The sequence below is a fragment of the Pseudomonas sp. RV120224-01b genome, assembly GCF_003208145.1.
GTDB classification, from domain to species: domain Bacteria; phylum Pseudomonadota; class Gammaproteobacteria; order Pseudomonadales; family Pseudomonadaceae; genus Aquipseudomonas; species Aquipseudomonas monteilii.
Window position 1 is genome coordinate 453,450 of the sequence record NZ_QKMQ01000002.1, and the last position, 182,388, is coordinate 635,837.

Annotated in this window: 169 protein-coding genes, 5 tRNA genes, 1 rRNA gene and 1 riboswitch (1 of these 176 cut by a window edge); of the genes, 71 read left to right on the forward strand and 104 right to left on the reverse strand. The window is 62.1% G+C overall.

Annotated features, from left to right (window positions below):
- From N436_RS05295 to N436_RS05325, 5 genes are all read right to left on the reverse strand, one after another.
- On the reverse strand, nt 1-1,257 hold the 5' portion of the coding sequence (locus N436_RS05295; protein WP_060500151.1) for a tetratricopeptide repeat-containing response regulator. It extends 351 nt beyond the left edge of the window; the window shows 1,257 of its 1,608 coding nt (coding positions 1-1,257); its start codon is at nt 1,255-1,257; the stop codon falls past the left edge of the window.
- A gap of 159 nt (nt 1,258-1,416) precedes the next feature.
- Nucleotides 1,417-4,134 (reverse strand): LuxR C-terminal-related transcriptional regulator, encoded by a 2,718-nt coding sequence (locus tag N436_RS05300; protein WP_110740551.1) that lies wholly within the window; start codon nt 4,132-4,134, stop codon nt 1,417-1,419.
- 260 nt (nt 4,135-4,394) lie between these two features.
- Nucleotides 4,395-5,759 (reverse strand): DUF1329 domain-containing protein, encoded by a 1,365-nt coding sequence (locus N436_RS05310; protein ID WP_105945650.1) that lies wholly within the window; start codon nt 5,757-5,759, stop codon nt 4,395-4,397.
- A gap of 25 nt (nt 5,760-5,784) precedes the next feature.
- Entirely contained in the window at nt 5,785-7,656 is a 1,872-nt protein-coding gene (locus N436_RS05315) for a DUF1302 domain-containing protein (RefSeq protein WP_110740552.1), read from the reverse strand.
- Nucleotides 7,657-7,988: 332 nt separating this feature from the next.
- Entirely contained in the window at nt 7,989-9,671 is a 1,683-nt protein-coding gene (locus tag N436_RS05325; protein ID WP_060500147.1) for a fatty acid--CoA ligase, read from the reverse strand.
- Between the two features lie 219 nt (nt 9,672-9,890).
- Between N436_RS05325 and N436_RS05335 the strand changes: the two genes are divergently transcribed.
- From N436_RS05335 to N436_RS05345, 3 genes are all read left to right on the forward strand, one after another.
- Complete coding sequence (locus N436_RS05335; RefSeq protein WP_110740553.1) at nt 9,891-10,856, forward strand: 2-hydroxyacid dehydrogenase; 966 nt, start codon at nt 9,891-9,893, stop codon at nt 10,854-10,856.
- Nucleotides 10,857-10,910: 54 nt separating this feature from the next.
- Nucleotides 10,911-11,909, forward strand: a complete 999-nt coding sequence (locus N436_RS05340) for a class I SAM-dependent methyltransferase (RefSeq protein ID WP_110740554.1) — start codon at nt 10,911-10,913, stop codon at nt 11,907-11,909.
- Between the two features lie 40 nt (nt 11,910-11,949).
- Nucleotides 11,950-12,089, forward strand: a riboswitch (yybP-ykoY riboswitch).
- An 88-nt stretch (nt 12,090-12,177) separates the two neighbouring features.
- The gene (locus N436_RS05345; RefSeq protein ID WP_110740555.1) at nt 12,178-12,762 is read left to right on the forward strand and encodes a TMEM165/GDT1 family protein; all 585 of its coding nucleotides are present in this window, start codon (nt 12,178-12,180) and stop codon (nt 12,760-12,762) included.
- Nucleotides 12,763-12,898: 136 nt separating this feature from the next.
- Here the strand turns inward: N436_RS05345 and N436_RS05350 are convergent, their stop codons facing one another.
- The 4 genes from N436_RS05350 to N436_RS05365 all read right to left on the reverse strand — a co-directional run bounded on the left by N436_RS05350 (nt 12,899) and on the right by N436_RS05365 (nt 14,976).
- Nucleotides 12,899-13,717, reverse strand: coding sequence for a M48 family metallopeptidase (locus N436_RS05350; protein ID WP_110740556.1), 819 nt, complete (start codon nt 13,715-13,717; stop codon nt 12,899-12,901).
- 180 nt (nt 13,718-13,897) lie between these two features.
- On the reverse strand, nt 13,898-14,518 hold the full coding sequence (locus tag N436_RS05355) for an SOS response-associated peptidase (RefSeq protein WP_105945643.1): 621 nt from the start codon (nt 14,516-14,518) through the stop codon (nt 13,898-13,900).
- A 15-nt stretch (nt 14,519-14,533) separates the two neighbouring features.
- A complete protein-coding gene (locus N436_RS05360) occupies nt 14,534-14,794 on the reverse strand; it encodes a putative signal transducing protein (protein WP_110740557.1) in 261 nt (86 codons plus the stop codon).
- Nucleotides 14,794-14,976: a CPXCG motif-containing cysteine-rich protein gene (locus N436_RS05365; protein ID WP_012270508.1), complete on the reverse strand. Its 183-nt coding sequence runs from the start codon at nt 14,974-14,976 to the stop codon at nt 14,794-14,796. The genes N436_RS05360 and N436_RS05365 overlap by 1 nt, the downstream gene beginning before the upstream one ends.
- 125 nt (nt 14,977-15,101) lie before the next feature.
- Here N436_RS05365 and N436_RS05370 point away from each other — a divergent pair, with 125 nt between their 5' ends.
- Nucleotides 15,102-16,268: a 1-acyl-sn-glycerol-3-phosphate acyltransferase gene (locus N436_RS05370; RefSeq protein WP_060500140.1), complete on the forward strand. Its 1,167-nt coding sequence runs from the start codon at nt 15,102-15,104 to the stop codon at nt 16,266-16,268.
- A gap of 133 nt (nt 16,269-16,401) precedes the next feature.
- Here the strand turns inward: N436_RS05370 and N436_RS05375 are convergent, their stop codons facing one another.
- Nucleotides 16,402-16,662 carry a hypothetical protein gene (locus tag N436_RS05375; RefSeq protein ID WP_110740558.1) on the reverse strand — a complete coding sequence of 87 codons (261 nt, stop codon included), beginning with the start codon at nt 16,660-16,662 and terminating at the stop codon, nt 16,402-16,404.
- A gap of 159 nt (nt 16,663-16,821) precedes the next feature.
- On the opposite strand from N436_RS05375, the gene N436_RS05380 reads away from it, so the two are divergent.
- Nucleotides 16,822-17,028 (forward strand): hypothetical protein, encoded by a 207-nt coding sequence (locus tag N436_RS05380; RefSeq protein WP_003247353.1) that lies wholly within the window; start codon nt 16,822-16,824, stop codon nt 17,026-17,028.
- A gap of 68 nt (nt 17,029-17,096) precedes the next feature.
- Here N436_RS05380 and N436_RS05385 read toward each other — a convergent pair whose 3' ends face one another.
- On the reverse strand, nt 17,097-17,681 hold the full coding sequence (locus N436_RS05385) for a YajG family lipoprotein (RefSeq protein WP_016713289.1): 585 nt from the start codon (nt 17,679-17,681) through the stop codon (nt 17,097-17,099).
- A gap of 145 nt (nt 17,682-17,826) precedes the next feature.
- On the opposite strand from N436_RS05385, the gene N436_RS05390 reads away from it, so the two are divergent.
- The gene (locus N436_RS05390) at nt 17,827-18,060 is read left to right on the forward strand and encodes a hypothetical protein (protein ID WP_110740559.1); all 234 of its coding nucleotides are present in this window, start codon (nt 17,827-17,829) and stop codon (nt 18,058-18,060) included.
- 600 nt (nt 18,061-18,660) lie between these two features.
- Complete coding sequence (mqo, locus tag N436_RS05395) at nt 18,661-20,169, forward strand: malate dehydrogenase (quinone) (RefSeq protein ID WP_105945639.1); 1,509 nt, start codon at nt 18,661-18,663, stop codon at nt 20,167-20,169.
- Between the two features lie 56 nt (nt 20,170-20,225).
- On the opposite strand, the gene N436_RS05400 is transcribed toward mqo, so the two are convergent.
- The 4 genes from N436_RS05400 to N436_RS05415 all read right to left on the reverse strand — a co-directional run bounded on the left by N436_RS05400 (nt 20,226) and on the right by N436_RS05415 (nt 22,140).
- Entirely contained in the window at nt 20,226-20,516 is a 291-nt protein-coding gene (locus N436_RS05400; RefSeq protein WP_051095858.1) for a PA4642 family protein, read from the reverse strand.
- A 68-nt stretch (nt 20,517-20,584) separates the two neighbouring features.
- Entirely contained in the window at nt 20,585-21,055 is a 471-nt protein-coding gene (locus N436_RS05405) for a hypothetical protein (RefSeq protein WP_060500137.1), read from the reverse strand.
- Nucleotides 21,056-21,106: 51 nt separating this feature from the next.
- A complete protein-coding gene (locus N436_RS05410) occupies nt 21,107-21,580 on the reverse strand; it encodes a WbuC family cupin fold metalloprotein (protein ID WP_110740560.1) in 474 nt (157 codons plus the stop codon).
- A 2-nt stretch (nt 21,581-21,582) separates the two neighbouring features.
- Entirely contained in the window at nt 21,583-22,140 is a 558-nt protein-coding gene (locus tag N436_RS05415; protein WP_019099801.1) for a hypoxanthine-guanine phosphoribosyltransferase, read from the reverse strand.
- A gap of 162 nt (nt 22,141-22,302) precedes the next feature.
- On the opposite strand from N436_RS05415, the gene upp reads away from it, so the two are divergent.
- The gene (gene upp, locus N436_RS05420; RefSeq protein WP_011532223.1) at nt 22,303-22,941 is read left to right on the forward strand and encodes a uracil phosphoribosyltransferase; all 639 of its coding nucleotides are present in this window, start codon (nt 22,303-22,305) and stop codon (nt 22,939-22,941) included.
- A gap of 2 nt (nt 22,942-22,943) precedes the next feature.
- Nucleotides 22,944-24,218 carry a uracil-xanthine permease family protein gene (locus N436_RS05425; protein WP_016713295.1) on the forward strand — a complete coding sequence of 425 codons (1,275 nt, stop codon included), beginning with the start codon at nt 22,944-22,946 and terminating at the stop codon, nt 24,216-24,218.
- A 70-nt stretch (nt 24,219-24,288) separates the two neighbouring features.
- Here N436_RS05425 and hemH read toward each other — a convergent pair whose 3' ends face one another.
- On the reverse strand, nt 24,289-25,302 hold the full coding sequence (gene hemH / locus N436_RS05430) for a ferrochelatase (protein ID WP_110740561.1): 1,014 nt from the start codon (nt 25,300-25,302) through the stop codon (nt 24,289-24,291).
- Nucleotides 25,303-25,315: 13 nt separating this feature from the next.
- Nucleotides 25,316-26,221, reverse strand: a complete 906-nt coding sequence (locus N436_RS05435; RefSeq protein WP_105945630.1) for a TIGR01777 family oxidoreductase — start codon at nt 26,219-26,221, stop codon at nt 25,316-25,318.
- A 187-nt stretch (nt 26,222-26,408) separates the two neighbouring features.
- On the opposite strand from N436_RS05435, the gene N436_RS05440 reads away from it, so the two are divergent.
- The 5 genes from N436_RS05440 (at nt 26,409) to N436_RS05460 (ending at nt 31,486) form a co-directional block, all read left to right on the forward strand.
- Nucleotides 26,409-27,395: an NAD(P)/FAD-dependent oxidoreductase gene (locus N436_RS05440; RefSeq protein ID WP_060500133.1), complete on the forward strand. Its 987-nt coding sequence runs from the start codon at nt 26,409-26,411 to the stop codon at nt 27,393-27,395.
- Between the two features lie 100 nt (nt 27,396-27,495).
- Nucleotides 27,496-28,464: a DUF523 and DUF1722 domain-containing protein gene (locus tag N436_RS05445; RefSeq protein ID WP_110740562.1), complete on the forward strand. Its 969-nt coding sequence runs from the start codon at nt 27,496-27,498 to the stop codon at nt 28,462-28,464.
- The gene (locus tag N436_RS05450; protein ID WP_110740563.1) at nt 28,454-29,353 is read left to right on the forward strand and encodes a MerR family transcriptional regulator; all 900 of its coding nucleotides are present in this window, start codon (nt 28,454-28,456) and stop codon (nt 29,351-29,353) included. Before N436_RS05445 ends, N436_RS05450 begins: the two co-directional genes overlap by 11 nt.
- On the forward strand, nt 29,344-30,771 hold the full coding sequence (gene phrB, locus N436_RS05455; protein ID WP_105945627.1) for a deoxyribodipyrimidine photo-lyase: 1,428 nt from the start codon (nt 29,344-29,346) through the stop codon (nt 30,769-30,771). The genes N436_RS05450 and phrB overlap by 10 nt, the downstream gene beginning before the upstream one ends.
- A 13-nt stretch (nt 30,772-30,784) precedes the next feature.
- Nucleotides 30,785-31,486, forward strand: a complete 702-nt coding sequence (locus tag N436_RS05460; RefSeq protein WP_110740564.1) for an SDR family oxidoreductase — start codon at nt 30,785-30,787, stop codon at nt 31,484-31,486.
- A gap of 16 nt (nt 31,487-31,502) precedes the next feature.
- Here N436_RS05460 and N436_RS05465 read toward each other — a convergent pair whose 3' ends face one another.
- From N436_RS05465 to hemA, 6 genes are all read right to left on the reverse strand, one after another.
- Nucleotides 31,503-32,021, reverse strand: a complete 519-nt coding sequence (locus N436_RS05465; protein WP_110740565.1) for an acyloxyacyl hydrolase — start codon at nt 32,019-32,021, stop codon at nt 31,503-31,505.
- Nucleotides 32,022-32,122: 101 nt separating this feature from the next.
- A complete protein-coding gene (murI, locus tag N436_RS05470; protein WP_110740566.1) occupies nt 32,123-32,920 on the reverse strand; it encodes a glutamate racemase in 798 nt (265 codons plus the stop codon).
- Nucleotides 32,913-33,668, reverse strand: coding sequence for a molybdopterin-synthase adenylyltransferase MoeB (locus N436_RS05475; RefSeq protein ID WP_016713305.1), 756 nt, complete (start codon nt 33,666-33,668; stop codon nt 32,913-32,915). Before N436_RS05475 ends, murI begins: the two co-directional genes overlap by 8 nt.
- Nucleotides 33,662-34,492 (reverse strand): peptide chain release factor N(5)-glutamine methyltransferase, encoded by an 831-nt coding sequence (gene prmC, locus N436_RS05480; protein WP_110740567.1) that lies wholly within the window; start codon nt 34,490-34,492, stop codon nt 33,662-33,664. Before prmC ends, N436_RS05475 begins: the two co-directional genes overlap by 7 nt.
- Nucleotides 34,492-35,574, reverse strand: a complete 1,083-nt coding sequence (gene prfA / locus N436_RS05485; protein WP_016713307.1) for a peptide chain release factor 1 — start codon at nt 35,572-35,574, stop codon at nt 34,492-34,494. The genes prmC and prfA overlap by 1 nt, the downstream gene beginning before the upstream one ends.
- Nucleotides 35,571-36,848, reverse strand: a complete 1,278-nt coding sequence (gene hemA / locus N436_RS05490; RefSeq protein ID WP_105945622.1) for a glutamyl-tRNA reductase — start codon at nt 36,846-36,848, stop codon at nt 35,571-35,573. Before hemA ends, prfA begins: the two co-directional genes overlap by 4 nt.
- A gap of 212 nt (nt 36,849-37,060) precedes the next feature.
- On the opposite strand from hemA, the gene N436_RS05495 reads away from it, so the two are divergent.
- From N436_RS05495 to ychF, 8 genes are all read left to right on the forward strand, one after another.
- Nucleotides 37,061-38,782, forward strand: a complete 1,722-nt coding sequence (locus N436_RS05495; protein ID WP_105945621.1) for a tetratricopeptide repeat protein — start codon at nt 37,061-37,063, stop codon at nt 38,780-38,782.
- A 4-nt stretch (nt 38,783-38,786) separates the two neighbouring features.
- Nucleotides 38,787-39,404 (forward strand): lipoprotein insertase outer membrane protein LolB, encoded by a 618-nt coding sequence (gene lolB, locus N436_RS05500; RefSeq protein ID WP_016713311.1) that lies wholly within the window; start codon nt 38,787-38,789, stop codon nt 39,402-39,404.
- A gap of 4 nt (nt 39,405-39,408) precedes the next feature.
- Nucleotides 39,409-40,269: a 4-(cytidine 5'-diphospho)-2-C-methyl-D-erythritol kinase gene (ispE, locus tag N436_RS05505; protein ID WP_105945620.1), complete on the forward strand. Its 861-nt coding sequence runs from the start codon at nt 39,409-39,411 to the stop codon at nt 40,267-40,269.
- Nucleotides 40,270-40,289: 20 nt separating this feature from the next.
- Nucleotides 40,290-40,364 (forward strand) — tRNA-Gln (locus N436_RS05510).
- Between the two features lie 48 nt (nt 40,365-40,412).
- Entirely contained in the window at nt 40,413-41,354 is a 942-nt protein-coding gene (locus N436_RS05515) for a ribose-phosphate pyrophosphokinase (RefSeq protein ID WP_003247410.1), read from the forward strand.
- Nucleotides 41,355-41,472: 118 nt separating this feature from the next.
- Nucleotides 41,473-42,066: a 50S ribosomal protein L25/general stress protein Ctc gene (locus tag N436_RS05520; RefSeq protein ID WP_016713313.1), complete on the forward strand. Its 594-nt coding sequence runs from the start codon at nt 41,473-41,475 to the stop codon at nt 42,064-42,066.
- Nucleotides 42,067-42,145: 79 nt separating this feature from the next.
- Nucleotides 42,146-42,730 carry an aminoacyl-tRNA hydrolase gene (gene pth, locus N436_RS05525; protein ID WP_012270476.1) on the forward strand — a complete coding sequence of 195 codons (585 nt, stop codon included), beginning with the start codon at nt 42,146-42,148 and terminating at the stop codon, nt 42,728-42,730.
- A gap of 24 nt (nt 42,731-42,754) precedes the next feature.
- Nucleotides 42,755-43,855: a redox-regulated ATPase YchF gene (gene ychF, locus N436_RS05530; protein WP_028691150.1), complete on the forward strand. Its 1,101-nt coding sequence runs from the start codon at nt 42,755-42,757 to the stop codon at nt 43,853-43,855.
- 78 nt (nt 43,856-43,933) lie between these two features.
- Here the strand turns inward: ychF and N436_RS05535 are convergent, their stop codons facing one another.
- From N436_RS05535 to N436_RS05545, 3 genes are all read right to left on the reverse strand, one after another.
- A complete protein-coding gene (locus tag N436_RS05535) occupies nt 43,934-44,533 on the reverse strand; it encodes a hypothetical protein (protein WP_110740568.1) in 600 nt (199 codons plus the stop codon).
- Complete coding sequence (locus tag N436_RS05540) at nt 44,530-45,813, reverse strand: AAA family ATPase (RefSeq protein ID WP_110740569.1); 1,284 nt, start codon at nt 45,811-45,813, stop codon at nt 44,530-44,532. Before N436_RS05540 ends, N436_RS05535 begins: the two co-directional genes overlap by 4 nt.
- 195 nt (nt 45,814-46,008) lie before the next feature.
- On the reverse strand, nt 46,009-46,191 hold the full coding sequence (locus N436_RS05545) for a hypothetical protein (protein WP_256589883.1): 183 nt from the start codon (nt 46,189-46,191) through the stop codon (nt 46,009-46,011).
- 622 nt (nt 46,192-46,813) lie between these two features.
- Here N436_RS05545 and N436_RS05550 point away from each other — a divergent pair.
- Both N436_RS05550 and N436_RS05555 read left to right on the forward strand, forming a co-directional pair.
- Nucleotides 46,814-47,920 (forward strand): saccharopine dehydrogenase family protein, encoded by a 1,107-nt coding sequence (locus N436_RS05550; protein ID WP_110740570.1) that lies wholly within the window; start codon nt 46,814-46,816, stop codon nt 47,918-47,920.
- Nucleotides 47,917-48,387 (forward strand): DUF2269 domain-containing protein, encoded by a 471-nt coding sequence (locus N436_RS05555; RefSeq protein ID WP_110740571.1) that lies wholly within the window; start codon nt 47,917-47,919, stop codon nt 48,385-48,387. Before N436_RS05550 ends, N436_RS05555 begins: the two co-directional genes overlap by 4 nt.
- Before the next feature lie 70 nt (nt 48,388-48,457).
- Here the strand turns inward: N436_RS05555 and N436_RS05560 are convergent, their stop codons facing one another.
- The 3 genes from N436_RS05560 to N436_RS05570 all read right to left on the reverse strand — a co-directional run bounded on the left by N436_RS05560 (nt 48,458) and on the right by N436_RS05570 (nt 52,440).
- A complete protein-coding gene (locus N436_RS05560; RefSeq protein ID WP_110740572.1) occupies nt 48,458-50,860 on the reverse strand; it encodes a TonB-dependent siderophore receptor in 2,403 nt (800 codons plus the stop codon).
- 129 nt (nt 50,861-50,989) lie between these two features.
- The gene (locus tag N436_RS05565; protein WP_110740573.1) at nt 50,990-51,937 is read right to left on the reverse strand and encodes a FecR domain-containing protein; all 948 of its coding nucleotides are present in this window, start codon (nt 51,935-51,937) and stop codon (nt 50,990-50,992) included.
- Nucleotides 51,934-52,440 (reverse strand): sigma-70 family RNA polymerase sigma factor, encoded by a 507-nt coding sequence (locus N436_RS05570; protein WP_110740574.1) that lies wholly within the window; start codon nt 52,438-52,440, stop codon nt 51,934-51,936. Before N436_RS05570 ends, N436_RS05565 begins: the two co-directional genes overlap by 4 nt.
- A 118-nt stretch (nt 52,441-52,558) precedes the next feature.
- On the opposite strand from N436_RS05570, the gene N436_RS05575 reads away from it, so the two are divergent.
- Complete coding sequence (locus N436_RS05575) at nt 52,559-54,271, forward strand: SulP family inorganic anion transporter (protein WP_110740575.1); 1,713 nt, start codon at nt 52,559-52,561, stop codon at nt 54,269-54,271.
- On the opposite strand, the gene N436_RS05580 is transcribed toward N436_RS05575, so the two are convergent.
- The 11 genes from N436_RS05580 to N436_RS05630 all read right to left on the reverse strand — a co-directional run bounded on the left by N436_RS05580 (nt 54,268) and on the right by N436_RS05630 (nt 67,016).
- A complete protein-coding gene (locus N436_RS05580) occupies nt 54,268-55,278 on the reverse strand; it encodes a DUF2955 domain-containing protein (RefSeq protein ID WP_105945613.1) in 1,011 nt (336 codons plus the stop codon). The genes N436_RS05575 and N436_RS05580 overlap by 4 nt on opposite strands.
- Nucleotides 55,268-56,365, reverse strand: coding sequence for an HlyD family secretion protein (locus N436_RS05585; protein ID WP_110740576.1), 1,098 nt, complete (start codon nt 56,363-56,365; stop codon nt 55,268-55,270). The genes N436_RS05580 and N436_RS05585 overlap by 11 nt, the downstream gene beginning before the upstream one ends.
- Nucleotides 56,362-57,876, reverse strand: a complete 1,515-nt coding sequence (locus tag N436_RS05590) for an efflux transporter outer membrane subunit (RefSeq protein WP_110740577.1) — start codon at nt 57,874-57,876, stop codon at nt 56,362-56,364. The genes N436_RS05585 and N436_RS05590 overlap by 4 nt, the downstream gene beginning before the upstream one ends.
- Before the next feature lie 13 nt (nt 57,877-57,889).
- Nucleotides 57,890-58,987, reverse strand: coding sequence for an AI-2E family transporter (locus tag N436_RS05595; RefSeq protein ID WP_110740578.1), 1,098 nt, complete (start codon nt 58,985-58,987; stop codon nt 57,890-57,892).
- A 39-nt stretch (nt 58,988-59,026) separates the two neighbouring features.
- Nucleotides 59,027-60,223 (reverse strand): monovalent cation:proton antiporter-2 (CPA2) family protein, encoded by a 1,197-nt coding sequence (locus N436_RS05600; protein ID WP_110740579.1) that lies wholly within the window; start codon nt 60,221-60,223, stop codon nt 59,027-59,029.
- A gap of 36 nt (nt 60,224-60,259) precedes the next feature.
- Nucleotides 60,260-61,078, reverse strand: a complete 819-nt coding sequence (ppk2, locus tag N436_RS05605; protein WP_110740580.1) for a polyphosphate kinase 2 — start codon at nt 61,076-61,078, stop codon at nt 60,260-60,262.
- A gap of 103 nt (nt 61,079-61,181) precedes the next feature.
- Nucleotides 61,182-61,802 (reverse strand): isochorismate family cysteine hydrolase YcaC, encoded by a 621-nt coding sequence (ycaC, locus tag N436_RS05610; RefSeq protein ID WP_010951959.1) that lies wholly within the window; start codon nt 61,800-61,802, stop codon nt 61,182-61,184.
- 87 nt (nt 61,803-61,889) lie between these two features.
- Nucleotides 61,890-62,909 (reverse strand): transporter, encoded by a 1,020-nt coding sequence (locus N436_RS05615; protein WP_110740581.1) that lies wholly within the window; start codon nt 62,907-62,909, stop codon nt 61,890-61,892.
- Between the two features lie 138 nt (nt 62,910-63,047).
- Nucleotides 63,048-65,468, reverse strand: coding sequence for a TonB-dependent siderophore receptor (locus N436_RS05620; protein WP_110740582.1), 2,421 nt, complete (start codon nt 65,466-65,468; stop codon nt 63,048-63,050).
- 103 nt (nt 65,469-65,571) lie between these two features.
- Nucleotides 65,572-66,516: a FecR domain-containing protein gene (locus tag N436_RS05625; RefSeq protein WP_105945605.1), complete on the reverse strand. Its 945-nt coding sequence runs from the start codon at nt 66,514-66,516 to the stop codon at nt 65,572-65,574.
- The gene (locus tag N436_RS05630) at nt 66,513-67,016 is read right to left on the reverse strand and encodes a sigma-70 family RNA polymerase sigma factor (RefSeq protein ID WP_105945604.1); all 504 of its coding nucleotides are present in this window, start codon (nt 67,014-67,016) and stop codon (nt 66,513-66,515) included. Before N436_RS05630 ends, N436_RS05625 begins: the two co-directional genes overlap by 4 nt.
- Before the next feature lie 270 nt (nt 67,017-67,286).
- Between N436_RS05630 and N436_RS05635 the strand changes: the two genes are divergently transcribed.
- The 4 genes from N436_RS05635 (at nt 67,287) to N436_RS05650 (ending at nt 72,054) form a co-directional block, all read left to right on the forward strand.
- Nucleotides 67,287-67,676 (forward strand): nuclear transport factor 2 family protein, encoded by a 390-nt coding sequence (locus tag N436_RS05635; RefSeq protein ID WP_105945603.1) that lies wholly within the window; start codon nt 67,287-67,289, stop codon nt 67,674-67,676.
- 93 nt (nt 67,677-67,769) lie between these two features.
- On the forward strand, nt 67,770-69,269 hold the full coding sequence (locus tag N436_RS05640; protein ID WP_105945602.1) for a cytosine permease: 1,500 nt from the start codon (nt 67,770-67,772) through the stop codon (nt 69,267-69,269).
- A 13-nt stretch (nt 69,270-69,282) separates the two neighbouring features.
- Nucleotides 69,283-70,713 (forward strand): aldehyde dehydrogenase family protein, encoded by a 1,431-nt coding sequence (locus N436_RS05645; protein ID WP_110740583.1) that lies wholly within the window; start codon nt 69,283-69,285, stop codon nt 70,711-70,713.
- A gap of 123 nt (nt 70,714-70,836) precedes the next feature.
- A complete protein-coding gene (locus N436_RS05650; RefSeq protein WP_110740584.1) occupies nt 70,837-72,054 on the forward strand; it encodes a DUF3422 domain-containing protein in 1,218 nt (405 codons plus the stop codon).
- Nucleotides 72,055-72,082: 28 nt separating this feature from the next.
- Here N436_RS05650 and N436_RS05655 read toward each other — a convergent pair whose 3' ends face one another.
- The 3 genes from N436_RS05655 to N436_RS05665 form a co-directional block, all read right to left on the reverse strand.
- Complete coding sequence (locus N436_RS05655; protein ID WP_105945599.1) at nt 72,083-74,485, reverse strand: DUF3772 domain-containing protein; 2,403 nt, start codon at nt 74,483-74,485, stop codon at nt 72,083-72,085.
- Between the two features lie 56 nt (nt 74,486-74,541).
- Complete coding sequence (gene ada, locus N436_RS05660) at nt 74,542-75,594, reverse strand: bifunctional DNA-binding transcriptional regulator/O6-methylguanine-DNA methyltransferase Ada (protein WP_110740585.1); 1,053 nt, start codon at nt 75,592-75,594, stop codon at nt 74,542-74,544.
- 65 nt (nt 75,595-75,659) lie between these two features.
- A complete protein-coding gene (locus N436_RS05665) occupies nt 75,660-76,286 on the reverse strand; it encodes a DNA-3-methyladenine glycosylase (RefSeq protein ID WP_110740586.1) in 627 nt (208 codons plus the stop codon).
- Between the two features lie 171 nt (nt 76,287-76,457).
- On the opposite strand from N436_RS05665, the gene N436_RS05670 reads away from it, so the two are divergent.
- Together N436_RS05670 and N436_RS05675 are read left to right on the forward strand one after the other, a co-directional pair.
- Nucleotides 76,458-76,973, forward strand: a complete 516-nt coding sequence (locus N436_RS05670) for a sigma-70 family RNA polymerase sigma factor (protein WP_060709595.1) — start codon at nt 76,458-76,460, stop codon at nt 76,971-76,973.
- Nucleotides 76,960-77,916, forward strand: a complete 957-nt coding sequence (locus N436_RS05675) for a FecR domain-containing protein (RefSeq protein ID WP_110740587.1) — start codon at nt 76,960-76,962, stop codon at nt 77,914-77,916. Before N436_RS05670 ends, N436_RS05675 begins: the two co-directional genes overlap by 14 nt.
- 7 nt (nt 77,917-77,923) lie before the next feature.
- Here the strand turns inward: N436_RS05675 and N436_RS05680 are convergent, their stop codons facing one another.
- The 3 genes from N436_RS05680 to N436_RS05685 form a co-directional block, all read right to left on the reverse strand.
- A complete protein-coding gene (locus N436_RS05680; RefSeq protein ID WP_060500224.1) occupies nt 77,924-79,081 on the reverse strand; it encodes an MFS transporter in 1,158 nt (385 codons plus the stop codon).
- An 83-nt stretch (nt 79,082-79,164) separates the two neighbouring features.
- Entirely contained in the window at nt 79,165-79,302 is a 138-nt protein-coding gene (locus tag N436_RS28530) for a hypothetical protein (protein WP_003247435.1), read from the reverse strand.
- Nucleotides 79,303-79,501: 199 nt separating this feature from the next.
- A complete protein-coding gene (locus tag N436_RS05685) occupies nt 79,502-80,716 on the reverse strand; it encodes an MFS transporter (RefSeq protein WP_105945595.1) in 1,215 nt (404 codons plus the stop codon).
- Nucleotides 80,717-80,907: 191 nt separating this feature from the next.
- On the opposite strand from N436_RS05685, the gene N436_RS05690 reads away from it, so the two are divergent.
- Nucleotides 80,908-81,831, forward strand: coding sequence for a FecR domain-containing protein (locus N436_RS05690; protein ID WP_110740588.1), 924 nt, complete (start codon nt 80,908-80,910; stop codon nt 81,829-81,831).
- Nucleotides 81,832-81,926: 95 nt separating this feature from the next.
- Nucleotides 81,927-82,003: transfer RNA gene (locus tag N436_RS05695), tRNA-Met, on the forward strand.
- A 218-nt stretch (nt 82,004-82,221) separates the two neighbouring features.
- Here the strand turns inward: N436_RS05695 and N436_RS05705 are convergent.
- The 4 genes from N436_RS05705 to N436_RS05720 form a co-directional block, all read right to left on the reverse strand.
- A complete protein-coding gene (locus N436_RS05705; protein WP_110740590.1) occupies nt 82,222-84,729 on the reverse strand; it encodes a TonB-dependent receptor in 2,508 nt (835 codons plus the stop codon).
- Nucleotides 84,730-84,806: 77 nt separating this feature from the next.
- The gene (locus N436_RS05710) at nt 84,807-85,757 is read right to left on the reverse strand and encodes a FecR domain-containing protein (protein WP_256589884.1); all 951 of its coding nucleotides are present in this window, start codon (nt 85,755-85,757) and stop codon (nt 84,807-84,809) included.
- Nucleotides 85,754-86,275, reverse strand: a complete 522-nt coding sequence (locus N436_RS05715) for a sigma-70 family RNA polymerase sigma factor (protein WP_105945592.1) — start codon at nt 86,273-86,275, stop codon at nt 85,754-85,756. The genes N436_RS05710 and N436_RS05715 overlap by 4 nt, the downstream gene beginning before the upstream one ends.
- A gap of 67 nt (nt 86,276-86,342) precedes the next feature.
- Nucleotides 86,343-86,957 (reverse strand): LysE family translocator, encoded by a 615-nt coding sequence (locus tag N436_RS05720; RefSeq protein ID WP_110740591.1) that lies wholly within the window; start codon nt 86,955-86,957, stop codon nt 86,343-86,345.
- A 246-nt stretch (nt 86,958-87,203) separates the two neighbouring features.
- On the opposite strand from N436_RS05720, the gene N436_RS05725 reads away from it, so the two are divergent.
- Nucleotides 87,204-88,121, forward strand: coding sequence for a LysR substrate-binding domain-containing protein (locus N436_RS05725; RefSeq protein WP_105945590.1), 918 nt, complete (start codon nt 87,204-87,206; stop codon nt 88,119-88,121).
- On the opposite strand, the gene N436_RS05730 is transcribed toward N436_RS05725, so the two are convergent.
- Nucleotides 88,061-88,645 carry a D-Ala-D-Ala carboxypeptidase family metallohydrolase gene (locus N436_RS05730; protein ID WP_177410247.1) on the reverse strand — a complete coding sequence of 195 codons (585 nt, stop codon included), beginning with the start codon at nt 88,643-88,645 and terminating at the stop codon, nt 88,061-88,063. The genes N436_RS05725 and N436_RS05730 overlap by 61 nt on opposite strands.
- 272 nt (nt 88,646-88,917) lie before the next feature.
- Here N436_RS05730 and N436_RS05735 point away from each other — a divergent pair, with 272 nt between their 5' ends.
- Nucleotides 88,918-89,607 (forward strand): NYN domain-containing protein, encoded by a 690-nt coding sequence (locus N436_RS05735; RefSeq protein ID WP_110740592.1) that lies wholly within the window; start codon nt 88,918-88,920, stop codon nt 89,605-89,607.
- Nucleotides 89,608-89,643: 36 nt separating this feature from the next.
- Here the strand turns inward: N436_RS05735 and rimI are convergent, their stop codons facing one another.
- Nucleotides 89,644-90,099, reverse strand: coding sequence for a ribosomal protein S18-alanine N-acetyltransferase (gene rimI, locus N436_RS05740; RefSeq protein WP_060500236.1), 456 nt, complete (start codon nt 90,097-90,099; stop codon nt 89,644-89,646).
- The gene (locus tag N436_RS05745) at nt 90,096-90,881 is read right to left on the reverse strand and encodes an energy transducer TonB (protein ID WP_110740593.1); all 786 of its coding nucleotides are present in this window, start codon (nt 90,879-90,881) and stop codon (nt 90,096-90,098) included. The genes rimI and N436_RS05745 overlap by 4 nt, the downstream gene beginning before the upstream one ends.
- A 219-nt stretch (nt 90,882-91,100) precedes the next feature.
- Between N436_RS05745 and mksB the strand changes: the two genes are divergently transcribed.
- The 3 genes from mksB to mksF are packed head-to-tail and all read left to right on the forward strand — an operon-like array spanning nt 91,101 to nt 95,918.
- Nucleotides 91,101-92,390, forward strand: coding sequence for an Mks condensin complex protein MksB (gene mksB, locus N436_RS05750; RefSeq protein WP_016713342.1), 1,290 nt, complete (start codon nt 91,101-91,103; stop codon nt 92,388-92,390).
- Nucleotides 92,380-93,087 (forward strand): Mks condensin complex protein MksE, encoded by a 708-nt coding sequence (gene mksE, locus N436_RS05755; protein ID WP_104833488.1) that lies wholly within the window; start codon nt 92,380-92,382, stop codon nt 93,085-93,087. Before mksB ends, mksE begins: the two co-directional genes overlap by 11 nt.
- Nucleotides 93,084-95,918 carry an Mks condensin complex protein MksF gene (mksF, locus tag N436_RS05760; RefSeq protein WP_105945586.1) on the forward strand — a complete coding sequence of 945 codons (2,835 nt, stop codon included), beginning with the start codon at nt 93,084-93,086 and terminating at the stop codon, nt 95,916-95,918. Before mksE ends, mksF begins: the two co-directional genes overlap by 4 nt.
- A 138-nt stretch (nt 95,919-96,056) precedes the next feature.
- On the opposite strand, the gene N436_RS05765 is transcribed toward mksF, so the two are convergent.
- The 5 genes from N436_RS05765 to rplU form a co-directional block, all read right to left on the reverse strand.
- Nucleotides 96,057-96,518, reverse strand: a complete 462-nt coding sequence (locus N436_RS05765; RefSeq protein WP_105945585.1) for a CreA family protein — start codon at nt 96,516-96,518, stop codon at nt 96,057-96,059.
- Complete coding sequence (gene proB, locus N436_RS05770) at nt 96,515-97,633, reverse strand: glutamate 5-kinase (RefSeq protein WP_025754691.1); 1,119 nt, start codon at nt 97,631-97,633, stop codon at nt 96,515-96,517. Before proB ends, N436_RS05765 begins: the two co-directional genes overlap by 4 nt.
- Nucleotides 97,634-97,718: 85 nt before the next feature.
- Nucleotides 97,719-98,945, reverse strand: a complete 1,227-nt coding sequence (gene cgtA / locus N436_RS05775) for an Obg family GTPase CgtA (RefSeq protein WP_060500244.1) — start codon at nt 98,943-98,945, stop codon at nt 97,719-97,721.
- A 188-nt stretch (nt 98,946-99,133) separates the two neighbouring features.
- A complete protein-coding gene (gene rpmA / locus N436_RS05780) occupies nt 99,134-99,391 on the reverse strand; it encodes a 50S ribosomal protein L27 (RefSeq protein ID WP_003247464.1) in 258 nt (85 codons plus the stop codon).
- Nucleotides 99,392-99,429: 38 nt separating this feature from the next.
- Nucleotides 99,430-99,744 (reverse strand): 50S ribosomal protein L21, encoded by a 315-nt coding sequence (gene rplU / locus N436_RS05785; protein ID WP_003247466.1) that lies wholly within the window; start codon nt 99,742-99,744, stop codon nt 99,430-99,432.
- A 244-nt stretch (nt 99,745-99,988) separates the two neighbouring features.
- Between rplU and N436_RS05790 the strand changes: the two genes are divergently transcribed.
- The 3 genes from N436_RS05790 to N436_RS05805 all read left to right on the forward strand — a co-directional run bounded on the left by N436_RS05790 (nt 99,989) and on the right by N436_RS05805 (nt 101,815).
- Nucleotides 99,989-100,957 (forward strand): polyprenyl synthetase family protein, encoded by a 969-nt coding sequence (locus N436_RS05790; RefSeq protein ID WP_016713348.1) that lies wholly within the window; start codon nt 99,989-99,991, stop codon nt 100,955-100,957.
- Nucleotides 100,958-101,143: 186 nt separating this feature from the next.
- Nucleotides 101,144-101,485, forward strand: coding sequence for a zinc ribbon domain-containing protein YjdM (locus tag N436_RS05800; RefSeq protein ID WP_009686103.1), 342 nt, complete (start codon nt 101,144-101,146; stop codon nt 101,483-101,485).
- A gap of 84 nt (nt 101,486-101,569) precedes the next feature.
- The gene (locus N436_RS05805) at nt 101,570-101,815 is read left to right on the forward strand and encodes a hypothetical protein (protein WP_016713350.1); all 246 of its coding nucleotides are present in this window, start codon (nt 101,570-101,572) and stop codon (nt 101,813-101,815) included.
- 135 nt (nt 101,816-101,950) lie between these two features.
- On the opposite strand, the gene N436_RS05810 is transcribed toward N436_RS05805, so the two are convergent.
- From N436_RS05810 to N436_RS05830, 5 genes are all read right to left on the reverse strand, one after another.
- Nucleotides 101,951-102,568, reverse strand: a complete 618-nt coding sequence (locus N436_RS05810; protein ID WP_016713351.1) for an FKBP-type peptidyl-prolyl cis-trans isomerase — start codon at nt 102,566-102,568, stop codon at nt 101,951-101,953.
- Between the two features lie 85 nt (nt 102,569-102,653).
- Nucleotides 102,654-102,959: a DUF6482 family protein gene (locus N436_RS05815; protein WP_105945583.1), complete on the reverse strand. Its 306-nt coding sequence runs from the start codon at nt 102,957-102,959 to the stop codon at nt 102,654-102,656.
- A 128-nt stretch (nt 102,960-103,087) separates the two neighbouring features.
- Nucleotides 103,088-103,576 (reverse strand): TIGR00645 family protein, encoded by a 489-nt coding sequence (locus tag N436_RS05820; RefSeq protein ID WP_003247486.1) that lies wholly within the window; start codon nt 103,574-103,576, stop codon nt 103,088-103,090.
- An 86-nt stretch (nt 103,577-103,662) separates the two neighbouring features.
- Complete coding sequence (locus N436_RS05825) at nt 103,663-104,001, reverse strand: hypothetical protein (protein ID WP_084297418.1); 339 nt, start codon at nt 103,999-104,001, stop codon at nt 103,663-103,665.
- Between the two features lie 160 nt (nt 104,002-104,161).
- A complete protein-coding gene (locus tag N436_RS05830; RefSeq protein WP_019099374.1) occupies nt 104,162-106,600 on the reverse strand; it encodes a Lon protease family protein in 2,439 nt (812 codons plus the stop codon).
- A gap of 251 nt (nt 106,601-106,851) precedes the next feature.
- Here N436_RS05830 and N436_RS05835 point away from each other — a divergent pair, with 251 nt between their 5' ends.
- The 4 genes from N436_RS05835 to N436_RS05850 all read left to right on the forward strand — a co-directional run bounded on the left by N436_RS05835 (nt 106,852) and on the right by N436_RS05850 (nt 110,281).
- Entirely contained in the window at nt 106,852-107,340 is a 489-nt protein-coding gene (locus tag N436_RS05835; protein ID WP_016713355.1) for a DUF3015 domain-containing protein, read from the forward strand.
- A gap of 71 nt (nt 107,341-107,411) precedes the next feature.
- Nucleotides 107,412-109,265 (forward strand): DUF4105 domain-containing protein, encoded by a 1,854-nt coding sequence (locus tag N436_RS05840; protein WP_105945582.1) that lies wholly within the window; start codon nt 107,412-107,414, stop codon nt 109,263-109,265.
- A 90-nt stretch (nt 109,266-109,355) separates the two neighbouring features.
- On the forward strand, nt 109,356-109,712 hold the full coding sequence (locus N436_RS05845; protein ID WP_105945581.1) for a hypothetical protein: 357 nt from the start codon (nt 109,356-109,358) through the stop codon (nt 109,710-109,712).
- Between the two features lie 71 nt (nt 109,713-109,783).
- A complete protein-coding gene (locus N436_RS05850; protein ID WP_105945580.1) occupies nt 109,784-110,281 on the forward strand; it encodes a GreA/GreB family elongation factor in 498 nt (165 codons plus the stop codon).
- Nucleotides 110,282-110,411: 130 nt separating this feature from the next.
- Here N436_RS05850 and gdhA read toward each other — a convergent pair whose 3' ends face one another.
- The 3 genes from gdhA to N436_RS05865 all read right to left on the reverse strand — a co-directional run bounded on the left by gdhA (nt 110,412) and on the right by N436_RS05865 (nt 114,350).
- On the reverse strand, nt 110,412-111,752 hold the full coding sequence (gene gdhA, locus N436_RS05855; protein WP_027609768.1) for an NADP-specific glutamate dehydrogenase: 1,341 nt from the start codon (nt 111,750-111,752) through the stop codon (nt 110,412-110,414).
- A gap of 220 nt (nt 111,753-111,972) precedes the next feature.
- A complete protein-coding gene (gene ettA, locus N436_RS05860) occupies nt 111,973-113,640 on the reverse strand; it encodes an energy-dependent translational throttle protein EttA (protein ID WP_105945579.1) in 1,668 nt (555 codons plus the stop codon).
- Between the two features lie 302 nt (nt 113,641-113,942).
- A complete protein-coding gene (locus N436_RS05865; protein ID WP_110740594.1) occupies nt 113,943-114,350 on the reverse strand; it encodes a hypothetical protein in 408 nt (135 codons plus the stop codon).
- Nucleotides 114,351-114,598: 248 nt separating this feature from the next.
- On the opposite strand from N436_RS05865, the gene N436_RS05870 reads away from it, so the two are divergent.
- From N436_RS05870 to N436_RS05880, 3 genes are all read left to right on the forward strand, one after another.
- Nucleotides 114,599-118,429, forward strand: coding sequence for a bifunctional diguanylate cyclase/phosphodiesterase (locus tag N436_RS05870; RefSeq protein ID WP_110740595.1), 3,831 nt, complete (start codon nt 114,599-114,601; stop codon nt 118,427-118,429).
- A 181-nt stretch (nt 118,430-118,610) separates the two neighbouring features.
- On the forward strand, nt 118,611-119,864 hold the full coding sequence (gene glyA, locus N436_RS05875) for a serine hydroxymethyltransferase (protein WP_016713363.1): 1,254 nt from the start codon (nt 118,611-118,613) through the stop codon (nt 119,862-119,864).
- 114 nt (nt 119,865-119,978) lie between these two features.
- Nucleotides 119,979-120,932, forward strand: a complete 954-nt coding sequence (locus tag N436_RS05880) for an arsenic resistance protein (RefSeq protein WP_105945576.1) — start codon at nt 119,979-119,981, stop codon at nt 120,930-120,932.
- Nucleotides 120,933-121,145: 213 nt separating this feature from the next.
- Here the strand turns inward: N436_RS05880 and N436_RS05885 are convergent, their stop codons facing one another.
- From N436_RS05885 to N436_RS05925, 9 genes are all read right to left on the reverse strand, one after another.
- Nucleotides 121,146-123,500, reverse strand: a complete 2,355-nt coding sequence (locus tag N436_RS05885; RefSeq protein ID WP_256589593.1) for a TonB-dependent siderophore receptor — start codon at nt 123,498-123,500, stop codon at nt 121,146-121,148.
- Nucleotides 123,501-123,633: 133 nt separating this feature from the next.
- The gene (locus N436_RS05890) at nt 123,634-124,563 is read right to left on the reverse strand and encodes a FecR family protein (protein ID WP_105945575.1); all 930 of its coding nucleotides are present in this window, start codon (nt 124,561-124,563) and stop codon (nt 123,634-123,636) included.
- A gap of 5 nt (nt 124,564-124,568) precedes the next feature.
- Nucleotides 124,569-125,066: an RNA polymerase sigma factor gene (locus N436_RS05895; RefSeq protein ID WP_105945574.1), complete on the reverse strand. Its 498-nt coding sequence runs from the start codon at nt 125,064-125,066 to the stop codon at nt 124,569-124,571.
- A 109-nt stretch (nt 125,067-125,175) separates the two neighbouring features.
- Entirely contained in the window at nt 125,176-127,599 is a 2,424-nt protein-coding gene (locus N436_RS05900) for a TonB-dependent receptor (protein ID WP_105945573.1), read from the reverse strand.
- A 91-nt stretch (nt 127,600-127,690) separates the two neighbouring features.
- Nucleotides 127,691-128,614 carry a FecR domain-containing protein gene (locus tag N436_RS05905; protein WP_110740596.1) on the reverse strand — a complete coding sequence of 308 codons (924 nt, stop codon included), beginning with the start codon at nt 128,612-128,614 and terminating at the stop codon, nt 127,691-127,693.
- The gene (locus N436_RS05910; protein ID WP_110740597.1) at nt 128,611-129,132 is read right to left on the reverse strand and encodes an RNA polymerase sigma factor; all 522 of its coding nucleotides are present in this window, start codon (nt 129,130-129,132) and stop codon (nt 128,611-128,613) included. Before N436_RS05910 ends, N436_RS05905 begins: the two co-directional genes overlap by 4 nt.
- A gap of 111 nt (nt 129,133-129,243) precedes the next feature.
- Nucleotides 129,244-131,679: a TonB-dependent receptor gene (locus N436_RS05915; RefSeq protein ID WP_110740598.1), complete on the reverse strand. Its 2,436-nt coding sequence runs from the start codon at nt 131,677-131,679 to the stop codon at nt 129,244-129,246.
- Nucleotides 131,680-131,770: 91 nt separating this feature from the next.
- The gene (locus tag N436_RS05920) at nt 131,771-132,736 is read right to left on the reverse strand and encodes a FecR domain-containing protein (protein WP_110740599.1); all 966 of its coding nucleotides are present in this window, start codon (nt 132,734-132,736) and stop codon (nt 131,771-131,773) included.
- Nucleotides 132,733-133,269 carry a sigma-70 family RNA polymerase sigma factor gene (locus N436_RS05925; RefSeq protein WP_110740600.1) on the reverse strand — a complete coding sequence of 179 codons (537 nt, stop codon included), beginning with the start codon at nt 133,267-133,269 and terminating at the stop codon, nt 132,733-132,735. Before N436_RS05925 ends, N436_RS05920 begins: the two co-directional genes overlap by 4 nt.
- A 325-nt stretch (nt 133,270-133,594) precedes the next feature.
- On the opposite strand from N436_RS05925, the gene N436_RS05930 reads away from it, so the two are divergent.
- Entirely contained in the window at nt 133,595-133,780 is a 186-nt protein-coding gene (locus N436_RS05930; protein WP_177410869.1) for a hypothetical protein, read from the forward strand.
- 88 nt (nt 133,781-133,868) lie between these two features.
- Here the strand turns inward: N436_RS05930 and N436_RS05935 are convergent, their stop codons facing one another.
- Nucleotides 133,869-134,798, reverse strand: coding sequence for a malate dehydrogenase (locus N436_RS05935; RefSeq protein WP_110740601.1), 930 nt, complete (start codon nt 134,796-134,798; stop codon nt 133,869-133,871).
- A 456-nt stretch (nt 134,799-135,254) separates the two neighbouring features.
- Here N436_RS05935 and N436_RS05940 point away from each other — a divergent pair, with 456 nt between their 5' ends.
- The gene (locus tag N436_RS05940) at nt 135,255-136,640 is read left to right on the forward strand and encodes a GntP family permease (protein WP_110740602.1); all 1,386 of its coding nucleotides are present in this window, start codon (nt 135,255-135,257) and stop codon (nt 136,638-136,640) included.
- A gap of 28 nt (nt 136,641-136,668) precedes the next feature.
- On the opposite strand, the gene N436_RS05945 is transcribed toward N436_RS05940, so the two are convergent.
- From N436_RS05945 to N436_RS05965, 4 genes are all read right to left on the reverse strand, one after another.
- Nucleotides 136,669-137,166: a hypothetical protein gene (locus N436_RS05945; protein WP_110740603.1), complete on the reverse strand. Its 498-nt coding sequence runs from the start codon at nt 137,164-137,166 to the stop codon at nt 136,669-136,671.
- A 104-nt stretch (nt 137,167-137,270) separates the two neighbouring features.
- Complete coding sequence (locus tag N436_RS05950) at nt 137,271-137,762, reverse strand: helix-turn-helix domain-containing protein (protein WP_105945565.1); 492 nt, start codon at nt 137,760-137,762, stop codon at nt 137,271-137,273.
- A gap of 539 nt (nt 137,763-138,301) precedes the next feature.
- Nucleotides 138,302-138,679: a hypothetical protein gene (locus N436_RS05960; protein WP_110740604.1), complete on the reverse strand. Its 378-nt coding sequence runs from the start codon at nt 138,677-138,679 to the stop codon at nt 138,302-138,304.
- A gap of 197 nt (nt 138,680-138,876) precedes the next feature.
- A complete protein-coding gene (locus tag N436_RS05965) occupies nt 138,877-139,104 on the reverse strand; it encodes a hypothetical protein (protein ID WP_105945563.1) in 228 nt (75 codons plus the stop codon).
- A gap of 836 nt (nt 139,105-139,940) precedes the next feature.
- On the opposite strand from N436_RS05965, the gene N436_RS05970 reads away from it, so the two are divergent.
- Nucleotides 139,941-141,188, forward strand: coding sequence for a hypothetical protein (locus N436_RS05970; protein ID WP_110740605.1), 1,248 nt, complete (start codon nt 139,941-139,943; stop codon nt 141,186-141,188).
- 384 nt (nt 141,189-141,572) lie between these two features.
- On the opposite strand, the gene N436_RS05975 is transcribed toward N436_RS05970, so the two are convergent.
- From N436_RS05975 to N436_RS05985, 3 genes are all read right to left on the reverse strand, one after another.
- Nucleotides 141,573-143,936 (reverse strand): GGDEF domain-containing protein, encoded by a 2,364-nt coding sequence (locus N436_RS05975; protein ID WP_110740606.1) that lies wholly within the window; start codon nt 143,934-143,936, stop codon nt 141,573-141,575.
- Nucleotides 143,937-144,093: 157 nt separating this feature from the next.
- A tRNA-Thr gene (locus N436_RS05980) sits at nt 144,094-144,169 on the reverse strand.
- Nucleotides 144,170-144,240: 71 nt separating this feature from the next.
- On the reverse strand, nt 144,241-144,651 hold the full coding sequence (locus N436_RS05985; RefSeq protein WP_105945556.1) for a pilin: 411 nt from the start codon (nt 144,649-144,651) through the stop codon (nt 144,241-144,243).
- Nucleotides 144,652-144,867: 216 nt separating this feature from the next.
- Here N436_RS05985 and N436_RS05990 point away from each other — a divergent pair, with 216 nt between their 5' ends.
- The 4 genes from N436_RS05990 to yacG are packed head-to-tail and all read left to right on the forward strand — an operon-like array spanning nt 144,868 to nt 147,765.
- Nucleotides 144,868-146,076 (forward strand): type II secretion system F family protein, encoded by a 1,209-nt coding sequence (locus N436_RS05990; protein ID WP_110740607.1) that lies wholly within the window; start codon nt 144,868-144,870, stop codon nt 146,074-146,076.
- Between the two features lie 2 nt (nt 146,077-146,078).
- Nucleotides 146,079-146,945, forward strand: a complete 867-nt coding sequence (locus tag N436_RS05995) for an A24 family peptidase (RefSeq protein WP_110740608.1) — start codon at nt 146,079-146,081, stop codon at nt 146,943-146,945.
- Complete coding sequence (gene coaE / locus N436_RS06000) at nt 146,945-147,568, forward strand: dephospho-CoA kinase (RefSeq protein ID WP_110740609.1); 624 nt, start codon at nt 146,945-146,947, stop codon at nt 147,566-147,568. The genes N436_RS05995 and coaE overlap by 1 nt, the downstream gene beginning before the upstream one ends.
- Complete coding sequence (gene yacG / locus N436_RS06005; protein WP_016484797.1) at nt 147,565-147,765, forward strand: DNA gyrase inhibitor YacG; 201 nt, start codon at nt 147,565-147,567, stop codon at nt 147,763-147,765. The genes coaE and yacG overlap by 4 nt, the downstream gene beginning before the upstream one ends.
- A gap of 53 nt (nt 147,766-147,818) precedes the next feature.
- Here the strand turns inward: yacG and N436_RS06010 are convergent, their stop codons facing one another.
- Nucleotides 147,819-148,526 (reverse strand): energy-coupling factor ABC transporter permease, encoded by a 708-nt coding sequence (locus N436_RS06010; RefSeq protein ID WP_110740610.1) that lies wholly within the window; start codon nt 148,524-148,526, stop codon nt 147,819-147,821.
- 86 nt (nt 148,527-148,612) lie between these two features.
- Here N436_RS06010 and N436_RS06015 point away from each other — a divergent pair, with 86 nt between their 5' ends.
- The 4 genes from N436_RS06015 (at nt 148,613) to N436_RS06030 (ending at nt 151,415) form a co-directional block, all read left to right on the forward strand.
- Entirely contained in the window at nt 148,613-149,044 is a 432-nt protein-coding gene (locus N436_RS06015; protein ID WP_110740611.1) for a hypothetical protein, read from the forward strand.
- Nucleotides 149,045-149,099: 55 nt separating this feature from the next.
- Nucleotides 149,100-149,729, forward strand: a complete 630-nt coding sequence (locus N436_RS06020; RefSeq protein WP_013970766.1) for a DUF1780 domain-containing protein — start codon at nt 149,100-149,102, stop codon at nt 149,727-149,729.
- Between the two features lie 132 nt (nt 149,730-149,861).
- Nucleotides 149,862-150,035 carry a DUF3094 family protein gene (locus tag N436_RS06025; RefSeq protein WP_013970765.1) on the forward strand — a complete coding sequence of 58 codons (174 nt, stop codon included), beginning with the start codon at nt 149,862-149,864 and terminating at the stop codon, nt 150,033-150,035.
- 84 nt (nt 150,036-150,119) lie between these two features.
- The gene (locus tag N436_RS06030) at nt 150,120-151,415 is read left to right on the forward strand and encodes an NAD(P)/FAD-dependent oxidoreductase (RefSeq protein ID WP_105945551.1); all 1,296 of its coding nucleotides are present in this window, start codon (nt 150,120-150,122) and stop codon (nt 151,413-151,415) included.
- A gap of 202 nt (nt 151,416-151,617) precedes the next feature.
- Here N436_RS06030 and N436_RS06035 read toward each other — a convergent pair.
- The 5 genes from N436_RS06035 to rluD all read right to left on the reverse strand — a co-directional run bounded on the left by N436_RS06035 (nt 151,618) and on the right by rluD (nt 156,845).
- A tRNA-Lys gene (locus N436_RS06035) sits at nt 151,618-151,693 on the reverse strand.
- Between the two features lie 6 nt (nt 151,694-151,699).
- Nucleotides 151,700-151,776, reverse strand: a tRNA-Pro gene (locus N436_RS06040).
- Between the two features lie 554 nt (nt 151,777-152,330).
- On the reverse strand, nt 152,331-154,895 hold the full coding sequence (clpB, locus tag N436_RS06050) for an ATP-dependent chaperone ClpB (RefSeq protein ID WP_105945549.1): 2,565 nt from the start codon (nt 154,893-154,895) through the stop codon (nt 152,331-152,333).
- A 250-nt stretch (nt 154,896-155,145) separates the two neighbouring features.
- Nucleotides 155,146-155,886: a peptidoglycan editing factor PgeF gene (gene pgeF / locus N436_RS06055; RefSeq protein ID WP_110740612.1), complete on the reverse strand. Its 741-nt coding sequence runs from the start codon at nt 155,884-155,886 to the stop codon at nt 155,146-155,148.
- A complete protein-coding gene (gene rluD, locus N436_RS06060) occupies nt 155,883-156,845 on the reverse strand; it encodes a 23S rRNA pseudouridine(1911/1915/1917) synthase RluD (RefSeq protein ID WP_026020366.1) in 963 nt (320 codons plus the stop codon). The genes pgeF and rluD overlap by 4 nt, the downstream gene beginning before the upstream one ends.
- 147 nt (nt 156,846-156,992) lie before the next feature.
- Between rluD and N436_RS06065 the strand changes: the two genes are divergently transcribed.
- From N436_RS06065 to N436_RS06110, 10 genes are all read left to right on the forward strand, one after another.
- On the forward strand, nt 156,993-158,012 hold the full coding sequence (locus N436_RS06065) for an outer membrane protein assembly factor BamD (protein ID WP_016713393.1): 1,020 nt from the start codon (nt 156,993-156,995) through the stop codon (nt 158,010-158,012).
- Between the two features lie 94 nt (nt 158,013-158,106).
- Nucleotides 158,107-158,337: a PP0621 family protein gene (locus tag N436_RS06070; RefSeq protein WP_016713394.1), complete on the forward strand. Its 231-nt coding sequence runs from the start codon at nt 158,107-158,109 to the stop codon at nt 158,335-158,337.
- A gap of 180 nt (nt 158,338-158,517) precedes the next feature.
- Nucleotides 158,518-159,282: a FadR/GntR family transcriptional regulator gene (locus tag N436_RS06075; RefSeq protein WP_003247561.1), complete on the forward strand. Its 765-nt coding sequence runs from the start codon at nt 158,518-158,520 to the stop codon at nt 159,280-159,282.
- Between the two features lie 90 nt (nt 159,283-159,372).
- On the forward strand, nt 159,373-160,575 hold the full coding sequence (locus N436_RS06080; protein ID WP_105945547.1) for an ABC transporter substrate-binding protein: 1,203 nt from the start codon (nt 159,373-159,375) through the stop codon (nt 160,573-160,575).
- A 65-nt stretch (nt 160,576-160,640) separates the two neighbouring features.
- Nucleotides 160,641-161,501: a branched-chain amino acid ABC transporter permease gene (locus N436_RS06085; RefSeq protein WP_110740613.1), complete on the forward strand. Its 861-nt coding sequence runs from the start codon at nt 160,641-160,643 to the stop codon at nt 161,499-161,501.
- Between the two features lies 1 nt (nt 161,502).
- Complete coding sequence (locus tag N436_RS06090; protein ID WP_025754951.1) at nt 161,503-162,522, forward strand: branched-chain amino acid ABC transporter permease; 1,020 nt, start codon at nt 161,503-161,505, stop codon at nt 162,520-162,522.
- On the forward strand, nt 162,522-163,274 hold the full coding sequence (locus tag N436_RS06095) for an ABC transporter ATP-binding protein (protein WP_060501394.1): 753 nt from the start codon (nt 162,522-162,524) through the stop codon (nt 163,272-163,274). The genes N436_RS06090 and N436_RS06095 overlap by 1 nt, the downstream gene beginning before the upstream one ends.
- Complete coding sequence (locus N436_RS06100) at nt 163,274-163,969, forward strand: ABC transporter ATP-binding protein (RefSeq protein ID WP_016713401.1); 696 nt, start codon at nt 163,274-163,276, stop codon at nt 163,967-163,969. The genes N436_RS06095 and N436_RS06100 overlap by 1 nt, the downstream gene beginning before the upstream one ends.
- 13 nt (nt 163,970-163,982) lie before the next feature.
- The gene (locus N436_RS06105; protein ID WP_110740614.1) at nt 163,983-165,260 is read left to right on the forward strand and encodes a Zn-dependent hydrolase; all 1,278 of its coding nucleotides are present in this window, start codon (nt 163,983-163,985) and stop codon (nt 165,258-165,260) included.
- Between the two features lies 1 nt (nt 165,261).
- Complete coding sequence (locus tag N436_RS06110; RefSeq protein ID WP_110740615.1) at nt 165,262-166,671, forward strand: amidase; 1,410 nt, start codon at nt 165,262-165,264, stop codon at nt 166,669-166,671.
- A 154-nt stretch (nt 166,672-166,825) separates the two neighbouring features.
- On the opposite strand, the gene N436_RS06115 is transcribed toward N436_RS06110, so the two are convergent.
- From N436_RS06115 to N436_RS06135, 5 genes are read right to left on the reverse strand one after another with little or no spacing between them, the layout of a single operon-like run.
- Nucleotides 166,826-167,923, reverse strand: coding sequence for an FAD-binding oxidoreductase (locus N436_RS06115; RefSeq protein WP_110740616.1), 1,098 nt, complete (start codon nt 167,921-167,923; stop codon nt 166,826-166,828).
- Between the two features lie 54 nt (nt 167,924-167,977).
- The gene (locus N436_RS06120; RefSeq protein WP_019099324.1) at nt 167,978-168,367 is read right to left on the reverse strand and encodes a type IV pilin protein; all 390 of its coding nucleotides are present in this window, start codon (nt 168,365-168,367) and stop codon (nt 167,978-167,980) included.
- A gap of 1 nt (nt 168,368) precedes the next feature.
- Nucleotides 168,369-168,833, reverse strand: coding sequence for a hypothetical protein (locus N436_RS06125; RefSeq protein WP_110740617.1), 465 nt, complete (start codon nt 168,831-168,833; stop codon nt 168,369-168,371).
- A complete protein-coding gene (locus N436_RS06130) occupies nt 168,830-169,471 on the reverse strand; it encodes a PilW family protein (protein WP_110740618.1) in 642 nt (213 codons plus the stop codon). The genes N436_RS06125 and N436_RS06130 overlap by 4 nt, the downstream gene beginning before the upstream one ends.
- Nucleotides 169,468-169,650, reverse strand: coding sequence for a prepilin-type N-terminal cleavage/methylation domain-containing protein (locus tag N436_RS06135; RefSeq protein WP_110740619.1), 183 nt, complete (start codon nt 169,648-169,650; stop codon nt 169,468-169,470). The genes N436_RS06130 and N436_RS06135 overlap by 4 nt, the downstream gene beginning before the upstream one ends.
- 109 nt (nt 169,651-169,759) lie before the next feature.
- On the opposite strand from N436_RS06135, the gene N436_RS06140 reads away from it, so the two are divergent.
- On the forward strand, nt 169,760-170,245 hold the full coding sequence (locus N436_RS06140; RefSeq protein WP_105945540.1) for a GspH/FimT family pseudopilin: 486 nt from the start codon (nt 169,760-169,762) through the stop codon (nt 170,243-170,245).
- Here the strand turns inward: N436_RS06140 and ispH are convergent, their stop codons facing one another.
- From ispH to murJ, 6 genes are all read right to left on the reverse strand, one after another.
- The gene (ispH, locus tag N436_RS06145; protein ID WP_016713410.1) at nt 170,246-171,193 is read right to left on the reverse strand and encodes a 4-hydroxy-3-methylbut-2-enyl diphosphate reductase; all 948 of its coding nucleotides are present in this window, start codon (nt 171,191-171,193) and stop codon (nt 170,246-170,248) included.
- Nucleotides 171,194-171,207: 14 nt separating this feature from the next.
- Nucleotides 171,208-171,645 carry an FKBP-type peptidyl-prolyl cis-trans isomerase gene (gene fkpB, locus N436_RS06150; RefSeq protein WP_003247607.1) on the reverse strand — a complete coding sequence of 146 codons (438 nt, stop codon included), beginning with the start codon at nt 171,643-171,645 and terminating at the stop codon, nt 171,208-171,210.
- The gene (gene lspA / locus N436_RS06155; RefSeq protein ID WP_105945539.1) at nt 171,638-172,153 is read right to left on the reverse strand and encodes a signal peptidase II; all 516 of its coding nucleotides are present in this window, start codon (nt 172,151-172,153) and stop codon (nt 171,638-171,640) included. Before lspA ends, fkpB begins: the two co-directional genes overlap by 8 nt.
- Nucleotides 172,146-174,977 carry an isoleucine--tRNA ligase gene (ileS, locus tag N436_RS06160; RefSeq protein ID WP_110740620.1) on the reverse strand — a complete coding sequence of 944 codons (2,832 nt, stop codon included), beginning with the start codon at nt 174,975-174,977 and terminating at the stop codon, nt 172,146-172,148. The genes lspA and ileS overlap by 8 nt, the downstream gene beginning before the upstream one ends.
- The gene (ribF, locus tag N436_RS06165; RefSeq protein WP_110740621.1) at nt 174,974-175,924 is read right to left on the reverse strand and encodes a bifunctional riboflavin kinase/FAD synthetase; all 951 of its coding nucleotides are present in this window, start codon (nt 175,922-175,924) and stop codon (nt 174,974-174,976) included. Before ribF ends, ileS begins: the two co-directional genes overlap by 4 nt.
- 118 nt (nt 175,925-176,042) lie before the next feature.
- Nucleotides 176,043-177,581, reverse strand: a complete 1,539-nt coding sequence (gene murJ / locus N436_RS06170; RefSeq protein ID WP_016713415.1) for a murein biosynthesis integral membrane protein MurJ — start codon at nt 177,579-177,581, stop codon at nt 176,043-176,045.
- 250 nt (nt 177,582-177,831) lie between these two features.
- Here murJ and rpsT point away from each other — a divergent pair, with 250 nt between their 5' ends.
- Entirely contained in the window at nt 177,832-178,110 is a 279-nt protein-coding gene (gene rpsT / locus N436_RS06175) for a 30S ribosomal protein S20 (RefSeq protein ID WP_003247625.1), read from the forward strand.
- 198 nt (nt 178,111-178,308) lie between these two features.
- Here the strand turns inward: rpsT and N436_RS06180 are convergent, their stop codons facing one another.
- From N436_RS06180 to rrf, 4 genes are all read right to left on the reverse strand, one after another.
- The gene (locus N436_RS06180; RefSeq protein WP_110740622.1) at nt 178,309-180,609 is read right to left on the reverse strand and encodes a PqiB family protein; all 2,301 of its coding nucleotides are present in this window, start codon (nt 180,607-180,609) and stop codon (nt 178,309-178,311) included.
- Nucleotides 180,602-181,225, reverse strand: coding sequence for a paraquat-inducible protein A (locus N436_RS06185; protein WP_060501363.1), 624 nt, complete (start codon nt 181,223-181,225; stop codon nt 180,602-180,604). Before N436_RS06185 ends, N436_RS06180 begins: the two co-directional genes overlap by 8 nt.
- A complete protein-coding gene (locus N436_RS06190; protein ID WP_110740623.1) occupies nt 181,212-181,871 on the reverse strand; it encodes a paraquat-inducible protein A in 660 nt (219 codons plus the stop codon). The genes N436_RS06185 and N436_RS06190 overlap by 14 nt, the downstream gene beginning before the upstream one ends.
- Before the next feature lie 251 nt (nt 181,872-182,122).
- Nucleotides 182,123-182,238: ribosomal RNA gene (rrf, locus tag N436_RS06195) — 5S ribosomal RNA — on the reverse strand.
- Nucleotides 182,239-182,388: the final 150 nt, after the last annotated feature.

The following is a 182,388-nucleotide window of genomic DNA, read 5'->3' on the forward strand; positions in this document are numbered from 1 at the left end:
ATAACTTTCCACACAGCTTTTCAGCACGCCGATGGCGGCGGCTTCCTGGCCCATTGCCTGCAACTGCGCGGCAACGGTCAGGGCCGAATCGACCGAGAAAAACTGGTTCATCTTGTCCAGGCGCTGGATCGCCTGCTCGGTCAGCTTGGCCGCCGTTTCCGGGTCGCCCGCCTGCTGCAGGCTGGCGGCTTTCATCATCCGCGCGCGAACCTGCAAACCCTGGTCTTCGGGGTTTTCCTTGGCCACTTCGCTGAGCGTGGTGTTGATCTCGACCCGGGTACGGGCGTCCAGGCCGAAGCCTGCATTCTTGCTCATCAGGGCCTGCACCAGGCCCAGGTTGTTTTCGGCGTCCTTGTAGCGCGAGCTCTGCCCTTGGTTCACCGCATGGCGGAACGCCTTCGACGCGCTCTCGAAGTCTTCGTTTTCCAGCGCCAGCTTGCCCAGTGTCGACTGCCGACGCACCGACAGTGGCGACAGGCGTACCGCCTCTTCCAGCAGGTTTTGCGCACGTCGGGTATCGCCCTGCGCCACCAGCACTTCGGCCATGCCGTCGTAAAGCCCTGGCATGATCGGGAACGCCTTGAGTGCCTGCTCGTAAACGCCCTGGGCCTGGGCATTCTGGCCACGCTTGTGCATCAGGGCGCCCAATGCGGCGTACACCCACGGCTGCGGGCGACTGGCCAGGATGGCCTTGAGGAACTTTTCCAGCTCCTCGAAGCGGTTGAGGTTGCGCAAGGCATCGGCCCGGTAGCGCAGGCACAGTGGTGCCAGGCGCGGGTCCTTCTTGCACAGTTCGGCACAAGCCGCCAGCACTTCGGCCGGGCGACTGCGGTCCAGGGCCTGCAGAATCGGCTTGAGCAAGGTTTTGCGCTGATACAGCTTCTCGACGCGCTGAGCCAGGCCAACCCGGTTGAACGGTTTGGTCAGGTAGGCATCGGGCTCGTGCTCGATGGCACTGAGGACAATGGCCTGGCTGCTCTCGGCCGTGACCATGATGAACACGCACTCATGGCTGATGTGCTTGTCGATGATCAGGTCTTCGAGCACCTGTTGGCCGTTCTTCTTGCCATCACCCAGGTGAAAATCCTGCAGGATGAAGTCATAGCGTTTCTGCGCGCACATGCGCAGCGCCTGCTCGCCGCTGTCAGCGGTGTCCACGTCGCGCACGCCCAACTCGCGCAGCATTGAACGGGTCGACGTGCGAAAGTCGGTAAAGTCGTCGACGATCAGAAAGCTTTTTTGCCCGTACTGCAGCATCAACACGACCTGCCTTGGAATGATTGAAAAATCGCGCGAGGCGATGCCACCGATCGCTGTATCGGCAGCAGGTCGGGAAAGATGAGGGTAGAGCATTGCCTGCCACAAACCATGGCCTCAGGCCATCACTTTAGCGGGCAATGACCTGCAGAGCCAGCATCACGCCAGCAACCCCAGGGATTTGGCCTTGGCCACCGCCTGCGTACGCCGCTCGACACCCAGCTTGCTGTTGATGTGGCTGGCGTGGGTCTTGACCGTGTGCAGAGAAATGAACAGCCGCTCGCTGATCTGCTGATTGGAGCAACCCTGAGCGATCAGTTCGAGCACAGCCAGCTCACGGCCACTCAACGCCTCGCCGCTGCCCGTGCTGGCGCTTGGCAGCGGTGGCAGGCGCTTGAGCAGTTCGGCCTGAACCGGGCACGCGGCACCTGCCTGCAGTTGCTCGTGAAGCCATTGCGGGTGTTTTTCCAGCAGCGGCTGGAACGGTTGCAGCACGCCGCCACGGGCGGCCTCAAGCAAGCCTGGCAGCAACTGCGCGGCCTGCCCTTCGCGGCCTTCGTCCAGCAGCAGGGAGAGCCATTGGCACAGGGCGCTGACGGCGAGCATCATGCCGCCACTGGCCTGCCCGCGCTCGACCAGGCTGGCCAGGCGTTGCACGGCGTCGTCGCCACGTAACTGGATACGCTCGAGCAGCGCCTGCTGCAGCGCAATGTGCAACGGCAGCAGTGGGTGGAACTCCGGTGCTGCCGCTGGCTGCTCACCGCCGTAGGTCTGGCCCAGGCGCAGCAGCCAGGACTCGGCCAGGTCGGTGCGCCCCTGGGCCAGCCAGAGTTCGCATTTGACCAGGGTAATCATGGCCAGGTAGTAGACCGGGGGCACGTCCCAGATATGCATCAGGCGCTCAGCCTCGGCCAGTTCGGCAAAGGCCTCGGCAAAGTGCCCTTCCCGCCCATCGAGCGTGGCGATCACGCAATGGCCGATGAGCACACTGATGTCCCGGCAGGCCCGCGCCTCGCCCAGCCCCGCGCGCAACCGCGCACGGCCCTGGGCAGGCTGCAGGCGCGAAACCAACAGATAGCCTTCGTAAAGCGTCAGACGAGCGCGCACGGCATACAGCCGCTGTGCCGAAAGCCCTTGCAGGCGTTGCAGCCCTTGGCGCACTTCGTCCAGCGCCCGCAATACTTCGCCACGGGCGTGCAGTACACGCGCCCGGTCGTAATGGGCCAAGGCCTCGAACAACGGGTTGCCGACTCGCTGGGCCAGCTCCAGGGCTTCTCGGTTCCAGCCGCGGGCCCGCCAGAAATCACCATCGGCGATGGCCAGGTTGGACAGCGTCGACAGGCACACCAGGCGCTGGCCATAGCGCTTGCTTGGCAGGCTCTGCAGCGCTTCGCTGCAATAGGCCAACGTGCGCTCGCGGTCACCACGGCCTCGGGCAATCACCCCACTCAGCGCCAGCCACTGGGCCAGCATCGACTTTTGCGCGGTCGCCGAAGGTGCGGGCAGGAAGCGGCTGAGGTAGCCGGCAAGCTCCTCGGCCGCGTCCAGTTGGCAAGCCAGGCCCAACGCCCAGCTGTACAGCACGATCAGCCTTGGCGTGCTGATCAGCAGGCTGTCGGGCAAGTCCATCTTCCAGCGCAGCAACATGCCGACGTTCTGTTCGGCCAGCAGTTGCTCCTCGGACAGGCTCTGCACCAGGTCGGCGGCCACATCAAGGTGGCCGGCACGCAAGGCCTGCTCCACCGCCTCGTCCAGCAGGCCCTGGGCTTCGAACCAACGGCTCGCCCGCAAGTGCAAGCCGGCCAGCGGTTCGTTGGCCTGGCGACTGCGCAGCAAGTCGGAGAACAAGTGGTGATAACGGAACCAGTGGCCGTGCTCGTCCAGCGGCACCAGAAACACCTGGTGCGCCTGCAGGAAACGCAGGATCTCGGCGCTGTCGTGGCGGCCCCGCACGGCATCGCAAAGTTGGGCGCAGAAGCGCTCCTGGCACGCGGTTTCGTACAGGAAGGCCTGCACATCGGCGGGCAGCATGTCGATGACTTCTTCGAGCAGGTAGTCGCGAATCAGCCCTTCGCCACCATGCAGCGCCTGGGGCAAGGCCTGCTCGTCGGCACTGTCGCTGGCCGCCAGTTGCCAGAAACGCAACCCGGCCACCCAGCCATCACTGCGCTGGATAAGGTTGTCCAGGGCCTGGCCACGCAGGCCCGTGGGCTGGCGACCGATCACTGCCAGCGACTCTTCGGCAGTAAGGCGCAAATCCTGTTCGTTCAGCTCGACAAGCTGACGCGACAGCCGCAGGCGCGCCAGGTGCCAGTCCGGGCGCTGGCGACTGGTAACCAGCAGCACCAGGCCGGCCGGCAGGTGGTTGAGGAAGAACTGCAGGCAACGGTCAAGTACAGGCCCTTGGGCCAGGTGATAATCATCCAGTACAAGCAGCAAAGGTGTATCCGCTTGCAGGTACAACGCCAGCTCGTCGAGCAGGCCGTCAAGCCACTCTTCGAAGGCGAACGGCTGATGGCGCTGGCGCATTTTCAGCAAGCCCATGGCCTGGCCACCCAAGGCCGGGCAGTATTGCTGCAGCCCTTCGAGCAGGCGCTCAAGGAAGCGGCCTGGGTCTGCATCTCGCTGGCTCAGGCCAAGCCACAGGCTGCGCCAGTGTTCGGGCAGTGCCTCGCAAAACTCGATGGCCAGGGAGCTTTTGCCGAAACCCGCCGGGGCGTTGACCAGCAGCAGGCGACCGCCGAGGCCGGTGTACAGACGCTGGCACAGGCGCGGACGCGGCACATGCCCCTCCGGCAGGGGGGGCCGAAAGAAACGCCCGTCCAGCAGGCCCAGGGCCTGACTGGCGAATCCATGCGTACGGGACAGGTCTGTCATGGCCGGCTCGTTCTGGTTGGAAGACTACGGCGATATGGATGCTTGCGAGACTAGCCGGTAACGCAGCGCATTTGAAGATGATGGGCGCATTTGCCCCGGGAAAGACTGCGACAAAAAGCGACAAGGCTGATGGACAAGGGCTGGGGCGGGGGTTTGGGTGGGTATTCAGCAGGTTTATGGCCCGCAAGGAGGACGGGGCAGGAAAATGGAAACGCCCCGGCAAGCCGGGGCGTTCTGGGGATCACACGGAGTCTTTCAGGTTACCGAATACCCGACTGACGCAGCGCTGCTGGCTGGAAGTCAGCCTTGCTGGCACTGAAGCCAAAGTCGTAGGCACGTTTCTCTTCGTTCTTCATGCCCAAGGCCAGGTAACGACCAGACTGCAGGTCGTAAATGGTCTCCAGGGTGTACCAAGGCACCTCATTGTTGTAATACGGCTGGGAATGGGCTTCGGAAACGCGCCACAGCTGGTTGCGACCGTCGTACTGGTCGATCACCGCAGCCTGCCAGGTGTCTTCGTCGATGTAGAAGTCACGCTTGGCATAGATGTGGCGCTGGCCTGGCTTCAGGGTCGCGACCACATGCCACACGCGGCGCAGCTCGTAGCGGGCCAGGTCCTGGTTGATGTGCCCGGCCTTGATGATGTCGGTGTACTTCAGCTTGGGGTCGTCCAGCTTGAAGGCGTTGGAGGCGATGTACAGCTCTTTCTTGCCTTCCAGCTTCCAGTCGTAGCGGTCTGGCGCACCGTTGAACATGTCCAGGTTGTCGGAGGTACGCAAGCCATCGGCAGCGGTACCCGGGCCGTCATACGACACCTGCGGCGCCTGGCGCACACGGCGCTGGCCGGCGTTGTAGATCCACGCCTTGCGCGGTTCCTTCACCTGATCGAGGGTTTCGTGCACCAGCAGCACGGTACCGGCCAGGCGCGCAGGTGCGGTCACTTCCTGCTTGAAGTAGAACAGGATGTTGCCTGGGTTGTTCGGGTCGTAATCCTTCATCTTGTCGCGGAAGACGAACTGGTCGGAGAAGTACACCGGGTTGAACGAGCCGTTCTGCTGTGGCGTGGCCTGGGTTACCAGGCGGCTGACACTGCCCCCGCGGTAGCGGGTGATGTGGTTCCAGATCACCTCCAGGCCGCTTTTGGGGATCGGGAACGGCACAGCCGTGCGGAAGTTGTTCAGACCGTTGCCGCCTTCCACCAGGGTGGTCTTGGTGGCGTTTTCCTTGATGGCCGCGAACACATCGGCCGGGACGGTTGAACCGCGATGGGTTTTGAACACCGGGATCTTGAAGGTGTCCGGGTAGCGCTTGAGCATGGCCAACTGGCCCGGCGAAAGCTTGTCCTTGTACTGGTCGGCGTTCTGCGCGGTGATGGTGAACAGCGGCTTGTCACTGCCGTACGGGTCGGACAGGAAACCCTTGGCATCAGCGCTGCCTGCGCTCTTCGACAACGGCTCCCACGGGCCGATCGAACCATCGGCGTTGCCGGCTTTTTCGGCGCCCATCGGGGTCAGGGTACTGCCCAGCTTGGCCGCCTCGTCGGCGGATACCGCAGCCATCACGCTGGTCGCCAGCAGGGACAGGCCCAGTACACCGGCTTGCAGCAGACTTCTGGTCTTGTTCATGTCGTGTCGTCCTGGATCTGTGTGCTTAGAAGTTCACGCCGAAGCTGAGCGCGACGAAGTCACGGTCATCCACAGTGGTGTACTTGCCATCGAAGAAGTTGGTGTACGACAGGCTCGCCGTGTAGGTGTTCTGGTACTCGGCGTCCAGGCCCAGGCTGACTGCCTTGCGGCCTTCCTCGAAGTTGCCGCCAGGGCCGGGCGAGTAGCCGGAGACGTCATGGGACCAGGCCACGCTCGGCTTGAGGTTGACCCCGGCGAACACGTCGTTGTAGTCCCAGATGGCGCGGGCGCGGTAGCCCCAGGAGGTGCTGGTGGTGAAGCCGTCACTGTTGCAGTTGCGCGACAGGTTGGCGGTGGAGCTACCCAGGCCTGAACCGCCGATGGTGGTGCGGTTGAGCGCAGTACACATGTCGCCGGGCAGCTCGCCAGGGCCATACACCGGGTCACGGCCATAGCGTGCCTTGCTGGTGCTTTCCAGGCCACCAACGTGGGTGACGCCGACTTCGCCCACCACCGTAAGGCGGCTGGCGCCCATCACTTGGTCGAAGAAGTGGGTGAAAGTTGTCTGGAACTGAGTGATCTCCTTGCGACGGTAGCCGTGCAGGTCTTGCCCAGCAGTACCCTGGAGCACCGAGGCATTGCTGTACTCCTCCAGCGGCGTGACGCCAGCAAACAGAATGTCGGTTGAGTTCAGTTGAACTGGCGCATTCGGGCGATAACTGAGCTCACCGCTCCAGGCGGTACCAGTAGGCAGCGTGGTAGAGAAGCTCAAGCCATAGAGGCGAATGTCTTCCGGATATTCGACGAAGTACTGCGAGTTACCCGCAACGATAAGTGGGCGCAATGCAGGCGGCAACGCAGCGACCCGATCGAACACAGCCTGCGAAGCACCGGTGGCACTGAAGATCGGTGCACGGCTGTGATAGTTCATGAAGTACGCACCGAACTCAGTGTCCAGCGGCTCGAACATATAGCGGAACGCAACGCCAAACTGGCCGCTGTCCCGCGCATCGCGATCTGCGCTACGGCGCACCAGCACGCCTTCTTCGTTGTAGTTTACGCCGGTAGCAGCGAGCAGTCCCTGGACTGCGGGCGGCTGGAGGCCCAGAACCCGGCTGCTGGCCAACACCCGCAGGTTGTCACTGCAACCATCGGCAATGATGTCCGGTTGCGAGAAGAAGGTGCCGCAGTTGTCGACGACCGTCTGGTCCCATTCAATCTGGTAGAAGGCCTCGGCCGAGAGGTTGTCGGTCAGGCTTTGCGACACATAGAACATGTTGACCGGAATCAGGCCTTCCTTGATTTCGGCCCCAGGACGGCGAAATGCCGATACGTCGATGGGGTTGATCGAGTTGATACCGCCGCCGATGAAGGTACTTTCACCCCAGCTCACCACCTGCTTGCCCAGGCGCACCGAGCCGGGCTGATCGCCAATGGAGTAGTTGTGGTAGACGAAGGCGTCGAGCAACTCGGCGCCAGACGACTTGGCGCCCTCCTTGCGGTTGGAGTCGCTGATGTCCTTGAACTCACGGCTTTCGTCCTTCAGTTCGAAGTCGTACCAGTACTTGCCGCGCACGAACACACCGGTATCGCCGTACTTGAGCTCCAGGTCATGGATGCCCTTGAAGATCTTGGAGAAGGTTTCGCCCTTCTTGAAGTTCAGGTGGCCATCGTCGGAGGTCTGCGACAGGCCCTTGCCGCCGTTGTTGACACCGATCAGGTTCTTGTTGGGGTTGGCCGTCGACCAGCTGGCGCCGATGGAGAGCGAGGAGTCGAACTGGCCTTCGATTTCACCAATGTTGAAGCTGACAGCGAAAGCAGGACTTGCGAGCGTGGAAGCAAGGCTGACGGCCAAGGGCAACTTGGCCCGGCGCCAGAACAGGTTTGCAGATTTCATCGACGCTACTCCATGTACTTTTTTGTTATGGCAGTGAGTCCTTTCAAGAACGGCCCGAGCGACCGGTTTGCAGGTTTGCACCTGCGACGACACGGCTTGCGCGTGTCGCCCTCCCCCATTCCTGAAAATCCCCTGGCCCCGACTATAGCCAGCAAGGCACAGGCGCTTGATCCCTCTAAAGTGTGATTTGCGCTCCATGCCGCCAACTCGCTGCATTGTTGTCCCGGTTGCGGGCTGGCAGTGCTAAAGGATGGCGCATTTCAGCCGTTTGGCAAGGCGTGAAGGCCTCTAGCGTGCGGGTCGCGTTCTGGCGTTCGCGACCCGCACGGCGGTTACAGCGTGGAAAGGAAAGCGCTGTTGCTGGCTTGCCACTGGACGATGTCCTGGCGGATGCGTTTCTTGTCGAGCTTGCCGACACTGGTCTTGGGAACTTCAGTAACAACGGCGATCTGGCTGGGAATCGCCCACTTGTTGATGTGCCCTTGCTCGACGAACGGTTTGAGGTGTTCCTTGAGCGCCTTGGCATCGATGGCCTGGCCGTCGCGCACCACCAGCAGGGCAAACGGGCGCTCGCCCCACTGCGGGTCGGCCACCCCGACCACCGCCACTTCGCGTACGGCCGGGTGGCGGCTGATCAGGTCTTCCAGGTCGAGTGAGGAAATCCACTCGCCACCGGTCTTGATCACATCCTTGATGCGATCACGAATGTCGATGTAGCCCATGCCGTCGAGGGTGGCGACGTCACCGGTGTGGAGCCAGCCGCCCTGCCACAGCTCCTCGCTCTTTTCCGGCTCCTTGAAATAACCCATGGTCAGCCACGGCGCACGCAGCACCAACTCGCCCTGGGTCTCGCCATCGGAAGGAAGGAAGTTGCCGTCGCCATCGACAATCGCCGCTTCGACCAGTGGCACCGGCACGCCGGCCTTGATGCGGTAGGTGATGCGCTCGTCTTCGCTACCGGCCTGCAACTCGTCGTTAAGGTGCGCGGCGGAAATCAGCGGGCAAGTCTCGGACATGCCGTACGCTGCGGTTAGCTGGATACCCCGGGCCAGGGCAGCCTGGTAGAGCGAACGGTTGAGCGCGCTGCCGCCGATGATGATCTTCCAGCCGCCGAAGTCCTGGCCTTGCGAGGTCGGGCAGTTGAGCAGCATCTGCAGGATGGTCGGTACGCAATGGGAGAAGGTGACCTTTTCCTCGCGCCACAGCTTGACCAGCATGTCTGGTTCGTAGCGCCCGGGGTACACCTGCTTCATACCGAGCATGGTGGCGGCGTAGGGGATGCCCCAGGCATGCACATGGAACATCGGGGTAATGGGCATGTACACGTCGTTGCTGCCCAGCAGGCGCACGCTGTCGATACTGCCGGTGACCGAAGCTTCGGCCAGCGTGTGCAGCACCAGTTGCCGGTGGGTGAAATACACGCCCTTGGGGTTGCCGGTGGTGCCGGTGGTGTAGAAGGTGGTGGCCACCGAATTTTCGTCGAAGTCGGGGAAATCGTAATGCGGACTGGCAGCGGCCAGCAATTGCTCGTATTCGCCCACCAGATTGGGCAACTCGGCGGTCTTGTCCGGGCCATCGGTCAGCAGCAGGGTCTTGTCGACGGTGGTCAGCTGCCCGGCAATACCCTGGTAGAGGCCGACGAAATCGCTGTTGACCAGCACCACGCGGTCTTCGGCGTGGTTCATGGTGTAGAGGATCTGCTCGGGCGACAGGCGCACGTTGATGGTGTGCACCACGGCGCCGATCATCGGGATGGCGAACATGCATTCCAGGTAGCGGTGGCTGTCCCAATCCATCACCGCCACGGTGTCACCGGCCTTTACTCCGGCCTCGGTCAGCACATTGGCCAGGCGTGCGATACGTTCGTTGAGCTGTGGATACGTCAGCCGCAACTGGTCGCGATAGACGATTTCACGGGTCTTTTCATAGCGGCTACCGGACATCAGCAGGCGCTTGATCAGCAGTGGGTAGGCGTAGGCGCCCTCGGCGGGCTTGATGATGCGGGTCTGCAACATGGGTATCCCTTTTCTGAAAAGCGAGCCGGACAAGTCTGACAACTACTGTAGTGCGGCAATGTGACGGCTAAATCAGCCGAAGGAATGATTTGCGAGCCAAAGGTATGAGTGGCAGGCGTTGACGGGCGGTAACCCCGGGCTAGACACTGCGCCTGTAGACGCGGGCCTGCCCGCGAATGGCCATAACACCAATACCCCGCCCTGCCACCGGAGCCCCCCATGCCCAGCCCGCGTCGCGCCGTGTTTCTCGATCACCAGTCCCTGGACCTTGGCGACCTCGACCTCTCGCCCCTGAAGCAGCAGTTCGATGAATTCGAGCTGTTCGCCGCCACCCAGCCCGACCAGGTGGCAGAGCGCCTGCAAGGCGCGGTCGCAGTGGTCAGCAACAAGGTCATGCTCGACGCCTCTACCCTGGCCGCCAACCCGCAGCTCAAGCTGATCCTGGTGGCCGCCACCGGCACCAACAATGTCGACCTGGCAGCGGCGCGCGCCCAAGGCATCACCGTCTGCAACTGCCAGGGTTACGGCACACCGTCCGTCGCACAGCACACCCTCGCCCTGCTGCTGGCCCTGGCCACCCGCCTGTGCGACTACAACCAGGCAGTAGCCGACGGCCAATGGGCCAAGGCCAGCCAGTTCTGCCTGCTGGACTTCCCCATCGTCGAGCTGGAGGGCAAAACCCTCGGCCTGCTCGGTCACGGCGAGCTCGGCGGCGCGGTGGCGCGGCTGGCCGAAGCCTTCGGCATGCGTGTGCTGAGCGGGCAGATTCCTGGCCGCCCGGAACGCGACGACCGGCTGCCGCTGGACGAACTACTGCCGCAAGTAGACGCCTTGACGCTGCATTGCCCGCTGAACGAGCACACCCGGCATATGCTCGGTGCCCGTGAACTGGCCCTGCTCAAGCCCAATGCGCTGGTGGTCAACACAGCCCGTGGCGGCCTGATCGACGAACAGGCGTTGGCCGACGCCCTGCGCCAAGGCCACTTGGGCGGTGCGGCCACCGATGTGTTGAGTGTGGAGCCGCCGGTCAACGGCAACCCGCTGCTCGAACCGGGCATCCCGCGCCTGATCATCACCCCGCACAGCGCCTGGGGTGCAGTAGAGTCGCGCCAGCGTATCGTCGGCCAGCTCAGCGAGAACGCCCAGGCCTTCTTCGCCGGGCAGCCACGCCGCGTGGTCAGCTGAGCCCGGCGCCCGCCTCTGCTACACTGCGCCACTTTTTTCCAGGAGGCGTCGTCCATGGACCCGCGCAGTGAAGTGTTGCTCCGCCAGGCAGAGCTGTTCCAGGGGCCGCTGCTGATCGCTGGCGCCCCCGCCGACGGCCTGCTCGCCCAATTGCCACAGGCCAAGGCCTGGACTTGGCACGCCGGCGATCAGGCCATGCTCGACAGCCGCTTCGCCGGCCGCAGCCATTACGGGGTCGAGCCGCCTGAAATGGCATTCGACAGCGCCGTGCTGTTCCTGCCCAAGTCCCGTGAGCTGGCAGCCTACCTGCTGAATGCCCTGGCATCGCGCCTGGCCGGTCGTGAGCTGTACCTGGTCGGCGAAAAACGCGGTGGCATCGAAGGTGCGGCCAAGCAGCTACAGGCCTTTGGCAAACCGCGCAAGCTGGACAGCGCCCGCCACTGCCAGCTGTGGCAAGTGACCATCGAGCAGGCACCCGAGGCCAAGCCACTGGCAAGCCTGGCCGAGCACTTCGAGCTGGCGCTGGAAGACGGCCCTTTGCAGGTGGTCAGCCTGCCGGGCGTATTCAGCCACGGCCGCCTCGACCGCGGTACTGCCCTGCTGCTCAAGCACCTCGACGGCCTGCCAGGCGGCCATGTGCTGGACTTCGGCTGCGGCGCAGGGATATTGGGCGCCACGGTCAAGCGCCGTTATCCACAAAGCCGGGTAACGCTGCTGGATGTGGACGCCTTCGCGGTAGAAGCCAGTCGTCTGACGCTGGCTGCCAACGGCCTGGAGGGTGAGGTGATCAGCGGTGATGGCATTGATGCGGCACCTGCCGAACTGAGCCTGATTCTGAGCAACCCGCCGTTCCATACCGGGGTGCACACCAATTACCAGGCCTCGGAGAACTTGCTGAAAAAATCTGCCGTTCATCTGCGAAAAGGTGGCGAAATGCGCTTGGTCGCCAACAGTTTCCTGCGCTACCAACCGCTGATCGAAGGGGCACTGGGCAACTGCCAGGTACGCGATGAGGCCGACGGCTTCCGTATCTACCGCGCAACCCACGGATAAAAAACAGCACTTGCCGAAAGCGTTTTGCCTAGGCAGAATCCGCACCGTCCTAGGGGAGTAGTCTCCCGCGAGCGCACTGCTCGCCCGGTACGCGTCAACATACTTGGTCCACAGACCATGGCGCGTGCGACCCACCATGCCAGCCTGCATGGAGAGATCCGCGTAGACGGATCCAGGGTTTGACAAGACCTATGACACGCACACCTTACCCGGGGCGGGGAGGCTGTACGTGTCATAGCCGTGTCGACCCGCCCCCGTAGGAATCCTGATGCTGGAATCTCTGTTGGTCCCCACCGCTATCGTTGCCTTGGCCGAAATCGGCGACAAGACGCAACTGCTCGCTCTCATTCTTGCTGCCCGCTTCCGCAAGCCTTGGCCGATCATCGCCGGCATCATCGCCGCCACCCTGGCCAACCATGCGGCGGCCGGTGCCGTGGGCGCCTGGTTTGGCAGCTTCTTCAGCGACTCGGCCCTGCACTGGATCCTGGCCGCGAGCTTTACCGCCACCGCGCTGTGGACACTGGTACCGGACAAGATGGATGACGACGAAAACCCGGCACGTCGCTTCGGGCCGTTCCTGACCACGCTGATCGCGTTCTTCCTGGCCGAAATCGGGGACAAGACCCAAGTCGCAACCGTGATGTTGGCTGCGCAGTATCCGCACCTGATCATGGTCATTATCGGTACCACGCTAGGCATGCTGATTGCCAACGTGCCGGTGGTTCTGGCGGGTAACTTCGCGGCAGACAAGCTGCCACTGACGCTGATTCGTCGCCTGGCGGCCACAGCGTTCTTCGTGCTGGCGATCGTGGCCGTGTACTCGGCGATGAAGGCCAGTGGCTGGATCGGCTAAATGCTGAAGGGGCCGCTCTGCGGCCCAATCGCCGGCAAGCCGGCTCCCACCTAGACCGCATCGGTTTCAAGTCATATGCAATACTTGTGGGAGCTGGCTTGCCGGCGATTGGGCTGCAAAGCAGCCCCTTGCAGCCTTACTGCTTGGCCGCTGCCTGATACAACGGCATCACCTTCGGAATCGCTGCCTGCAACGAAGCGATACGGCTTTCAGAAGCCGGGTGAGTGCTCATGAACTCTGGCGGCGCGCCTTCGGAAGCCTTGCTCATCTTGTTCCACAAGGTGATCGCGGCATTCGGGTCATAACCCGCACGGGCCGACAGTTCCAGGCCGATCAGATCGGCTTCGTTCTCGTTGGCACGGCTGTTGGGCAGGGTCATGGAGTAGTTCACCACGGCATCGGCCATGGCCATGCTGCCCTCGCCCAGGCCCAGGAGGGCACCGGCACCCTGGCGGGCCATTTGCACGCCATAGGCCTTGGACATCGCCTCACGGCTGTGCTCACGCAGGGCGTGGGCAATTTCATGCCCTACCACGGCGGCAATTTCCGCATCGGTGAGCTTGAGCTGATCGATCAACCCGGTGTAGACGATGATCTTGCCGCCCGGGCCGCAGTTGGCGTTCAGTTCGTCGCTTTTGATCACGTTGACTTCCCAGTTCCACTGCGCAGCATCCGGGCGGAACTTGGGCGCCTGGGCGATCAGGCGGTTGGCGATGACCTGCACGCGTTTGGCATCGGCGCTGGACTTGTCGAGCACCCCCTTGCTCGACGCTTCGCCCAAGGTCTGCTGGTACGACTGGGCGTACATCTGGTTGACCTCATCGGTCGAAAGCATGCTGAACATGTACTGCTGGCGCTGTACGCCGACAGCACCGCCGCTGGTGGTGTTCACCGCCTGGCAGCCGGTCAGCAGGATGCCAGCACTCAACAGGCTGACAACAAAAGACTTACGCATGAAAACACTCCCTTTTTTACATGCGCCGTATCCTAGGCCGTGTCGCCAGTGCCTGCTATAGCCGTAGGGAAGATTTTCGTCGCCTGCACTGGCCTCTTCGCGGGCACGCCCGCTCCCACAGGTACAACTTAAACCTGTGGGAGCGGGCGTGCCCGCGAAGAGGCCGGTACAGGCGGCACATCAAGCCGGGGTAAGACACTCCGGCGCATCCAGCTTCGGATCATTGACGAAATTGGCCAGGGCCCGCTCGCGCAGCTGTGCCGCAGGGCTGGCCAGCAACTCGTGCAAGCGGGTAACCGGCGTATCCGGGTCGAGCCAGGCCGCCTGCCCCGCCTCATCCAGTATCAGCGGTCGACGCTGGTTCATGGCCGCCTGGGTCACCACCGCACAGCTAAGCCACACCTGATCCTGCACGGGATAGGCCTCCCACACCGCCGCAAAGTAAAGCGACGAACCCTCCCCCGGGGTCAACCAGTACGGGCGTTTACGCACGCTGCCACGCCACTCGTAAAAGCCGTTGGCCGGCATCAGGCAGCGGCGCTGGCGAAACGCCTCGCGAAACATGGGTTGCTCGGCCAGCGTTTCGGCGCGGGCATGGGCGGGGGTGCGGGACAGGTCGGTAAGCCAGGCCGGGGTCAGCCCCCAGCGCGCCTTGGCCAGTTGCTGCTGGCCGTCGAGCTGGCGCTGGATCAGCACCGAGGCACCGGGAGCAATGTTCCATTGGGCCGGCTGGCCTTCGGGAAAACCAGGCAGGCTGGCCAGCGCCTGGGGCCAGCGAAACAGGGCGTAACGTCCACACATGGGCGAATTCAGAACCTAGCAGATCAAGGTACCGGGGAAACTCTCCGGTTCGTCGCCAACCAGTGGCTGGGCATCATTGTACGCATCGATCAGCCGCCGTGCGTACTCGGCCTGCTCATCCGCTACCGCAAGCCCCAGCAAGCCTTGCATCGGCAACTCGCCCACACCGCCCATCAGGTCACGGCCCACCAGTTGCACGTCGACACCCTCACTGGCCAGCATCCCGATCAGCATTTCGGCTTCGAGCAGGTTTTCCGGTTCATAGATCCGCCGCATCAGTCGTTCTCACCGAAGACATCCAGCATCCACTCCTCGCCATGAACCTGCAGCACGAAGCGGATAGGCTTGCAGCATACCTGGCAGTCCTCGATGTACTCCTGATCGCCGCCGGACAGGTCCACCGTGGTTTCGACTTCTTCGCCACAATAAGGGCAATCGTAGATCGCAGTTTCCAGCATCGCGGCCTCCGGGGTGACTTATGCGTATAATTGCCGGTCTGTTTACAGGGCCAGTGTGTGTCCGAGCCGTTTTTCGGAGCCCGCCCCTACCTTATTACCCTAGCCGTTTCCAACAAGAGAGCATGATGGGCGAATTCGATGCCATCCGACCGTACGACGACGCTGAGGTCCCTGCCGTTCTGGCACGCCTGCTCAGCGACCCGGCATTCCTCGATATCCTCACCCACTTCCGCTTCCCGCGTGCGGCCGGTGCTCTCGGCTGGTTGCTCAAACCGCTGATTGCCCGCCGCCTGCGCAAGGAATTCGCCGGCGTTACCTGCGTTTCCACCTTGCAGGACAAAGTCGAGTACTACGTCGACCAGACTATCGACCGTGCCACCGACGGCGTCACCTATTCGGGCGTGGAGCAGCTCAAGGCCGGCACTGCCTACCTGTTCCTGGCCAACCACCGTGACATCGTCATGGACCCCGCCTTCGTCAACTATGCGGTGTACCACGCCGGCCTGCCCACGCCGCGCATCGCCATCGGTGACAACCTGCTGCAAAAGCCCTTTGTCAGCGACATGATGCGCCTGAACAAAAGCTTCATCGTGCACCGTTCGATCAGCGGCCGCCGCGAGAAGCTGGCGGCTTATCAGTTACTCTCGGCCTACATCAACCACTCGATCCGCAACGATGCCACCTCAATCTGGATCGCCCAGGCCGAAGGCCGCGCCAAAGACGGTGACGACCGCACCGACTCGGCGATCCTCAAGATGTTCCACATGAGCCGCAAGGACGAGCCGTTCGGCGCGGTGATCCAGAGCCTTAACCTGACGCCCGTGTCGATCAGCTACGAATACGACCCGTGCGACCAGGCCAAGGCCCGCGAGCTTTACATCCGCGCCACCACCGGCACCTACAAGAAGGCGCCGGGCGAGGATGACAACAGCATCGCCAAGGGCATTACCGGCTACAAGGGCCGGGTGCACATCAACTTCGCCCCACCGGTGACCGAATACCACGAGGACACCAAGCAGCTGGCGGCGGAAATCGACCGGCAGATCCTGGGTGGCTACCGGCTATTCCCGGTGCATTACCTGGCGTATGCGATGTGGGACGCCAAAGATGAGGCGCTGCAGGTACCAAGCGCCGAAAAAGTGTTCCCGGCTGATGAGCTGGCCAAGGCCAAGGAAGAATGGCAGCGCCGGCTGGATGCCTGCCCTGAAGAGCAGCGGCCGTACCTGGTGGTGCAGTATGCGACACCGGTGCGTAACCAGTACCAGGTCAGGCAACAAGCGCCGGTCGCCTAATAGATTGCTGGGGGCTGCTTTGGCAGCCCATCGCCGGCAAGCCAGCTCCCACAGGGACCGCATGCCCCTCAGGCTTGTGCAGTCCTGTGGGAGCTGGCTTGCCGGCGATGGGCCGCAAAGCGGCCCCAGATTCTCAGACCCAGGTGCTGAACCAGGACAGCAACAGCGCCATCGCCAGGCACGAGAAACCGAGGATATAGAAGTACTTCGGCACTCGAAGGTCGAATGCATCCACCACGCCCTCATCCACCGCCATGTATTCGCGGGTCTCGGCATCACGCCGCCGTGCGCTGTGCAGCAGCAACCCGCCCGGGCAGGTCAGCAGCAGCGCCAGCAGGTTGATCCACTTGGCGGGGTGGGCGGACAGAAACCCCCAGAGCACTTGCAAGGACATCAGGCGACCTCGGTGTGAGCAGCAACAAAGGCCCGCATTTTACCCAAGTCGCACCCCGGCACCCTGCCTGGGCGACAAAGTGTCATTAAATTTCATCTGTCATTAGCTCGTCATCAGAACAGGCCACCCTATCGGCCTTTCATGACCCGGAGCTTGTTCATGTTGCACGCCGAAAACCAGGACCGCCTTTACCTCGTCGCCCAGAGCGATGAACAACAGGCGCTGATCGATGGTTTTGCCATCAACGTGCAGGACCGCCAATGGCTCGTCTACTGTGCGCTAGGTGGGCATGTGCATGAAGACTTGCCCGAAGTGGATGCCGGAACCGGCTTCAGCCTGCTGGATTTCCACATAGAAGCGGCTTGAACCTGCACAGACAAAAAAAGCCCGCTGCCTGGCACCCAGGCAGCGGGTTTTCTTTTATTGCCGAAGGCTTACTGCCCCAGCACCTGCCCGATGGTCGGGTCTTTGAACATACGGGTCAACGCATCGCTCAGCACATCACCCACCAGCTGGGTGTTGGTGTCCTGGTTCGGCGCCATGCCGAAACGCTGGTCCAGCGAAGCACCGTAACGGCCGCTGTAGCTGCGGCCGCCGTTGCGCACATCGGCACGGAAGGTGGCGCCGATGGTGGCTTCGGTCACGTACAGGTTGTCTTTGGGCGACTGGTATTTCAACTCGGCCAGGGTCACGGTCAGCTGCGGTGCGTTATAGGCATTTGGCGTCGGGGTGAAACCGAGCAGGCGCACGGCCGCTTCGGCCTGGGCTTGCAGCTTGGGCACCACGTCGTTACCGCTGACGCTGATGGTGCTGGTTTCGGGGTACATGCCACCACGGGTACCCAGGGACTGCGAAGCCCGGCCGTCAACCACCCGGACCACCACCGGCTGGCCATGGCCGACCGGCGTGAGCTGGGCCTTGAGCGTGGGTTGCGGGTTGAGTTGTTGCGGGCTGTGGGCACAACCGACCAGGCTGAGGCTGGCCACGGCGATCAAACCGAACAACAGACGTTGCAACATGCGCGTTTCTCCAGAAAATGCGGCTAAGGCGCACAGTATACCTAGGCACGCATCGACCAGTCATCGGTCCGGCCCGCTTGTCACAATCGTTTCATGGCCTCGCCCTTATCCTTGCGCCAAGCCCTCACGCAAAGGACTCCCCGTCATGGCCTCGCTCTGGACGCTGCTCTTCCAACGCCCGCGCCACAATGCCTATGCCCGCCTCGATGCCCACGGCAAATGCGTGGCCTTCAAGCAATGCAGCCAGCCACCCAGCGGCAGCGACTGGGTCCGGATTGGTGAAATCCGGTTGGCCTGGCTGGGCCACGAACTGCCTGCCGACGCCCGGGTTTGCGACCGCGCAAGCCGCCGCTGGCACCAGCGCATCCTCGCGGCCTGACAAACGCTGCAATAAAAACCACGAATGGCGACATTTCTGCCCGCGACATCGCTATAATCTCCCCCCGATTATAAGGACGTCTCCTGATCGGGCCCCGCACTCGCCGATTGACCCCGGCAACTTCACCGCTTCGCCCACAGAGAGCCTTCCACTCAGGTCTTGCATCGGCTGTCGTGCCTGCTTTTCCGGCCCTTCACACTGCATGAACCTGCGGGTTGCCATCGCGCAGTCCCCCTTTGAGGTTCACGTCTCCAAAAGAGCGTGAAAAAACGGTTTTCACAACTTCACAAGAGTGTGGCGAGCAAATGAACAGTCTGGCATGTGCAAAAGCGGCAGATGTGTCCCGAACAGCCCTGAACAGGCGGCAAATGCGCTCATCCCGTATGAGTGTCTGAACCGTTCCATAACGCACGCACGACACCTTGACCATAAGTCGAATTGCCGCACCTGTGGCAAACGGCGTTCAATACCCGAACCCGAAGACTGATTGGCGGTGTCCGCGGAAGTTGCAAGAACTGCGAAAAGTCGGACATGGCGACCCTGGCGAACCCAGGTCCTATGCTGTCAATTAGGTAGCTGTAGATTGTGGAGACGCGTTAAATGGCGCAGAACGAATCGGTTGATGTGGTACTGGTAGGCGCGGGCATCATGAGTGCCACCCTGGCCGTACTGCTCAAGGAGCTCGACCCGACCCTGAAGCTTGAGGTCGTCGAGGCGATGGACTCCGGAGCCGCGGAAAGCTCCAACCCCTGGAACAACGCAGGCACCGGCCACGCCGGTCTGTGCGAGCTTAACTACACGCCCCAGGCCGCCGATGGCAGCATCGACATCAAGAAGGCCGTGCACATCAACACTCAGTTCGAGGTTTCGCGCCAGTTCTGGGCTTACCTGAGCAAGAAGGGCAACTTCGGCTCGGCACGTGCGTTCATCAACCCTGTCCCGCACCTGAGCTACGTCGAAGGTGACAAGGGTGTTTCCTTCCTCAAGAAGCGCTTCGAGCTGCTCAAGCAGCACCATGCCTTCGCCGACATGGAATACACCGAAGACAAGGCCGTGATGAACGACTGGATGCCGCTGATGATGCCTGGCCGCCCGGCCGACCAGCACATCGCCGCTACCCGCGTGGCCAAAGGCACCGACGTCAACTTCGGCGCCCTGACCAACAAGCTGCTCAAGCTGCTGGGCGACTCGCAGGACGCACAGGTCAAGTACAGCAAGAAGGTTGTCGGCCTGCGCCGTAACGGCAGCGGCTGGACCGTGAGCATCAAGGACGTCAACAGCGGCGGCAGCCGTGAAGTCGACGCCCGCTTCGTCTTCCTGGGCGCCGGTGGCGCGGCCCTGCCGCTGCTCCAGTTGTCGGGCATCCCGGAAAGCAAAGGCTTCGGCGGTTTCCCGGTCAGCGGCCAGTGGCTGCGTTGCGACAACCCGGAAATCGTCAAACAACACCAGGCCAAGGTCTACAGCCAGGCCGCTGTGGGCGCCCCGCCGATGTCGGTACCGCACCTGGACACCCGCGTTGTGGACGGCAAGACTTCGCTGCTGTTCGGCCCGTACGCTGGCTTCACCACCAAGTTCCTCAAGCACGGTTCACTGATGGACCTGCCGCTGTCGGTACGCATGGGCAACATCGGCCCGATGCTGGCCGTGGCCCGCGACAACATGGACCTGACCAAGTACCTGGTCAGCGAAGTGATGCAGTCGATGGAGCAGCGCCTGGAAGCCCTGCGTCGCTTCTACCCGCAGGCCAAGGCCGAAGACTGGCGCCTGGAAGTGGCCGGTCAGCGCGTGCAGATCATCAAGAAAGACCCGAAAAAAGGCGGCGTGCTGCAGTTTGGTACCGAGCTGGTCTCGGCCCAGGACGGCAGCCTGGCCGCACTGCTCGGCGCATCGCCAGGTGCTTCGGTTACCGTGTCGATCATGCTGGAACTGATCGAGCGCTGCTTCCCCGAGCAGGCCAAAGGTGCCTGGGCTGCCAAGCTCAAGGAAATCTTCCCGGCGCGCGAGAAGACGCTGGCGACCGATGCCGCTCTGTACCACAAGATCAGTGCCGACAACGACGTGGCGCTGGACCTGGTGGAAAGCAGCCCGGCAGCCAAGCATTACGCTTAAGCCGGCCTGAAACGAAAAAACGCCCCTCGGGGCGTTTTTTTGTGCCTGGGCCGTTATCAGCCGCGGGCGTTATCGATGATCTCGATGTACTCCGGCGCATTGCGCTGGTCGGCAATCTGCTCGACGAAGGTCTTGCCGTGCTCGTCCTTGCCATCCAGGTCCAGGCCCGCTTCGACGAAGAAGCCGACAAAGCGCTCGAAGTCATCGACGCGCAGGCCACGGTAGGCCTTGACCAGCTTGTGCAGCGACGGCGAGGTCACGCCATCGGCCGGCTCGAACTGAAGGAACGACTTGATGTAGTCGTCGCTGATTTCGTCACCGATTACCTGTTTCTTGTCTTTACGCATTGCCGACTCCAACTGGACCATCACGGAATTTCGAAGGCCGGCAGTGTACCCCCCGCAGGCCGCGTGCCTCAACGCGTACGTACGGTACCGGTGTGCAGGTCGGCCCAGATATGGCCGTTGCCATAGGTCAGAAACTGCACGTAGAGCGTTTCGTTGCGCAGCAGGTCCATGATCACCCGATAGTCGCTGACCGGGTAATTCAGGCTCAGGGTGCGGTTTTTTTCGTCATACACGGGCTTTTTCAGGCTCTTGGCTGCCTCACCGTCGAACGTCAGCAGCACCTGGGCAATGGTCGCGCCCTTGCTCAGCGGCTTGCCTTTCAGGCGCACCTGCAACGACGACGTGATCGGGATCGGCTGCTGATCGGACTGGCGCTGGGCACCCACCACCACGGAGTAGTCGGTCACTTGCAGCAATTGCTGGCCGGTCGGCGCCTCCTGGCGTAAAGACAGGTCGTCAGGTGGCAGGAACTGGCTGTGCAGCGGTGCGGCGGCGAGTGGCAGGCTGACTGCCAGCAGGAGGGGAAGAATCGCACGCATGTGAGGCTCCTTGTATGAAGGAGCACTCTAGCATGCCGTGTGCAGGCACTATCAATCGAACTGCGCGCGCATCCAGGCCTGGTACTCGGCGACACCCTCTTCGCCTTCACGCGGCGCCCAGTGCGCATGCTCGCCCTCGCCCACTGGCCGATAAGGCCCGGCCTTGCATTCGAACAGCATGCTGTCTGGCTCCAGCACCACCAACCCATGGTAGGTGCCCGGTGGCAGGTCCACGCCCAGGCAGTCGCCGCCCGCCTGCAGCACCCGCCTGGTGGTTACCACACCTTGCTCATCGAAGATCAGCAGGCCCAGGCGGCCCTTGAGCACGATCAGGGCTTCAGCCTTGTCGTCGCTCAGGTGGCGGTGCGGCGGAATATAGGTATTTGGCTGCAGCCCCACCGCCATGCGGTGGCAAGGCTCTTCCATCTCATGGAAGGTGTGATGCTGCCGCCCGCGCGGGTTGGCGGCAGCCTTTTCGGCCAGCCTGGCGAACAGCGATTGGTCGATGAACGCAGGCTGGCGCACGGTCACAGCCCCTTGACGGCGAAGATGCCGTTGGCGTTGCGCCAGTAGCCTTTGTAGTCCATGCCGTAGCCGAAGATGTAGCGGTCGACGCACGGCAGGCCCACGTAGTTGGCCTTGAGGTCCGGGCTGGCCTTGCGGTCGTGGTCCTTGTCGATCAGTACCGCAGTGTGCACCGAGCGCGCGCCGGCATGCTTGCAGAACTCGATGATGGCGCTGAGGGTGTGGCCTTCGTCGAGGATGTCATCGACGATCAGCACGTCACGGTCGATGAACGACACTTCCGGTTTGGCCTTCCAGAACAGCTCACCGCCGCTGGTCTGGTTGCGGTAGCGGGTGGCGTGCAGGTACGAAGCTTCCAGCGGGAACTGCAGGTGGGTGAGCAGTTTGCCGGCGAAGATCAGGCCGCCGTTCATCACGCAGAACACCACCGGGTTCTTGTCGTGCAGGTCTTTGCAGATCTGCTCGCCGACGTTGGCGATGGCCGCTTCGACTTCGGCTTCGTTGTACAGGCAGTCAGCTTCACGCATGACTTGACGGATATGCTCGAGATCGGCGGACATGGCGCTCTCCGGGGGGTGCATTTTGGAAAAGCGGGCAAAGGTACGCATCCGCTCGTCACAGATCAAGCATTTATGGACTAACGTCCAGAATGACCAGACGACAGCACAGGCTGAATAGATTAATCTAGCGCGGTTTTTTTGCCCGCCTTTCGGAGCCCCCCTATGCCCACTCGTGAGATCCGCCATCCGCTGATCCGCCACAAGCTCGGCCTGATGCGCCGTGCCGATATCAGCACCAAGAATTTTCGCGAACTCGCCCAGGAAGTCGGCGCGCTCCTGACCTACGAAGCCACCCAGGACCTGCCACTCGAAACCTACGAGATCGACGGCTGGTGTGGCAAGGTTCAAGTTGAAAAAATCGCCGGCAAGAAAATCACCGTGGTGCCTATCCTGCGCGCCGGCATCGGCATGCTCGACGGCGTGCTCAGCCTGATTCCGGGCGCCAAGGTGAGCGCCGTCGGCGTTGCCCGCAACGAAGAAACCCTGGAAGCCCACACCTACCTGGAAAAACTCGCGCCAGATATCAACCAGCGCCTGGCCCTGATCATCGACCCGATGCTGGCCACCGGCGGCTCGATGGTCGCCACCATCGACCTGCTGAAAAAGGCCGGCTGCAAAGAGATCCGCGCCATGGTGCTGGTTGCCGCGCCAGAAGGCATCGAAGTGGTGGAAAAAGCCCACCCGGATGTGCAGATCTACACCGCCTCGATCGACCAGCGTCTGAACGAACACGGCTACATCGTGCCGGGCCTGGGCGATGCCGGTGACAAGATCTTCGGCACCAAGCAAAAGGACGCCTGACCATGCAGGACGGCTTCAACGACCCGCTCTGGCGCCAGGTCGTTTCGGGCGCGCAGATGCTCTTCGTGGCATTCGGCGCGCTGGTGCTGATGCCATTGATCACCGGCCTCGACCCGAACGTCGCGCTGTTCACCGCCGGCATCGGCACCCTGCTGTTCCAGCTGGTCACCGGCCGCCAGGTACCGGTGTTCCTGGCCTCCAGCTTTGCCTTCATCACCCCGATCATCCTCGCCAAGGGCCAGTTCGGCCTGGCCGAGACCATGGGCGGCGTGATGGCCGCAGGCTTCGTGTACACCTTCATGGGCCTGATGGTAAAAATCAAAGGCACCGGGTTCATCGACCGCATGCTGCCGCCGGTGGTGATCGGCCCGGTGATCATCTCCATTGGCTTGGCCATGGCACCGATTGCTGCCAACATGGCAATGGGCAAGGCCGGTGATGGCAGCGTGCTGCTGCCGTACAAGACCGCCATGATGATCTCGATGCCGGCGCTGCTCACTACGCTGATCGTCGCCGTGTTCGGTAAAGGCATCTTCCGCCTGGTGCCGATCATTGCAGGCGTGCTGGTAGGCTTTGCCCTGTCGTTCGCCTTTGGCGTGGTCGATACTGCCAAGATCGCTGCTGCGCCGTGGCTGGAGATTCCCAACTTCACCGCACCGGCGTTCAACTGGCAGGCCATCCTGTTCATCGTTCCGGTAGCCCTGGCTCCGGCGATCGAGCACATTGGCGGGGTGATCGCGGTGGGCAGCGTGACAGGCCGCGACTACCTGAAAAAGCCTGGCCTGCACCGCACCCTGCTGGGTGACGGCCTGGCCACTACCGCAGCCGGCCTGTTCGGTGGCCCGCCCAACACCACCTACGCCGAAGTGACCGGTGCGGTGATGCTGACCAAGAACTACAACCCGAAGATCATGACCTGGGCGGCGGTCTTCGCCATCACCCTGGCATTTATCGGCAAGTTCGGCGCGCTGCTGCAGAGCATCCCGGTGCCGGTGATGGGCGGCATTCTGTGCCTGCTGTTCGGCTCGATCGCGGCAGTGGGCATGAACACCATGATCCGCCACAAGATCGACCTGGCCGAAGCGCGCAACCTGGTGATCGTGTCGGTCACCTTGGTGTTCGGTATCGGCGGCGTGCTGATCGGCAGCGGTGACGGCCCGGATGACTGGGGCCTGAAAGGCATCGCCCTGTGCGCCATCGTGGCGATTGCCCTGAACCTGATCTTGCCGGGCAATGATGGCTGGAAGCACAAGAAGCTGGATGATCAGTTGCCTTGATCCAGCTTTAACCTGAACCGGCCTCTTCGCGGGCAAACCCGCGAAGAGGCCGGTTCAGGCAACCATCAAATCAGGCCTTTTCGCACATCTGCGCCAACACCCTCACCCACTCGGGGTGATCATTCAGGCACGGCACCAGCACCAGCTCCCGCCCGCCGGCCTCGACAAACTGTTCGCTGCCACGCATGCCGATCTCTTCCAGCGTCTCGATGCAATCGGCCACGAATGCCGGGCACATCACCAACAACTTCTTCACCCCTGCCTTGCCCAGCTCATCCAGCCGCGCTTCGGTATAGGGCTCGATCCACTTGGCCCGCCCCAGCCGCGACTGGAACGACACCGACCACTTGCCATCCGGTATGCCCATCTTCTGCGCAAAGGCCTTGGCCGTGGCCAGGCACTGCCCGCGGTAGCACACCGCACGCATCTCGGCGCTGGCATCCTTGCAGCAGTCGGCTGCCTGGAAATCGTGTTTGCCGGTCGGGTCCAGCTTCTTCAGGTGCCGCTCCGGCAAGCCGTGGAAGCTCAGCAACAGGTGGTCGTAATCCTGCTCCAGGTACGGCCGCGCGCTGGCGACCAGCGCCTCGATGTAGTCCGGATGCTCGTAGAACGGTTGCAGCACACGCATCTGCAACGGCAACTGACGCTCGTTGACCGTCTGCCTGGCCAGCTCGACCACAGTGGTCACCGTGCTGTCGGCGAACTGTGGATAAAGCGGTGCCAAGGTCACCTTGCGTACACCCTGGGCCGCCAGGCGCTCCAGCACGTCAGGCAGGGCCGGCTGGCCATAGCGCATGGCAATTTCCACCGGGCCGTGGGGCCAGTGTTCGACCATGGCGGCCTGCAGACGACGGGTCAGCACCACCAGCGGCGAACCCTCCTCCCACCAGATCGAGCCATAGGCATGTGCCGACTGCTCCGGGCGCTTGACCAGGATCAGCGACACCAGCAGCCGCCGCACCGGCCAGGGCAGGTCGATCACGTACGGGTCCATGAGGAACTGGTTGAGGTATCGGCGTACATCGGCCACCGATGTGGAGGCCGGGGAACCCAAGTTGACCAGCAGCAGGGCGTGATCGGTCATGCAGCGTCCTATGTCAGAGGCGGCTGGACAAGTTGTCCAGGGCCGATTGCAGATCGTTGAAGCGGAAGGTGAAGCCAGCCGCCAACAAGCGTACCGGGCGTGCCCGCTGGCCACCCAGCAGCAAGGTCGACAGCTCGCCCAGTCCAGCCTTGAGCAGCAGTGCCGGCACCGGCAGCAACGCCGGCCGATGCAGGGTGCGCCCCAGACGCCTGGCGAACTCGCGGTTGCGCACCGGCTCCGGGGCGCAGGCATTATAAGGACCGCTGGCATCCTTGTGCTGCAAGAGAAAATCAATCAGGGCGACCTGGTCGTCTATATGGACCCACGGCATCCACTGCCGACCATCGCCCAAAGGCCCGCCCAGCCCTAGCTTGAAGGGCACGCGCAGACGCGACAAAAAGCCGCCATCGCTGGCCAGCACCAGCCCGGTTCGCACCAGCACCACGCGGATGCCCTGTGCCTGGGAACGCAGGGCCGTTTCCTCCCAGGCAATACACAACTGGCTGGCAAAATCTTCGCGCACCGGCGGTGATGCCTCGGTCAGCTCGCGCTCACCACCATCACCGTACCAACCGACCGCAGAGCCGGAGATCAGCACGTCTGGTCGCTGCTCGCGGGTACCCAGCCAGCTCAGCAACTGCTCGGTCAGGGTAACGCGGCTGGCCCACAGCAGGTTACGCCGGGCTGCCGTCCAAGGCCGGTCGGCAATCGGCGCGCCGGCCAGGTTGACCACCGCATCCAGGTGATCGTCCGCTTCCAGTTGCTCCAGGCGGGCAATGCCACGCACACCACTGCCACACATTTTCGGCACTTGCTCAGGTCGCCGGCTCCACACCGTCAGGCGATGGCCTTGGCCAAGCCAGTGCTGGCAGAGGTGCCTGCCTATCAACCCGGTGCCGCCTGTCAGCAATATATGCATGGCTGTGTCCTCGCAGAATGCGGCGGTGGTCTATTTTTAACATCAAGGCACTTTTTTGACCCGACGCTCTCGGATAAACATAGGCCAACCTGCCCGCCAAAGCGGAATAACCTTATACAGAAATTCTGGATTGTACAGGTTTGCCTGACAGCGTAGTCTGCTTACAGCAAGGTTTGAAGAGGCCATCATGACAGTACCTATCGCCATCATCGGGGCCGGTATCGCCGGCTTGTCAGCTGCCCAGGCCTTGCAGAAGGCGGGGCAATCCGTGCATTTGTTCGACAAAGGCCACGGCAGTGGCGGTCGCATGGCCAGCAAGCGCAGCGAAGCCGGCGCGCTCGACCTCGGCGCGCAGTACTTCACTGCCCGTGACCGGCGTTTCGTCGAGCAGGTACAACAGTGGGTTGCCGCTGGCTGGGCCGAGCAGTGGAAGCCGCAGCTGTACAACTACCGTGACGGCGAACTCACCCCCTCCCCCGACGAGCAGACGCGCTGGGTGGGCGTGCCCCGCATGAGCGCCATCACCCGTGGCCTGCTCAAGGATGTGACGGTGAACTTCGGCTGCCGCATCGCCGAGGTGTTCCGCGGCAAACAGTACTGGCACCTGCAGGACACCGAAGGCTGCAGCCATGGCCCCTACAGCCGCGTGGTGATCGCGGTACCGGCACCGCAGGCTACGCCGCTGCTGGCTGCCACACCAAAACTGGCTGCCGTGGCCGCTGGCGTGCAGATGGAGCCCACCTGGGCCGTCGCCCTCGCCTTCCAGGCGCCGCTGGATACGCCGATGCAAGGCTGTTTCGTGCAAGACAACCCGCTCGACTGGCTGGCCCGCAACCGCAGCAAACCCGGCCGTGACGAGCAACTCGACACCTGGGTGCTGCACGCCACGTCTGACTGGAGCCGGCAACACATCGACCTGCCCAAGGAAGAAGTGATCGAACAGCTGTGGGGCGAGTTCGCCGAGCTGGTCGGCTGCGTGGTGCCCGCACCTACCTTCGCCCTGGCCCACCGCTGGCTCTATGCACGCCCCAGCAGCAACCACGAATGGGGCGCACTGGCCGATGCCGACCAGGGCTTGTACGCATGCGGCGACTGGTGCCTTTCCGGCCGCGTCGAGGGCGCCTGGCTCAGCGGCCAGGAAGCGGCACGGCGACTGCTCGAACACCTGGAATGATGTAGCGCTATACAAAAATAATGGTTTGCATAACTTCAGTGCTGTGCTGGAATAAACCTGTACAAATTTTTTGTCATGTACAGGTTTACCGGAGGCAGCCATGCACGACCCTTCCACCCACAGCAAGCCGCGTATCGCCATCAGCGCCTGCCTGACGGGTCAAAGCGTGCGCTATAACGGCGGCCACAAGGCCTCCGACCTGTGCCTTACTCAGCTGGAACAACATTTCGACTGGCAGCCGGTGTGCCCGGAAGTGGCAATCGGCCTTGGCGTTCCGCGTGACCCTATCCGCCTGGTAGGCAACCCCGAACATCCTGAAGTGGTCGGCACCCGTAACCCCGGCATGGACCTGACCGGCCCGCTGCGCACGTATGGCGAACAAATGGCCGACGAGCTCGACGACATCTGCGGCTACATCTTCATGCAGAAATCACCGTCTTGCGGGCTGGAACGGGTCAAGGTCTATCAGGACAACGGCCACCCGGCCTTCCAGGGAGGACGCGGCGTCTATGCGCAGGCGTTCTGTATGAAACGCCCGGACCTACCCGTGGAAGAAGAAGGCCGCCTGCACGACGCCGTGCTGCGAGAGAACTTCATCAGCCGCGTGTATGCCTACGCCGACTGGCAGCGCCTGCTGGCCGAGGGCCTTAGCCGTGGCGCGCTGGTGCGCTTCCATTCGCGTTACAAATACCTGGTGATGGCCAACAACCCCCAGGCCTACCGCACCCTCGGGCGCCTGCTCGGTAGCATGAGCCGCGATGACGACCCGCAAAGCATCGGCCCGCGCTACTTCAGCCAACTGATGCAGGCCCTGCGCCGCTGCGCCAGCCGCGGAACCCACAGCAATGTGCTGCAGCATCTCTGCGGCTATTTCAAGGACAGCCTGACGCAACAGGACAAAGCCGAACTGCAGACGGTCATCGGCCAGTATCAAAAAGGCGTGGTACCGCTGGTGGTGCCACTGACCCTGCTCAAGCACCATTTACGCAACCACCCTGACCCCTACCTGCAGCAGCAAGCGTACCTGCAGCCGCACCCCGAAAACCTGGGCCTGCGCAATGCCGTCTGAAACCTTGTTGCCCATCGGTGAGCTGGCCCGCCGCACCGGCGTCAACCCGGTCACCCTGCGCGCCTGGGAGCGCCGATATGGCCTGCTCAAGCCACAGCGCACCGCAAAAGGGCACCGCCTGTACCCGCTGGAACAGGTCGAACGGGTCGAGGCCATCCTTGCCTGGCTGCAGCGGGGGGCCTCGGTCGGGCAGGTGCGCGAGCTGCTCGACAAACCCTCCAGCACTGCGCCCAAAGGCGACTGGCAGGCCCGGCAGCTCCAGCTGATCGAGGCTATCGCCAACCTGTCACAGCGCGCCCTTGACCACCAGCTCAACCAGGCAATGGCGCTGTACCCTGCCGTTACCCTGTGCGAACAATTGCTACTGCCACTGCTCGACCTGCTCGACCTGCGCTGGCGCAATTACTTCAACGCGCAACTGGAGCAGGTGTTTTTTCACAGCTGGTTACGCAGCAAGCTCGGCGCCCGCGTGTACCACGACAACCAGTTGCTGCAGGGCCCGGCCGTATTGCTGGTGGAAGACGGTGAACGTGCTTTCAGCCCCGGTTTATGGCTATGCGCCTGGTTGCTCACCAGCAACGGTTTCCCGGTAGAGGTGCTGGAGCACCCGGTCACCGGCCCACACCTGCAACGTGCCGTAAGCACGCTTGCCCCGCGTGCCGTGCTTCTGCACCTGGGGCCACGCTTTGATGGCAAGGCACTGCAACGCGCCCTGCACAACCTGCCCGTGAAAACCTTGGCCGGTGGTGCGACGGTGGTACTGCATGAAGCGCAGCTGCGTGCCCTCGAGCTGCCAGACCTCGCCCTGTTCGACACCCCTCAGGCGGCATTGCGCTTGCTTCAAGCCCATGACCGCCAGCCTGAAGAGACGCCTGCCCCATGCATTTGACCTGGCTGCGCAGTGACCTGCGCATCGATGACAACACTGCGCTCAGCGCCGCCAGTGAACGCGGCCCGACCATCGCCCTGTGGCTGGTCAGCCCCGGTCAGTGGCTGGCCCACGACGACGCCGCCTGCAAAGTCGACTTCTGGCTGCGCAACCTGCGCGACGTGCGCCAGTCGCTGGAAGGCCTGAATATTCCCCTGCTGATCCGTAGCATCGACACCTGGGACCAGGCACCACAGGCCGTGCTTGAGGTATGCCGCCAGCACCAGGTGGCAAGCGTTCACTGGAATGAAGAGTACGGCATCAACGAACAGCGCCGTGACGATGCCACCCGAGCCCTGCTGGAGAAGTCGGGCATTCAGGCACACAGCCACCTCGACCAGCTGTTCTTCCGCCCGGGCACAGTCCTCACTCGCAGCGGTGATTACTTCCAGGTTTTCAGCCAGTTCAAAAAAACCTGTCTGGAGCACCTGCACCGCAGCCTGCCAGCCATGGCTCACCGGGTTAAACAGCAAGCGCCCCTGCAGATCCAGAGCGACCCGATTCCGCAGCATGTGGAGGGTTTTGAAAAGCCCGAGCGCGCCCTGCAAGCACATTGGCCGGCAGGTGAAGCCGAAGCGCAGGGGCGGTTGTCTCGCTTTCTCGATGAAACCATTGATGACTACCAGCAGCTGCGTGACCTGCCAGCCAAACCCGGCACCAGCCAGCTTTCGGCCTACCTGGCCGCAGGGGTGATCTCGCCGCGCCAGTGCCTGCACGGTGCCCTGGCCAGCAACCGGGGCGAGTTCGACAGCGGCAGCACCGGCGTGCAAACCTGGATCAACGAGCTGCTGTGGCGCGAGTTCTACAAGCATATCCTGACCGGTTACCCACAGGTCTCGCGCCACCGCGCCTTCCGCGCGCAAACCGAAGCGCTGCCTTGGCGCGATGCACCGGCAGATCTGGAAGCCTGGGAACAGGGCCGCACCGGTTTCCCGATCATCGACGCCGCCATGCGCCAGTTGTTGCACACCGGGTGGATGCATAACCGCCTGCGCATGGTGGTGGCCATGTTCCTCAGCAAGAACCTGCTGATCGACTGGCGCAAGGGCGAGCGCCACTTCATGCGCCACCTGATAGACGGTGACCTGGCCGCGAACAACGGCGGCTGGCAGTGGAGCGCGTCTACCGGCACCGATGCAGTGCCCTACTTCCGTATCTTCAACCCGATTTCGCAGTCGCAGCGTTTCGACCCGCAGGGGCGGTTCATTCGGCACTGGCTGCCGGAATTACGTGACCTCGACGATAAAACCATCCATGAACCCGTGAAATTCAGGGATCTTTTTGATAATAATTTGTATCACTGTCCAATGGTGAATCTCAGTAGCAGTCGCCAGCGTGCACTGGAAGCCTTCAAGGGGCTACCACGTCGGCAGAATTAGAGGGCACAACGTCTTGATTAACTCACGCAGTTTTTGGGTTACAGGCGCCAGCAACGGATTAGGTCTGGCTTTGGTGGAACGCTTGCTCGAACAGGGCCATCGCGTTGCCGCCAGTGCTAAGGAAAGCGATGAATTGAACGCCTTGGCGGCACAGCATGGGCGGCGCTTCTTGCGCCTGCCCTGGCAGTTGCATGCCGATGGGCAAGCGGCGGATGCGTGCCGGCAGATATGCCATGCCTGGTGCACGTTGGATGGCCTGATCCTCAACGCCGCTACCAGCGACTACCTGGATGCCCCTCTGGCGGGCAGCGATGTGTTCGAGGCGATTGTCACCAGCAACCAGGTGGCGGGTGAACATAGCCTTGCCAATGCGCTGCCTTTGCTGTTGAAAGGTGAATCACCGCAGGTGATGGCCGTTTTCAACCGCTATTCGGCGCTGCAGCTGTACGCACCAACCCAGGTGAGCGCCGGCTGGAACAACATGCCGCAATGGATACGTGAACAGCGCAAGACGCTGAAAGGCCAAGGGGTAGACGTTACGGTGGTCAGCCCCCAATCGCTAAAGACACCCGTGACACCGGCGCAAGCGATACCGGAGGAATGGACGCCGCAGCGTGCGGCTGAAGAACTGCTGCGGCGGTGGCCACAGAGAGAGCCAGAGTTGGTGCTGGAAACACTTGATCTGAGCAGTCTATGGCCGCTGCCACGCAGCTAGTCGGCTAACGTGCGGCCTACAGCGCCATACGGTAATGCAGGCTATAACTCTCTACTCCATCGTTGGGCTCTTTGATGCCCGCGTTGGAGTAGTGAATGGCCCGTACGCCGATCTCATGCCCGCCGGCAAAGCGCAAGCCAAAGCCGATGCGGTCTTCGAACTGGAATGCCGAGCCCAGCTCGTTGCTTTCCAGCTCGGTGCTGGAGAACGCTGCAACACCGATTCCCGCCTCGATGTAAGGCTTCACCGACTCCCCGGCAAACTCATAGACGAACACTGGCGCAAACGACAGGCTATGGTTGCTTGCCGTCTTGTCGCCATCCCAGTAGGTGTATGCCCCATCCCAATAGCCGGTCAGGCGACCCACACTGGTCTGCCACCAGCTCGCGTCCCAGTTCGATTGCAGCCCCAGCCGGTAGACCATGGTCGAATCGCCGGTCTGCCCCACCGAAAAAGAAACGTCCGCAGCTTGCGCCGCCAGTACTTGCCCCAGGGTAAAGGCAGCAGTCGCCACCAAGCCGAGCAGCTTTTTCATGAGCAACATCCTTCTTTGCTGTTATTAGTGTCCGCCTCATGTCAGGCAAAGCGGTAGAAAGCGGCAGTGGAACGATAGTTCAGCTGGTTTTCACGTTTTTTTCACAGCACAAAGCTTTGCACACTGCCGGACTTATGCCACAGCAAAGGTAGGATTTTTCTGAGAGATTGCGGATCGGCACTGGTCCAGAAGCGGGTATCCCGGGCCGGCCCGTCGGCCAGCAGGTCATTCGCGCCCAGCAGCCGCTGCAACTGGCGCGCCACCGCGGCGCCGGTGTCGATGATGGCCACATCGGCTGGCACCATGCCGGCCAGCAACGGGCGCAGGAAGGGGTAATGGGTGCAGCCCAGGATCAGCGTGTCGCAGCCAGCGGCCAGCAACGGCTGCACATAACCTTGCAACAACTGGCGCATTGCCGGGCTGGCCAGGTCGCCGGCCTCGATCAACTCGACCAGCCCCGGGCAAGGTTGGGTGATGACCTGTACGTCATTGGCAAAACGGTCGAGCAAGGCGGCGAACTTGGCGCTTTGCAGGGTACCGGTAGTGGCCAGCACACCGACCACGCCCGAGCGCGTGGCGGCGGCAGCGGGCTTCACCGCCGGCTCCATGCCCACCAACGGCCAGGTCGGGTACAACTCGCGCAGGTCGGCCACCGCCGCCACCGTGGCGGTATTGCAGGCCAGTACCATGGCCTTGGCGCCCTGTTCATGGAAGAACGCAGCAATGCGCCGTAGACGCTCACGGATATAATCTGGCGACTTCTCGCCGTAGGGTATGTGGCCGCAATCGCCCACGTACAGCAGCGTCTCGTTGGGCAGCAGCCGCTGGATCTCGGCGAGCACCGACAAGCCGCCGACCCCGGAGTCCATTACGCCGATCGGCGCCGAACGCTCAGCCATCGCGCTTGCCGCAGACTGCACAGGCCGGGTCGCGCTTGACCCGCAATTCGCGGATGCGCGTGCCGAGAGCATCGATCAACAACAGGCGGCCGACCAGCGGCTCGCCGAACCCGGCCAGCAGCTTCATCGCTTCCAGCGCCTGCAAGCTGCCCACCAGCCCCACCAGTGGGCCGATCACACCGGCTTCGCTGCACGTCAGCTCGGCTTCGCTGCCATGCCCGTACAGGCAGTGGTAGCAAGGGCTGTAGTCACGTCGTGGGTCGAACACCGACAACTGCCCTTCCAGGCGGATCGCCGCGCCGCTGACCAGTGGCTTGCCAGCCGCGACACACGCGGCGTTTACCGCCTCGCGGGTACCGAAGTTGTCGGAGCAATCCAGTACCAGGTCGACCGCCGCCACGGCGGCAGCGAGCGAGTCCTCGTCCAGTGCCTGGCGGTGGGCAACCAGGCTGATTTCCGGGTTGATCGCCTCCAGGCGCTGCAAGGCCGAGTCGACCTTGCTCATGCCCACGCTGGCGCTGTCGTGGATGACCTGGCGCTGAAGGTTGGTGAGGTCGACGGTATCGAAATCAGCCAGGTGCAGTTCACCGACCCCAGCGGCGGCCAGGTACAACGCAACCGGTGAGCCCAGGCCACCGAGCCCGACGATCAGCGCCTTGCTCTGCTTGAGCCGCAACTGGCCATCGATGTCGATCTGGGCCAGCAGCACCTGCCGGCTGTAACGCAACAGTTCCTCATCACTCAGCATGGCAGGCGCCCCAGGGTAATGCGTTCATGGCCGCCCAGGTCCGTGCGGCTGGCAACCTCGATAAAACCGTGTTCCGCCAGCAAGGCGCATACCGCTGCTGCCTGATCGTAGCCATGCTCCAGCAACAACCAGCCCCCCGGCAACAGGTGCACAGGGGCCTGGGCGGCGATCACGCGCAGGTCGTCCAGGCCATCGACGCCAGCGACCAGCGCACTGCTGGGCTCGAAGCGCACGTCACCGGCCACCAGATGCGGATCTGCAGCTGCGATGTAAGGCGGGTTACTGACAATCAGGTCAAAACGCTCGCCGACCAGGCTATCGAACCAATGGCTTACCCGCACCTGGGCATTAGCCAGGCCCAGGCGCTGGCGGTTGCGCTCAGCCAGGGCAGCGGCCTCTTCTACCCGGTCAACCGCAGTCACCTGCCAGGCCGGGCGATCGCTGGCCAAGGCCAGGGCAATCGCGCCCGTACCGGTGCCCAGGTCCAGCACCCTGGCTGGCGAGGCGGGTTGCAGTTCGAGGGCCGTCTCGACCAACAGCTCGGTGTCTGGCCGCGGGATCAGGGTATGCGGCGCCACTTCCAGGTCGATTGTCCAGAAGCCCTGCTGCCCGAGGATATAAGCGACCGGCTCGCCGCCACGGCGGCGCTGCAGGTAACCCGCGTAAGTCTCGGCATCTTCGCTGCTGACGATACGCTCAGGCCAGGTGTGCAGGTAGCTGCGCGACTTGCCGATGGCAGCCGCCAACAGCAGTTCGGCATCCAGCCGTTCGGTGGGCGATTCGGGCAACTGCGCGTTGCGCAGCAGGCTGGCGATGATGGTCATCAATCCCCCAGGGCGGCCAGTTGATCGGCCTGGTATTCGGCCAGTAGCGGTTCGATCACCGCCTCTACGCCACCACTGAGGATGTCGTCCAGCGAGTACAGGGTCAGGTTGATGCGGTGGTCGGTCACCCGGCCCTGTGGATAATTGTACGTGCGGATGCGCTCGGAGCGGTCGCCAGAGCCCACCAGCAGCTTGCGCTCGCTGGCGATGGCATTCTGTGCTGCGCTGGTCTGCATGTCGTTGAGCTTGGCCGACAGCCAGGACATGGCGCGAGCCCGGTTCTTGTGCTGCGAACGCTCTTCCTGGCATTCGACCACGATGCCGGTAGGCAAGTGAGTGATACGGATGGCCGAGTCGGTCTTGTTCACGTGCTGGCCACCGGCGCCGGATGCACGGTAGGTGTCCACGCGCAGGTCGGCCGGGTTGATTTCGATGGCGGCCTGTTCGTCCGGCTCGGGCAGCACCGCCACCGTGCATGCGGAGGTGTGCACACGGCCCTGGGATTCGGTCTCGGGTACGCGCTGGACGCGGTGAGCACCCGACTCGAACTTGAGCTTGCCGTAAACGTTTTCACCCTCGACACGGGCGATGATTTCCTTGTAGCCGCCGTGCTCGCCTTCGTTCTCGGACAGAATCTCCAGGCGCCAGCCACGCTTTTCAGCGTAGCGCGAGTACATGCGGAACAAGTCGCCAGAGAAGATCGCCGCCTCGTCGCCACCGGTGCCGGCGCGGATTTCGAGGAACACGTTGCGACCGTCGTTAGGGTCTTTGGGCAACAGCATGCGTTGCAGCTGCGCCTCCAGCGTCAACAGTTGCTCCTTGGCTTCACGCACTTCTTCCACGGCCATTTCGCGCAGGTCCGGGTCACTGTCCTTGAGCAGCGCCTGGGCGCCTTCGAGGTCGTCCTGCACTTTGCGCCACTCTTTATAAGCAGCGTAGACCGGCTCGACCTCGGCGTACTCACGGGAATACGCGCGAAAGCGTGTCTGGTCGGAAATGACCTCGGCGTCACCGAGCAGGGCGGTGAGTTCTTCGAAGCGGTCCTGGAGGATTTCCAGTTTGTTCAGCAGCGACGCTTTCATTGCGGGGATTTGTCCGTGGAGCCCTCGTTGAGGGCAAAGAGTTCCTGGGCCATGGCCAGCGCATCGAGGCGGCCCTCGGCCGAGAGCTTTTTCAACTGCACGCTGGGCGCATGCAGGAGTTTGTTGGTCAGGCCCCGGGCCAGTTGGGCCAGCACGTCTTCGGGGTTGCCGCCGTTCGCCAGCAGGCGCTGGGCTTTTTGCAGTTCTTCGTCGCGCAGGCGCTCGCTTTGCTGGCGATAGGCCTTGAGCACATCCACCGCAGCCAGTTCACGCAGGCGCAGCATGAAGTCTTCGGCGCCCACCGACACCAGCTCTTCGGCAGCCTGGGCAGCGCCCTGGCGGCTCTTGAGGTTTTCCGCCACCACGTCGTGCAGGTCATCGACAGTGTACAGGTAGACATCGTCCAGTTCGCCGACTTCAGGTTCGATGTCACGCGGTACGGCGATGTCGACCATGAAGATCGGCTTGTGCCGGCGCTGCTTAAGCGCACTCTCGACCGCGCCTTTGCCCAGGATCGGCAACTGGCTGGCGGTGGAGCTGATGACGATGTCGCTGTTGGCCAGCTCCTGGGGGATGTCGGCCAGCAGCACGGCATGCGCACCGAACTGCTCGGCCAGCGTGCTGGCGCGCTCCAGGGTACGGTTGGCCACAACGATACGACGTACGCCCTGCTCGTGCAGGTGGCGGGCGACCAGGGTGATGGTTTCGCCGGCACCGATCAGCAAGGCCTGGCTGCGACCCAGGTCGGCGAAGATCTGTTTGGCCAGGCTGACCGCGGCAAACGCCACTGAAACCGGGTTTTCGCCGATTGCGGTGTCGGTACGCACCTGCTTGGCGGCGCTGAAGGTGGCCTGGAACAGGCGCCCGAGCAACGGGCCGACAGTACCTGCTTCACGCGCCACGGCGTAGGCCGACTTCATCTGGCCGAGAATCTGCGGCTCGCCGAGCACCAGCGAGTCCAGGCCCGAGGCCACGCGCATCATATGCTTCACGGCATCGTGCTCTTCGTGCACGTAGGCGCTGGCGCGCAGTTCGTCGAGGCTGAGGCGGTGATAGTCGGCCAGCCATTGCAACACGGCGTCGGCGGACAGGTGGTCCTGCTCTATATAGAGCTCGCTGCGGTTGCAGGTCGACAGGATCGCCGCTTCGCGGCTGGATGTCAGTCGGCAGAGCTGCTGCAGGGCGTCTACCAGCTGCTCTGGGGTAAACGCCACGCGCTCGCGTACGTCTACCGAGGCAGTCTTATGGTTGATACCAAGTGCAAGAAAGGCCATGCAAGGTCGCTGGTTGTGACGGGAAGCCGATAATTGTCCTCTTTCGCAGGTTTTTGGACAACCACCGTTCGCTATTGTCGTAATGGCCACACTTGATCGGAACCCGCACTGCCCTGCCATGGTCGCAGTTAGCCGAATGCTTCGCAGGTGGGTTTGCCACCGCGCTTGTGTCATCATGCTCCGACCGCCGGTGAGTCCTTCTAAAGCCTTCTATGAACAAACCATACGCATTGCTGCTTGCCTTCGCCCTGCTCCAGGGCTGCCAGAGCCTGGCCCCGCAAAAGGCCGAGCCTCCCGTCGCCGAGGCCGCAAAGAGCGAGGCCCAAAAGCCCGTGGTGTATGGCTCGTTCAAGCAGGACACACTCTATAGCCTGCTGGTCGCAGAGCTGGCCGGCCAGCGCAACCGCTTCGATATCGCCTTGGCCAACTACACCGACCAGGCCGCCAAAACCCAGGACCCCGGGGTTTCCGAGCGGGCCTATCGCATCGCCGAATACCTCGGCGCCGACGAGCCATCGCTGGAAAACGCCCTGGTCTGGGCCCGCAACGACCCGCAAAACCTCGACGCCCAACGCGCCGCCGCCATCCAGCTGGCCCGCGCCGGCCGCTATGACGACGCCATGGCCTATATGGAAAAGGTGCTGCAGGGCCAAGGCGACACCCACTTCGACTTCCTCGCCCTGTCTGCCGCCGAAACCGACCAGAGCACCCGCGATGGCCTGCTGCAAAGCTTCGAGCGCCTGCTGGTGAAATACCCGAACAACGGCCAGCTGGTGTTCGGCAAAGCGCTACTGCTGAATCAGGACGGCAAGGCCGAAGAGGCACTGGAGCTGCTTGAGTCGCACCCGGCGCAAAACGGCGAAATCGCTCCGATCCTGCTGCGTGCCCGATTGCTGCAGGCCCTGGACCGTGGCCCGGAAGCCCTGCCACTGCTGCGCGGCGCTATCCGCGACAACCCGGATGACAAGCGCCTGCGCCTGACCTACGCCCGCACCCTGGTCGAGCAAGACCGCATCGCCGATGCCAAGGGCGAGTTCCTCAGCCTGGTCCAGCAGTACCCCGACGATGACGAACTTCGTTACTCCCTGGCGCTGGTGTGCCTGGAGAACAAGGACTGGGATGAAGCCGAAGGCTACCTGCAGGAACTGATCGAGCGTGACAGCAACGTCGACGCCGCGCACCTGAACCTGGGCCGCATCCGGGAAGAGCGCCACGACCCCGCAGGCGCCCTGCGCGAATACGCACTGGTCGGCCCTGGCCCCGATTACCTGCCAGCGCAACTGCGCCAGGCCGACATCCTGATTGCCAACGGCCGAGGCACCGACGCCTCGCGCCTGCTCGCCGAAGCCCGCGAAGCCCAGCCGGACCTCGCCATCCAGCTGTACCTGATCGAGTCGGAAAGCTACAGCAACAACAACAAGGACGCCCAGGCCAACCAGGTGCTTCAACAAGCCATCCAACGGTACCCGGACGACCTCAACCTGCTGTACACCCGCGCCATGCTGGCCGAAAAACGCGACGACCTGGCACAGATGGAAAAAGACCTGCGCGCCATCATCACCCGCGAGCCAGAAAATGCCATGGCCCTGAACGCCCTGGGTTACACCCTGGCCGACCGCACTACCCGCTACGGCGAAGCCAAGGCGCTGATCGACAAGGCCCACCAGTTGACCCCGGACGACCCGGCAGTGCTCGACAGCCTGGGTTGGGTCAACTATCGCCTGGGTAACCTCGACGAGGCCGAAACCTACCTGCGTCAGGCCTTTGCCAATTTCCCCGACCATGAAGTGGCCGCCCATCTGGGCGAAGTGCTGTGGGCCAACGGCAAGCGCCGCGAAGCCCGCCAGGTGTGGGCCAAAGGCTTCGAAGCCCAGGCCGACAGCCCCATCCTGCGCAAGACCCTCCTGCGCCTGACCGGATCCGAGACCCTTTAACGCCATGTTCCTGCGCCATTGCATCACCTTCACCCTGATCGCCCTGCTGGCCGGTTGTGCCGGTTTCGGTAGCCGCGAGGCCCTGCAGGGCCACGGCAACCCACAACAGTGGCGCGCCCATAAAGAACAACTGAGCAGCCTTGATGGCTGGCAGATCAACGGCAAGGTCGGCATCCGCGCCCCGCGCGACTCCGGCAGCGGCACGCTGTTCTGGCTGCAGCGCCAGGACTACTACGACATCCGCCTTGCCGGCCCGCTGGGCCGTGGTGCCGCACGCCTGACCGGCCGCCCGGGTGGCGTGGTACTGGAAGTGGCCAACCAGGGCCGTTACGAGGCCACGAGCCCCGAAGCCCTGCTGGAAGAGCAGCTTGGCTGGCAGTTGCCGGTGTCGCACCTGGTCTGGTGGGTACGCGGCCTGCCCGCCCCCGACAGCAAGAGCAAGCTGACCCTGGACGGTGACAGCCGCCTGGCCAGCCTCGACCAGGACGGCTGGCAGGTGCAGTACCTGAGCTACACCGAGCAGAACGGCTACTGGCTGCCCGAGCGCCTGAAACTGCACGGCAAGGACCTGGACGTGACCCTGGTGGTCAAGGACTGGCAGCCACGCCAGCTGGGGCACTGATCACATGCAAACGCTCACCCTGCCCGCCCCGGCCAAGCTCAACCTGTGGCTGCACATCATCGGCCGCCGCCCAGATGGTTACCACGAGCTGGAAACCGTGTTCCAGTTTCTCGAGCATGGCGACGAACTGAGTTTCGCCCTGCGTGACGATGGCGTAATCCGCCTGCACACCGAGATAGAAGCCGTACCGCACGACAGCAACCTGATCGTGCGCGCCGCCCGCAAGCTGCAGGAGCAATCCGGCACCCCGCTCGGCGCCGACATCTGGCTGACCAAAGTACTGCCCATGGGTGGCGGCATCGGTGGTGGCAGCTCGGACGCCGCCACCACCCTGCTGGCCCTGGCCCACCTCTGGCAGCTGGACTGGGACGAAGACCGCCTGGCCGCACTGGGGCTGAGCCTGGGCGCCGACGTACCGGTATTCGTGCGCGGCCATGCAGCGTTCGCCCAGGGCGTGGGCGAACAACTCACCCCGGTAGACCCGGAAGAACCCTGGTATGTCGTACTGGTGCCGCAAGTGTCTGTCAGCACAGTAGAAATTTTTTCACATCCACAGTTGACACGTGATTCACTCCCCCTTAAGATGCGCCCCGTTCCCAAGGGAAACAGTCGAAATGACTGCCAACCGGTGGTAGAGCAGAATTATCCAGAAGTTCGCAATGCGTTGAATTCACTGGGGAAATTCACTGAGGCTCGACTAACCGGCACTGGAAGTTGTGTGTTTGGGGCCTTCCCAAGCAAAGCCGAAGCTGATAAAGTTCTGGCCCTTCTTTCAGCGACCCAAACAGGGTTTGTGGCGAAAGGAAGCAATGTTTCGATGTTGCATCGCAAGCTGCAAAGTCTGGTCAAGAAGTCGAGCGCATAAGCGTTCGCAGCAACAGATACAGGGGCGTCGCCAAGCGGTAAGGCAGCAGGTTTTGATCCTGCCATGCGTTGGTTCGAATCCAGCCGCCCCTGCCATTTTCCTTATACTCATCCAGGTATACCCTCAGCCTTCAGGTACTGCGCGTGTCCAAGATGATGGTCTTTACGGGGAACGCTAACCCCGATCTGGCTCGGCGTGTCGTACGTCAGCTGCATATCCCTCTCGGTGACGTCTCTGTCGGTAAATTCTCCGACGGTGAGATCAGCACTGAGATCAATGAAAATGTTCGCGGTAAAGACGTTTTCATTATTCAGCCGACCTGTGCCCCGACCAACGATAACCTGATGGAACTGGTAGTGATGGCCGACGCCTTCCGCCGCTCCTCAGCATCCCGAATCACCGCCGTGATTCCTTACTTCGGATATGCCCGCCAGGACCGCCGTCCGCGTTCGGCACGTGTAGCCATCAGCGCCAAAGTCGTCGCTGACATGCTCACTGTCGTGGGTATCGACCGTGTTCTCACCGTCGACCTGCACGCTGACCAGATCCAAGGCTTCTTCGATATCCCGGTCGACAACATCTACGGCTCGCCCGTACTGGTCGACGACATCGAAGACCAGCGTTTCGAGAACCTGATGATCGTCTCCCCGGACATCGGTGGTGTCGTGCGTGCACGTGCAGTCGCCAAGTCCCTGGGTGTCGACCTGGGTATCATCGACAAGCGCCGCGAAAAGGCTAACCACTCCGAGGTTATGCACATCATCGGCGACGTCGAAGGGCGCACCTGCATCCTGGTAGACGACATGGTCGACACCGCCGGCACCCTGTGCCACGCGGCCAAAGCCCTGAAAGAACACGGCGCTGCCAAGGTTTATGCCTACTGCACGCACCCTGTCCTGTCGGGCCGCGCGATCGAGAACATCGAGAAGTCGGTACTGGACGAGCTGGTGGTGACCAACACCGTTCCGCTGTCCGCCGCAGCTCAAGCCTGTGACCGTATCCGCCAGCTGGATATCGCACCGGTTGTCGCTGAAGCGGTACGCCGCATCAGCAACGAAGAATCGATCAGCGCGATGTTCCGCTAAGCGGAACGCGTGTTGATATGAAGCGCCCCGCCCCAACATGTGTTGGGGCGGGGCTTTTTTGCCATCCCCGTTGGCGCTGGTCGCAAACGCCCTCGGGGGGCTATTTTGGAGAAGCAAAATGACTGATTTCATCCTGAACGCCCAAGCGCGTACTGACCTGGGGAAAGGTGCGAGCCGCCGCCTGCGTCACTCGCTGAGCATCCCAGCCGTTGTCTACGGTGGCGATAAAGAAGCTCAATCCCTGACCATCCTGGCCAAGGAAATCACCAAGCTGTTCGAAAACGAAGCTGCCTTCAGCCACGTTATCGAGCTGAACGTTGACGGCGTTAAGCAAAACGTCATCATCAAGGCCATGCAGCGCCACCCAGCCAAGCAGTTCATCATGCACGCCGACTTCGTTCGCGTTGTTGCTGGCCAGAAACTGACCGCTGTTGTTCCAGTGCACTTCATCAACGAAGAAGCACCGGTCAAGAAAGGCGGCGAGATCTCCCACGTTGTTTCCGAGATCGAAGTTTCCTGCGAAGCCAAAGACCTGCCTGAGTTCATCGAAGTTGACCTGGCCAACGCCGAAGTCGGCACCATCATCCACCTGTCGGACCTGAAAGCTCCGAAAGGCGTAGAGTTCGTAGCTCTGGCCCACGGTGATGACAAAGCTGTTGCCAACGTTCACGCTCCACGCGTTGCTCCAGAAGCAGAAGGCGCTGCCGAGTAATCTACTCGCACGCCGGCGTTGATCGGGTTACAGTGCCGCGCGCCCTGTAACCCACCAACTCCAAGGAAGAGCCCCTGACGTGACCGCCATCCAGTTGATCGTCGGCCTGGGTAACCCCGGCCCCGAATACGAACAGACCCGGCATAACGCAGGGGCTCTTTTCGTTGAACGCATTGCCAGCGCCCAGCGTGTTTCGCTGACCGCTGACAAGAAATATTTCGGCCTGACGGCTAAGTTCAGCCATCAGGGCAACGACGTTCGTTTGTTGATCCCCACCACCTACATGAACCGTAGCGGCCAGTCCGTGGCGGCCTTGGCCAATTTCTTCCGCATCAAGCCGGAAGCGATCCTGGTGGCGCACGACGAACTCGACCTGCCTCCGGGCGTTGCCAAGCTCAAGCGCGGCGGCGGCCATGGTGGGCATAACGGTCTGCGCGACATCATCGCGCAGCTCGGCAACCAGAACGACTTCCACCGCCTGCGGCTTGGCATCGGCCACCCGGGCGACGCCAAACTGGTCTCCAACTTCGTCCTGGGCCGCGCGCCGCGCGCCGAGCAGGAGAAGCTCGACGCCAGCATCGATTTTGCCCTCGGCGTGCTGCCGGACGTGCTTGCCGGCGACTTCGCCAAGGCGATGCGCGAGCTGCACAGCCAGAAGGCCTGATTTCCTTTAGAGAGGGGAATACCCATGGGTTTCAATTGCGGCATCGTCGGCCTGCCCAACGTCGGCAAGTCCACCCTGTTCAACGCCCTGACCAAGTCTGGCATCGCGGCGGAGAACTTCCCTTTCTGCACCATCGAGCCAAACAGCGGCATCGTGCCGATGCCCGATGCGCGCCTGAATGCGCTGGCTGAAATCGTCAAGCCAAACCGCATCCTGCCAACCACCATGGAGTTCGTCGACATCGCCGGCCTGGTGGCGGGTGCGTCGAAAGGCGAAGGCCTGGGCAACAAGTTCCTCGCCAACATCCGCGAGACCGACGCCATTGCCCACGTGGTGCGCTGCTTCGAAGACGAAAACGTGATCCACGTTTCCAACAGCGTCGACCCCAAGCGTGACATCGAGATCATCGACCTCGAGCTGATCTTCGCCGACCTCGACAGCTGCGAGAAGCAACTGCAGAAGGTTGCCCGCAACGCCAAAGGCGGCGACAAGGAAGCCCTGGCGCAGAAGGCCATCCTCGAACAGCTGATCCCGCACTTCACCGAAGGCAAGCCTGCGCGCAGCCTGATGAAGAACATGAGCGCCGAAGACAAGGCGGTCATCCGCGGCTTCCACCTGCTGACCAGCAAGCCGGTGATGTACATCGCCAACGTGGCGGAAGACGGCTTCGACAACAACCCGCACCTGGACGTGGTCAAGGCCATTGCCGAGGAAGAAGGCGCGGTGGTGGTGCCGGTGTGCAACAAGATCGAAGCGGAAATCGCCGAGCTGGACGACGGCGAAGAAAAGGACATGTTCCTTGAGGCCCTGGGCCTGGAAGAGCCTGGCCTGAACCGCGTGATCCGCGCCGGTTACGAACTGCTTAACCTGCAAACCTACTTCACTGCCGGCGTGCAGGAAGTACGTGCCTGGACCGTACGCGTGGGTGCCACCGCACCACAAGCCGCTGGCGTGATCCACACCGACTTCGAAAAAGGCTTCATCCGCGCTGAAGTGGTGGCCTATGACGACTTCATCCAGTTCAAGGGTGAAGGCGGTGCCAAGGAAGCCGGTAAATGGCGCCTGGAAGGTAAAGACTACATCGTCAAAGACGGCGATGTGATGCACTTCCGCTTCAACGTGTAAGCGGTAGCCTGCTCTGACCACAACCCCCTTTAGGCTTATGCTTCAAGGGGGTTTGTTCATTCTGGGCTTCGCATTTCCTCAAGAGACCTCCTGAGCATCCAGTTTTTCCACTGCTGCGGCAATTAAAGGTGCAACCTCTCGAAGGCCATCCAAATTGATTTTTCCCTCTCGGTACATTGAATACCAAGCACGACGCTGCCTTAGCACTCTCTCATCATCACGCAAGTGAAGACGCCTCAGTGTATCCACTGCTGATCCCCGCCACTCCTCAGGCACCCTCTCAAGCACTACGACAAGCTGCAAGGAAGGCAACAAAATCTCAAACCACCCTTCACGAACCAGATGGGGATCTAAAATCTCGACCGATTTCTTCTTACAACTATTGATCCAGCCTGAGCAAAATCGGTAATTGCTCCATTCGTAGGAAAGCGATTCATCAGCATCAACTGGTAAGAAATGATCTACGGTGCCAACGGGTTCATACATTGCACTATAGCCGCACAGATCGCGGTATCCGTCAGCCAGCATCGGTCTAAAAGGGCTCCAGTAATCTCTGGGCCTCGTTCTAGCTTTACGGCTAACTTTGGGATTATCTTTCAGCCACTGCTCCCCCTTCTTTCGACACGCCGTATCGAACTCAGGTGGCTCGGCTAGGCGTTCTAAATCGATTTCGATCATTCGCCCTCCGAAGGCCGGTGCCGAGGGGCTTGCCTTGTTTCCACCAGCCAGCGAGGCCAAAATTCGTCGTGTCCGGGCAAAACACGCTGCAGCTCCTTATGAATGGCCGCCTGCGATTTAAGCCCTGACGGCAATACGCTCTTATCCCCGCGCATCCAAGCCTCAGCAGCTTCAATTGCAGATTCAGCCTCAACCGAGCGTGCCTGACGTAGGCCAAAGGAGTCAGAGACCAACCAGTTCACAACATCTCCCTGCTTAGCCCATTGCTCCTTGATCACGCTTGCCTGACCGTCACAAAGCTGAATATTGAAAATTGCATCTTTGGACTCATCAAACTCTGGTTCGACAGAGGCCAGTACCAATGGCGAGTGAGTCGCAACGATCAGCTGTACCGGGACCTTCTTGCCCGTTAAAGCTTGCATAACTTTCAACAACGCTGGCACTACGCGGCGCTGCCATTGTGGGTGTAGATGACACTCGATTTCGTCAATAAGGAAGATTATTTCCTTTGCCTGCTTACGCCCGGTTTGCTCACAGGCGAACATGTGTTCACGCCACGTCCAGACCAGCAGATAAGCCAATGCTGCAATACGTCGCATACCCGCAGAAGCGTGAACCAGTGCCACATCTTGCCCATAAGGCATTCGCAGGGATGGGAAATCCTTTACGTCCAATCCCAGTCGCACAGGCTGGCCAGGCTCAAGCTTCTCAGCTCCGGAAGGAGACAAGGTATCCAGTACCTTGATCAGGTCGCCAAAAGCCGGGTCTTGTCCCTTTTGCCACAGCACCCAATCCTGAATTAGACCGTTGCAGTAACGAATGCCTCCCGGCCCCTCAAGGCCATTCCAAACTTGGTCAGGTGTGAAATTAAATGCTCGCGGGCGTTCGCCTGCTTCTTCATCCTGCCAATAATTACGGACAGGATCCCACGCAGAAAAACTGCCATCGACCCCAGCATAAATTACAACGCCGGGAATGGGTGGCCTGCCCTTCTTGGTCGGCCACTGCTGCTCCAAGCGTTTGAAAACACTCGTCTCGTCGAAATCGCCCGGCGTGGACTTACTGTAGGCATAAGCGATGCTACTCCGCTTGGTGCCAACAGGAGGTACAGCCGGAACGCCGCGGGACCAAGTACGTGTCAATGCCCACCAAGCAATGTCTAGCAGGAAGCTCTTTCCTAGGCCGTTATCGCCCGTGATCAGGTTAAGCCGAGCATCAAACTCTACTGGCCCAAATGTCGCTGCGGGCCCTACTCCGCTGAGCGTAAGGCTTTTAAGCATGCATCAATCTCCTGCAGCAAAAAATCATGGCAAGCCCCAGTGTCACATTGGGCATGACTTAGGGAGCAGCCCTATAGTCCAATTTGATCATGCCTGTCATCTATCGACCACCCAACCACGGCATTCAACTGAAAAATCAGCGAGCGATCACGCCTCGTAGGCCATGTCTTTTCAGTTACCCCCTGGGCTTTCTGCTCAATGCTCCGCTCGACTCAGCACCAGCTCTGCCAATGATCGTCCCATCTGCACGTTGTACACACTGTTTACCAGCATGCCGATACCCGGCTCGCCGGCATTGCCGCAGATGTATTCGTCGAGGGTGTCTTCGATCCCGCGTAGTAACTGAATGACATAGAGCAACGCCTCGGGTGAGGGCATGTCTTGCTTGATGGTGTAGAAAGGCTGGGATATAGCTTTTGCGGGGGGATCGGGGACAAGTTTCTTCAAGAGGATTACTCCGAGTTCAGTATGCAGAGCTATCACCCTCTTCCTCTCACAGAATCAGGGTGGCAGCCGATCGCGGGGTGAGAGACCGGCGAACATCGGAATTCCGGCCAGGCCAAAGCCTGCCCGCGAACGGCTGCCATTAAACTGGCACGATGCGCTGCCGGGCTCTCACACCCGGTCGTCAAACCGCGACGACCACATGAAATTAGCCCTGTTGCTCTGCATCGACAACAGAGAAACGGCAGCGGTGCGCGTAGGATAATTCTCAACCTATCTTGAACTGAAGCATTTGGTTTCAGGTTAGGAATTGTCTTACGTCCTTGAGATTACCGGGAAGGAGACGCTTCTTCATGCCCTGGGCCTGGAAGAGCCTTGCCTGATCATCTGCGTGGAGGCCGGTTCATGCCCCCATGAACATGGCCCGTGGATTTTCCTGAAACGGAAAAGCTCTTCCAGGTCAGCACGAAGTTGTTGGAACGCAAAGCCGCCCTTTGTACTTGCCCCGTTTACGTGCCACTCCCTAGAATCACCCTTCATTGAAAAAGGACGAACAATGTCATTCAGGGTTCTGGTCGTGGGCGGCTACGGCAATTTCGGCTCGATCATCTGCCGACACCTGGCCGGTACCGCCGGCATCGAAGTAATCGCCACTGGGCGAGATCGCACGCGTCTGGATGCCCTGGCCGAGCAACTGCCACTGCAAACCTTATGCACAGATGCCCATGGGCAGGGCTTTGCCGATACCTTGCGATCACTGCGGGTGGACCTGCTTATTCACACTGGCGGGCCGTTCCAGGGCCAGCCTTATCGGGTTGCCGAGCACTGCATCGCGGCGGGTGTGCATTACTGCGACCTTGCCGACTGCCGCACCTTCGTCAACGGCATTGATGTGCTCGACCAGGCAGCCAAAACGGCCGGCGTCGCAGTACTGAGTGGTTGCAGCTCGGTGCCCAGCCTTGCGGCAGCGTTACTCGATGAACACCGCGCCCCCTTCAAACGCATTGACCGAATTGAACACGGCATCTCGTCTTCCGCGAAAATGCCTGGCCTGGCGACCGTGGAAGGCGTGTTGGCCTATGCCGGCAAACCGATCCTGCAACGGCGCAATGGCAAGCCATACGCAGTGCCGGGCTGGCTCGGCCTGCAACGGCGCAACCTGCCGGGCCTGGGCTGGCGCTGGCTGGCCAATGTCGATGTACCGGACATGGACCTGTTCGGCGAGCGCTACGGCGCCACCGACCTGGTGTTCAAGGCAGGCCCCGGCCTGATGCCCGGCGCACTGGCGAATGCAGCCTTGGCCTTGGCGCGCCGCGTCGGCCTGATCGGCGACCCAACGCCTTGGGCCAAGCGCTTGCACCGCCTGGGCAGCGCCTGCGAACGCTTTGGTGACGGCCTCAGCGCGCTGTATATCGAGGCGAGCGGTATCGACCACAACGACCAGCCCCGGCACTTGAACATCCAGCTCACCGCTCGATGCAACAAAGGCCCGGAGATCCCCAGCTGTGCCTCGGTAGCCCTGGCCTTGAAGATGATGAACGGCTACCGCCCGGCTGCCGGGGCTCGCCCTTGTGTTGGCGAGATCAGCGTGGACGAGTACCTGGCCGCGATTGACGCGCCACAGGACATACAGCTCGACATACGTCATCAGGGCCAGCCGTGAGCTATTTCTACCTCAAGTACCTGCACATCATCGCGGCGGTGTTTCTGTTCGGCTTCGGCATGGGCTCGTACCTGTACCTGATCGCAGCCCAACGTACCCGCCACCCGGCCGTGATCGCCCAGGTGGCCAGGCAAGTGGTGCGCTTCGACACCTGGATCACCACCCCGGCCGGTGTGCTGCAACTGGCCAGCGGCCTGGGCATGCTGCACCTGACGGGTATGCCACCTACCCTGCCCTGGCTACGTGATGCACTGATCATTTTTGTCGCTGTCGGCCTGTTATGGCTACCGGTGCTGGTCCTGCAGAAGCGCATGCAACGCCTTGCCGAACAAGCCGCCGCCAACAACACACCATTACCTGCGAACTGGCACAGGTTTTACCGCCCCTGGCTGTGGATGGGGGTGGCAGGTTTTGCCGGAATGTTCGTGATCGTGTGGCTGATGGTATCCAAACAAGGGCTGTTTTGACGCTACGCGGCAAAGGCCCCCACAGACAGACTGTGCCCACAAGAGCAACGAATGGCTGTGGGGCCAGGCCTTAGAAGTCCCCGCGCAAACTCAGCATGTAGCTGCGCGGCATGCCGTAGGTGGTACCGCGCGTCCAGTAGCCGGTCGAGTCGAAGTACTTGCGGTCCAACAGGTTCTCCACGTCCACGCCTACCGTCCAGTGCTTATCGAGCTTGTACGCCGCCCGTGCATCGAACACCGCCCGGCCGCTGTTGCTCACACCGTTGTAGGCATCGTAGTAATGGGACTGGGCCGACACGCCACCCCCGACACTGAGGCGGTTCCACTCACCCGGCAGGGTGTAGTTGGTATTCACCCGCAACAGGTGCTTGGGCGTTTGCGCCGAGATCGGCCCACCCGTCTCTGACTGCGTGGTGTTGAAGGTGTAGCCAGCTGCCACTTGCAGGCCTGGCAGCAACTCTCCGCTGGCCTCCGCTTCGAAGCCCTTGCTGCGGCTGATGCCATCGCTGTTCACGTAGCAACGGCCGGCAACGTCGGTCGGGCAGTTGCCGTCGTTGGCGTAGTCACGAGCGGCAACGTCTTTCTGCTCGATGTAGAACAACGCAAAGGACAGGTTCAGGCGCTTGTCGAACAATTCGCCTTTGATGCCGGTTTCGTAGTTGGAACCGATGGCGGGGTCGAGCATCTTGCCGCCAGCACTGCGGTAGCTGGCCTGTGGCATGAAGATATCGGCGTAACTGGCGTACAGCGACCAGTTGTTGTCCAGGTCGTATAGGGCACCGACAAAAGGCGTGAACTCATGCGTCTGTTCGTTGGTGCTTTTCAGCCCGCCGCTCCAGGCCTCGGTCTTGTACCAGCTCAGGCGACCACCCAGCACCAGGCTCAGGTCCTCGGTCATGTGCAGGCGGGCATTGAGATAGGTGCCGTAACGGGTATCGAAGGTATCTTCCTTGTAGTCCCAGCCCTGCCGCGAAGGCTCGGGGACAATGCTGTGGTCCGGGTCGAACACATTGAGCGGGATGGGGCTATCCAGCTTTACCGTGGCGTCCTTGTCATTCATCTTGCGCCTGGACCAGTTGGCCCCCAGCGACAGCTGATGGCTCAGGCCAAAGGCTTCGAACTCGCCGTCCAGGTGGCCGTCCACCGCGTTGGCGGTGACATCGAACTTGTGAAAACTGGTGTCGTTGATCATTGGCCCCGTGGGGCTGCCGTACTCCAGCGTATCTTCTGCGCTCCACTCGATGGCACTGCGGTTGTAGCGGCTTTCGGAATGCGACAGCGCCAGCTTGCCCGTCCAGTTGTCGTTGAAGCGGTGGTTCAGGTCGGCAAATACTTCATCGGTACGGGTTTGCAGCGTAGCCCAGTCCTGGCCCAGGAAGGTGGAACGCTTGAGGTGCGGGTTGCTGCCGTCGGGGTTGTTCGGCAGGCCCAGCACACTGTAACCATCTATGCGCGAGGTTTGCCGGCGCAAGCCCAGGGCCACGGTAGTGGCGTCGCTCAGGTCGCCTTCGACAATGCCGTACAGCAACGGCCGCTTGGCCTTGCTGACATCGGTGAAGTAGCCACGGTCCTCGTAGGACGCCACCATGCGGCCACGCAAGGAGCCTTCCGGGTTCAGCCTGCCACTGGCGTCCAGGTCGAGGCGGTAGTAATCCCAGGAGCCCGCGCGGGTGGTCACGGACAAACGCGGTTCAGCAGTCGGGCGCTTGCGCACCAGGTTCACCGCGCCCCCGGGGTTACCTGCCCCTACCAGCAGGCCCGAAGCACCGCGCAATACCTCGACACGGTCGAACACCGCCATGTCGGGAATCATCCAGCCGGTGTAGGCATAGGCCTGCCCGGCCACGCCGTCGACCATGTAACTGTCGTCGGTGATGTCGAAGCCACGGGAACTGAAGTGGTGGTTGCCATAACCACGGTTGGCGCGGGTGATACCGGTGGTCTGGGCCATCACCTGGTCCAGTGACACCAGGTTCTTGTCGTCCATCAGCTTGCGCGTGACCACAGTCACCGACTGGGGGGTGCGCCGCAGCGACTGAGGGGTTTTGCCGATGGTCACGGCACCTGTGGTGTACGAGCCTGAACCCTCGGTGGTTTCGCCCAGCCCCACGCTATTGATATTGGTGGCCCCCAGCTCCAGCGCACCTTTGGCATCGACCGCCGGCACCACACTGAAGGTGCCACTGCCGGTAACGATCAGTTGCAGACCGCTGCCCGCCAGCGCCTGTTGCACAGCTTGCAGGGCGCTCATCTCACCCTGGATGGCGGGTGCCTGTTTGCCGACGACCAAGGCGGGGTCCAGCGACATCACCTGCCCGCCTTGGCGGGCAATGGCGTTTAGGGTGTGCGCCAGGCTGGCGGCGGGCAGGTCGAAACGCAGCAGCTGTTGCTGCGCGGAACCTTCTGCCCAGGCGAAGGCCGTTGGCACGGCGGCCAGGGTGATGGCAAGGGCGAGGGGCCAGGGTTTGAACACGTGGATACTCCTGAATTTTTGCTGTTGTCAGGAGAGAGGTGGGACGAGCGAAAAAAACCGGACACGAATGATAAAAATTTTCATTCAATGACAGTCCCCGTTACAAAATCCGCGCCCATGAACACCTCATCAGCGCGCTTCGATCAGGGTCATCCAGGGGCCATAGCGCTCCACCCGTATCGGCATGGTCTCTTCAAGGGCAGCCAAGGTGCGCTCGCTGTCATCCAGCGGGAACACACCCTGCACGCGCAAGTTGCGCACCTGTGGGCTGACGCGGATAAAGCCGGGGCGATACGGGCGCAGTGCGTCGATCACTGCCGCCAAGGGTTCGTCCAGCACGCTGAGGTGGCCCTGTACCCAATCGGCGCGGTAAGCCTGGCCGGTAAGCAACGGCTCGATGCGTTGAGCGTGCAACAACGCCGCTTGGCCCTCCTGCAGATCCCGTTCGGTACCACTGGGCAGCGACGCGCGCACGGTATGCTCCAGCACCACTACACGTGTGGCATCGGCCAATTGCTCGACCAGAAAACGCGTGCCCAACGCGCGTACATCACCCTGGTCGCTGCGCACGATGAACGGCCGGGCAGGGTCTGCCGCAACCTGCACCACCAGCCCTCCTCTGTGCAGGCGTAGCAGGCGACGGCCGTCGGAAAAGGCCAGGTCGACCGCCGTGCCGGCATTCAGGGTCAGCCGGCTGCCATCAGCCAACGTCAGGCTACGACGCTCGCCAGTGCCGGTACGGATATCGGCAGTCAATGCCTGGCCGGTATCGCTACGGACTGCAAACCACAGGCTGCCACCCAGCAGAGAAAACCCGGCCAATGCCCGTAGCACATCACGTCGGCCTGCTTCCGGTTCCAGCAAGGTATCGCGCAAGGTACCAGGGGCCCGGCGCACCACCTCGAAGTGCCCGCCCAGGCCGCGTTGCAACTGCTCCCAGGCGTGGGCGTTAGCCGGGTCGTGCCCCAGCCACTGCTGGAACAGTGCCTGTTGCCGGGCGTCGTCACGCCCGGAGCGCAGGCGCACCATCCAGGCAATGGCCTGCTCGGCAGCCGGACTCAGTGCATGGCGGCTCATGAATGCGCCCCACTCAGGTAGCACTGGCGCAAGGCCTGTGTCATGTAGCGGCCTACCGTTCGTTCGGATACATCCAGACGTCGGCCTATTTCCGCGTAGGTCAGGCCATCGAGCTGGCTCATGAGAAAGGCCCTCTTCACCACCAGTGGCAGCCCGGCCAGGCTACGGTCGATGGCGTGCAGGGCCTCCAGCAGCAGGTGCGTTTCCTCTGGCGAGGGCGCCAGTGCCTCTGGCAGCAGCATCAGCCGCTCCAGATAGGCCTGCTCCAGGCGTCGGCGGCGCAGGCGGTCGGAGATCAGCCGTCGGGCAATGGTCGAGAGGTAGGCTCGCGGCTGCTCGATGGACGCGGGGTCGACCCGGGCGGCAAGTAGCTGGCAGAAGGTTTCGGCAGCCGTGTCCTCGGCGTCCGGGCGGTTGCTCAGTTGCCGATGCACATGCCGCAGTAACCAGCGGTGGTGATCGCTGAAAAACAGACCCAGCTTGCTGGTATGGGATGCGGGCACGGGCGGGACCAGAAGTTAATGAGAATTCATCGCATCTTATAGATAGGGCGCCGGAAGCGCTACCCGGCTCCAACACCTATTCTGTCAATCAGCACCCTCCTCCCCCAGAGCCCGCACCATGCCCGAACCCACTCGCTTCGACTGGCAACGCTGGTTACCCGGCCTGGTCACCCTGCTCCACTACAAGCCAGCCTGGCTGGCCAAGGACATCGCCGCCGGCCTGGTGCTCACCACCATGCTGGTACCCGTAGGCATTGCCTACGCTGAAGCGTCTGGCGTGCCCGGCATCTATGGCCTGTATGCCACCATCATTCCCCTGCTGGCCTATGCCCTGTTCGGCCCCAGCCGCATCCTCGTGCTGGGCCCGGACTCGGCACTGGCCGCGCCGATCCTGGCGGTGGTGGTGCAGTACGCCGCCAGCGACCCGCAGCGGGCAATCGCCATCGCCAGCATGATGGCGCTGGTCGCCGGGGCGTTCTGTGTGATTGCCGGGCTGCTGCGCCTGGGCTTCATCACCGAGTTGCTGTCCAAGCCGATCCGCTATGGGTACATGAACGGTATCGCCCTCACGGTGTTGATCAGCCAACTGCCCAAGCTGTTCGGCCTGTCGGTGGACAGCCAAGGACCGCTACGAGATATCTGGAACCTGATTCAGGCCTTGCTTGCCGGCCAAGGGCATTGGCCAAGCTTCATGGTCGGTGGTGGCAGCCTGGTGCTGATCCTTTTGCTCAAGCCCTTCAAGCGGGTACCGGGCATCCTCATTGCCGTGGTGCTGGCCACGCTGGCGGTGAGCCTGCTGGGGCTCGACCAGCAAGGCGTGAAGGTGCTCGGCGAGTTGCCCCAAGGGCTGCCCGGTTTTGTCTTGCCCTGGGTCAGCGACATCGACCTGGTGGAGGTGCTGCTCGGTGGCATCGCAGTAGCGCTGGTGTCGTTCGCCGACACCAGTGTGCTGTCGCGCTCCTATGCCGCACGCCTGAAAATGCCGGTCAACCCGAACCAGGAAATGTTCGGCCTGGGTATAGCCAACCTGGCTTCGGGGCTGTTCCAGGGTATTCCGATCAGCAGCAGTTCATCGCGCACGCCAGTGGCCGAGGCAGCCGGCTCGCAAACCCAGCTCACCGGTATTATCGGCGCGCTGGCGGTCACCCTGTTGCTGCTGGTGGCGCCCAATCTGATGCAGCACCTGCCCAACAGTACCTTGGCCGCCGTGGTGATTGCCGCCGCACTGGGCCTGTTCGAGTTCACCGACCTCAAACGTATATTCCGCATGCAGCAGTGGGAGTTCTGGCTGTCGTTCACCTGCTTTGTCGGCGTAGCCGTATTTGGCGCTATTCCCGGTATCTGCATCGCCGTGGCCATCGCAGTGATCGAGTTTCTGTGGGACGGTTGGCGGCCGCACCATGCGGTACTGGGGCGGGTGGATGGCACGCGGGGCTACCATGATGTGCAGCGTTATCCACAGGCCCGACGCATTCCAGGGTTGGTGCTGCTGCGCTGGGACGCGCCGCTGTTCTTCGCCAACGCCGAGCAGTTCCAGAGCACAGTGATGGCGGCAGTGGACGCGTCGCCTACACCGGTGCAGCGGCTGATCATCGCGGCGGAGCCAGTGACCAGTATCGACATCACTTCGGCCGACATGCTGGCCGAGCTGGACCGGGCGCTGGAGGCACGGGGGGTGGAGTTGCAGTTTGCCGAGATGAAGGACCCGGTGAAGGACAAGATGCGGCGGTTCGGGTTGTTCCAGCATATGGGGGAGAAAGCCTTTCATCCAACGGTGGGCGCGGCGGTGGATGCCTACCTGGATGAGAGCGGGGTTGACTGGCAACCCTAGGCAGCCCGAACCCGGCGCCGATCAATCCAGATCAGCATGGCACTGGCATACACCGACACCGCCAGAAACAGTGCCATGCGCACCGCAAACGCCTTGTACACATCCTGCCCGCCAGCACTGTCCTGCACCGACTGCCCCAGCAGGATCAACAGCGTCGTCAGGCAGCTCACCCAGTACGCCGGGCTCTGCCGGTTCTGCACCACTTGATACAGCCGCCGCGCCTGCCAGAGCGCGAACAGCAGCACCCACAGAAAAAACATCCACAGGTGCACGAACAGGCTCAACGCTCCCCACATCAGTATCGCCAGCAACCCGGCGAGCAACGTTGAGCCAACCAGTTCACGGCTGGCGTGCCGCGCGCGGGTTTCGCCGGCCTGTTGCCCCACACTCACGGCCTTCATGATCAGCGGCATGTACTGGTCCGGGGCAATCAGCGCCAGCAGGAAGGCCGGCATCACAATCAACGTGGCGCGCAACGCTACCCAGCTGACATGCGCGCGCCCCAGCAGCGGCGGTACCGGCTGTGCCGGCGCATTGGCAGGTTCGGGAAACAGCACATGCGCCAAGGCCGTGCCCAGCACCGCAAGCAACATGCCTTTGGCCAGCGCTTCGACCACCGAGAGGGCCAAGGTGAAGTCGCTGGTACCCGCAGCAGCAATCATCGTCAGGCCGACTATCAGCAAGTTGGCCAGCAGGCCGTTGCCACCCATCAAGGCATAGCGCAACGTGAGAAAAACGCCCACGCCCACCAGCAACACTCCGCTGACCGGGGCGTGACGCAACAGTGGAATCAGCAACAACCCGCTGCCACACGCGAGCAGCACCAGTACCGCCAAGGCGGGTGCCGCTCGCAACGGCAATGGCTGGCTGCGCATGGCCAGCAACAGCACGGCGAACACCGGTGCCAGGATCGGCACGGGCAGGCCGATGCCGAAACTGACCACCAGGCACAGCGCCACGCCCCAGGCCAGGCGCAGGGCCCGCAGGCGGCGCAACTCAATAGGCATACGACAGCCAGCTCATCAGCCACATGAACAACCGGCCCAGCAGGTTCAGCGGGTTGCCTTCGCCGGGCAAGGCCATGACCTCGGCCTGGCCGCCGACCCGCAGCACGGTCTTGTCCTGAAGTTGGTCGCGCTCAAGCTCGACGATCACCGGAAAGCGCTGTGCCGAACGCAGCCACTCGCGGCTGTTCTGAACGGTCGGCAACGTACCCGGCGGGGTGCCCTGGCCCACGCTCACGCCGTAGCCAATGCTGCGAACACGCCCCTTCAACACGATACCGGGCAGCGCATCGAGCACCACCAGCACCGGGGTGTCGGGGCGCAGGCGGCCGAGGTTGTTCTCGGTCATGTCGGCACTTATCCACACGTCGTGGATACTGATCAGCGTCATCATCGGGCTACCAGCCCCGACATAATGCCCAACGTCAGTGCGCAGGTCGGTGATCAGGCCATTCGCATCAGCGCGCACCACCGTGCGCGCCAAGTCAAGCCGAGCCTTTTCGACATTGGCCGCCGCACTGCGCAGCTGGGCGTTGTCCTCCTGCGCCCCGCCCTGCTGCTCACGGGCCCGCTCCACCTCCGCACGGGCCGCCGCCACCTGGCTGATGGCCTGGTCGCGGGTAGCCTGGGCGCCTTCCAGGCGACGTACCGATACCGTGCCGGGGTCCTCATCGATCAGGCGCTTGAGCCGCTCGGCGTCCTGCCGGGCCTTGCGTGCGTTGGCCTGGGCGGCCACGAGCGCGGCCTGGGCCGAGTCGATGCCGGCGGTACTGGCACCGATCTGACGGCGCACGGTTTCGAGGTCGGCTTCGGCGCGGGCCAAGGCAATGCGGTACTGCTCCTGATCGAGTTCGAACAGCACATCGCCCTGGCGCACCTCCTGGTTGTTGCCGACTGCCACACGCTTGATCTGCCCGGCCACTTCGGCGGCCACCGGGACCACGTACGCCTGCAGGCGGGCCTGCTGGGTGTACGGCGTAAAGCGGTCGGCCAGCAGGTACCAGAGCAGGCTCACGGCAATCAGCAGCAGCACCCAGCGCATGCCGCGATCAGGGGCCGACGGAGGTGGCGTAGGCGTGCTGTCGCTCATTGGTTTTCACCTTGTGCATGTGCGGTGGGGGCTGGCTCGTCGAGCAGCTCGCCCCAGTCGGTGCGGTGCTGCATGCGTTGGCGGGTGGCCGGGTCGATCGGTGCGCGGCGGGCATCCCAGCCACCGCCCAAGGCCTTGTACAAGGTCACCAGGCTGCTGACTGCGTTGCCACGGCTGACCAGGTAACCGTCCTGTTGCTGCAACAGCAGTTGCTGGGCATCGAGCACGCGCTGGAAGTCGGCAAAGCCTTCGCGGTACTGCGAGCTGGCCAGGTTCAGCGAACGCTGCGCAGCCTGCGAGGCCTGGTCGCGAATGGTTGCGCTCTGCAGCGAGCGGACAAGCCCGCTGGCGGCATCGTCGGCTTCACGGGCCGCTTCGCGCACGTTTTGCTGGTACAGCTCGATCAGTTGCTGCAAGCGGGCATCCTCTACGCGCACGGCATTCTTGCGCCGGCCATAGTCGAACGGGTTCCAGATCAGGCTCGGGCCAGCAGCCAGGTCGAAGGTGTCGGGCAGGTGACTGGCGGATAAAAAGGTCCAGCCAATGCTGCCCAGCAGGCTCAGCTGTGGATAAAGATCGGCCTCGGCAACCCCGACCAGCGCCGACTGCGCCGCCACCGCCTGCTCGGCGGCGCGGATGTCCGGGCGGCGCTGCAAGAGGTTGGCCGGTACGTCCTGAAGCACGGCGCGGTCTGGCAATGGCAGCTGGCCATGGCCGGCCTCCAGCTGCGGCAGCGGCCCGGGCGGGCGGCCCAGCAGCGAGCACAGCACGTTGCGCAGGGCGTTGAGCTGGTTTTCGAATTCGGGGATGGTGGCCAGGGTCGCCAGGTATTGGGTGCGCGCCTGCTGCCAGTCGAGTTCGTCATTTTCGCCATGGCGGAACAACCGCTCGGTGATCTCCAGGCTACGCGCCTGACGCTCGGCGTTCTCGCGCGCGATATCCAGCCGTGCCTCGGCGGTACGCAGGGCGAAGTAGGTGTCGGCCACTTGTGCACGCAACAGCAGCATGGCATCGGCGTAATTGGCCTGGGAAACGAAGTAGGCCGCATCTGCGCTTTCGATGGCGCGGCTGAAGCGCCCCCAGAAGTCAATTTCCCAACCGATGTCGAAGCCCACGCTGGATTGCCAGAACACCGAGTCGCGCGCGGCTGCAGCGCCGGACTGGTCTTGCTTCAGGTACAGGCTCTGCGCGCTCAACTGTTGCAACTGTGGATAACGCCCGGTCTGCACGATGGCCAGCTGGGCCCGGGCTTCGGCGATGCGCAGGCCTGCCACGCGAAGGTTGGTGTTGTGGGCATCGGCCTCGGCAATCAGCGCGTCCAGCATTGGGTCGGCGAACACCGTCCACCAGCGGCGCAGGTCGGGCGCCGCAGCGCTGCGCCCTGCCTGCTCCAGCAAAGGCGTGCTCCAGCCGGCCAGCCAAGGGGCCTGGGGCTTTTCGAAATCCGGGCCAACCTGGGTGCAGCCGGCCAGCACTACCAGCAGCCCCAGACCATAGCCGTGCGTGGGCATGGCAGCCCCTGGCTCAGGCAGCAGGTGGTGCCGGTTGCTCCGGCACCTGCAGTGCAACCCATTGCCAGAACAACACGTAGGTGACGCCAAGGATCACCGGGCCGATGAACAAGCCGATGATCCCTTTGACCACCATGCCGCCCAGCGCCCCGATCAGCACCACCGGCATCGGCACGTCCACCCCTCGCCCCAGCAACAGCGGTTTGAGCACGTTGTCGGCCAGCCCGGCAACGAAGGTGTAGATGGCAAACACGATAGTCGCGGCAGTAAAGCCTTCGACGTTGAACACATAGATGATCACCGGCACCGTGACAAGGGTAGCGGGCGCCTGGGCAATCCCCAGCATGAGGATGACGATGGCCAGCATGCCGGCCCCTGGCACCCCTTTGACCACGAAGCCGACGCCGATCAGCAGCATCTGGATGAACGCAATGCCGATCACACCCTGGGCCACCGCACGAATGGTCGCGGTGCACAACTTGGCCAATGGCTTGCCCCGCTCCTCACCCGACACCCGCATGGCGATGCGCTGTGCCGCGATTTCACCACGGTCACCAAAGGCCATGATCACCCCGGAGATGATGATCGCACCGATGAACAGCAAAAAGGCTCCCCCGGCACTGGCCGCAGCACCCAGCACCGTGCGCCCGGCGCCCTTGAGCTGGGGCATCCACTGGTTCAGCACACTGGCCATGTTTTCGGAGGCCGCCAACCAAAGGGCATGCACCTTCGGCCCGATCAGTGGCCAGGCCGCCACGGCGTCAGGTGGGGTCGGCACGCTCCAGGCTCCGCTTTTGAGCAACGTCACCAGGCTGTCCACCGATTCGCCGATGGACATCACCACCAGGTAGATCGGCACCAGCAGCACCACCAGTACCAGCACCACCACCAGCGCCGCCGCATACCCCTGCTTGAGGCCGGTACGGCGCTGCAGGCGGCAATGCAACGGGTACAGGGTGACCGCCAGGATAACCGCCCACAGCATCAGCTCCAGAAATGGCTGAAACACCTGAAAGGCAAAGATCACCAAGGCAGCCACCAGGCCGGCTTTGATCAGCACATCGAGCAAGCCCCGCGACAGGGCGCTGTCCAGCTTGATACCCGGTTGCATGCTTCACCTCCGAACATTCGGTTCGTCATGTGCCACGGTTCAGTCGCTCGTTTCCGGGGTGGCCTGCACGGGGCTGTCGTCTCGTAACTGCTGCGCCAAAGCCATCATCACCAGCGGTACCACTGCCATCGACAAGGTAATGGCCAGCACCAGCACGTCATGCACCTGCCGAGTCAGCACTTGATGTTCCAGCGCCAGCTTGAACACCACGAAGGCAAACTCGCCCCCCGAGGCCAGCACCACGCCCAGGCACAACGCCTGGGCCTTGTTGAGCCCGCCAACCGTACGCCCGAGGCCATACAGCAAGGGCAGCTTGATGGCGACCAGCAACACGGTCAGGCCTAATACCATCAGTGGCATGCCAAACAGCAGGCGCAGGTCGGCACTCATGCCCACGCCAACGAAGAACAGCCCCAGCAGCAGGCCTTTGAGCGGCTCGATCTGGGTTTCCAGTTCGTGGCGAAATGGCGACTCGGCCATCAGCACGCCGGCCAGAAATGCCCCCAGTGCCATCGACACGCCCACGTGCTCCATCAGCCAGGCGGTGCCCAGCACTACCAGCAAGGCCGTGGCCGTCGACAGCTCGGGCAAGCCCGAACCCACCGTCCACTTGAATACCGGGGTCAACAGATAGCGACCAAAGACAATCAGCACGCCTATGCCGACAGCCACTGCCAGCAGTGGCCAGGCCCCTTCGTCGGCGGTGCTGACATCGCCCCCGAGCAGCGGCACCACGGCAATCAAGGGAATGGCGGCAATGTCCTGAAACAGCAGGATGGCCACCGCCAGGCGACCGTGCGGCTTGCCCAGGTCCTTGCGCTCGGCCAGTACCTGCAAGCCAAAGGCGGTGGACGACAGCGCAAGGCCCAGGCCCAGCACGATGGCAGCGGGTTTCGATTGGTCGAACAGCCAGTACGCCAGCAGCCCAAGCAGCACCGCAGTCAGCCCCACCTGCAAGCTGCCGACGCCAAACAGCGCCCGGCGCATGGTCCACAGACGCCGGGGTGAGAGCTCAAGGCCAATCACGAACAGCAGCATGACCACGCCCATTTCCGACAGCCGCGCCACGTTGTCCGGGTTGTCGAGCAGGCCAAGCACCGAAGGACCAATCAGGATGCCCGCCAGCAGGTAACCCGGTACCGCCCCCATTTTCAGGCGCTGTGCCAGCGGTACCAGAAGCACCACGGCCAACAGGAACACCACCGTCGCCTGCAACAGGCTGCCGTCATGTGGCATGAGCTCGTACCTTCGCAACTCCCCGCAGGGAGGGGGTCAGAAGCGTTCTTCGACGACCTTGAACGGATAGGCCACAGCCTTGTACTTGCCGATCTTGCCGCGTTTGGGCAGCTTCACCAGCTGGTCGCGGGTGATGTCCTTGTAGGGAATGCGGCCAAGCAGATGGCTGATGATGTTCAGCCGGGCGCGCCGTTTGTCGTTGGAATGGGCCATGAACCACGGTGCCCAGGCGGTATCCGACGCCTGGAACATGTCGTCACGTGCCTGGGTGTAGTCATCCCAGCGGGTGTACGACTTGAGGTCCATCGGCGACAGCTTCCACAGCTTGCGGCCGTCATTGATGCGGTCCTGCAGGCGCCGGGTCTGCTCTTCGGCGCTGACTTCAAGCCAGTACTTGATGAGGATGATCCCCGACTCGACCATGACCTTTTCGAACACGGGCACACCGGTCAGAAACTTGTCCACTTGCTCGCCAGAACAGAAGCCCATGACCCGCTCGACCCCGGCGCGGTTGTACCAGCTGCGGTCGAAGATCACCACTTCGCCCGCAGCGGGCAGATGGCCCAGGTAGCGCTGCAGGTACATCTGGGTCTTCTCTCGCTCGGTCGGTGCGGGCAGTGCCACCACGCGGAACACCCGTGGGCTGACGCGCTCGGTGATGGCCTTGATGGTGCCACCCTTGCCGGCACCGTCACGGCCTTCGAAGACGATACACACCTTCAGGCCCTTGGCGACCACCCACTCCTGTAGCTTCACCAGCTCTACATGCAGGTGTTTGAGCGCTTTTTCATAGGCCTTGCCGCCCAGCTTTTCTGGTATTTCCTGGGTGGGTTTCTTCCTGGACGGCTTCGACATGACACTCTCCTGAAGGGGAATGAAGAGTCAGTATGGTCGATTCATGACGGTTTGCCGCTTCGCTTGCCGGTTGAAGGGGGCTGCAGTGCAGCCCCCAAAAAACCTACTTGGCCAACTTGTTGTAGCTGGTCATCAGGTTGCGGTAATCCGGAATATGGTTGGAGAACAGGGTGCCCAGCCCTTCAATGTCATTGCGCCAGTCACGGTGCAGCTCACAGGCCACGCCGAACCAGGTCATCAACTGTGCACCGGCAGCCTCCATGCGCCGCCAGGCGGAGTCGCGGGTGAGTTCGTTGAAGGTGCCGGAGGCGTCAGTGACGACGAACACCTCGAAGCCCTCCTCCAGCGCCGACAGTGCCGGGAAGGCCACGCACACTTCGGTGACCACACCGGCAATCAGCAGCTGCTTCTTGCCAGTGGCTTTTACCGCCTTGACGAAGTCTTCGTTGTCCCAGGCGTTGATGTTGCCGGGGCGTGCAATGTAGGGGGCGTCGGGGAACTGTTCTTTCAGCTCCGGCACCAGCGGGCCGTTGGGGCCAGTCTCGAAGCTGGTGGTGAGGATGGTCGGCAGCTTGAAGTATTTGGCCAGGTCGGACAGGGCCAGCACGTTGTTCTTGAAGCGGTCGGGGTCGATATCCCTTACCAGCGAGAGCAGGCCGGTCTGATGGTCGACCAGCAGCACCGCAGCGTTGTTCTTGTCCAGACGCTTGTATTGGAAGGCCATGGCGGATCTCCTTGCTTCAGCGGGTTGGGAGTATCAGCGTAGGCAAGGATGCAAGGGGCTGGAGGCCGTCGGTCGGGTTCCGTCGGGTCAGTACTCCCGCCGTTTGCGAAACGCCCAGCGCCCCACCAGCACGGTAAAGGTCGCCACCAGGGCCACGAGCACCCAGAAGCCATGGGGGTTTTCTGCCAGCGGTACACCGCCGACGTTCATGCCGAAGAAGCCGGCGATGATGTTGATTGGCAGCGCCAGCACGGTGACCACGGTCAGGGTGAACAGGGTGCGGTTGGTCTGCTCGTTGAGCTTGGCGGCGATTTCTTCCTGCAACAGCTTGATCCGCTCGCCCAGGGCGGTGAGGTCACTGATCACCAGGGTGAACTCTTCCGTGGCCGCGCGCAGCTGGCGAATATCCTGTTCCTGCAACCACTCGGGCGGGCGGTTGAGCAGGCGCAGCAGCGCCCCCGGCTCCAGCGCCAGCAGGCGCTGCAGGCGCACCAGCACCCGGCGCATGCTGCCCAGCTCGGCGCGGTTGTCGCTCAGGCGCTGGGACAGCAACTGGTCTTCGATGCGGTCGACGCTGGTGGTGGTTTCGCGCACGATCTGGGTCAGTACATCACCCTGGTCGCGCAGCAGGTGCACCAGCAGCTCGATGGACGAATGGAAACGCTCGCCCTGCTTGACCGACGAGCGCAGCTTGTCCACCGAATGCAAGGGCTGCAAGCGCGCACTCACCAGCAGTTGGCTGCTGGCGCAGGCCCACAAGGTGGAAATGTCTGACGACACCAGGCCGAAGTTGAACACCACATCGTTCACCACGGCCAGCAGTGCCGAGTCGGCGTGTTCGATGCGGGTCGAGCGGGAGCCTTCGCGCAGGGTTTCAAAGAACGCATCGGGCAACTGCAAATGGGTGCGCAACCAGCGCTCACAGGCGGCGTGGGCCAGGTTCAGGTGTACCCACAGAAACTCGCCGGGCTCCAGTGGCTGACCGAGTGTGCGCAACAACTGCGCCGAATCGATTTCACGCCCGGGCTGGCCGGGGCGGAAGAGGAAGGCGTAGAGCAGGCCGAACAGGTCGTGGTCCTGTGGCAGGTGCAGCGCGGGATGGCCCATTCGAACTCGCCATGAGGCACGGGGAGATGGCAGAAATGTTGCTGAATTAACGTTGCAGTCGGATGACAGCAACCCTCAGTGGCACAGCCAATACAACCCCTGTGGGAGCGGGCAAGCCCGCTCCCACAGGCTCGGCGTTTACCAGCGATAGGTCGCCGTGCCCAGCACCGTGCGGCCATTGCCGTAGATGCATCGGGTCGCGTCATAACAACCCGCCACATACTCCTTGTCGGCCAGGTTGCTGGCATTGACAGCAAACCGCCATGGCCCGGTTTCGTAATGCACGGCCGCATCCAGCAAGGTATAGGCTGGCACGTTCAGCGAGTTGTCCGGTGCTCCCGGGTTGCGCCCCGTGTAGCGCACCCCGGCGCCAAAACCCAGGCCCTTGAGCAGGCCGTCGTGCAAGGTGTAGTCAGCCCAAACCGACGCCAGGTTGCGCGGTGTCGGGATGCTGATGGGCGTCTTGCCATCGGTCTCGTCATTGGCCTTGGTCACCTTCACGTCCTGATAGGTGTAGGAGGCGATCAGGTTGAGTTCGTTGCTCAGGCTGGCCACCCCTTCCAGCTCGATGCCACGCGAACGCACCTGGCCGGTCTGCACCTTGTCGTTGGGGTTGCCTGGCGCAGTGGTCAGTACGTTGTCCTGGGTAATCTCGAATACGGCGGCGGTTACCGAACTGTTCGAGCCCGGCGGCTGGTACTTGATGCCCGCTTCATATTGCTTGGCTTCGGTGGGCTCGAATGGCTGGTTGTTGGCATCGGTGCCAGGGTTGGGCGTAAAGCCTTCGCTGTAGCTCAGGTAGGGCGCCAGGCCGTTATCGGCCAGGTACACCAGGCCAACCCGGCCACTGAACGCCTCATCGCGGGTATGTATTTCGGGGTCGGAACCGGCATCGGTCCAGTTGCGGGTTTCGGACGTCGCCCAGTCATAGCGGCCACCCAGGGTCAGTACCCAATGGTCGTCGAAATGCAGCTGGTCTTGCAGGTAGAGCCCGGTTTGCCGGCTAGTCTGGTGGCTGTAGCTCCAGGTGTCCGGGGTGAACTGGCTGGGGTCGACCGGGCCATAGTCCGTGCCGCCATACAGGTCGACAGGGGTCGTCAGGACGTAGGCCTGCGGGTCCGACGTTTGCTGGCGTTGCCAATCCAGGCCAATGAGCAAGGTGTGGCGGATGTCGCCCGTGCTGAAGTCGGCCTGGGCCTGGTTATCCACAGCCCAGCGGCTGTACTTGGGGTTCTCGATGCCGGCGTAGCGCAGCAACGTACGATCGTCACCGCCTTCCATGCCGTAGTAGCCGGTGGTACCGACGCCGAAGACCATATTGTCGTTCAGGTCCAGGTGCGAATAGCGCAGGTTCTGGCGCAGCTGCCAGACGTCGTTCAGGCGCGTTTCGAATTCATAGCCGAGGCTGAACTGGGTCTTCTCGTACTTGGAGAAGTGCTTGTCGCCAGTGAAGGTATCGCGGCCGATCTTGCCGTAGGGCGAGTGGGACAAAGTACCAACTGCCGGCAGGAAGTTGTCCTGGGCGTTGGAATCATCGGCCAGGTAGTTGCCCATTACCGTCAGCCGGGTGTCTTCGGAAGGCTGCCAGGTCAGGGCGGCCGAAATCGCCTGGCGTTTGTCTTCCCAAGGCGTGTCGCGGATGTTGGCCTCATGGCCGATGGCTGTGAAGCGGTAGCTCCATCTACCCTCGTCATCCAGTGCGCCAGTGCTGTCGAAGCCCAGCTGGCGGCGCGCATCGGTGCCGTATTGAGCCTGGATCTCATGACTGCTGACTGTGCTCGGACGCTTGGACACCTGGTTGATCACCCCGCCCGGATCGCCCTGCCCGTACAGCACACCTGCCGGGCCGCGCAGCACTTCGACACGTTCAAGCATGTAGGGGTCGACCATCCAGCTGGCCAGGTTGATAGTGGTCGGTAATTGCAGGCCGTCGAGATAAGTGGTGGGCGAGAAGCCCCGTACCACCGTGTACCAGTCGGAGCGGTTATTGGCACCGTAGGAGGATACGCCTGGTGTATAGCGCAGGGCCTCGTTGACCGACTGCACGCCTTGGGCCTCCATGCGTTCACGGGTTACCACCGAGATCGATTGAGGGGTCTCGTGAATCGGTGTGTCGGTCTTGGTGGCGGTAACGCTGCGCTTGGCCACGTAACTGCCCACCGGCCCCAGCGGGTTCTCTTCCCCTGCGGCGGAAATGGTCTGCGCCTGCAAGGTGACAGCACCTTCGGTCGTCGCGTGTACCAGGCGCCAGCTGCCATCGCTGCTGGCCTCTGCGGCCAGGTCGGTATTGCCGAGCAAGGTGGCGAAGCCCACATCGACCGGGTAATCACCCGACAGGCCGCGACTGCTCAGGCCACGCGTGAGAGCCGGGTCGAAACTCAACAGCACGCCGGCCTGGCGGGCGTAGGCGTTCAGCGCACCTTCCAGGCTACCGGCCGGGACTTCGAAGTGATGGCTGGGCGCGGCCTGCGCCAGGCTGCCCAGGGGCAGGCTGACGCTAAGGCCCAGCAGGGCGATACGCAGGGCGCGGGCAAGCGGGGTGTGCGGGGACGACGCCATGGGGGTTCCTTGTTGTCATGAGCGGAATTGCAAGGAGGCCGAGCCACGGCGAAAAAACTGCAAAAGAAATTGAAATATTTTCTGTGAGCGTTGCGTGAGCTTGTCAGGCCGGTTCCAGGGTCACCCACCACCGGGTTAGGTACCGTGCCCGCACTGGCAGGCTGCGGCCCAATGCCGCCAGCACCCGGTCCGGCTCATCCAGCGGGAATACGCCAGAAATCTGCAAGTCGGCAACAGCAGGGTCGCAGCGCAACACTCCGCTGCGATAACGCCCAAGCTCGACACACAGACGTGCCAAAGGCCATTGCCGAACCACCAGGTACCCATCGCGCCAGGCCAGCGCATCGCGGTCCAGCGGCTGGGTTGCAAATACCCCTTGTCGGTCGAACCGTACCTGCTCCCCGGCGTGGATGACGGCTGCCGGTTGCTGCAAGGTGCCCGGCCATACAGCAACAGCCCCCTCCTCCACGGCCAGAAACGCGTTGTCGTCATTCAGCCGTACCGAGAAGCCAGTCCCCAATGCCTGCAAGGTTCCCAAGGGGGTCTCGACCCAGAATGGCCGCTGCGCCCCCTGCTTGCCGGTCTGGATCATTACCTCGCCAGCCAACAGTTTTACCCGCCGTTGCTGGCTGTTGAAGGCCAGGTCCAGCGCGGTGTCACTGTTCATCTGCAACCAGCCGCCGTCAGGCAATTGCAGCCGCCTGCGCTCCCCCATGGCCGTGCGCTGTCCTGCCAGCCAGGGGGAGCCGCGCAACCCCAGGCTTGCACTACCGACCACGGCGGAGCCACCCAACAGCAATACCAGCCCCTTGAGCACCGTGCGCCGGTCGCGGTAACGCAGGGCCTGGCTTGCCTGTGGCGGCGGCATTGCGCCCAGGCGCCCGTCGAACACCGCCAGGCGTTGCCAGGCCTGCTCATGGGTTGGGTGCAACCCACGCCAGCGCTGGCAAGCTTCCAGCTCTTCCACCTGGGCCAGCCCCGAGGCGAGGCGCACGCGCCAGTCGATGGCCTGCGCCACCACCTGCTCAGTCGGTTCGGCCGCGCTCACGAATACAGCACCCGGTAGCAGTGACCGAACGCCTGGGTCATGTACTGCTGCACGGAGCTAAGCGAGATCCCAAGCTGTTCGGCAATTTGTGGATAAGTCAGCCCGTCGAGCTGCGACAGCAGGAAGGCGCTGCGCACCTTGGGTTTCAGCCCGTCAAGCATGCGGTCGATTTCCACCAGGGTTTCCAACACCAGCACCCGTGCTTCGGCGGACGGGGCTTCGGGGTCGGGCAGTGCCGCCAGGCTGTCGAGCCAGGCGCGCTCCAGGCTCAGCCGGCGGTAGTGATCCACTACCAGCCCCTTGGCAACGGTGGCCAGAAACGCGCGAGGTTCGCGCAAGCCGTTTAGGGTGTCACGCCCCAGCAGGCGCAGGAAGGTGTCCTGAGCAAGGTCGGCAGCCTGGTGATGGCACTCCAGGCGCTTGAACAGCCAACCGCGCAACCACGAGTGATGACCACGGTAAAGCTCGCCGACTTGAGCGTTATGGGGCAGCGACGACACGGGAGTACCTCGGGGCTGGGTTACGCGAGGGTGTTAATGGGAAGCAGTATTATTTACATGGGAGTGCATTTCAATACTCGTCCGCCAGGGGAGCAGACAAATGGCATCAGCTGCCTCTGCGCTACTTGGTCGGCTACTTGGCCGGTTACTTGGCCGCTACCATCACTTCACGAATTCCTGAACTGATTATTTGCCGCCAGCGATTTTTCCCCTCGCCAACCGCCACCAGAATCGCTTCACCATAATCACAAAAACCGTGAGGCCACTCCCGTGGACCAGACTCTCCAGGTACGGCAGGCGGCCGCCGACCTCGTCGCCGCGTTTGCCAGCAACGATACCGCCCGCTATTTCGCCTGCTTCAGCGAAGACGCCACCTTCCTCTTCCACACCTTGCCGCATCCGCTGCTGTCGCGCCGTGCCTACGAAGACCTCTGGGCCCAGTGGCAGGCAGAGGGTTTTGCCGTGCTCGCCTGCGAGTCGGGCAATGCCCAGGTGAGCCTGCAAGGTGATGTGGCGATCTTCATGCACGATGTGGCCACCCATATCCGCATCGCCGGTGAAGAACACCAGTTGAGCGAGCGCGAAACCATCGTGTTCCGCCGCCACGGCGAACAGTGGCTGGCCTGCCACGAGCACCTGTCGGTCGTATCGCCGGCCTGATCATCTTTTTACGCGGCCCTGCCGCCCTGCCATCGCACCCACAAGAAGGCCCGCGCACTGCGCAGGCTACAACAACCGCGCTGGAGCATCACCATGAGCCACTCGACCGGTATCGAGACCAACGGCGTCGAACAGATCCCCGACGATCAACGCGACGCTTCCCCGCTGGACCTGTTCCGCCTGATCTTCGGCGGTGCCAATACCTTTGCTACCGCCGTGCTGGGCAGCTTCCCGGTGCTGTTCGGGCTGTCGTTCCAGGCGGGTGTGTGGGCGATTCTGCTCGGCGTTGCCGTCGGCGCGCTGATCCTTGCACCAATGGGCCTGTTCGGGGCGCTGAACGGCACCAACAACGCAGTGTCTTCAGGCGCACACTTTGGCGTGCATGGGCGTATCGTCGGCTCGTTCCTGTCGCTGCTGACAGCGGTGGCGTTCTTCTCGCTGTCGGTGTGGAGCTCGGGCGATGCTTTGATCGGCGGGGCCAAGCGCCTGGCCGGCCTGCCGGAAACCGACCTTACCCTTGGCCTGGCCTACGGCCTGTTCGCGGTGCTGGTGCTGGTGGTGTGCATCTTCGGCTTCCGCTTCATGCTGTGGGTCAACAAGATTGCCGTGTGGGCTTCGAGCCTGCTGTTCCTGCTGGGTATCGTCGCCTTTGCAGGGCCGTTCGATGCCGGTTACGCCGGCAGCGTCAACCTGGGCCAGGCGGGCTTCTGGGCAGCCTTCGTCGGTGCAGCGATCCTGGCCATGAGCAACCCGGTGTCGTTCGGCGCCTTCCTGGGTGACTGGTCACGCTACATCCCGCGTGAAACGCCCAAGGCGCGCATCATGCTGGCCGTGATTGCCGCCCAGGGCGCCACGCTGATTCCGTTCCTTTTCGGCCTGTGCACGGCCACCCTGGTTGCAACCCAGGCACCGGACTACATCGCCGCCAACAACTATGTAGGTGGCCTGCTGGCCGTGGCACCGACCTGGTTCTTCCTGCCGGTGTGCCTGATTGCGGTGATCGGCGGCATGTCCACCGGCACCACGGCGCTGTATGGCACCGGTCTGGACATGTCCAGCGTGTTCCCGCGCTTGCTCAGCCGCGCCGGCGCCACGTTGCTGATCGGTGTACTGGCGATCGGCTTCATTTTCGTCGGCCGTTTCACCTTCAACCTGGTGCAAAGCGTGTCGACCTTTGCGGTGCTCATCATCACCTGCACCAGCCCGTGGATGGTGATCATGATCCTCGGCCTGATTACCCGCCGCGGCTTCTACCACGCCGATGACCTGCAGGTGTTCACCCGCGGCCAGCGTGGTGGCCACTACTGGTTCCTGCACGGCTGGAACTGGCGCGGCATGGGGGCGTGGATCCCCAGCGCGGCGGTCGGCCTGTGCTTCGTCAACCTGCCGGGGCAGTTCGTCGGCCCGCTGGGCGACCTGGCCGGCGGCATCGACCTGAGCCTGCCGGTCACCCTGGGGCTGGCTGGCGTGCTGTACCTGCTCTTGCTCAACCTGTTCCCTGAACCTGCTGGCGTGTATGGCCCTCAAGGCCCGCGTTGGGTGCGTTGCAAAAGCACCACGCACACGCCCGTGACCACTGCCGAAATGGCCTGACTGGAAACCGACCATGACCACTTCCCACTATATCGCCGGCCGCTGGGTCGAAGGCCAGGGCAGCGACTGCATCAGCGTCAACGACCCTGCGCTGGGGCAACCGTTCGCTGAATTCATGGCTGCCAGCGTTGCCCAGGTCGACCAGGCCGTGGCCGCCGCCCGTAGCGCCCTGCCCGCCTGGAAAAGCACCAGCGCCAGCGAGCGTGCAGCCTTCCTGCGCGGCTTTGCCGAACAGCTCGGGCAGCGCCGCGAAGCGTTGATCACGCTGCAGATTCGTAACAACGGCAAGCCGCGCCACGAGGCGGAAATCGACCTGGATGACGCCATCGCCACCTTCACCTACTACGCCGAACTGGCAGAACAGCTGCCCTCGAAAAACCGCGATGTGCCGCTGGCCGTACCCGGCTTCACTGCCCGCACCCGCCTGGAGCCTGTGGGCGTGGTTGGCCTGATCGTGCCGTGGAACTTCCCGCTGGTGACCAGCGCCTGGAAGCTCGCCCCGGCCTTGGCCGCTGGCTGCACCGTTGTGCTCAAGCCGTCGGAAGTCACCCCACTGATCGAGCAGGCCTACGGCCAGATCGCCGATGCCCTGGGCCTGCCGGCTGGCGTGCTGAACATCGTCAATGGCAAGGCCGAGACTGGCGCTGCGTTGAGCAACCACAACGGCCTGGACAAGCTGTCGTTCACTGGCAGCAACAGCGTCGGTAGCCAGGTGATGCGCAGCGCTTCGGCGCAGTGCCGGCCGGTAACGCTGGAGCTGGGCGGCAAGTCGGCCATCGTGGTGTTCGATGATTGCGATGTGGACCAGGCCGTGGAATGGATCGTCGCCGGCATCACCTGGAACGCCGGGCAAATGTGCTCGGCCACTTCGCGCCTGCTGGTGCAGGACGGTATTGCCGATGCGCTGCTGCCGCGCCTGCAGGCGGCACTGGAAAACTTGCGGGTGGGTAACCCGCTGACCGAAGAAGTCGACATGGGCCCGCTGACCAGCCAGGCACAATGGCTGAAAGTGGCGAGCTACTTTGCCACCGCACGCGAGGAAGGTTTGCAGTGCCTGGCCGGTGGCAAGGCGCTGGACCGGGACGGCTGGTTCGTCAGCCCGACGCTGTATGCCGATGTGCCAAAAGACAGTCGCCTGTGGAGCGAGGAGATCTTTGGGCCGGTGCTGTGTGCACGGCGGTTTGCCAGCGAGGAACAGGCGATTGCCGAGGCCAACGACAGCCGCTTCGGGCTGGTAGCCACCGTCTGCTCCGCTGACCTGGAACGTGCCGAGCGCGTGGCCGATGCGCTGGAAGTCGGCCATGTGTGGATCAACTCGGTGCAGGCCGTGTTCGTCGAAACCTCGTGGGGCGGCACCAAAGGCAGCGGGATCGGCCGTGAACTGGGGCCTTGGGGGTTGTCGGCCTACCAGTCGGTCAAGCATGTGACGCGGTGCCTCGGCTGATACTGCAGGGGCCGCGCTGCGGCCCTTTTCGCGATACAAACCCTCCCCGCGTGACTTTCCCCTCCCCCCGCAAAGTCCCACTTCCTGGTACCCCCACAATCACAACACCAGGCCGGACCACCCATGCACCCTCAACGTACCGCCTTGCACAACGAACTGCACGCCCGCCCGTCGCTGTATTTCGACGGCCCGGCGCATGTCTTCCACCTGGCCCTGCTCGGCGGTGATGCTGCCTGTGCAGCCCTGCTGCAACGCTGCTGCCCGGATGCCCTGGACGCAACGGCAGCCCAAGGCATCACCCGCCTGGACGGCCACCCGTTCAAGTGGGAACGGCACACCGAGTTCTTCACCCTGACACTGGTAGTGCCCTGCACGGCTGCCGATACCGAGTGGCAAGCCCTGCCACCCGTGCTGGCCGAGGCCATCGCCCCGCAGGCGGCACAGGTGATCAACGCCGTGCAGGTGCTGGTACGCGACGAGCAAGGCCTGGACCTGCACCAATACGGTTTCAAAGACCCCTGCGGCTCGTGCGTCGGTGGTGGCGATGCGGTGGTGTGGAGTGACTTCCGCCTGACCGAGGACGGCACCAACCGCTTCCTGTTCATCAACCGCCGCCTCAATGCCTACCGCCAGGGCCGCATGATCCGCCGCCTGCTGGAGATCGAGACGTACCGGATGATGGCCTCGCTCACCCTGACCACGGCCAAGGCCCTGAGCCAGGAACTGGATGCCTTCGACAAAACCCTGGTCACCCTTTCCGAGCGCAGTGCCGGGGGTGAAGGGCATGATTCCAAAGGACTGCTGGAAGCCATTGCCCACCTGTCACGCCAGGTTGTAAGCCGCACGGTAAAAACCCGCCACCGCTTCGGCGCCACCCAAGCCTATGCACAACTGGTGTTCGAACGCCTGGGCGAACTGCGGGAAAGCCATGTGGGTGACTGTCAGCGCCTGGGGGTGTTCATCGAGCGTCGGTTCAAGCCGACCGTGCGCTACTGCGCGGCCACCGAGCAGCGGCTGGAACAATTGGCGAAGAACGTGGCGAACCTGGGCGACTTGCTGCAGGCGCGGGTGCAAGTGGAGATGGAAGAACAGAACGCCGGCATTCTGCACAGCCTCAATGCCCGGGCTGATGCCCAGGTAAAGATCCAGCGGGCGGTGGAGGGGCTGTCGATCATCGCCATCACCTACTACCTGCTGAATCTGTTCAAGCTGCTGTATGGCGGGCTGAATGTGCTGGGGTTGGGGCTGACGGCGCGGGATGGGTTATTGGCCATGGCGCCGCCAGTGTTGTTGGTGTTGCTGGTGATTTTGCTGCGGATCAGGCAAGCCAAGCAGCATTGAGGTCGGGGGCGCTTGGCGCCCCCGCTCTTTACACCGACTCGTCAGCGGGGCGAGCGCCCTCTTGCACCAGCACCATGCTCTGTGGCGATGACAGCGGAATGCCTTCGTCGCGCAACCGCCCGAGAATGGTGAACAGCAGGTCACTGCGGGTACCCGATACCTGTCGCGGCCCGGCTACATAACCACTCACGCCAATCACCATTCCGCTGCTGGTCAAGTCCTTGAACGACACCGACGTAGCCGGTGCATCCAGAATCGCCTCATGCTCGTGGTATGCCGCCAGCAGCAGCTCGCGCACACGGTTGGCATCGGTTTCCAGTGGCAACGTCAGGGTAATACCGACCACCCCCAATGCATTGCCCATGGTCACGTTGCGCACGTTCTGCGAAATGAACTGCGAGTTGGGCACGATCACCGTCGAACGGTCCGACATCTGGATCTCGGTGGCGCGCACGTTGATGCGGCGGATATCACCCTCGACACCTGCCAGGCTCACCCAGTCGCCCACCTTTACCGGGCGCTCGGTCAGCAGGATCAGGCCGGAGATGAAGTTCTGCACGATTTGCTGCAAACCGAAACCGATACCGACCGACAGGGCACTGACCACCCAGGTCAGGCTGGTGAGGTTGATGCGCAAGGTCGACATCACCAGCATGGCCAGGAACAGGAAGCCCAGGTAACCCACCAGGGTCACCAGCGAGGCGCGCATGCCGGCGTCCATGTCGGTTTCCGGCAGCAGGCGATCACTCAGCCAGCGCTTGACCACGCGAATGGCGAACAGGCCACCGAAGAAAATCGCCAGGGCCAGCAGAATGTCCTGCGGCACGATGTTCAGGTTGCCGAGCAGCTTGCCGCCGGTGCCGTCCCAGTCGCCCAGGCTCAGCAACAGTTCGCTGGGGCTGGTGCCCGATGGCATCAATACCAGCAACAGCGCCAGGAACAGCACGATGGTGCGGCCGATGCCGGCCAGGATGGTGCTGGCCTGTGCCTGATGGCGCGGCGCCAGGCCCAGGGTAGAAGCCAGTGCCAGGCCACCGGGCTGACGTGGCGACAACAGGGTTTCGCACAGGTCGCCAAAGAACGTGGTCAGCAAGTAGGCACAGGTGACGACCAGGCTGACCCACAGCAACTTGGCGGTGAGGAAGTAGGCAAGCGTCAGGTAACCGGCGAGCAGCGCCAGCAGAATCAACGACAACCAGATGACCATCACGAACGGGATCAGCCCGGCCAGGCCCGTGGGGCGCTCCAGGTCATGCTTGCGCAGGGTGCGGCGGTAACGCAGCAACGCGCCGGCAAAGATGAACGCCACCACCAGCGCGGTCAGCCCGTTGACGGCCACCGTCAGCGCCAGGCTGGCGCCGATCACACTGTTCATGCGCTCCATGGTCATCATGACCATCAGTGCCAATGCCAGCACCTTGGGGAACCAGCCCAGCGCGCTGGCCACTTCGTCGTGGATCGGCGGCAGCCGCCAGGACGGACGCTGCAGCATCAGCATGGCGCGGCCCAGGCCGGTGATGAAGGCACTGAACACCACCAGGGCGAGAATGTGGTTGGTCAGGCTGGCGATATCGCTGCCCAGCTCGGCGCTGCTCTCCAGCCCCCAGCGCAGCAGCGAAACAGAACCGGCGATGGTGCCCAGGGTTGCCAGGCTGACGCCCAGGGCCAAGGCACTGCGGCGAAGACGGCCCTCAGGCAACCAGCCCACCATGGCGCTGGCCAGCAACCGCTCAAGCACGCGCCGCACCAGAGTCCAGACCAGAATCGCCGCCACCAGGCTGGTAATGAACAGCCAGCGGTTTTCGGCGCTGAAGGCACTGCTGATGGCATCGGCTGCCTCGCCGCGCAGGTCACGCAGGCGCGCCACGTCGTCCTGGGTGGGGCGGATGATGCTCTGCCAGAACGCCGGGCTCAGTGGCGAGGCCGCACGGCTGGTGATCTGCGAGTTGAACTGACTGCGGCGCAGGTTGACGATTTGCGTGGACAGGTCGCGTGCTGACTGGGTCAGCTTGGTGGCCTGATCCTGCTGGGCCACCAGCGCCTTTTTTTCGGCCTCCAGGGCTTTGCGCTGCTGGGTCAGGGTGGCGGCCTCGTCCGGCTGGACCGGGCCAATCACCTTCAGCTTGTCGTCGAGCTTTTCCACATCGGTGGTGCGCTGCGCACTCAAGGCGTCCGCCTGGCGCTGCACCTGCATCGCGGCCAGGCGCAATTGCGACAGCAGGTCGTCGTTGGCCTCACTGGTGACGCCCTGGCGGACCTGATCCAACCGGTCGCTCAGTTGCTCGATGCTGGCGTTTTCATCCAGCGCTGGCGCTTCGGCTGCCGCCAGGTTGGACAATGGCGTGGCCGGGGCCGACCACGCCGGGCTGGCAAGCGCCAACAGCAGGACCATAAGGCCTGCGCAATAACGGGCAAGGCTGACACGCCTCATCGACTATTCCTCTTTACAACTCGATTTGGCGGGGGATTCTACGCGGCTTCAAGCCATCAGGAGAGTGCCGTCTCTCGTTTGAGTAGCTGCTGTTTGCGCTCGACGCCCCAGCGGTAGCCGCTGATGTCGCCGTCCCGACGCACAACCCGGTGGCACGGGATGGCCACGGCAATGTGGTTGGCCGCGCAGGCCATGGCGACTGCACGCACCGCTTTGGGCGCACCGATGCGCTCGGCGATGTCGGTGTAGCTGACCCGGCTGCCGGCCGGCACCTCGCGCAGGGCCTGCCACACCCGCTCCTGAAACGCCGTGCCCTGTACATCCAGCGGCAAGGTCAGGCCCAGCGCCGGGGCTTCGACGAAGCCCACCACTTCTGCAACCAGCTGTTCGTAGGCGCTGTCGCCGCCAATCAGACGGGCTTTGGGGAACTGGTCCTGCAAGTCTTGCAACAGGGCCTCGGGATCGTCGCCCAACAGAATCGCGCAAATACCCTTCTCGCTTTGGGCCACCAGGATCGCGCCCAGTGAACACTGACCGATGGCGAAATGGATCGTTGCCCCGGTGCCGCCAGCACGGAATTGCCGGGGGCGCATGCCCAGGCGCTGACCGGCGCTTTCGTAGAAGCGGCTGTTGGAGTTGTAGCCCGCATCGTAGATGGCGTCAGTGACTGAACGTTCACCGTCTTCCAGGTGCGCACGCACACGCCGGGCGCGGAAGGCGGTGGCGTAGGCCTTGGGGGTTACGCCGGTTTCAGCCTTGAACAAGCGATGCAGGTGGAAGGGGCTGACAGCCAACTGCGCGCTGAGCTGGTCGAGGCTGGGGGCAGGGTCGCAGGTTTCGATCAGGCGACAGGCGCGGGTGACCAACTGGCTGTGGCGGCTGGTGCTGGCTTTGCTGATGCAACGTTTGCAGGCGCGGTAACCGGCCGCTTCGGCGGCAACGGGGGTATCGTAGAACTCGACGTTGCTGCGCTTGGCCATGCGCGATTTACAGCCGGGGTGGCAGTACACGCCGGTGGTGCGCACGGCGTAGACGAAGTGGCCGGTGGCGTTGGAGTCACGGGACTCGACGGCTTGCCAGCGTTGGTCGGGGGTGGTGTAGGCGTTCATCTTTGATTTCCGAGTATGTTGTTGCTTGTACCCGCGAAAGGGCCGGCACAAGCAATGCAAAAGCCTCAGGCCCGCCACAGGTACCAGGCCGCCACGGTACGGTATGGGCGCCAGCCGCCACCCAGCGAGCGCATCTGCGCAGGCGTTGGCGCCTTCTCCAGCCCCTTGAGCCGTCGATAGCCCTCGCGCACACCAAAATCGTCCACTGGCAGAATGTCCGACCGCTCCAGGCTGTAGATCAGCAGCATCTCCACCGTCCACCGCCCTACCCCACGCAATGCCACCAGGCGCTCGATCAGGGCTTCATCAGCCATGGCCAATGCCTCTTCCCGCGTCGGCACCAGGCCTTCCAGCCGGGCCTGGGCAATGCCCTGCACCGTGGCCATCTTGCTTGCCGAAAACCCACAGGCACGCAGGGTGTCTGGGCTGACAGCCAACAGTTGCTCCGGTGCCGGGAACGCAACCTGCGGGAACAGCGCCAGCAACCGGCCAAGGATCGCCTCTGCGGCGCGGGCATGCAGCTGCTGGTAGGCAATCGCCCGCACCAGTGCCTCATAAGGCTCGCGCCCCGGTGTGGCCTGGTGCAGGCACGGCCCGGTCGCCGCGACGTGCCGCGACCAGTCCGGATCGAGCGCGGCAAGGTAATTAGTGGCCTCGCGCAAGGCCTGCGGCGAAACGTCGGCCAGAATCATGGCACCTCCATCAAGTCGATTGCAGGTCCAGCTTAGCGCAGCCGTTCATCGGGCAAACGCCGGTTCTTGCTCGGCTAATTCCTGGCATACCATTGCTCCACGCCATCATCCCCGCATAGAATTGAGAACAATTCACAATCGCACACATCAAGGGACCGGGCCTTCGCTACGATGCAGATCAACGACACGCTCAAACCGGCCGAGGTCGCTCTGCTGTACCAGTCCCACCATGCCTGGCTGCGCGGCTGGTTGCGTAGCCGGGTCGGTTGCGGCGAGCATGCCGCCGACCTGGCTCAGGATACCTTCGTACGCTTGCTGCGCGCCCGCCAGGTGTCACCGCTGAAAGAGCCGCGCGCCTACCTCAGCAGCATCGCCCGTGGCTTGATGATCGACCAGTTCCGCCGCCGCGCACTGGAGCGGGCCTACCAGGAAAGCCTTGCGCACTTGCCCGAGGCTGAAGTGCCCAGCGAGGAAGACCGGTTGGTCATCCTCGATGCCCTAGAGCGCCTGGACCGTGCCCTGCACCAGTTGAAACCGCGTGTACGCCAGGCGTTTCTGCTGGCCCAACTGGACGGTTTGAGCATCGTGCAGATCGCCCAGCAGCTGGACGTATCCCGCGCCACCATCGAGCGCGACCTGGCCAAGGCCCTGGGCGTCTGCTACCGGTTGCGCTATGCCGACACCTGACAGCACACCCGCGCAGGCACAGGTCGACCAGGCGATCGACTGGCTGGTAAAACTGCGCTTCGACCGCCCCAGCGCACGCACCGAGCAACAGTTCCGGCAATGGCTGGCCAGCCACCCGCACAACCCGCTGGCCTGGCAACGTGTCAGCCACCTCAGTGACGAGATGGCCGCGTTGCCCAAGGACCTGAGCCGGCGCACCCTGGACGGCGGCCAGCGCCAACGCGTCAGCCGCCGGAACCACCTTAAGTTGCTGGGGCTCCTGGCCGTGGGCGGCAGCCTGGGCTGGGCTGCACGCGAACCGTTGGGCCTGCCACAACTGCTGGCCGACAGCAGCACCGCCACAGGTGAACGGCGCCAATGGCAAGGCAGCGACGGCAGCCGCATCCAGCTCAACACCGCCAGCGCCATCGACTTGCGCTACAGCGCAGCGCAACGCCGGCTGGAACTGATCCACGGCGAGGTCAGCCTGGACAGCAACCCGAATGACAACCGACCGTTCCGTATCGACACCCGTGTCGGCCCGCTGACCACACTTGGCAGCCAGCTGTTGCTGCGCGAAAACAGCCAGGGCCTGCTGCTGTCGGTGCGTCGTGGCGAAGTTACGCTGTTCCCCTCTTCCGCGTCTGCGCGGCAAATCGAGCAGGGCGAAACCTTGCAGGTCGGGGCAAATGGCAGCATCCACGCAGTGACGCTGCACAGCGACCCGTGGGGCTGGACCGACGGTGTTCTCAGTGTGCAGCAGATGCCATTGGCCGAGTTTGTCGCCGAACTCGGCCGGTACCGTCCAGGCCTGTTGCGCTGCGCGCCTGAAGTGGCAAGCTTGAAAGTGTCTGGCACCTTTCAGTTGGCTGACACCGAGCAGGTCCTGCAACTGCTCACTCGCAGCCTGCCTGTGCGGGTCGACTACAGGACGCGCTTCTGGGTAAACGTTGGCGCAGCCTGAAAGGTCATCATTGCGCTACAGCGCGTATGCGCCCCGCACGCCGGTACGACTGCCTGGCAAAACACACGAACAACCCGGCCATCAGCGCCAGCGCCATGGGCAAGCCATGTGGCGCCACATTCATTGCCGCGCCACTGAGCAGCGGCCCGATCAGGCTCCCCACGCCCCACAGCAACCCTACGCTGGCGTTGGCAGTGACCAGGTCTTGGCCTTTGAAGCGCTGCCCGATCAACACCAGCGCCAAGGTGTAGATACCCCCTGCCACCGCGCCCAGTACTACCAACAGCGGCCACAGCAGCCAGGTGAGGTTCAACAGCCAAGGCAGGCCGATGCCGATCGCCATCGCCACCAGCCCGCACACCAGGTGCAGCCCGGTGCGCTCCACCCGGTCCGCCAGCCAGCCCAGCGGCAGCTGGAACAGCATGTCGCCAGCAAACACCACAGTCACCATCAGCGCCGCGACGCCCACGGCAAAGCCATGGCTGGTGGCATACACCGGCAACAGCGACAGCACCACGGCATCGAAGAACGAGAAGAACAGCACGGCCACGCACAGCGCCGGCGCCACACGGAAGAACCCGGCCAGGCCAAAGCTCTTTTCGCCCTCTTCATGTTCGACATGGTCGTTGGGCACGGTCAGCACGATGCACAGCAGCGCCAGGCCATAGCAAGCGGTGACCACCCCGGTGATCCACGGGCTATCGGCACCCAGCACCGCCAGCATGGCCGGGCCGAGCACCTGAAAGCCGGTGAAGCTGGTGGCATACAGGGCCATGATCTTGCCGCGGTTGTGCTCCGGGCACAGCTCGTTGACCCACGACTCGCCGAGGATGATGGCAATCCCCATGCCCAGCCCGAGGCCCAGGCGCAGCAGCGCCAGCAGCCACAGCGAACCGAATGCCGACTCGAGCAAGGCAATGCTGACCGTGCACAGGCTGAAACACAGCAAGTAGATGGTGCGCCGGGTGAGGTGACGGCAGCAGGCATCGACCAGAAACGCCGAGAGCATCATGCCCGCAGCAGGGATGGCCGAGATGATGCCGATTTCCAGAGTGCTCGCCCCCGCTTCATGCAGGCGCAACGACACCAGCGGCAAGCTGGCCCCCAAACTGAAACCCACGACCGACACGGCGAACAACAGGCCCGCCAGCAAACGCATGTTCATGTACCACTCCTTGCAAACCGAAAAGACGTGCAGACACAGGCGCGCACGCCAGGGTAGCGAGCGACGCAAAAGCGCAGATCAGTTCAGGCGAGGTGTGGCGAGAAGGTGAAGGCAAACAGCACGCTGCGGCGGCGCTTGAGCACCGTGTCGCTCGGCCACGCACGACGCAAGGCCTGGAAGGCAGGCTGACGGGCGTGTGGCAGGGACTGGGTACGGCGCATTGCTTTGACTACTACGCAGGTGGTTGGAAAAAGAGGCGGCACTCTAGGCCAAGGGTGTCAGGTCGTCAATCGTCGGGGCCGCTGCGCGCCCCATCGCCGGCAAGCCAGCTCCCACAGGTTTTGCACATGGCTCAAGGTCTGTGCAGCCGGGGTGGGAGCTGGCTTGCCGGCGATGGGCTGCAAAGCAGCCCCGGCAATGTTAGCGCTTACCGGTACTCGGCAAGAACACCGCCAACAACCCGAACAGCGGCAGGAACGAGCACACCCCATACACATATTCAATGCCGCGCAGGTCCGCCACATACCCCAGCAGCGCCGCACCAATGCCGCCAAATCCGAACATCAGCCCGAAGAAGATACCGGCGATCATGCCCACGCTGCCCGGTACCAGCTCCTGCGCATAGACCACAATCGCGGAAAACGCCGACGCCAGGATAAAGCCGATCACCACGCTCAACACCGTGGTCCAGAACAGGTCGGCATACGGCAGTGCCAAGGTGAACGGCGTCACACCCAGAATCGAGAACCAGATCACCGCCTTGCGCCCGATGCGGTCACCGATCGGCCCGCCAAAGAACGTACCGGCCGCCACCGCGCCGAGGAACAGGAACAGGTGCAGTTGCGAGCTGGCCACCGACACATCGAACTTCTCGATCAGGTAGAAGGTGAAGTAGCTGGTGAAGCTGGCCATGTAGAAGTACTTGGAGAACACCAGCAAGCCCAGCACGATCAGCGCCGCAATCACCCGGTTGCGCGAGATGCCGTGGGTGGCTTGCACCGCCTTGCGCGCCTTGGCCTGGTTGAGGTGCTCCTTGTACCAGCCACGCAGCATCAAGGTGACGCCAAAGAAGAACAGCGCGGCCAGGCCGAACCAGGCGACGTGGGTCTGGCCGAATGGAATGACGATGGCCGCCGCCAGCAGCGGGCCCAGGGCCGAACCGGTGTTGCCGCCCACCTGGAAGGTCGATTGGGCCAGGCCGAAGCGCCCGCCAGAGGCCAAGCGTGCAATACGCGAGGTTTCCGGGTGGAACGTCGATGAGCCGATACCGACCAGCGCCGAGGCCAGCAAGATCATCGGGAAGCTGCCCACAAAAGCAAGCATCACGATGCCCACCAGCGTGCACAAGGTGCCCATCGGCAACAGGTTCGGTGTCGGCCGGCGGTCGGTGAAAAAGCCGACCCAGGGTTGCAGCAACGAAGCGGTGATCTGGAACGTCAGCGTGATCAGGCCGATCTGGGCAAAGCTCAGGTCGTAGTTGGCCTTGAGCATCGGGTAGATCGCCGGCAGCACCGACTGGATCAGGTCGTTGATCAGGTGCGCCAGGGCGCAGAAACCAATGATGCGCATCACCAGCGGCGTGGCTTGGTTTGCCGTTGCGTTGGTGGACGCGGTGGAGGCACTACTGATGGCCATTTGCCTAAATCTCCGTCCTCAGGTTTGGGATCCGATTATCAGGAAACAAATAGATACATAGCTACCTTTTTTATCCCTCCGTCGCGACGTACTTGAAAATGGTTCTCAATATAATTAGCATCCTTGACCCATACCCCTGTCATCGTTGGGCGAAACGGCCCCTATCGTGAGCAGACCTACCCATGAGCCCGATGCCCGCCATGCAACTGCAGCCCGACCCACAGCAGGAAGCGCTGGAGTGGTTTTCGCTATTGCGCCAACCCGGCTGTGACGAAGCCCAGCGCCAGGCATTTGCGGCCTGGTGCCAGGCCCCCGATAACGCTCGCGCCTATGCCGAGCTGGAAACGTTCTGGCAGCAGTTGCAGCCACCACCCGCCCGCCCCCGCCCACGGCAGGTCACTGTGCGCCGCAGCCACCTGGGCAAATGGCTGGCACTTGTGTTCCTGCTTGTATTAAGCGCCGCAGCTTACCTCTACTGGCCGCTGATGCAGCGCCTGGCCAGCGAGTTGCACACCGACGTGGGCGAACGCCGCAGCACGCGCCTGGCAGATGGCACCACGCTTAACATGGACAGCGCCAGCGCCATGAACGTCGACCTGCGCGGCCGTACGCGTCAACTGCACCTGGTGCAGGGCCAGGTGTACCTGGAGGTTGTGCTCGATGGACGGGCGATGGAAGTGGAAGTGGGCAGCGCACGCATCCAGGTGTTCGGCACTCGCCTGCAGGTCGCCCGCCATGCAGATCATGATGAACTCGTGGTAATCAGTGGCAAGGCCATGGTCACCCAAGGGGGGGATCAACGCATGGTCTCGGCGGGTGAGCGGGTTACCTTTGATGACATGCGTATCGACCCGGTGCAGAAAGCCGACCTGAAAACCGCCGACAGCTGGCGCAACGGCCGCCTGAAAGCCACCGACATGCCTTTGGGGCAGGTGCTGGAGCGCCTTGCCGGGTACCAGGGGCAACGCCTGTGGATGATGGATGAACAAATGGCCCATCGGCGCGTAAGCGGTGATTTCAACCTCGACCAGCCACAGGGAAGCCTGCAATCCCTGGCTGCGGCCCAGCATCTGCAGCTTCAGGGCGTGCTCGGGCACTGGCTTGTGGTGCGCTGAAACCACGCCCGGCCGCTAAGTTTTTGAAAGCGTGCAAATTTTTTTTGAAATGAGTGTTGACAGGGGGGCCGTTCAAGAGAATAATGCGCGCCATCGGCTACATAGCTCAGTTGGTTAGAGCATAGCATTCATAATGCTGGGGTCCGGGGTTCAAGTCCCTGTGTAGCCACCAAACAAGACGAAGGGCTTACCGCAAGGTAAGCCCTTTTTCTTTGCCTGCGAAAAAGGGCTCGCCCGCCAACAACTGTCTTTTACAAAGTCCAAAGCTGGCGCTATCCCTGTAGGAGCGGCTTTAGCCGCGAACACCGGCGAAGCCGGTGCCATATACCGCGTTGCGTTCTTCGCGGGCACGCCCGCTCCCACAGGGTGTGGCGGAGGTCCGCTAAGTATTCAGAACTCCCACTTCGAACTCACCATGAAATTACGCGGCTCGCCATACGACGCGCTGTTGAAGTTGTCATCGAATGAACTGAAGTACTTTTCATCAAACAAGTTGTTCACTGTGGCGGTCGCCGACCACTGCGGCGTGAGTTGATAGCGAGCCATCAGGCCAACGGTGGCATAGTCTCCCTGCTTGATCTTCACCGGGTTACCGACCTGCCAAGGCGTGGCGGTAAAGTGCATGCCGCTCTGCCAGTTCACACCACCACCAATGGTCAGGCGCTCCAGTTCACCAGGCAGCTGGTAAGTGCTCCACAGCTTGAACATGTCCATCGGGATGGTGGTCTTGACCCGCTCGCCGTCATTGTCCTTCACCCTGGAATGGGTATAGCTGGCTGCCAGGTTCCAGCCCGGCGCCAGCTCCCCGCTGACCTCCATGTCGATACCGCGGGTGGTGGTCTTTTCTGCGCGATACGCGGTGATCAGGCCATCACTGCCGGCCACGGTCCCGTCGGCCACGGCATCGTTGTCCAGCTTGACTTCATACAACGCAAAAGCGGTGTTCAGGCGGCCACCGAAATACTCGCTCTTCAGGCCAAGTTCGTAGTTGTCCCCTTCACGCGGCTCCAGCAGCTTTCCTGCCTGGTTACGGTAGGGCTGCGGCTTGAAGATACTGGTGTAGCTGGCGTAGACCGAGTGCACATCGTTCAGGTCGTAAACCACGCCTGCATAGGGCGTCACCTCCCCCGTGGCCTTGACCGAATCATCGGTGTCGTAGGGCTGCAGGCTGGCAACGTGGTAATGGAACAGGGCGTCGTACTGGTAATTGCTGACCCGCGCACCCAGGATCACCGACAGATCATCCGTCGGTTTCAGGCGCGTCGCCAGATAGGCCCCGGTTTGGCGCTGGTCGATATCATCGTCTTCACGGTTGAAGTTGTAGGACGGTGTCGGGCCTTGGTTGTCCCAGGTCCAGATGTTCACCGGCACACCGCTGACGCCATTGTTGCTGCTGCCGTTCGCCAGCAGGTTGCCAAAGCCGTTGCGGCGGTTCTCATAGCTTTGGTAATTGAAGCCCATCACCAGCTCGTGTTCACGCCCCAGCAACTGGAACGGGCCACTGAGCATCACATCGATGCCGCGTTGCTTCTGCGTGTTGTCACCCTTGGTGGCGGTGTAACGCAAACCGTCGCCCGTGGTCGGGTTGACCACGCCCGTGGTGGTGCCGACGATGACCGAGTCGTAATCGCGCGTGCCGTACAGATAGTTGGCGGCGAGCTTGAGCGACCAGCCTTCGCCCAAGCGCTGCTCAAGCGAGGTAAAGGTGTTCACCGACTCCTGATGGTTGCTGCTATCGCGGCTGGCACCGTTGTACGAGCGTGGCATGCGGTACTGGAAGCCACGCCCAGAGCCATCGGTGGCCACAACCGGCAAGCCGGTGGTGGAGAAGCCACGCGGGTCGCTGTCCAGGTACTCCACGCCCAGGGTAAACAGGGTATCCGGCGTCAGGTCCATCTCGCTGACGCCATATACGATGGTCTTCTGCTGCTGCAGGTGGTCGGTGAAGCTGTTGGCCTGCTGGTACGCCGCCACGGCACGGCCGCGCACCGCGCCGTTGTCGGTCAGCGGGCCGGACACATCCACTTCGGTGCGGAACAGGTCCCAGGAACCGAGCCCGCCACTGATGTAGCCCTTGAAGTGGTCCGTTGGCTTCTTGCGCACCAGGTTTACCGTGCCGGACGGGTCGCCCGCCCCGGTCAACAACCCGGTAGCGCCCCGCACCACTTCGACCCGGTCGTAGATGGCCATGTCCGACAGCGCCTGGGGCAGCGCCTGGCTGAAGGCGAACGTGGTGGTGGGCATGCCGTCATATTGGTAGCTGTCGATCGCCAACCCACGAGAGAACACATACAGGCGGTCACTGCCAGGGCTCTGCACGTTGACCCCTGGCGTTTGCTCAAGCACTTGCCCGATGCTGCGCAGGTTCTGGTCTTCCATCCGCTGGCGGGTCATCACGCTGACCGACTGCGGCGTCTCGCGCAGGCTGAGGTTGAGCTTGGTGGCGGCGTTCGTGATACCCGTGGTGTACGAACCCGTGCCCTCGGTGGTGCTACCCGGCAACTGACTATTGACGGTGGTGACGCCCAACTCCAGCGCCCCGTCATTGCCCGGCACGCTGACCAGTACAAAGCCATCGGCACTCCCTTGCGCCTGCAGGCCCTGCCCGCCCAGCAGCACGGCAAACCCTTCATTCACGCCGTAACTGCCCTGCAAACCGGTGCTGCGCCGCCCTGCCACCTGGCTGGCGTCGAACGAAATGGCCACGCCGGCCTGGCGAGCGAAGCTGCTGAGCACATCCCCCAACTGCCCTGCCGGGATGTCATAGCGCTGCACCTGCTGCTGGGCTGCGGCCACAGGCGCCAGCAGCAGCGGCAGGCTGCCCAGCCCCAGGTGAAGCCCCAGGGCCAGCGCATTGCGAGGCGTGAAAGGGATGCGCGCGCGCAAGTTCGAAAGCATGTTCCCGATACTCCGTTATGTTGGCTTACGACAAGGACGCACGGAAATCGAGAACTGGAAGCAGACAGGAATGTTTTTTATCTGAGCTCGGATTCAGGCAGGTAGCGCACCCGCGTGATCCAGGGCGTGTAGTGATCGATGCCCAGCGGCAGACTACGTGCCAACAGGCGCAATGCCCGCTCACTGTCGTCGGCCGGCAAGACAGCGGTCACGCGAATGTTCGCCAGGGCCTTGCGATCGAACAGCAGGTAGCCCGAATGGTTACGGCTCAGCTGTTCGAGCACCTCGACCAGCGGCCGCTCGCGTACCACCAGCTGATGCCGGGCCCAGGCCTGCTCCACGCCCCTGCCGTCGACAGGCTGTACTTCACCTGGCCCCGTCGCGTCGAAATGCAGTTCCTGGCCTGCCGATACCACCCGGCGCTGGCCATGGCTGTCGACTTCGGTAGTGGATTCGATCATTGCCAGGCGTGAGCCTTCGGCCAACAGCTCCACGACAAAACGCGTGCCCAACGCCCGCACACTGCCATGTTCGGTGACCACCTTGAACGGACGCCCGGCGTCCTTGGCCACATCCACCAGGATTTCCCCGCGCAGCAGGCGAACCGTCCGCGTCCGGTCATCGAAGTCCAGGTCGACGGCAGATCCGCCGTCCAGCCGAAGCAGGCTGCCATCAGGCAACTGCCGCGTGGCCCATTCACCGCTGCCAGTGCGAATATCGGCCAGCAGGTAGGCCGGCCCCTGCTGCACGAACAGCACCAACGGCAAGGCCAGCACCACAGCCAGCGCGAGCGCCTTCATGGCGTTGGCCGAACGCCGTTGCTGCTTGAACGCCCGCAGCGCACTGCGGGCTGGTGCATGCTTGAGCACCTGCAAGGGGGCCAAGGTTTCCTGCATACGCTGGAAGGCTTCGAGGTGCTCGCTGTCCTGCTCCAGCCAGGCACGAAACGCCTCACGGTCGCGACCGCTGGGCTGGTCGTCCAGGCGCACGAACCACTCGGCGGCCTCATGAAGAACTTCCGGGCTCACAGGCAGGCCTCTGCGGCGGCGTGACAGGCCAGCAGCGCTTGCACCAGGTAGCCTTGCACACTCTTGGTGGACACCTGCAAATGCTCGGCGATTTCGCTGTGGCTCAGGCCTTCGAGATGGCGCAGCACAAACGCCTGGCGTACACGCGGCTGCATGCGCGACAGGGCACGGTCGATCTGCTCCAGGGCTTGTATTGCCGTGTGAATCTGCTCGGGAGATGGCGCTTGCTCCATCTGTTCCACATGCAGCGCCAACGCTTCGCGATAGGCTTGCTCCAGCTTGTGCCGACGGCCACGGTCGATCAGCAGGCGCCGCGCCACCGTCGCCAGCAAGGCCCGAGGCTCGCGTGGGGCGACGTAACTGCCAGCACTGAGCAAACGAACGAACGTGTCCTGGGCCATGTCTGCGGCATGCTGCGGGCAGTTCAGGCGCTGGCGCAACCACACCAGCAACCAGCCGTGATAGCCCTTGTACAAGGCATCCAGGGTGTCTACGGCGGCGGGAGGGGTTGATTTCATCGCGAAGCTTCGCAAATGGGAATGATTCTATTCTAAGTGGCCATCACCCCAACTTGCAATCGCCGCCTCAACGCATACCCGTCACCGCCACTGCCAAACCAAGCCCGATCAACGCCAGCCCGATCACTCGGTCCACCAGCACTTGCCGCTCGATCATCGCCTTGCGCAATGCCGTGCTGGAGAAGAACACCGCCACCAGGCTGAACCACAGCCAGTGGGCAAAGGACATGAACGCCCCGTAGGCGAAGTCCAGCACCAATGGGCTACCGGGCTGGACTACCTGAGTGAACGCACTGATGACAAACAACATGGTCTTGGGGTTGAGGGCATTGGTCAGAAAGCCCGTTCGCAGGGCTTGCAATACGCCACCAGCGGTTTGCCCTAAACCATCCAGGCTGATGCGCCGGGTATTGGTCAATGACTGGTAGCCCAGATAGATCAGGTAGCCCGCACCCAGCACTTTCATGGTGAAGAACAAAGCCGGGCTCTGGCTGATGAGCACTGCAATGCCCAACACCGTGTACAGCACGTGCACCTGCACGCCCAGCGCAATGCCCACGGCAGCGGCCAGCCCGGCCCTTCGGCCCTGTGCATAACTGCTGCGGGTGACCATGGCGAAATCGGCGCCAGGGCTGATGACGGCGAGCAGGGTGAACAGGGCGACGGCGATGAGTTCGGTCATGCGGGTGGCTCTCGATAGGCGATGGAAATGCACAGACTGGATGATTATCGAGCGCTTATAGGGTGGGGAAAAATCGATTTATAGTGAGACATATCTGATAGTTTTTCTCACAGAGGTGTTTTGCCAGTACTGGCCTTTTCGCGGGCACGCCCGCTCCCACAGGATTTTCACAGGCATCTGGAGCTGTGTTGTACCTGTTGGAGCGGGCGTGCCCGCGAAGAGGCCGGGCCTGAAAACATACAAACCATGAAATTGCCGCCGTTGAACGCCTTCCGCTACTTCGACATCGCCGCCCGGACCGAAAGCTTCGTGCGCGCCGCCGAGCACCTGCACGTCACCCACGGCGCCGTCAGCCGCCAGGTACGCCTGCTTGAAGAACACCTCGGCGTGGACCTGTTCGAACGCCGTAACCGGGCCATTTTCCTCACCCCAGCCGGCCGCGCCCTGCAAGGCACTACCCAGGCGATCTTCGAACAGCTCGAAGGTGCCGTGCAGCGCTTGCAGCAACAGGCCCGCGACAATGTGCTGGTGCTGTCCTGCGAGCCGACCATCGCCATGCGCTGGCTGATCCCGCGCCTGCCGCGCTTCCATGCCGACCACCCCGACCTGCAGTTGCACCTGGTAGCCGCAGGCGGGCCGCTGGACTTCGCCCGTAGCGGTGTCGACCTGGCAATCCGCCGCGACGACTTTCACTGGGATAACCAGTTGTACAACCAGAAAATCTGCGACGAATGGATCGGCCCGGTGTGTCACCCCACTGCCCCCAACCAGCTGAACGGCCAGCGCCTGCTGCACAGCACCACCCGCCCCGGCGCCTGGCCCACCTGGTTACGCCTTAGCGGCCAGCAGGCGCGGCATAACGAACGCAGCGACTACGAGCACTTCTACCTGTCGATCCAGGCCGCCAGCGCCGGCTTGGGCGTGGCCATGGCCTCAGCCCTGATGGTGCGCGACGAACTCGACAGCGGGCAGTTGCAGGCGCCCTTTGGTTTTGTCCGCGATGGTTCGGCCTACTACCTGCTCAGCCCACAACCGGTCGAAGACGGCGGCAAGCGCCAGCGTTTTGCCGAATGGGTCACCAGCGAATGCCAGCGCTGCCTGGCTCACTTGGGCTTGATGCAGAACGACGAGCCAGCGCTGCCATCGCCGCCCCAGGTGCGATAGCCGGCGGTGTCCACATGGATACGCCCGGACGGGTAGCGCCCCAGGCCCATGTTCCAGGCCTGGCCATACTGCTGCCAGAAGCGGCACAGCGGGTTGGGATCGGCCCAGGCCGGCAACAGGATATCAACGGCGAAGGCACGGGTATGGGCACTGTTGGCAGCACCGCCCGCGCAGGTATTCAGGCGTGGGTTACGGTAGGCGGAGACCACTTCGAACTGGCGCAGGATGCCTTGATCATCAAGCGTCTTGATCAGCGAGAGGGTCGAACGTACAGCCGACCAGTTGCTGGCAGGCGGCACGGCAAAGGGAGACGCCTGGCACAGCTTCCAGTCCGAGGCCGAGCGCAGCAACTGGTGGATAGGTACTACGCCATAAAGACGGGCATCCACCAGCATTTCACGAAAAGGCCGGGTTTGATGGTCGCCAGCCCATTGGGCGAACATCCACAGGTCGCGTTCGTCGGCGTGGGACACGCCGCCCAATGCCAAACATAGTGTCAGCAATCCCCTCTTGGTACCGTTCATATCGGCTCTCCTTTCCAACGTGATCGACTCGAATATTTCGCGTTATTTCACGCGCAACGCCAGGAAATACTATTCCTCGGTATCGATCGCCCATTGTCAGCCATCATTGCCCTGCAACTGTTCGCCGGCCCCTGCTACTCGTTGACTCACTCAGCCACGGTGGCATAATCCCACTCACTACTCAGCCTCGTACGCGATGATTTGATTCGTCGGCTGTTGGGGTGAAAAAACCGGCCTAGTGCCGGTTTTTTCGTTTTCAAGGAAAGATACCCTTGCGTACTGCCTGCTTTGTAGACGGCTACAACGTGTTCTATGGCCTGGTGGCAGGCACTAAATACAAGTGGTTGGATCTACCTGCCTTACTGAAGCACATCATTCGCATCGAACAACCCGAAAGCGAACTGAGCGCCATCAGCTTTTTCACCTCGGGTGTGAAACCGTCGCTTGCCAGCCGCGGAAACCTTTCCAAAGAGGCTCAGGACACCTACCTTCGGGCCTTGATTGCGCAAGGTGTAACCGTGCATTACGGAAGACATCAACTTGAGCCACGCAACGCACCTCGCTTCGTGAGCAAAGACACGCCACCCTCCAGGCTCGACCAGGTAGCCATCTCGAAACTGGAAGAAAAGGAGACGGATGTTCACATCGCCATCAGCATGTATCGGCTCGCAGCCCGACAAGCTGGGCTTCCCACGGGTGAGCGAATCCAGCAACTGGTTCTGGTTTCTGCCGATACCGACCTGACACCCGCCCTGAAAGCTATCAAGGAAGATTTCTCGGACCTGCGACTGGGTGTGATCTTGCCGCATCGCGAGGGCATGAAGCGGACGCTGCCGGGGTCGCTGCAAAACAACTCCCACTGGATGCGCCGAGTAGTAACCGAGGACGAGCTTGCTTCCAATCAGTTTCCCGACCGGGTGCCCACTCAGAAGAGACCGGCATGCAAGCCACTGTACTGGTGACCGCGAAAGCCACCCTATTACTCCTCACCTGCAAGGTCAGTCCTCAAGCAGGGTGCACGCCATCACCAGCGCGTCTTCGCGCCCCCCGGCAACCGGATAATAGTCGCGGCGGCGGCCGATTTCGTTGAAGCCGTAGCGCTCATACAAACGATAGGCCGACTGGTTGCTGGCACGCACCTCCAGGAAGCACTCGCGACCATTGAGCTGGTAGGCCCGGGCCATCAGGTGCTCCAGCAGGCGCAGGCCCAGGCCACGGCCCTGGTTTTCAGGTTTGACGGTGATGTTGAGCAGGTGCGCCTCGTCGATGATCACGTTGATCACGCCATGGCCTACCTGCTGCTGGCCGTCGAACATCAGCCAGATTTCGTACGATTTGAGCGCATCCAGAAAAATCCCGCGGGTCCAGGGATGACTGAACGCGGCATATTCGATCTTAAGTACGGCATCCAGATCCGCCTCGGTCATCGGGCGGAAACTGATCGATTCACTCATTCAACGCTCTTCCAGCGCGCCATCAGCTGGCGCATGGCTTTCCAGACGTCCGCCTTGCGCTGCGGCTCGTCCATCAACAGTTCAAGGCCCGGCAGTGCCCAGGCATCGCCCAGGCCGTCGAGCGTCAGGGCTTGGTAATAGGCGTCGGCGTCGGCATTGGCGGCAAAGCGCAGCGCCGGCAGGCCGATCAGCCACAGGCAGGTGCTCGGGGCATCTTCGAGGCGCGCCTGAACAAAGCCCCGGACAAAATCGCGCGCAGCTTCCGGCCCCTGGTCCATGTTGCCTCGCACCAGCAAGGGCCAGCGCACCGGTTCGCCGATGATCTGCGGGGCGTCAGGCAGGCCGGCGGCGCGCAGCATGTCCTTGAGCAGCAGGTAGGACGGGTCGCGGCTCTGGAACGGCTGGCCGGTGGCCAGTTCGACCAGCAGCAGGCAACTGCCGGCGCGCAGCAGTTGCAGCGAGAAACGCGGGGGCGGCACGGGGGCCGGTCGCGGCGGTGCGGGCTGTTCCTCGGCCTCGACAGGCTTGGCAGCCGGTTTGGGCGCACTGCCCGGGCGCGGGATTTCGATTTTTGGCCGCTCGCCGGAGCGAGCCTGAGGGGCGGCGGGCGCATTGTTTGCAGCCGGTGCCGGCCTGACCTCGAAATCGATGTCCTCGACCGGTGCCACCGGCAGCAGCAGTTCGGGCCGCGACGGTGCGGCGAACGCCAGTTCGGCGCGCGGCAGCCAGTGCACCACTTGCATGGCGGAAAGGTAGGCGCGGCGACGGGGTTCGGTCAGCAAGGGGCGGGTATCCAGGGGGCGAAAACAATTGGGCATTCTAACGCCGTTGGCAATCGAGTGCCGCAACTGGTCGGCGGATTTTTAGTGTCTTCACCCGCAAAGCGCCCAGCGAATCCCCTACATGCTCATGGTTATCCTTCATTACAGACCAAGGGGTGAAAACCTCCCCCCCGGATGCAGTACAATCGCCCCCTTTTTCTTGGCAACGAGTCGAAGCCAATGATCGAACCCAAGCGCGTCCTGCGCGCCCTAGCCGAACACTGGGCCCTGATCGAGCCGCTGTGCGAGCGTTTCGACCAGGGCACCCTGAGCCTGGTCGAGCTGCGCCAGCATGTGGCCCGCCAGCAGGTCGAGAGCACCCCGCAGGACATCACCCAGCTGCTCGACGTATGGATCCGCCTGGATATCCTGGTCCCGGTGGCCAAAAGCCCGAACCGTTTCGAGCTCAACGCGCAGATCCATGACTTCCTCGCCTACCTGCGCCGCGAACACCGGCTGGGCCTGTGCCTGGAGATCGAAGCCTACCTGCGCCACCTGGAACGCCTGGCCGGCCACATCCAGGACGCCTTCGACAACCGCGACAGCGACGACCTGGCGCGCCAGCTGCGCCTGCTCGACATGCGTGTGCGCGATGTGCTGAAAAAGCTCGATAACGACGAGCAGGCGCTGGTGGCCGTGGCCGAACGGGCCAAGACCAGCAACCGCCAGATCCCGCTGCGCCAGCGTTATGCCGAAGTACTGGCCACCTGGGACGAGTACGTCGAACCGATGATCCAGCTGGTGAACGCCGACGGCGCCTTCGAACAAGGCGTGCGCAAGGTCGAGACCGTGCTGCTGAAGCTGCTGGGCGAACAGGCCCGCCTGGGCCACCTGGTCGACGACGACATGCTGCTGCGTACCCACGCGCGCATTCTGGAAATGCAGACCAGCGCCCAGCTCACCCTGCGCCACGCCCGCGAACTGCTGCTGCCGCTGCGTGAAGAAGCCCGCCGGCACAACGCCGTGACCCGTGGCGCTGCGCTGGCCCTGTCGGTGATCCGGCGCAAGGGCATCGATGCCGTGCCGCAAGCGGCCATGCCGATGTTCACCCGCCCGCAAAGCACCTTCCTGGGCAGCGCGAGCCAGGTCGAGGCCTATGTGTACGCCCTGGCCCGCTTCGAGCCCAAGCCGGCGCGCTTCCCCAAGGCCCACAAGACCCAGTCCGGTGCCCTGCCCCGTGCACCGCGCACGGTCAAAGAGATGGCCGAACGCTGCGAACAGGCCCTGCCGCTGCCCGACCTGATGGTCTGGCTGCTGGAGCAGGAACCCGAAGGCGCCACCGACGAGCTGCTGTACTGGTTCTCGCGCCTGTCGCGGGAAAAGCGCTTCAAGCGCGAACGCCTCGACCGCCGCGAATACACCACCCAGGAACACTTGGTCAGCCTGCGCTCGTTCGCCCTGACCTCCAGCCGCGAAGACGCCACCAGCGCGCCTACCGAACCCAACGCGAGCCCAGCCCATGCATCTTGATCTTTCCGAACTGTCCCAGCTCGCACCGATCTTCCGCGAGCTGTTCAAAGGCTTCCACGTCAGCCGCCGCGACCCGGAGCTGTACGCCCAGCTGTCGAACTTCCAGGACCAGTACCGCACCCTGTTCAAGGCCCTGGGCTTCGAGCTGGTGTGCGATACCCGTGGTTTCTACTACTTCGTGCCGGACATGACCGCCGCACAGGTGAACAAGACCGCGCAGCGCCTGTCGCTGTTCACCTTCATTCTGGTCGAGCATCTGGCCGACCAGGGCCGCGACCCGATGGCCGTGCTCGATGGCGGCAGTATTGGCCGTGACGAGCTGCCCTCGCTGCTGGACAAGTACCGCGACCTGTTCCTGCAGGCCGAAGTGCAGACCGTGGACGAGCTGGAAGAAAAAATCCTGCGCCGCATGACCCAGCTTGGTTTCGCCTTTGAGGAAGGCGGCATCTACCGCTTCTTGCCGCCGATGCACCGCTTCCTCGATGTGTGCCTGTCGGTGCAGCAGGACCGCGACCTGGCCGCCACCCTGCACAGCGACCTGCCGCTGCCCACCCCGGTACTGGTCGAGGAAGAAAGCCCCGAAGAACTCAACCGCACCGACGACCCGCTGGACCTCAGCCCGTTCGACGGCGAGGAAAGCGAAGAAGAAGCCCTGGCCCGGGCCATCCGCGAAGAGCAACAGGAGATTGACGCATGAGCCAGGAACGCTACGGCATCCGCCGCTTTGCATTGCTCAACACCGCCGGCTACAGCCTTGGCCTGTTCCCGCTGGAGCACCCGCTGTCGGTGTACGGCGCCAACAACCTGGGTAAATCGGCGTCGATCAACGCCCTGCAGTTCCCGATCCTGGCGCGCATGTCGGACATGAGCTTCGGCAAGTACAGCCTTGAGCAGTCGCGCCGCTTCTACTTCGCCAGCGACACTTCGTACATTCTCTGCGAACTGAGCCTGCCGCACGGCCCGCACGTGATCGGCGTGGTCGGCCGCGGCCCAGGTGGCGGTTTCGGCCACCAGTTCTTTGCCTACAAGGGCGAACTGGACCTGGCCCACTACCAGAAGAACGACACCTGCCTGCGCCAGAAAGAGCTGTTCACCAACCTTGAACGCTTAGGCATCAAGGCTTACGAGCTGAAGCCGGACGAACTGCGCCGCCTGCTGGTTGGCGGCCACACCTCGGTGCCGCTGGACCTGACCATGATCCCGCTGCGCTCCACCAGCGAGCAAAGCCTGAAAACCTTCCGCGCACTGTTCATCAACCTGCTGCACATGCGCGAAATCACCGCCGCCAAGCTCAAGCAGCTGTTCCTCGACGCGTTCGAGCACAGCCTGCGTTCGGGCAGCGTCGACTACATCGCCGCGTGCGAAGAAGCGTTCCGCGACGTGCGCCGCATGGAGCAGGACTACAACGCCCTGGTCGCCGCCGGCCCGCTGGTCGAGGCCTTGGCCGGAGGTGTGGCCCAGCGCGACATCCTGCGCGGCAAACTGCACCGCATTTCGCCCGTACTCGACACCCTGCTGGGCACCTGGCAGGAATACGCCATGGCGCGCAAGGAAGAGCTGGTCATCCAGTCCGAGCACTACCGTGGCGAGCAGGACCGCCTGCAGAACGACCAGCGCGGCGGCACCCAGGAGCTGATGCGCCTGGAGCGTGAAATCACCGGCATCCAGCGCTGGCTGGGCGAGCTGTCGGTGCTCAAGCACCGCTTTGCCCTGGTTGATGACGTCAAGGTGCTGGAGCAGCAGTTGCTGGCAGCCAAGGACGCCCACGACGAACTGGCCGGCGCCCTGGCCCAGTCGCGGCAGTTCAGCGCCGAAGACCTCGACGAGCGCGTACGCGACCTGGAAAAACGCCTGAAGCAGGTCAAGCAGCAGCTCGACCACGCCGACAACAACAGCTACGCCCGCCTGCGCGAAGAGTTCTCGCAAGCCGACGTCGACCGCCTGATGCGCCTGTTCAACGGCGCGCTGTTCAGCCTGCCGCTGGGCGACCGTGGCATCGAGCTGGACGACAGCGACCTGTGGGTAAAATCGCTGGAAGCGGTGCTCGACGGCTTCAAGGGCGAGCGCTTCGAAGCCCCGGGCCTGGCCATCGACCTGACCAACATCGACCCGCCGGCACTGCAGGCCCTGGCCGACCGTGCCGCCCTGCGCGACCAGAAAGAGCGCCTGGAAAAAGAGCTGAAACAGCTCAAGACCCAGCAAGCCGTAGCCGCCGACCGCTCTGCCTCCAAGGCGCAAACCGAAACCCTGTACCAGGAAGTGCTGGATGCGCAAAAGGCGCTGGAAGACTTCCGCCGCAGTGAAACCCTCAGCGCCGAAGAGCCAGAGAAGCTGGAGCAACTGTCGCAGCTGGAAGCTGCCCAGGACGAATTGAAGCGTTCCAGCGACGCCTTCACCGAACGCGTCCAGCAGCTGTCGGCCAAGCTGCAGTTGGTCGGCCGCCAGATCGGCGACCTCGAGTCCAAGCAACGCACCCTGGAAGACGCCCTGCGCCGTCGTCAACTGCTGCCGGCCGACCTGCCCTACGGCACGCCGTTCATGGAAGCCATCGACGACTCGATGGACAACCTGCTGCCGCTGCTCAATGACTACCAGGACAGCTGGCAAGGCCTGCAGCGCGTGGATAACCAGATCGAAGCGCTGTACGCCCAGGTGCGCCTGAAAGGCGTGGCCAAGTTCGACAGCGAAGACGACATGGAACGCCGCCTGCAACTGCTGGTGAACGCCTACGCGCACCGCACCGACGAAGCCCTGACCCTGGCCAAGGCACGCCGCGCTGCAGTCACCGACATTGCCCGTACCCTGCGCAACATCCGTAGCGACTACGACAGCCTCGAGCACCAACTGGCCCTGTTCAACCGCGAGATCAACAAGCGCCAGGTGTCCAACCTGGAAAGCTTCCGCGTGGTGCTGGCGCCGAACAAGGAAGCGCTCAAGCACATCGACCAGATCATCCACAGTGCCGGCCAGTACGAAGAAGGCGAAACCCTGTCGGTGTTCGACCTGACCCAAAGCGCCGAGCAGGACAACAAGAACGAAGAAGCCAAGGAGTACCTGGCACGGCTGGTGGCAGCCAACCACAACCAGCTGGGCCTGAAGGACCTGTTCGAGCTGGCGTTCGAGATCACCAAGGTCAACGGCCAGCCGATCATCCACGCCGACATTGACGGCGCGGCGTCCAACGGCACCACCATGACCATCAAGGCGCTGACCAACATGTACCTGTTGCTGCACCTGATGGACCGTGACCTGGCCGGGCGCATTCGCCTGCCGTACTACCTGGACGAAGCGGCGGACATCGACGAACGCAACCAGGCAGCACTGCTGGAAACCAGCCTGCAGCTGGGCTTTGTGCCGATCCTGGCGAGTGTGAAGCCTCAGGTATCGGCGCGTGTGGCGATCGACCTGGAAGGCGGTAGCGGGCCGAATGGCATCTACATCGACGAGGCGGACTGGAAGTTCATCAGCCGGCTGGATGAGGTGAAGGCGGTTGTGCGTGAGGATCATCAGGCTGAGGAATTGGCCTGATACCGGTGTGATGGGGCCGCTTTGCGGCCCTTTCGCGACACAAGGCCGCTCCCACATTGATCGGCGTACGCAGGACTTTTGTGGGAGCGGCCTTGTGTCGCGATGGAGGCCAAAGGCCTCCCAGGATCTACCAGGCTATCAATGCGCCCAAGGCAAGATCGGTATCGCAGTCACCGCATTCTGCGGGCTGCCCTCGATCATGCGGTCGCTGTATACCAGGTACACCAGCGTATTGCGCTTCTTGTCCAGGAAGCGCACCACCTGCATGGTCTTGAACACCAGCGAGGTGCGCTCCTTGAACACCTCCTCGCCGTCTTTCAACTCACCCTTGAAGTTGATCGGCCCAACCTGACGGCAAGCAATCGATGCCTCCGCACGGTCCTCGGCCAGCCCCAACCCACCCTTCACACCGCCTGTCTTGGCCCGCGACAGGTAGCAGGTCACGCCCTCGACCTTGGGGTCGTCGAACGCCTCGACCACGATGCGGTCGTTCGGCCCGAGGAACTTGAACACGGTGGACACCTGGCCGATTTCCTCGGCCCCGGCCAGCATTGGCAGCACCAGCGCTATCACGCCGATCACCCGCTTGAACAGGCTCATACCAGCACCAGGTTGTCGCGGTGCACCAGCTCCGGCTCGGCGCTGTAGCCCAGCAGGCTTTCGATGGCATCGGATGGCTGGCCAATGATCTTCTGCGCTTCCAGGGCGCTGTAGTTGGCCAACCCGCGCGCCACTTCCAGACCGTCCGGGCCGACGCACACCACCATCTCGCCACGGCGGAAACTGCCCTGCACCGTCTTCACGCCAACCGGCAGCAAGCTCTTGTTGGCCTGGCGCAGCGCCTGCACGGCACCGGCGTCCAGCACCAGGGTGCCACGGGTTTGCAGGTGACCGGCCAACCACTGCTTGCGTGCAGCCAGCATGCCGCGCTCGGGCGACAGCAGAGTCCCCAGGCGCTCGCCCGCCTTGAGGCGGTCCAGCACGCGCTCGATGCGGCCACCGATGATGATGGTGTGAGCACCGGAACGGGCAGCCAGGCGCGCAGCGCGCAGCTTGGTCTGCATGCCGCCACGGCCCAGGGCACCACCGGTGCCACCGGCCACGGCGTCCAGCGACGGGTCGTCGGCGCGGGCTTCGTAAATCAGCTGGGCTTCGGGGTTGTTGCGCGGGTCGGCGTCGAACATGCCGTCGCGGTCGGTGAGGATCACCAGCAGGTCGGCCTCGACCAGGTTGGCCACCAGCGCCGCCAGGGTGTCGTTGTCGCCGAAGCGGATCTCGTCGGTAACCACGGTGTCGTTTTCGTTGATCACCGGCACCACACCCAGGTCGACCAGCGTGCGCAGGGTGCTGCGGGCGTTCAGGTAACGCTTGCGGTCGGACAGGTCGTCATGGGTCAGCAGGATCTGCGCGGTGTGCTTGCCGTGCTCGCCGAAGCTCGACTCCCACGCCTGCACCAGGCGCATCTGGCCGAGCGAGGCAGCTGCCTGCAGCTCGTTCATCGCGCTCGGTCGCGTGGTCCAGCCCAGCTGGCTCATGCCGGCAGCCACGGCCCCGGAGGACACCAGTACCAACTCCACGCCCGCCTCACGCAGCGCGACCATCTGCTCGACCCAAACGGCCATGGCACCGCGGTCGAGGCCTTTGCCATCGGCGGTCAGCAGAGCACTGCCAATCTTCACGACCCAGCGCTTGGCGCCCGTCACCTTGCTTCGCATCTTCTTCCAACCTATGTCGAATCTGTAGATACCGTGGATACAAAAACGCCGCTCCAGAGAGCGGCGTTTAGTGTACTGCAACCGATCAGTCGCGCACGTAAATGATTTCCGGGCCGTCTTCGTCGTCCTCGAAATCATCGTCCCAACCGTCATCGTCGCCGATGTCGTGCACGCTCTTGACGCCGGTACGGCGCAGGGTACGCGCGTCGTCCAAGGCCTGCAGCTGGGCACGGGCTTCGTCCTCGATACGCTGGTCGAGGTCGGCCAGTTCTTCGGCGTAGGCCGGGTCGTTGGCCAGGCGGTCGGCGCGGTCTTCGAGGTAGCGCATCAGGTCGTGGCTGAGTTTTTCGGTGCCCTGCTTGGAGATGGCCGAAATCACGTAGACCGGGCCTTCCCACTGCAGGCGCTCGACCACTTCCTGAACGCGCGCGTCGCGCTCGTCTTCCATGACCATGTCGGCCTTGTTCAGCACCAGCCAGCGCTCACGCTCGGCCAGCGACGGGCTGAAGCGGGTCAGCTCGTTGACGATCACTTCGGCGGCATCGGCCGGGCTGCTTTCGTCCAGCGGCGCCATGTCGACCAGGTGCAGCAGCACGCGGGTACGCGCCAGGTGCTTGAGGAAGCGGATACCCAGGCCGGCACCGTCGGAAGCACCTTCGATCAGGCCGGGGATGTCGGCGATGACGAAGCTCTTCCAGCGGTCGACGCTGACCACGCCCAGGTTCGGTACCAGGGTGGTGAACGGGTAGTCGGCCACTTTCGGCTTGGCGGCGGAAACCGAGCGAATGAAGGTGCTCTTACCGGCGTTCGGCAGGCCCAGCAGGCCCACGTCGGCCAGCACTTTCATTTCCATCTTCAGGTCGCGCTGGTCACCTGGTTTACCCGGGGTGGTCTGGCGCGGTGCACGGTTGGTGCTGGACTTGAAGCGGGTGTTGCCCAGGCCGTGCCAGCCGCCTTGGGCGACCATCAGCTTCTGGCCCGGGGTCACCAGGTCACCGATCACTTCCTGGGTGGAAGCGTCGATCACGGTGGTGCCGACCGGCACACGCAGGAACAGGTCGTCGCCTTTCTTGCCGGTGCAGTCGGTGCTGCCGCCGTTGGCGCCGCGCTGGGCCTCGTGGTGACGGGTGTAGCGATAGTCGACCAGGGTGTTGAGGTTTTCGTCAGCGACCATGTACACCGAGCCGCCGTCGCCACCGTCACCGCCGTTGGGGCCACCGTTCTCGATGAATTTTTCGCGACGGAAGCTCATGCAACCGTTGCCGCCGTCACCGGCCTTGACCCGAATGGATACTTCGTCAACAAACTTCATTAAAACCGCCTCTCGTCGGCAGACGAGCTGAATGACTCAAAAACATGAGGCTCTTGCAAAAATGAGCGCGGCGGCCCCGTACGACCGTAGAAACCAACGCCGGCAACCCAGACAAACAGCTTTGCAAGAGGCTCACCACAAACGAAAAAGCCCCGTCGCATGACGGGGCTTCTGGAGCGACGTCGCGATTAAGCGGCGACGATGCTCACGTAACGGCGCATGAACTCGCCTTTTTTCTCGAACTTGATCACGCCTTCGATCTTGGCGAACAAGGTGTGGTCCTTGCCCATGCCAACGCCGTAGCCAGCGTGGAATTCAGTACCGCGCTGACGGACGATGATGTTGCCTGGCTTGATAACCTGGCCGCCATACATCTTCACGCCAAGGCGTTTAGATTCTGAGTCGCGACCGTTACGAGTACTACCACCAGCCTTCTTGTGAGCCATGGTTCAATTCTCCAAATAAATTCAGGGGATCTAGGGGATTAAGCCTGGATGCCGGTGATTTTGATCTCGGTGAACCACTGGCGGTGGCCCATACGCTTCATGTGGTGCTTACGACGACGGAACTTGATGATGCGAACCTTGTCGTGGCGGCCTTGCGAAACAACTTCAGCCACTACTTTAGCGCCAGCAACAACTGGAGCGCCGATGGTGACTTCTTCACCGTTGGCGACCAGCAGAACGCGATCGAAGGTCACGGATTCGCCAGTGGCGACTTCCAGTTTTTCGATCTTGAGGAATTCACCTTCAGCGACTTTGTACTGCTTGCCGCCGGTAACGATTACTGCGTAAGACATGGTATTTCTCCGATAATCCTGCTCACCCAGCGCTTTATATGATGAGTATTGGCTGGCATGGCTGCATGGGGCTGGAACGGCCCGGTGCAATTGCGTAAGGCAGGTGCTGCCCAGGAAGTTAGGGTGCGCGATTGTACGCAACCCGGGTTTTGCTTGCAAGTGCCGCCCCCGGCCAGCGGGCACCGCGCCTTGACACACCGGGACCTGCGACCTAGCATGCCGCGCAACCTCACTGGAGCAGCCGATGCAACCCCAAACCTTCTACCGTGCGGTGGCTGATGATTTCAGCGCCGTCGACGAGATCATCAAGAAGCAGCTGACCTCGCGCGTGCCGCTGGTATCGAAGATCGGCGACTATATCACGTCCGCCGGTGGCAAGCGCCTGCGCCCCCTGCTGGTGCTGCTGTGCGGCAAAGCCCTGGGCCGCGAAGGCGACGACCTGCGCCTGCTGGCCGCCACCATCGAATTCCTGCACACCGCCACCCTGCTGCACGACGACGTGGTCGACATGTCCGGCATGCGCCGCGGCCGCTCCACCGCCAATGCCCTGTGGGGTAACGCGCCAAGCGTGCTGGTGGGCGACTTCCTTTATTCGCGCTCGTTCGAAATGATGGTCGAGCTGGGCTCGATGCCGGTCATGCAGATCCTGTCCAAGGCCACCCGTGTGATTGCCGAGGGTGAAGTGCTGCAGCTGTCGCGAGTACGCGATGCCAGCACCACCGAAGAAGTCTACATGGAAGTCATCCGCGGCAAGACCGCGATGCTCTTCGAAGCCTCGACCCACAGCGCTGCCGCGCTGGCCGAAGCGACAGACGAACAGCGCGAAGCCCTGCGCACCTTCGGTGACCACCTGGGTGTGGCCTTCCAGCTGGTCGACGACCTGCTGGACTATAAAGGCGACTCGCAAACCCTGGGCAAGAACGTGGGTGACGACCTGGCTGAAGGCAAGCCTACCCTGCCGCTGATCTACACCATGCGTGAAGGCACTGCCGAACAGGCTGCACTGGTGCGCCAGGCGATCCAGAAAGGTGGCCTGGAGGACCTTGAGCAGATTCGCGTGGCCGTCGAGGAATCGGGGGCGCTGAAGTACACCGCAGAGCTGGCCCGTGATTACGTGAAGCGTGCCATCGAGTGCCTCGAAGTGCTGCCGGCCAGCGAATACCGGGATGCGCTGGTTGAGCTGAGCGAGTTTGCGGTCGCACGTACTCACTGACAGACCGAGTCGCCTTCTTCGCGGGCAAGCCCGCTCCCACAGGAATAGCGCAAGCCTCAAAGGTGGCGCAGATCCTGTGAGAGCGGGTTTGCCCGCGATGCTTTTGTCCGGACATAATCCCTTCTGGAAAAATACCTTTTACAATGCAGGCCTTTAACCGCCCGTCTGTTTGTTTGAGGAACCGAAGTGAGCACTCTGCCACCCTGCCCTAAATGCAACTCCGAATACACCTATGAGGATGGCACTCAGCTGATCTGCCCTGAATGCGCCCACGAATGGTCGGCCAGCGGCGATGCCGAGGCGGCCAGCGACGAGGTGGTGAAAAAGGATTCGGTCGGCAACATCCTGCAGGACGGCGACACCGTCACCGTGATCAAGGACCTCAAGGTCAAGGGCTCGTCCCTGGTGGTCAAGGTCGGCACCAAGGTCAAGAACATCCGCCTGTGCGACGGCGACCACGACATCGACTGCAAAATCGACGGCATCGGCGCCATGAAGCTGAAGTCCGAGTTCGTCCGCAAAGTCTGATTACACAAAAATCTGCCAATTGGCGCTTGCTATTTAGATAATAAGAATTATTCTCATTGGGACTGCTATCCAAGGAGAATAGCCATGACTTATCTGATCGACGCCTGGCTGGACCGCCCTCACCCCTACCTGCGCATTCTTCATCGGGAAACCGGCGAAGTGTGCGCGGTGCTTGAAGAAGAAGCACTCGATGAACTGCGTGACCAGGGCGACCTGGACATGAGCGGGCTGAATTCGAGTGAACCGGGGGTGCTCAAGGAGCTGGTGCGGAACCTGTTTCTGTTCTGCTATGCGCGGGCGTTGCGCCCGGCGGGAACAGACTGGAACTGATGGCCCTAGCGAGGGCTTCGCCCTCGATCGCGACACAAGGCCGCTCCTACAGAGAACGCATACCCATGAGGTATCGCATGTCCCTGTAGGAGCGGCCTTGTGTCGCGATAGGGCCGCAAAGCGGCCCCAGCGGTATTACAGAACGTCGAGCAGCTCGACGTCGAACACCAGCACGCTGTGCGGCGGGATGCTGCCAACGCCTTGGGCGCCGTAAGCCAGCTCGCTTGGCACGTACAGGCGCCATTTGCTGCCTGCGTTCATCAGCTGCAGGGCTTCGGTCCAGCCCGCGATCACGCCGCCTACCGGGAATTCAGCCGGCTGACCACGGTCGTAGGAGCTGTCGAACACAGTGCCGTCGATCAGGGTGCCGTGGTAGTGCGTGCGCACGTTGTCTTCGCGGGTCGGCTTGGCGCCTTCACCGGCGGTCAGCACTTCGAACTGCAGGCCCGACGCCAGGGTGGTGATGCCTTCGCGCTTGGCGTTCTCGACCAGGAATTCTTTGCCAGCGGCAGCAGCGGCTTCGGCCTTGGCTGCGGCTTCGGCTTGCATCACGTCACGGATGACCTTGAAGCTGGCCGACAGGTCGGCTTCGCTGACGCGGCTGTCGGCGCCGTTGAAGGCATCGGTCAGGCCGGCCAGGATGGCCTCCAGGCTGACGCCTGGTGGCGGGTTGTCGCGCAGCTGGCCGCCCAGCTGACGGCCGATGCCGTAGCTGACGCGGGTTTCGTCGGTGGACAGGTTGAGTTCGGACATTGTCGTGCTCCACTGCAGGGCGCAGTGCAGCCGCGCCCTTGATGAAAAGGGCGAGCAGCCTAGCACACTGGGGCGCTGCGAGCAGCTACCAGGCCGAACGCTGGGAAATCGGCACCTTCAGGTCTTCTTCCGGGTGCGTGCCCATGCCGCACATTTCATCTTGCACCGACCAGTGCACCAGGTTCATCGAAACCATGGGGATGGTTTGCAGCAAGTTGCGCGCATCCTCCACCGAGTGCACACGCAAGCGCTCACCACGGGTGTCGGACAAGGGGTGGGCACGGCCTTTGACCCGGGCCTCAAGCAGGTAATCACCGCCTTCGATGGCGATCAGGTTCAGTTCATCGACATGGCCAGCCCTGGCCTCGGTATTGAGCTGATGCAGGTTCATGAGAGCACCTCGCGACGGGAACCACGCATGAGAGCTCATTTTTTGTACAGGCTGGCTGAAAGCACAAGCCAGAAACAACACCGCCCGTCCGTTTTGCAACGGACGGGCGGCGCCAACAGCTATCTGGCTCAGTGCTTGGTCAGCTTGTCCAGGTAGCCCATGCAGAATGCCGACACCACGAAGGTCATGTGGATAATCACGTACCACATCAGGTAATCGGTGGAGATGTTCTGCGCATCCATGAACACCCGCAGCAAGTGAATGGACGAAATCGCCACGATCGACGCAGCAACCTTCATCTTCAGCGACGAAGAGTCCATCTTGCCCAGCCAGTTGAGCTTCTCTTTGCTCTCGTCGATATCCAGTTGCGAGACGAAGTTCTCATAGCCGGAAATCATCACCATCACCAGCAAGCCGCCCACCAGCGACATGTCGATCAGCGACAGGATCACCAGAATCAGGTCGGCTTCGCTCAGGGCAAAGACGTTAGGCAGGACGTGGACCACTTCCTGGAAGAATTTCAGCGCCAGGGCCAGCAGGCCGAGGGACAGGCCGAAGTAGATGGGTGCGAGCAGCCAGCGCGAGGCATACATCGCATTTTCGAGAATACGTTCCATGGAAAGTTTGGGACTCGTCAGGTGACTGGAAAAACGACCGCGAGTATAGCCAGCCACCTGTTACAGCAAAAGCCCAAGGCAATCCGTCAGGTCTCAGGATGAAACTGGTAATCCCCCAGGTTCCGACACCGCTCGCCATTGATCTTGCGCAACTGCGCCTGCAGGTGCAGGCACCAGATCTGCGGGTCCTCGGCCACCTGGTACCCGTGCAAGGTCAGGCTGTCGACAATGGCATTGAGCACCGATTCGGCCACAAGCGGCCCATGGAAAGGCCCTTGAGCCTTGATCGCAGAGGGTTGTTCACCGGCCATGCCGGCGGCAAACAGCAGCGTCCACATGCCGTTGTCCCCAGCCAGTGGGCGGATGCTGCATTCGATGCGGGTCACCAGGCCCAGGCACTGGCGTGTGAGGCTGAGGTTGCGCATGGCCGCGTCCCCTCCAAAGAGCCTTGTTCAGCCTGTACCTCAGGCTGTTTCCATCCTGAACGCTGTACCGTCCTTAAGTTCCAGCATAGAAGAACCGTACAGAAAGATGGAAAACCGGCGCTGAACGGTAGCACTTCGCCGCTAGCGCCGGTTTATTGACTCAGGCCGGTTTGGCCTGGGCAATCACCTCTTCGAGGCGTTCCTTTTCTGCCTTCTCGATTTCTTCCTCGCTGATCATTTCGGCGATTTCGCGCAGGCGTTCCACCACCCGGGCATTGACGCTGCCCTCGGTGAACTGGCCGTTGTCATCGAGCACCCCGGCCTCCTCGCCCACCAGCAGGCTCAGCGCCTCATCGGCCTGGCTGACCGCGTAGACGTGGAACATGCCGTTCTCCACCGCCTGAAGCACGCGCTCGTCGAGCATCAGGGTGGCAACGTTGGCACGCGGAATGATCACCCCCTGCTCACCGGTCAGGCCACGGGCCTCGCAAAGGCGGAAGAAGCCCTCGATCTTCTCGTTCACCCCTCCCACTGCCTGCACTTCGCCAAACTGGTTGATCGAGCCGGTGATGGCAAAGCACTGCTTGAGCGGCGTGCGCGACAAGGCCGAAATCAGCGTACAGGCTTCGCCCAGCGAGGCGCTGTCACCGTCCACATAGCCGTAAGACTGCTCCAGCGCGATGCTCGCGGAAATCGCCAGCGGGAACTCCTGGGCATAGCGGCTACCCAGGTAACCGGTCAGGATCATCACCCCCTTGGAGTGAATCGGCTGGCCCAGGTTGACCTCGCGCTCAATGTCGACGATGCCGCTGCCGCCCGGGTAGACGGTGGCCGAGATGCGCGCCGGCATACCGAACGCCGAGTCGCCCACTTCCAGCACGGTCAGGCCGTTGCACTTGCCAATGGCCGCGCCTTCGGTGTCGATCAGGATGATGCCGGCAAGCATGTCGTCCAGCACCCGCTGCGACACACGCCCGGTGCGGGTGGCCTTGGCCTTGAGCGCACGTTCGATGTGCCCGGCGTCGGTCATTTCGTCACTGGCCAACTGGCGGATGAAGTCGGCTTCGCTGACCAGCTGGAACAGGTCACCGATGCGCGCCGACAGGCGCGACTGGTTCTCTGCCAGGCGGGCGCTGTAGGTCGCCAGGCGCGCCACCGCGTCACTGGTCAACGGCGCCATGCCCTCTTCGTTGGTGCGGGTGCGCAACAGCTGGGCGAATTGCTCCAGGTTCTCGTCGACCATCGGCATGTCTTCGTCGAAGTCCACCAACACCCGGAACATCTCCTGGAAGTCCGAGTCGTGGTCCTGCAAGGCGTAGTACAGCTGGCGCGAGCCGATAATCACCAGCTTGACGTTGAGCGGAATCATCTGCGGCTGCAGGCTGACGGTGGCGACACGGCCCAGTTCACCGATCGGTGACTCCATCTTCAGCTTGCGCGACTGCAAGGAACGCTTGAGCGCATCCCACACGAACGGCTCGCCCAGCATTTTCTCGGCTTCGAGAATCAGGAAACCGCCGTTGGCACGGTGCAACGCGCCCGGGCGCAGCTGGCGGTACGAGGTGTACAGCGCGCCTTGGTCGGTGCTGTATTCAATACGGCCGAACAGGTTGTCGTAAGTCGGGTGCGGCTCGAACACGACCGGCGCACCACCGGCAGCATGGTGGCCGACCACCAGGTTGGGTGCGTACTGCTCTTCGAGCAGCTTGCGCGCGGCAGCGTCGGTCTTGCTGTCGTCGACCAATTGCTCGACCACGGTGCGCAGCAGGTTCAGTTGCACCGACTGCAGGTAGGCGCACACTGCGGCGTTCTCGGCATACTTTTCCGACAACGGCGCCAGCAACGGTTGCAAGGCCAGGGTAATGGTTTCTTCATTCAGCTGGCGCAGCTGGTTGTTCGACTCACGCTTCCATTGCGGCAGGCTGGCCAGTTCTTCGTTCAACTGCTCTTCGAGCTGGGCAATGTCCTCGTGGAATTGTTCACGCACGTCTTCCGGCAACTGGGCGAACTCGGCTTCATCCAGCGCCTTGCCGTCTGCCATCGGGGTGAAGGCAACGTTGCTGGCGTCGCGGTACAACGCTACGTCCTTTTCCAGCGAGGCACGCTCGATCACATCCAGGGCGCGGTCATAACGCTGGTTGAAGGCACGGTCGATGGCGCCCTTCTTCTGCTGGTACGACGGGTGTTCGAACACGGCCGGGAAGGTGGCCAGCAGGTTGTCGATCAGCCCGCCCATGTCGGCGATGAACGCCCCGGCGCTGCCGGAAGGCAATTCCAGCGCACGCGGTTCACGGGTGTCGTCGAAGTGGTTGACGTAGACCCAGTCAGCCGGGGTCTGCTGGCGCTTGCCCTCGGCCTTGAGGTAGCGCTTGACGAACGAGAAGCGGCCGGTACCCGGCTCGCCCATCACGTACACGTTGTAACCGGGGCGTGGCATGGCCACACCAAACTGCAGGGCCTCGACAGCACGCTCCTGGCCCAGGACTCCGCGAAACGGCTCCAGATCGTCGGTATTGGTAAAGGCAAACTGCTCGGGTGAGAAACGCCGGGTCAGGGCTTCAGGCGCGAGACGCAGGCGCGCAGCGACAGGATCGGGCATTGGGTTTCCTTACTTCGGCGGGGCAGATACGCAGCATTCTGGCGCTGCCCGCGCGCGCCTTGCAAGGCTCTGCGGGACTTTATGTCGCAGCCCATGCAAGTCATGTAACAGCAAATTTTTCGCAATCAACAACGCAACCTTTAGATCGTGCCTAAACTCCAAGCTGCGCGGGTGGGTGAAATGCTTTCCCGACCTGGCAACCGAGTTGCCAGAAACCCTGACCCTTGGTTAAGACAAAGAGAACAAATGCTATGAAACGGATTCTTCTGGGTACTCTGTTCACCGTGGTCTCGCTGAACGCCATGGCTGAAGCGCCAGGCGGCCCGAACTGCGGCTGGGGCAACATGCTGTTCGAAGGCCAGCGCGGCACGCCGGCACACTTCCTGGCCTCCACCACCAACGGCACCTCCGGTAACGCCACCTTCGGCATGACCTCCGGCACCAACGGCTGCTCCACCAAAGCCTCGCTGACCTACGGCGGCAAGTCGTGGTTCGCCATGAACGGCATGATGAACGAGCTGTCCGAAGACATGGCCATGGGCCAGGGTGAAGCGCTGACCACCTATGCCGTGGTCCTCGGTGTGGCCCCGGAAGACCGCAGCTACTTCCAGTCGGTCGCCCACCAGCACTTCAACCAGATTTTCACCAGCGCCGACGTCACTGCTGAAACTGTCCACAGCAACACCCTGGCCGTTCTGAAGAACGACCCACGCCTGGCCAAATACGCTACCGAGGCCTAAGCCCTGCTGCTCCCGCCCCACCCGGGGCGGGTTTCGCCTTTTTCGGCATCGTCAAGAAGTAGTTGCCCGATATGCTCAAACGCCTCGCTGCCCTGGCGCTGTGTGCCTGCGCCCCTGTTCATGCCGCGCCCGTGCTGGATCAAAGCCGTCTCCAGCAACTGGCCAACACCCCTTACTGGATTGCCCTGGGCCATTACGAAACCGCCAAGCTCGGGGGCTGGCGCAGCTATGTGGACGACGATGCGTTCTTCCTTGCCAAGGACGGCGCACACCACCCTGACCAGGAGCTGCAAGCCACGGTCGACGCGCTGTATGCCCCGGCCAGCCTCGGCGACAAGCACGCCCAGTGTGTATTCCCTGCACGCACCCGCTGGCTACGTGAACAGCTTGGCCTGCAAGGCCTGCCGCAACCGGATTGCCAGGAATTCAAGACCTGGTATCAGTCGATCGACCCGCACAGCGCCGCGTTGATTTTCCCGGCGGCCTACCTGAACAGCCCATCGTCCATGTTCGGCCACACCCTGCTGCGCATCGACCAGTCCAACACCCGCAGCGACGACACCACCCTGCTGAGCTACGCGATCAACTTCGGTGCGTACATCGAGGGCAGTGACAACAGCATCCTGTACGCCTGGAAAGGCCTGATGGGCGGCTACCCGGGGCTGTTCGCGCTCATGCCCTACCAGGAGAAACTGTCCGAATACCGCAGCCTGGAAAACCGCGACCTGTGGGAATACCAGCTGGACCTCACCCCCGAAGAAACCGGGCGCATGGTCGAGCATGTGTGGGAGTTGAAGCAGATCCAGTTCGACTACTTCTTCTTCGACGAAAACTGCTCGTACCGCCTGCTGGAGCTGCTGCAAGTGGCCCGGCCAAGCCTGGACCTGACCTCGCAGTTCCCGTTGACCGCCATCCCGACCGATACCGTGAAGGCCGTGAAGCAGTCCGGCCTGGTCGCCAGCGAGACATACCGCCCTTCTCGCGAACGTGAATTGCTGGCCCGCGCCGAGCCACTGGATCACGGCGAAAAGCAGCAGGTGCTGGCCGTGAGTGCCGACACCGCACAATTGCAGAGCGCCGAATTCAAGGCCCTGCCCCGCGAACGGCAAGCGCTCGTGCAAGATGCCGCGTATCGCCTGGAGCGTTACCGGGCCAATGGCCAGGAACGCGACCCCGGGCAGGCGAAGCGCAGCTTCGAGCTGCTGCGGGCAATCAACGGCAACCCGCCGCCGCCCCTGCAAATCGAGCGCCCCGGCCTGCCCGAAGACGGCCACGACTCACGTACCTGGCAGTTAGGCGTGGGCACCCGTGAAGACCGCGCCTACGCCGAGTACGGCCTGCGCATGGCCTATCACGACCTCAACGACAATGCCTACGGCTTCCCGCTGGGTGCCCAAATCGAGATCCTGCAGTTGAAAGTGCGCCAGTACGAAGGCAACGACTGGCAAGTGCAGCGCCTGGACCTGGCCACCATCCGCTCGCTGACGCCGCGCAACGCGTTGCTCAAACCCTGGTCGTGGCAGGTGGCTGGCGGCCTTGAGCGCGTGCCGGGAAAACATGATGACGAAGTGCTGGTCAGCCATGTGAACGGTGGCGCCGGGGGTACCTGGCAGTTGGCCGACGGTTTGCTGGGCTTTGCTCTGGGCACCGTGCGGGTCGAACATCACAATGATTTCGCCGAATTCATCGCTCCAGCGGCAGGCTTCAATGGCGGCCTGCTGTGGCGAAACGGCTTGGGCAACCTGACGCTGGAGGCCAAAGGCGACTATTTCACCAATGGCGAAGTCCGCCGCAGTGTGAGCCTGAACCAGCAGTGGGAGATCAGCCAGAACGTGGGCGTGCGGTTAAGTGCATCACGCGAGTTCAGCCACCTGGCGACGGCGCAGAATGAGGTGATGCTGGAGCTGAAGTGGTATCACTACTAGTGACCCAATCGACTCTTTGACACCGTTTTGACAGCTCCCCGACAAATCGCCACCTAGACTTTCCATTATCAATTGGAGGGCTGGGTGGTTATGTCGCGGTACTGGTTCGGCGTGTGCATGGCGTTGTTGCTGTCAGGTTGTGAAACCACCCACGAGCAGATGGTCAACCGTGGTTATCCGCCTGCCTATGCCGATGGCTTCCAGGACGGCTGCAGCAGCGGCCGCCAGGCTGCCGGGCTGATGGTGGGCAACTTCCGCAAGGACGTGCCGCGCTATCTGCACGAGCGTCAGTATGAAACCGGCTGGGACGACGGCTTTCGCCAGTGCCACGCCATGCAAAATAGCGAAGAACAGCGCGAGTACCATGAGCGCTTCTGGGACGAGCGCGAGCGGGAGTGGCAACAGGAAAAGGATCGCGGTGCCGCAAAAGCCTATCGCCACGACTAAGTCAGTCGCAAACGGACATCCCTTGAAACCGACGGCCTGCCATGCTGGTCTTCAGCACAAGGAGGCCCAGCATGAGCCGAGCATTCGTCAACGAAGACCAGGCTGCCGACCAGGCCGACCCACCCGTCGAGCGCCTCGTCAGCGAACAACCCAACTACGTCACCGCCAACGGCCTGCGCCTTTTGCAGGCGCGCGTGGCCGAACTGAATGCCCTGCGCAGCGAACTGCAGGCGCAGGGTGAGCGTGCCGACAAACAGCGCCTGGCCGAGACCGAGCGGGACCTGCGTTATTTCAGTGCGCGGGTGCAGAGTGCCCAGGTGGTGCCGGCAGCGACTTCACGCAGCAAGGTGCAGATTGGTAGCCGGGTGCGGTTTGTGGATGCGCAGGATCAGGAACAGGTGGTGCAGCTGGTGGGCGAGGATGAAGCGGATGCGGGCCGGGGCTTGATTAACTGGGGCTCGCCGTTGGGGCGGGCATTGCTGGGCGCAGGGCCTGGAGATGAGGTAGTTTGGCGGCGGCCGGTGGGGGATCAGGCAATTGAAGTGGTCGAAATCGAAGTTGGACCCTAAGGGGCCGCTGTGCGGCCCATCGCCGGCAAGCCAGCTCCCACAGGATCACCACAGGTCTCAAAGGCTGCGGTAATCCTGTGGGAGCTGGCTTGCCGGCGATGGGCTGCAAAGCAGCCCCAAAAGCCTCGAATCAGACCACGCCCTGCGCCAGCATCGCATCGGCCACTTTCACGAAGCCTGCGATATTCGCACCTTTGACGTAGTTGATACGGCCATCCGCCTCTTCACCGTAGTGCACGCACGCATGGTGAATCGACTGCATGATGTTGTGCAGCTTGCTGTCCACTTCACCGGCAGTCCACAGCAGGCGCATGGCGTTCTGCGACATTTCCAGGCCCGACACGGCCACGCCACCGGCGTTGGAGGCCTTGCCCGGGGCGTACAGAATGCCAGCGTCCAGGAAGATATCCACAGCCTCAAGGGTGGTCGGCATGTTGGCACCTTCGGCCACGCAGATGCAGCCGTTGCGCAGCAGGGTGCGGGCGTCTTCGGCGCCCAGTTCATTCTGCGTGGCGCACGGCAGCGCGATGTCGCACGGCAGGCTCCACGGGGTCTGGCCCTTGCGGAACTCCAGGCCGAACTGCCCGGCCAGCTCGCTGATGCGGCCACGCTTGACGTTCTTCAGTTCCATCACCGCATCCCACTGGGCGTCGGTCAGGCCGGCTTCGGCATACAAGGTGCCTTCGGAGTCGGACAGCGAGATCACCTTGCCGCCCAGGTCCATGACTTTGCGCGCCGCATACTGGGCCACGTTGCCCGAGCCGGAAATCGCCACGCGGCAGCCATCGATACGCTTGTCCTGGCGCTTGAGCATTTCTTCAGCGAAGTACACGCAGCCATAGCCGGTGGCTTCAGGGCGGATCAGGCTGCCGCCGTAGGTCATGCCCTTGCCGGTCAGCACCGAGGTGAACTGGTTGGCCAGGCGCTTGTACTGGCCAAACATGAAGCCGATTTCGCGGGCACCCACGCCGATGTCACCAGCAGGTACGTCGCAGTCAGCGCCGATGTGGCGGTACAGCTCGCTCATGAACGCCTGGCAGAAGCGCATCACTTCGGCGTCGCTCTTGCCTTTCGGGTCGAAGTCCGAGCCACCTTTGCCGCCACCCATGGGCAGCGAGGTCAGCGAGTTCTTGAACACTTGCTCGAAGGCCAGGAACTTCAGCACGCTGAGGTTCACCGACGGGTGGAAGCGCAGGCCGCCCTTGTACGGGCCGATGGCGCTGCTCATCTGAATGCGGTAGCCGCGGTTGACCTGCACCTTGCCCTGGTCATCGACCCAGGAGACGCGGAACAGCACAGCACGCTCCGGCTCGACCATACGCTCAAGGATGCCGGATTGCAGGTAATGCGGATTGGCTTCAAGGAATGGCCACAGGGTGCGCAGCACCTCTTCCACCGCCTGGTGGAATTCAGGTTGGCCTGGGTCACGCTGTTGCAGGCGTGCAAGGAAATTGTCGACAGATTCGATCATGGTAGACATCTCACCGAAGGTTTTGGACTTATTGTTTTTTTCAGGAATGTACCAAGAAGCAATCGCACTGGAATAGGGCGTGATGTCGTTTTTTTGAAATTATTTGGTGCGCTTTATGTAAGTGTATACAAATTTACTGCCAAAACAGCCGTTTTCAGGTTTCACCAAGGCACAAAAATGGGGCTCCGCAGAGCCCCATTCTTGTGCAACTCAAACCGGCTTACTGGGCCAGTTTTTTGTGCCGTACACGGTGCGGCTGGGCAGCAGCATCGCCCAGGCGCTTTTTGCGGTCGGCTTCGTACTCGGTGTAGTTACCTTCGAAGAACACCACGTTCGAGTCGTCTTCGTACGCCAGGATGTGGGTAGCCACACGGTCCAGGAACCAACGGTCGTGGGAAATCACGATCGCGGCGCCCGGGAAGTCCAGCAGGGCTTCTTCCAGCGAACGCAGGGTTTCAACGTCCAGGTCGTTGGACGGTTCGTCGAGCAGCAGGACGTTGCCGCCCTCCTTCAGGGTCAGGGCCAGGTGCAGGCGGCCACGCTCACCGCCGGACAGGTCCTTGACGAACTTCTGCTGGTCGCCACCCTTGAAGTTGAAGCGGCCAACGTAGGTACGCGACGGGATCTCGTAGTTGCCGATGCGGATCATGTCGGAACCGTCGGAAACCTGCTGGAACACGGTCTTGGCACCGTCCAGGTCTTCACGGCTCTGGTCCACGCAGGCCAGTTGCACGGTTTCACCGATCTCGATGCTGCCCGAGTCCGGCTGCTCCTTGCCCATCAGCATGCGGAACAGGGTCGACTTACCGGCACCGTTACCACCGATAACGCCGACGATGGCGCCTTTAGGCATGGCGAACGACAGGTTGTCGATCAGCACGCGGTCGCCGTAGCCTTTGGTGACGTTCTTGAACTCGATGACCTTGTCGCCCAGGCGCGGGCCAGCCGGGATGTAGATCTCGTTGGTTTCGCTGCGCTTCTGGAATTCCTGCGACTGCATTTCTTCAAAGCGCTGCAGACGGGCCTTGGATTTGGACTGGCGAGCCTTGGCGCCTTTACGCACCCACTCCAGTTCCTCTTTCATGGCCTTTTCGTGGGCGCTCTGCTGCTTGGATTCCTGCGCCAGACGGTCCGACTTGGCTTCCAGCCAGCCCGAGTAGTTGCCTTCGTACGGGATGCCGGCGCCGCGGTCCAGTTCCAGGATCCAGCCGGCGACGTTGTCGAGGAAGTAACGGTCGTGGGTAATCGCAACCACGGTGCCCGGGAAATCGTGCAGGAAGCGCTCCAGCCAGGCCACCGAATCGGCATCCAGGTGGTTGGTTGGTTCGTCGAGCAGCAGCATGTCGGGGGCCGACAGCAGCAGGCGGCACAGGGCCACACGGCGCTTCTCACCACCGGACAGGTGCTCGATGCGGGCATCCCAGGCAGGCAGGCGCAGAGCATCGGCGGCGACGTCCAGCTGGCGCTCCAGGTTGTGGCCATCGGCGGCTTGCAGAATGGCTTCCAGCTTGGCCTGTTCGGCAGCGAGCTTGTCGAAGTCGGCATCCGGTTCGGCGTAGGCGGCGTAAACCTCGTCCAGGCGCGCCTGGGCGTCCTTGATCACGCTGACGGCTTCCTCGACCACTTCGCGAACGGACTTGTTAGGGTCCAGTTGCGGTTCCTGCGGCAGGTAGCCTACGTTGATGTCGGGCATCGGACGGGCTTCGCCGTCGAATTCCTTGTCGACGCCCGCCATGATCCGCAGCAGGGTCGACTTACCGGCGCCGTTCAGGCCGAGCACGCCAATCTTGGCGCCCGGGAAGAACGACAGGGAAATGTTCTTGAGAATTTCCCGCTTCGGCGGCACGACCTTGCTCAGCCGATGCATGGTGTAGACGTATTGAGCCAAAACCAAGCCCTCTAATCAGATAGGTAAAGACATCGACGATCGCCCCGGCGCGCTCGCCAGGGAGATGTGTGTTTGGGTGTCGTTGAACAAAGTCGACCATTCTACGCCAACGCACGGCGTTGCATAGGAGGGGGCGATGGTGGGCTGGGATCGGAGTGATCCCTGGGAGAAATGTATTGCCTATGCTGGCCCCTTCGCGGCTAAAGCCGCTCCCACAGAGATATCGCCGCCCTCAAGGGCAACGCAGTACCTGTGGGAGCGGCTTTAGCCGCGAAAGGGCCGGCACAGCAGCCGAAAATGGCTCAGACGTGACGCTGCCTGGCCTTGCCACGCGGCAACCGGCAACGGTCACCCTGCTCGGCCAGGCGCGCAGCCCAGGCAGACTTCACGCTGAAACCACCGCTGCGGGCAGGCTGCTGCTCGCCAACCTTGGCGGGTTTGCCGGCCGCAGGCGCAGTGCTGACCACCTTGACTGCCGGCTTGTTGGCCGCAGCCACCGCAACTGCCGGCTCTGCTGCCGCCTTGGCGGTATTGCGCAGTTCAGCCAGCGACGGGGCCTTGCTTTTGGCGGCGTTGGCCGCCTCGGGTTTGCTCAGCGAACGCTGGCAAGACTTGCAGGATACGTCCTCGGTCACGGCAGTGCTGACAAGGGTCTGACTGCTGCGCCCGCAGGCGGAATCGAGGCCATTGGAGGAAAAGTGAGTAACCAAAACCGAACATCTCCGATGCGTTGTCATGTGAAGCGGGCGCTATTCTCGCACAGGTTGCAGGGGCTTGCCGAACCACCGGGCAGGCACCATCGGTCAACATGGCTGGCACTTTGCCATAATCCTAGGCATGCTAGCCGGTTTCGGGTGTCCGGCCTTATAGTGCGCCACCGCGGTACGGCAGCCAGGCACCGGCACTCACCGTGCATGATCCTTCCCTGCCATCGCCAGCCCAATCGCAGGATCAACGCTTGACCAACCTTACTCATCCGTCGTCATTGCGTTCCGCGCCACACGCGCCCGCCGCTACCCTGCGCGGGTCGATCAAGGGTGCGCTGGCGCTGCTGGCCCTGATCCTGCTGGGCCTGCTGCTGTGGCAGCTGTTCGCCCAGTTCAACCACACCCAGGCCGACCTGCGCAAACAAAGCCTGGACGCCACCGCAGAGCTGGCCGACCACCTGAGCCTGAACATGGCGTTCAAGGCACAGCAAGCCGTGAACGTGGTGCAGCCCTACGTCAATGCGCCGACGCCGGCCGCCCTGCCCAGCCTGCTGGATACCCTGCGCGAACGCCTGCCCGCCCTGCAGAGCATGGCCTGGCTGGACAGCGCCGGGCAGCTGCGCAGCGACAGCCTGCCAGGCAGCCCGGACCGCCAGTTGCTTGACGAGCTGCTGACGCTGAACCAGGGGCGCCCGTACTTCTTTACCAATTCGGCCGACAATCGAACCTTGTACCTGCTGCTGCGCCAGGCCGCCGAACAGGACCGCGGCTACTGGCTGCTGCGCCTGTCGCCGGACTACTACCGCGAGCTCACCGTTCACCTCGATGGCGGCGGCCACCCGCTGTGGCTACTGGAAAACAGCCGCAGCGGCGAAGTGCTGCAGCAGCACGCCCCAACCGACACCAGCCACGAGCCGTTGCAAAGCGTGATGCTGGCCTTCATCGACAACAGCACCTGGCAGCTGCGCGGCCTGTTCGACGCCAAGCTGACCCAGCAAAAACTGCTGCCCGCGCTGATCGGCAAATGCCTGTTGGTGCTGTTCTGTGCCCTGTTGCCGGTGTTGGCGCTGATCAACATGCGCCGCCGCCAGCGCGCGTTGCAGGAAGACCGCCGGCGCTACCAGGAAATCTTCGAAGGCACCGGCGTGGCCCTGTGCGTGCTCGACCTGTCCAGTCTGCCCGGCCAGCTCGACCGCTACCACCTGCGCAACCACGCCGCACTCAAGCACAGCCTGGCGCTGGACCCGAACCTGCGCCGTTCGCTGTTGCTGGAGCTGAAGATTACCGAGGTCAACCAGGTGGCGCGCCAGCTGTTGAACATCGAATGCCACGAAGGGGCCTGGCAGCGGCTGATCGATGGCAGCGGCGATGGCCGCGACAGCGTCGGCATGCAACTGATCGACGCGCTGATCGAACAACGCCAGGTGCTGGAGCTTGAAGTGCGCCTGCCGGCTCCGCTGGGTGGCGAGTTGCACCTGTGGCTGATGGCGCGCCTGCCGCAGCAGCGCCGCGACTACCAGGCCGTGATCCTCAGCATCAGCGACATCACCAGCCGCAAACAGGTCGAGCTGTCGTTGCTGGAGCGCGAGAGTTTCTGGTCGGACGTGGTGCGCACCGTGCCCGATCAGCTGTACGTGCAAGACGTAATCAGCCAGCGGATGATCTTCAGCAACCGCCACCTGGGGCAGACCCTGGGTTACGACCGTACCGAGCTTGCGCAGATGGGCGACCGCTTCTGGGAGCTGCTGCTGCACCCCGAAGATGCCGCGCACTACCAGGCGTTGCGCCAGCAACAGCGTGACAACGGCCATGATCAACCACTGCACTGCCAGCTGCGCTTCCGCCACCGTGATGGCGGCTGGCGCTGCTACGACATCCGCGAACAGGTGCTGACCCGTGACGCCGATGGCCTGGTAACGCGCATCATCGGCGTGGGCAAGGACGTGACGGTGCAGATCGAGGCCAGCCAGTCACTGCGCGACAGCGAACAGCGCTACCGCATGCTCGCCGAAAGCATCAGCGACGTGATCTTCTCCACCGACAGCCTGCTGCAGCTCAACTATGTCAGCCCTTCCGTGCAGAGCGTGCTGGGCTACCAGGCTGACTGGATTTTCGCCAACGGCTGGCAATCGATCATCGCCAACCCGGCCCAGCTCACCGGTATCTACAGCCTGATGGAACGCGTCAGCAAGGCCATGGGCGACCCGGCACAACTGGCCCAGCTGCGCAACCAGCTGCCAACCCAGCTGTTCCTGTTCGACTGCCTGCGCGCCGATGGCCGCAAGATCCCGATCGAGCTGCGCCTGGTGCTGGTGTGGGACGATGACCAACGCTTTGAAGGCGTGCTTGGCGTGGGCCGCGACATCAGCCAGCAACGCCGCGCCGAAAAAGACCTGCGCATGGCCGCGACGGTATTCGAGCACTCCACGTCGGCGATCCTCATCACCGACCCGGCCGGCTATATCGTCCAGGCCAACGAGGCGTTCAGCCGTGTCAGCGGTTATGCCGTCAGTGAAGTGCTCGACCAGCTGCCGGGCATGCTTACCGTCGATGAACAGCAGGAAGGCCACCTGCGCTACGTGGTCAAGCAGCTGCACCAGCGCGGCAGCTGGGAAGGCGAGGTGTGGCTCAAGCGCCGCGACGGCGACCACTACCCGGCGTGGGTCGGCATTACTGCAGTACTCGATGACGAGGGCGACCTGGCCAGCTACGTGTGCTTCTTCACCGACATCAGCGAGCGCAAGGCCAGCGAACAGCGCATCCACCGCCTGGCCTACTACGACGCCCTCACCCACCTGCCCAACCGCACACTGTTCCAGGACCGCCTGTACAACGCCCTGCAGCAGGCCGAGCGGCAGAAAGCCTGGGTGGTGCTGATGTTCCTCGACCTGGACCGTTTCAAGCCGATCAACGACTCCCTCGGCCATGCCGCCGGCGACCGCATGCTCAAGGACATGGCCCTGCGCCTGCTGGCCTGCGTGGATGACGACGACACCGTGGCGCGCATGGGCGGCGACGAGTTCACCCTGCTGCTGCAACCGCGCCCCACCCGCGAGATGGCCCTAAACCGCGCCATCCACGTGGCCGAGAACATCCTCGGCAGCCTGGTGCGCCCGTTCGTGCTGGAAAACCGCGAGTTCTTCGTCACCGCCAGTATCGGCATCGCCCTCAGCCCGCAGGATGGCGGCGAGCTGAGCCAGTTGATGAAAAACGCCGATACCGCCATGTACCACGCCAAGGAACGCGGCAAGAACAACTTCCAGTTCTACCAGGCCGAAATGAACGCCAGCGCCCTGGAGCGCCTGGAGCTGGAAAGCGACCTGCGTCATGCCATGGAGCAGAACGAGTTCATCCTCTACTACCAGCCGCAGTTCAGCGGCGACGGCAAGCGCCTGACCGGTGCCGAAGCGCTGCTGCGCTGGCGCCATCCGACCCGTGGGCTGGTGCCACCGGGCGACTTCATACCGGTGATCGAGGAACTGGGCCTGGTGGTGGACGTGGGCGACTGGGTGCTGCGCGAGGCCAGCCGGCAGCTCAAGGCCTGGCACAAGGCCAAGGTGCGAGTGCCCAAGGTGTCAGTGAACATTTCCGCGCGGCAGTTCTCCGACGGCCAGTTGGGCACGCGCATTGCCAACATCCTTGAAGAGAGCGGCCTGCCGCCTGCGTGTCTGGAGCTGGAACTGACCGAAAGTATCCTGATGCGCGAAGTGAACGAGGCGCTGCAGATTCTTGCCAGCCTGAAGAACCTCGGCCTGAGCATTGCGGTCGACGACTTCGGCACCGGTTACTCGTCGCTCAACTACCTCAAGCAGTTCCCCATCGACGTGCTGAAGATCGACCGCACCTTCGTCGACGGCCTGCCCGAAGGTGAGCAGGATGCGCAAATTGCCCGGGCGATCATCGCCATGGCCCACAGCCTCAACCTGGCGGTCATCGCCGAGGGTGTGGAAACCCACGAACAGCTGGAGTTCCTGCGCGAACATGGTTGCGACGAGGTCCAGGGCTACCTGTTCGGGCGGCCGATGCCGGCGCATCAGTTCGAGGCGCAGTTCTCCAACGAGACCCTGTTCATGTTCCATTGAGGGGGGCAAAGCCCCCTCAAAAGCGGACTTCCGGGTCAACTAGCGCGCCCGCGCAGCCCAGACACGGCGCGGGATGCAACATGAAGCCCATTGGTCCGCGACTTGATGCCACTTCATATGCCAGCCGCGAATCAATCGGTTAGAATGCCCCCCCAAACTACCCCGATCCTTGAGGACCGCCATGTTCAGCCGTGATTTGACCATTGCCAAGTACGACGCCGAGCTCTTCGAAGCCATGCAGCAAGAAGCTCTGCGCCAGGAAGAGCATATCGAGCTGATCGCTTCGGAAAACTACACCAGCCCGGCAGTCATGGAAGCTCAGGGCTCGGTCCTGACCAACAAGTACGCCGAAGGCTACCCAGGCAAGCGCTACTACGGTGGTTGCGAATACGTCGACGTCGTCGAGCAACTGGCCATCGACCGTGCCAAGGAGCTGTTCGGCGCCGACTACGCCAACGTCCAGCCGCACGCCGGATCCCAGGCCAACGCTGCCGTCTACCTGGCCCTGCTGTCGGCCGGTGACACCATCCTGGGCATGAGCCTGGCCCACGGTGGCCACCTGACCCACGGTGCTTCGGTAAGCTCCTCGGGCAAGCTGTACAACGCCATCCAGTACGGCATCGACGGCAACGGCCTGATCGACTACGACGAAGTCGAGCGCCTGGCTGTCGAGCACAAGCCGAAGATGATCGTTGCCGGCTTCTCGGCCTACTCGCAGGTTCTGGACTTCGCCCGCTTCCGCGCCATCGCCGACAAGGTCGGTGCCTACCTGTTCGTCGACATGGCCCACGTTGCCGGCCTGGTTGCCGCTGGCGTGTACCCGAACCCTGTTCCGTTCGCCGACGTGGTCACCACCACCACGCACAAGACCCTGCGCGGCCCGCGCGGCGGCCTGATCCTGGCCCGCGCCAACGCCGACATCGAGAAGAAGCTGAACTCCGCTGTCTTCCCGGGCGCCCAAGGCGGCCCGCTGGAGCACGTCATCGCTGCCAAGGCCATCTGCTTCAAGGAAGCCCTGCAGCCTGAGTTCAAGGCTTACCAGCAGCAAGTGGTGAAGAACGCCCAGGCCATGGCCAGCGTGTTCATCGAGCGTGGTTTCGACGTAGTGTCCGGTGGCACCCAGAACCACCTGTTCCTGCTGTCGCTGATCAAGCAGGAAATCTCCGGTAAGGACGCTGACGCCGCCCTGGGCAAAGCGTTCATCACCGTCAACAAGAACTCGGTACCGAACGACCCACGTTCGCCATTCGTCACTTCGGGCCTGCGTTTCGGCACCCCAGCCGTTACCACCCGTGGTTTCAAGGAAGCCGAGTGCCGCGAGCTGGCCGGCTGGATCTGCGACATCCTGGCTGACCTGAACAACGAAGCGGTCATCGACGCTGTACGTGAGAAGGTCAAGGCCATCTGCAAGAAGCTGCCGGTTTACGGCAACTGATTGGCGATTGCCTGATGTGAAGAAGCCCGGCCTAGTGCCGGGCTTTTTCGTTTGCGCCACTGCAATCACGTATTACCCTGTGCCCCCATTCACTTATCGAGCACAGGCCGCACCTTGACCAGGGAACAACTCGAAACCCACCAGATTCCAATCTACTTCGCCGCCGTGCTCGCGGCCGTAGCCTTCGGCTTGATGGCCAGCGACAGCGCCAGCCAGCTGGAAGCCCTGGTGACCCCCGCCATCGCCGTGTTGATGTATGCGATGTTTCTGCAGATCCCTTTCCTCGACCTGCGTCAGGGTTTGGGCAACCGCCGCTTCATCACCGCGTTACTGCTCGCCAACTTCATCCTTGTGCCGTTACTGGTCTGGGCCATTACCCGTGGGCTGGTGGAACACCCGGCGATCCTCGTCGGCGCCTTGCTGGTGCTGCTTACGCCGTGCATCGACTATGTGGTGGTGTTCACCCACATAGGCAAAGGCGACTCGCGCCTTACCTTGGCCGCTACACCCGTGCTGCTGTTGCTGCAACTGGTGCTACTGCCGGTGTATCTGGCCTGGATGCTGGGAGACAGCAGCAACGTGGCAATCTCCATCACCCCGTTCGTGGAAGCCTTTGTACTGTTGATTGTGTTGCCAATGATCCTGGCCGTGCTCACCAGTGCCGGCGCTCGTCGCTCAGGCGCGGTTTCGGCCTGGAACGACGCCTGGGCGTGGTTGCCCGTACCGGCGATGGCCCTGGTGCTGGTGGTTGTGATCGCCTCGCAGATTGCTGTGGTGCTGCGAGATTTCGACCGTTTGCTACCGGTCATTCCGGTGTACATCGGCTTCATGTTGCTGGCGCCCGCGCTTGGGTTCATTTCGGCGCGGCTGCTGCGCCTGCCTGTTGCCGAAGCACGCTCGGTCACCTTCAGCGCCGCCACGCGAAACTCGCTGGTGGTGTTGCCGCTGGCGCTGGCATTGCCGGAAGAAATCCGTGGGTTGGCTGCGGCAGCAGTGATAACCCAAACGCTGGTGGAGTTGGTATGCGAGCTGATTTATGTGCGCGCGGTGCCACGGCTCGTGGGTTGATTCGTTCGCTAATGTAGATGCGCTATATGGCACCGGCTTCGCCGGTGTTCGCGGGCTTGCCCTAATGCCAGTCAGTTAAGCCAATCGGGGCTGCTGCGCAGCCCATCGCCGGCAAGCCAGCTCCCACACCGACCGCATCGCACTCAAGCCATGCGCTGTACCTGTGGGAGCCTGGCTTGCCGGCGATGGGCCGCAAAGCGGCCCCTTGGGCACTCACCAGTTATAGGTGACCGTCCCGTAAACCGTGCGCTGCTGCCCATACTGGCAGCCCATGTCGCTGAAGCACCCGGCCACGTACTCCTTGTCGAACAGGTTGCTGGCATTGAGCGCCAGCTCCACACCCTTGAGCGAAGCATCAAGCTTGCCCAGCTCGTAGCTGACCATTGCGTCCACCAACACATAGCTGTCGACCTTGAAGCTGTTCTGCGCATCGCCATAGGTACTGCCCACATAGCGGGTGCCCGCGCCCAGTCGCAGCCCGCCTGGCAACAGATAGTCCGCCCACAGCGAGGCCATGTGCTCCGGTGTGCGGAACGGTGTGTTGCCCTTGTTGCCGCGTTCGGACTTGGTCACTTCAACATCGTTCCAGGTGTAGCTGCCGATCAGGTTGAAACCCGGCGCCAGCTCGGTCTTGGCCTCCAGTTCCACACCGCGCGAACGCACCTCGCCTTCCTGGCGGCTGAAGCCGTTGACGTTCTCGGTCACGTTCTGCCGGGTCAGCTCGAACACTGCGACGGTGTACAGGCTATTGCTGCCGGGCGGTTCGTACTTCAGGCCCAGCTCATACTGCTTGCCGGTTTCCGGGTCGAGCTGGGTGCCATCGGCAGTGGTGCCCATGACTGGCAGGAACGACTCGCTGTAGCTGAGGTAAGGCGCCAGGCCATTGTCGAACAGATACACCAAGCCGGCACGGCCGCTGAACTGCTCGTCCTTCTGGGTTTGCGGGGCACGGTCGTCCTTCTGGTTGGCCGCCCAGTCGTAGCGGCCACCCAGCAGCAACACCCAGTTGTCGATGCGCAACTGGTCCTGCAGGTACACACCGGTCTGGGACAGTTTTTGCTCATAGCTGGCAAAGCTGAACGGCACCGTGCTCAGCGGCTGGCCGTACACCGGCTGGAACGGGTCGAAGCTTTGCAGGATGAAGTCCAGCGACTGCTGCTGGTCGAACTTGCCGTTGTTGTAGTCCACCCCCGTGAGCAGCGTGTGCTCCACCGGCCCGGTAGCGAAGTTGGCCTGGACGTGGGTGTCCACCGTGAACAGGCGGCCATCGCCCTTGCGTTGGTCGCTGTAACGCGAATACTGCCCACCGCCAACCGGGCCGAACAGGGCGATCTCGCTGCTGGCCTGCCGGTAGTTGCTGTAGCGCACGTTCTGGCGCAGGGTCCACACCTCGTCGAAGTGGTGCTCGAACACATAGCCCAGCGAGGTTTTTTCGTTGGTCATGAAGTCGTAGGCACTGTCGCCCACGTAGGTGTCGCGGTCCAGTCGACCACGCGCATCTCGGAACACGGTACCGCTGGCGGGCAGCGCGTTGGCGAAGTTACCGGTCTGGCGCTGGTATTCGCCAAGCAGAGTGAGCTCGGTATCGGCACTGGGGCGATAGCTGAGCGCCGGGGCGATGTACTGCCGGCGATTGGTGATGTGATCGGTCTGGGCATCGGTTTCGCGGAACAGGCCGGTCAGGCGATAACTCCAGATGCCTTCGTCATCCAGCGCATCACCCAGGTCGAACGCGCCTTGCTGGTAGTTCAGGTTGCCTGCCTGCAATTGCACTTCGTGCAAAGGCTGCTGGGTGGGGCGCTTGCTCACCAGGTTGATCTGCCCGCCTGGGTCCGAAGCACCGTACAGCACCGAGCTGGCACCGCGCAGCACCTCGATGCGCTCCAGGCCGTAGGGCTCTGGCGCGTCCCAACCGAGAAACTCCGGCAGGAAGGTGCGAGTGCCGTCGCGCAACATGCGCCCGGTGCCCTGCTGGAAACCGCGGATGGACAATTGATCGACGACGAACTGCGGGCCGGCCAGCTCGGTGTTGACGCCCGGGGTATAGCGCAGCGCCTGGGCCACGGTCTTGGGCTGCTGGGCCTCGATCTGCTCGCGGGTGATGACCGAGACCGAAGCCGGGGTTTCGATCAAGGGGGTGTCGGTCTTGCTGCCGACCGACGAACGTTTGGCCACGTAGCCATCGTCCGGGCTGACCGAACTGTAGGCTTGGCCAACGATCGAGGTCGCCCCCAACTCCAGCGCGCCGGACGATTGCGCGGCGGGCTCCAGGGTGACACTGGCGCTGCCGGTGGAGCGCCAGGTCAGGCCACTGCCTTGCAGCAATTCGGACAGTGCTGCTTCCGGTTCATGCCTGCCACTGATGCCGCGGCTGCTCTTGCCCTGCACGAGGTTGCCATCGAAGATCACCTGCAGCCCGCCCTGCGCGGCCAGGCGATTGAGCGCGCTGGCCAACGGCTGCGGGGCAATGTCGAACTCACGTGGTTCAGCCAGGGCCAGGCCTGGCAGCAGCGCGCACAGCAGCGAAAACGACGTCATCGACGCCCTGCGGAATTGGCCTTGGATCATCAACACTCCCCCTTTCAAATACGAAGCATTCGTTTTTGAAAGGGGATGACGGATGACTGCAGCAGACCCGTAAAAATAGTTTTGATACCGATTAAGGGATGGCACCGGCAAAGCCGGTGCCATCCACCGCTAGTCAGTCACGCGCCTCAAATACCAGCAAATACGCCGAGTAGCGCCGGATACTTAACGGAAAGGCCTGCTCCAAGGTCGCCAACCCTTCATCCAGCCGGTCCAGCCGGAACGTGCCGCTCACCTTCAAGCCACGCAATTGTTCGTCGCCGATCACCAGCCACCCCGGCCGATAGCGCTCCAGCGCTTTCAACACCTGCGCCAGTGGGGCCTGCTCGAATACCAGCCGCCCCTCTTGCCAGGCCAATGCACTGTCCACATCCACCCGATGTTTGCTGCCTGACCGCCCAGCCCCCCGCCCCACCGCTTCACCGGCAGCAAGCTCAACCCGATCCTGCGCATCGCTGACTGCCACCCGCCCGCGCCTGACCACCACATCCACCGCCGCGCCCTCGCGGCTCACTGCGTACACAGTGCCCAACGCCGCTGCCTGCACCTCCCCCGCCTGCACGGTAAACGGCCGAGCCGGGTCATGCGCCACGTCGAACACCGCCTCGCCCTTGCGCAAAGTGATGCGCCGCGCCCCGGCAGTCAGCTCGACGTCCACCGCCGATTCGGCATCCAGGCTGATGCGCGAGCCATCACTCAGCGCAACAACCCGGCGCTCGCCTACCCCGGTCCGATAATCCGCCCCCCACTGCCCCTGCCAGGCCAGCGCCAGGCCGACGCCCAGCACCAGCACAGCCGCACTGGCCAGTGCCCACTGCCGAGCCGGCGTACGCCGACGCAACGGCGCCTGCATCTGCCCACTCAAGGCCCATAGCCGCCGCGCTTCGACAAATGCCTGCTGATGCTCCGGCGCCTGCGCGCACCAGGCCCGCGCCGCCTCCACATCGCCAGGTTGCACATGCCCCGACGTCAAGCGCACCACCCAGGCCTGGGCAGCCCGACGTACGTCAAGTGAAGGGTCGAGAGGAGCGGATGGCTTGTGCATGACCGTCAACGTTGCAAACTCTGGCCCAGAAAGTCCAGCGCTATGGCCAGCTGCTTCTCGACCGTACTCACCGACACGCCCAACTGCTCGGCTACCGCCTTGTGCGCCATGCCTTCCAGGCGGCACAGCAGAAAAATCTCCTGGCAGCGCGGCGGCAGGCGCTGCAACGCCTCGGCCATCAACGCCAGCTCACGCCGGGCAGCAACTTCGGCAAAGGGTTCTGGGCTCTCGCCAGTGACTTCGTACAGATAGGCCATGCCCTCGTCATGCTGCCCCCGCGTGCCACGGCTGCGGGTGTGATCGATGACCAGGTTGCGGGCAATGCGAAACAGCAGGCTGCGCAGGTTAAGCACCGGGCCACGGGGCGGCTGACGCAGCATGCGCAGGTAGGTTTCCTGCACCAGGTCGGCCGCTGTGTCGGTGTTGCGCAACTGCCGGTACAGGAACGCGCGCAACTCCCCCGCATGGGTCTTGAAAGCCAGTTCCAGCTCTTCGGTCTTCATGCTTGGGTGCGACCCGGACGGGGAGGAAGCCGCTGACTTTAACGATAAGGGTTTTCATTTACAACGGGGCAAGCACACGCCGCCCTCCCCCGTCGTTACCGGCTGCCAATCAGAACCGGTACTCCACACTGGTCATGAAATTGCGCGGTTCGCCATACACCACCCAGCTGTCGGCATAGCCGTAGTACGTCTTGTCGAACACGTTGTTGAGGTTGAGCTTCACGCTCAGGTCGCGGGTAACGTCATACCGCGTCATCAGGTTCACCACTGCGTAACTGCCCTGGGTGAAAGTGCGCAGGTCCTGGCCATACTTGCTCTGCCAGTTCACGCCGCCGCCCACGGTCAGCTTGTCCAAGGCGCCCGGCAGGCGGTAGGTGGTGAAGGTTTTCACGCTGTGGCGCGGGATATTGGTGACGATGCGCTGGTCGTCCTGGTCGGTACTGACGCTGTAGGCATAACCGGCCATGGCCTGCCAGCCTTCGGCCAATTCGCCATCCAGCGACAACTCAACGCCTTCAGTGGTAGTGCCCTGCTCAAGGGTGTAGATATCCGGGTCACGCAGGTACACGGCCAGGTTGTCCTGCTCGATTTTGAACAGCGCCAGGCTGGCATTGAGCTTGTCGTCGTTGAAGCTGCCCTTCACCCCTACCTCGTAGCCTACCCCTTCCTGCGGATCCAGCGCCTTGTTGTTGATGTCCTTCATGCCGTATTGCTGCGGGTTGAAGATTTTGGTGTAGCTGCCGTACAGCGACCAGGTGTCGTTCAGGTCGTAGACCAGCCCGGCGTACGGCAGGAAGATGCCATGCCGGTTCTGGCTGTCCTTGGTACTGGTGCCGCTGTAGCTGATGTTCTCGTTCTCGCGCTTCCAGTCGGTCACCCGGCTGCCGAGGATCAGGTGAGTGTTGTCGGTGATATGAAAGCGCGACGTCAGGTAGGCCGCGTACTGGTTTTCGTCGATCAGGCTTTTGCCCACCGGGGTGGTGTCCGGGCGTGGGCCGCTGCCATCCCAGGTGAAGAAGTTGTCGATGGTGCCGTCATAGCCGGTCCATGGCCCGTACCAGCCGCCCCGCTCCGGGGTGTGCTCGCGGTAACGAGACAGGGTGGTCCCCACGATCAGCTCATGCTCGCGGCCGAACAGGCTGAAGGGGCCGGTGACGTAGGCGTCCAGTGTGTTCTGCCGTGGGGTGCCGGACCAGCGGTTGGGGTACATGTAGGCACCGGCGCCAGTCTGCTGGTCGATGCTGCCGTTGAGGTAGTTGGTCAGTTGGTCGAAGGAGTTTTGCGTGTGGCTGAGTTCGACCTTGGCGCTCCAGCCATTGTCGAACGTGTGCTCGATGGAGCCGAAAAGGTTGGTCACCTTGCGGTCGTAATAGGCCCAGTCAGGCGAGCTGTTGGTCGAGCGCGGGAAGTCGGTTTTCTGGCCATTGCTGAAATACACCGGGAAGCCCGCACGCAGCGGCGAGTTGGTGTGGGTGTTGGCGTAGCTGAAACCCAGGGTGAGCAAGGTCGACTCCGCCAGGTCGAACTCGGTGATGCCATACACCAGCGCGGCATCCGACGACATGCGGTCAACCCAGTACTTCTGGTCCTTGTAGTCCACCACCAGGCGCCCGCGCACATTGCCCGTTTCGGTCAATGGCCCCGAAGCATCGAAGCCCAGGCCGTAGCGGTCCCAGCTACCGGCCTCGGCGGTGACGCTGAACTGCGGCTCGAAGGTGGGCCGCTTGCGGATCAGGTTGATGGTCGCCGAAGGCGTGCCGGTGCCGCTGATCAACCCGGTGGCGCCCCGTACGATCTCGACCCGATCGTACATGGCGGTGTACTGGGTGGAGTTGTCGATGCGCGACGAAGTCGGCACACCGTCGATTTCGAAGTTGTTGATCTGGAAGCCACGCGACCAGTAGGTGTTGTTCTCGGCGCCGATGCTGGTATGCGACGCGGTGATGCCTGGCGTCTGCTCCAGCACCTCGTTGAGGGTGGTGAGCTTCTGGTCATCCAGGCGCTGGCGAGTCATGACCGTCAGCGATTGCGGGGTTTCCTTCGGCGTCAGGTTCAGGCGCGTCGAGCTGCTGGAGGAATACGTGGTGTACAGCCCGGTGCCTTCGGTAGTCGACCCCGGCGCCTTGCCGGAAATGCTCAAGGTCTCCAGCTGCACACTGTTACCCGCGCGGGCTGGCAAGGTGATGACGAAGCTGCTGGCATTGGGCTGGCTGAGCTGCGCATTGCTGCCGGCCACCAGGGTGCGAATGGCATCGCCCGCGCTGAGCTGGCCCAGCACCGCAGAGGATGACTGGCCCATGACTTCACTGGCGCTGTAAATCACCTGATAGCCGCTTTGCGCGCTGAACGCATCGAGCGCATCGGCCAGTGCCTGGGCGGGGATGTTAAAACTGAAACGTTGGCTCTGCGCCTGCGCAGCGTTTGCCTCGGCAGCCTGCACTGGCAACCCGGGCAATGCAGAGAAAAAGCTGGCCGCCAGCACGGCACTGGCCAATGGGCGGCGGTTGAAAACAGAATCGCGTGGGTGCTGCATGTGTACTCCCCGGAAAAATGCAAATGCAAATATTTCTTATGTGTGGGGTGTGACGCAGCAGAATCGGTAATCCCCGCGCGGGTAAAAAAAATTATCGAATGATCAGCCAATGCCCCAGCAACGGGTGGGCTTGCAGTTGTTGGCTACTGACCAAGGCATCCAGGGCGCTGTCGGCGTTGTCCAGGTTGAAACTGCCACTCACCAGCCGCTGCCCGGCCTGTTCGTTCAGCAACACCAGGCGCTTGCCTTGGTAACCGGCCAGTTGCTGCAGCACCTGTTGCAACGGCACCTCACGCACCCGCAGCTGCCCGGTGCGCCAGGCCAGCAGGCGCTCGGCATCAACCGTTTCCGGCGCGCTTACCCGCTCGCCCTGAACTTCCAGGCGTTGCCCCGGAGCGAGCAATTGATGTTGTGCCGGCGTGCTGACTTGCACCCGGCCGCTGAGCAATACCACCTCATCACCTGCCGCTGCGCGGCTGACCGAAAAGCGCGTGCCCAGCACTTCAACCTTGGCCTCGTCGACGTGCACCACGAATGGCCGACCGTCGTGCACCACATCGGCAAACAACCGCCCTTGGCGCAGCCGCACGGTGCGTGTAGCGCCCTGCACGTCCACATCCACCTCGCTGGCGCTGTCCAGCCACAGGCGGGAGCCATCGTTCAGCAGCACCTCGCGGCGCTCGCCCGCCAGCGTGGCGTAGTCGCTGCCCAAGCCCTGCAACGCCGGCACCGACAGCCAGACCGCACCAGCGGCCACTAGCAGGCAGGCAGCAGCCGCGTAACGCGGCCAACGCCCGGCCTTGGCACGGTCGGCCTTGCGCACCCGGTGTGCGGGCAGTTCAAGGGTTTGCCACAGCTGCTCCACCTCGGCATATGCCCGTGCGTTTTGTGGTTGCAGCCGCCAGGCCTCGAACGCCGCATGCTCTTCGCTGCCAGGGTTTTCGACGCGCAGGCGGGTAAACCAGTCCAGGGCTTGCTGGTGCGCGATAGGGTCGTGGTCGGGAGAGACGGTCATGGCGATTCAGTCTTGATGCGGGCATCCAGCGCGGCGGCGGCGCAGTGGCTGAGGGCTTTGTTCAAATGCCGCTCGACGGCGCGCTCATTGATGCCAAGCCGCGTGGCGATGTCCTTGTAGCTCATTTGCTCCACCCGGGCCAGCAGAAACACCTCACGGGTGGGCGATGGCAAGCCATCGATCAACCGCTCCAGATGCGCCAGCGTGTTGCCCGCCATCGCACTGCGCTCGGGTGTGGTATCGGTCAGTAACTGGTCCAGCGCTTGCTCGTCGTTCACCCCACGCACCTGGGTACGGCGGGCGTGGTCGATGCTCAGGTTGGTGGCGATGCGGTAAAGGAACGCGCGCAGGTTGCCAACCTGGCCGTGCTCGCTGTGCAGCAGGCGCACGAAGGCGTCCTGCAGCAGGTCCCGGGCAGTTTCGCGGCAGCGCACCTTGCGGGTGAGGAAGGCCAGCAATTCGTTGCGGTGCCGTTGGTAGAGCAGCGACAGGCTGCGGGCTTCCTGCTCGTCGGACATGGGCTGGCGCGTGTGCTGGGGTGGCTGGAGCGGCGATGCTAGCGTTGTTGAGAATTGATCGCAAGTGTAAAACAGCGACGCGGCCGCTCCTGCACCGACCGCGTCAACCGCTTAGAACCTGGCCCGCAGCGCCAGGTTGAAATTGCGCGGCTCGCCGTAGAAGTTCCAGTAGTTGGGGTTGCCCAGGGTCTGGTAGTACTTCTTGTCGAACACGTTATCCAGGTTGTACTGCACCTCAAGGTTCTTGTTGATCTCGTAGATCGCATGCAGGTTGGTCAGGTGGTAGGCGTCCTGCTGGATTTTGTAGTCTTCGCCAACCTCGGTCTGGGTCATCTTGCTTTGCGCATAGAAGCTGCCGCCTACACGCAGCTGGTTGAGCGCACCTGGCAGACGGTAATCGGTAGCGACCTTGAACAGGTGGCGTGGCGAGGCGCCGTTGAAGTCTTCGCCTTTCTGCTCACCCGCAATGTATTTGGACTGGGTATAGGTGTAGCCCGCCGACACGTTCCAGTTCGGCAACACCTCACCGGTCAGCTCCAGCTCGATGCCTTTGTTGCGCACCTTGTCGGATGCACGGTAGCAAGCAAAGGTCTGCGCACACGTCACCCGCTCGGCACGGCCAGTCTGGTCGGACTGGAACAGCGCGATGGAAGTTTGCAGGCGCTTGTCCAGGAACTCACCCTTCAAGCCGATCTCGTAATTGCTGCCGGTCATCGGCAGGAGCGTATTGCCATATGGGTCCTGCGAACTCTGTGGCTTGAAAATTTCGGTATAGCTGGCATAGGCCGACCAGTTTTCACTCAGGTCCTGCACCAGGCCCGCATACGGAGTGACTTCGCCACTCTTGGAGAAGTGCTTATAGTCTGTGGGCTCACGCTTGCCATTGGTGTCGTCCAGCGAATCGTGGCTGTACCAGCTCCAGCGGCTGCCGAGGATGAACGTGGTGGAGTCGGTGAGGCTGAACCGGCTGGCCGCATACACGCCCTTCTGCTCCTGGGTGCGGTTGTATTGCCACTGGTTGACGTTAAGGCCGGTCGGCCTGGGCGGGTCGAACGCCGCCAGGTTGTTCATGTCGACGATGTAGCGGTAAGTGGCATCGCGCCCGCCGTGATAGTCGAAGTCGTCCTTGTTCCAGTTGCCGCCCACGATCAGCTCATGCTGGCGACCCAGTAGCTGGAACGGGCCGGTGAAGTAGCCGTCGATGCTGGTCTGGGTGTCATCGAAGCGAAAGTGGCGCGGGTTGAGGGTGAACAGGTCAGTGCCACCGCCCGGGTAGGTATAGTTACCCAGAAAGTCAGACTTGGCCCACATCTGGTTCACGGCCACCACGCCCTTCCAGCCGTTGGCGAAGGTGTGCTGGATATCGGCAAACAGGGTGGTATTGCGCTTATCCAGGTGGTTCCAGTCGCCAGTCAGCGACGTGGACCGCGAAATCGGGTAGAACGCGCCGCTCTCCTGGCTGGGCAGGCCCGACCAGTCGTAACCAGAGTTGCGCTCCTTCTGGTAGGTGAAACCGAAGGTGGCCAAGGTCGACTCATCCAGGTCGGCTTCGATAATGCCGTAGAACAGCTGGTTTTCTTTCTGGGCGGTGTCCAGATAGCTGTTGGCATTGTTGTACGAAATGACCGAGCGACCGCGCAGGGTACCCGCTTCGTTCAGCGGCGCCGACAGGTCGACCATGGTCTTGTAGTCGTCCCACGAGCCGACCGATGTTTCGATCAACGCCTGGCGCTCGGCCGTGGGCCGCTTGCGAATCAGGTTGATGGACGCTGACGGGTTGCCCGCCCCTTCCATCAGGCCGGTGGCACCGCGCACCACTTCCACGCGATCGTAGATGTCGGTGTTGGGCTTGGAGATGGTGTCCATCGAGTACGGGTTGCCGATGTTGGTCGGCACACCGTCGATCTGCAGGTTTTCGACTGTCTGCCCGCGCGCCTGGTACAGCGAGCGCTCGCTGCCGTTCTTGATGATGGTGATGCCGGTGGCATTGCGCATCACGTCATCGAGGTTTTTCATGTTCTGGTCATCCATGCGCTGGCGGGTGACCACGGTGACCGACTGCGGCGTTTCGCGCAGGCTCATCGGCAGCTTGGTGGCGGTGGACGAACGGCCCGTGGCGTAAGCCCCCGTGCCCTCCGTCACATCGCCAAGGCCCTGACCGGAAATGGTGGTGCTACCCAGGGTCACTGCGCCTGCCGCCGCTTCGGCCTGGCGCACCAGCTGGAACTCCCGTTCGCCCGTGCGCACGGCTTCCACACCGCTGCCGGCCAACATTTGCGCCAGCGCCTGCTCCACACTGGTGGCGTGCACCACCTGGCTCTGCTTGTTGGCCGTGAGCGTGGCATCGCCGCCAATCAACAGCCCGGCCTGGCTGGCCAGCAGGTTCAGTTGCCGCGCCAGCGGCCCGGCCGGGATGTCGAACACCACGCCTTGCGCCGCTGCGCCGGTGTTGTCGGCCTGGGCAGCGGCAACATGGCCACCAAGGGCAAGGAAAATGGCAAGGGCCAGTGGATGACGGCGCAGGGAAGCAGAATCGCGAAGCAGCATGAAAAGGGTCCTTCCGGAAGCAGGATGAAGTAGCGTCATCCCACCAAGCGCATGAGCACCTCAAAACCAGAAAAAGAATTTTGAAAATTTTTCAGCGTGCTTCGATCGAGACCCACCAAGGCAAGGTGCGCACCACGCGAATGGGCAACGCACGTTCGAGCATGGCCAGGGTGCGGTCGGTGTCCAGCAACGGGAAGGTACCCACGGCGCGCAAGCTGTTCAGCGCGGGATCAATGCCAAGGTGGCCACGGCGGTAGTCGCGCAGCACATCGACCACCTGGCCCAGCGGCATGTCTTCCGCCACCAGCACGCCACGGCTCCAGTCCTGGCGCAAGGCTTGTGCAGCCGCCGACGCGCCGGCCTGCTGCGCGTCGAACACCAGCATGTGCCCGGCGCCCAGCGTGGTTTGCACACCACTGTCGGAACAGGTGGCCTGCACGGCGCCTTCGAACACACTCAAGGTGGTTGTCAGCCCTTGGTCCCGAACGCTGAACCGCGTGCCGAGCGGTTGCATGCGCCCTGCCCGCGTCACGACGGCCAGGGGACGAGGGTCTTTGCCGGTTTCTATCAGGATTTCGCCACGATACAGGCGCAGTTGCCGTACATTTTCATCGAACTGCACATCCAGCGCCGTGCCGCCGTTCAGCCACAGCTGGCTGCCATCGGCCAACGTGAGCGGCCGCACCTCGCCCAGGCCGGTGCGGTAGGTAGCAAACCAGGCGCGCGGCGAGTCCACCCAACCCCGCTGCCAACCGCCCCACCCCAACAACCCCGACGCACCCGCCACACACAGGCTGCCAAGCACGGCACGGCGCGATTGCTGGCCACGGCGAACACTGTCGAACACCTGCCGGGCCTGCTCTGCCTGGCCGTCGAGGTTGCCAAAACGCTGGTTGATGTTTTCCACATAGGACCAGGCCAGGCGATGGCGCGCATCTTCGTTCAGCCAGGCATGCCATTGTGCGTTGGCGGCGGGGTCGTTCTGTGCTGCGTGCAACCGCGCGAACCAGCCGGCAGCCGCTTGCAGCACGGCATGGTCGAGTGGCGCCCGGCTCATGTCAGCGCGTCGTCCAGGTCCACTTCCAGTAGCAGGCACTGGTACATCGCCTGGGCCAGGTAGGTGTTCACGCTGCGCTCGCTCACGCCCAGTTGCTCGGCGATCTCGCGTTGCTTCATGCCCTGTAGCTGCGCCATGAAGAACGCCTCGGCCACCCGCTTGGACATGCGCTCGAACATCGCCTGCAATTGCTCCAGTGTTTCGAGGATCACGGCCTGATGCTCAAGCGACGGCACCAGGTGCTCGGGCTGGGCTGCCAGCACTTCCAGGTAGGCCTGCTCTACCCGCCGCCGCCGCCAGAAGTCCACACAGGCATTGCGCGACATACGCCCGAGGTAGGCGCGCGCGTGCTCGTGGTCATTGAAGGCGCGGGGTTTGGTGAGCAGCCGCACGAACACATCCTGCGCCAGCTCCGCCGCATCATGGGCATTGCCGAGCTTGCGCTGCAGCCACTGGCGGATCCAACCATGGTGGGCACGGTAGAGGGTCTCCAGTTCGAGGCCCGGGGCAGGAGCACTGGGAGGGGCATTCATGGGGGACGCCGTTGTGCTAATAGGAATTATTAGCAATGGTAGCTTGGATGAATGGGGGTGGGCAATTGGGATGGTATCCAGTTCGAGCTCGGCAAAACCAAGGCATACATACCGAAATGGGTTCGGTGGATCCCGCTACACCTACTCGAACACCCTTTGGCCAACTGAATCAAGATTGTAGGAAACGTCTGGGATTAGCTCATCAATAGAGCCAAAACTCGCACTTAATGATATGAAAACACCTGACTGCAAGTGTTTGTCTCAATCGCTCCGAGTTACGAACTCAGCGAGATGGTCACCGCATTGGTCATTAAGGTGGAATGAAATGCACGACATCAAAATTGAACGTGTTGCCAAGGCTATTGAGCTCAACGCAGGCCAACATCTATCTGACCTACGACAAGCACTCAAAGAAGCCAAGATGGGCAACGGTAAGGTAACCACGCCAGAGCAAATCTTGAGCCGCCAGGCCGGCTCGCAAGCTAAAGAGTCAACTCCTCATTGCCCATGAGCTTTCACAGTGACTGGCCAAGATTTGATCACTGTTTCCAACGGTTCTATCGTCGACCACTTCATCGGCGATAGAACCATCCCCTCGTTCACAACGCCTTCATCTCAGCAATATCCCGCGCCACCTGATCGGCAGAATGGTCAAACATCGCCTGCTCCTGCGTATCCAGCGGCAACTCGATCACCCGCGTAAGCCCCGCGTCCGCCAGTACACAAGGCACGCCCATGGCAATGTCCTTGCGCCCGTACTCCCCTTCCAGAATCGCCACCGCTGGCAAAATGCGGTTTCGCCCATTGGCGATGGCATCCACCATCTGCGCAATGGCCACGCCCGGCGCATCGCAGGCGCTGCCCATTTTTTTCAAACCCAGAATCTCGCCGCCGCCCTTACGCGTGCGCTCCACAATTTGCCCGATCTGCTCATTGGACAGGAAGTGGGAAAGCGGCACCGAGCCGATCTGGCAGTAGCGCATCAGCGGCACCATGCTGTCGCCATGCCCGCCCAGCACCAGCGCCGTGATATCCCGTGCCGAGAACCCGGTTCGCTCAGCGATAAAACACTTCATGCGTGCAGTATCCAGCACCCCCGCCTGCCCGAACACCTTGTCGCGCCCCAGGCCGCTGAGGCTCCAGGCACGATAGGTGAGCACGTCGACCGGGTTGGACACCACCAGCACCGTTGCCGTCGGGGCATGCTGTTTGATGTCGCCCATGATGCCATCCAGTATCGGCAGGTTGATGCTCAGCACATCCTGGCGCGACTGGCCGGGCTTGCGCGGCACGCCTGCGGTGATGACCACCAGCTCGGAGCCCTCCAGCATGTCGGCCTTGGCCCCGCCGTACACACGGGTATCGGAGCCGGACTCCACAGCGGCCTGCCACACATCCAGCGCCTTGCCCTGCGCCAGCTCACCCTGCACGTCCATCAACACCAGCTCACGGCACAACTCATCCCGGGCGATGATCTGCGCCGCCGCTTCGCCGACCAGGCCGGCACCTATGATTGAAAGTTTGTTCACCAGACACCTCCCAGCGGCGCGCGCCACCAGGAACACGCCTGCGTATAGAGAGAAGTATTGCCTGCCGGGGCTAAAAGGCCACTCGAATGTGATGCCTGACTGGTGCCATCACTGTGGGAGCGGGCGTGCCCGCGAACACCGGCACAGCCGGTGCCATCCACAGCGTCGCCTGCTTCGCGGGCTTGCCCGCTCCCACAGTAATGGCTCGATGCATCGCTCAAGAGACGACCACCTGCGCTTGACAGTGTCCGGTCACAACCGAAATACTTTGAAACGATTCATATAGATGACCAAATAACAAGGTGAATCGCTCCATGAATACCCCACCCAACAATGTTCATTTGCCGTGTGCGGAACCTCCATCCGTAGGCCTCAGTGCCATTCCTCTCGACGTCGAATCGTCCGCCTTCAAATCCTGAGTGCCGCCAGAGCGCCTGCCCAACCGAGATTCCTTGCATGACTCCTTTAGATATACAGCTGTTGCTGACTGCCTTGGTCAGTGTCCTGGTGCTGGTGGCGCTCATTGTGTCGCGCCTGAAGATGCACCCCCTCCTGGCCTTGCTGGTGGTGTCCATCGGTGTGGGTTTCGCTACCCACATGGAGCCCGGCAGCATCGTCTCCCACCTGCTCACAGGCGCCGGAAAGACCCTGGGCGCAGTCGGGGTGGTGATCGCGCTTGGTGCCATGCTTGGCAAAATTCTGGCTGATGCGGGCGTCACCGAGCAGGTCGCTGATGTGATCCTCAAACGCACACCGGACCGCATGATCCCCTGGGCCATGATGCTGGTTGCCTTTGTCATCGGCATCCCGATGTTTTTCGAAGTCGGCCTGGTGATCATGCTGCCGCTGATTTTCAGCGTGGCGCGCAAGCTGGAAGGCAAGGCGCGCTTCAAAGGCTCGGCGTATGTGTACGTTGGTGTGCCGGTGATTTCGGCGTTGGCCGCCATGCACGGCATGGTACCCCCACACCCAGGCCCCTTGACCGCCATTGCCGTGCTCAAGACCTCGGTGGGGCCGACCATGCTCTATGGCTTCCTGGCGGCTATCCCGGCAATGATTCTGGGCGGCCCGCTGTATGGCATGTTCATCTCAAAGCGTATGAGCACCCGGCCTGATCAGGCATTGCTGGACCAGTTCACCCTGACGGAAAAAGCCGACAACCAGCCCCGCCCCGGCGTATTCATCGGCATGCTGGCCGCGCTGCTGCCGGCAATCCTGATGCTGGTGCATGCCGTTGCCGAGATGCTGCTGCCCAAGGGCAATGCGCTGCTGGAAATGGCCAGCTTCCTGGGCAACCCGCTGATCGCCATGCTGCTGGGCGTGCTGTTCGCCGGCGCCAGCCTGGTACTGGCGCGTGGCGGCGACGCCGAACAGCTGCGTGATGCGTTGGGCAAAAGCCTCAAGCCTATCGCCTCCATCATCATGATCATCGCCGGCGGCGGCGCCTTTCAGGAGATGCTGACCAGCGCCAAGGTGGGCGATGCCATTGTGCACCTGACCCAGCAATCGGCGTTCCCGCCCTTGATCCTGGGCTGGCTGATCGCGATGTTGCTCTCGGTGTCTACCGGTTCCGCCACTGTGGGTATCGTCGGGGCTGCCGGCCTGCTGGCACCGCTTGCGGGGGCAGACCCTAGCCTCAACCTGCCATTGCTGGCCTTGTCCATCGGCTGCGGTTCGCTGTTCTTCAACTATGCCAACCATGCAGGGTTCTGGATGGTGAAGGAATCGTTCGGCATGACCATGGGCGAAGCCACCAAGACCATTTCGGTGGTGCAGTCCATCGTGGCTTTGGTCGGGTTGATGGTGGTGTTGGTGTTGAATGCGGCTGTTACTGTGGGTTGAGCCGGATTCAAAAAGCTTGGCCGCCGTGTTACTGCGGCGGCATTTTCCGGTAGCTACCGAAGGTATCGGCACAAGGCGCCAACCATTGGCGGAGGTTAGCATTCTGCGCCAGCGCCTCGGGGTCCAGCAGGCGTGCGCCGAAATTGGCATGGCGCAGAAAGCGCACATCCAGGCATTGCTCCAGTTGCCCGGCCAGCAGCGGGAAATCCATGAGGCTGTGCAACCGTGGCCACTTGATCAGCTTGCGATACCGCAGTTGCTGGGATAAGACCCGCAGGTCGTCGTTGGCGCGCCACTGAATGTCGAACAGCTTGTCGTGGCGCGACAGGTGGACCCACCAGTTACCGCTGGCAGTCAAGGACAGGTCGAGTTTCAAGCTGTCCGGCCGCAACTGGTTGCGCTTGTAAAACCAGTGCTCGGGAGGCTCGGTGGTGACATCGATGGAGCAGACGCTGTGGGATACCGCGTCGATCCCGAATGTGGCGAACCACTTGGCGATTTCCGGTTTGACGGGATGGCTGAACATGCGTGGCCTCCTGCTGAGAAATATCCATTGGGGCGAAAGTTTAAATGCCGGGCTTGGCCAGGTGATGCTGCTTGATCGCATGCCGTGAAGTGCGAGCATCAATCTCACTGTTCCTGAGTGCTTTTCCGTGCGCGTGGCGATGCCGGCCTCGACACTTCCTTCTTCGCTTTGGCTGCCGCAGGGCTTTTCCCTCGTTTCGGTCCGGCCACCACGTAAGAGCTGGCCGGCTGCAAAAGATTCGCCACCGGTCGCGCGGCCACAGCGATTGGCCCAGCCGCCTTCAACTGGCCGACATTGTTGCCGGCGACCGTTGCAGTGGGATTATCTTTGGCAGTCATCACCATACCCATCCGAATGCCAAAGAGACGCAGCACGGCATCCAAAGTGCTGAGCTTCGGATTCGACTTCCCGCTCTCCAGTTCGTACAGGCTTTTCGTGGAGATCTTGCACATGGCCGCAAAGGTCTCTTGGTCAAGCCCGGTCACTTCGAGCCGCAGACGGCGGATGGATGCCCCAATTGGATCGAGCCCCGCCGCGTTGCGCTTGACTATTTCCTCTACGAGCTGAGCGCGCTCTTCAGGCTGAAGTTTTTTCATCGCAGTCCCCACTCCACGAGTCGCTTGTCCAAGTTAGTCGTTGTCGCATGCGACAAAGCACCCTCCATCAGCAACACGCTCGGGGTTCTCAACCGTGAGCGTCGCAGCATCGCTCCATGGACCCTCAGAGAAAGCTTGGATCGTAAGTCTGAGCGGCATCGCCACACCATTAATCAGCACTTTAATGCTGATTGTCATAGTGTACACGGCAGGAACCGGCAATATTTTGCTGATTACAAACGTCACACGCAAAAAAATCGGCACCACACTACCGATTATGCATTCACAGCAATTTAGCCTCACACAGAGGACGAGGCTTGGAATCGGCCGGATTGCGGCCATCAACCTCTCGCGAGATAAGGCTTACGTCAAAGTCGGCCAGCATTTCCAGGGAAAAGCGGTCAAGCCAGTGGCCATGGCATCCTGCGAAGGCCAAGAAGCGCATCACACTGCTGCGAACGGTAGACGGCACATTAACGCTGAAACCACGCAAGGAAGACCGGGCACTCGCCTTCCACTACTCAGTGGTGACCTGGACATCAGCCCACTCCAAGGGGAAGCAATTCAACGTAGCTGGATTCCCCTCCACCCTGTGCCCCCGACAACCACCCCCAAACGAAATGCAGTGTAGTGCGCCCTGCTTCATCAACCCCTACCCTGCCACGTGACCAACCGGCGAGAACTTCACCGTCGTTAGTGATGCAGTGGTAAAGCAGCTCAATGGTATCGGGGCCAGTTACTCGGCCCACTTGATGGCCAGTACGAATCCGGCCGCCTTGATAGGTGCTGGTGATAGCAAACTCTTCGACCAGATAATGGAAAACCGTGCCGGTGCCCGAGAGGCCCTGGGAGTTGTTGGCGACAGCGAAACGACGATTGTGCAGCCGGTCTTTGACTTTGGCGTAAGCGCTTTCCATAGCAAGGTATCCTCGATGTTGAATGCCGAGACTAAAGCGCTTGCCATCGTGGCGGCAACGACAGGTAGGAGATTTTTCCGAATGCTTCGCGGTCAAAGGGTGAACCCTACCTGACTGGAATAAACCATCTGCCGGCCTTTAGCAGAGGGCCAGCCGCAGTGCCGATTGACTGGCCCGTCATTCATCAGTGATCTGGTCTAACTCTCCAGATCCTGGCCGTTTCGCTCCATCACTTTCCCACACTGCTCACTGGCCAAACGGCTGATGATCCGAATCGCTTGATGGATACCGGCCGTGTTGCGAAAGCTAAGTCGTGGGTTGTGTTCACACTCCAGCATTTCGTCATGCTGGACCAGGGCCTCGCCGAGCAGTTCTAGGGTCCAGGCGTAGCTTTGAAGGGTGGATAGGCGTTCTTGGTCAGTCATGGTGGGCCTCCGGCTTTGTGGAGACAGCGCGGTTATGGCTGAGGGCGACGCAGCCGTGGGCCGTCGAGGAACGACGGTGGAGAGCGAATGCGAGGATCCTGCTTGGACTTGAGATAAGCATGCATGAAACTCCAAGTTTTAGTTGGAGCTGCCACGATCCTTCCTACGGGATTGGGTGGCAGCTGTGTGCGGGGTAGGAATACCGGGAAACTTGGAAACCCGGCCAGGCCGAAGCCTGCCCACACACAGCCGCCATGACACAGCACGGCAGGCACAAAAAAGCGCCAGCTGTGGTCCAGGGGCGCCTAGTGCGTGCGCCAAGTTTACCAACGGGTTCCTACGCCCGGTCACGGATTTTACCGTGACGGAGAAATTTAGCCTCAGACCTCTAGCAGGATCAAGTGTTAAAGACGTAAGAAATGGCGACGAATAATGTACGAAAAAGCAGGGCAGTGTAGAGAAGAGCTAGATCCATCGCGCAACATACAGACTACTCTCAATCAACAAACCGTGATCAGAGCCAGAGCCGGGACGAGGATATCGAACCGCTGGCCTGTAGTAGCATAATGGAACTATAATATCCTTTAAAATCGATCTCATGGGCGGTGCCGATCAGCTCATGAGCCAAAATCATGAGTTCTACATTTCTTTTTCTCTGGAGCTCATCGGAGAACGCAGGCCACATTCAGCTGAGAAGGCAACTACTTATGAGGACGGATCCTTTGAGTTTTATCGAATGGTTTCCATGTTTGAGAAAGTCAAAATAACAACCCCCTTTGGAAGGTTTCGATTCTGAACCCACCCTGCTAAATTAATGAATGAGAGTGATATTAGGGATGAGCGGCGAACAACTTCGTATTAGCAACATGTCTAAAAATGATCTTCAGGAACTTTGGAAGCGATATTCGCCAGAAGAAATAAATGAATTGATATTGGGCTGCAACCAAAAGGAGATATCAACCCTATTTGGATTTATGTCGGAGAGAGGCGTTCAAGTCATACTAGACAGCCTCAGCAAAGACTCGGCGATAAAGGTCTTTACAAGCTTACGCAGTGCCAACCTAAAAAAAACATTACTCCTCGCATCCAGTGGCTTCCTCGATAGAATCTCAAGATTGCTACCAGAGGATCTATTTTGCGATGTTCTTTCCAATGTAGGACCGGAGCTTAGAAATAGGATAATGAAAGCGCTCCCTATAAAAGAAAAAGCTCATCTCAATGAGATTATCGAAAACAAACTAAATTTCTCTAGCCATATACGGCAAGCCATGTCGGAAGATTTTGGGGGATCATTAGAACGAGAAACCATAGGCAGACTAAAGGAACTCGAGGAACGAGAGAGGTTTTTAGAGCGCCGCCAGCGAGCTAGAGAAGAGCAACTTCTAGAGCAGTTTGAGTCTCTGAGAGGCCAGATAGTCCAAGCTGAGAAAGAGCTAAATTCTAGACAATCAAAAATGAAAAGCTTGGAAGCCAGTTACTCTAAAAAAGAGAACGAGCTTAAGGAAAACATCCGTCAACTTCAAGAAGAACACCAAAGACAAGTTCAAGAAAAAATAGAGATTAAAGTACCAGAATTTGTTGCATCGGCAATTAACTCTCTTGAAGGAAAAGAAAAAGAATTCGCTAAAAAGGCCACTACCTGGAACTATCAAGGTCATGGAGCCATTGGATTAGCTATAACAGCTTCAATTGTTGCATTTTGGTATGGAGCATACGCATTTAGCACTGCAGTCAAAACAAATATCGACTGGTTTTTCTTCTGCTTCCTTATTATTAAAGGCTTGGTGATAATTTCCTTATTTGCGGCTTGGGCCAAGCATGCTTATACGATAGCGAATGCATACATGCATGAATCCTTGAAACGAGCAGACAGAATGCACGCCATCAATTTTGGCAAGCTTTATCTTGAAGTTTATGGCAACGATGTTAGCCAGGCTGACATGAAGGCTGTTTTTGAGAACTGGAACCTTGATAGCGATAGCGCGTTCACAAAAATTAGACCAACCAATCTAGAGCCAAAAACACTAAGCCAAGTCTCACAAATTATAACCGCTGTTTCCAATGCGGCAAAAACAAAGGAATGAAACCTCAGGAAAGAAAAACCTCTAAGTGGCATAACCGCTTTGGAAGCACAACAACTGCGTTCGTGTTGCATGCACTAATAAAGCGCATACAACGCATCATAACCATCATTAAAACAATTATTTCTCTAGAATTTCATAGCGTGAATACTCAGCAGAGAATGACAAATTTAGACCTTGAACATCAAATTCGCCCCCTCGCAATCTTAGATTTTCAGACTTTCCAACCATTCAATTCAGATCATATTAATATCTTGCCACTCGACAGTGGGATTTTTAGTCGCCTCGATTTAAGAAACTTTTCTCATATAAACCCAGGCAACTAACCATATACATCTCCGCCAAGCATTCAAACCCTTAATCAAACTAAGCACTGGGTTAATTTTTTCACAACAGAATGGCCTCCCTTATAGTATCCCTAGCTCGATTCGAACTACGAGAATCGAAGCTCATTCCGATTGCAGTAGCAGCCATCAACTCAAATCTAACAGGGTCAAAGAGCTCCGATCTGGCAATTTTTGCTTCCGCCAGAATTGCTGCATATATAAAATAGCCGAGAGGGTGAATTTTTTTAACTTTCTCAAGCTGCTTAACTGTCAGCAAACTTAGAACCCTCAACGCCACATCAAATTGTTTTAGCGTATAACTACACAACCCGAAATTGGTTTTGTAAACCAATTGAGCCGGATCTCTATCAGCTGCAATTTTAAAGAGTTCCTGGGCTTTATCATTACGACCAAGATTCCTTGCCGCTAAACCACCTTGATTTAAAAGCTCTGGCGCGTCTACACCAAAACCGATTATCTTTTCAAAGTCAGCATAAGCTACTTCAGGCGCACTAGCTTCTCTGAGCCCTTGTAGTATTGATTTAGCCGTCTCAATACTGAAATGCCTCACTCGCTTAGCAAAATCAAAACCAGCAGAGGAAGCAGAAAGCCGCGCCAACTCGATATAATTTCCCGGCTCAACCTTATCAATACCGCGCTCATTCAAGCTAGCTAAGTCATTGGAGTCAAAAACTCCCGCCAGCAAACCAAGCTCAGGCAACTCATGAACCATTCGGTCCAAAAGCGTCGACAAAACCTCTGCTGCACTCCCCCCTTTGCCCCCAACTATACAGACCGAGCCCTTATCCAACACACCTACAGATGCCCCGATATTAAACGCTGCCTGCGCACTTTTAAAAAGCTTTGCCAAAGCTCCATTTAGAGCCGCAGAACCGTATCGCTTAGAGTACTCAGGCTCACGACTAAATCGCAGAACAATCGTAAAGAAATTCTGACCACTGAGCGACATATCGCTCAAAGCATTTTGCAACACCGGCAAGCCAGCGTCATATTGAGCTCCCGCGGATATAGAATAATACTTTGATGAGCTAGGCAACAAATGACCTATGCTCCCTGCCGGTATGGCCTCCAGTCTCGATGAGACAGGTATATCCACCACCCCCTTAGCACCATCAATATATGCAAAGGCCATTTCAGGCTGAGCATCAAACACCACAATACGGGCACTTTCGACCCTAGGATAAATGCCAATCGTCCTGACTGTGCGACCATCATTTATCTGGAACTTTCTATCTCCAGTATAGGTAGGATGAAATACCTTAAATTCCTGACCTAAAGATACCCCAACATTCTTTCCGATATCTATAGCAACAATACCGTTATCAGAATCGCACTCAAGAACCCTTCCGCACGAAGACAATATATCATCATAAAAAATTGATTGATTCCTTCCTGCGGCCTTAGCCCTATAAAGCGCGGCATCAGCCAACTCAAGCACATTCGAACAACCAAGTTTTACTTGAGCACCTCCCGCCGTAAAACTTGTTCTAGTATGTAAAGTCATACCAATACTAGTCGTTACAGTTCTTTCTTGGACAGGAGGCAAAAAAACAGAGCCAAGATCATCTTTCCCAGAAAGCCAACTCCACTCGTTATCCGATGGCAATACTTCATCGCAAATTGAGCGTCTGAATTGATCAGCCCACGAAGAAAATTCTTCTTTAGAAGCGGTCGCTACAATCAGAATCAAAAATTCTTCACCAGATGGGTGTCCGATATGAATTTCAGGGGAGCAGTCACTCTCAGCGATAATCCTTTCGGCTGTCCCCTCAAGTCTTCTAGCAAAGGCCTGTAAAACCTGATCACCATATAGGTGACCCCAGGTATCATTAACCTGTTTAAAATAATCAATATCAAGGGCCAACAGGCCTAGCATCATCGGCTGCTCAACTTCCTGAGCATCCGCACCCTGGACATGACCTTCGTCCAATGAAAGAAGCTTCCTATCAAGAATCTGCCTAAACGCATCTTTAGCAAGTAACTGTGTTAGCTGATTATAATCAACCCTGTACACATAATCAGACCGCTCTTGCGCAATAGATATTCTTTCTCTAAAAATATTTCGCCTAGGAGTACGAGGAGGACGTTCAAAAACAAGCTTAATAACAGCATCAAATTGACTTACATAATACCAGGAGATCACCCCCCCTGACTTGTAGTAAGATACAGGCTCACTGACTGAATTCTCTAAGCTTTCTATAGTAGCCTGACACGCGACACTTTCGCCACCGATCGAAAACCAATCACACTCTGATTTGTAAAACGCTGCAGACGTCACCTTTTCATTGTGTAAGTCAGAGGCCAGAGCCTCACAAAAATGCTTCAGCCTGCCTATTTTCATCCCTGCTCCACCAATGAAGTGAACGACTTGAATTCCTAGAAATTTCCTACAACCGATACTCATTTATCTGCTAGATACAAATATGAGATGAAGCGAAGAATACGTCTCACTATAAACTAGAAAGAATCAGCTACGCGGGGTTAGCGATCTCGGATACTACTCAAAGTGGGAAAATGTACCGACTCGACTCTACAGCTCAAAGAGATAAGCCTGAAAATTTTGGTGCCGGAGACAGGAATCGAACCTGCGACCTTCGCGTTACGAGTGCGCTGCTCTACCGACTGAGCTACACCGGCGTGTAGCGCAACGTACCACTGCTCACACCCGCAACGCAAACCCCTGTTTCCGCTAGTTTAATCCCCTACCCTCAAGCCCCCTTGCAACCCTTGGGCGCGAGGTCTTCCTCGATGTCGGTAGTGCACGCCCACCCGCTGGCCGAGCGCGTCAAGGTCAGTGCCTTACCCACCACATTGGCCGGTGCATCCACCAGCGTGCAAGCAATCTTCCCGCTGCCATCCGCCGCCTTGCCTTCGGCGGTGATCGCACAATGCGCCGTCGCCGGCTGGCCACCCAGCTCGGCCACGCCCCCCACGTCTTTCCCGTCATTCAGGCGCAGGTCCATCGCTGTCTTCAGCGCGCTGATTTCCAGCAACCCGGCCGCCGCCTTGGAGCGTGCCTGGTGGTTGGTGTACATCGGTAAGGCGATGGTCGCCAGAATGCCGATGATCGCGACAACGATCATCAGTTCGATCAGGGTGATACCGCGTTGCCCTTTCATGAACGTATTTCCTTTTTCATTCGCTTACACGTTGAGGTCGGTTGCGCCCCAACCGGCAGCGGCGCAGTAGGCCTGAACAGACACCTTTTGTCACCCCTGCCCGCTTGGGCGTCATCTTCGCTGAACTACTCTAGTGAGCATCACGGACGCGCGCCCTTGCATGGACGCGGCAAGCTGTTTCCAGGCTTGTCGCACGGGCAGAAAAAGGACCTTTGCATGACTTCATCTTCACCCCTCTACCGCTGGCATGGCACCGACGCCAACGGCACGCCGGTCAGTGGCCAAACACCCGGGCGCAGCCCGGCTTATGTGCGGGCCGGGCTGATTCGCCAGGGCATCACGGTGGCCAGTTTACGGCCGGCCAGCGGGCTGACGTTCAGTTTGCCGAAGCGGCGCGAGAAGGCCGACCCGGCGGGTTTCAGCCGGCAGTTGGCGACTTTGCTCAAGGCCGGCGTGCCGCTGCTGCAGGCGTTCGAGGTGATGGGGCGCAGTGGCTGCAATGCGGCGCAGGCGGCGTTGCTGGAGAGATTGAAACAGGATGTGGCCTCGGGCCTGGGGTTGGCGGATGCGTTGCAGCGCCACCCGGCATGGTTCGATGCGCTGTATTGCAACCTGGTGCGGGTGGGTGAGCAGTCTGGCACGCTCGATCGCCAGCTGGAGCAGCTGGCGGGCATGCTGGAACAGCGGCGGGCGCTGCACAAGAAGGTGCGCAAGGCGATGATCTACCCGCTGCTGCTGTTGCTGACCGGGCTGGGGGTGTCGGCGATTTTGTTGCTGGAGGTGATTCCGAAGTTCGAGAGCCTGTTTGCGGGTGTAGGGGCAGCCTTGCCGGCATTTACCCAGTGGGTGATCGACTTGTCCGCAGGGCTGAGTCGGTTTGCGCCGCTGTTGCTGGTGATGGCTGCGGTGTTAGGTTTTGCCGGGCGTCAGCTTTACCGGCAGCATGCGCCAGCGCGCCTGTGGATATCTCGGCAGGTGCTGGGTTTGCCGGTGTTCGGCAAATTGCTGGGTCAGGCGGCGCTGGCGCGGTTTGCGCGTAGCCTGGCAACGTCCTATAGCGCCGGGGTGCCGTTGCTGGATGCGTTGGGCACGGTGGCCCGGGTAACCGGTGGCGATTTGCACGAGCAGGCGGTGTTGCAGCTGCGCCAGGGCATGGCCAATGGGCAGGGGTTGAATCAGGCGATGGCGGGTGAACCGCTGTTTCCACCGTTGCTGGTGCAGCTGACGGCCATCGGTGAATCCAGCGGCACGCTGGACCAGATGCTGGAAAAGGCCGCCAGCCATTACGAGGAACAGGTCAGCCAGGCGCTGGACCAGTTGACCAGCCTGCTGGAGCCGGCCATCGTGCTGATCCTGGGCCTGCTGGTGGGTGGCCTGGTGGTGGCGATGTACCTGCCGATCTTCCAGCTGGGTAGTTTGATCTGAACATGACTTTATGGACTTTGCTGGCAGAGCAGCCGGCGTACTTCCTCACCCTGGCCACGCTGCTCGGCCTGTTGGTGGGCAGTTTTCTCAATGTGCTGGTGTATCGGCTGCCGATCATGCTGGAGCGGCAATGGCAGCGTGAGGCACAAGAAGTGTTGGGGTTACCGGTTACGCCACACGAACGGTTCGACCTGTGCCTGCCCGCCTCCCGCTGCCCACATTGCGCGCATCAGATTCGCGCGTGGGAGAACATTCCGGTCATCAGTTACCTGGCATTGCGCGGGCGCTGTTCATCCTGCAAAACCCGCATCAGCCCGCGCTACCCGGTGGTGGAAATCGCCAGCGCGCTGCTGTCGCTGGTGGTGGCGTGGCGTTTTGGCGCTTCGCTAGAGGCGTTGCTGGCACTGCCACTGACCTGGTGCCTGTTGGCCCTGAGCCTGATCGATGCAGAACACCAATTGCTGCCGGATGTGCTGGTGCTGCCGATGCTGTGGCTGGGGCTGATCGTCAATGCCTTCAACCTGTATGCCCCGCTCACCGACGCGCTGTGGGGCGCGGTGGCCGGGTACCTCAGCCTGTGGACGGTGTACTGGGTGTTCAAGCTGGTCACCGGCAAGGAAGGCATGGGCTATGGCGACTTCAAGCTGATGGCGCTGATCGGGGCCTGGGGTGGCTGGCAGGTGTTGCCGTTAACGCTGCTGCTGTCGTCGGTGGTGGGGGCGCTGGTTGGCCTGTGCCTGCTGCGTTTGCGCCGGCATGCCATGGGCACGGCGATGCCGTTCGGGCCTTATCTGGCGATTGCGGGGTGGATTGCCGTGCTCTGGGGTGATGAAATAGTCGCCTCTTACATGCAACTGCTTGGATACTGATGGCCACTGCAGCCTTTACCCCCTGGATTCTCGGCCTTACCGGCGGCATTGGTAGCGGCAAGAGCGCCGCTGCCGAGCGCTTCGTCGAGCTTGGCGTGCACCTGGTCGATGCCGATCAGGCGGCGCGCTGGGTGGTCGAACCCGGCCGCCCGGCCCTGGCCAGCATTGTCGAGCGCTTCGGCCCGGGTGTGCTGCAGGCCGACGGCCAGCTGGATCGCGCCGCCCTGCGCCAGCTGATCTTCGCCGACCCGGCGCAGCGCAAATGGCTGGAGCAACTGCTGCACCCATTGATCGGACAGGAGATTTTCAGCTACCTAGCCAAGGCCCAGTCGCCGTATGCGGTATATGTGTCGCCGCTGCTGATCGAGTCGGGGCAATACCATAAGACCCAGCGCGTGCTGGTGATCGATGCGCCGCAGGAACTGCAAGTGTCGCGTACCCTGGCGCGGGACAACACCAGTGCCGAGCAGGTACAGGCGATTCTGCAGGCCCAACTGGCCCGTGAGGATCGCCTGCGCCATGCCGATGACGTGGTGGTCAATGACGGCGACCTGGCCGCGCTGCATCAGCAGATTGACCGCCTGCACCACTTTTACCTGACTTTGAAAGGAGGCCAGCCATGAGCCAGCCATTGACCGTCGACTGCCCGACCTGTGGCGCACCTGTGGAATGGAACGAGAAAAGCGCGTTCCGGCCGTTTTGCTCTGACCGTTGCAAGCTGATCGACCTCGGGGCCTGGGCGGCTGAGGAACACAAGATTCCGGGGGCTGAAGAGTCTGAGGATGAGCTGTATTCGGGGGATCTGGAGCCTCGGCACTAAGCGGATTTCAAGGTGGTTGTGCCCGCGAAGAGGCTGGCACGGCCACCACAAATTCACCGCTCATCCTCCTTCCATGGCGCCTGCAAATACCTTGTGCGGTTGAACGTTTCCAGCCACTCCGGGCAAAACACCACCAGCGCACTGATCACCATGCCGTTGATGAACGCCTCGGGGAACATCATCAGCCACAGGTAGCCCACAAAGTCGCTCAGCCATTCCGGCATGGCAAAGCGCCCATCCAGCCACAACACCCCTAGCGCTGCAGGCACGCAAACAAGCACGGTGAGCGCCGCAGGAAAGAACCCTGAACAAAAAATATAAACGAACAGGTTTCGCGGCTGGGCACGCTCGACCACGATCGCGCACACCTCGGTAATCAGCACCGGCAAGCCAATCAGCAACAAGCCATTCACCCCCAGCGCCGCCAAATCCTGCCGCCCCAACACCAGCAAACCGAGCTGGGCCATGAACCCACCCAGCACCGCCAGCGGCCAGTCCAGCAACAGGGTAACTGCCGTCATGCCGATGAAGTGGTACGACACCCCGGTATCGAAATCACGCCTCACCAGCCACAACGCAAACAGGCAAAACACGGTGCCGAACAACAGATGCTGCCGGCGCCGGTCGGTGAACAGTTCAACCCAGCGCACCCGGCTGACAGCCCACACCAGCAACGGTACATAACCCAGCCAGCCAAGGGTAAGGGTGGTACCGGACAACACCTGCGCGCTGATCACCTGAGCAATGCCCCTTGCGGCCATGTGGATAAACCCGAGTCTACACCCATTCTCCGTTTCCTTCGGCTGCGGTAGGCTGGCGCCCTCATTCGATGCAGGAAGCATTGGCCATGCCGGAAGGAATCAACCCCACCCTGCTGCTGGCAGCAGCACTCAACGCCATCATTGGCGTACTTCACCTGGCTGTGATCGCCGTTGGGCCACGCTGGTACCGTTTGTTCGGGGCCGGCGAACGTATGGCGGTGGCCGCCGAAAAGGGCCGCTGGTACCCGGCGCTGATCACCGCCGCCATCGCCTGCGTGTTGCTGGCCTGGTCGGCCTATGCACTGTCAGCTGCCGGGGCAATCGGGCGGCTGCCGTTGCTGCTGCCGGCCATCTGCCTCATCACCCTGGTGTACCTGCTGCGCGGCCTGCTGGGGCCCAGATTGCTGGCGGGCACCGGGCGTTCGCAGCGTTTTATCGTGGTCAGTTCACTGATCTGCCTGGGCTTCGGCCTGGTGCACCTGGTCGGGCTGGTGCAGCAGTGGCCGGTGTTGCGCTGATTCCCGCGCTTAAACAGCATCTTACCGTCATCGATTAACGGCTAAGCTTGTCTGCATGGATGACTCAGACTACCTGCGCCTGCTTACCATCCAGGCCGAACAAGCCAATGCCTTTCTCTCCAACGCCCGCAAGTGGGAGCGGGAGCGTTGGGTGTGCCAGCGTCTGTTGCAGGGGTTGAACATTCCCTACCGCAGCGAGGACTTCACCCCGGCCGGCCAGGAGCCGCCAGACGTGCTGTTCCGCGATGCCGCATTCGAAGTATTTTTCGTGCTCGACGAAGGCCGCCGGCTGAACGATGAATGGCGCGAAGAGCTGCAACGCCGGCGCAGTGCGTTTTCCCTGGCGCAGCTGGTGCGCCGCGAAGCGCGCCCCCGACGCATCAGTGCCACCGAGTTGCTGGGGCGCCTGGCGCCGACCTTGCGTAAAAAGGCGCACAACTATCGGGAACGCGGGCTGGAGCTGAACGAGCTGGACATCATCGCCTTCGCCAGCCTCAAGCGCGAAGTGCTCGACCTCAACACCCACTTCCCGCCGCCTACCGAATACCTGCGCCAGGGCTGGCGCTCGCTGTCGCTGGTGGGGCCGACCTTTGCCCGGGTGCTGTTCGCCCACCCAGACGCGCCAGACTTTTTGCGCGGCAACCTGGGCCGCAGCATCGTCTTCGACGTGGGCATCAGTCTTTGATCCAGTGCAGCGAATGTTTGCGATGGCGTACACTCGGCGCCAGGGATAGAAAGCATTATCATTTGTTTCAAGCGCTTGCGCGAACGCTGTAGCGTTTGCGCAGTCACAAACGTCTACCTGACGAGGCCCACCATGACCAGCCGCCTGAATCCGGAAGATCAGCGTCGTGTCGATGAGTATCTGCGAGCCCCCCAGCACCAAGTCGAGCGCAGGCCCTTTCGGCCGTGGCTGCTCCTTGTGCTGGTGGTGGCCGTGACCATCGGGTTGGGTCTCATCAGCCGCCTGCTGAGTGGACTGGTGCTATGAGCTGCTTCGCGCTCGCCCTCCCCTCGTGCAGTTTGCGGCCGGCCCTCTGGGCCACGAATTCCGTAAACCTTATGAGATATCCCCATGACTCATCGCATCGTGATTGTCGGCGGCGGCGCCGGCGGCCTGGAACTGGCGACCCGCCTGGGTAAAAGCCTGGGCAAGCGCAAGCAGGCCGAGATTACCTTGGTCGACGCCAACCTCACGCACATCTGGAAACCACTGCTGCACGAAGTGGCTGCCGGCTCGCTGAACTCCTCGGAAGACGAACTGAACTACGTGGCCCAGGCCAAGTGGAACCACTTCAACTTCCAACTGGGGCGCATGAGCGGCCTGGACCGTGAAGGCAAACAGATTCAACTGGCCGCCACCCTCGATGAAGAGGGCCGCGAGCTGCTGCCTGCGCGCACCCTGGGCTACGACACCCTGGTCATTGCCGTAGGTTCCAACACCAACGACTTCGGCACCCTGGGTGCGGCGCAGCACTGCCTGTTCCTGGACACCCGCAAGCAGGCCGAGCGCTTCCACCAACAGTTGCTGAACCACTACCTGCGCGCCCATGCCGGCGATGTGGCCAGTGAAAAAATCAGCGTCGCCATCGTCGGCGCCGGTGCCACCGGTGTGGAACTGGCGGCCGAGCTACACCACGCCGCCCATGAGCTGGCAGCCTATGGCCTGGACCGCATCCAGCCCAAGGATATGCACATCACCATCATCGAGGCAGGCCCGCGCGTGCTGCCGGCGCTGCCAGAGCGCATCAGCGTGCCGGTGCACAAGACCCTGGAAAAACTCGGCGTGAAGGTGATGACCAACGCTGCGGTCAGTGAAGTGACCGAGGACGGGTTGAAAACCAAGGACGGCGAAGTGATCCAGGCCAGCCTGAAGGTGTGGGCGGCGGGTATCCGTGCGCCGGGCTTCCTGAAAGACATCGACGGGCTGGAAACCAACCGCATCAACCAGCTGGTCGTGCGCCCTACCCTGCAAACCACCCGCGACGACAACATCTTCGCCTTCGGCGACTGCGCCGCTTGCCCGCAACCAGGCAGCGACCGCAGTGTGCCGCCACGGGCACAGGCCGCGCACCAGCAAGCTTCGATGCTGGCGCAAAGCCTTAAGGCGCGCCTGGAGAACAAGGCGCTGCCGACTTACGAATACAAGGACTACGGCTCGCTGGTGTCGCTGTCACGCTTCTCGGCGGTAGGCAACCTGATGGGTAACCTGATGGGCAGCGTGAAGCTGGAAGGCTGGCTGGCGCGGATGTTCTACGTGTCGCTGTACCGCATGCACCAGATGGCGTTGTACGGGTTCTTCCGTACAGCGTTGATGATGCTGGGTAGCAAGATTGGCCGGGGTACCGAGCCTCGCCTGAAGTTGCACTGAAGATTGCCGGGGGCGCTTTGCGCCCCTTTCGCGACACAAGGCCGCTCCCACAGCGACCGCGTCAGCCCGATCTAAAGGGTAAACGCGGACATTGTGGGAGCGGCCTTGTGTCGCGAAAGGCCTGCGAAGCAGGCCCAAAGATCTACCAGGATAAAATCGAGGCAAAGAAAAAGGGCATCTCTTTCGAGATGCCCTTTGTTCATGGTGGGTCGTGTAGGATTCGAACCTACGACCAATTGGTTAAAAGCCAACTGCTCTACCAACTGAGCTAACGACCCGGAAAATGGTCGGGGTGAGGGGATTCGAACTCCTGACATCCTGCTCCCAAAGCAGGCGCGCTACCGGACTGCGCTACACCCCGAGACTTCCCATAAGCGACCTGGACTCGAACCAGGGACCCAATGATTAACAGTCATTTGCTCTACCGACTGAGCTATCGCGGAACTGAACTTCGGTACAACTTACCGATTTGCTACTCCGAAGGCTGTGTTCGCTTCGGACTCTTTGGCTTCTTCGCTTTCGCGTTGTCGCTGCTGAGGCCGGCTATTCTACATTCTTCGTTTTGCTTGTCAACCACTTTTTTTCATTCAACTTACTGATTTGTAAGTTGTTTTGCGGTCACCGATGTTGCTGGTGATTCGCTTAGTGCCTGACAACGCGGCGTATATTAGGGGCAGTCGGAAATTGATGCAAGCAAAAATTTCAAAAATTTCAGCAGGTTATCCAGATAGGCTGAGAAAGCCCGGATTTGCTGGGCTGCACTGGCCTCTTCGCGGGCACGCCCGCTCCCACAGGTACGGTGCAGCCCTTGAAATTTGCGCAGATCCTGTGGGAGCGGGCATGCCCGCGAAGAGGCCAGTGCAGGTAAACAAGCGAAAAAAAGCCCCGCAGATGCGGGGCTCATGGTGAAGCAAATCAGCCGAAGACGATTTCGTCGCCCTCCACCTTGGCGGTGATCGCTGAGCCAGGCACGAACTTGCCAGCCAAGATCAGCTGCGCCAGCGGGTTTTCGATCCAACGCTGGATGGCACGCTTCAGCGGCCGTGCGCCGTACACCGGGTCGTAACCCACGGCAATCAGCTTGTCCAACGCCTCCGGGCTCAGGCTCAGCGACAGTTCGCGCTCCAGCAAGCGGCTGCGCAGGCGGCCCAGCTGGATTTCGGTAATGCCGGCAATCTGCTCGCGGCCCAGTGGTTCGAACACCACCACTTCGTCGATACGGTTGATGAACTCTGGGCGGAAGTGCGAACCCACCGCATCCATCACCGCTGCACGCTGTGCTTCGCGGTCGCCCACCAGCTCCTGGATCTGCGCCGAGCCCAGGTTGGAGGTCATCACGATCACGGTGTTGCGGAAGTCCACGGTGCGCCCGTGGCTGTCGGTCAGGCGGCCGTCTTCCAGCACCTGCAACAGCACGTTGAACACATCCGGGTGGGCTTTCTCCACCTCATCCAGCAGCACCACCGAGTAAGGCTTGCGCCGTACCGCTTCGGTCAGGTAACCGCCCTCTTCGTAGCCGACGTAGCCTGGTGGTGCACCGATCAGGCGAGCCACGGAGTGTTTCTCCATGAACTCGGACATGTCGATACGCACCATGGCCTCTTCGGTGTCGAACAGGAACTCGGCCAGTGCCTTGCACAGCTCGGTCTTGCCCACACCGGTCGGGCCGAGGAACAGGAACGAGCCACTTGGCCGGTTAGGGTCGGACAGCCCGGCACGCGAGCGGCGCACGGCGTTGGCCACGGCGGTTACCGCCTCGCCCTGACCGATCACGCGCTGGTGCAGCAGCTCTTCCATCTTCAGCAGCTTTTCACGCTCGCCTTCGAGCATCTTGGCCACCGGAATACCGGTCCACTTCGACACCACTTCGGCAATTTCTTCCTCGGTCACCTTGTTGCGCAGCAACTGGTTCTCGGTCTTGCCGTGCTGGTCGACCATCTGCAGGCTGCGCTCCAGGTCCGGGATTACCCCGTACTGCAGTTCGGCCATGCGGCTCAGGTCGCCTTTGCGACGGGCGGTTTCCAGCTCTTGGCGGGCCTGCTCGATCTTTTGCTGGATCTGCGCCGAGCCCTGCACTTCGGCCTTTTCCGAAGCCCAGATTTCTTCCAGGTCGGAATACTCACGCTCCAGCCGCTCGATTTCCTCGGTCAGCTTCTCCAGGCGTTTTTTTGCCGCTTCGTCTTCTTCTTTCTTCAGTGCCTGCGATTCCACCTTCAACTGGATCAGGCGGCGATCAAGGCGGTCGAGCACTTCCGGCTTGGAGTCGATCTCCATGCGGATGCGGCTGGCGGCTTCGTCGATCAGGTCGATGGCCTTGTCGGGCAGCTGGCGATCAGTGATGTAGCGGTGGCTGAGCTTGGCCGCAGCGATAATGGCGCCGTCAGTGATGGCCACCTTGTGGTGCACTTCATAGCGCTCTTTCAGGCCACGCAGAATGGCAATGGTGTCTTCTTCACTCGGCTCTTCTACCAGCACCTTCTGGAAGCGGCGCTCCAGCGCAGCGTCCTTCTCGATGAACTGGCGGTACTCGTTAAGCGTGGTAGCGCCAACGCAGTGCAGTTCGCCACGGGCCAAGGCTGGCTTGAGCATGTTGCCGGCGTCCATGGCGCCCTCGCCTTTGCCGGCGCCGACCATGGTGTGCAGTTCGTCGATGAACAGGATGATCTGGCCTTCCTGCTTGGACAGCTCGTTCAGCAGGCCTTTCAAACGCTCTTCGAACTCGCCACGGTACTTGGCACCGGCAATCAGCGCGCCCATGTCCAGCGCCAGCAGGCGCTTGCCTTTGAGGCCGTCGGGCACTTCACCGTTGATGATGCGCTGGGCCAGGCCTTCGGCGATGGCGGTTTTACCCACGCCAGGCTCACCGATCAGCACCGGGTTGTTCTTGGTGCGGCGTTGCAGCACCTGCACGGTACGGCGGATTTCATCGTCACGGCCAATCACCGGGTCCAGCTTGCCTTCTTCGGCACGCTTGGTCAGGTCGACGGTGTACTTGTCCAGCGCCTGACGCGACTCTTCGGCGTTGGCATCATTCACTGCCGCGCCGCCGCGCAGGTTGTTGATGGCATTTTCCAGGGCCTTCTTGGTCACGCCCTGGCTCAGCAGCAGTTTGCCGAGTTTGCTGTTCTCGTCCATGGCGGCCAACAGCACCAGCTCGCTGGAAATGAACTGGTCGCCCTTCTGCTGGGCCAGGCGGTCGGCCTGGTTGAGCAGACGCGCCAGGTCCTGCGACATGTTCACGTCACCGGTGGGGTTCTGGATTTTCGGCAGCTGGTCGAGCTCTTTCACAAGCCCCTGGCGCAGGCTGTTGATGTCGAAGCCAACCTGCATCAGCAGGGGCTTGATGGAGCCGCCCTGCTGTTCGAGCAGCGCCTGCAGCAGGTGCACGGGCTCGATGGCGGGGTGGTCCATGCCAACGGCCAGGGATTGGGCATCGGATATTGCAAGTTGCAGCTTGCTGGTCAAACGGTCTATTCGCATGGTGTACCTTCCTTTAAAGGGCAGGTCGGAGCGATGGACAGCGCCTGTTTATGAAGAAACCTGCCTGAGATGACCTTATAGATAAGGCTGATTCTGGAAGATTCAAGCGTAGCGGGGTTGACCGGGGTCAACCTGTTGGATGAGTGCTGGGGCCATTCGCGGGCATGCCCGCTCCCACAGGTACACTACCGGTACCAAAGTTGTGGAATCTCTGTGGGAGCGGGCGTGCCCGCGAAGAGGCCGGTACAGGCTAGCGAGGATCCAGCCAGACCAACGAGGCAAACCGCCCACCCTGCGGGGTACGGCGATAGGAGAAGAACCGCGCATCGCTGACCGTGCACAAGCCGCCGCCATACACAGCGGTCACCCCACGGGCGGCCAGGCGAATACGCGCCAGCTCGTAGATATCAGCCATCAACTTGCCCGGCCGCTCACCCTCGACAAAAGCACGGGCCGCTTCAGGATGCACCGCCGTAAAGGCATCACGCACTTCCAGCCCTACTTCGAAGGCCTGCGGGCCAATGGCCGGCCCCAACCACACCAGCACCTCTTCTGGCGGCAGCGCCAAGCGGTCCAGCGTGGCTTCCAGCACGCCACCGGCCAACCCGCGCCAGCCCGCATGCGCTGCTGCCACGCGCGTCCCCGCCCGGTCGCAGAACAGCGCAGGCAGGCAATCGGCCGTCATCACGGTGCAGGCAATGCCTGGCTGGTCGGTCCAGCTGGCGTCGGCCTCGGCCACCACGGCCGGGTCGGCATCCGCCACTACCAGCCCATGCACCTGCTTGAGCCAGGCTGGCTGGATGGCGAACGCGTCGCTCAGCCGGCGGCGGTTCTCGGCGACCGCCGCAGGGGCATCCCCTACGTGGTCGCCAAGGTTGAAGGTTTCGTAGGGCGGCAGGCTGACGCCGCCCTGACGGGTGGTGACACAGGCGCGAACCGAGGCCGGAGCCGGCCAGTCGGGAAAAAACAGCGACTGCGTCAGGCCACTCATCCGATAAAGCTCTCGCGGTCTTCGTTCAGCAGCGTCAGCAACCAGAGGAAGTCATCCGGCAGTGGCGATTCCCACTTCATGACTTCACCGGTAATCGGGTGGGCCAAGGCGAGGAAACGCGCATGCAGAGCCTGACGCGGGAAGGTTTTCACCGCCTCGACCATGGTTGGGCTGGCAGCCGGCGGAATGCGGAAGCGCCCACCGTACGTCTGATCGCCCACCAGCGGGAAGCCGACATGGGCCATGTGCACGCGAATCTGGTGAGTACGGCCGGTTTCCAGCTTGACCCGCACGTGGGTGTGCGAGCGGAAGCGCTTGAGCACACGGTAGTGGCTGACCGCCGGCTTGCCGCCGTCGGTGACTGCCATGCGCTGGCGCATACCGCCGTGGCGGCCGATCGGGGCATCGATCTTGCCACCGGACGTCACCACGCCAATCACGATGCACTCATAGATGCGGCTGACTTTGCGGGCTTGCATCTGCTCAACCAGCTTGGTCTGCGCTTGCAAGGTCTTGGCCACCACCATCAGGCCCGTGGTGTCTTTGTCCAGACGATGAACGATACCGGCACGCGGCACGTTGATGATGTCTGGCACGTGGTGCAGCAGCGCATTGAGCAGGGTACCGCTGGCATGGCCGGCGGCCGGGTGCACAACCAGGCCCGCAGGCTTGTTGATCACCAGGATGTGGTCGTCTTCGTAGACGATATCCAGCTCGATGTCTTCTGCGATCCACTCGCCCTGGGCCTCTTGCTCGGCCTCCAGAGCAAGCACAGAGCCACCATAAACGGTATCGCGAGGACGCACGACGGCGCCATCGACCGTCAGGCGGCCTTCTTTGATCCACGTAGTAAGCCGCGAACGCGAGTACTCGGCGAACAATTGGGCGGCGACCTGGTCGAGGCGTTGACCGCCCAGATCGGACGGTACCTCTGCGCTAAGTTGAATGATCTCGGACATGCTCGATTCGGCGGGCGCACAGCCTTTGGTTTCGGCTGCGAGCTTGTGGTTAAATACGGCTTCTTTTGTCCCGGGGTTGGCCGGGGCGCTCATCATAACAGGACGGCACCGCCCAAGACAGCGGCCGTCAAAGGGACGCAAGCCGCCATGCAAGTGAAACACCTGCTGCTGATCGCCATCCTCGGGCTTACCGCGGCCTGTTCCTCCAATAAAGAGGTCATTGACGAGAACCTCAGCGAAGCCGAGCTGTACCAGCAGGCGCAAGCTGACCTGGACAACTCCAGCTACACCAGCGCCGTGAACAAGCTCAAGGCCCTGGAATCGCGCTACCCGTTCGGCCGCTATGCCGACCAGGCGCAGCTCGAGCTGATCTACGCCAACTACAAGAACTCCGAGCCCGAGGCTGCCAAGTCGGCCGCAGAGCGCTTCATCCGCCTGCACCCGCAGCACCCGAACGTGGATTACGCCTACTACCTCAAGGGCCTGACCTCGTTCGACCAGGACCGTGGCCTGCTGGCGCGTTTCCTGCCGCTGGACATGACCAAGCGTGACCCGGGTGCCGCCCGCGACTCGTACAACGAGTTCGCCCAGCTGACCAGCCGCTTCCCCAACAGCCGCTACGCGCCAGACGCCAAGCAGCGCATGATCTACCTGCGCAACCTGCTGGCCTCGTATGAAATCCACGTGGCCGACTACTACCTGAGCCGCCAGGCTTACGTGGCCGCTGCCAACCGTGGCCGCTACGTGGTCGAAAACTTCCAGGAAACCCCCTCGGTCGGTGACGGCCTGGCGGTGATGGTCGAGTCGTACCAGAAGATGCACCTGGACGAACTGGCCGCCAGCAGCCTGGAAACCCTCAAGCTCAACTACCCGGACCACCCGAGCCTGGTCGATGGCGAGTTCCAGCCCAAGCAGACCGAGTCTGACGGCCGTGGCTGGCTGTCCAAGGCCACCCTGGGCCTGATCGAAACCGACACCCCGCTGCCGCCGGGCGAAACCCGCGCCAACCAGGACGTGGTCAAGCAGTTCCAGGACGCGCGCGACGAGATGCCGCAAGAGCTGCTGCCGAAGGACGAGAACGGCGACCCGATCGTGCCGGAAGGCCCGAAAGAAGCCGAGAAAGACCGCTCCTGGTTCAGCTACATGACCTTTGGTCTGTTTGACTGACACACAGCGGTAAATGAAAGGGAGGCCTTGGGCCTCCCTTTTTTATTGGCCGCGTCCTAGACTGTCGGCTTCTTCAATCGACAAGCTGGACACCATGGTTCGCCTACTTTTCTGGATCGCCCTGATCGCCGCCGCGTTCTGGCTGTGGCGCAAGTTCAAAGTCAGCCAGCAGTCGCACCCCGAGGCGAAGCTGGATGCGCCGCTGAAGATGGTGCGCTGTGCCCATTGTGGCGTGCATTTGCCCAACGACCGGGCGCTGCAGCAGGGCAATGAGTGGTATTGCAGCCAGGCACACCTGCAACAAGGCCCTGGCCGCCAAGGCTGAGCCAGTATCACCTGAATCCCTTCGCGGGCATGCCCGCGAAGAGGCCTGTGAACCCAGCATCACTTATCCCTCCCCGACCCTTTCGCACCAATTACGACCCCTCCCCCGCCACCAGCATTGACCCATCCCGGTAAAATTCGCTAAATCCTATTTATCCGCATAAATATGAAAAATAGCGAAATGCTCAAACCCAAACGCAAGCGCCAGAAGCTGTCCGATGTGATCGTCGAATCGGTCAAGCGCTCGATCGTCACCGAAGCGCTGCACCCCGGTGACCGCCTGCCCACCGAGCGTGAGCTGATGGAGCATTTCGAGTGCTCCAAGGGCACCGCCCGCGAAGCGCTCAAGGCGCTGGAAGTCGAAGGCCTGGTCAGTACCCGTACCGGCCCGACCGGCGGCGCCTACCTCAATGAAGTAGGTACCGAGCCGGCCAGCCGCGCGCTGCGCAATTACCTGCACTTCCAGCACCTGGACGGCGAGCAGGTTTACCAGCTGCGCAAAGTCATCGAGGTCGAGCTGGCAGTGTCGGTGATGGGCAAGCTGAGCGAAGCCGACTACGCCGCGCTGCAGGCCAACATCGACTTCTGCAGCGCACCGGAAGACAGCGAGGAAGGCCAGCGCGAGCAGCGCCTGGCAGAGCTGGAGTTCCACACGCTGCTGGCCGACCGTTGCCCGAACCCGTTGCTGCGGTTCATGGCGGTGTTCCTCAACGACCTGCTGCGCGACCTGGTGGTGCTGAAAAAGGCCTACCTGCCCAAGCGCCAGCAGTTCGCCGCCGCCAACATCGACTACCACAAGCAACTGCTGACCGCCCTGCGCGCCAGCGACGAACCCGCTGTACGCCGGCTGATGCATGAACACATGTGCGACGCCGAGCACCACATGACCGCGCTGGAAGGCGAGGTTGCCCGCAACTTCCTGCTGGAGTTCGACCACCACCACTGATGCGCCTGGAAAGAGGCCTGCACACAGGCCCGGCCGTACCCGCTTTGTCATTGCCACTCCTGCCTAATAACCACAACCAAGGAGTTACTCATGCAAAGACGTACCCTGCTCAAGGCAGGCCTTGCCCTGGGTGCCTTAGGTAGCCTCCCCTTGGGAGCGCACCGGGCATTCGCCGACCAACCGCTGACCTTCTATGGGCTCAAGTCCATGTCGGGCGCCTTCGCCAGCTACGGCAAGTACGCCGACATGGGATCGCGCCTGGCCATCGCCGAGTACCCGCAGCTGCTCGGCCACCCGCTCAAGTACAAGGTCATCGACACCGAAGGCAACGCCGGCAAGGCGGTGCGCAAGGTACAGGAAGCCATCGGCCAGGATGGCGCACGCTTCTTCCAGGGCTGCACCCTGTCGTCTTCGGCACTGGCGGTGTCGAAGGAAATCCACAAGGCCGGCGGCGTGTTCATGACGCCCGTGGGCGCCGACGAAATCACCGGTAAAGACTGCAACGCCTCGACCTTTCGCTGGTCGGTGCCCACCTACGGCGCCATCCGCGAAACCCTGGTGCCCATGATTCGCCAGCTGCCCCAGGCCAAGCGCTGGTACACCATCACCCCGCAATACGTGTTCGGCGATGCCCTGCTGGACAACGCCCGCAAGGTGTTTGCCGAGCTTGGCGTGGAACACATCGGCAACAGCTACCACTCGCTGCAGGAGCAAGAGTTCTCCGGCTACCTGACCAACGCCATCGCCGCCAAACCCGATGTGCTGGTGCTGCTCAACTTCGGCAGCCAGGCCTCCAACGCCCTGCGCCAGGCCGTCAACTTCGGCATCAAGGACCGCATGAAAGTGCTGATGGTGTGGTCTGCCGGCCTCGACCAGTTTCAGGAGCTGGGCAGCGACGTGCTCGAAGGCGTGTACCTGGGTGCCCAGTACTGGCACCAGGTCGATACACCGCTGAACAAGCAACTGGTTGCCGCCACCCGCAAGGCCTATGGCATCAACCCCAACTACCCGCTGGCTGCCGACTATATCGGCACCAAGGTCATGCTCGAAGCCATCGTCAAGGCCGGCAGCCTGGAGGGCGCCGCCGTGTCTGCGGCATTGCAGGGCATGCGCTTCCAGGGCCCGACCGGCGAAGAACTGATCCGCCCTGGCGACCATCAGGTACTCAAGGATTACTACCTGCTGCGCGGCAAGCCCCAGGGGCAGATGCGCGACGAGGACGACCTGGCCGAAGTCATCAGCTCGGGCCGTTCGTTCGTCGAGGTCGACCACACCGGTTGCGCCCTGGCCTGAAGCCGCGGCGTTAGTCACACACACTCGTACAGGCAGCCGCACCGCACGCTGTCGAGGGCACGCTCATGCTCGATTTGTACCTGTTCCAACTGCTCAACGGCCTGGGCCTGGGGATGATCTACTTCCTCATCGCCGTGGGCCTGACGATCATTTTTGGCCTGCTCAACTTCGTCAACTTCGCCCACGGCGCGTTCTTCTTGCTGGGCGCCTACCTGTGCTACACCGCCGTGGCCATCACCGGCAACTTCTGGCTGGCACTGCTGATTGCGCCACTGGTGGTGGCCGCCCTGGCCTGGGCGGTCGAGCGCCTGTTGATCAAACGCATCTACCACTTGCCGCACACCTTCCAGATCCTCGTCACCCTCGGCATCGCGCTGATCATCCAGGAAGCCTCGGTGCTGATCTGGGGCCCGGTGGGCAAGAACATTGCGGTACCGCCCGAGCTGCGCGGGGTGCTGATCTTCGGTGACTTCATCTACCCCTACTACCGCCTGTTCCTGATCGGTTTTGCCGCGCTGATCGGCCTTGGCCTGTGGCTGCTGCTGGAACGCACCCGCTTCGGCGCACTGGTGCGGGCCGGTAGCGAAAGCACCGAGACCGTGTCGCTGCTGGGCACCAACATTTTCCGCCTGTTTTCCCTGACCTTCGCCCTGGGCGTGGGCCTGGCCGGCGTGGCGGGTGTGCTGTTCGCCCCGCTACGGGGTGCGCAACCCTTCGTCGGCCCGGAAATCCTCGGCATTGCCTTCGTGGTGGTGGTGATCGGCGGCATGGGCTCGTTCGGCGGTGCGCTGGTTGGCGGCCTGCTGGTAGGTGTGGTGCAAAGCATGATGACCAGCCTCTGGCCGCAGGGCGCCAGCCTGATGATCTACGGCGCCATGGCCGCCGTGATTCTGGTCCGTCCCTATGGCCTGTTCGGGAGAGCCTGAGATGAGCGAGAAAAACCCATTGCCAGTCGCCAAGGGCCGCGCCCCGGCGCTGCTGTTGCTGGTGGTTGCCAGCCTGGTGGCGCTGCCACTGCTGCTGCCGTCGGCCACCCTGGCCACCGAGATCCTGATCTTTGCCCTGGCCGCGCTGGCCTGCAACCTGCTGCTCGGCTACACCGGCCTGTTGTCGTTCGGCCAGGGCATCTTCTTTGGCGTGGGTGCCTATGGCGCGGCGCTGCTGATGATCCACCTGCAGTGGGGCATGTTCGCCGCGCTGTTGGGGGCTGCCGTGTTTGGCGCCTTCCTGGCATTGCTGGTGGGCGCACTGGCGATTCGCCGCACCGGCATCTACTTCGTCATGCTGACCCTGGCCTTCAGCCAGATGGCCTACTTCCTGGCCTACACCCTCAGCGGCTGGACCGGCGGTGACAACGGCCTGCTCGATGTGCCCCGGCCGAACATCGAAATCGCCGGCCATGTGCTGGTCGATCTGGCCGACCCGCGGCACTTCTATGTGTTTGTCGCGGTGCTGTTCCTGTTGATCTTCGCCGCAGCCCTGCGGGTCATCCGCTCGCCGTTCGGCAGCACCCTGCTGGCCATCCGCGAGAACGAAACCCGCGCCGCCGCCATCGGCTACGACACCCGCCACTTCAAGATCCTGGTGTTCATGCTGTCGGGCGCCATCACCGGTATCGCCGGGGCGCTGTACGCCATGCTGCTGCACTTTGCACCGCTGTCGAACATCGACCTGATGATGAGCGAGAACATCCTGATCATGACCATCGTCGGCGGCACCGGCTCGCTGTTCGGCTCGCTGCTGGGGGCTGGCGCCATCGTGCTGCTGGGCGACGTGCTGTCGGAACTGTGGCCACGCTGGCTGATGCTGCTGGGCGTGATCCTGATTCTGGTGGTGGTGTTCATGCGTGGTGGCCTGTGGGGTGGCCTGGCCGAACTGGGCAAACGCCTGCTGGCCACCCGCAACGCCAACGACAAACCCCAGGCCAAGACCAAGGAGACCCTGTGATGAGCGACTACCTCCTGGAAACCCGCCAGCTGGAGCTGGCCTACGGGCCGTTCAAGGCGGTTGCGGGCGTTGACCTGAAAGTGCGCGCCGGCACCATCCACACCATCATCGGCCCCAACGGCGCCGGCAAGACCAGCCTGTTCCACTGCCTGACCGGTGAGCGCCAGGCCACCGCTGGCAAGATCCTGTTCAACGGCCAGGACATCATCCGCAAGCCATCCCACGGGCGGGTGGCGCTGGGCATGGCCCGTTCGTTCCAGCTCACCAGCCTGTTCCAGAACCTGTCCGTGCGCGAAAACCTGCGCCTGGCCGCCCAAGGCCGTGATGGCCTGGGCGCGCTCAACTTCTGGCGCAGTGTCGAGCACAAACGCAGCCACTGGAACACCGCCGACCAGGTGCTGGAGCGCCTGAAACTGAGCGCCCGCGCCGAAACCCTGGCCGGTGAGCTGTCGCACGGCCAGCAACGGGTACTGGAAGTGGGCATGTCGATCTGCGCCAGGCCCACCCTGCTGATGCTCGACGAGCCCACCTCGGGCATGGGTATCGACGACATCCCGGTAATGACCGACCTGATCAGCGACCTTGGCCGCGACCATACCGTGCTGCTGATCGAGCACAACATGAGCATCGTCATGTCGATCAGCCAGCGCATCACGGTGATGAGCCACGGCCAGATTCTGGTCGAGGGTACCCCTGAACAGGTGCGCAACGACGAGCGCGTACGCACCGCTTACCTTGGAGAGGCCGCCTGATGCTCAACGTCGATTCGATCCACGCCTACTACGACAAGAGCCATGTGCTCGAAGGGGTTTCGCTCAAGGTCGAGGCCGGTGAGCTGGTAACCCTGCTTGGGCGCAACGGTGCGGGCAAGACCACCACCTTGCGCAGCATCCTCGGCATCGTCCGCCCACGGCAGGGGCAGATCAGCTTCAACGGCCAGCCGCTGGTGGGCCGCGAAATTTTCGATATCGCCCGGCTCGGCATTGCCCTGGTGCCCGAACACCGCGGCATCTTCCGCCAGCTCAGCGTCGAGGAGAACCTGAAAATTGCTGTGCGCAAAACCAGCCGCTGGCAGCTGGAAGACGTTTACAGCATGTTCCCACGGCTCAAGGAGCGGCGCCGCAATGGTGGTTTCGCGCTGTCCGGTGGCGAGCAGCAGATGCTGGCCATCGCCCGCGCCCTGCTCAACGGCCCCAAGCTGCTGATCCTCGATGAACCCACCGAAGGCCTGGCCCCAGTGATTGTCGACGAGCTGGTGAAGATCCTGCGGCGCATCAAGGACGAGGGCCTGTCGATCCTGCTGGTGGAACAGAACCTGATGGTCTGCGATGCCCTTGCCGACCGCCATTACGTGCTGGAGCAAGGCCGGGTCGCCTACCAAGGCAGCGCGGCGCAGTTCCGTGAGGACCCGAGCATCAAAAACCGTTACCTGGCCCTGAGCGCCTGAAAGGAGAACGCCCATGAACACCCGCATCGATCCCTCACAGCACGTGCTCGGCCAAGGCTCGCAGGTCAACCGCGAGCGCCTGTGGCAATCGCTGATGGACCTGGCCCTGCTCGGCGCCACCGCCAAGGGTGGCGTATGCCGCCTGGCGCTGACCGACCTCGACCGCCAGGCCCGCGACCTGTTCGTGCGCTGGTGCGAAGAAGCCGGCTGCACCGTCAGCATCGACGCCATCGGCAACATCTTCGCCCGCCGCCCCGGCCGCAACCCTGCCCTGCCCCCCGTGATGACCGGCAGCCACATCGACACCCAACCCACCGGCGGCAAGTTCGATGGCTGCTATGGCGTCATGGCTGGCCTCGAAGTGATCCGCACCCTGAACGATCTCGGCCTGACCACCGAGGCGCCCTTGGAAGTGGTGGTGTGGACCAACGAAGAAGGCTCGCGCTTCCCGCCCTGCATGATGGGCTCGGGTGTGTTCGCCGGTAAGTTCGGCCTGCAGGAAACCCTCGAAAAGGTCGACGACCAGGGCCTGTCGGTCGGCGCCGAGCTGCAGCGCATTGGGTACGCCGGCCCGCGTGTGCCCACCGGGCATGCCGTCGGTGCCTACTTCGAAGCGCATATCGAGCAGGGGCCGGTGCTGGAGGACCAGCGCACCACCATCGGTGTTGTCCAGGGCTGCCTGGGCCAGAAATGGTTCGACCTGGTGCTGACCGGTGTCGAGGCCCATGCCGGCCCCACCCCGATGCACCTGCGCAAGGACGCCCTGGTGGGTGCGGCCGAGGTGGTGGCTGCGGTCAACCGCGTGGCCCACGCCCACCAGCCGCATGCCTGCGGCACGGTCGGCTGCCTGACCCTGCACCCAGGCTCGCGCAACGTTATCCCCGGCCAGGTACACATGACCATCGACTTGCGCCACCTCGACCCCGGGCACCTCGCTGCCATGGTGAACGAAGTACGCACGGCCATCGAAAGCAGCACGGCCAGGCACGGGCTGAGCTACCAGCTGACCCCGACCGCCGACTTCCCGCCACTGTATTTCGCCGAGCAGTGCGTGGACGCCGTGCGCCAGGGCGCACGCACGCTGGGCCTGAGCCATATGGATATCGTCAGTGGCGCCGGCCACGATGCCATCTTCCTCGCCGAGCTGGGCCCGGCCGGGATGATCTTCGTGCCATGCGAGGGTGGCATCAGCCACAACGAAATCGAAAATGCCGCGCCGCAAGACCTGGCCGACGGCTGTGACGTCCTGCTGCGTGCCATGTTCCAGGCCGCCAACCCGGGAGCCCGTTGAGATGACCCAGAAAACCGCGTTGGGTGAGTTCACCGCCGTCGAATTGCTCGAACTGTACCAGCGCCGTCAGCTGTCGCCGGTCGAGGTGGTCGACGACGTGCTGACGCGCATCGACCTGCACAACCCGGCAGTCAACGCCTTCTGCCATGTCGACGGTGAAGGTGCTCGCGCCGCCGCCCGCGCCAGCGAGCAGCGCTGGCAACGGGGCGAGCCCTGTGGCCGGCTGGATGGCGTACCCGCCTCGATCAAGGACCTGACCCTGACCCGTGGCATGCCCACCCGCAAGGGGTCACGCACCACCTCCGGCGCTGGGCCGTGGGACGTCGATGCTCCCTTCACCGCGCTCATGCGTGAAGCTGGCGCAGTGCTGGTGGGCAAGACCACCACGCCGGAGTTCGGCTGGAAGGGGGTGACGGACAACCCGCTGTACGGCATCACCCGCAACCCCTGGGATACCAGGCTGACTGCCGGAGGCTCGTCGGGGGGGGCTGCGGCCGCCGCTGCACTGAACCTGGGGGTGCTGCACCAGGGTAGCGATGCCGGGGGCTCAATTCGTATCCCGTGTGCCTTTACCGGCACCTTCGGCATCAAACCGACCTTCGGCTATGTGCCGCAATGGCCGGCCAGCGCCATGACCGTGCTGTCGCACCTGGGGCCGATGACGCGTACCGTAGACGACGCGGTACTGATGCTCGACTGCGTCGCCCGCCCCGATGCCCGTGACGGGCTGGCCGGCGCACCACGGCAGGCGCCGTGGATGGGCCAGCAGCAAGACCTGAGCGGCCTGCGCATTGCCTACAGTGCCAACTTCGGTTACGTGCAGGTCGACCCGCAAATCCAGGCACTGGTAGCGCAAGCAGTGCAGCGCCTGGCACGGCTGGGCGCGCAGGTGGAAGAGGTGGACCCGGGGTTCAGCGACCCGCTGGAAACCTTCAATACCCTGTGGTTTGCCGGGGCGGCGCGGTTGGCCAGTGCCTTGAGCGATGAACAGCGAGCGTTGCTTGACCCCGGGCTACGCTGGATTGCCGAGCAAGGCGCCAGGATCGGCCTTGGCGAATATACCCAGGCGCTGGAAGCACGGGCAGCGCTGATTGCGCAGATGAATGCCTTCCACCAGCGCTATGACGTGCTGGTATCGCCGATGCTGCCGCTGGTGGCATTCGAAGCCGGGCACAACGTGCCGCCTGGGTCGGGGATGGCGCAGTGGATGGAGTGGACGCCGTTCAGCTACCCGTTCAACCTCACACAGCAGCCAGCGGCTTCGGTGCCTTGCGGGTTCACTCGCGAGGGGTTACCGGTGGGGCTGCAGGTGGTAGCCGGGCGCTTTGCCGATGAGCAGGTGCTGCGGGTGTGCAAGGTGTATGAACAGCATTACCCGAGCCGGCACCTGCAGGCACCGATAACCGGCTGAAATCGCTAACTGTGCCCTCCCTGTGGGAGCGGCCTTGTGTCGCGAAAGGGCCGCAAAGCGGCCCCGGCAATTCCAGCTGTGTAGCGGGATTCCCCGGGGCTGCTGCGCAGCCCATCGCGACACAAGGCCGCTCCCACAGGTACTGCATGGGCCCTCAGCCCAAGCGCCCTTCTGGGGCATAGGGCGCTGGGTCGATGATCGGCTCAGTACCGGTCAACAGGTCGGTGAACAACTGGCACGAAGCCGGCGCCAGCACCAGCCCATTACGGTAATGGCCGCAGTTCAGCCACAACCCAGCATACCCCGGCACCGGCCCGATAAACGGAATGCCTTCCGGCGACCCCGGCCGCAGTCCCGCCCAGTGCCCAACCACGGTGGCCCCCTCAAGCTCAGGCAACAACTCCACCGCCGATGCCTTCAGGCTTTCCAGCGCATCCCCGGTCGGGGTTTTGTCATACCCGGCATGTTCCAGCGTACTGCCCACCAGAATGTGCCCATCGCGACGCGGGATCGCGTAGCGCCCCTTGGCCAGCACCATGCTCGGCAAGAAATCTTCGGCACACTTGAACAAAATCATCTGGCCCTTCACCGGCTCCACCGGCAGCTCAAGGCCAACGGTACGCAAGAGGTCGCCACTCCAGGCGCCAGCACTGAGCACCACCTCATCCGCCGCCAGCACGCCATCAGCCATCTGCACACCGGTCACACGCCCGTCTTGCTGAACGAAGCCGGTGATCTGACAGTGTTCGCGCAGGGTTACGTTCGGCAGCGCCAGCAACGCCGCCTTCAGCGACTTGACCAGGCGCGGGTTGCGCACATTGGCCACGCCAGCCATGTAGATGGCGCGCTTGAAGCCCGGGCCCAGCACCGGCACCGCATCATAGGCCGCCGAGATATCCACGGCACTCAGCGGCCGCTGTTCGCGCTCGGCCCAGGCCAGCGCTTCGGCCTCGTCGTCCAGGTCCAGCCAATACAGGCCGGTGGTGTGCACTTCGGGGTCGACGCCAGTGCTGGCGAACAAACGCTCGCCCAGCTGTGGATAAAAGTCCTGCGACCAGTGCGCCAGGGCGGTCACCGCCGGGCTGTAGCGCCACGGGTACAGCGGCGAAACAATGCCACCACCGGCCCACGACGACTCACGGCCGACCTCGCCCTGGTCACACACCACCACCTGCCCGACCTTCGCCGCCAGGTTGAACGCCGTCAGCAGGCCGATCACCCCGCCGCCGACCACCACTACTTGCTTGCTCATCTGTCGATCCAACACCTGAAGTAAAACCGCGATGCACCGGGCATCATCCAACCTTCAGCTTCCCCAGCAGTGGGCGCCGTGTTCAACAGCACCCGGATTGCGCTGCACGCCGGCCTGGTCAAGCTGGAAGTCGCCACAGCCATCCTGCGCCATCAGCCCATGCGGCAGCCGCCGGGCGCGCAGTGTGAAGGTGTCGCTGTCGCGCTGGGCCTGCAGGCTGTAATAGCGGGTGCCGTCGGGCAAGGCCGGGTCGCCTTCGGCGTATTGGCCGGTGCGCACGCGGTGGCGCTCCAGGCGCAGGGCGGCATCGTGCAGCAGGCCAACCACTTCGCTGCGCGCGGCTCGCCGAAGCTGGTCGCTGTAACTGGGGTAGGCAATGGCTGCCAGAATGCCGGTCACGGCCAGCACAATCAACAACTCGATCAGGCTCAAGCCTTGCTGCATGTCAGTCTCCTCTCAGTCTTTGCCGCCAGGTGATGCGCTGGATTGTGTCGTCAGCTACGGCGTAGACGGCTTCCAGCACCTGCCGGGCTTGTGCTTGCTGGCTGACGGCGGTTACCCGGTACAACGCAACTGGCTGCCCTTCCGGCATGTACGCAACGCGCTCGCTCATGCCTAGATGCTGGATCTGGAAGTAGCCGCTTTTGCTGCGCTGCCACTGCCCAGTCAAATCGTGCGGGTGCGGCGGAGGCTGGCACATCTGGCATTTGCCCGGAGGTGCCCGCAGCAGTTCATCTGCCCCGGCCTGCAATGTGGCCTCTGCCTCTTCGAACGCCAGCAGGCCATCGCGCAGGTAGCCGGCCATGCGCGTCTCCACCAAGGCATCACGCAAGGCAGAGGCTGTCAGCAAGCCGAGCAGCAGGCTCAGTACCAACGCCAACAGCAGCACGACACCGCGTTGACGCTTCATGGCCCCGGCACCCGATTGCGCAGCGCCACGCTCAGTTCATGGCGCTGTTCGAGTTTGAGCGTGGGCTCGTACAACATCAGCGTGATGTCTACCCTCTCCCCCTGCGGCGTTTGCACACGTTCGAAGCGCGCCTCTCGCACATTCTCGACCAGCGGTTGGAAGTTGCCTTTTCGCTTGAACCTCAGCTTATTGCCATGGAACTGATAGACGTACTGGCTGATGGGGAACGTCAGTGGGTAACCCTCTACCGTTTTTTTATCCACGCGTACTTTTTCGATGCAGTCCGTCTGCAACACCCAGTCACCGTTGCCAGTTTTTCCTGACAACTCCGCCACAACCAGGCTGAGGGTAGTGGCTTCAACCTCCAGGGGGCGGGCGAAAGCCTGCCGCGCAGCCGGGTCCTCAAAGTCGTCAGGTCTAATCCGCAGGCAACCAAACATCCCTGCCATGCGGATATCCTGCGCCATGCGCAGCAAAGCCAGTCGTGCCTCATCCTGCATGCGCACTGCCGTACTTTGCAGACGCCAGGTCTGGTGTGCGGAGGTAAAGAGCTGGCTGGCCGCTGCCAGCAGCATCAACCCGATGGCCAGCGCCATCACCATCTCAATTAGACCGAACCCAATCTGGCGGCGCCTCATCGCCGCCTCCGCTCATGCTCGCTGTGCACCGCCATTGCAGCCAGCCCATCACGACGTGCGCCGTCCGCAGCCTGCAATGCCTGCAACTGCATCGCTGCCGTTGCGAACATGCCCACGGCCACAACCACGACTGCCAACAACACTTCCAGGAGCGTCATGCCCCGTTGCCTTGCGTGCATCCCTGCACCTCCCGCGACTTTTCCTGCAATAGCCCTGAACCCGGCCGACTAGACGGCTTGGCCGACGAACGTGAAGCTATAGCCAAGCACTTCCAGGGAGGAATGCACGGTGAAGCAACGAGGCGTAACACTGATTCAAATGTTGTCGGCCTTAGCCGTGGCCGTCTTGCTGACACAGCTCGGTATACCGGCCTACGCAACGATGAGCGATGACCTACACCGGGCGGCAGCGGCCCGCGATTTGGCGCAAGCACTGCGCAGTGCGCGCAGCCATGCCATGCTGCAATCCCAACCGGTGCTGGTGCAGGCGTTGGACGGTAATTGGGGGAATGGTTGGCGGGTAGTGCTGGAGCATAACCAGCAAGTACTGCGTGAACATCGGCTTTCTCGACCAATGAAAATCACAGCGAATACTGGCGGAGAAGTGAAGTTCAGTGCTTTGGGTGTTCCGATGCAGCCAAACAACGCCCAGATGAGCGGCAGGCTTGTAGTCTGCGATAAACCCACCAGTCCCTATCGTGTGTTTATGGCAAGCACCGGCAGAATAGACCTGCGCACAGACAATCCCAATGATCCTCTGTGCGCAGGTTCCTGATCAGATCAGCGAACGAACCCGCAGCTCTTTAGGCATCGAGAACGTGATGTTTTCTTCCCGTCCATCCAGCTCTTCAGCGCCAGTCGCGCCCCAGGCCTTGAGCTGCTCGATCACGCCACGCACCAGCACTTCGGGGGCCGAAGCACCGGCGGTGATGCCGATTCGAGCGGCCTGGTCGAACCAACCTTGTTGCAGGTCTTCGGCACCGTCGATCAGGTAAGCCGGGGTGCCCATACGCTCGGCCAGCTCGCGCAGGCGGTTGGAGTTGGAGCTGTTCGGGCTGCCCACCACCAGCACCACATCACATTCACCGGCCAGTTGCTTCACGGCATCCTGGCGGTTCTGGGTGGCGTAGCAGATGTCGTCCTTGCGAGGGCCACCGATGTTCGGGAAGCGTGCACGCAGGGCGTCGATGACGCGGCTGGTGTCGTCCATCGACAACGTGGTCTGGGTCACGAAGGCCAGGTGGTCCGGGTCGCGCACCTGCAGCTTGGCCACATCCTCTTCGTCTTCGACGAGGTAGATGGAGCCGCCGTTGCTGGCGTCGTACTGGCCCATGGTGCCTTCGACTTCCGGGTGCCCTTCGTGGCCGATGAGAATGCACTCACGACCGTCGCGGCTGTACTTGGCCACCTCGATATGCACCTTGGTCACCAGCGGGCAGGTGGCATCGAACACTTTCAGGCCACGGCCAGCCGCTTCCTGGCGCACAGCCTGGGAAACACCGTGGGCACTGAAGATGACAATGACATCGTCCGGCACCTGGTCCAGCTCTTCGACGAAGATGGCACCGCGGTTGCGCAGGTCTTCCACCACGAACTTGTTGTGCACCACTTCGTGACGCACATAGATCGGCGGGCCGAAAACTTCCAGCGCGCGGTTGACGATCTCGATCGCCCGGTCGACCCCCGCGCAGAAGCCGCGAGGGTTGGCGAGTTTGATTTGCATGCTCGGCTCCAGGCTTACAGGGCCTTCACCTCGAGGATCTCCACCTCGAAGGTCAGGGTCTTGCCAGCCAGTGGGTGATTGAAGTCGATGGTCACCTGGTCGTCATCGAACGCTTTGACCACACCCGGCAGCTCGGTGTTGGCGGCGTCGTTGAAGATGATCAGCAGCCCTTCGGACAGCTCCATGCCTTCGAAGTTGGACCGCGGCATGACTTGCACGTTTTGCGGGTTGGGCTGGCCGAAGGCGTTCTCCGGGGCCACCACCACAGTACGCTTGTCACCGGCCTTGAAGCCGAACAGCGCGTTTTCGAAACCTGGCAGCAGGTTGCCGTCGCCCACCTTGAAGGTGGCCGGGGCCTTGTCGAACGTGCTGTCGACGGTGTCGCCGTTTTCCAGGTGCAGCGCGAAGTGCAGGGTGACTTCGGTGTTCTGGCCGATACGGGTGTCAGTCATGGACCGGATCCTCGGACTTCTTGCTCTTGAACATATCCAGCGCCAGCATCACCGCACCAACGGTAATGGCGCTGTCGGCCAGGTTGAAGGCCGGGAAGTAATGGCGGTTTTGCCAGTGCACCAGGATGAAGTCGACCACATGGCCCAGCACGACGCGGTCGTACAGGTTACCGATCGCGCCACCCAGCACCAGCGACAGCGCCACGGCCAGCCAGGTCTCGTTGCGCCCCAGGCGCTTGAGCCACACCACCAGCACGGCACTGACCACCACGGCGATCAGGGCGAACAGCCAGCGCTGCCAGCCCGCGCCATCAGCCAGGAAGCTGAAGGCGGCGCCGGTGTTGTAGGCCAGGGTCCAGCTGAAGTAGTCCGGGATGACGACAATCTGCTGGTACATGGTCAAGGCGTTGTTGAAATACAGCTTGGTGGCCTGGTCGAGGACCAGGACCAGCAAGCTCAGCCAAAGCCATGCAAGGCGCCCGAAGCGCCCCGCTGCAGGGTTAGGCATAGTGACGCACCTCGCCCGAACCGCTCAGGTTGTCGACGCAACGGCTGCAGATTTCCGGGTGCTCCGGGTGGCTGCCGACGTCGGCGCGGAAGTGCCAGCAACGGCCGCACTTGGCGTGACCGGACTTGACCACTTTCAGCTTGAGGCCTTCGACTTCGGTAGCCACAGCATCCGCTGGCGCCTGCACGAACGGCACCACGCTGGCGGCAGAAGTGATCAGCACGAAGCGCAGTTCGTCGCCCAGTTTGCCCAGGTCGGCGCTCAGGCCTTCGTCGGCGTACAGGGTGACTTCGGCCTGCAGGTTGCCGCCGATGACCTTGGCGGTACGCTGGTTTTCCAGCTCCTTGTTGACCGAGGCCTTCACTGCCATCACGCGGTCCCAGTAGGCGCGGTCCAGCTCGGTGCCTTCCGGCAGTTCGCTCAGGCCCTGGTACCAGCCGTTGAGCATCACCGACTCGTTGCGCTCGCCCGGCAGGTACTGCCAGATTTCATCGGCGGTGAATGCCAGGATCGGCGCGATCCAGCGCACCAGCGCTTCGCTGATGTGGTACAGCGCTGTCTGGCAGGAACGGCGGGCGACACTGTTGGCGCCGGTGGTGTACTGGCGGTCCTTGATGATGTCGAGGTAGAAGCCGCCCAGCTCCTGAACGCAGAAGTTGTGCACTTTGGAGTAGACGTTCCAGAAACGGTACTCGCTGTAGTGCTCTTCCAGCTCGCGTTGCAGCAACAGGGTGCGGTCCACGGCCCAGCGGTCCAGTGCCAGCATGTTTTCCGGGGCCAGCAGGTCGCGGGCCGGGTCGAAGCCGGACAGGTTGGACAGCAGGAAGCGTGCGGTATTGCGGATACGGCGGTAGGCGTCGGCGCTGCGCTGCAGGATCTGCTCGGAAACCGCCATTTCACCGGAGTAGTCGGTAGCGGAAACCCACAGGCGCAGGATGTCGGCACCCAGGGTGTTGTTGACCTTCTCCGGCTCGATGGTGTTGCCAAGCGACTTGGACATCTTGCGGCCGTTCTCGTCCACGGTGAAGCCGTGGGTCAGCAGCTCGCGGTATGGCGCATGGTTGTCGATGGCGCAACCGGTGAGCAAGGAAGAGTGGAACCAGCCGCGGTGCTGGTCGGAACCTTCCAGGTACAGGTCGGCACGCGGGCCGGTAGCGTGGCCGATGTCGTGCGAGCCACGCAATACGTGCCAGTGGGTGGTGCCCGAGTCGAACCACACGTCGAGGGTGTCGGCGATCTTGTCGTACTGGTCGGCTTCAGTGCCCAGCAGCTCGGCAGCGTCCAGCTTGAACCAGGCTTCGATGCCTTCCTGTTCGACGCGCTTGGCCACGGCTTCCATCAGCTCGACGGTGCGCGGGTGCAGCTCGCCGGTTTGCTTGTGCAGGAAGAACGGGATCGGTACACCCCAGTTGCGCTGACGGGAGATGCACCAGTCCGGGCGGTTGGCGATCATCGAATGCAGACGCGCCTGGCCCCAGGCCGGGACGAACTTGGTCTCTTCGATGGCCTTCAGGGCGCGCTCACGCAGCGGCTCGCCAGTAGACGGCTGCTTGTCCATGCCCACGAACCACTGCGCGGTGGCGCGGTAGATCAGCGGGGTTTTGTGACGCCAGCAGTGCATGTAGCTGTGGCTGATGGTTTCGGTGTGCATCAGCGCACCGACTTCGCTCAGCTTCTCGACGATGGCCGGATTGGCCTTCCAGATGAACTGGCCGCCGAAGAAGGGCAGCGACTCGACATATACACCGTTGCTCTGCACCGGGGTGAGGATGTCGTCATTGACCATGCCGTAGCGTTTGCAGGTGACGAAGTCGTCTTCACCGTAGGCTGGCGAGGAGTGCACCACGCCGGTACCGGCGCCCAGCTCGACGTAGTCAGCCAGGTAGATCGGCGACAGGCGGTCGTAGAACGGGTGGCGGAAGTTGATCAGTTCCAGCGCCGAACCTTGCGCGGTAGCGATGACCGAACCTTCCAGGTTGTAGCGCTTGAGGCACGACTCGACCAGCTCTTCTGCCAGCACCAGCAGGCGCTCACCGGTATCGACCAAGGCGTATTTGAACTCCGGGTGGATGTTCAGCGCCTGGTTGGCCGGGATGGTCCACGGGGTGGTGGTCCAGATCACGATGGCGGCTGGCTTGGCCAGCGCATCCAGGCCGAAAGCGGCGGCCAGCTTGGCCTCGTCGGCAACCGGGAAGGCCACGTCGATGGTCTGGGATTTCTTGTCGGCGTACTCGACCTCGGCCTCGGCCAGCGCCGAACCGCAATCGAAGCACCAGTTCACAGGCTTGAGGCCCTTGAACACGAAGCCTTGCTTGACCATTTCGGCCAGAGCGCGGATTTCGCCGGCTTCGTTGGCGAAGTTCATGGTCTTGTACGGGTTGTCCCAGTCACCCAGCACACCCAGGCGGATGAACTCGGTCTTCTGCCCTTCGATCTGCTCGGCAGCATACTCGCGGCACAGCTCGCGGGTGCGGTCGGCGGACAGGTGCTTGCCGTGGGTTACCTCGACCTTGTGCTCGATCGGCAGGCCATGGCAGTCCCAGCCCGGCACGTACGGCGCATCGAAGCCGGCCAGGGTCTTGGAACGGACGATCATGTCCTTGAGGATCTTGTTCAGCGCATGACCGATGTGAATCTTGCCGTTGGCATAGGGCGGGCCGTCGTGCAGGACGAACTTGGGACGATCCTTGCCAATTTCGCGCAGCTTCTGGTACAGGCCAATGCTGTCCCAGCGCTGCAGGATCTGCGGTTCGCGCTGAGGCAGGCCGGCCTTCATGGGGAAGGCGGTGTCCGGAAGGTTAAGCGTGGCTTTGTAGTCGGTCATTTCAGGCTCTTCGTTAGCGGTTGAGCGTGCCAATGTGCACGTGCGGCGGCGATATCCGCATCGATCGCCGACTTCAGCGCCTCCAGGGAGGCGAATCGCTGCTCTTCACGCAGCTTGTGGTGGAACTCCACCGTCAGGCGCCGGCCGTAAAGGTCGCCGGCATAATCCAGCAGATGAATCTCCAGGTGCGGGCGCCCATCACCGGCAACGGTGGGGCGCACGCCGATATTGCCGACACCCGGCCAGGCCTTGCCGTCGATCTCGATGCAGGCCAGGTAGACCCCGGACAGCGGCACGCGGCGGCGCTTGAGCTGGATGTTGGCGGTAGGTGTGCCGAGCTGGCGGGCCAGCTTCTGGCCATGCAGCACGCGGCCGGTGATGCTGTACGGGCGGCCCAGCAGGTGCTCGGCCAGCTCGAAGTTGCCCTCGGACAGCGCTTTGCGCACTTCGGTGCTGCTGACCCGCAGGCCGTCCTGGATCACCGTATTGGCGGCCTCGACGGTGAACCCGTACTGCTTGCCGGCCTCGACCAGGAAGGCGAAGTCACCGGCGCGGTCACAGCCAAAGCGGAAGTCGTCACCCACTTCAAGGTGACGCACACCCAGGCCGTCAACCAGGATGGCCTTGACGAAGGCATCGGCGCTGAGCTTGCTCAGCCGCTGGTTGAACGCCAGGCACAGCACCCGGTCGATACCTTCGGCGGCCAGTAGCTCGACCTTGTCGCGCAGGCGTGCCAGACGCGCCGGTGCGGTATCGGGGGCGAAATACTCGCGCGGTTGCGGTTCGAAGATCACCACACAGGTCGGCAGGCCCAACGCCTGGCCGCGCTCGCGCAGGCGCGCCAGGATTGCCTGGTGGCCGCGGTGAACCCCGTCGAAGTTGCCAATGGTGGCGACACAGCCCCGGTGCTCGGGGCGCAGGTTGTGAAGACCTCGAACCAGCTGCATAACGCGCTTCTTGCTCATAAAGTGGCCGATTATAACCACACCCGGGCGCTGGTGACAGGCAGCAGCGCCCAAGGGCGGCGTGGAATGTGAAAAACCGACGCCTGACCCGTCCGAAGCCTCAGTGCAGGGCCTTGCGGGCGAAATGCCGGGGCCGGAAGCCGCACAGGTACAGGCAACCGAAATACGTCACCACACCTGCCAGGATCAACGCCCCCAGGCGCAGCAGGCGCTCAAGCATGTTGCCCTGCTCCCAGGCCGGCAGGTAGTGCATGCCGGCCAGCAGTACCGCCGACATCAACCCCACTGCCAGCACCAGTTTGAGCAGGAACATCGCCCAGCCGGGCTGCGGCTGGAACAGCTGCTGGCTGCGCAGCTTCCAGAACAACAGGCCGGCGTTCAGGCAGGCGCCCAGACTGATCGCCAGGGCCAGGCCGGCATGGGCCAGCGGGCCGATCAGGGCCAGGTTGAACAGCTGGGTGCAGACCAGGGTGAAAATCGCGATCTTCACCGGTGTGCGGATATTCTGCTGCGCATAGAAGCCGGGTGCCAGTACCTTGACCAGAATGATCGCCAGCAAGCCCACGGAATAGGCAATCAGCGCACGCTGGGTCATGGCCGCGTCAACCGCACTGAACTTGCCGTACTGGAACAGCGCCACGGTCAGCGGCTCGGCAAGGATGGCCAGGGCCAAGGTGCATGGCAGTACCAGCAGGAAGCACAACCGCAGGCCCCAGTCGAGGATTCGCGAATACTCCTCGCGGTCCTTGTTGGCATAGGTCTTGGCCAAAGTCGGCAGCAGGATGGTGCCCAGGGCCACGCCGAGCACGCCCGAGGGCAGCTCCATGAGGCGGTCGGCGTAGTACATCCACGACACCGAGCCGGCCACCAGGAATGACGCGAAGATGGTGTTGATGATCAGCGAAATCTGGCTTACCGAAACCCCGAGAATCGCCGGCAGCATCTGCTTCAGTACCCGCCATACACCCGCGTCCTTGAGGTTCAGGCGCGGCAGCACGAGCATGCCGATCTTTTTCAGCGCTGGCAGCTGGTACAGCAGCTGCGCCAGGCCACCGGCCAGCACGCCCCAGGCCAAAGCCATGATCGGTGGGTCGAAGTACGGCGTCAGCAGCACAGCGAAGGCGATCATCGCCACGTTCAGCAGGGTCGGGGTGAAGGCGGGTACCGAAAAACGGTTCCAGGTATTGAGGATCGCCCCGGCCAGGGAAGACAGCGAGATCAGCAATATATAAGGAAAAGTCACCCGCAACAGCGCAGTGGTCAGCTCGTATTTTTCCGCGCTGTCGACAAAGCCCGGGGCTGTCGCCCACACGACCCACGGTGCCGCCAGGATGCCGATGGCAGTCACCAAGGCCAGGACCAGGGTCAACAGGCCACTGACATATGCGATGAAAGTGCGAGTCGCCTCCTCGCCTTGCTGGGTCTTGTATTCGGCCAGGATCGGCACGAAGGCTTGGGAGAACGCACCTTCGGCAAAGATGCGTCGCAGCAGGTTGGGCAGCTTGAACGCGATAAAAAAGGCGTCCGTGGCAACGCCGGCACCAAAGATGCGGGCCAGGATGGTGTCGCGAACAAAGCCCAGCACCCGCGAAATCATGGTGATCGAGCTTACTGCAGCCAGGGATTTGAGCAGGTTCATCGAAAAGATTCACGCCAATGACAGAGGACGCTGCCAGACAGCGTCCGAATGTGCGATACTCCCGCGCCTTCGCAGGGGAGCCAAAAATTCCCGAGTGTACAGGTCGCGCAGCAGAAAGGAATCTTTCCCGCTTGTTGGCGCACCGCTCGGCGGAACCTTGCAGGTGGCCTTGACATCCGGTCGACTGATCGGCATGATTCGCGGCCTATTTTGTTTGCTATTTACCTAAAGTCTTTCGAGGAGCTCGACGGTGGCCAACACACCTTCCGCCAAGAAACGTGCAAAACAGGCTGAGAAGCGTCGCAGCCACAACGCCAGCCTGCGTTCCATGGTCCGCACCTACATCAAGAATGTAGTTAAAGCCATCGACGCAAAAGACGCCGAAAAAGCGCAAGCCGCTTACGTTCTGGCTGTACCTGTAATCGACCGTATGGCCGACAAAGGTATCATCCACAAGAACAAGGCTGCTCGTCACAAAGGCCGTCTGAATGGCCACATCAAGGCGCTGAAAGAAGCTGCAGCTGCCTAAGCGACGTGCTAGTCGAAAAGCCGACCCTAGGGTCGGCTTTTTGTTGCCTGCGATTTGATGGACCTGCCCAAGTAACCTGATCTGACCTCATCGCCGGCAAGCCAGCTCCCACAGGGACTGTGCAAGCCTTGAGTCTGGCGGTACTCCTGTGGGAGCTGGCTTGCCGGCGATGGGCCGCAAAGCGGCCCTCTTTGCCATCTACTTGGCTATCTGAATCTTCGGCGCCCACTGCAGCCATTCATCCTCGGCCTTGTCGAACAAGGCGAAGGTCTGCTGTGGCCGAGCCGGGTTACCCATTTGCTCGCCATCTGGCGTAGCGAACGCGATACCACCGTCGATCAGGGTTTCCACCGACTCGGTACGCACCGTAGCCCCCTTGAACAGCCCCCAGTCGAAACCGAAGCCACTGCTGTTCCAGAAGCGGCTACCACTGCGCACCAAAGCCGCATAGCGTGGCTCGATAAGGATATGGATCAGCACGCGGTCGGCATTCTGGCCCAGCTCGAAGCCCGTCACCTTCCCCACCGCCACCTCCCGGTAGGTCACCGGCACACCGGGCTTGATCGAGCCCCGGCGTGGCGCACTGAGCGTCAATGGCAAACCGACCTCTGGCCCCGCCACCTGCGGGGCATCAGCCAAGGCGATGAAATCGCGCTGCGGGCCACGGTCCTTGGCCGCCGGCTGCACTTCCAGGTACTGCCCGCCCACAAGGGTGTCGAGGTTTTCGGTGCGCACCAGGCCCAAAGCCGGCTTGACCACCCAGAACTGCGTCCCGACACGGGCGATACGGTCGGCCGACTCGGTAATGCGAGCGCGCAGAAGCACCGCCTGCAGGTCATCGGTGAGGTCGACGCTTTCGATACTGCCCACATCCAGGCCACGGAAGCGGATCGCCGTGCCCGGCTTCAGGCCATCTGCCCGGTCAACGCGGATGGTAATCAAGGTACCCGCGCGGTTTACCGCCTCTTGGCTATCATGCAGGCGGAAACGTGGAATATGGCGCTTGAGCGCTACATCAGGGCGTGGCGTGTCGAAGGCGATACCACCGGCCATCAGCGTTTGCAGCGACTCACTCTTGATCTTGATGCCCGACAGGCCGCCCGTCAGGGTGATACCACTGACGTTCCAGAAGCGCGACGAACCGTTGACCAGCTTCTCGTACTCCTTCTCGATGTGTACACCGATGAGGATGCGGTTGCTGTTACGGGCAAACTGGTAGCTCTGCACGCTGCCCACCTTCACCTGGCGGTACATTACCGGGCTGCCGATTTCCAGCGAACCCAGGGTGTCGGCGAACAACACCATGTGCAGGCCCGGCGCCTTGAGGTCGAGCGGCGGCGCCTTGGCGCGGGCCTCGAACTCACGCTCGGGCCGTGCGCCCTTCTCGCCCGGACGAATGGCGATGTAGTTACCTTTGACCAACGCCTCCAGGCCGGTGATACCCGCCAGGGAAATCGACGGTTTGACCACCCAGAACTGCGTGCCTTCGACCAGGTAGTCCTCGGTCAGCGGGTCCAGGGTCAGCTCCGCTGATGCACTGGCCAGGTTGTCTTCCATCTTCAGGGCTTTCAGCGAGCCCACCTGGATGCCCTTGTACATGACCGGCGTGCGGCCTGCCTGCAGACCTTCATAGTCACTCAGTTTCACTTTGACGCGAATACCGGCCTGGGCTGCATCGAAGTCTTCATACAGACGGAACGGCAGGCTCGGGTCGGTGGGTGGGCTGTCCTTGCGGTATTCCGGCGTGGCAAAAGCGATACCACCGGCCACGATGCTCGACAGCGACTCGCTGCGCACCTTAACGCCCGAAAGCGAAGCATCGATGCTGACGCCGCTGGCGTTCCAGAAGCGCGTGTGCTTGCGCACCAGGCTGGCGTAGGCTGGCTCGATGAAGACTTTGACCTCTACAGTGCTCTGGTCCTCGGACAAGCGGTAGCTTTTTACGCGGCCAACCTGGATCTGCTTGTAGAACACCGGGCTGTCGCGGTTGAGCGAGCCCAGCCTGTCAGCTTTTAGCGTCAAATGCAGGCCCGGCTCCGTGTCCGAGAGCGGTGGTGCCACCTTCAATGCGGTGAAGCGCTTGGTGCGCTCCCCCTCCCCCGGGCTAACGGCGATGTAGTTACCCGATACCAACGTTTCAAGACCGGAAATACCCGCCAGGCTGACACTCGGCTTCACCAGCCAGAAGCGCGTGCCTTTGGTCAGGTGAGGCTCGGCGGCCTTGTTCATCTCGATGGTAGCGATCACACCCTGGTTCTCGCCCTTGGCGTCGAGCACCAGGCTAACCACCTTGCCAACCGGCATGCCCTTGTAGATCACCTCAGTCTTGTTGGCGACGATCCCCTCGCCAGACTCGAAACGGACTTCAATTTGCACGCCGGCATCACGGTAGGCTTGCCATGCGAGCCAGCCACCGATCATCAAGGCGATCAAAGGCAGGATCCAGATGGCCGACCAGTTCGAGGCTGGGCGGGTTTTAGCCGTTGGCAGGTCACTCATGGTCGTCATCCGACTCCGTGTTATCCCAAATCAGTCGGGGATCGAAAGTTAAAGCGGCAAGCATTGTCAGGATCACCACAGTTGCGAAGGCGACAGCGCCCAGGTTGGCTTCGACACTGGCTATTCGGCCGAAATTCACCACCGCCACCAAAATGGCAATGACAAAGATATCCAGCATGGACCAGCGCCCAATGAATTCGATAAAGCGGTACATCAAAATCCGTTGTCGGGCAGACAGCGGTTGCCGGCGCTGAACGGAGTACAGCAGCAAGCCGATACCCACCAGCTTGAACGTGGGCACCAGGATACTGGCAATGAACACCACAGCCGCAATGGGCACCATACCGTGCTTGAGCAGCGTGATGACGCCGGACATGATCGTGTCGGGGCTGCCCTGACCAAGCGTACTCACGGTCATGATCGGCAGCATGTTGGCCGGGATGTACAGGATCGATGCAGCAATCAGTAATGCCCAGGTACGCACGATGCTGTTCGGCCGGCGCGCATGCACGATGGCCCCGCAACGCGTACAGGTCTGTGAAGTGCTGTCGGGCTCTTGCCGGTTCAGCTCGTGACATTCATTGCAGACAAGAATGCCCGCATCAATCGCCCGCATGCAGGTCCTCCCCCGATAGCGCACTCCAGATCTGGTGAGGTGACATCACCACTTCGAGCCACACCTGAATCAATAGCAGGCTGATGAAGCAGAACAGCCCCAGGCCCACCGTCAATTCGGCCAGGTCCACCAACTTGACGATGGCCACAAGCACACCCATGAAATAGACCTCGAGCATGCCCCAATCACGCAGGTGGTGATAGATGCGGTAGAACAGCAGGCCGAAGCTGCGCCCCACATTCAGGCGGATACTCAGCAGCACTGCCAACTGGCAAAGCAGTTTTGCCAGGGGAATGGCCATGCTACACAGGAACACCACCACGGCTACGCCGCGCATTCCTGAGTTGTACAGGCCCAACACACCACTCCAGACAGTGTCGTCCGAGGTCTGGCCAAGCAGGTGCAACTGCATGATTGGCAGGAAATTGGCTGGCACGAAAAGCAACAAGGCGGTCAGTACCAAGGCCAGACTGCGGTTGACCACATTGTGTCGGTGAGCGTAGAGCTCGTAGCCACAGCGCGGGCATTGGGCTTTTTCGTCGTGCTGGAGCACGGGTTTGCGCAGCAGCAGGTCGCACTCGTGGCAAGCGACAAGCTCGTCCAGCGGCAACTGGGCCAGGGTTTCAGGTTCGACAGGGTTTGGCATATAGCGCTTCTGAATAGGTGCGTGGGCCTATTCTAGTGTTCTGGCTCGAATTGTGGGAGGGAGAGCTGTGGGAGCGGCTTTAGCCGCGAAGCAAGCGACGAGGAGGATGGCACCGGCTTTGCCGGTGTTCGCGGCTAAAGCCGCTCCTACAGGGATCTGGGCAAGGCCGAGACTTGCGTGAGCTTGGCTTTTTCGGGCCACAAAGACAAAACCCCTACCTGCATGTGCAGATAGGGGTTTTGCGAAATGAATCTTGACGATGACCTACTCTCACATGGGGAAACCCCACACTACCATCGGCGATGCATCGTTTCACTGCTGAGTTCGGGATGGGATCAGGTGGTTCCAATGCTCTATGGTCGTCAAGAAATTCTGTTGCCAGAAGATCCAGATGGATGCTCTAGCGAATTCGGATATGCGATATTTGTGGTCTTACGAATTTTCGGGTCTTTCGTCTTCACCACCACAATTCGGCTTACGCACAAATTGCTTGGGTGTTATATGGTCAAGCCTCACG

What these genes read in the sequence shown, in the direction of transcription:
- N436_RS05975 (WP_110740606.1), bottom strand. Translation starts at nt 143,936, where the DNA reads ATGAGTATCGGTTGTAGGAAATTTCTAGGAATTCAAGTCGTTCACTTC.
- hemH (WP_110740561.1), bottom strand. Translation starts at nt 25,302, where the DNA reads ATGACCGATCACGCCCTGCTGCTGGTCAACTTGGGTTCCCCGGCCTCC.
- N436_RS05440 (WP_060500133.1), top strand. Translation starts at nt 26,409, where the DNA reads ATGACAGTACCTATCGCCATCATCGGGGCCGGTATCGCCGGCTTGTCA.
- N436_RS05545 (WP_256589883.1), bottom strand. Translation starts at nt 46,191, where the DNA reads ATGCCCTCACCCGAGGCGTTGCTCTATGTCATTCAGTTACTACGCGGG.
- N436_RS05375 (WP_110740558.1), bottom strand. Translation starts at nt 16,662, where the DNA reads ATGTCCTTGCAAGTGCTCTGGGGGTTTCTGTCCGCCCACCCCGCCAAG.
- N436_RS06180 (WP_110740622.1), bottom strand. Translation starts at nt 180,609, where the DNA reads ATGAGTGACCTGCCAACGGCTAAAACCCGCCCAGCCTCGAACTGGTCG.
- N436_RS06080 (WP_105945547.1), top strand. Translation starts at nt 159,373, where the DNA reads ATGCAAAGACGTACCCTGCTCAAGGCAGGCCTTGCCCTGGGTGCCTTA.
- rimI (WP_060500236.1), bottom strand. Translation starts at nt 90,099, where the DNA reads ATGAGTGAATCGATCAGTTTCCGCCCGATGACCGAGGCGGATCTGGAT.
- N436_RS05390 (WP_110740559.1), top strand. Translation starts at nt 17,827, where the DNA reads ATGGCCTCGCTCTGGACGCTGCTCTTCCAACGCCCGCGCCACAATGCC.
- phrB (WP_105945627.1), top strand. Translation starts at nt 29,344, where the DNA reads ATGCATTTGACCTGGCTGCGCAGTGACCTGCGCATCGATGACAACACT.
- N436_RS06100 (WP_016713401.1), top strand. Translation starts at nt 163,274, where the DNA reads ATGCTCAACGTCGATTCGATCCACGCCTACTACGACAAGAGCCATGTG.
- N436_RS06120 (WP_019099324.1), bottom strand. Translation starts at nt 168,367, where the DNA reads ATGCAGCAAGGCTTGAGCCTGATCGAGTTGTTGATTGTGCTGGCCGTG.
- N436_RS05845 (WP_105945581.1), top strand. Translation starts at nt 109,356, where the DNA reads ATGTCGCGGTACTGGTTCGGCGTGTGCATGGCGTTGTTGCTGTCAGGT.
- N436_RS05360 (WP_110740557.1), bottom strand. Translation starts at nt 14,794, where the DNA reads ATGCGGCGGATCTATGAACCGGAAAACCTGCTCGAAGCCGAAATGCTG.
- N436_RS05655 (WP_105945599.1), bottom strand. Translation starts at nt 74,485, where the DNA reads ATGAGGCGTGTCAGCCTTGCCCGTTATTGCGCAGGCCTTATGGTCCTG.
- N436_RS05475 (WP_016713305.1), bottom strand. Translation starts at nt 33,668, where the DNA reads ATGCTGAGTGATGAGGAACTGTTGCGTTACAGCCGGCAGGTGCTGCTG.
- N436_RS05910 (WP_110740597.1), bottom strand. Translation starts at nt 129,132, where the DNA reads ATGTCCGACGAGCAGGAAGCCCGCAGCCTGTCGCTGCTCTACCAACGG.
- mksF (WP_105945586.1), top strand. Translation starts at nt 93,084, where the DNA reads ATGAGCCAGGAACGCTACGGCATCCGCCGCTTTGCATTGCTCAACACC.
- N436_RS05680 (WP_060500224.1), bottom strand. Translation starts at nt 79,081, where the DNA reads ATGAACATGCGTTTGCTGGCGGGCCTGTTGTTCGCCGTGTCGGTCGTG.
- N436_RS05350 (WP_110740556.1), bottom strand. Translation starts at nt 13,717, where the DNA reads ATGCGTAAGTCTTTTGTTGTCAGCCTGTTGAGTGCTGGCATCCTGCTG.
- N436_RS05435 (WP_105945630.1), bottom strand. Translation starts at nt 26,221, where the DNA reads ATGCATATATTGCTGACAGGCGGCACCGGGTTGATAGGCAGGCACCTC.
- N436_RS05595 (WP_110740578.1), bottom strand. Translation starts at nt 58,987, where the DNA reads ATGCAACCGGGTATCAAGCTGGACAGCGCCCTGTCGCGGGGCTTGCTC.
- N436_RS05900 (WP_105945573.1), bottom strand. Translation starts at nt 127,599, where the DNA reads ATGCAGCACCCACGCGATTCTGTTTTCAACCGCCGCCCATTGGCCAGT.
- N436_RS06030 (WP_105945551.1), top strand. Translation starts at nt 150,120, where the DNA reads ATGACTCATCGCATCGTGATTGTCGGCGGCGGCGCCGGCGGCCTGGAA.
- N436_RS05820 (WP_003247486.1), bottom strand. Translation starts at nt 103,576, where the DNA reads ATGGAACGTATTCTCGAAAATGCGATGTATGCCTCGCGCTGGCTGCTC.
- N436_RS05730 (WP_177410247.1), bottom strand. Translation starts at nt 88,645, where the DNA reads ATGAACGGTACCAAGAGGGGATTGCTGACACTATGTTTGGCATTGGGC.
- N436_RS05425 (WP_016713295.1), top strand. Translation starts at nt 22,944, where the DNA reads ATGCAGGACGGCTTCAACGACCCGCTCTGGCGCCAGGTCGTTTCGGGC.
- N436_RS05650 (WP_110740584.1), top strand. Translation starts at nt 70,837, where the DNA reads ATGCACCCTCAACGTACCGCCTTGCACAACGAACTGCACGCCCGCCCG.
- N436_RS06130 (WP_110740618.1), bottom strand. Translation starts at nt 169,471, where the DNA reads ATGAGGCGCCGCCAGATTGGGTTCGGTCTAATTGAGATGGTGATGGCG.
- N436_RS05355 (WP_105945643.1), bottom strand. Translation starts at nt 14,518, where the DNA reads ATGTGTGGACGTTACGCCCTGTTTCGCTGGCCCCAGGCGCTGGCCAGC.
- yacG (WP_016484797.1), top strand. Translation starts at nt 147,565, where the DNA reads ATGAGCCAGCCATTGACCGTCGACTGCCCGACCTGTGGCGCACCTGTG.
- N436_RS05915 (WP_110740598.1), bottom strand. Translation starts at nt 131,679, where the DNA reads ATGCTGCTTCGCGATTCTGCTTCCCTGCGCCGTCATCCACTGGCCCTT.
- proB (WP_025754691.1), bottom strand. Translation starts at nt 97,633, where the DNA reads ATGCGAAGCAAGGTGACGGGCGCCAAGCGCTGGGTCGTGAAGATTGGC.
- N436_RS05535 (WP_110740568.1), bottom strand. Translation starts at nt 44,533, where the DNA reads ATGATCGAAATCGATTTAGAACGCCTAGCCGAGCCACCTGAGTTCGAT.
- N436_RS05810 (WP_016713351.1), bottom strand. Translation starts at nt 102,568, where the DNA reads ATGTCCGAACTCAACCTGTCCACCGACGAAACCCGCGTCAGCTACGGC.
- N436_RS05415 (WP_019099801.1), bottom strand. Translation starts at nt 22,140, where the DNA reads ATGTCCGCCGATCTCGAGCATATCCGTCAAGTCATGCGTGAAGCTGAC.
- N436_RS05835 (WP_016713355.1), top strand. Translation starts at nt 106,852, where the DNA reads ATGAAACGGATTCTTCTGGGTACTCTGTTCACCGTGGTCTCGCTGAAC.
- N436_RS06105 (WP_110740614.1), top strand. Translation starts at nt 163,983, where the DNA reads ATGAACACCCGCATCGATCCCTCACAGCACGTGCTCGGCCAAGGCTCG.
- N436_RS05405 (WP_060500137.1), bottom strand. Translation starts at nt 21,055, where the DNA reads ATGCGTGCGATTCTTCCCCTCCTGCTGGCAGTCAGCCTGCCACTCGCC.
- prfA (WP_016713307.1), bottom strand. Translation starts at nt 35,574, where the DNA reads ATGAAAGCGTCGCTGCTGAACAAACTGGAAATCCTCCAGGACCGCTTC.
- N436_RS05345 (WP_110740555.1), top strand. Translation starts at nt 12,178, where the DNA reads ATGCTGGAATCTCTGTTGGTCCCCACCGCTATCGTTGCCTTGGCCGAA.
- N436_RS05495 (WP_105945621.1), top strand. Translation starts at nt 37,061, where the DNA reads ATGAACAAACCATACGCATTGCTGCTTGCCTTCGCCCTGCTCCAGGGC.
- N436_RS05960 (WP_110740604.1), bottom strand. Translation starts at nt 138,679, where the DNA reads ATGGAAAGCGCTTACGCCAAAGTCAAAGACCGGCTGCACAATCGTCGT.
- ada (WP_110740585.1), bottom strand. Translation starts at nt 75,594, where the DNA reads ATGAACGCCTACACCACCCCCGACCAACGCTGGCAAGCCGTCGAGTCC.
- N436_RS05925 (WP_110740600.1), bottom strand. Translation starts at nt 133,269, where the DNA reads ATGAATGCCCCTCCCAGTGCTCCTGCCCCGGGCCTCGAACTGGAGACC.
- N436_RS05580 (WP_105945613.1), bottom strand. Translation starts at nt 55,278, where the DNA reads ATGCCTATTGAGTTGCGCCGCCTGCGGGCCCTGCGCCTGGCCTGGGGC.
- N436_RS06110 (WP_110740615.1), top strand. Translation starts at nt 165,262, where the DNA reads ATGACCCAGAAAACCGCGTTGGGTGAGTTCACCGCCGTCGAATTGCTC.
- gdhA (WP_027609768.1), bottom strand. Translation starts at nt 111,752, where the DNA reads ATGATCGAATCTGTCGACAATTTCCTTGCACGCCTGCAACAGCGTGAC.
- N436_RS06190 (WP_110740623.1), bottom strand. Translation starts at nt 181,871, where the DNA reads ATGCCAAACCCTGTCGAACCTGAAACCCTGGCCCAGTTGCCGCTGGAC.
- N436_RS05995 (WP_110740608.1), top strand. Translation starts at nt 146,079, where the DNA reads ATGACTTTATGGACTTTGCTGGCAGAGCAGCCGGCGTACTTCCTCACC.
- ppk2 (WP_110740580.1), bottom strand. Translation starts at nt 61,078, where the DNA reads ATGTCGAAGCCGTCCAGGAAGAAACCCACCCAGGAAATACCAGAAAAG.
- N436_RS05520 (WP_016713313.1), top strand. Translation starts at nt 41,473, where the DNA reads ATGACTGATTTCATCCTGAACGCCCAAGCGCGTACTGACCTGGGGAAA.
- N436_RS05565 (WP_110740573.1), bottom strand. Translation starts at nt 51,937, where the DNA reads ATGAGCCGCCATGCACTGAGTCCGGCTGCCGAGCAGGCCATTGCCTGG.
- N436_RS06065 (WP_016713393.1), top strand. Translation starts at nt 156,993, where the DNA reads ATGCAAGTGAAACACCTGCTGCTGATCGCCATCCTCGGGCTTACCGCG.
- cgtA (WP_060500244.1), bottom strand. Translation starts at nt 98,945, where the DNA reads ATGAAGTTTGTTGACGAAGTATCCATTCGGGTCAAGGCCGGTGACGGC.
- N436_RS05815 (WP_105945583.1), bottom strand. Translation starts at nt 102,959, where the DNA reads ATGAACCTGCATCAGCTCAATACCGAGGCCAGGGCTGGCCATGTCGAT.
- hemA (WP_105945622.1), bottom strand. Translation starts at nt 36,848, where the DNA reads ATGGCCTTTCTTGCACTTGGTATCAACCATAAGACTGCCTCGGTAGAC.
- N436_RS05615 (WP_110740581.1), bottom strand. Translation starts at nt 62,909, where the DNA reads ATGGGCCATCCCGCGCTGCACCTGCCACAGGACCACGACCTGTTCGGC.
- N436_RS05905 (WP_110740596.1), bottom strand. Translation starts at nt 128,614, where the DNA reads ATGACCGTCTCTCCCGACCACGACCCTATCGCGCACCAGCAAGCCCTG.
- N436_RS05550 (WP_110740570.1), top strand. Translation starts at nt 46,814, where the DNA reads ATGTCATTCAGGGTTCTGGTCGTGGGCGGCTACGGCAATTTCGGCTCG.
- N436_RS05850 (WP_105945580.1), top strand. Translation starts at nt 109,784, where the DNA reads ATGAGCCGAGCATTCGTCAACGAAGACCAGGCTGCCGACCAGGCCGAC.
- N436_RS05965 (WP_105945563.1), bottom strand. Translation starts at nt 139,104, where the DNA reads ATGACTGACCAAGAACGCCTATCCACCCTTCAAAGCTACGCCTGGACC.
- N436_RS05705 (WP_110740590.1), bottom strand. Translation starts at nt 84,729, where the DNA reads ATGCTTTCGAACTTGCGCGCGCGCATCCCTTTCACGCCTCGCAATGCG.
- N436_RS06015 (WP_110740611.1), top strand. Translation starts at nt 148,613, where the DNA reads ATGCCGGAAGGAATCAACCCCACCCTGCTGCTGGCAGCAGCACTCAAC.
- N436_RS06115 (WP_110740616.1), bottom strand. Translation starts at nt 167,923, where the DNA reads ATGAGCAAGCAAGTAGTGGTGGTCGGCGGCGGGGTGATCGGCCTGCTG.
- N436_RS05985 (WP_105945556.1), bottom strand. Translation starts at nt 144,651, where the DNA reads ATGAAAGGGCAACGCGGTATCACCCTGATCGAACTGATGATCGTTGTC.
- N436_RS05790 (WP_016713348.1), top strand. Translation starts at nt 99,989, where the DNA reads ATGCAACCCCAAACCTTCTACCGTGCGGTGGCTGATGATTTCAGCGCC.
- N436_RS05310 (WP_105945650.1), bottom strand. Translation starts at nt 5,759, where the DNA reads ATGAACAAGACCAGAAGTCTGCTGCAAGCCGGTGTACTGGGCCTGTCC.
- N436_RS05990 (WP_110740607.1), top strand. Translation starts at nt 144,868, where the DNA reads ATGACTTCATCTTCACCCCTCTACCGCTGGCATGGCACCGACGCCAAC.
- N436_RS05930 (WP_177410869.1), top strand. Translation starts at nt 133,595, where the DNA reads ATGCACGACATCAAAATTGAACGTGTTGCCAAGGCTATTGAGCTCAAC.
- clpB (WP_105945549.1), bottom strand. Translation starts at nt 154,895, where the DNA reads ATGCGAATAGACCGTTTGACCAGCAAGCTGCAACTTGCAATATCCGAT.
- N436_RS28530 (WP_003247435.1), bottom strand. Translation starts at nt 79,302, where the DNA reads ATGCGCCGTACCCAGTCCCTGCCACACGCCCGTCAGCCTGCCTTCCAG.
- murI (WP_110740566.1), bottom strand. Translation starts at nt 32,920, where the DNA reads ATGGCTGAGCGTTCGGCGCCGATCGGCGTAATGGACTCCGGGGTCGGC.
- N436_RS05890 (WP_105945575.1), bottom strand. Translation starts at nt 124,563, where the DNA reads ATGCACAAGCCATCCGCTCCTCTCGACCCTTCACTTGACGTACGTCGG.
- N436_RS05645 (WP_110740583.1), top strand. Translation starts at nt 69,283, where the DNA reads ATGACCACTTCCCACTATATCGCCGGCCGCTGGGTCGAAGGCCAGGGC.
- N436_RS05340 (WP_110740554.1), top strand. Translation starts at nt 10,911, where the DNA reads ATGGACCCGCGCAGTGAAGTGTTGCTCCGCCAGGCAGAGCTGTTCCAG.
- mksE (WP_104833488.1), top strand. Translation starts at nt 92,380, where the DNA reads ATGCATCTTGATCTTTCCGAACTGTCCCAGCTCGCACCGATCTTCCGC.
- N436_RS05885 (WP_256589593.1), bottom strand. Translation starts at nt 123,500, where the DNA reads ATGATCCAAGGCCAATTCCGCAGGGCGTCGATGACGTCGTTTTCGCTG.
- N436_RS05370 (WP_060500140.1), top strand. Translation starts at nt 15,102, where the DNA reads ATGGGCGAATTCGATGCCATCCGACCGTACGACGACGCTGAGGTCCCT.
- N436_RS05445 (WP_110740562.1), top strand. Translation starts at nt 27,496, where the DNA reads ATGCACGACCCTTCCACCCACAGCAAGCCGCGTATCGCCATCAGCGCC.
- N436_RS05725 (WP_105945590.1), top strand. Translation starts at nt 87,204, where the DNA reads ATGAAATTGCCGCCGTTGAACGCCTTCCGCTACTTCGACATCGCCGCC.
- ileS (WP_110740620.1), bottom strand. Translation starts at nt 174,977, where the DNA reads ATGACCGACTACAAAGCCACGCTTAACCTTCCGGACACCGCCTTCCCC.
- N436_RS05385 (WP_016713289.1), bottom strand. Translation starts at nt 17,681, where the DNA reads ATGTTGCAACGTCTGTTGTTCGGTTTGATCGCCGTGGCCAGCCTCAGC.
- N436_RS05590 (WP_110740577.1), bottom strand. Translation starts at nt 57,876, where the DNA reads ATGCCCACGCACGGCTATGGTCTGGGGCTGCTGGTAGTGCTGGCCGGC.
- rpmA (WP_003247464.1), bottom strand. Translation starts at nt 99,391, where the DNA reads ATGGCTCACAAGAAGGCTGGTGGTAGTACTCGTAACGGTCGCGACTCA.
- N436_RS06085 (WP_110740613.1), top strand. Translation starts at nt 160,641, where the DNA reads ATGCTCGATTTGTACCTGTTCCAACTGCTCAACGGCCTGGGCCTGGGG.
- N436_RS05720 (WP_110740591.1), bottom strand. Translation starts at nt 86,957, where the DNA reads ATGACCGAACTCATCGCCGTCGCCCTGTTCACCCTGCTCGCCGTCATC.
- N436_RS05640 (WP_105945602.1), top strand. Translation starts at nt 67,770, where the DNA reads ATGAGCCACTCGACCGGTATCGAGACCAACGGCGTCGAACAGATCCCC.
- N436_RS05665 (WP_110740586.1), bottom strand. Translation starts at nt 76,286, where the DNA reads ATGATTCTGGCCGACGTTTCGCCGCAGGCCTTGCGCGAGGCCACTAAT.
- upp (WP_011532223.1), top strand. Translation starts at nt 22,303, where the DNA reads ATGCCCACTCGTGAGATCCGCCATCCGCTGATCCGCCACAAGCTCGGC.
- ispH (WP_016713410.1), bottom strand. Translation starts at nt 171,193, where the DNA reads ATGCAAATCAAACTCGCCAACCCTCGCGGCTTCTGCGCGGGGGTCGAC.
- N436_RS05400 (WP_051095858.1), bottom strand. Translation starts at nt 20,516, where the DNA reads ATGCGTAAAGACAAGAAACAGGTAATCGGTGACGAAATCAGCGACGAC.
- N436_RS05920 (WP_110740599.1), bottom strand. Translation starts at nt 132,736, where the DNA reads ATGAGCCGGGCGCCACTCGACCATGCCGTGCTGCAAGCGGCTGCCGGC.
- N436_RS05465 (WP_110740565.1), bottom strand. Translation starts at nt 32,021, where the DNA reads ATGAAAAAGCTGCTCGGCTTGGTGGCGACTGCTGCCTTTACCCTGGGG.
- N436_RS05685 (WP_105945595.1), bottom strand. Translation starts at nt 80,716, where the DNA reads ATGGCCATCAGTAGTGCCTCCACCGCGTCCACCAACGCAACGGCAAAC.
- N436_RS06075 (WP_003247561.1), top strand. Translation starts at nt 158,518, where the DNA reads ATGCTCAAACCCAAACGCAAGCGCCAGAAGCTGTCCGATGTGATCGTC.
- N436_RS06020 (WP_013970766.1), top strand. Translation starts at nt 149,100, where the DNA reads ATGGATGACTCAGACTACCTGCGCCTGCTTACCATCCAGGCCGAACAA.
- lspA (WP_105945539.1), bottom strand. Translation starts at nt 172,153, where the DNA reads ATGCCTAACCCTGCAGCGGGGCGCTTCGGGCGCCTTGCATGGCTTTGG.
- N436_RS06135 (WP_110740619.1), bottom strand. Translation starts at nt 169,650, where the DNA reads ATGCACGCAAGGCAACGGGGCATGACGCTCCTGGAAGTGTTGTTGGCA.
- N436_RS05950 (WP_105945565.1), bottom strand. Translation starts at nt 137,762, where the DNA reads ATGAAAAAACTTCAGCCTGAAGAGCGCGCTCAGCTCGTAGAGGAAATA.
- N436_RS05540 (WP_110740569.1), bottom strand. Translation starts at nt 45,813, where the DNA reads ATGCTTAAAAGCCTTACGCTCAGCGGAGTAGGGCCCGCAGCGACATTT.
- lolB (WP_016713311.1), top strand. Translation starts at nt 38,787, where the DNA reads ATGTTCCTGCGCCATTGCATCACCTTCACCCTGATCGCCCTGCTGGCC.
- rluD (WP_026020366.1), bottom strand. Translation starts at nt 156,845, where the DNA reads ATGTCCGAGATCATTCAACTTAGCGCAGAGGTACCGTCCGATCTGGGC.
- N436_RS06025 (WP_013970765.1), top strand. Translation starts at nt 149,862, where the DNA reads ATGACCAGCCGCCTGAATCCGGAAGATCAGCGTCGTGTCGATGAGTAT.
- N436_RS05335 (WP_110740553.1), top strand. Translation starts at nt 9,891, where the DNA reads ATGCCCAGCCCGCGTCGCGCCGTGTTTCTCGATCACCAGTCCCTGGAC.
- N436_RS06095 (WP_060501394.1), top strand. Translation starts at nt 162,522, where the DNA reads ATGAGCGACTACCTCCTGGAAACCCGCCAGCTGGAGCTGGCCTACGGG.
- N436_RS05805 (WP_016713350.1), top strand. Translation starts at nt 101,570, where the DNA reads ATGACTTATCTGATCGACGCCTGGCTGGACCGCCCTCACCCCTACCTG.
- N436_RS05300 (WP_110740551.1), bottom strand. Translation starts at nt 4,134, where the DNA reads ATGACAGACCTGTCCCGTACGCATGGATTCGCCAGTCAGGCCCTGGGC.
- N436_RS05940 (WP_110740602.1), top strand. Translation starts at nt 135,255, where the DNA reads ATGACTCCTTTAGATATACAGCTGTTGCTGACTGCCTTGGTCAGTGTC.
- N436_RS05365 (WP_012270508.1), bottom strand. Translation starts at nt 14,976, where the DNA reads ATGCTGGAAACTGCGATCTACGATTGCCCTTATTGTGGCGAAGAAGTC.
- N436_RS05315 (WP_110740552.1), bottom strand. Translation starts at nt 7,656, where the DNA reads ATGAAATCTGCAAACCTGTTCTGGCGCCGGGCCAAGTTGCCCTTGGCC.
- N436_RS06010 (WP_110740610.1), bottom strand. Translation starts at nt 148,526, where the DNA reads ATGGCCGCAAGGGGCATTGCTCAGGTGATCAGCGCGCAGGTGTTGTCC.
- N436_RS05585 (WP_110740576.1), bottom strand. Translation starts at nt 56,365, where the DNA reads ATGAGCGACAGCACGCCTACGCCACCTCCGTCGGCCCCTGATCGCGGC.
- N436_RS05825 (WP_084297418.1), bottom strand. Translation starts at nt 104,001, where the DNA reads ATGCGCAACCTCAGCCTCACACGCCAGTGCCTGGGCCTGGTGACCCGC.
- N436_RS05765 (WP_105945585.1), bottom strand. Translation starts at nt 96,518, where the DNA reads ATGAGCCTGTTCAAGCGGGTGATCGGCGTGATAGCGCTGGTGCTGCCA.
- N436_RS05715 (WP_105945592.1), bottom strand. Translation starts at nt 86,275, where the DNA reads ATGAAATCAACCCCTCCCGCCGCCGTAGACACCCTGGATGCCTTGTAC.
- N436_RS05970 (WP_110740605.1), top strand. Translation starts at nt 139,941, where the DNA reads ATGAGCGGCGAACAACTTCGTATTAGCAACATGTCTAAAAATGATCTT.
- N436_RS05670 (WP_060709595.1), top strand. Translation starts at nt 76,458, where the DNA reads ATGCAGATCAACGACACGCTCAAACCGGCCGAGGTCGCTCTGCTGTAC.
- N436_RS06185 (WP_060501363.1), bottom strand. Translation starts at nt 181,225, where the DNA reads ATGCGGGCGATTGATGCGGGCATTCTTGTCTGCAATGAATGTCACGAG.
- mqo (WP_105945639.1), top strand. Translation starts at nt 18,661, where the DNA reads ATGGCGCAGAACGAATCGGTTGATGTGGTACTGGTAGGCGCGGGCATC.
- N436_RS05945 (WP_110740603.1), bottom strand. Translation starts at nt 137,166, where the DNA reads ATGTTCAGCCATCCCGTCAAACCGGAAATCGCCAAGTGGTTCGCCACA.
- N436_RS05450 (WP_110740563.1), top strand. Translation starts at nt 28,454, where the DNA reads ATGCCGTCTGAAACCTTGTTGCCCATCGGTGAGCTGGCCCGCCGCACC.
- N436_RS05895 (WP_105945574.1), bottom strand. Translation starts at nt 125,066, where the DNA reads ATGAAGACCGAAGAGCTGGAACTGGCTTTCAAGACCCATGCGGGGGAG.
- N436_RS05690 (WP_110740588.1), top strand. Translation starts at nt 80,908, where the DNA reads ATGCCCGCCATGCAACTGCAGCCCGACCCACAGCAGGAAGCGCTGGAG.
- N436_RS05380 (WP_003247353.1), top strand. Translation starts at nt 16,822, where the DNA reads ATGTTGCACGCCGAAAACCAGGACCGCCTTTACCTCGTCGCCCAGAGC.
- glyA (WP_016713363.1), top strand. Translation starts at nt 118,611, where the DNA reads ATGTTCAGCCGTGATTTGACCATTGCCAAGTACGACGCCGAGCTCTTC.
- N436_RS05325 (WP_060500147.1), bottom strand. Translation starts at nt 9,671, where the DNA reads ATGTTGCAGACCCGCATCATCAAGCCCGCCGAGGGCGCCTACGCCTAC.
- mksB (WP_016713342.1), top strand. Translation starts at nt 91,101, where the DNA reads ATGATCGAACCCAAGCGCGTCCTGCGCGCCCTAGCCGAACACTGGGCC.
- N436_RS06070 (WP_016713394.1), top strand. Translation starts at nt 158,107, where the DNA reads ATGGTTCGCCTACTTTTCTGGATCGCCCTGATCGCCGCCGCGTTCTGG.
- ispE (WP_105945620.1), top strand. Translation starts at nt 39,409, where the DNA reads ATGCAAACGCTCACCCTGCCCGCCCCGGCCAAGCTCAACCTGTGGCTG.
- N436_RS05675 (WP_110740587.1), top strand. Translation starts at nt 76,960, where the DNA reads ATGCCGACACCTGACAGCACACCCGCGCAGGCACAGGTCGACCAGGCG.
- N436_RS05575 (WP_110740575.1), top strand. Translation starts at nt 52,559, where the DNA reads ATGCCCGAACCCACTCGCTTCGACTGGCAACGCTGGTTACCCGGCCTG.
- fkpB (WP_003247607.1), bottom strand. Translation starts at nt 171,645, where the DNA reads ATGACTGACACCCGTATCGGCCAGAACACCGAAGTCACCCTGCACTTC.
- N436_RS06090 (WP_025754951.1), top strand. Translation starts at nt 161,503, where the DNA reads ATGAGCGAGAAAAACCCATTGCCAGTCGCCAAGGGCCGCGCCCCGGCG.
- murJ (WP_016713415.1), bottom strand. Translation starts at nt 177,581, where the DNA reads ATGAACCTGCTCAAATCCCTGGCTGCAGTAAGCTCGATCACCATGATT.
- ychF (WP_028691150.1), top strand. Translation starts at nt 42,755, where the DNA reads ATGGGTTTCAATTGCGGCATCGTCGGCCTGCCCAACGTCGGCAAGTCC.
- prmC (WP_110740567.1), bottom strand. Translation starts at nt 34,492, where the DNA reads ATGACCATCATCGCCAGCCTGCTGCGCAACGCGCAGTTGCCCGAATCG.
- rplU (WP_003247466.1), bottom strand. Translation starts at nt 99,744, where the DNA reads ATGTCTTACGCAGTAATCGTTACCGGCGGCAAGCAGTACAAAGTCGCT.
- pgeF (WP_110740612.1), bottom strand. Translation starts at nt 155,886, where the DNA reads ATGAGTGGCCTGACGCAGTCGCTGTTTTTTCCCGACTGGCCGGCTCCG.
- coaE (WP_110740609.1), top strand. Translation starts at nt 146,945, where the DNA reads ATGGCCACTGCAGCCTTTACCCCCTGGATTCTCGGCCTTACCGGCGGC.
- ribF (WP_110740621.1), bottom strand. Translation starts at nt 175,924, where the DNA reads ATGCAGCTGGTTCGAGGTCTTCACAACCTGCGCCCCGAGCACCGGGGC.
- N436_RS05620 (WP_110740582.1), bottom strand. Translation starts at nt 65,468, where the DNA reads ATGGCGTCGTCCCCGCACACCCCGCTTGCCCGCGCCCTGCGTATCGCC.
- N436_RS05840 (WP_105945582.1), top strand. Translation starts at nt 107,412, where the DNA reads ATGCTCAAACGCCTCGCTGCCCTGGCGCTGTGTGCCTGCGCCCCTGTT.
- N436_RS05830 (WP_019099374.1), bottom strand. Translation starts at nt 106,600, where the DNA reads ATGCCCGATCCTGTCGCTGCGCGCCTGCGTCTCGCGCCTGAAGCCCTG.
- N436_RS06125 (WP_110740617.1), bottom strand. Translation starts at nt 168,833, where the DNA reads ATGAAGCGTCAACGCGGTGTCGTGCTGCTGTTGGCGTTGGTACTGAGC.
- ycaC (WP_010951959.1), bottom strand. Translation starts at nt 61,802, where the DNA reads ATGGCCTTCCAATACAAGCGTCTGGACAAGAACAACGCTGCGGTGCTG.
- N436_RS05600 (WP_110740579.1), bottom strand. Translation starts at nt 60,223, where the DNA reads ATGCCACATGACGGCAGCCTGTTGCAGGCGACGGTGGTGTTCCTGTTG.